We start from the raw sequence: 230,686 nt of genomic DNA, 5'->3' as shown, positions 1-230,686 counted from the left end.
AGCCGTTCCAGGGCGTGCTTACGCTCACGCTCCTGCGGCAGGAAAATGCCGGCCCGGCGACGGCGCGAAATAAGGGAGCCATTGAGGCCTCAGGCGATTTTCTCATCTTTACCGATGACGACTGTGCTCCCGCGCCGAACTGGCTGGAGACCTTGGCGGTACGATTTGCCGCATCGCCGGATAGCGCGGTCGGCGGGGAAACGTACAATGCGCTCACACAGAATCTGTACTCGGCCGCAAGCCAACTGCTGGTCTCATATCTCCTCGCGTACTATAGCGGTGCCCCTGAAAGGGTGCGATTTTTCCCCTCCTGCAACCTGGCGTTTCCGGCCAAGCCGTTCCGCGACATCGGAGGGTTTGACCTCTCGTTCCCTCGATCCGCGGGCGAAGATCGCGAGTTGTGCGATCGCTGGCAGCACCGGGGCTATCGGCTGATGTATGCGCCGGAAGCGGTGGTCTATCATGCGCATCACCTGACGGCGAAGACCTTCCTCCGTCAGCATTTTCATTATGGGGGCGGCGCCTATTATTACCATCGGCTTCGAGCACGTCAACGACAGCAACCGATGAAAGTCGAGTCGCCCGGTTTCTACGTCAAGATGCTCGCCTATCCGTTCGGAAAGATCCCGTTCGGGAAGGCGATGCTGGTTGTGCCGTTGCTCGTTGTCGCGCAGGCTGTCAATGCGGTGGGTTTCTTCTGGGAACGCGCAAGGGGGAAGAAGCGTATGACCGGTTTGCAGTATCCGGCCATATGAGCGGACGCCTCACTATGACGAGAAGACTTCTCCGCAAACTGCTTGGCGGCGTGTCCATTCTGCTCATCACCCTGACTCTGCTCGAAGTCGCGGTCAGGATATGGGGGTACGCACAACCGCACCTGTATGATCCTATTTACAGGCCGTATGACCGTACCGGCGACATTCCCTATATCCATAAGCCCAATCTCGTGGACGCGCAGGCGCGCGGTCTTGCAGTGATCAATACCGATAGCCTGGGACTCAGGGCGAAGATTGCCGGGGCATTGTATGGAGCCAAACAGCCGAATGAGTATCGCATCGCTCTGATCGGAGATTCCTGCACCTTCGGTGAGGGCGTCACACGAACGGAGGATACGTTCGCCCAGGTGTTGGAAGACACGCTCAATCGGCGCCAGCAGGCAGTGACCGTCAGAACATTTAACTTCGGCGCATCTGCCTATAGCGTCAAAGAGATGGTCTCCACGTTTCAGTCCCGCACACCGGATATCCAGCCGGACCTGGTCGTGATGGCCATCATCCCGTCTGATTTCAATCTGGCTCGAACCCCTAGGGTTGATGAGGAGGGCTATTTAATCGATCAGAAATTATATCGCTTCAGCCCGTCCGGGTCGATGATCGGGCACGCGCTTCGTCACATTCATCTGCTTTATGTTCTCAGAGGCATCGGTGTGCGTTGGTTCGTTTCCTCCCCGGACGTCGGCCAAATGATTGCGCGGGGCGAAAGTCCAGAAACATATGAGTATGTCCGGCAATTTAGAAAGGTGGCAGAAGAACGCGGGCTTCCCTACGTGGTTGTGTTGCTTCCCAGGCTGCGGACAACAGATTGGGGGGCTATGTCGGACCAACTGACACGCGATCGCATCGCGTACATTGATCTGTCGAGCTTGAAGAATGAGTTTACAGATGAGCAGTACAGGGCCAGCCGATTCGACCCGCATCCATCCGCTGTGGTTCATCATCGCATCGGGGAAGCATTGGCGGACTATGTGCAGCACCAACCGGGATTTACGCAGTGAGCCCGACCGCGCCACCGTCCGGTCGACACCTGTTGGATGGAACGGCGTGGGTGTTTCTTGCGGGACTATTGCTGCCCCTGACGGGCATCATTACCGCGGCGTTCTTGACCAGGAGACTGGGGACCGATGGGTATGGGTTGCTGGTGCTTTCCTCGACCCTATTCATGTGGGTCGAGTTGACCATCAATGCATTTTTTTCCCGTGCCACGATTCGGTTCGTCGGGGCGGCGGAGGACTGGTACCCCGTCGGCGCGACTGTCATCCGGTTGCATGCGCTGGTCGGGGTCGGAGGCGGATTGCTGCTTGGACTATTGGCGTTCCCCTTGGCGTGGCTCTTCCACGAACCGTCGATGGCCCCCTATCTCGCCTTGTACGCCCTGCACGTGCCGATCAGCAGTCTTTCACAGGGTCACCAGAATATCCTCATTGGAAGAGGCCGCTTCCGCCAAAAAGCCATGAGCAACGCCGGCCGCTGGACTGCCCGGCTCTGCTTGATTCTGTTCCTCGTCGAAATGGGCCTGTCCGTTCCCGGTGCCATCCTCGGATCCCTCGGGGCTGCGGCTGTAGAGTTGGCGATTACCCGCCGGTACGTCAAACTTCCGTTGTTCGGCTACATTGCCGTGCCGACTCGGCCGTTCTTTGACCTTGGAATCGTGTTGGGATTCTCCGCCTTGTTGCTCCAGATATTTTCCAGCCTGGGCGTGGTCATGCTGAAAGTCCTTGGCGGGACGATCGAAGAGGTGGGAATCTACGGTGCTGCGCAGAATCTCTCGATCCTTCCCAGCCTGTTCGGGCTCGCGCTGTCTCCGTTGTTGCTCTCGACCGTGAGCCGTCTGCTTTCTGATGGAAAGATCGCCCACGCAAAAGATATGGGGCGTGGTGCCATGAGAATGGTGTGGGGCCTATTGCCGTTCGGGGCTCTCGTTGCAGGAGCTTCTCGGGAGATTGTCACCTGGGTCTTTGGTTCGTCATTCGAGTCTGCGGCCCCGCTCCTGGCGGTCTTGATTTTCGGAGCCATCGCCTTTGTCATGGTTTCCGTCGCGGGCGTCGTTGCAACGGCTTCGGGGGCTCCCCGGTTTGCGCTGTATTTAAGCGTGTTCTCTGTACTCTTCGGGGCAATCGCAAACTATGCCTTGGTTCCCTCATTCGGCGCATTCGGCGCAGCCATGGCGACGGTGCTGTGCCAGGCGATCGGTGCTGTGGCGGCCATCGGCGTGATCTACCGGCTCTGGTCGATTTTCCCGCCGGCCGGGACGCTGTGGCGGAGTGTGGTCATCAGCGGACTGGCCTATACCCTGGCAGTGGTATGGCCCGCCAGCGGCCTCTTGTTGCTGGTCAAATTGGCCTGCATCGGCGTGGTGATTCTTCTGTCGTATCTGGTGCTGCGTGAATTCAGCGCCGAAGAAATTGCTCAAGCCCGTTCGTTCCTGCCAGGAAGCCCGGTGCTTCCCCTTCAGGAGCAGAAGCGGTGAGCGGGGATTATGAGGCGGCGGTGGGTGTGCACCGGATGGCGGATTGCGGGACGGCTTTGAGGGTGTTGATCCACCGGTGCTTCATCAGCTGGTCCGCGATGAGGATAGAGGTGTCTTCCGGGAGCGTCACCGTCGTACGGATCTTTTCCTGGAGAGCCTGATTGCTGCCATCCGCATCCAACTCGTACCAGGCGCGGTGCGGAATGACGACCAGCGCATAGCAGGGGATGCTGGTCAGGGCCTGGACTTTCTTGCGGACCAGATAGGCTGCCTGGACGCCGGGCTTTGAGGCCAGTTGTTCGGCGATACCGGCCATGACCTCAGCGGCCAGTCCGTGCGGTTCGAACGAGTCTCCGGGCTTGATGGTGCTGCGTTCGGCTTCGGCATCGAGGAGCTGTTGCTGTTGCCGCTGCGCCTTCACGCGGTAGCGCATGGACTCTTTGTGGTTGCCTCGGCGTTCCAGATAACCGGAGGCCAGTTGGCAGGCTGGAATCACCGCCTTGCGGTCCGCTGCCAGGGCTTTCTCCAGATACAGCAATCCGGCTTGATCGTTCTGCGCCAATAAGAGGCGGCCTACCGCCAAGTTCGCCTCCGCGTGAGCCGGTACCTTGGCGAGCAACTGCTGCAGCAGCGGCAGCGCCGCGCGGCCGCTTTCGAGTGCTTCCATTTGGCACGCATATTCCCACAGCTCGTTGATCGAGAGCCCGACGGTGGCGGACTTGTCGCTTAAGGACTGACAACGCGCGCGCGCCGCCGCCATTTCTTCGTGTTTCTGCTGCCATTCCTCCGCCACAGATTCCGCCCAACTGCGGTCGAGCGCGGCGCGTGTCGCGGTCGCATGCGCATCCAGATAATAGTTCGCGGCCGTGGCCTCATGGGGGTCACGCACGTGGGGAAAGTCGGCAGGCGGTTCCGGCGCATTGGGTTTCTCGGGAAGCTGGTCCAAAGCGGCCAGTCGATCGGCCAAGGCCGGATGGATATCGGCATAGTTGGTGGTCTGCTGCATCGCCTCGTGCAGCCACTTCTGAATGCTGTCTTGAGGAGTGACGCGCTGCAGCACAGTGATGAGTTCATCGAGATGTGAGGCGGGCGGTGTAGGATTCGTGATGGTCCGGCGATTCAGCGCGGGCCAATACAATTCGTCCATGAGGCGCGCGATGACCTGGCGTGCTGCCAAGGCGTCCTTCATCGCATGCGGGCCGACCAGTCCGGCAGCCTGGCGATCGGCTTCGTACTCCTGCGCGCGGGCCAGAGCGAATGAGCAGGCGTTGAAGAATGGAGCGTACCAGTCCAGAAATTTTGGAAAGAGCGCCGAACCCCACTGATCACGGGCGTGGCGTTCTTTCAGCCAACTCGACCAGGCGATGCGCGTGCGATAGACCCATCGGGAGAAGCGTCCGTGGTGAGGGCTGAGATGGGTGAGTTCATGTGCGAGTACGGCACGGAATTGAGCCGGTGTCATCGCCAGCATGAGCGGCAGGCCGAGCAACAGATAGTTCTGGTACCAACCGAAGATGCCGAGGCGCGGCCGTTGTGAGACGGCGGCATTCAGGTCGTTGACGATAAGCACATGGTGAAGCGGCGGCGTGTCCAGCGCCGTCGTCAGCTTGTCGATCAGGAGAAAGAGGCGCGGCGTGTCTTCCCGATACACCTCATATCCCGTCGGCGGGGTGGCGCGGGCCCTGAAGGCTCGAAGGGTGATGGTTGCCAGGATTCCAAGGCCAAACAGCAGCTGGATGGAGCTGAGGTAACTCGATTCTCCATCTACGAAGGAAAGAATCAGCCAGGCGCTGACGCCCAATGCCAGCCCGAGGGAGGTCAGCACATAGGCATAGCCAAGAGCGGCGGTCAGCGCGATCTTCCGTTTGTATGGAGCCGGATGTTGTGAGGCGTAGGCCTCGAGACGGCGCACCAATTGCTCAAACTGTGTATCGGACATCGTAGTCGGTATTCCTCCCTAGAGTCGCAACCAGTGTATGAGAAGGCCGCATGATCGCCAAGGAGTTTGTTATTTATTGATGGCGGATTCTCGACGGTTGGGTTGCCTGTGCCGGAATGTGCGGGGATGCTCCAATGGGATCAGCGCCCGCGACAGGACTGTCGTTCTTGGCCTGCGTGTTCTCGGGCGTCGCTCGATGTTACGCAGAGTAGTGTGCTTGCAGGTGGTTTCGTTGAAATATCAGAATATGTCGGATCAACACTTCACGGTCCTGTGAGGTCATCCTGACGAAGCGGGCGTGGAGGCGATAGGTTCCTTCGGGATAGGGGAGAGCATCGAGGCGCACGACTTCGGCTAAGGATGTGAAGAGGCCATAGTCGGGCAAGCGCATCGTAACGGAGAGGATGTCGTCGGGTTGATAGACTGTGGCAACCGTCATGCCGAAGCCGCCGCCGCTGATGTTGACGGATTGCTCGATGAGCACACCCTCCGTCGTGTCCGACTCGGGCTGAATGCGGATGGGCAGAGCGACGGTGATCCGATAATATTCGCGGCGATCTTTCCCGGACGGCTGCGAAGCCGGTGCATCTGATGGCATGATGCACGGGAGTATAGCAAAGTCGGCAGAAACGAGTGCGCCAAAATGCAGGCTGCCGTTCCGATTCCTGCGCGGGCTTCGGGTTGACGTACGCTCATGGTTGTGGGCGGGAGGCGAGCATGTCTTGAATGGCTTCGATGATGAGCTCAGGCTGATCGAAGTTGATGAAGTGGCGGCTGCGCTTGCGGGTACGTTGCTGATGGCACGTGAGGAGTGGGGGCCGTGTAGCTGGGCGAGTTACCGTAAGTACCGGTCAATGCTGAGGGCTTCGTGGAAGACCCCAAGGATATCGATGTGTTCTTTGGCGGAAGACATAGGCACCGCTCACGGAGAACGCTGGGACTGGGAAGCCTCAAGCTGGACGTCTCTTTAGGCTTATCTCGCCTCGTCGGAATAGCGAGAAGAGGCTTGATTTACAAGCAGCCGACGGGTTGTTAGGATGCGCCGCATGAAAGCGGCTGTGAATCTGCTCTGGGCGCTATTATCTCTGCTTGGCGCGGTGGCTCTTGCCCATGTTGTCGGTGTCGTCAATCCCCACGAAAAAGTGAATGGTCTGTGGCTCGTTGTGGCGGCGGCGTGCATCTATGTGCTGGCCTATCGGTTTTATGGCCGTTGGCTGGCCAGGCAGGTCCTTGAGTTGAACAATCAACGTGTCACTCCTGCCGTTCGCATGAACGACGGAGTGAATTTCCACCCCACGAATAAGGTTGTGCTCTTCGGCCATCACTTCGCGGCGATTGCGGGGGCTGGTCCGTTGCTGGGTCCGGTGCTCGCGGCGCAGTTCGGGTTTCTTCCCGGGTTTCTCTGGCTGGTGATTGGCGCGGTGCTGGCTGGCGCGGTGCAGGATTTCATCATCCTCGTGGCCTCGATGCGGCGGAACGGGCGCTCGCTTCCTGAAATTGCGCATGATGAACTCGGCTCCATCACCGGGACGGCCACGGCGGTAGCAGTGCTCTTTATTGTGGTCGTGGCACTGGCCGGATTGGGCTTTGCGGTGGTGAATGCGCTCTATCACAATGCCTGGGGCACGTTCACGATTGCGATGACGATTCCTATCGGCTTTATCATGGGCTTCTATCTTCAAAAGTTTCGTCCCGGCGCAGTGGCGGAAGTCTCTGTCCTTGGAGTGGTGCTGTTGATTGCGGCGGTGCTGTTCGGGCGTGTCGTCGGCCAGTCGTCGTTTGCCGCGTGGTTTGAGTTTGACCGGCCAACGCTGGTCTGGCTCCTGGGTGGCTACGGGTTTCTTGCCTCGGTGCTGCCGGGCTGGATGCTGCTGGTGCCGCGCGGCTACCTCTCCACCTTTATGAAGCTCGGCGTTGTGTTTCTGCTGGGATTCGGCGTGGTCCTCATGGCGCCGACGATTGAGATGCCGCGTGTTACAGCATTCGCTGCCGGCGGCGGGCCGATTATCCCCGGCACGCTCTTTCCTTTTCTCTTCATCACGATCGCCTGCGGAGCGGTGTCGGGCTTTCATTCACTCGTGGCCTCCGGCACGACGCCGAAGATGATTGAACAGGAGTCGCAGGCAGTCGTGGGCTATGCGGCGATGCTGCTGGAGAGTTTCGTCGGCGTGATGGCGTTGATTGCGGCGTCGGTCCTGATTCCCGGCGACTATTTGGCGATCAATACCGCGTTAAGCCCCGATACGTTGGCGGCGATGGGGTTTGCGCCATCGCGCATTGCGGAACTGTCGCAGTTGGTCGAGGTGGATGTGGCGGGGCGGCCCGGCGGAGCAGTGTCGCTTGCGGTGGGTATGGCCTCGATTTTTGCGGCGCTGCCCGGCATGTCGGGGTTGATGGCCTATTGGTATCAGTTTGCGCTGGTATTCGAGGCGCTGTTCATTCTGACGACGATCGATACGGGGACCCGTGTGGCGCGCTATCTGATTCAGGAAATGGCGGGGCGGGTGTACGCGCCGTTTCGCCGGATGAATTGGTGGCCCGGCGTGCTGTTGAGCAGCGCGTTTGTGGTCGGGTCTTGGTCGTATTTGATTGGGACGGGAAGTATCTCGACGATCTGGCCGATGTTCGGCGCGGCGAATCAGCTGTTGGGAACGCTGGCGCTCTGTATCGGGACGACGGTGTTGATCAAGATGTGGAAATCACCCTATCTTTGGGTGACTGCAGCGCCGATGTTGTTTGTCGGCGTGGTGACGCTGGCGGGGTCCTATGAAATGTTCGGGATGTTTATGAAGAAGGCGGCGACGCTGGCGGCGGGGCAGGCGTTCGCCTTGTATCTGGATGCAGTGCTGGTGGCGGTGGTGGCCATTCTTGGATTGATCGTCTTGAGCGACAGCCTGAGACAGTGGTATGGCTATGTGATTTTGAAAAAGCCGTTCACGAGCAGTGAAGTGGTGGTGATGGCGGGGGGCGGCTCGGCGGGCCGGATGCAGACGGCAATTACTGATGGTGAAAAGGATAAATGTTTCCGACTGCCGCACGGTGGCGGATGTTGTTAGGGCGAGGTCGTGCAGCCTGGTCGTCCTCTTGCTCGCGGAACGCGCACGATGAAGCGGTGCTCGTTCGACGCGCGCAGGTGAGGACCAACCAGGCCTTGGGGTAGGTAAAATGCAAGAAGGAGGGGATTGTGGCGGATCAATTTTCGTTTGATGTGGTCTCAGAAGTAAACATGCAGGAGTTGCGGAATGTGGTCGATCAGGCGACGAAGGAAGTGAAGCAGCGGTTCGACTTCAAGGATTCCAAGACCGAGATCACGCTGAAGGAGAAGGAAAAGGAGCTCGTCATTTTGTCGGATGACGAGTATAAGCTGAACGCGGTGATCGACATCATCAAGACAAAGTGTACGAAGCGTGGCGTGTCGCTGAAGGCGTTCGATTACGGCGCCATTGAGCCGGCGCTCAGCGGGACGGTGCGGCAGACGGCCAAGATTCAAAGCGGGATTGTCACCGAGAAGGCTAAAGAGATTACGAAGGCGGTGAAGGAATCGAAGCTGAAAGTGCAGGCGCAGATTCAGGGGGAGCAGGTGCGGGTGCTCAGCAAGAGCAAAGACGATTTACAGGCCACGATGACGTTCCTCAAGGGGAAAGATTTCGGCATTGATCTCCAGTTTACTAACTATCGTTAAGGAGATGGCGATCGCCTCCATCTCATGAACCGCTTTCTCTCTCTGCTTCTTCTTCTCGTTTGTCTGGTCGGCTGTAATCGCAGCGACCCCATTGTCGTGCTCCAGCTTCACCCCAAGAATCCTGACATCATTTACGTCGCGACGAACGACTATATCTATAAGACGCGTGACGCCGGGCAGACCTGGACGAATTTATCGAGGGGAATGAGTCACTCACGCGTGATCTCGATGGCGATCGATCCGGCCTATCCCGCGACGGTGTACGCGGGGACGAAAGGCGATGCGGTTTTCAAGAGTCACGATGGCGGCCAGCGATGGGTATCGATGCGCTCGGGCCTTGATGATGCCACGATTACGTCGGTGGTGAATCAACTCCTCTTCGATCCGGCCGACAGCCAGCACATTTTTCTCGCCACCACGATGGGGGTCTATGAGACCAAGAACGGCGGTGAGAACTGGTCAAAGAAGATGGAGGGAATGAAGGAAGTGCTGATGGTCGTGACGCTGGGCATGGATCCGACGCGCCCGGCGATCCTGTATGCGGGGACGAGCGGGGGCGTATACAAGTCGATCGATCAGGCGGAGCATTGGGAAAAGGTAAACAACGGATTGGTGCCGGCCGGCATGGTGAAGACGTCGCGGGCGTTGAATGTGACGTCGGTACAGGTCGATCCCTACGAGCCGGATACCGTCTATGCGGCGACGCTGGCCGGCCTCTACAAGTCAACGGATGCGGCTGCGTCGTGGAAGCGGATCGGGGAGTCGCTTGCGGATCAGATGATCATCGCGATGGCGCTTGATCGGGCTCGCAGAGGCGTGGTCTACATTACAGGGCGTGATGGTGTGCATCGCAGTGAAGACGGCGGTGCAACGTGGACCTCGATCAACAGCGGGTTTGCCACAACCAACATCAGAACGATCGCACAGAGCCCGTCGGATCCGAAGCTATTCTATGCGGGAACGAACGGGAGCGGGTTGTATCGGAGTAACGATGCGGGGGAGACGTGGGAGTCGATGCCGCCGCTGTATGCCGGGAATGAGCTGCGACCGTAATGGCTGTGAGTGAAATGAGAACGTCAGCGAGTGGTGCTGCGATTCTGTAGGCTTGATCCGACTGATGATCCGCCGAGGGATGAACCGACGGAGGTGTCGCTCAAGCTGGACCCGATGGTCGACTGGCCCAGGCTCGATCCTACCGCCGTATCCCCGATGCTCGATCCTACCGTAGACTGCTGCAAGCTTGATCCCACCGCGGATTGATCTGAATTCAAGCGGGACTCACCGATATCCGCTCCTGCGCGGCCGGTCGCGCCGATGTCAAAGCCGGTCGGCCCGCTGGCGCCAATGTTTGCTCCGCTTCGCGGCGATGCTCCGACATCTCCTCCCTGAGAGCCGCCCGATCCGATATCCGTTCCTGATCGCGGAGTTTTTCCGATGCTCGTGCCGGCGGTTGAGCCGGCTCCGATACCAGTTCCCGTTTTCGGACCTACCGGCAGAGAGCGGACCCGGAAGTCTGTTTGTATAGAATCTTCGATCTCTTGAATGCGGCGCGATTCGTGTGCCGCTGATTCATAGTCAAGCTGGCCGAGTTGGTTTCGTGCATTGCCGATCGCTTCCAGTTTGGCGTGCAATCGCTTCAGGTCGGTGCGCGCTTTGGCGACGGGCGGAAGAAGCTCTGCGAGGGTCCACCCTCTGAGCTTCATATGTTCGCTGAAGAGGCCGGACTGAGCCATGGTGAGCAATTCATTGACGTCATTGCCGAGTTCTTCGACTGATTGCAGCTCTGCTAGGTCCGTGCGACAGCACTCAAGGAACTGGTTGTACTTCTGGAGAAAGGTCGTGACTTCCAACTGCAGATTGTCGATCTTCAGTTGGCGGGTCGGCTCTTGAGGTGTGCGGCCATCTGATGCGGATGGATCTTTCTTTTCCATGAGGGGAACACAGCCGGCAGTACCCTTTGAGGCTCTGAGCTGTTGGTCGGGAGAGCTGTGTTCGCAAAACTCAAGAAGCGGCGCTGCGTCGGCTGGAGGAGCCGGGGTGAGGGGAGCTGGGAGAAAGAGCAGTGCAAAGATGCTGGTTAGGAGGTTATTGCGGGTAGTAGGCGTCATGAAGGGATTTTCGCCTCAAGGTCTGGCAAAGTCAACGAATCTGCACCATTAGGAGCCTTCATTCCCTGAGCCATTGTGTGATCGTGTTGGAGCGCGGCGTGCGAACCTGTAGCAGGGAGTCTCACGGGTCATGCTCAAGCCGTTTCTGGCTTTGAAAGTATGAAGATACAGGAGGCGTAGCCATTCGATGACTCCCCTCAAAAGTGACCGTCCTCTCTGAAAAATAGAGCGAATTTCCGCAAACGAGTCCGATCGCCTAAGTCCATGAATTTGCTATTGACAAGGAGTTCAACGGGAGTATACTCGGCTCGCAAGTGGGGGAAAGTGGATATAAGTGGTGAGGATAAAATATCGAGCAAGCCGAGGCATGTTTCTGTTTTTCTTGATGAAATAACAGCTTGGCTTGTCACGGACAGGTCAGAGACTTTTGTTGACGGTACGGTGGGGTATGGTGGGCATAGTGAGCGGCTACTTGAAAGGGCTGGGGATGGAACCGTCCTTATCGGCATTGATCGGGACGAAGAAGCGCTTGCGTACTCTCGTAACAGGCTTGCCAGATTTGGCAGTCGGGCAATTCTGCTCAAGGGGGACTTTGTTGACGTGAGGCAGTTATTGCGGAGTGTCGATATTCCAGAGGTCGACGGTGCGCTCTTTGATCTTGGCGTGTCGTCGCCGCAGTTAGACGACTCGAATCGGGGATTCAGTTTTCGGGAAGACGGACCACTCGATATGCGCATGGATCAATCAACGGGTATGACGGCCGGAGAGTTGGTGGGTAGGTTGCCCGAGTCCGAATTGGCAGATCTCATCTTCCAGTATGGCGAGGAGCGATTCTCCCGGCGTATTGCGCGTGCCATTGTTCGTGCGCGTGAACGGAATGCACTGTCATCGACGCAAGAATTGACGGCGGTGATCAAGGAGTCCGTTCCCGTCGCATATCGGCACGGGCATATCCACTGTGCAACGAGAACATTTCAAGCGCTTCGTATTGCGGTCAATCGCGAGTTGGATGTGCTTGAGCCGGCGATCCGTGATGCGGTCGATATGTTGCGGCCCGGTGGCCGTCTTGCCGTCATATCGTTTCATTCGCTCGAAGATCGGATCGTGAAGCACACGTTTCGCTCTCTGGCCGAGCGGCCACACCCCAAGGTCGCGGTGTTGACTAAGCGTCCGCAAGTCCCTTCCGAAGCCGAGTGTCAGGCGAATCCGCGCGCGCGAAGCGCCAAGCTGCGGGTTGCCGAGCGTCTGTCAAAGGAGTCTGCCCAATGAAAATGCTGGCAGTGACGGCCGGGCTCTGTCTCGTCTTCGTCTTTGTGTGGGAGCGGGTGGATATGGTGCGCCTGGGTTATCAGGTTGAACGATTGAAGCATGAGAAGGTGGTGTTGGAGCGCGAACGCGATGAGCTCAAGGTGAAATTCTCGGCGCTGAGTTCGCCCGATCGGATTGCAAAAGTCGCCACGGAAAAATTCGGTATGAGCTTGCCCCAGCCTGGTCAGGTCGTGATGGTGCAATCGAAAACGAAGGACTCGCCTGCATCCGCTGTGGAACTGCGGATTGCCAGGAATGATGTGTTGAACGGGAGGCGATAGTGACTGGTTCGCCGTCACGGGCCAGACGGTACGTGTTGTTGCTGATGATGCTCTGCGGGTTTGCGGTGGTGCTGTTTCGGTTGGTGAGCCTGCAAGTCTTACAGGCGGCTGAGCTCACGGCCAAGGCTGACCGTCAACATCAGAAAACGGTGTCCTTGGAGGGTGCTCGAGGGACTGTTGTAGATCGTCATGGCAAAGTGCTCGCCATGAATATGGAAGTGCCTTCCGTGTTCGGTATCCCCACTGCGCTCGAAAGTCCTGCCAAGACGGCTCGGTCTCTCTCTCCGGTGCTGCGCATTCGAACCGATGAGTTGGAGAAGAAGCTGCGACAGGATCGCAGTTTCGTGTGGCTGGCCAGGAAGTTGGATCCTGAGCAGGGGCACCGCCTGGAGCATATGCCGATGGAGGGGATCGGGCTGGTGATGGAGGGCCGTCGGTTCTATCCCAAGGGTCCGCTTCTGGCTCATGTGTTGGGATTCGCCGGGATGGATGGAGAAGGGCTTGAGGGGATTGAGCGGCGGTATGAGTCGCAACTCCATGGCGAAAAGCGAGTTGTGGTTTTGCAGCGCGATGCTATGGGTCGGACGGTGTTCCCGAAAGGCCAGGCCGAGCAAGTTCCCGCCGCCGGTCATAGTTTAGTCATCACGATCGACGAAGTCGTTCAGTACATCGCTGAAAAAGAATTAGAAGAAGCGGTCACCAAGTCACGGGCCAAATCAGGCACCGTCATTGTGCTCGATCCTCAGACCGGTGCCGTTTTGGCGTTGGCAATCAGTCCTCGGTTCGATCCGAATGCCATGTCATCTCTGACGGCGGATCGTTGGAGGAATCGGGCGTTGACGGATACCTATGAGCCTGGTTCGACGATGAAGGCGCTCGTGGCGGCTGCAGCGGTGGAAGAGAAAGTCATGAAGCCGAGTACCATGCTGTATGGCGAAAACGGCCGGATGACGATTGCGAATACCGTGATCCATGACCACGAAAAGCTCGGCTGGATGACGTTTTCGCAGGTGATTCAGAAGTCGAGCAACATCGGCGCGGCCAAAACCGGGATGGCGCTGGGCGATCAGCGTCTCTATCGGTATCTGCAGGCCTTTGGATTCGGGCAAAAGACCGAAATCGACCTCCCTGGGGAGGTCGGCGGATTGGTCAAGCATCCTGGGGAATGGGGGCGCCGGTCATTGGCGTCAATTTCGATGGGGCAAGAAATCGGTGTCACGCCGATCCAGATGGTGTCTGCCGTGGCGGCCCTGGCGAACGGCGGAGTCTTGATGAAGCCCTACGTGGTGTCCGAAGTGCGTGATGCGCAGGGGAAAACTCTTCGTCAGATTTTGCCGCAAGTCAAGCGTCGCGTGGTGTCGCCTGAAACGGCGCGGACGGTGACGTCGATTCTTGAAGGCGTGGTGACCGATGGGACTGGAAATAAGGCCGCAATCCCTGGATTCAGAGTGGCTGGCAAGACGGGCACGGCGCAGAAGATCGATCCGCGCACCGGCGGCTACTCTTCGACATTGTTTGTCGGTTCCTTTGTTGGGTTTGTTCCCGCCGACAATCCCCGATTGGCGATGATCGTGGTGATCGATGAGCCGCAGGGTGAGTCTTGGGGCGGAACCGTGGCCGCGCCCGTTTTCCGCCGCGTGGGCGAGCAGGTGTTGAACTACCTTGGAGTCTCATCGGACGAGCCGGTCAAGCTGGCTATGGCGTCAAACCGTCGATAGGTCGGGTAATAAGATGATGACCCTCGAAGAATTAGTGCAGTCATTACGTGGGCAGGTGAAGGTTCTTGAGCAAGCGGGGGATCTCCGGGTGTCGCTGACAGCGATCACGGATGATTCTAGAGCCGTGCAGGCGGGAAGTCTGTTCGTGGCCGTCAAGGGCGAGCAGGTTGATGGTCACCGGTATATCTCGTCTGCGCTCGCGTCTGGCGCGGCGGCCGTAGTCATGCAGGAGGCGGTAGCCGAAGTGGACCGTTCGTACGTGCGGGTGGCGGACTCACGCAAGGCGCTGGGATATTTGGGAAGCCGGTTTTATGGCGATCCCTCAGGACGGCTGCGGATGATCGGCATCACCGGCACGAATGGGAAAACGACCACCTCTTATGTCTGCAAGGCTTTGTTGGAATCGATTGGAGGCCGAGTCGGCTTGATCGGAACCGTGGCCTATCAAATCGGGAGCGAGATTATCCCTGCCTCCCATACCACACCAGGTGCGTTGGAGTTGCAGCAGCTTTTGAAGAAGATGGTCGACGGCAGATGCTCGGCAGCGGTGATGGAAGTGTCATCGCATGCGCTCGCGCAAGATCGGGTGAGTGGGACTGAATACGACGTGGCCGTGTTCTCCAACTTGACCCAGGACCATCTCGATTTTCATAAGACGATGGAAGAATATTTTCAGGCCAAGCTCCGGCTCTTCACGGGATTGACCGGGATCCAGAAGCCGAACAAGCGGGCCATCGTCAACAGCGATGACCCAAGCGGCGCCCGCATCGCGTCTCTTTGTGCCGTGCCGGTGTGGACCTATGGCATCAAGGATAAGGCCGATCTTCGAGCGGAACAGGTTCGTCTCTCTCTCGACGGCACGACATTTATGGCGGCAACGCCTGCTGGGACCTTTCCGGTCGAGAGTCATCTGGTCGGCGAACACAACGTCTATAACATGTTGGCGGCGATCGGCGTGGCTTTGCACGAAGGGGCCACGATCGACCAGGTGCGGCAGGCCGTGACCCGCGTCACCAATGTGCCCGGTCGATTCGAGCGCGTCATGGCCGGGCAGCCGTTCACGGTTGTCGTGGACTACGCCCATACCGAAGACGCGCTGGTTCGGTTGCTGACGGCGGCGCAGGCATTGAAAGCAGGCCGGATCATCACAGTGTTTGGATGCGGGGGAGATCGCGATCGCGGGAAGCGGCCTAAAATGGGTCGCGCCGCCGTTCAGCAGAGTGATGTGGTCATTCTCACCTCGGACAATCCGCGCACGGAAAATCCCCTGGCGATTCTCGATGAAGTGGAAGTCGGCGTGCGGGATGCGCTGCAACAGCGATCCCACGTGACCTATCAGAAGGTGGCCGATCGCCGTGAAGCGATCGCGACGGCGATGCGGGCCGCTCGGCCCGGCGATATGGTCCTCATTGCCGGGAAGGGGCACGAAGACTATCAGATTATCGGGACGAAGAAATTTCACTTCGACGATCGCGAAGTCGCCCGTGATGCGATTCGTGAATTGACGCATTGTGCCTGATTCAAGCGAGGCTCTGTCACAGATTGGGATGATCATGCCGCTGTTAACCGGTGAAGAACTTCGAGAAGTGATCAGCGTCAAAATGCTTTCCGGCGATGCGCCTCGGTGGGCGAAGCAACGCATTCGACAGCTCAGCCTCGACTCGCGGGCGATCCGTGCCGGAGATCTGTTCATCGCGATTCGCGGCGATAAATTCGACGGCCATGACTATGTGGCGGCGGCGCTGTCCCGAGGTGCGGTCGGTGCCATTGTGCATGACAGCTACGTGGTTCCCCCGGCGCTGTTGACGGCAGGGCCCAAGTCGGCACCCCCGTTCATTCTGGGTGTGCGCGATCCGCTCTTTGCCTATCAGCAGCTGGCTACGCATCACCGCAGTCGGTTCGATATCCCGCTGGTGGCCGTGACGGGCAGTAACGGGAAAACCACCACGAAGGAAATGGTGGCGAGCGTGATGGGGCAGCGCTGGCGCGTGTTGAAGACGGAGAGCAACTTCAATAATCGAATCGGAGTTCCTCACACCCTCTTGAGATTGACGGGTCGGCATGAAGCGGCCGTCATCGAAATGGGTGTCGATAACCTCGGGCAGACGACGCGTCTCTGTGAAATCGCTCGCCCGACCATCGGCGTCATTACGAATATCGGGCCGGATCACCTGGAGTTTTTCGGCAGTATGGAAGGATCGGCGCAGGCGAAGGCGGAGTTGCTCGATCTCCTTCCTCCGGACGGGACAGCCATTCTGAACGCCGACGATCCGTATTTCGACTATCTGGCCGCGCGAGCCCAATGCCGTGTGGTGTCGTTCGGCTATTCGCCGAAGGCTGATGTGCGGGCGTTGCACGAAAAGTCAGATGGGCGTGATGGGACGATGTTCCGGCTGCTTCTTCCGGGGAAGGTCCGGCATACGATCGTGCGAATCAAGGTGCAGGGTTCCCACAATGTGACCAATGCCTTGGCGGCCGCCGCAGTCGGAACGGTGCTCGGCGTGTCCGGCGCCGTGATTGCGCAGGGCTTGTCTCGATTCCGTCCGGCCGCGATGCGGTCGCAAGTCGTCATGAGCCACGGGATACGCGTGATCAACGATTGCTATAACGCCAACCCCGCGTCGATGAAGGCAGCGGTCCAATTGCTGGCTCAGGCGGGGAGTGGACGAACGACCATCGCCGTCTTGGGCGATATGCTGGAGCTCGGCTCGGGTGCGATGCGGATGCACGAAGAAGTCGGTGCCTTTGTGGCGCAGCAGGGCATTTCTCGATTGATCGCCTGCGGGCCGTTGGGGCGCGGTCTGGCGGACGGTGCGCGCCGGGCGGGGATGGATCCAGCAAGAGTGCAAGAATTGCCCGATGCCGTTGCCGCGGCGGCTGCCGTCAAAACGATGGCCGTGTCCGGTGATGTCGTGCTGGTCAAGGCGTCGCGCGGAATGAAGATGGAGCAGGTGGTCGATGCCTTGCAAGGCGTGAAGCGGGTGTCGAAGAAGGCCTCGTAACTTTCAGGGGTAGAGACGGGCTCGGCGCTGTAAGCCCCCGGCGTCGTCGTGACGGTTGTCCTATGCTGTATAACTGGCTATATCCACTGCACACAGAATTCTCGTTTCTGAATGTCTTTCGCTATCAGAGCTTCCGCATCATTTATGCGGCGGTCACGGCGTTCCTCATCGCGTTCATTCTGGCCCCCTGGCTCATTCGCAAACTGCAAGAAATCAAGCTGGGTCAACAGATCCGCAACGACGGACCCAAGAGTCACCTGGCCAAGAGCGGGACTCCGACGATGGGCGGTCTTTTGATTCTCTTTGCTGTGGTGCTGTCCACGCTGCTGTGGGCCGACATCACGAAGCCGTATGTGTGGCTGGTGCTCGCGGCGATGGTGGGTTTCGGCGCGATCGGGTTTGCCGATGACTATCTCAAATTCATCAAGCGGCAATCGAAGGGATTGTCGGCGTCGCAAAAATTTGCCGCCCAAGTCGCGATTGCCTCGGCGATTGCGATCACACTGTATTTTCTCCCTGGGTATACGACCAAGCTGAGTGTGCCGTTCTTTAAGAACTTCACGCCTGACCTGGGCTGGTTCTACATCGTCTTTGCCGTACTCGTCATCGTGGGGAGTTCCAATGCCGTCAATCTGACCGACGGCCTCGACGGCCTGGCCATCGGTCCCGTGATGATTACTGCGCTCGCCTATACGATTGTGGCTTACGTGGCCGGGCACCGATTGATGTCGGACTACCTGTTGATCCCCCACATCGAAAACGCCGGTGAAATCGCCGTGTTTACCGCTGCCATTCTGGGGTCGAGCCTTGGGTTCTTATGGTTCAACACCTACCCGGCGTCCGTGTTCATGGGGGATGTGGGGTCGCTTCCGCTTGGCGCAGCGCTCGGCACGGTTGCGGTCATCAGCAAGCACGAATTGTTGCTGCTGCTGGTCGGCGGCGTGTTCGTGATCGAAGCGGTGTCAGTCATTTTTCAAGTTGTGTCGTTTAAATCGCGTGGGAAGCGGATCTTCCTGATGGCCCCGATTCATCATCATTTCGAGATGAAGGGGTGGGAAGAGCCCAAAGTGGTGGTCCGGCTCTGGATCATCGCCATCCTCTTGGCCTTGTTAAGCCTGAGTACGCTGAAGTTGCGATAACGGGCCGGTGCGTGAAGACGGAATACGTATGGTGAGCGAAGGCGTGATGGAACTACAGGGCACGAAGGTCACGGTGGTGGGGTTGGCCCGTAGCGGCGTGGCCGCGGCGCGGTTGCTCCAGGCCGTTGGCGCTCACGTCACGGTTGCCGACCGAAAAGAGCGGAGTGAGCTGGGTTCGGTCCTGACGCAGCTGGAGGACGCGCGTGTCGGGGTCACGGTCGGCAGCCGGTACGAAACAGCGTTGGAGTCGGCTGAGCTCGTGGTCATCAGCCCCGGCGTGCCCTATCGCATGGAAGCTCTGGAGCGGGTACGGCAGCGGGGCGTGAAGGTGATCAGCGAATTGGAATTGGCGTCGCGATTTGTCTCGGCCCCGATGCTGGCGCTGACCGGAACCAACGGCAAGAGCACGACGGTGACGCTGATCGGCAAAATGTTGCAGGACAGCGGGAAGCGAGTCTTTGTCGGGGGCAACCTGGGCACGGCCTTGAGCGAAGCGGCGATACAAATGGTACTGGCGTCGCAACAAGGATCGCCAAGTCCGTTCGATGTGCTCGTAGTTGAAGTCTCAAGTTTTCAGCTGGAAACGGTGGAGCAATTCCATCCCCGGATTGCGGCGTTACTCAACGTCACCGTGGATCATCAAGACCGCTATGCGTCGATCGACGAATATGTCGCCGCCAAGCGGCGCATTTTCGAAAGCCAGAAGCCGACTGATTATGCGCTGTTCAATCTGGACGATCAGCGAGTCGCGGCCCTTCGCTACAGCGTCAAGGCCCGGGTGTTGGGATTCACCAGACAATCGGTTCTGCCGGCGGATGTCTCCGGCGGCACGTATCTGGAGGGCGATCGACTGGTCACGACGGTGACGGGTGTGCGGCAGGAGATCTGTCGCCGACAGGAGATCAAGATCATCGGCGATCACAATGTGGAGAACGCGATGGTGGCCGCTACCTATGCGTTGTTGAGCGGTAGCTCGCTCGAATCGGTCAGACGTGTACTCATGACCTTCCCGGGCCTGGAGCACGCGTTGGAAATTGTGCGAGATCGCCGCGGGGTCCGGTTCGTCAACGACTCCAAGGGAACGAACGTCGATGCCACGCTCAAGGCGATTGAAAGTATCGATCAACCCATTTGGTTGATTGCCGGCGGCCGCGACAAGGGCGGGGATTTTTCTCGGCTCGCGCCGGCGATTCGGCAGCGAGTGAAGGGGCTGATCTTGATCGGAGAGGCGACGCCCTTGATCGCCCAGGCGATGGCCGGATTCTCCACGATCAGCCGGGCGGCGTCATTGAAAGAGGCGGTGCAGGCGGCGGCTGACAGTGCCGTCTCGGGCGGCGTCGTGTTGTTTTCACCGGCCTGCGCCAGTTTCGACATGTTTGCGGATTATCAGGATCGAGGCCGGCAGTTTAAGGCCCTTGTGCAATCCTTGCCGGCCTAAGGGCGGCGAGTCAAAGGGGATTTGACGCTGAACGATGTCACAGAGAGCTGCAGGGACCCTGGCATTGCCGTGGCCCACCACGAGCCCCCGCGCCGCGAAGAAGCGGGTGCCGATGGACCACACGCTATTGATCGTCACCATGGTGCTGGCGTTGGTCGGTCTGGTGATGGTGTTCAGCGCGAGCGCGGTGGTGGCGGGGAATCGGTTCCACGACTCCGGCTACTTCCTCAAGCGGCAGCTGGCGTGGCTGACCTTCGGATTTGTGCTGCTCCAAGTCGCGTCGCGGGTCGACTATGTCTGGTGGAAGCGGTTGTCGGTGCCGTTGCTGGGTTTGATGGCGCTGTTGCTGGTGATGGTCTTGATCCCATCGCTCGGCGTTGCGGCCAAAGGGGCGCGGCGGTGGTTGCGTCTCGGACCGATTTCGATCCAGCCGGCGGAGATGGTCAAGCTGGTGGCGGTGATTTATCTGGCGGCCTATCTGACCAAGAAGGAAGACCGAATCACAAGCTTCTCCTCTGGCCTGCTGCCGGTGCTGCTCGTGATCGGTCTGTTGAGCGGCCTGGTGCTGTTGGAGCCGGATCTCGGGACGGTGGTCGTGATCGGTCTCGTGACGATCGGACTGTTGTTTCTCGGCGGCGCGGAATTGAAACATCTACTGGGGTTGGCCCTGTGCGCGGTGCCGGTCGTTTTGGTGCTCGTCCTCGGATCGAGTTACCGGCGTCAGCGGCTGCTGACTTTTCTGGCTCCGTGGAAAGATGCGTCGAACGCCGGGTTTCAGATCACCCAGTCCTTTCTCGCCTTCGGCAGCGGCGGTCCTTTCGGAGTGGGGTTGGGCGAGGGGAAACAGAAGCTGTTCTTTCTTCCCGAAGCCCATACGGACTTTGTTTTGGCGTTGGTCGGAGAGGAATTGGGGCTGGTAGGCACGGGCGCGATCATTCTGCTCTTTGCGTTGTTCGTGGTGCGTGGTTTTCAGATTGCAGCCAGAGCCCGGATGCCCTTCGGGCGTTATTTGGGCATCGGCATCACGTTGTTGATCGGCGGGCAGGCGCTGGTGAATGCGGCGGTGGCGACGGGGATGCTGCCGACCAAGGGATTGACCTTGCCCTTCGTGAGCTACGGCGGATCGTCCCTGGTCATCAGTCTGCTGGCGGTCGGAATCTTGCTGAATATTTCGAGAGATCGGCAAGCAGGGCCTCAGGAGGGGACGGGACGGAGCGGGCGCGGCAGGTCTGGGCACGGATGACGATACTCATCGCCGCAGGGGGGACGGGCGGGCACTTGTATCCGGCGGTGGCGCTGGCCCGCGAGTTTCAGCGGCGCGATCCATCGACCAAGATCGTCTTTGTGGGTACGGCGAAAGGGATTGAAACCAAGGTGTTGGCGCACGAAAAATTTTCCCTCGAACTCATTACGGCCAAGCCGGTGATGGGAAAAGGACTAGGCGAAGCCTTGCGGGGATTGTTGTCCGTGCCGATCGGTCTCTGGCAGTCGATGCGGTTGATCTCCCGGTACCGGGCGAATCTCGTCATCGGCGTGGGCGGCTACACCAGTCCGACGATGTTAGTAGCGGCGGCATTGAAAGGGGTTGCACGGGTCATTCTGGAGCCGAATGCCTATCCAGGCATGGCCAATATTGCGGTCGGCCCTTGTGCGCAGCGCGTGTTTCTGGGATTTGCCTCCGCCGCCGAGAAATTTGCGAAGGACAAAGTTCGCGTGGTCGGGTCGCCGATTCGGCAATCATTTCTGGATGCGATCACGGCCGCCCCTTCGGCCGCAGAAGACCGGCAGCGGTTGTTGGTTTTTGGCGGCAGTCAAGGGGCGAAGGCGATCAATAGCGCGATCATCGATGGACTGGAGGCGTTGGCGCAGACCTGTCCGCGGCTCTCCATTACGCACCAGACTGGAGAGGCTGACCACGCGAGGGTCGTTGAGGCGTACCGGCAGGCCGGTGTTGTGGCCGAAGTTGTTCCATTTCTCTACGACATGCCGACCGTCTTGCGCGCTGCGGATCTGGTGGTGGCGCGCGCCGGGGCTATGACCATTGCGGAGCTCACGGCCTGTGGGAAGCCGGCGATTCTCATCCCGCTGCCAACGGCCATTTACGATCACCAGATGAAGAATGCGCGGGCGATGGAGGCGGCGGGAGGCGCGATGGTGTTGCCGCAGCCGGAGTTGACCGGGGCGCGGTTGGCCGGGTCTATCGCCGAGTTATTGCGGCAACCGGATCGTTTGCGTGCGATGCAGGAGAAGAGTCGGGCGATGAGTCGAATCGATGCAGCGGAGAGGATCGTCCACGAATGCTATGCGCTCATGGGGGTGAATCATGACAACCACCGGACTGTTGGAGCGACGGGAGTCTAATGCGGCAGCGACGCGAGAGCAGGCACAGCGACCATCAACAGGATCACCAGGATTGAGGCGAACAGCCATGTTTCGAAAAACACAGCACATTCATCTAGTAGGTATCGGCGGGTCGGGGATGAGCGGGATCGCGGAAGTCCTTCTCACCATGGGCTACAAGGTCAGTGGCTCGGATCTGCAAGCCTCGGAAACCACCAGGCGTCTGGAGGAGCTCGGAGGCAAGATTGCGATCGGCCATCACGAAGCCAATATCGGCGAAGCGCAGGTCGTGGTGATTTCCTCCGCTGTGGCGGCGACGAATCCGGAAGTGCTGGCGGCAAAGGCCAAGCAGGTGCCGGTGATTCCACGGGCTGAAATGCTGGCCGAGTTGATGCGCTTGAAATTCGGAGTGGCGATCGCGGGCGCTCACGGCAAGACGACGACGACGTCGATGGTGGCGAATGTGCTGGCGTCCGGTGGATTGGATCCGACGATGGTGATCGGTGGCAAGGTGAATGCCCTTGGCAGCCATGCGCGACTCGGCCGCGGCGAGTTGCTGGTGGCGGAGGCCGATGAGAGTGACGGGTCCTTCCTCCGATTGTCGCCGACGGTCGTGGCCGTGACCAATCTGGATCGCGAGCACCTCGACCACTACGGATCGATGGAAAAGATTTATGACAGCTTTCTGGAGTTCATCAACAAGATTCCTTTCTATGGATTGGCGGTGCTGTGCTCCGACGATGAACGGCTGCGCGCGTTGTTCCCGCGTATTGTGAAGCGCTATCACACCTATGGACTGCAAGAAACTCCCGGTGTCGTGCCGGATTTCAGAGCGACGGATATCGTGCTCAAGCAATGGGGTGCCGAGTTTCGTGCACATTTCCGCGGAAAAAATCTGGGGCCTTTCCGGCTCGCTGTCCCCGGTATGCATAACGTCTCCAACGCGCTGGTGGCGATTGCGATTGGGATCGAGCTGGATGTGCCCGTCGATTTGATCCGCAAGGGCCTGGCGGCGTTCACGGGTGTCGAGCGGCGGTTTCATCTGCGCGGAGAAGCCAACGACATCATGGTCGTGGACGATTACGGGCATCACCCCACAGAGGTGAAAGCCACGCTGGCGGCGGCGAAACAGGGATGGGATCGGCGGTTGGTGGTGTTGTTCCAACCGCACCGGTACAGCCGGACGCGCGATCTGATCGAGGAGTTCACGCACGCCTTCGATCAAGCGGATCTGCTGTTCATGACGGACATTTATGCAGCCGGAGAAGCGCCGATCCCGGGTGTGTCGGGCGCCGTGCTGGCTGACCGTATCAAGGCCGCCGGCCACCAGGGCGTCACCTTCGTCGAGAAGAAGGAAACGCTGCCCGATCAGGTGCTGCCGCATTTACAGCCGGGCGATCTGGTCGTGACATTGGGTGCCGGCGATATTTGGAAAGCGGGGACGGGGTTGCTGGCGCGACTGGCTCCCAATACGTAGGCAATGGCTCGGCAAGGACGGACAGATGCACAGACCGGTCGTCGGACAATCAGTCAGCGTCGATTGGAAGCCGCGGTCGACGGGATTCGCGGAGCGGTCGCGTTCAATGCCTCGCTCAAAGACTACACGTCCTTTCGCATCGGAGGGCCGGCTGATGTCTTGGTCGAACCGGCCGATGTCGATGATGTGGCCCGTCTGGTCCGGCAGGCCAAGGCGCAGAAGCTTCCGCTGTTTGTGGTGGGGGGCACGAATCTCCTCATTCGCGACAAGGGGATCAGAGGCGTGGTCGTTCATCTCGGAACGCTTCGTGCGATCAGAGAAGAGCCGGGAGCGGTCCTATATGCCGAAGGGGGCGTGGGGATGCCGACGCTGATCGGGTACGCCATCCGGCATTCGCTGGCAGGGTTGGAATGGGCCGCCGGGATTCCCGGCACGGTCGCCGGGTGTGTCGTGATGAACGCGGGAACCAGGTTAGGCGAAATGAAAGACTCAGTGAAGGCCGTACGGCTCGTGAATCGCAACGGCGAGGTGATCGATATCCCGGCAGCGGAGATTCCTTTCACGTATCGCCGAGCCACGTTGCCCGCCGGCATTGTCGTGGGTGTGTGGGTGCAGCTGAAAGCGGGCGTGCGGGCGGAGGTCGAAAAAGTCGTGAAAGACTATCTGCACTATCGGCGGGATACGCAGCCGTTGGCGCTGCCGAGTGCCGGGTGCGTGTTCAAGAATCCTTTCAAGGACTCGGCCGGGCGGGTCATCGACGCGGCCGGACTCAAAGGCGCTCAAGTCGGCGATGCGCAGGTCTCGGACAAGCATGCAAACTTTATTGTGAATCAGGGGCAGGCGACCGCTAAGGATGTGCTGGCGCTGATCCGGAAAGTCCGGGCGGCGGTGGCGCGGAAGACCGGGATGAAGTTGGAGTTGGAACTCAAGGTCGTGGGACAGGCCTAGGACAGGAGCGTGATGGCAGACCGACGTGTGCTGACAGAGAAACGGATCGGGGTCTTGATGGGCGGACAGTCGTCCGAGCGAGACGTCTCGCTGCGCACCGGGCAGGCGGTCCACCAGTCGCTCCTTCGCCGGGGCTATCACGCCGTCGCGATTGACGTGAGCCCGAATCTCTCTCGCGATCTGACGGAGCACAACATTGAGGTGGCTTTTCTTTCGCTGCATGGTCCAGGCGGCGAGGATGGGACGATCCAGGGATTTTTAGAGACGCTCGGGATTCCCTACACGGGGTCGGGGGTGCAGGCGAGCGCGATGGGCATGCACAAAGTCACCACGAAAACGCTGGCGGTGTCGGCGAAAGTTCCGGTTCCGGCCGGGACGCAGGTTCGGCGCGGTGAACAACCGTCGCTGGCGATGGTGCTGAAGGCGACGAAACTGAAATTGCCGGTGGTGGTGAAGCCGGCTTCGCAGGGGTCCACGATCGGAGTGTCCATCGTCCGGAAGACCGCGCAGTGGAAAGAGGCGTTGGCCTTGGCCCATCGCTATGATTCCGATGCGATGGTCGAGGCCTATATTCCGGGACATGAAACGACGGTGTCGATTTTGGGCGGGCCGTCCGGCGTGCTCACGGTATTGCCGGTGGTGGAAATCGTGGCGCCGGAAGGGTTCTACGATTTTTCGGCGAAGTATCAGAAGGGCAAAACCCAATATCTTTGTCCGGCTCCGCTTCCCGCCAAAATCACCAAGCAGATTGCTGAATTGGCGAAGCGCACGTACGAAGCGTTGGGATGTGAAGGCGCGGCCCGAGTGGATTTCAGAATCACACCGCGCGGAAAGCCCTACATGCTGGAGATCAACACGGTGCCCGGCATGACGGAGACGAGTCTGTTGCCGATGGCGGCGGGGCACGCCGGCATCGATTACGACAGTTTGGTCGAATGCATTTTGCAATCGGCCTTGGACCGGGCCGACCGCATGGCACTCGCCAAAAAAGGATTGCCGGCATGAAGCGTTGGACGATCGATCGGCGCCGTGCGCAGCGCTCTTCCGGACCGCGGCTGAATCAGTGGAAAGGCACGCGGTCGAGTGCTGAAACGACGCAGGATCGCGCGGTGCGCCGCACCCAGGCGGCGGCGAAAGGCCGGCGGCTTATTCGCTGGAGCGCCATCGTCGTTGGGGTGGTTCTGGCGGGGTGGGGCCTGGCCGTCGGCATACAGCGCTCCGGTCCGTTGCTTCAGCGCCTTCTTGAAATCAAGGCGGTCACCGTTGAAGGGGTGCATCAGATCGGGAAGCAGGAGTTGGTGGATCGGCTGGCGCTCAAGCCAGGGACTTCGCTCCACCACATTCTGACGACGACCATGAAGGAGCGCGTGGAGTCTCATCCCTGGGTGAAGGAAGCGGTGATTACCCGGGTCCCGTTGCATGAGCTGCGCATTTCTGTGGTGGAGCGCAAGCCGGCCGCCATCGTGCACGCGGGGTCGGAGAATTTCTTGAGTGATGAAGAGGGGCATGTGCTGGCGCGGTTGGGGCAGGACGACAACGGCATGCTTCCGATGGTCACGGGCTTGGATTCCCGGGAGTTGTTGCGCGGGGATACGGCTGTCCGTCATGCGGTGAAGTCCGGGGTGATGCTATCCAGATTAGTGGGGCAGAGCATCGACGGGCGCGTGCAAGTGAATGCCGCAAATCCCGCTAACCTGGTGGCTACCGTTCGGGGCGTTCAATTCCAATTCGGCGAAGCCGAGGTCAGCGATCAATGGGAACGGTTTCAACGAGTCAAGCCTTCGCTGAAGACGGTGATGTTCGACGGCCATGGGCGGGGCGGGAATGAAATCGATCTACGGTATGAGAATCGTGTGATTGTGCGAGAGAGGGGGTGATCGCGGTGCCAAAACGAGATCAAATCCTTGTCGGGTTAGACATCGGAACCACCAAGATTTGCGCGATCGTCGCGGAGATCACGGATGGCGGCATGTTGAACATCATCGGCGTCGGAGCCAGTCCGTCCCGCGGGTTGCGCAAGGGAGTGGTGGTCGATATCGAGAGTACGGTGGAGTCGATCAAGAAGGCGGTCGAAGAGGCCGAACTGATGGCGGCGGTCCAGATTAATTCGGTCTATACCGGTATTGCCGGCAGTCATATTTCCGCGGAGAACTGCAAGGGCGTCGTGGCGCTGAAGAAGGCCGAAGTGACGCGTGAGGATATTCATCGGGCCATCGAAAGCGCCCGGACGCTCGCGGTCATTCCGCACGAACGGCGCATCCTGCATGTCTTGCCGCGCGAGTACATGGTCGACGGACAGGAAGGCGTGCGCGAGCCGCTCGGGCTGTCCGGGAACCGGCTTGAAGTGAATGTGCACGTGATTACCGGTGCCGTGACCTCCGCGCAAAACATCATCAAGAGCGTCAACCGTGCCGGGCTCGATGTGGTGGACATCATTCTGCAGCCCCTGGCCTCCAGCGAAGCGGTGCTGAGTCAGGAAGAGCGGGACCTGGGTGTGGCCATGGTGGATCTCGGTGGCGGGACGACCGATCTGGCGATTTTCCTCGACGGCAGCATCCGGCATTCGGCGGTGCTTCCCATCGGCGGACAGAACCTGACGAAGGACCTGGCGATCGGTTTACTGACGTCCCAGACCGAGGCCGAGAAAATCAAGATGCAGTACGGCATTGCCCGGACGGATTTAGTGACCGGACACGAGACCGTCGAGGTGCCGTCGGTGGGCGATCGTCCGGCTCGGACCTTTTCCCGTCGGGATATTGCGGAGATTCTCGAGCCGCGCGTGGAAGAAATGTTCGAGCTGGTCCGGCGTGAGATCGCACGGGCCGGTTATGAAGGCATCCTGGGTGCCGGGGTCGTCTTGACCGGCGGCACGTCGTTGCTCGAAGGGATGCCGGACGCGGCGGAAAAGGTGCTGAATTTGCCGGCGCGTCGCGGGACGCCGTCGGGAGTCGGAGGGCTCAGAGATATTGTGAGCAACCCCGGTCATGCGACCGGCGTCGGACTCTTGTTGCATGCGAGAAAGCACGCGGATGAGTTGGAAACAGCGGGCCTTCGGAACGGGGGGCCCTGGGCGAAGATGTTTGGGTGGACGAAGCGGGTGTTGGAAGTGTTTTAACTTTCCCGCGCGGCATGGGGCCGCTCGGCGATCACAGGTGAGGAGGTGCCGCAATGTTTTCATTCCAGGAAGATGCACTGTTGCCGGTCAGGATCAAGGTTGTGGGCGTCGGCGGGGCTGGGTGTAACGCGGTGAATACGATGATCGGGTCGGGCCTCGCCCGGGTCGATTTCATCGCCGCGAATACCGATTTACAAGCGCTCGACCGGTCGCTGGCGCCGTACAAAATTCAATTGGGTCCTGAGCGGACTCGCGGGCTCGGCGCCGGTGCCCGCCCGGAAATCGGCAAGGATGCGGCACTGGAGAGCAAGGATCATATTCGGGAATGTCTCGAAGGCGCGGATATGGTGTTCGTCACCGCTGGCATGGGCGGCGGGACAGGTACCGGCGCGGCCCCGATTGTGGCCAGTATCGCGCGGGAGCAGGGTATTCTCACTGTGGGCGTGGTGACCAAGCCCTTTCAATATGAAGGCCAGCGCCGCCATAAGCATGCGGAAGAAGGCATCCGGGACCTTCGCCGCCATGTCGATACGCTCCTGGTGATTCCGAATCAGCGCTTGCTGGGGATTGTCGATAAGTCGACGCCCCTGCTCGAAGCCTTCAAGGTCGCCGACGATGTGTTGCGCCAGGCGATCCAGGGCATTGCCGATGTGATCACGACCACCGGGCATGTGAACGTCGACTTTGCCGATGTGCGGACGATCATGTCGCATACGGGCCGCGCTGTCATGGGCATGGGGATCGCACGGGGAGCCAATCGCGCGATCGAAGCCGCGCAACGGGCGATCTGCAGTCCGCTGCTCGAAGAAGGCAGTGTGCAGGGTGCGCGTGGCGTGCTGCTGAACATCACCGGCGGTCCGAATATGACGCTGCATGAAATCGAAGAGGCGGCCTCCATCATCCAGCAAACGGCCGATTCAGATGCCAACATCATTGTCGGCCAAGTGATCAATCCCGACATGGGCGATGATCTGGTCGTGACGGTCATTGCCACGGGCTTTGAATGTGAAGAGGATATGGTCTCGATGACGGCGAACGTCGAGCAGACGTCGGCCCGTGCCGCGAAGCCGGTGCAGCCGGTCTTGGCCGGTGTGGGCGTGAGCGCGGCGATGGGGATGGGCGATCGGCCGATGAAAGATCTGGATCGCCCCACGTTCCTTCGGCAGCGGAACGATGCTCGTGAGGCCATCGATCGGGCGTTAGTGGCGGAAGATGAATGGGATGTCCCCACGTTTCTCCGGAAGCAGGTGAACTAGGCCGAGAGCCACGTTCGTTGTGATGGATCAAGGGGAAGGGACAAGGGGCAAAGGGATCGACGCATGGGACGAGCAGCGGTGATTACGGTGCCGGCGTTTGCTTCTGCGAGAAGCGGCGTCCGGCACTTCTTCGGCACGAGGGCGCATGCCGACCAGCTGCGCTTAGGGACCGGTGCGCCGATTCGTGCGCCCGGTGTTCCGGCTCCATGGATCTTATCGGTGAAACAGGTGCATGGGACGGAGGCCCTTGTCGTCGATCGTCCATTGACCGATGCCGATCGGTTTGACGGTGGCTGGGATGCGCTGGTGACGGATCAGCCGGGGACGATGGTGGCGGTACGGACCGCTGACTGCGTCCCGGTGTTGGTGCACGATGCGCGTCGGCGGGTAGTTGCCGCGATTCATGCCGGATGGCGTGGGGCCGTGGCCGGCATCGTGCCCAAGACATTGTTGCTTATGCAGACGCGGTTTGGGGCGGAGATCGGGCAGCTGCATGTCAGTATTGGCCCGTCCGCCGGCGTCTGTTGCTACGAAGTAGACGCACCGGTCCTCGATGAAGTTCGGAACCGCTTTGCTTGGTGGGAAACGGTCTTGCGTGACCATCGCGAGGACAAGGCGCGGCTCGATCTCAAGGCGTTGATCAGGCGGCAAGTGCAGGATTGCGGGATTGACGGCGGGCAAATCACGAGCGTGAACGTGTGTACGATTTGTCACGAGGATCTTTTTTTCTCCTATCGGCGCGAGGGCAAGGTGATGGGGACGATGGTGAGCGCCATTGGCCTGTCGGCAACCCAGTAGGGGGGCGCACGAGAGCCCCTGCCAATTCCCGAGAGCTTCCGTTAGAATATCGCCAGCGACCGAGATCGCAAGGGGTATAAACTGTTGCCAGCGTAGCCATTTATGGAGTCGGACGCAGATGATTCCCTTGCCCGACGGGTGCATCAGATCCTGGATCGGATTCGTTGCGCGGCGGAGCGGGCCGGACGATTGCCGGAGATGGTTCGGCTGGTCGCTGCGACCAAGACGGTTCCGGCTGAGCGGATCAGAGAGGGGCTTGGTGTCGGGCTCTCCCTCCTGGGAGAGAATCGGATGCAGGAAGCGCTCTCAAAAGGTGCGCTCCTCCGCGACCTATCGCCCCGCTGGCATTTCATCGGTCAATTGCAACGGCGGAAAGTGCGCGATGCGGTCGGAACGTTTGAGCTGATTCACTCGGTCGATTCTGTCGAGCTGGCGCAGGAAATCAACCGGCGCGCCGGTGACGCCGGTATACAACAGGCGGTCCTCTTAGAGGTGAACATTGCCGACGAAGCGAGCAAGGCAGGTTTTTCGACGCAGGGGTTGATGCAGGCGCTCGGTCTTCTCGGCGACTTGCCGCACCTCCGGATTCACGGGTTGATGACGATACCGCCTCCGACGGAACAGCCGGAAGACGCCCGTCCCTATTTCCGCGATCTTCGCGAACTTGGGGCGCGCATCGCTGCTCAGAGGATTTCGTCAGTGGTCATGCAGGAATATTCCATGGGTATGTCACATGATTTTGAAGTGGCGATCGAAGAGGGAGCCACGTTGGTGCGCGTAGGCACGGCGATTTTTGGAGCGCGCCATGGCTAAGATTCGTATCGCTGAAAAGATTGCCTTTATCGGTGGCGGCCAGATGGCCGAAGCGCTGATTGCCGGGCTTGTCGCGACGCGCTGTTGCGAGCCGGATCAGATCTGGGCCACAGACCCGGTTGCGCAGCGATGCGATGCATTGAAACGCCTGCATGGTGTTCGTGTGGGCAGTTCGAATCGCGAGGCGGCCGCCTGGGCGGGAATTATTGTCCTCGCCGTTAAGCCGCAGATTCTTGATGCGGTCATGAACGATATTGCCGGAGACTTGAAGCGGGCGCTCACGATATCCGTGGCCGCCGGGATTCCGATTCAGGCCATCACGAAAGCCGGTGGAGCGGGAACAAAAGTAGTGCGAGCCATGCCGAATACCCCGGCCATGGTGCAGGAAGGGATGACGGCTTTGGCCATTGGGCCCGGTGTCTCTGAGTCGGACGCCGGAACGGCGCGTGCAATATTTGAATCGGTCGGGAAGGTTGTGACGGTTGAAGAGCGGTTGATGGATGCGGTGACAGGCCTCAGCGGCAGCGGTCCGGCTTATGTGTTTCTGGCTATCGAAGCCATGGCTGATGGCGGTGTAAAGATGGGGTTGCCCCGTGCGACGGCGGAGGTGCTGGCTGCACAAACCGTTTTGGGCGCGGCGAAGATGGTGATCGAGACGGGGGAGCACCCCGCTCGACTCAAGGACAAAGTCGCGTCTCCGGGCGGAACGACGATTGCCGGCCTGCATCGTCTCGAAACCGGGGGGATGCGCGCGACGCTCATCGATGCCATTGAAGCGGCGACGAAACGATCTCAGGAGCTCGGACGCTGATGTTTGTGTTTGGGAATGTGCTGTTGGGGACTGCCACGGTGCTGGACTATGTATTGTGGCTGTATATGTGGATCATCATCGCTCGGGCCTTGATCTCTTGGGTCAACCCCGATCCGTGGAATCCGATCGTCCAGTTCCTCGATCGTGCCACTGAACCGGTGCTCGCGCCCATCCGCCGCTGGATGGGGTGGCGCATGGGCCTCGATCTCTCGCCCATAATCGCCATTCTGATTTTGACGTTTCTGCAGTTCGCTGTGGTGCAGTCATTAAAAGATTTGGCGTTGCGGATGAACTGACTCAACGAATGGGGGCCGCTATGAAGATTACACCGCTCGACATTCAACAGATGGTATTTCGCACGAAGCTCCGCGGCTACGATCGCGAGGAGGTCAACCGCTTTCTCGAAGAGTTGGCGCAAACCGTGGAATCGTTGAATCGGGACAATGCATTGCTGCGAGAACGGCTGGCCATGACGGAACAGCAAGTGTCCGAATTGAAACGGACCGAGACGACGCTCTCGAATACGCTCGTCGCAGCGCAATCGCTGGCCGACGACGTCAAGCGCAGCGCGAACCGCGATGCGGAGTTGATCGTCAAAGAAGCCGAATTGAAGGCCGGCGAAGTTGTTCGACAGGCCCGGGTTGAATTGGGTGAGACGCAACGGGATCTGTCTTTGTTGCAGAAGCAGCGGCTGCTCATGGTCGAACGGATGCGGGCGACGCTCCATACGTTTGAGCGTATGTTGGATGTCGAGTCCGCGGAAGCCTATCAGGATAGCGGAGTGGTTCCTGAGGGGAAGATGGAGGGGGAGTCGAGTTCGACTCGCTCATGATTTCTTTGGCGATGTTGTGATCTTGAATTGCTCCTGCTCCCGAACGCCTGTTCGAACGCGTTGATGCAGTAATCATCGTGCGCTCATTGTCTTCGCGAGTCACGCTCCACTATGCCGAATTCCTCTATAATTCAGGCGGCGCTTGAGCAGGCCGTCACGGACGGAGTGTTTCCCGGGGCGGTGCTGGCGGTGCGCCGCGGTGGCGGTCAGGCCGATCTCTTTCCCGTTGGGCTCGTGTCGACTCTTGATGCCGCTCGAGCTGTCCAGCCGGCGACGGTCTATGATCTGGCCTCGCTCACGAAGCCGTTATCTACGGTGACGGCGCTGATATTGCTCACTCAAGCCGGACAATGTCAGCTGCAGGATCGGGTTGAATCGATACTTCCGGAATTGACTGGTAGCCCGATTGGCATGGCGTCGCTCTGGCATTTGTTGACGCATAGTTCCGGACTGCCTGGTTGGCGAGGGTATTACGAGCGATTGAGCCCGACCGCCTCCATCCCCGCGACAGAAGAACAGCGCAGTCTCTCGCGTACCGTCTTAGTAAAACTGATCCGAGACGAAGCTCTGATCTATGAGCGAGGGGTGCGGAGCCTCTACAGTGACCTAGGGTTTATGCTTTTGGGAATGATCGTGGAGCGATGTAGCAGGGTTCCGCTCCAGGAATTCTTTCGCGATCGGATCGCTTCCCTAGCGGGCATCTCGCAATTGGGATTTGTGCCGACAGAATGGATAGGTACTTTTCTTGAGTATGCTCGTCGCCGTGAGGGTGATGTTGCGCCCACGGAACACGATACCTGGAGAGGGCGCTTATTGTGTGGTGAGGTGCATGATGAAAACGCGGCTTCGTTAGGCGGTGTGGCCGGGCATGCGGGGCTCTTCGGAACGGCGGAGGCGGTGTTGGCAGTCACCGGGGCCTGGTTACAGGCCTATCATCGGCGGTCGTCTGGTCTGGATCCTGACCTTGTCAAAGAGTTTACCCGTCAACAGTCTAGTGTGCCGGGGTCGAGCTGGGCGTTAGGGTGGGATACTCCATCGTCTCCGTCATCGGCCGGAAGATTTCTGTCCGAGGTTTCTTTTGGCCATTTAGGGTATACGGGAACATCGATATGGATTGATCCACTTCATGAGTTGGAGGTCGTACTATTGTCCAATCGGGTGCATCCGACCAGGAGGAATGAGCAGATCAAAGCGTTTCGACCGCTGATCCACGAGTTGGTGTATCGAGAATATGTGGGATCTGTTTAGGCGGGATCGGGATAGTCGACCCAGGTTTCTTTTTCAGCGAGGTAGCGGGCGCCTCTGAAGTTGGCTCTTGTGCGGATGCGTACAAACCCCATTCCTTGAAGCTTTTCAACGACCTCGCGCACGGCAGCTCCGATAGTTGAATGAGACCCTCCTTGGACGATAAGGGCTTCGTACATGATTTTCCCAGAATAGCCTGCACTGGTTCGACTCACCAGGAGGGCGCGACTAAAATAGCGATCACTGGGGTCCACGCCTTCCAGCTGATGCTTCTCAACAAGTCCTTCTTTTTTCATCATCAAGGGTAACGCGCTCATCGATTCCTCCCGAGGGTCTGCATGGAGATTGCGAGGCAGATTATAGGCGGCTGGCGGCGCCACTGCAACCGCGTTGACAAGCCTAAAATCCCCTCACTAAGATGGCGGCGAGCGTTTTAGCAGGGGATGGAGGCGCTAGGCAGCCGCATGAACATACCGAATAGTCTGACGATCTTGAGAATTCTCCTGATCCCTGTGTTCGTGGGGTTCATGACCTATCGGCAGTATGGCTATGCGCTGGCGGCCTTGCTCTGCGCCGGCCTGACCGACGCGCTGGATGGGTTGGTTGCGCGCCTGACTAATCAGCAGACAAAGCTAGGTGAAATTCTCGATCCATTGGCGGACAAGCTTCTACTCACCTCGGCGTTTCTCACGCTTTCCATCCTGCATCTGGTGCCGTCATGGGTTGTGATTCTGGTGGTAAGCCGGGATCTCATCTTGATGCTGGGGACAGTAGTCGCGCATGTGACGAATATTGCCATCGATATTACGCCGACGATCTTGGGCAAAGGGACGACATTGTGTCAACTGACGTATGTCGTACTGGTGATTGCCATGATCTGGCGGGGCATGAAGATCGGTGCGCTGTTTCCGTTGTTGCTGGTCATGGTGGCGTTTACGCTCGGCTCCGGGCTGCACTATTTGTATCGGGGGTATCGACGAACGTACTTGAATGGGTCTGTCGGCTGACGTATGTGCGCCGACTGTACCGCGCGCTCCCATCGCGCTCATGCCGCATAAATAGTGCATTTGTTTTGACAGGTTTTTGACCCCCCAGTAGACTCACCCCGTAGATATCACTTTGTTTCCTAACCGGCTCTCAGGAAGCCACAACAGGACTACACGCCTATGGCTACGTTTGCGTACGTTGGACGAAGCAAATCCGGTGCGGTTAAGAAGGGCGAGCTTGTGGCCAAGAGCCGCGATGAGGCCGTCGACCAACTCCGGAAGCAAAGCGTGGTGGTGACGAGCCTGGAGGAGAAGGGGTCAAAAGAAGGGTTTAAGCTGAGTTTCGGCAACGGGATGACGGAAAAAGATCTCGTCGTGTTCACCCGCCAATTTGGGACAATGATCAATGCGGGCTTGCCCTTGATTCAATGTTTGGAGATTCTTTCGACACAGTCTGAAAATGCAGCGCTTCGAAAGGCCGTTGGCGAAATCAAGGGGTCTGTTGAAGGTGGTTCGACCTTTTCCGATGCGTTGCGTCGGCATCCGAAAATTTTCGATGATCTCTACTGCAACATGGTGAACGCCGGTGAAGTCGGCGGATTGCTGGACACGATTCTCGGGCGACTTTCCAAACACATCGAAAAGGCGATGAAGCTGAAATCGCAGATCAAGAGCGCGATGGTGTACCCGGCTGCTATTTGCGGTATTGCGGCGATTGTCATCACGGTGTTGATGATCTGGGTCATTCCGGTCTTTGAGAAAATGTTTAAAGAAATGTCTGGAGGCAAGATGGCCTTGCCTGGGCCGACCCAACTTGTCATCGATATGAGTAACTTTGCGCAAGGGAATTGGTACATCATTCTCGGTGCAATCGTCGGTGGAGTGATCGCGTTCAAGAAGTACTACGCGACTCCTCAGGGCAGGTTAATGGTTGACAAGATTGTTCTGAAATTGCCGGTGTTCGGTGACTTGATTCGCAAGGCGTCGGTGGCCAAGTTTACGCGGACATTGGGTACGCTGATCACGAGCGGAGTTCCTCTGCTAGAGGCTTTGTCGATTTGCGCGAAGACGGCTGGGAATAAAGTCATCGAAAATGTGTTGATGGATGCCCGCGTCAGCATCAGCGGAGGGAAGACGATTTCCGAGCCGCTGGCCAAGAGCGAGGCGTTTCCCAAGATGGTGACCCACATGATCGCCGTCGGTGAATCTACCGGTGCGCTCGACAATATGCTCGGGAAAATCGCCGATTTCTATGAGGACGAAGTCGATGCAGCGGTAACGAATCTGACCGCTTTGCTGGAACCGATGATGATGGTGTTTCTCGGCGTCACAGTTGGATTCATCGTCATTGCCATGTATTTGCCGATCTTCACGATGGCGTCCGCGATCGGGTAGCGGGTGCAGTCAGAGCCCGCAGTCAGTGTAGTCCAAGAGGCACCGGGGAGCGGTTTTCACGGTGCCTCTTGGATCAAGCAGATAGTGTAAAGGCTCTCCCTCTCAAAAAAAGAGCCAGTGGTGAGCTGGTCTCTTGCTGTTTCCGGAGTCCGCATTGAACGGACTTCCCCTCTAGATCTCGGAGCTTCTGTGGGTGAAATCAGAACTAGAATCCAATGGCTAATCAGCCTAAGAGTCCTCGTTGTGACTCTTCTGCTCGGGCTTTCTTTGACCTTTCAGGTCACGAGAGGGGAGCAGGTTGAAACGTTCTATGGCCTGATCGTGTTCACCTACGCGATCACTATCGGGTATGCCGTCGCGCTTCGCGTAACGACAACCTCTGAGGCGCTGGTTCGACTAGCCTGGGTACAAATCGGCATTGATTTCCTATTAGAAACCGTCTTAATCGCAAGAACCGGTGGGATCGAGAGCCCGTTTCTGGTGCTGTACGTGATTTCTGTCACGTTGGCGAGCCTGGTGCCTCGACGGAAGGTCGGCCTCCTGACCGCCAGTTCGTGTGTGATTCTCTTGGGCCTTCTGACCAATCTACAATTGTATGGGCTGACGGAAGCCTGGGGCTGGTTGCCCAGGACACGCCTGAGCGCGCCGGAAACGCTTCAGACCTTTGGTGTCCACAGCCTCGCGTTCTTGGTCGTGGGTTTTTTGAGTGGCCTGCTGACGGAACAGCTGCAACGTGCGGACTCTTCTCTTAAGGAGAAAGAGCAGGGCCTTAGCCGGCTCCAAGTGTTTCATGAAAACATTGTTCGCAGTATCAGTAGCGGAGTGTTTACCGCCGATGAGGAAGGAAGAATTACCTCATTTAATCCCGCTGCTCAGGAAGCTACCGGACACAATTTCGCGCAAGTCCAAGGGCGCCCTTGGCGAGACGTATTTAATTGGCATCCGGATCGACCGTTGGATGTGCAGGACGAAGGTGCTGCGCATCTGCGGTTTGAAGTGGAGTGCACGCGTGCGGATGGGAGTCGCTTAGTCCTGGGGATGACACTCTCGCCACTGCAGGAGTGTGGAAAGACGATGGGGATGGTCGGAGTGTTTAAGGATTTGACGCAGATTCGAGACCTTGAAGAGGAAATGCATCGAAAAGAGTGGCTGGCCAGCTTGGGTGAAATGTCGGCCGGGATGGCGCATGAGATTCGCAATCCGCTCGGTGCGTTGGCCGGGGCGATGCAAATGTTGCGGAAGGATCTTCATGCGGATGAGACGAGTCAGCGGTTGATGGACATCGCTATTCGAGAGGCGACACGGCTGGATACGATCATCACGGAGTTTCTTCAGTATGCACGCCCGCCGGCGTTGAATCTGGCCGAGCATGATTTGAATAAACTCCTTGCTGATACGCTGGATCTGGTACAGCATGAAGCTCGGACGAGATCGAATATTCGCATTGAGACAAAGTCGTCTCGCGAGGCGTTGGTTGGTCAAGTCGATCAAGATCAGTTGAAGCAGGTATTCTGGAATCTTGCCGCGAATGCATTCGACGCCATGCCGACGGGCGGACAATTGATGATCGCAACCGGCTGTCGGGCCATAGATGTTGGCGGGCGTAAAGGGGATGTCATCGAGATTTCTTTTCAAGACACTGGCGACGGGATCTCGAAGAAAAATCTCGACAATATCTTTCTTCCGTTCTTTACGACGAAAAAGCAGGGGTCAGGATTGGGCCTTGCCGCAGTTCATCGGATTGTCGATTTGCACGGCGGGTGGATCAAGGTTGAGAGTAAAGAGCATGAGGGATCTCGATTTGTGGTGTGTTTGCCCCGTTCGGGAGAGGTGGGCGTGAGACTCTGGCATGAAGGTAGGGAGCCATGGAAAAGATCTTAGTCGTCGATGATGAACAGAGTTTGCGGGAAGTGTTGAGCATCATGCTCAAGCGGGCCGGGTATGCGGTCACCGCGGTGTCCGATGGGGAAGAGGCCATTGAGCAGGTGCAAAAAGAAATATTCGATCTTGTGATCACGGATCTGCGGATGCCTAAAGTAGACGGGATGGAAGTGCTCCGGGCCGTCAAGTCCGCGTCGCCGGAAACGGTGGTCTTGATCATTACAGCTTTCGCCACGGCGGATTCGGCTGTGGATGCGATGAAGCAGGGCGCGTATGACTATCTCACAAAGCCGTTCCAGGTTGATGAAGTGCAATTGATCATTCGGAATGCCCTCGAGAAGCGCCGGTTGACGACAGAGAATATCTTGTTGAAGCGCGAGATGGCGAGTCAGTCGTCTTTTGCTCAGTTGGTAGGACAGAGCGAGGCGATGCAGAAGGTGTTTGATGTAGTGAAGAAAGTGGCCGACTCAAAGAGCAATGTCTTGATTTGCGGAGAAAGTGGGACCGGCAAAGAGTTGGTGGCTCGGGCGATCCACTACAATAGTGCGCGCAGCCCGCAGCCGTTTGTGGCTGTGAATTGCAGCGCGGTGCCCGAAACGCTGTTAGAGAGCGAGTTGTTTGGGCATATGAAGGGCTCGTTCACGGGTGCCATTTCCAATAAAGCCGGACTGTTCGAAGTTGCGAACGGCGGTACGATTTTCTTGGATGAGATTGGGGATACGACGCCGACCATTCAAGTGAAATTATTGCGGGTTATTCAAGAACGTGAATTTCGCCGAGTCGGTGGGACGCAGGACCTTAAGGTCGATGTGCGCATCGTAGCTGCGACGAACAAAGATCTTGAGAAGGCCGTGGCCGATGGCTCCTTTCGCGAAGATCTGTATTATCGATTGGACGTCATTCCAATCCGGCTCCCGCCGCTTCGATTGCGCTCCGGCGATATCCCGCTGCTCGCCACGCATTTTCTCACGCGGTTTTCCAATGAGAGCGGGAAGCCGACGCCAGTGATCAGCCCTGAGGCAATGCAAGTGCTGTTAGGGCATGAGTGGCGCGGCAATGTGCGAGAGTTGGAAAACTTGATTGAGCGAGTGGTTGCATTCTCAACGGGTGGTCCAGTGACGGATGTTGACATGCGCGGATGGCTTCATCGGACGGTATCGCCTCAACAACAGGGCGGCGTCCCGACTGAGCTGCCGGAAGACGGGGTGGACCTTGAGGGAATGATCAACGGCCTTGAGAAGGACCTTTTGCTGAAGGCGTTGGAGCGGACCAAGTGGGTAAAAAAGAAAGCGGCAAGATTGCTTCGGCTCAACACCCGATCCTTCCGCTACCGGCTTGAGAAGTATGCTATAAAGGGAGGCCGTGACTAGACCGCACGAAGATTCGCCCGATCCTTCTCGATCCGCTGTGACCGTATTCGCTCCAGCCAAGGTTAATCTGATCCTTCGGGTGCTTGATCGTCGTCCTGAGGGGTTCCACAATCTGTGGAGCCTCATGCAGACGGTTGGGCTGGAAGATGCCGTCACGATTCGCTCAGCTCCGCAGCATACTGAGATCCGGCTACAGTGCGACAGCAATGCCCTCAGCGTCGATCAGACTAATCTCGTATATCGTGCTGCGGCCGCGGTGCTCGCACAAGCGCAACGCAAGATCGGTCTCGATATCCGGTTGGCGAAGCGTATTCCGATGGGAGCCGGGCTTGGGGGTGGGAGCAGTGATGCTGCGGCAACTATTCTCGGAATCAATCAACTCCTGAAGCTGGGCTGGTCAGCAGCCCAGATGGCGGAAGTCGGCCAAGAGCTTGGGAGCGACGTGCCGTTCTTCTTTCATGCCCCGACGGCGGTGGTTGCAGGGCGAGGCGAACGGGTCAAGGCGATTCATGTGGCCGATTCCCGCTGGGTAGTGCTCGTGAATCCTGGTTTTCCCGTTGAGACGAAATGGGCCTATCAGCAGCTATCTACGACCAGGCAGGGCGTGGTGCCGCTTTCTGAACGATGCACTCAACTGGAGGCACAGCCCCTCACCACATGGGATGCTGTGATCAGTCTGGCTTCAAACGATTTCGAAGGCCCGGTATTCGCGGCGCATCCTATCCTGCAGCAGATCAAGAGGGGCTTGTTGAGTGGGGGCGCTCAGCTGGCATTGCTGTCCGGCAGCGGTGCAACCGTGTTTGGAATATTTCAGGAAGAAGCCGAAGCTCGCCAGTCGGCGGCCACTTTTCACGGCCGTTCGGAGATGAAGGCATTTGTGGTGCAGACAAATTCTGGGAAATTACGAATTGAGTGACGCCCTTCTGATTTGCTAGCAATCGGTTGACAAATCCGAGCCATTTCCGATAAAGTCCGCCACTTGGTTGGCTTCTTCCGCAGCGAGCCGTGAGCAAAGTGGCAATGTGTCCGCACGGTGCCACCGTCCGCCGGTAAGTCAATTCATTCAAGAATTCAGTTACTTCATAAGTAAGAGATTTGGACCGTTTGAGAAATCGGTGATGAACAGAGAACTGAAAATATTCTCTGGGAACGCTAATCCTGCGCTTGCCCACGAGATCTGCACCTATCTTGGGCAAAGGCTCGGGGAGGCGACCGTCTCTTCCTTTAGCGACGGCGAGATCCGTGTCAAAGTCGATGAGAATGTGCGCGGCGCTGATGTCTTTGTCGTGCAGTCGACTTGCCAACCGGTGAATGATTCCCTGTTAGAGTTATTGATCATCATCGACGCGCTCAAGCGCTCGTCGGCGAACCGGATCACGGCGGTGATTCCGTACTTTGGCTATGGCCGGCAGGATCGGAAGGATCAGCCGCGCGTGCCGATTTCAGCGAAGCTGGTGGCGGATTTGATCAGTACGGCCGGTGCCGATCGTGTCTTGACGATGGATCTCCACGCGGGACAGATCCAGGGGTTTTTCAATGTGCCGGTCGATCATCTGTATGCGTTGCCTGTGCTCTTGGATTACATCACCAAGAAAAAGATCAGTGATTTAGTGGTCGTGTCGCCTGACGCCGGCGGAGTCGAGCGCGCTCGCGCTTTTGCCAAGCGGCTGCAGGCCAACCTCGCCATTATCGATAAACGCCGAGAAGGCCCCAATCAAGCGCAAATCATGAATATCATCGGCGATGTGCAGGGTAAGAGCGTACTGCTCCTGGACGATATGATCGATACGGCGGGAACCATTGTGCAGGGTGCGCAGGCCTGTGCCGACAAAGGGGCGCGGGAAGTGTGGACCGCCTGCACGCACGCAGTGTTGTCTGGGCCGGCGTTGGAGCGGATCACGAAGTCCTGTTTATCGCAGGTGGTGGTCACCGATACCATCCCCTTACGCGGGAAAGAGCAGACCTGCCCCAAGCTGTATCAACTTTCGGTCGCGCCGCTGCTGGGCGAGGCCATTCGGCGTATTCACGAAGACGAATCAGTCAGCTCATTATTTGCCTGAGTCCTTGAATCGCGGGGACCAGATCGACGGAAGAGAGACGGAGGAATATCATGAAATTTGATTTAGCAGTGACCGTACGGGAGCAGTCTGGAAAGGGTATCGCGCGCCAGTTGCGGCGGAGTGGCAAGATCCCCGCTGTTCTCTATGGTCAAGGCGAGTGTGTACTGTTGACCGTTAATCCGGATGAGTTGGTAAAGATTCTCAAGGCGCAATCGGGCAGTACGGTGCTGGTGTCATTGACCATAGCCGGAGCCACGACGAAGGCGAGCCGTACGGCATTGTTGCGCGATTATCAGGTCGACCCCATTACAGGCAGCGTGCTCCATGCGGATTTATTTGAAGTCTCCATGGATAAGCCAATTCGCGTCAAGGTGCCAGTGCATGTCGTCGGAGGCATTCCCATCGGTGTCAAAGAAGGCGGTGTGTTGCACAACAATACCCGCGAACTTCATATCGAGTGTTTGCCGGCGGCAATGCCGGACCAGATCGATGTGGATGCGTCATCCCTTGGAATCAGCCAAGGCATTCACCTGAAGGATGTGGCGCAGCGCGAAGGCATTCGATTCCTTGATGACGAAGATCTGATGATCGTGAGCGTGGCGGCGCCGATCTCCGATGCCAAGCTGGAAGCACTGTTGACTGGCGGCGCGGGCACGGCCACCGAGCCGGAAGTCGCGACAAAGGGCAAGGAAGCGGGTGAAGGTGGAGAGCCTGCGAAGGCGGGCGCCGCCGCAGCTGCCGGAGATGCCAAGGGCGGCGACAAGAAAGCTGCCGGTAAGGATGCTCCGAAAGCTGAAAAGAAGGACGCTGAAAAGAAGAAGTAGCGGTGTATCTCCTCGTCGGACTGGGCAATCCTGGCAGAGCCTACGCCCAGACCCGTCACAATGCCGGTATGTGGGCCATCGAGCGGGCGGCTGCTCGATGGTCTATCCGTCTCATCTCCCGCGGTACAGCTCAACGAGGATCAGGTCGGCTCGGGTCGGAGTTCATCGAGCTGGCGGGCTTGTTGGACTGGATGAATCTCACGGGTCCTCCCCTCAAAGGCTTGCTGCGCGAGTTTAAAATCAAGCCGGACAACCTGATTCTCCTTCACGACGATCTCGATTTAGAGCCCGGTCGGCTACGCATCAAGCAGGGCGGCGGGTCTGGTGGCCATAACGGGATTAAATCGGTGATAGAGGCGCTTGGGACTCCGCAGTTTATCCGGGTCAAAATCGGAATCGGCAGACCAGCTCCAGGCCTGGATGCTGCCGACTATGTATTGCAGCCTGTCATGCAGGATGAGATGGCGGTCTTTACGCCATGCCTCGAACAAGCCGTCGACGCACTCGAGTGCCTGATTCACCGCGGTCTTTCCACTGCCATGAATCAATTCAATATTCGTGAAAAGCCTATACAGGACGAGGCCTAGGCGACCGCTGGTGAGTGTAGGATGAGCCGTGCCATGGCAATGATTCGATAAGCCGATGGGCATGATGATTGTGAGGCTCTTGGATGCGTAAGCATATGCACGTGATGGTCATTGCTCTGACGAGTGTGATGGCTGTCCTTGCTGGGTTCGTTGGGGCGGCTAGGGCCGGAGAGTTCGCCTTTGAATCGCTCAGGATCAGAGGAGGCGTCAGTGGCGGATCACCTCTCGGGAAAGAGCGACAGAACGATTTTAACCAGATCGATCTTGCGGCAACCGTTCGGCTCCCCTGGGAAAAAGAGCTTGGCGGAGGCTGGATACTCGGTACGAGGATGCTGGCTTCGCTCGGCGCGCTCCGAGGTGGTGATGAAACCAACGGAGTGATGACTGTGGTGCCGCTCGACATTGTAGTAGGGCGCAAGGACGGACTCGTGGCCATCGATATGGGAGGGGGAGGGGCACTGCTGAGTGATTCCAAATTCGGCCGGCAGAATTTCGGCGGACCCTTTCAGTTTGTATGGACGTTCGGAATTACCAGCCGCGTGGCTGGACCGCTCGGAATCGGCTATCACTTTCAGCACTACTCGGATGCGACGCTCTACGGGCAAGACAGCCGCGGAGTGGATCTCCATCTGGTTGAGCTGATTTATTGGTTTGATCGCAGAGATTAGCGGATGCTGATCGGGGACATGGCGTAGCCAGAACGATCTCCAGCATCCCTCCTTCAATTGACAGCCTCTTTGCCGCTGTGATACCGTCCACCGTTCATTACGCCTCATATAGAGGCACCTACACCTCGCTCCGGACTGGATCCGGGGCCTTTGTCCAGGAGGATTGCTGCATGGAGCTGTACGAGTCTCTGTTCATTATTCGTCCGTCCGTCTCCGACGAGGAGACCAATACCCTCATCGACAAGATGAAAGCCGTGGCCGATAAGACCGGTGCACAATTCATCAAGGCCGAGAACTGGGGCAAGAAGAAGCTTGCCTACGAAGTGCGGCATGAGCGAAAAGGCACCTATGCCTATTTCTATTTCCGCGCGCCCAACACGACCGTCGGCGAACTCGAGCGGGCCTACCGTTTGGAAGACAACATCCTCAAGTTCTTGACCGTCCATCTCGAAAAAGAATTAGTTCCGCCGCGACCGTTAGAGGCCTCAGCGCAGGAGACCGACGGTGGCCGGATTTAATAAAGTCATCCTCATGGGCAACCTCACGCGGAATCCCGAGCTGCGGTACACGCCGAGCGGGACCCCCGTGGCGAGTTTCGGACTGGCGGTGAGCCGGCGGTTCAAGCAGGGTGAGGAGCTGAAAGAGGAAGTCTGTTTCGTAGATATCGTCGTGTTCGGCAAGCAGGCTGAACATTGCGGGCAGTATTTGAGCAAAGGCAACGGGGCGATCATTGAAGGGCGGCTCCAACAACGCCGCTGGGAAACCGAAGACGGCCAGAAGCGCAGTAAGCATGAAGTGGTGGCCCAGAGCGTGACCTTCATGCCGAAGCGTCAGGATGGCGGCGGGGCGAGTGGCGGACCGGGCGGTGAACCGCCGATCCATGACGAACCCAGCTATGAATATGACGAACAGCATTGATTAGGACGAACGAGGAGGCAGTGATGGAACGAACGGGTGGTGCAACTGGCGGCGATCGTCGTGATGGTAACGGGGGCGGCGGGCGGTTGTTTCAACGGCGCCGGCCTTGCCGGTTTTGCTTGGAGAAGGCTCCAATTGATTTTAAGGATGCCGGGCTGCTCAGGAATTTTCTCACCGAGCGCGGGCGAATCGTTCCGCGCCGGATTTCCGGGAACTGCATGCGGCATCAACGTGAATTGACGATTTCAATCAAGCGCGCCCGGCACATCGCGATTATCAGCTTTGCCGAGGAGCGATAGCGCGCGTGAGTCAGCGCGACGCGATACAGGCACCTGGAGCCGGTTGGTCGCCGGAGGTCATGATGGATCTGCTCACACCGCATCTTGCAGATATCACCGCCGATGGGTTGTCGCTGACGGGCGATGTGACCGCTGAGGAGCTAGGACTGGTCGAAGCCGACACGCAGCTCGACGGAGCGCTGGCGGTCGGATTGGACCTGAGTAAGGTCGAGCGCACGATTTGTGTGACCGGAGTGGTGGAAGGGACGGCCATCCGGGAGTGCGTGCGGTGCTTGACTCATTTCTCTGAGCCGTTGGCGTTTGCGCTCCGTGTCGTCTATGAGCCTGAGCCAAAGATCGTTCCGCCGGCTGCCAAGCGGGTTGACCATCGCAAGAAAGCTGTCGAGCCGGTAGAAGTTGAGCCGGACGAAACGGATGACGAGATTTATCATTACGAAGGCGATCATTTGGAACTCGCACCGATGTTGCGAGAGCAAGTGATTTTGTCGAATCCGATGCATCCGTTGTGCAAAGACGATTGTGCGGGGTTGTGCCCGCATTGTGGGAAGAATTTGAACGAGGGGCGGTGTGCCTGTCCGGCTGAGGCGCCGACCAATCCGTTTCAAATATTACGGAATGTGAAGACTGAACAGAAGTGACGTCGGGGAGCTGAGCTCCCGGCGGTCTTGAACGTGGGAAGGAGTTGCCATGCCTAATCCGAAACATAAACATTCTCGTGCACGCCGCGACAAGCGGCGCACACAAAAGCTGCGGATGACCCCTCCGGGGATGTCCGTATGCCCGCAGTGCCACGAGCTGAAGCTGCCGCACTATACGTGTTTGAACTGCGGAACCTACAAGGGTAAGGCAGTCATTCAGGTCGAAGAGTCCTAGCAGGACCGCGAGAACAGATGCGCCGAGGCCGATAGGCCTCGGCCACTTTCCTTCCGGTTGTGCATTTCGTGCGCCTGCGCTAAGCTCTCGGCACATCGGGGACAATCACGGGTGCCACGCGTGTTCAGCCATCTATCCCAATCTCGAGTACATTATCCTCTATGAAGATCACGCTTGCTGTGATCGTGCGAGACTATGGTTCCGCGCCTCTGGCGATGCCTGTCGCACAACTATGGTCTAGTGCGAGTGCTCAGAGGCGTTATTTGTTCACCCATTTTCGAGTATGTGACTCCCTATGAAGATTGCGCTTGATGCGATGGGGGGGGACCATGGTCCTGCACCCTGTATCGAAGGCGCCATGCAGGCTGCCAAGGAGCTCGATGTCGAGGTCATTCTTGTCGGCGATGAGACGACCTTACAGCGCGAATGCGCGCGCCTCGGTGCGACCGATGGCCGCCTCTCCATTCGGCACGCCCCGCAGGTCGTCGAGATGCATGAATCGCCGGCGGCAGTGGCGCGTAAAAAACGGGATTCGTCGATCTGGATCGCGACGGAGTTGGTCAAACACGGAGAGGCCAGCGCCGTGGTCAGTCCGGGCAACACCGGTGCGAGCATGGTGTCGTCGTTCTTTGTGCTGGGATTAACGAAAGGGGTCGAGCGGCCGGCCATCGCCACCAGTTTGCCGACACTGACGGGCGAGGCCATCATGCTGGACGTCGGCGCCAATGTCGATTGTTCGGCGAAACATCTCGAACAATTTGCCCTGATGGGGAACGAATACGGGAAACACCTGTTTCGCAAACCGAATCCGCGCGTCGGCCTTCTGAGTATTGGTGAGGAAGACAGCAAGGGCAATGAAGTCACCAAAGAAGCGTTTAAACTATTAAAAGCCAGTACGCTGAACTTTATCGGCAATGTCGAGGGGCGTGAGGTCTATAGCGGAACGGCCGACGTCGTCGTCTGCGACGGGTTTATCGGGAATGTCGCGCTGAAGATTTCCGAGGGCGTGGCTGAGACGATCAAAAAACTCTTGATCAAAGAAATTTCCAGTTCGTGGCTGGGGCGGCTGGCGTATCCGCTGATCGCAGCGCCGCTCCTCAATCTGAAACGCAAGATTGATTATGCCGAGTTCGGAGGGGCCCCGTTGCTCGGCGTTAACGGGATCACCATCATCTGTCACGGACGCTCCTCGGCGAAAGCCATTAAGAATGCCATCCGCCGGGCCAAAGGAATGGCTGAAGGGCGCGTGCACGAACTGATTCAGCGGGATATCGAAGAGACCATTGCCAGCCCATCGCCTGTGGAGCCCTCTGCATGAAATCCCGTATCGCGGGAACCGGATCGTATACCCCGTCTCGAGTCATGACCAATACGGAATTGGAACGTATGGTGGCGACGTCCGATGAGTGGATTCGCGAGCGGACGGGCATTCGTGAGCGTCACATTGCGGCATCCGGAGAGGCCTGTTCGGATCTGGCGGTTCAGGCCGGGAAGCGTGCGCTGGCGGCAGCCGGTCTTGCGGCATCCGATCTCGATTTGATCCTGGTCGCCACCTGTACCGGCGACTATCCGTTGCCAGCGACCGCGTGCCTGGTGCAGCATCAATTGGGTGCGACGAAGGCGGCGGCCTGCGATCTGTCGGCGGCCTGCTGTGGATTTGTCTACGCCTTGTCAGTAGCGGATGCTTATGTGCGAACCGGAATGCGGCATGTGTTGGTGATCGGATCCGAGGTGATGTCGGCGATTACCGATTGGAGCGACCGGAATACCTGCATCCTGTTTGGTGATGGGGCGGGGGCCGCAGTCGTCAGCGCGAGCGACGGTGAGCAGGGGATTCTCTCGACGCATTTGCGGTCTGATGGGAGTCTCTGCGAGCTGATCACCGTGCCGGCCGGCGGGTCGCGTACGCCGCTTTCTGAGCAGGTCATAGCCGAGCGGACCCATTTCATTAAGATGAAGGGGAATGAGACCTTCAAGGTTGCCGTGCGGACATTGGAAGAGATTGCGCGGGAGACGCTGGCCGCGAACCATCTGCAGGTCGAAGATCTGGACCTCTACGTGCCGCATCAGGCCAATATGCGGATTCTCAAGGCGGTGATGGAACGGCTCGGTCTTCCGATTGAGAAGGTCATGCTGAATCTTGAGCACTATGGGAATACGTCGGCCGCGTCGATTCCGATTGCGCTGGATGAGGCGGTTCGCGCAGGGCGAGTTCAAGACGGATCGTTGGTCCTGTTAGGCGCATTTGGAGCTGGGTTGACCTGGGCGTCGGCGTTGATCCGATGGTAATGGCGGGGAACCGACAGGCCGTCGTCCGGCCCAACTTTTCCCGTTGACATTCCACGCCATTTCTAAGATATCTACCCCCCATGAATTCAGGCATCGGATTGGTATTTCCAGGACAGGGGTCGCAGTCGGTCGGCATGGGCAAAGCCCTGTGTGACGCCCATCCCAGACTGAAACAGATCTATGACGAGGCGTCGTCCGTCCTTGGGTATGACAGTGCAGCGCTCTGCTTTGAAGGGCCGGCTGAACGGCTGAACCTTACGGAGAACACGCAACCGGCTTTGTTGGTGAGCAGTATCGCGGCATTCAAGACATTGGATTCGGCGGGTCTGAAGCCGGTGGCGGTGGCCGGACACAGTCTCGGTGAATATTCGGCGTTAGTGGCTGCGGGTGGCGTGTCCTTTCGAGATGCCGTCGGGCTGGTGCAGAAGCGTGGACGGTATATGTCTGAAGCAGTACCACCGGGCACCGGCCAGGTGGCCGCGCTGCTCGGATTGACCCCGGATGTCGTACGGGAAGTCTGCCGCGAGGCCTCGGCGGTCGGGGTGGTTGCCGCGGCCAATTTCAATTCGCCGGGGCAGGTTGTCATCGCCGGAGAAAAAGCTGCCGTTGAACGAGCGATTGAACTGGCCAAAAGCAAAGGCTGCAAGAAGGCGATTCCGTTGCCGGTCAGCGTGCCGGTCCATACTCCGTTGATGCAGATTGCGGCCGACCGCCTATCGAAAGATCTTGCCGCCGTGCAATGGACTGATTTGGCCACGCCGCTTATTAATAATGCCGAAGCCAAACCTATCAGCCGGGCCGATGAGATTCAGCCCTCGCTGGTCCGCCAGTTGCCGTCGTCGGTCTTGTGGGAAGACTCGGTGCAGGCAATGGCGAAGCTGGGTGTGACCACATTTATTGAGGTGGGGCCCGGGACGGTGTTGACGGGCCTGATCAAGCGCATTCTTCCGGATGCAAAATTATTGAACGTTCATGATCCCAAATCGTTGGATGCGACACTCCAGGCGCTCGGCGCCGCGCATTCGGCCTGATCCGTCACGTTTAACAAGGAAATCGGCATGTCATTGCAAGGGCGGGTTGCGATAGTCACAGGGGCAGCTCAGGGCATCGGCCGGGCGATTGCGGAAACGCTGGCGCAAGCGGGCGCCGATATCGTCGTCGCGGATCTGGATCCGAGCCGGTCGCAAGAGACGGTGAAGGCGATCGAGGCGTTAGGCCGGAAAGTGCTAAACGTCAAGGTCAATGTGGCGGATGCGAACGATACCAAGGCCATGGCCGAGCAGGTCATGAAGGCCTGGGGTAAGATCGACATTCTGGTCAACAATGCCGGGATCACCCGCGACGGATTGCTGCTCCGCATGAAAGAAGAAGATTGGAATCTGGTGCTGCAGGTCAATCTGAACGGCACGTTCAATTGCACCAAGGCGGTCTTGCAGCCGATGACCAAGCAGCGGTATGGTCGTATCGTGAACATCGCGTCGATCGTGGGCGTGATGGGCAACGCCGGCCAGGCGAATTACGCTGCGTCGAAAGCGGCCGTGATCGGTTTCACCAAGACGGTCGGACGCGAATATGCGACGCGCAATGTGACGGTCAACGCGGTGGCGCCGGGGTTCATCGACACGGCGATGACGCATGGCTTGTCGGACGACGTGAAGGAAACATTGCAGAAACAGATTCCGTTGGGACGGTTGGGTACGCCGGCTGACATTGCGGCGGCGGTCCGCTTTCTTGTTTCAGATGAGGCGGCGTATATTACCGGTCATGTTTTGCATGTGAATGGCGGCATGTTAATGGTATAGATGGTCCCCAAGGTCTGGGAACAACCAGCGGCAGCATATCCCCATGTTGCAGCAGAGGGTCAGTCACGTTGGGGAAGGAGGTAGGCAGATCGATGGCAACTGTTGATGAGCGCGTGAAAAAGATTATTGCCGAGCAACTCGGCGTTGAGGAAGATGAGGTGGTTGCCGAAGCCTCCTTCGTCGAGGACTTGGGAGCCGACTCACTCGATACTGTCGAGCTGGTGATGGCGCTTGAGGAAGAATTCGAGATCGAGATCCCCGATGAGGATGCCGAGAAAATCCTCACGGTCGGAAAAGCATTGGACTACATCAAGGAAAAGTCATAAGCGGGACCTATGGCTGAGCGATCGACGCGGCGCATTGTCGTGACAGGCGTAGGACTGGTCACCCCTCTCGGGACCGGGGTGGACAAGACCTGGGCTGCGCTCTGTGCCGGGCAATCCGGCATCGGGCGGATCACCAAGTTCGATCCGGCGGCCTATGACGCCCAAATCGCCGGTGAAGTGCGCGACTTCGATCCGGGCCAATTCATCGAAAAAAAAGAAATCAAAAAGATGGATACGTTCATCCACTATGCCGTGGGCGCCGCCCAGCTGGCTGTGGATGACGCGGGACTGAAGGTCGCGCCGGAAGAAGCCACGAAAGTCGGCGTGTATATCGGATCCGGCATCGGCGGTTTGGGCGCGATCGAGCACTATCACGACGTGCTCAAGGAAAAAGGTCCCGGTCGGGTGTCGCCGTTCTTCATTCCCATGACCATCATCAATCTGGCCTCGGGGCAGGTGGCGATTCGCATCGGCGCCAAGGGGCCGAATTCCTGCGCGGTGACCGCCTGTGCGACAGGGAACCACTGCATCGGCGATGCGTTCCGTCTGATTCAGCACGGTGATGCCGACGTGATGGTTGCCGGTGGCGCGGAGGCGGCAATTACGCCGCTGGGTGTGGCGGGATTTGCCGCCGCGAAAGCGCTGTCGTTTCGCAACGATGAACCGACCAGAGCCAGCCGGCCGTTCGACAAGGACCGGGACGGATTCGTGCTGGGCGAAGGCGCGGGCGTCGTCGTCCTGGAAGAGCTCGAGCATGCGCGGCGCCGGGGTGTCAGGATCTATGCGGAGTTAATCGGATATGGCATGAACAGCGATGCCTACCACATTACCGCGCCGCCGGAAGAAGGCGAAGGCGCCGTGCGCTGCATGGAATTGGCGTTGAAAGATGCCGGGATCGCCAAGGATCAGATCGGCTATATCAATGCGCACGGAACCTCTACGATGGCCGATGCGATTGAGACCCGCGCCATCAAGCAGGTCTTCGGCCAGCAGGCCTATAAGATCCCCGTCAGTTCGACGAAGTCGATGACGGGACATTTGCTCGGCGCGGCCGGCGGCATCGAAGCCGTCTTTAGTATTTTGGCGCTCCACCACGGCCTGTTGCCGCCCACGATCAATCTGGAAAATCCTGACCCCGCATGCGATCTCGATTACGTGCCGAACAAAGCCAGGGCCGTGCCGATCAACGTGGCGCTTTCGAACTCGTTCGGGTTCGGCGGGGTGAATGCCTGTCTGATTTTCAGACGCCTAGAGGTCTAGCGCGGGTGCGCCTATGACACCGGCTTCTCCAGCCGATCCAGTTCCATCGGTACCCCACTATCGATTTAAGAACCCCACGGTGCTCACGGAAGCGCTGACGCATAAGTCTCATGTCAATGAGCGGAAGGGGACGACACGAACCCATAATGAGCGGTTGGAGTTTCTCGGTGATGCGGTCCTCTCACTGATTATCAGCGACCATTTGGCGCAACTGTATACGCAGTTAAGCGAAGGGGCTCTGTCTAAGCTGAAGGCGAATCTCGTCAGCGAGTCCTCGCTGGCTCACGCGGCCCGCCGGATGAATCTCGGCGCGATGTTGCGACTGGGGCGCGGAGAAGAACTCTCGCAAGGACGGGAAAAGAATTCTCTGTTGGCCGATGCCTTGGAGGCGGTGATTGCCGCGGTCTATCTCGACGGGGGGCTGGAGGCGGGCCGAGCCTTTACCTTGAGCGTGATGCAGGAAGAGCTGCGTCAGGCCGAAGCCCATCAATCGACGCCGGGGGAAGAAGATTATAAAACCAGGCTCCAGGAGTGGTGCCAGAAACGATACGATCAGCTGCCGCAGTATGTGACGGTGCGTGAGTCCGGGCCGGATCATCAGAAGCATTTCGAGGTCGAGGTGCGGATCAACGAGCGTGTGGTGGGGGCCGGGCAGGGTTTGAGCAAGAAAGAGGCGGAACAGATGGCGGCTCGCTGTGCGCTTGATCGGAGCGAGTCTTGAAGCCGGGCGCGGTGGCCGGTATAGTCAGGAGAAGAGGCCCACGGTAAAGGGAGGACGATGATGCAGAGACGATTCAACTGGGTGATGGGGTGTGCCGTATTGGCGGTGTGTATTCCGTTCGTATTCGGGGCGGGCGTCAGTGATGCTGCGGATAAAGCGCCGGCGCCCAAGGTCGAGACGTCCAAGGAGCCGCGGGCGATCATCAAAACGAAATTCGGCGAGATTGAACTGAAACTGTTTCCCGAACTGGCTCCCAAGCACGTGGAGAATTTTATCAAGCTGGCCAAGGACGGATTCTATAACGGCACGATTTTTCATCGGGTGATCCCGGGGTTCATGATCCAGGGCGGCGATCCCAATACCAAAGATTCGCTCAAGAAAGATTCATATGGGCAGGGCGGTCCCGGCTACACGGTGAAGGCGGAATTCAGCGACACTCCCCATAAGCGCGGCATTGTATCGATGGCGCGGGCAACCGACCCGGATACGGCGGGATCGCAGTTTTTCATCGTCGTCGAAGACTCGCGATTCCTTGATCGGAAGTATACGGTCTTCGGCGAAGTCACCAAAGGAATCGGTGTAGCCGACAAGATTGTGAACTTGCCGAAAAATGATCGCGACCTACCTAACGACCGGATTGAAATGACGGTCACGATCGTCGAGTAACGCGCGTCTCTTCCAATCCGATTGGATGAATCGAGAGAGCCCTTCCCGTACGCAACGGAAAGGGCTTTCTCTTTTTCGCCTGGCACTGCGGCTGACGCTTTGTCGGGACTATGTGTTACTTCGCGCATTGCCTGCCACGCACAATCTTAAGGGCTGCCATTGAAGCGGTCTCACCCCCTACCTTTGGTGGGGGGCTTTTGTGGGATTTCTCTAAAGGAGATGCCACGGTATTCTCACCCTATCGAAACCGAGCGGGTGTCTACCGAGGAGGAATTCCGTGAGAAACCCATCAACCCGTCGCATGTACCGGCGAGTCTCGAGCGAGTGCCATGCCTGTATTCTGACGTCCAGCGCCATCCAGCGCTGCATGGTGCGTGACCTTTCCTTGAGCGGGTTTCGAGTCAAGCGGCAGGGAAAGGATGTGCTGTCTCTGCATGCGCCGGTGATGATTCGTGTGTGGCTGCCGGGCGTCTCGGCTCCGATCGATATCGATCAAGCGATGGTGCGGTGGAACCGAGGGAATGAGTTCGGCGTGGAGATCCAGTCCATCTCGAACGGATCAGACTTCCAACTGGCGGGATTTATAGAGCGCACATTGCAGTCATCAATCGGCTGCGATGAAGCTCCCGGTCAAGCGGTAGGGTAAGGGATCAGTGGCGATGATGTTGGCATTCAGGCCCGTGTTCATGGGCTTCGGCAGCGGGCGGGGGCATGAACGATTGGCCTGGCAGCACGATGTGGCCCGGCTCATGTTTCTTTTGTAAGTTCGCGGCGATCTCTGGATGATAGGCCGTGACATATCCGATCAGCCCTCCGAGAAAGCGGCGTGATTGAAAATCTTTTCCGGAAAAGTCCGACACGAATTTGATCGCGCGATCAAGGATTTCAGGGGCATTGGATGAGTCGGCAATCTGCTTGGGGTTTTGCTTCTTAAACGCGTCATATTCTTTAATCAGATGTTCGGCAAAGACAGGCATGGGAGCCGATGGCACATGCAGGGGGCTGAGTGTGCGGCGCAGTCCTTGGATTGCGGCGACGACCTCTGCATCCTGCCCGTCACGCCGTCCCTGGAAGAAGCTTACCGTAATCACTTCGATGAGGTTGAAGAGGGAGATGGCCTGTTGTCCGCCGAATTCGCCGAGCTCCCGATAGAATTCCCGCCGCAACGGCATGAATTGCTCGCCGAGCCGTTTTTGCTGATAGTCGCTGCCGCTGTCGAGATAGACACAGTCACTGGGGCAGGTCACGCGCACGAGGCGATGCTCTCCGCAACACTGGCTGCAGATGAGTCCGTTGAGGCCTGGGCATACGCGCTTGCCTTTGCGTTGTGTGCAGTAGGCGCAGTGGCTCATTTGGCTGGGGTTCCTTCCTTGGCGGGCTGCGGGGGGCCCGCTGCTCCAAACCCGTAGTCAGCGAGGGTGCGCCGGTTGTCCCGGCTCTTGCCGTCCGAGGGAGCCTCCAGCCCGTTGATTTCCGCTGCGTGGGCATAGTGATAGGGCACGAGAATCAAATTGTTGGTGCGGTCAATGCTGATATCGGCCGGCGAGAGGAGATACTCGGCGATCACCTGGAAGCGTTGGTCCCGGGTCATGCGCCAGATTTTCCCTCTGGAAAAATCCGAGACGTACAGGTTGCCCCACCGGTCGAAATCGACTCCGCTTAGATTCTGAAAGCGGCCGGTGAAAAATCCGTTCGACTCGAGCTCGGAGAGCTGGCCTTCCGGTGTGATGTCGAAAATCTTGCCCTTCTCCCAGCTGACCGCGATGAGATGGCCGGTGCGCGGATGGACGGCGATACCGGAGGGGCCGGCAAGGCGGTCGTCATGAATGAGCACGCTCACGCGATGACCGGCGGCTTGCTCGATACGGTAGATCGTGTTGTTCGATTGGTCTGACGCGTACAGCAGGCCGTTCGGCCCGGCCGTGACATCGGTGAGGGAGACGGTGCCTTTGGAGGGGAGTGGGGGGAAGCTGATGACCACGAGGGATTTCCCCGTTGATTTGTCAAACCCCTTCAACTGGTCGAGATCGGCCACATAGAGGGTCTGATCGACGACCGCCAGGCCTTTGGGGGCATGCAGCATGACATCGACAATCCCGCCTTGGATGAACTTGAGATTGAGGACCTTCCCGTCGGCATCGACTTTGGTGATGAATCCGTTATTATCGCGCGCGTCCGGTTCCCCATTCACATTGGAGATGAAAAATTCTTTGCCCAGTTGGTCGCCGACGAAGCTGTTCGGCCCTTCGAGTCCGGTAATTTGGGCTGCGTGGACGAGCCCCGACGAACCTGCGAGCGCACAGCAGACGAGTGTGGCCCTCATGAGGGTGCCGCGAACATTGTAGGTGGATGATGGGATGTTCAAGCTTGATTAATCAGTGTGAAGACAGGCGTGCATCGTAACGAACGGGTGAAGAGACTGTCAAGGAATGGGTTGGGGAGAGATGCATGAGTCTGACCGGGCGATGGGCCGGTCAAAAGTATCGACTGCGCGACGCGCGGCTTGCTTCTCGATGGGCAGGCGTTGAGTCAGGCGTTGACTTGATGAAAAATGCCCTGCTAAGGTGCCTACGGTTTTGAAGGCCAACCGCTTGAATTCAGGGAGGGAATTGTGGGAGCACGACTCATCGACGGGAAGGCATTGGCGCAGCAAGTTCGCGATCGGCTGGCAATTGATTCAGCGGCGGTTCTGGCAAAGACCGGGGTCAAGCCGGGTCTCGCCACGATTCTAGTGGGTGACGATCCCGCGTCGCATCAGTATGTGAAGAGTAAGCAGAAAGCCTGCGAGGCGGCAGGCATCTATATCGACGACCACAAGTTACCTGCCAGCACGACGCAAGCAGAGTTGTTGTCCTTGATTGAGAAGATGAACGCGGATCCCAAGATTCACGGCATCTTGGTTCAGCTCCCGCTTCCCAAACACATCGAGAGTCGCGTCGTGCTTGAGGCGGTGTCGCCGGACAAGGATGCCGATGGATTCCATCCCTATAATTTCGGCCGGCTGGTCGAAGGGAATCCGGTCTTTGAAGCCTGCACTCCGAAGGGTGTCATCAAGATGATCGAGTCTACCGGTGTCGGCATTGAAGGGAAGCGCGCGGTGGTTCTGGGCCGTAGCAATATTGTGGGGAAGCCGCTGGCGCTCATGCTGTTGCAGCGCAACGCCACCGTGACGATTTGCCATTCGAAGACCAAGGATTTGCCCGGAGTCTGCCGTGAGGCGGATCTCTTGCTGGTCGCGATTGGGAAAGCCAAGTTTGTCACGGCTGATATGGTGAAAGAAGGCGCGGTTGTCATTGACGTCGGGACCAATCGGTGGACGGACGGAAAACTCTGCGGCGATGTCGATTTTGAACCAGTGAGCCAGAAGGCAGGCTGGATCAGCCCGGTGCCCGGCGGCGTCGGCCCTATGACGATTGCCATGTTGCTTGCGAATACGGTGGAGTCGGCGAAGCGAATGGCGGGGATGTTGTAGGAGACCGGAGGCTCTCTTGCTCGCTGCCCGCGCACGATCAGAATGTGCTCGGTCAATGCGCGCAGTGGAGAGCCTCCAGTCCTCCTACAACAGGGTAAGGGATGAAGTAGGGGAGTGGATAAGGGTGAGGGAGATGCATGAGTAAAGAACCGCGGCGGTTGAGCGAGGTCTTGAGTAGCGGGCAGTTTGCCGTGACGATTGAGTACAATCCGCCAAAGGGCACCAACATCTCAAAGGTGCTGGAGAGTGCCAAATCACTGGTCGGGCGTGTGCATGGCGTCAATGTGACCGACAACACGGCCGCCGTCGTGCGGGCCGGGTCGATGCCGGTCTGTCGGTTGCTCTATGAATTGGGCCATGATCCGGTGATGCAGCTGACCTGTCGCGACCGGAACCGGATCGCCATGCAGTCCGATCTCATGGGCGCCCATATGCTCGGCATCCGCAACATTCTTTGTCTGACCGGTGATTATCCCACTGTCGGCGATCACAAAGAGGCTAAGCCGGTTTACGATCTCGATTCCGTGCAGGTCATGCAGTTGGTGCAGGGCCTCAACAACGGCCATGATATGGCGGGCAATAAGTTAGATGGCTCGACGGCCTTCACGATCGGCGCCGCAGTGACTCCGGAAGCTGACCCGGTCGGGCCGATGCTGGCCAAATTCGACGTGAAGGTCAAAGCTGGAGCGCAGTTCTTTCAAACGCAGGCGATCTACAATCCTGACTTGTTTGCGACCTTCATGACAGCCGTGCGGCCCTACAAGGTCAAAGTGTTGGCGGGCATTCTTCTCCTGCGGAATCACAAGATGGCGGAGTTTATGAACGCCAATATTCCCGGCGTGTCGGTGCCGCAGGAGATGATCGACGAATTAAAAGCCGCCGGCGACAAGGCGGAAGATGTGGGCGTGGAGATCGCCGTGCGGACCATCAATGCGGTGCGCGCGCATTGCGACGGAGTTCACATTATGGCGATCAAGGGCACCCATCGCCTCGCAGACATCATTACGAAGGCTCAGCTCGGCTGATGACAATTCCTGAATTTCAACAGCACAAGAGTCAGGGCAAGAAGCTCACTGTCGTGACCGCGTACGATGCGCTCTTCACTCGCATTGTGGAACAGGCCGGCATCAACGCCATTCTGGTCGGAGATTCGCTGGGCGTGGTGGTACAGGGGCAGGCCAATACGATCTCCGTCACCATGGAGGAGATGCTGTACCACACGGGGCTGGTCGCCCGTGCGGCGCAACAGGCGCTGGTGATCGGCGACATGCCCTTCATGTCCTATCAGGCGAGCAAAGAAGATGCGCTGCGGAATGCCGGACGCTTGATTCAGGTCGGCGCGCAGGCGGTGAAGCTCGAAGGGGGACAGGCGATGGCCGACCGGGTCGAGGCGATGACCGCGGTGGGCATCCCCGTGATGGGGCATATCGGTATGACGCCTCAGTCAGTGAATCAGTACGGCGGTTACAAGGTGCAGGGAAAAGCCAAGGATCGGGCCACGGAGTTGATGGCCGACGCGAAGGCGTTGGAAGCTGCCGGAGCATTTGGAATTGTCCTGGAGGCCATTCCGGCGGCGCTGGCGAAGGGCATCACGGCGGAGCTGTCGATCCCCACGATCGGGATCGGAGCCGGTCCGCATTGTGACGGACAAGTATTAGTGCTCTACGATCTCCTCGGTCTCTTCGATGACTTCGTTCCTAAATTCGTCAAGCCGTATGCCCATCTGAAGACCGATGCGTTGCAGGCGCTGCGGCAGTTCAAGGAAGAAGTCGAACTCGGGAGGTTTCCGAGCGACGCCGAATCCTATCACTGAGTCCTCTGTTCGGAGCGTGGCCGTACAGCATTCCCGATTCCCGGCCCTGCCCTATCTGTTTCGATCAGTCCGCGCGGGGTTGAGTCGTTGTCGTCGAGCCCTGCCGATCGGTGCGGGCGCAGGAGCGGTTGACCGATTCGATTGGAGTGAGGGATGACGTCCGACGAGCTTGTACAAGAAGGGCACACACTCGCGAGGCCTTGTGTCCATCTGACTCGTGACGGAAGCGACTATGCCGGAGTCTGGGGCGGGATGGGCGTCGTTCCTCTGCGGGATGCTCGATTCCGCCACTGGCTCTCTGTCTCGTGTCGGGCCGTGCCTGGAGAGCATGGATTGACCGGCTGTATCAGCGTCTATACCAATCAAGAAGATCGGACGACAGGGCTGGTTCTGGTCAATCAGCAGGCTGCGCTGCCGGCGATCCCGGACGGGATCAAGCTATACGCGCAACCGGCCACCTGCTTTCCGCCGCTGGACGCGATCTTCCGGTATGGGTCTGCTGCGGTTCAAGCGTGGCTGCGCGCGAATCAATGGCAGCCGGAGTGGGGCTATAGCTCGCAGTTCAGAGACCATCGGATCACGGTGGCCTGCGCCGCGGCGTATCAGGAGCAATTAGATTTGGAGGGCCGCGCCATCGATGCGGTGCTGGGCGGCTGGCCAACGCCCTGGCGAGTCGGAGACTGGGATGAGCGGCCAGATCGTCAGTTGCTTCTCTGGACCTGGCGGGACTCTCCGCCCTGGATTGAATTGTGGCACGATCGTGGACAGCTTCGTGTGATCCAACGCGTCGTGGAATAAGACGGTCTCGTCGTTTCTCCTCACAAATCCGATAGCGAAGAGCCTGTCCGGAGATGCTGTAACGGCGTCTTCTGGAACCTATACTCTCTCGAAAGAGGGGGGGACGGGTAAAGGGTAGTCTGCTACAGTAGCCCCTTACGACTGGAAGGGGCTGTCCGGATGGAATGGATCGAGTGGTTGTTTAGCAGAGAGTTTCGTCAGTTCATTCTCGACAATAATCTCTTTTTCCCCCTGCTGTTCCTCGCACGAGTCGTCGGCATTACGGCAATTGAAATCTGGAGACCGGCCAGACCTGTGGCCTATCGCAAGGTCTTTCCGTACGACTTGACGGTATTTCTTGTGTATCAGTTTGTCGTGTTTCCGGTCGCGAACCAGATCAATGAGTGGGTCTATCTTCGGCCGCATCTTCCCGACGCGATATTGACGCTGCCTCTCGTGTTGCGCGTGGCCTGCTACCTTGTCGTTGCCGATCTCGGACATTATTGGATTCATCGCCTCATGCATCACAAGGCGCTGTGGAGGATTCACAAGTGGCACCATTCGCCGACGTACATGTACTGGCTGGCTGGTGTGCGGACCACTATCCCGCAGCAGGTCCTTGTCAATCTTCCCTATATTTTTGCCTATTCTTTCTTAGATCTGCCTCCCTGGTGGATGTATCTTGCCATCGGGGCATTTAACTCATTCCAGAACGATTGGATGCACGTGAATGTGACCTGGCGGTCCAATTGGCTGGAGTGGTTCGTCGTCACCCCGCGATACCACCACATCCATCACAGCGATAGCCCCCTTCATTACAAGGCGAACCTCGCGGCGCTGTTTACGGTATGGGACCGGTTATTTAGGACCTATGTGGATCCTGATAGCATCACAGAACCGTTGACCTTCGGGATCGGAGAAGAGGTTCCGCTTGTGCGGCTTGCGGTAGGGGTGTGACGTTGGACAGATCGATGGCCGTTCACGGGTGCGGATAGTCGTTGGTAAGCCTCAACTCTAAGAGGATGGGAGGAGCCTGTTCGGTTGTGATCTGTGCGGTAAGTCGGTTCCTGAGGTCAGCAATGTCGAGCCCCATATAGAAAAGGGGCATTCCATAAAACTTTTGATGGCTCGTGCGTAAGAGGTTTTCTGCCGCACTGAGATGGCGGGTATGTCGTTTCAAGTTCGCCGCTGCCAGTTGAATCAGTGCTTGGAAGAACAGCCCCTGTTCAGTCTTTCGTCCCACGGTATGCCAAAACCCTTCAAAGACCTCATGACATTCCCACCAGTACGCGAAATTATATAAATCGATTCCAAAACGATAGTCTTCAGACTGGGACCATTCCTCTGGGCCGCAGGGCGTTGGACTTGGCTCGGGACATCCAAACGAATGGCCTTGTGGATTCCGTCGCGGGTGGGGACTGTTCCCTGGAACGAACCGATAGGCGGGGAAGGGGTTGGATGAATAGCGAGGCCAATTCGGGTTGGCGGGGGATGGCTCAACTCCGGCCACGGTCATCCGCATACTCCACCTGGAACAGGGTCCGATCATTCAGCCGGATCGCCGTCAATTGCCGGCCCCACACACAGCCACTGTCCAATCCCAAAATATTGGGTTCGATGTGCAAGCCGAGCGCGGCCCAATGGCCAAAGAGAATCGTATGATCGCTATTGCGCCGGCTCGGAATGCGGAACCAGGGAAGGTGTCCGTGTGGGGCGTCGTCCGGAGAGCCGGAAAATCCAGACAAGACGCCTTCCTCGGTGCAGGTACGCAGCCGGGTGAGGGCGCGGGTGACGGCGGCCAGCCGTTCATAGCCGGTCAATGCCGCACTCCACTGTGGAGTGTTCCCCTGAAAGAGGGCTTGAAGGAAAAGTCGCGATTCCGGTCCGGCCAGCGTGTGCTCGACTTCCCTGGCTAAGCGGGCGGCCTCGTCGATCGACCATTGCGGCAAGAGGCCAGCGTGGACCATGAAGTAGGCGCCTTCATGATGGTGCAACGGTTGTTGCCTGAGCCACGCCAACAGTTCCGTGCGATCCTCGGCGGCCAGGATGTCTTGGATCGTGTCTTTCGGCCGCAGGGCCACGAGTCCTTCAGCGGCGGCCAGCAGGAACAAATCGTGGTTGCCCAGGACGATTTGTGCGGCGGGGCCAAGCTGTGTGAGATAGCGAAGGACGCCAAGGGAATCCGGACCGCGATTGACCAGATCGCCGACGCACCAGAGGCGGTCTACGGACGGATCAAACCGGATGAGATCGAGCAATTGCTCCAGGGAGCGCGCGCAGCCGTGGATGTCACCGATTGCGTAAATGGCCATGGTGCAGAAGTGAAATCGAAGATCGCGCGAGAGTATCGTGAGCGGCCTCGAAATACAAGCTGGCGTGCGCGAATCGTAGGCGCGGCCGGGCGCTATGCGGCCGGCCGCTCGTGAGTGGCTTTCGCGCGGAGGTCGCGGATCAATTGCTCGACAAGGTCGGCCGGCAAGGGATGGCTGAAGAAGTACCCTTGAATGGCATCGCACCCTTGGTTGCGGAGGATGTCGAGTTGCGGCTGAGTTTCGACTCCCTCGGCCAGCACGCGAAGCTTCAGTCCGTGCGCCATGGCGATGATGGCAATGGCAATTGCAGCTTGTTCGGATTCTGACGCGAGGTCTTTGACGAAGGCCCGATCGATCTTGATGGTGTCGATGGGGAAGCGCTTGAGGTAGGCCAGCGAAGAATAGCCGGTGCCAAAGTCGTCAATGGACAGGCTGAACCCCATGGCTTTGAGTTGCTGAAAAACGACGACTGCATTTTCCGCGTCGTGCATGGCGGTGCTTTCCGTCAGTTCCAATTCCAAACCGGCAGGATTGGCCCCCGTCTCACGGACGATTGTGCGAATGGACTCCACAAGATCCGCTTGCTGAAACTGAACTCCCGACAGGTTGATCGCGATAGAGATCTCGCTGAGACCGTAGGCTCTCCAGGCGACCTGCTGCGCACAGGCGGTGCGCAACACCCATTGTCCGATTTGGTCGATCAACCCGACTTCTTCGGCCAGCGGAATAAAGGTCAAGGGCGATACCATGCCTCGTACCGGGTGCTGCCAGCGGATGAGGGCTTCGACGCCGACGACCTCCCATCGGCGAATGTCGACTTGGGGCTGGTAGTACAGCACAAATTCGCTGCGCTCCAAGGCCTGGCGAAGGTCCGACTCCAGACTCAGCCGTTCTGCCAGGGCCACGTTCATCGATTGGGAATAGAACTGATAGGTGTTTCGTCCTTTCTCCTGCGCCGCCTGGACGGCCGCGTCCGCGTTGCGGAGCAGCGTGTCGACATCGTCCCCATCCTGCCGGAGTAACGCAATGCCGATGCTGGCTGTGACCACCACCTGGCGTCCGTCGATGTGATAGGGCTCACGGAGAGATTCCAGAATCCGCTGCGTGACCTTCGCGGCACTCTGTGCTGAAGCCAGATGGGTCAGGAGCACGGTGAATTCGTCCCCGCCCAGCCGGGAGAGGGTGACAGGCTCCTGATCCTCGTGCCAGCCCACTGAGTCGGACTGGCGGACGCAATGGAGCAGTCGTTCGGCCACTTCGCGGAGAATCGCATCACCGTATTTTGGGCCGAGGGTATCGTTAAAGCGTTGGAATCGGTCGAGATTGACGAGGAGAATGGCGTCGTTGGTGTCATGACGTTTCTGTATGGCCAGGGCTTGGGTGACACGATCCTGGAACAGTTGGCGATTGGGTAGTTGGGTGAGGCGGTCGTAGTTTGACAGAAAATGAATCTGGGCTTCGGCTTTTTTCTGATCGGTAATATCTTGAATCGTCCCGACGACGCTGGTGGCTGCGCCGCCTTGTTCGAAGGCTACCTCGGCATAGTGATGCACGATTCGGGTATCGCCTGTGGGCATGTGGACGCGATGGTCCTGGCGAAATGGGGCTCCCGTGGCAATCGCTTGGCGGATGCCGGCCTCGACCGCCGGCCGATCCGCTTCGTGAATATGGCTGACGAATTCCTCAAACGACAGCGTTGTGGAATAGGGGTCCGCATGAATGCCCAGAATGCGGAACGTTTCGGTAGAGGCGATAAACCGGTTCGTCGCCAAGTTCCAGCGCCAGTTGCCCAGGCGGGCGATCCGCTGGGCTTCAGCCAGGCTCATCTCTCGCTCCAGGAGTTCCGTCACGGCTTGGCTGGCTCGCAGCATATAGCGGACCCGGTGGCTGAGCACGAGGGCGTTCCACGGCTTCGTCACAAAGTCGGTTGCGCCGGCGTCGTACGCCGTGGTGATGGACTTCACGTCGTCGAGGCCGGTCATGATGAGAATGGGCACGGAGGCTCCGCATGGCAGTTTCCGAAGGGCCGCGCAGGTAGCGAATCCGTCCATCCCCGGCATGACGACATCCAAAAGGATGATATCGGGTGTCTCTCGTTGAAAGGCGTCGAGCGCTTCTTGTCCCGTTGCGGCATCTTCAACGCGGCACCCGGCTTGTTCCAGCGCTTCCCGCGCGAGGACGCGCAAGGTGATGTCGTCGTCAACAATAAGGGCTAGTGGGGTAGCATTCATTTATGCGGCTCTCCTCTGTCGTTCATTTTCAAAGATGGTGCAGGTCGCGGTGAAGGTCTGTTGTAGCTGCTTGGCCGTCCGTTCGGCTTCTGGCCAGGCTAAGGTTTGCTCGCGAGCTCCCGTTTCCAACTGTTTGCACAGCTCCGCGACCTGCCAGGCTCCGAGCGTCGCACTGCGCGACTTCAAGCTGTGGGCGGTGTCCCGCAGAGGGGCGAAGTCTTTCTCTGCCGTGGCCGCTAGTATCTTATCGACCAACGCTTGCGAATCCTTGAGATAGAGGCCGATGACTTTGGCCAGCAGATCAGGCTGGCCGGGGCGCTGGAGGTTGGTGATGCTGTCCCAGCTCTTTGGATCTACTGGAGATTCAGTGGGTTGAAGGGCCGGAGCCGGTGAGGACGCGAGGGGGGGGTGCGGTGAATCCGTTGGAGTCGATTGCGGAGAAGTCGGTAGCCATCGATGAATCACGGTCCTCAGCTGTTCGATCGTAAAGGGTTTACTCAGATAGTCGTCCATCCCGACCGCAAGGCAGAGCTCCCGATCGCCTTGCAGGGCATGGGCGGTGAGGGCCACGATTGGAATCCTCCTGCCGGTATTCTCTTCCTGTTTACGGATGACCCGGGTGGCTTCAAATCCATCCATCTCCGGCATTTGGCAATCCATGAGGATGACGGAAAAGGGCTGGCTCGCCAGCAGGCTGATCGCACGTCGTCCATTCTCAACGGCTGTGGCGGTGCATCCCAGCACCTCTAGCATGCCCAGTGTGACCTCTTGGTTCACGGCGTTGTCTTCCGCGAGGAGAATCGAGCCCTGAGGTGTGGCGGGTGTCCGGTCATCCTGCTCATGGGGATGAGGGGACGTGGGGACCAAGACGGTTTGGCCGGAGAGGGCTCGGTGAAGGTCGGAGGGCCTCACGGGCTTTGTGAGGGTGGCCGCGATCAGCCCGGTGTGGTCTTCCGCGACGTCCACTCGCTCGACCGGTGTCATGAGGATCACGCGGGGGCGATGGCGCTGAAGTGTGTCGTGGATGGCGCGAACGGTGTCGAGTCCGTTCATGCCGGGCATGTCCAAATCGATGACGACCGTATCATAGGGGCGGCCATCTTCTATCGCTTCTGCCAGCAGGGGCAGAGCGACGGGGCCTGACTCAGCCACCGTAGAGGGGATGCCCCAGCTGCGCAGTTGGCGGTCCAGTGAGAGGCGGGCGGGGCGGCTGTCATCCACGACCAGGACGCGCTGGGTTGGCAGGATCTGGTGTAAATCTGGCGTGCCGATGCCACTCAGGTACGAATGGGCGAGGTGCACGGTAAAGAAGAAGGTCGCCCCCGATCCGACCTGACTCTCAGCCCAGATTTCTCCTCCCATAAACGCCACGAGTTGTTTGGCAATGGTGAGGCCGAGTCCCGTGCCGCCGTATTTTCGCGTCGTCGATCCATCGGCTTGTGAAAACGGTTGAAAAATGTTGTGCAAGGCATCGGGGGTGATGCCGACGCCGGAGTCTTTGACTGAGAAGCAGAGGACGGATTGGTGGTTTCCTTCCGCAATACTGACGATATTCACGATCACTTCACCCTGAGCCGTGAACTTAATGGCATTGCCGATCAGATTGATCAAAATCTGGCGGAGTCGAGCGGGGTCTCCCTTGACGAAGACGGGGACGCTGTCGGCGCTGTCGGCAATGAGCTCCAGATGCTTCCGATGCGCGGAGGGCGCAAACAATTCGAGTACGTCGTCGACCAGCATGCGCAAGTGGAAGTCGGTGTGTTCCAGTTCCAGCTTGCCCGCTTCGATCTTCGAAAAATCGAGAATGTCGTTGAGGATGTCCAGGAGCGAGTTGCCGGATCGTACAATCGTGTCCGTCAAGCGTTGCTGCTTGGGGCTCAAGGGCGTTTGTCGCAAGAGCGCCGACAGCCCGAGGATGCCGTTCATGGGGGTTCTGATTTCGTGGCTCATATTCGCGAGAAATTGCGATTTGGCGATATTCGCGGTCTCTGCCGCTTCCTTGGCCGTGATCAGCTCGCGTTCAACGATCTTCAGCGAGGTAATGTTTGAGGCGATTCCTAAAAACGAGGTGATGTGTCCGTCTGCATTTTGAATCGCGGTGATGTTCAGCAACACCGTCAGGCGAGTGCCATCCTTCCGGATATAGGTCCACTCATGCTCATTGTGCAGACCCAGCCGGCTCTTTTCGACCAAGACGTCGAACCCCGGTTCGATCGAGCGGTTGAGTTCTGCCGAGAAGAGCCGTGCGCGCGCGGCGACTTCCTCGGGGTCATGAAACAAGGCGGGCGTCTGTATGCCGATCAGTGCGTCCGCGCAATAGCCGAGTAACGATTCAGCCGCAGGATTGAAGAGACGAATAATCCCCTCGGGCGTGGTGGAAATAATGGCATGCCCGGCATTGTCCAGCATGGCTCTCTGGAATGAGGAGAGGTCGCGGAGTGCCTGCTCGGCCTTGCGGCGATCCGTGGCTTCCAAGACCAAGGCCACCGTATTCGCCACCGAGGTGGCGAATTGCTGTTCTTCCGCCGTCCAGACTCTGGCGGGTCCGATATGTTCATGGCAGATGACGCCGACCATCGTGCCTTCAGCCCAAATGGGCATGTCCATCATGGAGGTGATCCCGAGCGGGATGAGATAGTTGGTTGTGAATTCGGATGTGATGGGGTCGGTTTGGGCCTGGTTGGCGACGATGACCTCTTCCGCCGCGAGTGCTTCAAAATAGCGAGGGAAACTGGTCGCGGGCAGTTCGAGTCCGTTCGAATACGTGTCGGTTGCTTGTTCGAACAGGTCGGCGCAGCGAATGGCGGCGTGCCCCTCCGTAAAAAACCAGATGCTGGCGCGGGCCACGCGGAGGCTCTGTGACGCGACTCGCGTAATGACATGAAAGGCGTCGGAGCGTTCTCCGCGATAGAGATCTGTATTCGTGGCTAATTCCAGCAGCCCGGCCTGCACCCGCCGGAGCAGCGATGCGCTCTCTGTCCGCTGTTCGTCCGCCTGCTTTTGAGCGGTGATATTCCGGAATACCAGCACGGCGCCGTTCACCACGCCTTGGGTTGAGACAGGTGTGACTGCGAGCGAGATCGGCACCATCTGGCCATCGTTCCGCAAGAGAATACCGCCATCGGTGCGGAAGGGACGGCCTTGTTCGAGCGGCGGGATCGAGGTATCCGTGATGAGACAGTCGTGACTGAACTCTTCGGGACCCGGCGAGAGGAAGCGGTACGCCGGCTGCCCGGCCAGACTCGCCAGGGGTGCGCCGAATAATTCTTCGGCTTGCGGATTCATGAGGACGATCTTCCACTGGGCATCGACGACGCAGAGCCCGTCGCCGAGTGAGTGGAGCACGGCTTCGAGTTTCGTGCGCTCTCCTGCCAGCTCTGTTTCTCCGGATCGCCGGAGGTCTTCGTATAGGTCCTGCATCTCCCGAGAGGTGACGTCGAGGGATTGTTCCAACAGGGCTCGGCCTTGATCGTTTTCGGTATAGCTGAGGCTGACGCGATCGAGCATGGCGCGCCAGCCTGCCGAGTCCGTGGGGCCCGTCACCGGGTCGAGCCCCAACCGTTTGAGTTGTCGTTGCAGGAGCGGGTGCATACTCGGTCTCAGGCGGCCTCTGAAATTGTCGTCAGGGTCATGGTTTGATTGTGGAGATCGCAGTGTCCCGTGCTGTAGGGAGAGATCTCGCCATACGAGTAAAACCCGATCTGTGCGGCCCCTTTCGGCAACATGTCGAAGACCGCTTCCACTTCCTCTTCGGTTCGTTCTCCCAGCACGAGGCGCCGTCCGACACAGCTGATGGCAATCGACAGAGTTGGCGTGGAGTCGCCTCCCGGTATCGCCGCCAGGGTGGCGGCATCGGAGGCGCCTTGAATCAAGCGGTCGAAATTGGCGCGCATGAATTGGGTATAGGCTCCTTCCGGCATATCGCCCGCGAATGTCAGGGACTGAGCGTCTTCGTCGATGGCCAGGATGGTGCGGACCAGGCGTTTGGTCTCGTCTCGGGTGTGCCGGATCGCCAGCGGAAAGTGGAGGGCGGTGCCGGGCAGCCCGCTGGCGAGTGTGCCCAAGTAGTCTTTATAGAGCTGAAGCGCCGGTTTTTGGTTCAGTTCGTAGAGGACATTCCCGCGTGAACGAGTGATGAGCCGTTCCGGTCCGAAGAGGTCCCATCCGCCTTTGGAGCCATGTGTAAGCCGGATCGCGGAGCCATAGAATCCTACCGCGGTGATGTATCCAGAGACGGGCAGCCCGTCTTTCACCACCCACGTTTGTTTGAACCGGCTGCCGTCGCCGGCCAAACCGCCCGAGACCACGACATGTGGCGGGAGTACGGTGTTCAGTCCACGGATCAGTTCGCTGCCGTTGACACCTAGTCCATCGGAGAGCACCAAGACGCCGCGGAGCGCCGGATCGATAAGGCGGGTTGCCAGAGCTTGCGCGGCTTCGAAGGAATGGCCGGGAGTGGTGACATGGGCAGACGCGGTTCGGACCGTGGTGGAGCCGAACTCTAAGAGTCCGACGACCAGAGTGTCATCCTGAACCTGCGTGCCAAAGATTTCCCCTGAACTGGAGCAGCCGATGGCTGCGGCGCCGGGGTAGGCGGCCAGGATTGTTTGAATGGGAGCCGGCGTATTCAGCAAATGCGACGGGCCGAACAGAATGACAAGTGTGCGAGCCGGATCCGTGAGCGGGTAGGTCTCGACCGGGGTTTGACGGGATGCCGGATAGGTGAAGGTCGAGAGTTTCATGCAGCCTCCTTAGATGATGCCGTCAGTTCACGGCGAAAAATGGCACAGACCTGCTGATATTCTTCGTCGATGCGCGCAACCAGCCGATCGGTGTGCTCTACGTGATTGGTTCGGCACGCCTGTTCCAGTTGACTTGCGAGGTTGGCCAGGTTTGTTGCTCCAAGCATGGCGCTCGATGATTTGAGCGTGTGGGCCTGAGTGATCATGGCTTGAGGACTCCCGTCCTGAAGCGCCTGACGGAGCCCGTCGATTTGGGCCTGGGAACTCATGAGATAGAGACCGATCGTCTTGTGCAGCAGATTCGGCTGATCCGGTCGCTGGAGCGCGGTGATCGTGGCCCATGCGGTGCGGTCAACGTGTGTCGTCGGCGATGGGTGTTGCTCGCTGGCTGTTGGTGTTGCCATCGGTATGCCAGCCGGAGATGCCTGCGCCTGGTTTCGGGAAAGGCACCAGCGAGACAGCAGATCTCCCAGGGCCTGTTGAGAAAATGGTTTACTGAGGTAGTCGTCCATGCCCGCTTCCAGGCAGCGATCCCGATCACCGTCCATGGCATTGGCAGTCAGCGCGATGATCGGGGTTCGCGCGAGAGGCGTCTGTGCTTCTCGCGCGCGAATCTTTGCCGTGGCCGTGAATCCATCCATGATCGGCATCTGGCAATCCATGAGAATGAGATGGAAGGACTGTGTGGTGGACGCGGCGATGGCCTGCTGGCCGTCTTCGGCGACGGTGACCTGATAGCCCAGGAGTTCGAGCATGCCGGTGGAGACTTCACGATTGACAGGATTGTCTTCGACGAGAAGTACGTGGCCACGGAGTGGGGGCGAGCCGGCCTGCGCCGGTGTCGGCCGGGGTGCCAGCGTCTGAACAGCTGGGAGCGCGGACTGTCCCTGCTGTCGGCGGCGCAGGCAGTCCTTCAGGAGTGATTGCCGAACAGGTTTTCTGAGCCAGGCAGAAAACTCCGGCACTGCGCCGTCCCTGCCGTAGGCCTGGCTGTCGATGGAACTTAGTGCGAGCAGATCCACCGAGCGGATGGTAGGATCCGCCTTGATGGCTTGGGCGAGCGTGAAGCCATCCATGTCGGGCATGTGAATATCGAGAATCGCTAAATCGAATGGTGTCTGGTTGCCGGCCTGCTTGCGCAGGTGGGCCAGCGCGACGGTGCCGGATTCGGCCGTAACGGTCTCGGCCCCCCAGGCTGTGAGGTGGGACTCCAGGATGTAGCGGTTGGTCTCATTGTCGTCGACCACCAAGATTTTCATGTGGTCTAACACGCGGTCGGGTATCTCGACGGGGGGGTACTGGGCGGTCCAGCCCAGGTGCGTGGTAAACCAGAACGTCGATCCCTGTTTCGAGGAGCTCGTCAGGCCGACCTCGCCGCCCATGAGTAGGACCAGTTGTTTGACAATCGCCAGGCCCAGGCCGGTGCCTCCAAAACGTCTGGTCGTGGAGCCGTCGGCTTGGGAGAATGCGGTGAAGAGCCGTGATTGGACCTGAGGGGGGATGCCAAATCCGGTGTCGGCAATCTCAACTTTTAGCAGGAGCGTCTCATTTGCCTGCCTCAGGAGCGCGACGCGGACTGCCACCTCGCCATGGGGAGTGAACTTCACGGCGTTCCCCACGAGGTTAAGGAGGACTTGCCGCAGCCGGACGGGGTCGCCGATGACATTGTCTGGAATGTTGTCGGGAATGTAGCAGGTCAACTCCACCCCTTTTTCGCCGGCCGGTTCGGCGAAAAGCTCGACGGCTTCCGCGATCGTATCCCGGAGCCCGAACTCGATCTGTTCCAGCACCAGCTTGCCGGCCTCGATCTTCGAGAAGTCCAAAATGTCATTGATGATGCCGAGTAAGGCGGTCCCGGAGCGGTGCACACTGTCGGCAAGATGCCGCTGCCTTTCGGTCAATGACGAGTTCAGCAGCAATTCCGCCATGCCAAGGACGCCGTTCATCGGGGTCCTGATCTCGTGGCTCATGTTGGCAAGAAACTGAGATTTGGCAAGACTTGCGGCTTCGGCGGTTTCCTTCGCCTGGCGGAGGGCGGTTTCTATCTGCTTTCGCTCCGTCACATCCATGATCGTTGCGATGATGATGAGTCCGGTTGCGGTCTGCACCGAGGTCAGTCCCACTTCAAGGGGAAACTCTGAGCCGTCTTTTCGCCGTCCCTTCAGTTCACGTCCCGTCCCCATTGCCCGTGAGCGGGGCTGAGCCATAAATGCGGTGCGATCTTTGACATGTTGGCGGCGGATCGCTTCTGGAACCAGGACTTCAATGGGCTGGCCCAAAAGTTCGGTGCGGGGATAGCCGAAGGTTCGTTCCAGTTCAGCGTTCACCATGCGGATGATGCCCGAGTGATCGACGAGCACCATTCCGCTTGGCGCAGATTCCACCACGATGCGCAGCTTTTCTTCCCATTGCGTTCTCTCGGAAATATCTCTGATGAATCCGCTAAAGGTTGTCCGCGATGTCAGTTTGAGTGGGGTAATCGCCAGTTCAATTGGAAACTCGGTCCCATCCGCGCGCAGGGCGACTAATTCCAGCCGTTTCCCTAGCGCCGGGCCTTTGCCCGTGGCCAGGTACTGTTGTAAGCCTTCACGGTGAGCCTCGCGATATTGCGGGGGAATGATCGTATCCGAGAGTATTCGCCCAAGCACTTCACTTTTGGTCCACCCTAGGATCTGTTCGGCCTGTGGATTCCAGTCGATAATCCGTCCTTGATCGTCCATGACGATGATGGCATCTAGCGCGTTGGCCACAATGGAACGGGTCTGCTCTTCGCTATCCTGAAGGCTAAGCAGGAGAGGCGCGCTCACCCGGCGGTTGATCAACCAGCCAACGAGGAAAATTACGCCGATGAGGCCAAGGCCCAGGCTTCCGAGAAGATACGTTCTAGCGGTCAGGACGGTATGGGCGTCTTCTTCGGCTTGGCGGCGTTGGCTGTCGGCGAGCTGGACGAGGTTCGTGATTGCCAGGCGGTGCTGTGCAAACTGATAGCCGAGAGGACCGAACACGAGATCTGTCATGGCGCGGGTATCCCCGCGTTCAAGGGCGGGGAGGAAATTGCGATGCCAGTGTTCGTAGAATTCTCGTGCCCACCGTCCAGACGATTCGGCGAGGGTGTCTCGTAACGGTCCTGGGGGCAGGCGGGTGTGCCATTCGGATTGCTTGGTCAGGAAGGCTTGCTCGAGTTGACGGAATTGCTCCACGAGCACGGTGCGCATTGAAGGGGAGGCGCTCAGCAGCTCCAGTGTCACGAGATAGGAATCGACGATATACAGTGTGGGGGGGAGTGCATTCGCCGCCAGATCTTTGCTTTCGACGATTTGCGTATAGAGCGGTCCGCGAATTTGCACGGTCTCAATGGTGTCGTAGACGGCGAGGGTAAATCCGCCGGTCGCGAGAATTGCAGCACCCATGAGCATTCCAAGCCGGATGGTGAAGGATGAAGGCGTTTGTATTCCCGTCGACGGTTTCAGCGATGGCGTCATGCGGTTCCCCGATAAAAACAAAAGATGGGAGCGGCGACCGATCCCTCTCCTTCTTATCGGCAGGTGGCCGAAGGGGCTTAATCTGCAAGACTTCGCGGGGTTTTAGCTCACCGGCCCATCTGAGACCGGTTTCGAGATGTTTGATACGAGTGTGTTGATGACAAGAAGGAAGAGGGCGTCGCTAGGGAGGAGCAGAGGCAGAGAGGTTTTGATGTTTTATGGGTATTTCGCTTCGATTTTGCTCGACAGGCCTCCGCGCGCGGTAAATCCGCCGGTGACGGTGGCCCAGACGGGCCGGCAGGATGCCACGACATCGTGGAGGATCCGATTGACGGCGTTCTCATAGAAAATACCGAGATCTCGGTAGGCGTGGATATACATCTTGAGGGATTTGAGTTCGAGGCAGGCTTTGTTGGGCATGTAGTGAATGGTCACGGTGCCGAAATCCGGTAGGTTGGTTTTGGGGCAGATCGCGGTGTATTCGGGAATCTCAATCGTGATTTCGTAGCCCTTATACTGGTTCGGGAATGTTTCGATGCTAGGTAATGGCGCGGTGATACCGCTTTTCGCATGCCGTTCGTTGTACCCCAATTTTGTCGTTTTCGATGTGCGTCGCGCTGATTCACGTTTCACGAGTCACGCCTCATGTCTTCTAGAGTTGTTTCATCCAATCGGTCTGCCCGATTTTTTCGAGTTCAATAAACATCGATACCCAGGGACATTTCATGTCCGGATAGACTTCGCAGAGTCCTCCTTTGCGCACGCCTCCGCAGGGGCCATGGGCCATGAATTTCGGACATTCGGCCTTCAACGTGTTATCCGGGATCGGGGGGCGTTTATGCACACCGCCGACATGGGTTCCGGCATCGTCTTCGCCGGGAATCAAGACTCGATTGAGCATAGTGTTCCCAGTCTAACCGGATTGGTGGTGATCGGCAATGATCAGGCGTAGTTTCGAACAGGGCGTTGATCACTTCTTCTGGATCGACGCTTCCAGGAGGTTTCTTTTTGGGGCGAATGGCCTACCTCACCGGCTTGGGCCTAGGCCTTCTTTCGAATGTCGTGGGCCTTCTGAGAAGTTGCGTTGAATATCAGGACGTTCTAGTATTTCACAGTGCTGGCAGTCGAGGGGCGGATCCGAATATATAATTGACAGTCTTTTTTCAGCTTTGCTAGGATGCCATGGCGCAATTGATAGATCAGACTCGGTTGTGCGTAGTCCATCCTCATCGTCCTACAAGGTCTCTTCGTTTATCGTGAGAGTGTTGAACCATAGGCAACGGTTTGCCGTTGCAGTGACATAAGGGAGGTGCCTGATGAGTCTCGATTATGTGAAGTTTACAAACGGCTTCGAGAAGTTCATGCCGAAAGAATATCGGGATATGGTCGAACATGGTCCGTTCGGCAAGAAGGTCTCTGTCTCCCAGATGGGAAGCTTCAAGGAAATTTTGGAAGAGCATCCGATGTGCGCCGGTTGTGCGATGACGCTGTTCATCCGCCTGGCGATGATTGCCGTTCCGAATCCTGAAGACACGATTATGGTGGGTACTGCCGGATGTGGTCGCTTGGCGATCTCGCAGGCGGCGATTCCTTTCGTCTACGGCAACTATGGCGACCAGAATGGAGTGGCCAGCGGGTTGTCCCGCGGTCTCCGCCTCCGGTTCGGCGATAAGCCGAAGGATGTGGTCGTGATGGCCGGCGACGGCGGCACGGCTGATATCGGATTCCAGCAAGTGTTGCACTCCTGGTTCCGTAAGGAACGATTCACCACGATCATGTTGGATAACGAAGTCTACGGAAATACCGGTGGCCAGGAAAGCGGTATGACGAGCCGTGGCGCGGTGTTGAAGATGGCCCCCTTGGGCAAGAAATTTGAGAAGATGGATATGTTGCAGATGGCGAAGGTGGCTGGATGTGCCTATGTCGCTACCGTCGTTCCGAACAATCCCCGCCGTGTCGAGAGTGTCATCAAGAAAGCCGTCCTGATTGCTCGCGAAGTCGGCTCCGCGTACATCCAAGCCTATACCTCCTGCAACATTGAATATGCGATTCCGACCGACAAGGTCATGGAAGACGCCAAGACCGTTGAGAACGATCGGTATCAGTTCACAGAGTATGTCAGCGAAGAAGCGAAGCAGTACTTGGCTGAGCGCTATGGCTACAAGGAATTTCTTCCGAAGCCGGCCGCTCCCGCTGCTGCCATTCCCAACAAAGCATAAGCCTGACCGGTAAGGAGGACTGCCCATGGCAAAGCGTTTCAACATTCGGATGGCGGGCGTCGGTGGACAGGGTGTCGTGACGGGGTCGCACATCCTCAGCACTGCGGTCATCAATGCCGGCGGGGAAAGCACAATCGTTCCGTTCTACGGATCGGAAAAGCGCATGGCGCCGGTAGAGAGCTATGTGCGGGTTTCGGATGAGCCCATCTACGAGATCGGCGAAATTACGTTTCCGCACATCATCATCATTTTCCACCCGCAGGTCATTACGCACGGCAAGTCTTATACGATGCCGTTTTATTTTGGCCTGAAGGAAGATGGGATTGCGCTGATCAACAACGATGGCCCGATGAACCTGCACAAGGACCAGGCCCGCGAGTTGGAAGAGCGCCGCGCGAAGCTCTACTACTTCCCGGCTACGAAGCTGTCGTTGGAAGTGGCCGGGATGGACCTTGCCACGAACATGGCCTTGATGGGTTGTATCGGAGCGATCACCGGGTTGACGAATATGGCGGGGTTGGAGCAGGCCGTGAAGGATCGGTTCCTCGGAAAAGGATTCGTCGTCTCCGGTGGAACGGCGGCCTTGGATAGCGTAGTAGAAAGAAAGTTCAAAAAGAAGCAGGAGCTGATCGATAAAAACGTGGCCGTCATGCGGGCCGGCTGGAACTATGCCGTTGAGCACGGATGGGCTGCTCCCGACGTGAAGCGTATCGAGACGCCAGTTGCCGCAGCTGCCAGTGCGTAATAGCGATACAGAAGGAGTTTTCCATGTATCTCGTAGCTGATATCAATGTTGAAATTTGCGCCGCGAAGAGCTGCAAGCTCTGCACGCAGTATTGCCCGGAAGCCAATACCATCCAGTATAGCGAAGAGATGGGAAAGGATAAGGGCTTTAAGTACGGCTCCGCATATGTGGCCGTGGATCGCTGTAAGGGTTGCGCGCAGTGTGTCTGGGTCTGCGACAACATGGCCAAGAACAACGCCATTAAGATGATCATGATCGATCAATTACCGCTCGCCGCCATCACCGACAATATTACGTATGGCGACAAGAGTACGACGGCTGTTTTGGTAAGCCCTAACGTCTGATCATTCGGCAAGAAAGGGGAACGGGCGTGGCAACAACGCAAGATAAGAGAGAGAGAATCATCGTTCCGGGACCGGCTGGATTTCATCCTCCATCCGCTGCGCAACTTGGTGTTTCGCTGCCCGATCCAGGCGAAGGCTTGTTTTACGGACTGTTGGAACCCAATGAAGATAAGGTCATCGAAGAGATGGCCAGGAAGATGTTAACCAGTCCCAATGCGACGCTCTTCCCGGGGCCGATGGTGTTGTGGGCCTGGAATGAACATGCCATTGAAAAGGCCAAGGCCACGCTGGAAATTGCCGCCCAGATTCCGAACGTGATGATTATCCCGATGCCGGACTATCGGCCCAAGTATCCGAAGATCGACCCGGAAGAGGTGATCAATCCCAACCACCCGAATCTGACGATTTGGGGCAATAAGATTGAGGCCTGTATTTTCATCGGCGTACATTGTCACTATGCGAATCTGACGTTGAAGATGATCCGTGCGGGGACGAATTGTTGCACGATGGCGATCTGCGCTGAGCAGGGCCACGAAGATGCCATGTTGACGATCCGCGACTCGGATGTGCTGAAGCTGAAAAAAACCGCGCAGATCTTCAAGAAGATTCGTGAAGAAATGGGGATCAAGTTGCCGGAGAACGGCGAGAATGTTCGGTTTACCGGAACGCAGTCCAAAGTCCACGGTGGAAAGACCCACACCAATCCATTGACCTTCATGCCATCCGTCGACGGAGTCGGCAGCGCGGGTACGTTCGGCCATTCGGCTGAACAGATGAAGCGCGAAGGGTAAGGATCGGGATCACGGGCGATATAGCCAAGAGGTGCAACAATGAGCGAAGCTGAAGTCAAAACGAATCCCCCGGGTGCTCCTGCGGCCACGGTCGCGCCAGCAAAGAAAGACCCGCACGCTGAAGCCAAGCGGCAAAAGGTCGTCACTCCTGAGTATCTGTTTCACGAAGCTCCCAGGACGAAAGAGTTTATTACGGGAAGCGAAGCGGCCAAGGAAGCGATCCGACGCTCGAACGTCGATTTGGCCATTGCCTATCCGATTACGCCCCAGAGCGAAACCATGCAGCTCGTGGGTGTGCTCTACGGTGAAGGTTATGTGAAAGAGTATTACCGTGGCGAGGAAGAAGTCGGCGTCATGGCCGCCATCGCCGGAGGATCCCGCGCAGGCGTCCGTTGCTATACGGCGACTGCAGGACCTGGAACGTTGAGAGGCCTTGAAGGCATTGCGTCATGGCCCGGCCATCGGTTGCCGGCCGTGGCGATGTTTACCTGCCGGGTGGTCAATGCTCCGCTCGCGATTCAACCCGATAACATCGAAGTGTCGTATCTCTTGAACTGCGGCATGATCGTGTTCCATGCTGAAAATCAGCAGGATATGTTCGATTTTACAATGGCCGGGTTTATCATCAGCGAGAAGAACGATGTGACCCTGCCGGTTGGTGTCTGCTGCGACGGATTCTTTGTCACGCACGCGCGTGGCTATGTGCGTATGCAGGATCGCAGCATGAAGCTCCCCCCTCGGGAAGCCTGGCGTGGAGCGGTGCCTGTCCTCGATGCGGAGAATCCTCCCGCGCGTCTTTCGCGCGACGCCCCGGTTCAGAAATCAAACTTCATGGCGTACAACATTCACGCCGTTTGGCAGCAAGAAGTATGGGCTGCGGTGGAACGGTCGCGGAAGTATATCAATCAGTATATGGGCGGGTTGCTCACAGCTGAGAATGTGGACGGTGCCGAGGCTGTCATCATTGCTTCGGGAAGCGCGGCGGCTCAGTCTCGGGAAGCGGTTCGTATTTGCGCGGAGAAGGGCATTAAGATTGGTCTGATCAAGGTGCGCTCGTTGCGGCCATTTCCCACGAAGGAACTGCGGGAACTCTGCAAGAATGCCAAGTTGATCGTTGTGCCTGAATTTAACTATGTCGGTTGGCTGGCCAAGGAAGTGGCGACGGCGATTTATGGCTATTCCAATGCCAAGATCATCGGTGGACCGAGGGTCTATGGCGGTCAGTCTATGCCGGTTGAATTGATCGTGGACGAAGTGGAATCCGGTCTCACTGGCAAGAAATCCACCAACGTTGCGATGTCTTCTGTCATGGGCGGGGCCGTCAATCAAGACGACGTGTCCCATTTCATGCGCAGCATTTAATTGACGCTGGTATAGTGCAATGAAAAGGCCCGCCGGGTGATCCCCGGCGGGCCTTTCGATTTCTGTAGAGGGCAGGCTCAATCAATGTGTCGGTTGTTATCCCTGTAAATCGTCCTCGATCAGTTCCTCACTGGCGGGCATGCCGTGAGCGACGTATTTGGCATAGGATAAATAAATCGACGCGCTGTCACGCATGGCTTTCGTGCCGTTTGCCATTCGGTGCAGTTTATCGGAGCCGGTCGGCTCCGTTGCGCGAAGATGATCGACATGGTCATGCAGAACGAGCGTGAAACGCTCCATGGCCATTTCGACCTCTAGGTAGGCTTGCAAAAGTGGATTGCTCATGATTGTTCTCCTCGTGAAGTGAGCATACACTACGTCGATATGGCCTTCAACCAACGTCAGTCAGTCGCCACCCTCTCGCCGATCATGCTCAGGTCGATTGAGCAGGTCGCTGCCAATTCAGCTCTGCTCAACCATGATCACATTGCACAGGCCGTGGCCGATCTCTCCAGGCTCTTTACGAAAGATCGTGCCTCACTGAAATCCGACTATCTCGATCATCCGGCACATGCAGTCGCCTATCTCAAATACTTTCTGCCGGTAAATCTGTCCAAAGTTCAAGCGCTGCTCGACGAGATGCCGCCAGGCTGGCCTGATCAAGCTTCTGGTCGCTCGATCCGCATTCTTGATGTGGGATCGGGACCAGGCGTCGGGGCGTTGGCCGTACGCGATTGGCTCCATCAGCATTGGCCAGACCGAATCAAAGATCTCAGCGTTGTGGCAATCGACATCTCAGCCGGGGCTCTCAAGCAAGCCAGGCAGCTTTGGGATGCCTACAGCCGAGAATCTGGAGTCACAGGTGGACAGCTGATGGCTCATGAGGGGAATGTGGAGCGCTCGCCGAATGGGGCGTGGCTAAGCCAGGTTGACCAGCAAGCACCTTATGATTTGATCATCGCGGCGAATTGCCTGAACGAACTCTTTTCTCGAACCGCCGATCCCGTCGAGTCGAGGGGCAAACTTGTCACACAACTTCTGGCGAGGTTGGCTCCGACCGGCACGCTTATGATTGTGGAGCCGGCGTTGCGCGATACCTCAAGAGCGCTGCATCAGTTGCGAAATCGATTAATTGAGGAGAAGCATTGCACGATCTATAGCCCGTGCCTCCATGAAAACAGTTGCCCCGCATTGGTCAATCCGTTCGATTGGTGCCATGAAGAGCGGGGCTGGGAACCGCCGCCAGGGATCCAAAAGATTGACGAGGCGGTGGGTTTCATTAAAGACGCGCTGAAGTTTTCGTATCTGCTACTCAGGAAGGATGGGCGGACCATCGTCGAGCATAGACCTGATGTCTATCGCGTAGTCAGTGAATTGCGCGAGTTGAAAGGCGAGAAGCGGGCGTGGCTTTGCAACGAGTTGGGACGGTCGGAAATCGGACGTCAGGATCGATTAAGGTCTGACTCAAACGCATCATTTGATGACTGGCATCGCGGTGCTCTCGTGCAGATTGAGCGAGTCATGCGAAAAGAGCGGGAAGGAAAAGTGTCGGCGGTGGGACGAATCGATGGCGATGGGAGGGTGCGGATAATTCGATCAGCCTGAGGGGATATTAATCCGCTTCCGGTTCGGAGCTGCCGTGCTGATGGCTGACGCGATCCTCGTCGAACATCTCCGCCATTTCGGCGGCGATCATGTCGCGATCGTTAGGCACGGAAATGAGGGGGATTTCCTTGCGGGCCTTCGGCGCCGATTCTGAGTCTGGTTGTTTGTTTTTCTCATCCATAGTTTCAGTATACACCCGTGAGTTGACGAAAGGGGAGTTATTCAAAGGCCTCCAGCGACGATTGCTCGGGGAATTTGGTGTGGCAGCCGAGGCAGGTCACAAAATAGATCGCTTCTCGAACCGACATGGTAATACGAAAGTCCAAGGTAACTCCGCGGTGCTGGCAGACTCGGCAGGCGATTTCTTTGAGGCGATAGGGAATATCCGGCTGGGTACGCTGGTAAAACTCCATGTCAGTGTAGACGGGAAAGCTGTATCGGCATTTCATGCAGACACCCCGCCACTCACCGTCCGGCTGCATGAAGCGGCGGTCGATCCCAAACCGATCTCCCTTGCAAATGGCGCAGTGGACCGAAGTCAGCCTTTGTTCAACTTCTTCCGGTGAGAGCGATGGCATGCAGTTCCCCTTTTCGTCATCTAAATGGATGGATGAGTATAGCGAGAGGTTTCAGCAGACTGCAACGGTGCGGCAACGGCCGAGCCAATCCCTCGTGATTTGCTTGACCCGTTCCCGCTAATACGATACTAAGAGCATCATGCATTTGATTACAGATGTGTTGATCCTAGGCAATATCGATGATGCCAGGGATCCGATGCCGGCTATAGCAGGACTGTTGTTGGTGGCCGAAGAGTTTACGGTTCAGCCGGTTCCGTGGCTGGACTATGAGCATATTCCATTCAAGGAATTTTCTGCCGTTGATCCTGCGCGTCTTGATCGCGCGGTGACTTGGCTGGAAGCGCGTGCTCCAGGAACCAGAACGCTGGTCTGTTGCCGTGCCGGGATGGGGCGGTCCGCGTCCGTTCTGATTGCCTACTTCTGTTGTAGTCAGGGAATGTCTTATGAAGAGGCCGTGGCATTTGTAAAGTCTCGACGGCCGGGAGCCATGCCGCTCCCTAAATTGCACGAGACCATTGAGAAAGTGCTCAAGCTGCGCGCCCATCGGATGAGCCGAAAAGCCCGCTCGACGCATACCCCGCGAGTCGCCTAGCGTATCTTCTTGAGAGTTCTCCAATATTGCGTTTCCCCCCGTTCGCATGGCGTAATGGTTCCCGCCGGTGCATCATTTCTTTTCATCGCGTACAGGGTTCTATGCCTGAATTACCTGAAGCCGAAGTCGCGGCTCGTCAGATTCGCGCGCGCTTGATTGGCACGCAGGTTACCGGGGTACTCGTCGGGAGGTCCGACATCGTTCGCGAAGGCGGCGATACGGATTGGTGGTATCCCGGGAGTGTCGTGACGGCGGTCGATCGATACGGAAAGAGTGTCGCGATTGAATTTGAGAAAGCGGGGGACAGGCGCTATCTCGTGGCTGAGCTCGGGATGACCGGACTGTTATTGTTCCCGGCCGTGTCGATCAAGTTTCCCCAGCATGTGCACTACACGATGCAATTTGACTCCTCGTCGACCGGTTCATTGCGCTATTGGAACCCGCGCCGGTTCGGCCGTCTCTCATTACTGGATCGTGCGGGGCTTGATCGCTATCGTGCCAGGCGGTTTGGGTGCGATCCGCTTCACGTCACCTGCGAAGAGTTTACTCGGCTCCTCGGCCAGTGCCGCCGTCGTTTGAAGGCGCTGCTCATGCACCAGCAAGTCATTGCGGGTATCGGAAATATCTATGCAAATGAAGCGTTGTTTCGAGCCGGTTTGCATCCGGATGTGATAGCCAGTCAGCTCGCCCCTTCTGCCGCCGGGCGCCTCCACTCTGAGATGCAATCCATCTTGCGGCAGGCCATTGTGTGCGGGGGATCCAGTGTTAAAGACTTCTTTGCTCCGGATGGTTCCGAAGGAATCTACAAGCAGCACCATCTGGTGTATGGCAAGGAGGGAATTCCTTGTCCTCGAGCATGTGGGGCCGTGATCAAGCGCGTCCAAAGTGAGCGAAGTTCATTTATTTGCACCACCTGTCAGAAGATTCGGACGCGCCGTTGAGACTATCCCTAAAATTATGAGGGCATGAAGCGCGGTATCGCCGCGATGTTTTGAGTGTCTGTTCTAATAATTCAATACGTTAGATGACGGGTGCTGACCCGGGTCACGCTAGCGGACTAGGCCTTTTGAGCCTTAGCGAGTTAGTACCTCTGGTGTATTGAGTCATCCTCGTGATTTCGCTACAATCCGGCTCCCTTATCGCTGGTTTCCACTACGCTGAAGGAGTGTCGCCATGGCCAAGGTGCTTGAAGGTCCCGGAATGGGGCTGATGAAGAAGTGGGGGATCAATGTCCCCAATTACGTCGTCGTCACATCCGTTGATGAGCTGACAAAGCTGGGGCAAGCGAATGAATGGCTGAAGAAGTCGAAGCTTGTCGCCAAGGCCCACGAGGCCCTTGGGTCACGATTCAAGCTCGGTTTGGTCAAGGTTGATTTGGATTTCAAGGCAGCGGAAGCCGCGACCAAGGAAATGATCGGCCGCCAAGTCGGAAGCATCACGGTGACGCAGGTCATCGTGTCAGAAATGATTCCTCACAAAGAAGAATATTATTGCGCAGTGAAGTCGACGCGCGAAGGCAGCGAGATTCTCGTAGCCAATTGCGGAGGAATTGAAGTCGAGTCGAATTGGGAGCGGGTCAAGCGACTCGATCTCGAAATCGGACAGGCCCCTTCTGCCGAGGCGCTCGAAAAGCTCTCGAAAGAAGCGGGATTTACCGGTCCGCTGATCAAGAAAATGGCCGAGTTTGCCGGGAAAATGTTTGTCTGCTTCGATAGTGAAGATGCGCAGTATCTCGAAGTCAATCCCGTTGTGACTCGCGCGAGCGATGGCGAGTTAGTGGCGTTGGATGCCGTGACCTTGCTCGACGGCGACGCCAAGTTCCGTCACCCTGATTGGAATTTTGCGTTTGCGGCAGAATTCGGCCGGGCCTACTCCAAGCAGGAAGAGGAGGTCATGGCGGTCGACAGCAAAATCAAGGGGTCCGTCAAGTTCATTGAAATCCCCGGTGGCGATACGGCAATGCTTCCCGCCGGCGGCGGCGCCAGCGTCTATTATTCTGATGCCGTTGTGGCGCGGGGCGGCAAACTCGCGAACTATGCCGAATACTCAGGCGATCCGCCCGATTGGGCGGTTGAAGTATTGACGGAAAAAGTCTGCTCGCTGCCCGGAATCAAGAACATCATTGTCGGCGGCGCCATCGCCAATTTCACCGACGTGGTGAAAACGTTCGGCGGCATCATCAACGGATTCCGCAAGGCTAAGTCGGAAGGCAAGCTCAAGGGCGTGAAGATCTGGGTGCGTCGCGGAGGTCCGCGAGAGAAAGAAGGCCTCGACGCGATGCGCGCGCTCAAGGACGAAGGATTCGACATCAGCGTGTTCGATCGCAACACGCCGCTCACCGATATTGTCGATAAGGCGCTCCAAGCGAAATGATGCGTATCGAGTGACGCGTTGCGCGTGACAGGACTTCTGGGGCATCAACCCTCCACGTCACGTGTCACCCGTCACTCATCATGGTTTATTAAGAAGGGGAGATCCCGATGAGTATCCTGGCAAACAACGATACCTATGTAGTCATTCAGGGCGGCGTGGCTGGCGTCAACGCCGCGCGCCGAATGGCCGAGTTCTGCTACCTGATCAAGCGTTCGCTGAACGTCCTGGCCTTTGTCTATCCGCCGGATGCCGGCAAGACGCATGAGATTCCCTACGGCAGCGGCCTGGTTGCGGTCCCTATCTATAAAACAGTTGCCGAAGCTACCAAGAACCATCCTCAGATCAACACCAGCCTTGTCTACATCGGTGCCGACCGTGCCATGAAGGGCGGGATGGAAGCTCTCGACGATACGCACATCAAGGTTGTGTCGATGATCACGGAAGGCGTGCCTGAGAAGGATGCCAAGATTCTTGGAGCCCATGCCAGAAAGCTCGGCAAGGTCTTTAACGGCCCCTCGTCGATTGGTATCGTATCAGCCGGCTCCTGTCGTCTCGGTGTGATCGGCGGCGCATTCGACAACCTTGTCCTGTCCAAGCTCTATCGCGAAGGTTCCTTCGGAGTCATCACCAAGTCAGGCGGTCTCTCCAACGAAATTATCTGGATCTGCTCACAGTTCGCCGACGGCATCACGACGGCCATCGGCATCGGCGGCGATGCCTATCCGGGAACGGACTATGTGAGCTATCTCGAAATGTTTGAGAATGATCCGCAGACGAAAGCCGTCGTCATTGTCGGCGAAATGGGCGGCGATCTCGAAGAGCGTGCGGCCGAGTGGTACGGCGCGAAAAAACGCCGCGTGAAGTTGATGGCCGTCGTCTCCGGCTTCTGTCAAGAAAGTTTGCCAAAGGGAATGAAGTTCGGTCACGCGGGCGCGAAGGAAGGATTGAAGGGCGAAGGGTCGGCCCGTTCCAAGTCCGATGCCCTCAAGAAGTCCGGCGCGATTGTGCCGGCGACCTTCGGGGCGCTCGGCCCGGCGATCAAGGATGTTTATCAGGAGCTGTTGAAGTCCGGCCAGGTGAAAGAACCGGTCGAGCCTGCGACATTGCCGAAATTGCCCAAGAGTATTGAAGCGGCCATGAAGGCCAATGAAGTCATGGTCACCCCGCTGATTCGTACCACGATCAGCGATGATCGCGGCGATGAGCCCTGCTACGACGGGTATCCCGCTTCCGAGCTCATCAACAAGGGCTACGAAATTCCCCATGTCGTCGGACTCTTGTGGGACAAGCGATTGATCTCCAAGCAGGAAGCCGAAATCATCAAGCGCATTATGATGCTTTCCGCTGATCATGGCCCTTGCGTGAGCGGAGCGTTGGGGACGATCATCGCGGCCTGTGCCGGGATCGGCATGTCTCAGTCGGTAGCCGCCGGGCTCATCATGATCGGCCCGCGTTTCGGCGGTGCCGTCACCGATGCCGGACGGTTCTTTAAATACGCGGTCGATAATAAGATGACCGTCGATGAATTCCTGACCTATATGAAGAAGAACCATGGTCCGGTGCCTGGTATCGGCCATCGTGTGAAGAGCTTGCGCAATCCAGACAAGCGGGTGAAGGAGTTGGTAGGGTATGTGAAGAGCTTGCCCATCAAGACCCCCTGTCTCGATTTTGCGTTGCAGGTCGAGCAGGTCACGGCGGCAAAGAAAGATAACTTGATTCTGAACGTGGACGGAACGATGGCGGCCGTGTTGGTCGATATCGGATTCCCGGTCGATAGTTTGAACGGCTTCTTCATCCTCTCGCGGACGATCGGATTGATCGGTCACTGGGTGGATCAGAAGCGTCAGGACAGCCGCCTGATCAGGTTGTTCGATTATCTGGTGAACTACGCGGCCCCCAAACGGCGCGAAGTGCCGCCGTTGAAATAATTGCGGGAGGTTCCGCGGCTGGAATAGTCGCGGGAAGTGCCGCTGCTGAAGCTGTGTGAAACGCAAAGCGTGGTTCGTGAATCGCGATCAGGTCTGCGAGAGACGCTTTACGGGACACGAACGACGCCATTAATAGGAACGGAGAGACGCCATGTCGATGGATTTAGCAAAAAATCTGTATGCCAAGATGCCGGCCGTGTTTGCCAAAGCCAGAAAGAAATTCGGTCGCGGCCTGACGCTGGCTGACAAGATTTTGGTCTCCCACGCGGATAACTTTGATACGCAGACCTGGGATCGCGGCAAGGCGATGCTGGCGTTGCGCCCGGATCGTGTGGCGATGCAGGATGCGACGGCGCAGATGGCCATGTTGCAATTCATGCAGGCGAATAAGGCGCAGGCGGCCGTTCCGAGCACCATTCATTGTGATCACTTGATCCGTGCCGAAATGGGTTCCGAGAAGGACCTGCTGCGCGCGATGGACGAGAACAAGGAAGTCTATAACTTTCTCGCGTCCGCTGCGAAGAAGTATGGGATTGGATTTTGGAAGCCAGGCGCCGGCATCATTCACCAGGTCGTGCTGGAGAACTATGCATTCCCCGGAAGTTTGATCATCGGGACCGACTCCCACACGCCGAACGGCGGTGGATTGGGCGGATTGGCCATTGGTGTCGGCGGTGCGGATGCCGGCGAAGTCATGGCCGGACTGCCCTGGGAAGTGCTCCATCCGAAGTTGATTGGTATTCGCCTGACCGGCAAGTTGAGCGGCTGGGCCTCGCCCAAAGACGTCATTCTGTATCTCTGCGGTCTGCTCACGGTCAAGGGCGGCACCAACAAGATCGTCGAATACTTCGGCCCCGGTGCCGAAACCATCAGCGCGACCGGCAAAGGCACGATTTGCAACATGGGTGCGGAACTCGGTGCTACCACATCGGTATTCCCCTTCGATCAAAAAATGGTGGCCTACCTGAACATCACCGATCGCGCGGACCTTGCCAATCTCGCCATGGCGAACAAGGAATTACTCGTCTCGGATCCGGAAGTCGCGCAAGCGCCGGAGAAGTACTACGATCAGATCGTCGAAGTGGACTTGTCGAAGCTGGAGCCGCATGTGGTTGGTCCGCATACGCCAGATCTCGCCAGGCCCATCTCCAAAATGGCTGCCGAAGCGAAGGAAAAGGGCTATCCCATCGAAGTGAAGGCGGCTCTTATCGGCAGCTGTACGAACTCCTCCTATGAAGACATCAGCCGGTCGGCGCATATCGCCAAGCAGGGGATGAAGGCCGGTCTGAAGGCGAAGGCGTCGTTCCTCGTGTCGCCGGGTTCCGAGCGGATTTATCACACGATGAAGCGCGATGGATTCCTGGATACTTTCGAGCAACTGGGCGGAACCGTGTTGTCGAACTCCTGCGGTCCCTGCATCGGGCAGTGGAAGCGGGCTGATGGAGTGAAGGGCAAGGCGGATTCGATCGTCAGTTCCTTCAATCGGAATTTCCCCGGCCGCAACGACGGCATCAACGAAACCTTGTCGTTCCTTGCCAGCCCTGAAGTGGTGACGGCGTACGCGTTGTCCGGTGACTTGGGGTTCGATCCGGTCAATGGCACTCTCAAGGGTGCGGACGGAAAAGAATTCAAGCTGGAACCACCACAGGGAGAAGAGCTTCCTGCCAAGGGCTTTGCGAAGGGTGAAGAAGGCTTTGTGGCCCCGGCTGAGAATGGCGATGGACTCACCGTCGATATTCCGCCCACCAGCGAGCGCTTGCAGCTCTTGCAGCCGTTCCCTCGTTGGGACGGGAAGGATTTCGAGAAGTTGCCGCTCTTGATTAAGACCAAGGGGAAGACCACCACCGACCATATTTCACCGGCCGGTCCCTGGCTGAAGTTCCGCGGCCACCTCGACAAGATCAGCGACAATATGTTCTTAGGTGCCAATAACGCGTTTTCGTCTGAGCCTGGCAAGGGGACCAATGTCCTGACCGGCGAATCCAACCTGACCATGGCGCAGATTGCCCGGGCTTACAAAGCCAAGGAAATCGGCTCGATCGTGGTCGGCGATGAGAATTACGGCGAAGGCAGCAGCCGCGAGCACGCCGCGATGTCACCGCGGTTTCTGAACGTCAAAGTGGTGCTGGTCAAAGGCTTCGCGCGCATCCATGAAACGAATTTGAAGAAACAGGGGATCTTGGCGTTGACCTTCGCTGACCCGAAGGATTACGAGAAGATCGAGCAGCAGGACCGCATCAGTGTGACGGGGCTGAACAGCCTGGCTCCCGGCAAGCCGGTGCAGGTGACGATACACAAGGCGGATGGCACGGCGCTCACCATCCAGGCGAACCACAGCATCACGGAGCAACAGATTGCGTGGTTCAAGGCTGGTTCGGCGTTGAACGCGCTGAACTAACAAGTAGGGAAAAGAGGGAGAATCATGAGCACGAAAGCCGACAAAATTATCTACACGAAGACCGATGAAGCGCCGATGTTTGCGACGTATTCGTTCTTGCCGATCATCAATGCCTTCAGCAAGGCGGCGGGGGTGGCGGTCGAATTGCGGGATATCTCGCTGGCCGGCCGAATCATCGCGGTGTTCCCGGAGTTTCTGACGCCGGAGCAACGGCAGCCGGATGCGCTGGCTGAATTGGGCGAACTGGCGAAGCAGCCGGAAGCCAATATCATCAAGTTGCCGAATATCAGCGCCTCGCTTCCCCAGTTGCAGGAGACGATCAAGGAGTTGCAGGGCCAAGGCTATAAGCTCCCGCTGTATCCTGAGAATCCGAAGGATGACAAGGAAAAAGACATCAAGACGCGCTACGATAAAGTCAAAGGCAGCGCAGTCAATCCGGTGTTGCGCGAAGGCAACTCCGACCGCCGTGCGCCGCTTTCAGTGAAGGCTCATACCAGAAAGCATCCTCATAAGATGGGTGCCTGGAGCGCGGACTCCAAGACGCATGTCAGCCACATGAAGGGCGGCGACTTTTTCTCGAACGAGAAGTCGATGACGACGGCGGCGGCGACGGATGCCAAGATCGAATTCGTGGGCCAGGACGGCAAGACCACCGTGCTGAAGCCGAAAGTGGCGCTGCAAGCCGGTGAAGTGATCGACGCGACTTTTATGAGCGTCAAGGCTTTGCGCACGTTCCTCGAAGAACAGATTCAAGACGCGGCCAAGCAGGGAGTACTGTTCTCGCTCCACATGAAGGCCACCATGATGAAGGTCTCGGATCCCAAGATCTTCGGTCATGCCGTGACGGTCTATTACAAGGATGTGTTCGCGAAGCACGGCGAGACGCTGAAGAAGCTGGGCGTCGATCCGGACAACGGTCTTGGCGATCTCTATACCAAGATCAAGGCCTTGCCGGAGGATCTGCGTAAAGCAATCGAAGCCGACATCCAGGCGGTGTATAAGCAGCGGCCTCCGATGGCGATGGTGAACTCTGACAAGGGCATCACCAATCTGCACGTGCCCAGCGATATTATCATCGATGCCTCCATGCCGCCGGTCATTCGCGACAGCGGCCGGATGTGGGGGCCTGACGGCAAAGCGGCGGACGCGAAGTGCGTCATCCCGGATGCCAGCTACGCGCCGGTGTATCGCGAAGTCATCGATTTCTGCAAGAAACACGGTGCGCTCGACCCGAAGACGATGGGCAGCGTGCCCAACGTTGGCCTGATGGCGCAAGCGGCCGAGGAGTACGGTTCGCATGACAAGACCTTCAAGGCGCCGGGCAACGGCACAATCCGCGTGGTGGATGCCTCCGGGAAAACATTACTGGAGCACCAGGTTGAAGAAGGTGATATCTGGCGCATGTGCCAGGTGAAGGATGCGCCGATTCGGGACTGGGTCAAGCTGGCAGTGACGCGCGCGCGCGCGTCCGGAGCCCCGGCCATTTTCTGGTTGAACAAGGATCGGGCGCACGATGCGCAATTGATCGCGAAGGTGAATCAGTATTTGAAAGATCACGATACGAACGGGCTCGACATCCGGATCATGACGCCGGCCGATGCCACGCGCCTTTCGCTGGAGCGGATCAAGGAAGGCAAGGATACGATCTCTGTCACGGGGAACGTGTTGCGCGACTATCTGACGGACCTGTTCCCAATTCTCGAAATCGGAACGAGCGCCAAGATGCTCTCGATCGTGCCGTTGCTCAACGGCGGCGGTCTCTTCGAGACCGGTGCGGGCGGATCCGCTCCGAAACACGTGCAGCAGTTCCAGGAAGAAGGCTATTTGCGGTGGGATTCGCTTGGGGAATTCCTGGCGCTGGCCGCTTCACTGGAGCATTTGGCTAAAGTGGCCAACAATCCGGCGGCAAAAATGCTGGCGGATACCCTCGATCAGGCCAATGCCAAGTTCCTGGAAAGCAATAAGTCGCCTGCGCGTAAGGTCGGCGAGATCGATAACCGCGGCAGCCATTTCTATCTGGCGCTGTATTGGGCGCAGGCCTTGGCTCAGCAGACGCAAGATAAGAATCTGGCGGCACGCTTCGTCAAAGTTGCCAAGGAGATGGCGGACAATGAAGCGAAGATCGCCGGGGAGTTGATCGCGGCTCAGGGCAAGCCGGTCGATACCGGCGGCTACTATCATCCCGATGATGCGAAGGCCGCGAAGGCGATGCGCCCGAGCACGACGTTGAACGCGATCATCGACGCGATCGCATAGAAGACGGTTCTTTTTTGTAGTGAGCGGAACGTATACTGTGTGAGCACGCAACGAGGGGTAAGGTACGAGGGTCTCTCTCGCCTTGCCCCTCCTGCTTCACCCCCTCACCGGTTTGAGGAACATGGCACAAGAAGACACCAACGTAATCGATCAACCTGAGGTGATGAAGCCACGAATGGTCTCGATTGAGATCTCCGGCAAGAAGTACGACGTGCCGGAAGGGATCACCGTCATCAAGGCTCTCTGGTACACGGGACAGGAAGTGGTGCGGGGCGCCGGTTGCCTTGGCGGGTTCTGTGGTGCCTGTGCGACCTACTATCGGACTAAAGACGATCCCAAGGTGCGGACGTGCCTGGCCTGTCAAATGGCCGTGCAGGACGGCATGTCGTTCACCATCATGCCGCCGTTTCCCGCGCGCAAGGCAACGTACGATATCCACACGCTCAAGGATCCCAAGCAGGACCTCTTCAATCTCTATCCGGAAGCGCCACTCTGCCGGAACTGTAATGCCTGCACTGAAGCCTGTCCGCAGAAGATCGATGTGCGGGAAGGTGTCTGGAAAGCGGTCTTCGGTGATTTCAAGAGCGTGTCCGAGATGTTTATGGACTGTGTCATGTGCGGCATGTGCACGCCGGTTTGTATTGCCGACATTGCGCCCAATCTGGTGGCGCTCTATGTGAGCCGCGCGCAGGGCGCGCACTTTGCCGAAAAGCCGTTGGGGCTGGATGTGCGGATCAAGGAAATTCAGGACGGGCGTTTTAATGAGGAGTGGAAGAAGATCCTCGCCATGAGCGAAAAGGAACTTGCCGACCACTGTGCGACCGTAAAATAGTTTTATTGCCGAGGCTACCCGAGATGGATATTCACGCGCTCCAACAGATTGTGCACAAAACTCGGGATGCTCGCCGGAAGCAAACCATTCCCAAGTTTTCTCCTGCCGACCGCGACCAGCTGATTCATAAATATCATCCTGACTATCGGGCCAGTGCCTATCGCCCGATTCGGTTCGGTCCCAACATCGATGAAAAGACGGTCGTCGAGTTAGCCACGCTGCTCGAAGGGGACAGCCTGATTCAGGATGATGTGGATCTGACTCCGGACTACACCACCGACGTGCTCGTGATCGGTGGCGGCGGAGCCGGTTGCGCCGCGGCGCTGCATGCGCATGGAGCCGGCGCTAAAGTTATGCTGGCCACCAAACTCAGATTGGGCGATTCCAACAGCGTCATGGCACAGGGCGGGATGCAGATCTCCGTGGCGCCTGAGGATTCTCCCGTCACCCATTTCCTCGATACGCTTAAGGGCGGCCACATGCACAACGACCATGACCTGTTGAAGGTCATGGTAGATGACGGTCCTGCGATCGCTAAGTGGCTCATCGCGCTCGGCGTGTTATTTGACCGGCAGGCGGATGGCAATCTGCACGTGAAGAAGGGGGGCGGCAGTTCCAAGCCGCGGCTCCTGACCTGCTCCGATTACACCGGCCTTGAAATCATGCGGGTGCTCAAGGATGAAGTGCTGAATCAGAAGATTCAGCTGCTCGAATTCTGCGCGGCGGTGGAGTTGCTCAGCGATGAGAACGGCCAGTGCAGCGGCGCTATTTTCAAGGATCTGGACAATCACCGGTTTGTCGTCGTCGCGGCGAAGTCAGTGATTCTCGCGACCGGCGGCATCGGCCGGCTGCATATTCAAGGTTTCCCGACTAGCAATCACTATGGCGCCACCGGAGACGGGCTCTGCCTCTCCTACCGCATGGGCGCGAAGCTGGCGCATATCGACACATTCCAATATCACCCCTCAGGGGCGGTCTTCCCCGAACAGTTGGTCGGACAGTTGGTCACCGAAGGCATTCGCTCAGAAGGCGGCCATCTCGTCAATGCCAAGGGCGAACGATTTGTGAACGAACTCGATACCCGCGATGTCGTGTCGTCTTCCATCATCCGCGAGTGTGAAGAAGGCCGCGGTATCCGTACGATGTCCGGGCGCGTGGGCGTGTGGCTGGATACGCCCTTGCTCGATGCGGAGCACGGACCCGGTACGGTCGAGAAACACTTCCCTGCCATGCTGATGCAGTTCGATCGGTTTGGCATCGATATCAGCAAAGATCCGGTGTTGATCTATCCGACGCTGCATTATCAGAACGGCGGCGTGAAGATCGATACGAATTCGGAAACCAACGTGAAAAATTTGTTCGTGGCGGGCGAAGTTTCCGGGGGCCTGCACGGACGCAATCGATTGATGGGGAATTCGCTGCTCGACCTAATGGTGTTCGGCAAGCGCTCAGGCTTGACGGCCGCCGGGCGCGCCGGCTCCATGAAGCAGGGCAAGCTGACCGTGCAGCATCTGCAGCGGTTCCGGGCCGATGCGAAGAAACACGGCAACCTGAGCAATGTCATCTCGCCCATGGTCCTCCCGGCCTACACCAGAAAAGAGAGCTAAGAGGGGTACAGCATGAATGTGCATGAGTTTCAGGCGAAGCAGTTGTTTGCGCAGTTCGGAGTGCCGGTCCCGCGCGGGAAAGAAGTCACGTCTCCGGAAGCGGCGACGGCTTGGGCCACGGAGCTGAACACGCCGGTGTTCGTCGTGAAGGCGCAGATCCATGCGGGTGGGCGCGGCAAGGCGGGCGGCGTCAAGATCACCAAGGATAAGGCGGCTGTAGCAGGTCTGGCCAAGGAATTGATCGGCAAGACGCTGGTCACGCACCAGACTGGTCCCAAGGGCCGTCAGGTCCATCGGCTCCTGCTCGAAGAAGGCGCGAACATCAGCAAAGAATTGTATCTGAGCATTCTGGTGGACCGCGATTCCGGATGGCCCGTATTCATCGCCAGCACCGAAGGCGGGATGGAAATCGAAGAGGTCGCGGAAAAAACACCCGAAAAAATCATCAAGGAATTGATCGATCCCGCCGTGGGCTTCCAGGCCTACAACGGCCGCAACGTGGCGTTCGCCCTCGGTCTCAATGCGATCGAGCCGGCCGTGATGAATCCCTTCATCCAGATGATGGGGAATCTCTATCGCATGTTCATGGAGAAGCATGCGGCGATGGTGGAGATCAACCCGCTTATCATCACCAAAGAAAAGACGATTGTCGCGCTCGACGGCAAAGTGTCCTTCGATGACAACGCGTTGTTCAAGCATGCCGATGTGCAACAAATGCGCGATCTCAACGAAGAAGAGCCGCTGGAAATCGAAGCCGGCGCGAACAATCTGAATTACGTCAAGCTGGACGGCAACATCGGCTGCATGGTGAACGGTGCGGGTCTCGCCATGGCGACGATGGATGTGATCAAGCTGGCGGGCAGCGAGCCGGCGAATTTTCTGGATGTCGGCGGCGGCGCGACCAAAGAGACGGTAGCCGCTGGGTTCAGAATTCTCCTCAAGGATCCGAACGTCAAAGGCATCTTTATCAACATTTTCGGCGGAATCGTGCGCTGTGAGCGTATTGCCAACGGCGTCATCGAAGCGGCCAAGGAAGTCAAGATTACAGTGCCGTTAGTGGTGCGTCTCCAAGGGACGAATGCCGAAGAAGGCCGCAAGCTATTGGCGGAGTCTGGTCTGAAGCTGGAAGTGGCCAATGATTTGTGGGAAGCGGCGCAGAAGATCGTGAAGCTGACCGGAAAAGCGGCGTAAGCAAGGCGAAGATTTGCTCCTGTAAAAAGCGTCGGCTCATGGGCCGGCGCGTGTGTGGAAGGTTGTGTGTAGACAATGCCTTGGGCAATCCTGACAGTGGTTCTTCTGGCGATGAGCACTTCCGGGTGTATTATGGTCCGGGATGGAGCGCCATCGGCGGCGGGGCAGCAGCCGGCGCAGTCGATTCAGCCGGCCAAGAAGTCCATTGCGCTCCATGTCGCAGGGATCGGTCCTCAGGGCAAGGAAGGACTTGGCGATTCTCGTGAGCAGGCTATCAAAGCCTATCTTGATTCTGGTTTGTTTTCGTCCGTGATCACCAACGGCGCCCCTGCAGACCTTCATGCAGACATTGCCGTGCGTGAGGCGGTCGATGATGGTCTTTCCTGGTCTGCGGCCGTATCTGCGATTACGTTTACCCTGATCCCAGGATATGTCGCCCAAGACCTCGCGCTGCGAACGAGTTACAAAGACCGCCAGATGATAGAGACCGGAGCCATTGAAAAGCGCGAAGGAATGGGGTTCTGGATTCAGTTCTTTTTGATGTTTGCGATGCCGTTTGTTGACAGTCCCGCGGCAAAGCTGAGTGCTGCGCAATACGACATGCATCGAGTCACCATTGAGGATGCGCACCGAAAGGGCCTTTTTTAGAAACGGGAGCCTGTGAAGGGACGAGACTATGTCAATTTTGGTGAATAAGAACACGCGGGTAGTGGTGCAAGGGATCACGGGCAAAGAAGGCTCGTTCCATGCGACGCAATGCAAGGCGTATGGCACAAAGGTCGTGGCCGGTGTGACCCCTGGGAAAGCCGGGCAGGAAGTCGAAGGCATCCCCGTTTTCAATACAGTGCGGGATGCGGTCAAGAAAGAGGGCTGCGACACGTCGTTGATTTTCGTGCCGCCGCCTTTCTGCGCCGATGCCATCCTGGAAGCCGCCGATGCCGGCGTGAAGCTGATCATCTGCATCACCGAAGGCATTCCAGTGAACGACATGGTGAAGGTGAAGCGGGCGCTCTATGGCCGCGATGTGCGATTGATCGGCCCCAATTGTCCCGGTGTCATCACGGTGGACGAAGCGAAGATCGGCATTATGCCGGGCTTCATTCACAAAAAAGGCATCGTCGGGGTTGTGTCTCGCAGCGGGACCCTCACCTATGAAGCGGTGCATCAGCTTTCGACTCTGGGCCTTGGTGAAACCACCTGTGTCGGGATCGGCGGCGATCCGGTGAATGGAACCGGCTTTGTCGATGTGTTGGCGCTGTTCGAGAAAGATCCCGAGACCCAGGGGATTGTGATGATCGGTGAGATCGGCGGCGATGCCGAAGAGAAAGCCGCTGAGTTCATCAAGAAGAATGTGAAGAAGCCGGTCGTGAGTTTTATCGCCGGTATCACGGCACCGCCAGGCCGCCGTATGGGCCACGCCGGCGCTATTGTGTCCGGCGGGAAGGGCACGGCTGCTGAAAAAATGAAGACGCTTGAATCAGCCGGTGTGAAGGTTGTAAAAAATCCGGCCGAGATCGGCAACGCCATCAAGCAGGCATTGGGCCGCTGACAATTCTTTCCGTGATGTGGTTGGTGATCGGGGGTGCCGAGCGTCGCTCGGCACCCCCGATCTCTATCCGGCCCCTGGTATGCAGTGTTCGACTGTCATCGCAAATCAGGGCAGTGCCTGAACTATTCACTTCCACCAAATCGAGTATCGTGCTAGTCTTACCCTAAGGATTGCGTTCCCTCATTGCACCCTCTGCTCTTTCCACCGCATCCTCTAGTATTCGAGCACTCAGTGGTCGTCGAGTCCGAACGAAGGAGTTTGTCTGCGAGTTTTTCTCATCCACGTCCGTGACCCTCAGTTCTACGCGCTCCCGGCAAAAACCCGCGCGAAAAACGGCAATATTCGTGTCATGGGTTTCCCGCCCATCGGCATCATGTCGCTTTCGTCTGTTGTCAAGCAGGCCGGCCATGAGTGCGTGATGTTCGATCAGGCTAATCCCGACACGCCGAACGATGTCATCATCGATCAGATCAATCGTGAGCAGCCGGATCTCGTCGGCTTGAGCTTCCTGAGTACCACCAGTTATCCCTACGCCAAAATTCTTGCGCGCCAGATTCGCGCGACGAATCTCAAAGTAAAGCTCGCTTTCGGCGGCGTCTTTGCCAGTCTCAATGCGCCGCTGGTCAAAATGCAGTGCCCCGAAGTCGATTATATCTGTCGTGGCGACGGTGAGCAGTTGTTGCTTGATTTGCTTGCAAACTTCGACAGTCCGGAAGCCGTGGCCAGCCTGACCTGGATGAAGGACGGCAAGGTTGTACACAATCCAAACCGTCCGATGGAACGGCATTTGGATCAGTGGCCTTTTCCTGATCGAGAGAGTCTGAAGCTCGACTTCATCGAGTCGATGCCGTTGGATGTGCCGGCGGTCCTCTCGATGGAGCGATTTACCACGATGCAGACCTCGCGTGGCTGTCCCTGGCCCTGCGTCTTTTGCGACATCCCGATTTTCAACGAGGGCAAATGGCGAGCACGAACGCCTGCGCACGTCGTTGCCGAACTCAAATATCTTGAAGAGCATGGGTATGGGTCGATCTATTTCGTGGACGATCATTTCCTGCTCCAGCCGAAACGCATTGAAGCTATCTGCAACGGCGTCATGGATGAAAAGCTGACGATTCAGTGGGGGATCGAAGGCCGAGTCGATTCAGTGGCTCAGCATCTGTTCCCCGCGATGGCTAAAGCTCACTGCCGTACGGTTATGTTCGGGATCGAGAGCGGCAGCCAGAAAATTCTCGATCGCCTGAAGAAAGAGCAGACGCTGGCGGAGGTGACGACCGCGGTTAAAAATGCCAAGAAGGCTGGCATCGAGATCGTGCACGGGTTCTTTACGGTCGGCAATCCTGACGAGACCGTCGAAGATATGAAGGCCACATTCGATTTTGCGGCCAAGCTGCCGTTGGATACGTTCGGGTTCAACCGGCTCTGTGTCTACCGCGGGACCCCGCTGTGGCAGGAATATGTGAAGCGCGGGTTGGTGCAAGAATCGACCGATTGGTACAAGTACTTCAAATGCTCTGAAATCGATCCAACCTGCCTGCCCGGCGAGACGATCAATCGCGTGCGGCAGAAGGGGCTGCAAAAGTTGTTCATGTACAAGCTGTTCTGTTACCCGATCCAGACCATGCGCTTGCTCCGCCGATTCTTGCGGTTTATGCCGTTGCGCGACGTGGTGTTCCTGATTACTAAGCCGTTCATGGGGCAGAAGAAGGGCGCGACGAAATCCGAAGTGCTCTCGCGCGCGGTGGAACATGCCGACATGAAAGATGCGGCGGCGCAGATGACGCAAATGACGGACGAAATGCTGCACGACGTCTTGGAAGCTTCCCGCGCCGAACGGGATCGTATTCAGCGAGAGGCGGAAGGGTCACGAGAACTTCCCATGTTTTCCGCCCGATAAGCCTTACAGCGCAACCCCCCAGTAGTTCTTCGCCACGATGCCGATGCCATAGCTGATACTGACCGCCACGGTGATGATCACCAGGTTGAGTAGAATGCGTCGTTTGATGTCCATGCCGGATAAGAACGAGAGGACCGTCGAGACCAGTATGACCATAAGGCCGGCCGTCAGAATGGAAAACCGCGGATCCGTGGCGCCCAGCAGTACAGGGAAGACTGGGACGATGGCGCCCAGCAGGTAGGCTGAGCCGACGACCAGCGCCGATGACAGCGGTGGCTCTTCCATCGGGGTGACGTCAGAGGCTTCACCTAAAAAAACCTTCTTCGCGACGTCGGTCGATTTCACTTCCTGCTCCGAGTTCAGCGCCAGGAACGCCCCGGCGCCCATCGACAAGGCTCCGGCGACCGCGGTTGTCGAGGCGGCGATCAGCACCATGGTCGCGCTGCCGAAGGCTCCGAAGAATCCACTGACGGCCCCGAGAATTTCCACCAGGCCGTCATTCAGGCCAAGAAAAATATTGCGGATTTTTTCCGGATTGATTTGTCTCTGCGTCAGGGCCGTGACCAGCACATCTTCATGCTTGAACTCGTCCATGAGAATCCCGTGCAAGGCTTCCCCAAGCGGTTTGCCCTGATGTGCCTGCCAAACAGCGAGGTACTTCCGCACTCCGTGAACTTCGATCGCTTCGAGGACCAGGTGTACCGCCATCGATCCGAAAATCCTACAGACCATCGTCATGATGGATAATTTGATCCGTCGGCCGAGGTCCAGTTGCTCCAGGTTGAGATTGAAAAAACGCTGCCAGAAGGCAAGGTGGGCGGTTTCAATCTTGATCAATTCATCCAACGTGTCGTGGATGTCCGATTGAGTGATGCCTCGAAGCGCTTTGTAGAGCGACAGATCGAATAACTCGTCGAGGATCAGATCCCGTGCCAGGTGAGGATCATAGGCTGAAGCAGCCTGCATAGAAGGGATTTCCAGAAGGTGTTGTAATTAAACGATACGCTGGGTACCCAATTCAGTCAATGGTCAGCGGATGATTAGGTGGCGTTCCTCCCTTGTTGATGGGGTTTCCTACGACATAGGCTTCGACGCAGGATCTGATTGCTGAGGCACTTCGCCTGTTAAAGGGAATGCAGTTGAGGCATAAAATGGTAGAGCCATTTCTTTACTCCCGCGACCGAATAGCTCTAGCGTGATCTGCTTGGTCGGCATACAATAATTCGTATCCTTTCATTTCCTCCATCATCTTCCCCGCACTCATCTTATTTTCGAGAAGTCAGTCAGTCCAACCTGTTAATCGAGGAGGGTCTATGATCCGACGAAGATTACTTCCGGCACTCGGAGTGTTTCTCATTTCAATGGTCGGTCCACTGTCGGTTGTTGCGGCGGATGACGCCGTCGAAACCGGTCGCCTTCTGGCGATCTTGCTGGATGCCGGGCGTGGGGCCATTGCGGCCAACCAGCCGTTGATCAATGATGCGGGCAAAGGGGACAAGGGATTGACGCCCGATGTCTTTGCCCAACAGCTCACGGAAAAGTTCAAGGGTCGAACAGGAGTGGATTTAGGTAATCTCAAAGGGGGTACTGTTCCAGAGCGAGCGCAAAAGCTTCTGCCGGAATTGGTCGCCGCCGCAAAGCAGACCGTGGCCGACAATCAGGCGACCATCAATAAGTCAGGGGTCGGGTACAAAGGTTTTACGCCGGCACATTTCGGCACCCAGACGGCGGCAGGATTCAGCGCGAAGACCGGCATCTATCTCAAGCAGACGACGACAGACGGATTGCTCAGAAACCAAAAAAATAAGGCCGATGAGTTTGAGTCAGCCATGATGAAAAAGCTTGGCGATCCAGCCTATCCCCGTCAGGGAGACAAGATCCTGAATGAGGCGGTCGGGGGAGATGTACGGATTATGCTGCCTCTGTACTATGGCAAAGGCTGCATGGGTTGCCATGGCGAGCCAAAGGGTGAGACCGACGTGTCTGGGTATAAGAGAGAAGGTGCTAAGGAAGGTGACTTGGGAGGTGCTGTCAGCGTCAAGCTTCCTGCCAAATAAAGAGACCTTCCCAAATCGCGGTTTCTGGGGGGCGACGGTTGTCGCCCCTTTCCCATATCCGCACCAGACATTGTCAGAGGCCGGCCGAACCAATTGTGATGATGTCTGTCAGTAGCGACAGCACCTACATCCCAATATGGCATTTCTGGTTCTGCTGATCAGAGGCACGGTGATCGCATCGCAACGTAGGTTATGCAAAACGTAATGTCGGATGGTTGGTCTAGTCAACGATCGCGCGCCGGGTCTCGTCCAAGTGCTTCTGAAGATAGGCCATGAAGGGCGTGCCGCCCGTCCCGACTGCACTGGGGTTGCTGGCGTGGATTTGATGTTGGCGATGGATGTAGCTATCGGCGTAGCCGACATGGATGTCGCGAAACTGCGCCAGCAGGTCGACGCAGGTGCAATAGGCTTCCCAGAGTTCCGGATGGCGTGAACTCTGATCGCGGATATATGCGGAGAGCAGTGGCCTGTCATTCCCATCAGTCGTCTGCTGGATGGCGTAAAGAAAAGCCTGGTGTTGGGGAGGCATGTACTCACGCATCTCCTGTAGATAGACCGTGAGAGGATCGGGTGCATGGACGATGCCCAACCCGGCATCGAGACAGGGCACGATGGAACTCTGCGCGCCGGTTTCCCCGCGGAACTGTTGCGGCTGCCCGGCATAGGCCGTCACCCCTTCATAGACCAGGCCACTGGGGAGTGCGGGGCTGTTCTTCCAGGCATGAATGTAGGGACGCACGCGATTGTAATATATGTAGGGATCGCACCGCTCCTTCATGCGCAGCAACGTATCTCGCATCGCGGTTTGTGCTGCAGCGAGCGATTGAAGCCCGGCGAGTACTTCGCCTGGTTTGTCACCGGCCGCTCCGTTCATGGCCTGAATAAGCCCGGCTAAGCCTGGCCCTGTCTGCCGCTCGATTTGAACGTGGATGACCACAAACCACTCTTCATCCAGGCCGCCGAGGAAGTTCTGGAGGAGCACGATGTTGTCGAGCTGAATAGGCTTGGCGGGATCGAGCCTGCGCCAGTTATCGAGCGCATAGGAGGCATAGGAAAGCACCGGGGGGCCGACCCAGTTTCAGCGCGACATCGTGCCAGGGTTGTGCGAGTTGTGGAGGCAGTGTCGCAGCCGGCCGCTCGGGGACTTCCCACACATAGGCATGACCGGCGAACGACAGAATTCGCATCGCGGCCCGATAGTCCTGATCGCGCCATGCTACTGAAATGGAGGGGAGTAGCTGTCGTTGCCTGTCGATGAATCGCCTGATCATACGAGCGCTTAGCAACTTCGGCAGTTCCTGCCCAAGATGGTCGAGCATCGGCGAGTCCGGCAGCTGTTCAAGTGGATTTGACGGGAGAAATCCCTGGTCAGGGGAAATGCCGTAATCAGAGAGGTCGAGAGGAGTGACGTTCGTCGGTCTCATAAGAGACTCCGATCTATAAGACCTCAGCGCCTGCGTTCACTGTATCACACTGGGTTTGAATAGTGAGCGTTTCAAGGAGGGAGAAGTCTCAACGCTGGCGCCGTCTGTTCTGTGTCTTCGACATTCTATTGGCTATTAATCCGTGGGACTTGCCTGGGCGGTGAGTTGGTGCAAATTGAATAAACAAAAAGGCCGCCTCAGATGAGGCGGCCTTTCTTCTTTTCCTCTAACAGGTGCGCGGTGAGCGAGCACTGAGAGTGCTCGCCCCGCACCATGCGTTCTATGTTCCCATTTCCCAGGAGGCCAAGTACTTCTCCTGCTCCTTCGTCAGCTTGTCGATGTCCACGCCCATGCCGGCGAGCTTGAGCCGCGAGATTTCTTTATCGATGACGGCCGGGACCGGGTACACCTTCTTCTCGAGCATTTTGTAGTTCTTGACGATGTACTCGGCGCTGAGTGCCTGGTTGGCGAAGCTCATGTCCATGACGCTGGAGGGATGGCCTTCGGCGGTGGCGAGATTGACCAGCCGGCCTTCGCCGAGGAGGCTCACGCGATTGCCGTTTTTGTAGGTGAATTGCTCGACGCCGTCGCGGACGACTTTCCGCTTCTTGGCCAGTTTCTCCAAGGCCGGAATATCCAGTTCTACATTGAAGTGGCCGCTGTTGCAGACGATGGCGCCGTCTTTCATCTTGGCGAAATGCTCGCCGCGAATGACTTTCAGATTGCCGGTCACGGTGACGAAGAAATCGCCGATCGGGGCGGCTTCTTCCATCGGCATGACGCGATAGCCATCCATGACGGCTTCCAGGGCCTTCAATGGATCGACCTCGGTCACGACGACATCGGCGCCCATCCCCTTGGCTCGCATGGCGATGCCGCGTCCGCACCAGCCGTAGCCGGCGATCACGAAGACGGAGCCGCAGACCAACCGGTTGGTCGCGCGAATGATGCCGTCCATCGTGGACTGGCCGGTGCCGTACCGATTGTCGAACATGTGCTTGGTATCAGCGTCGTTGACGGAGATGACCGGGAACTTGAGGACTTTCTTCTCGGCCATGCTGCGCAGGCGAATCACGCCTGTCGTCGTTTCTTCCGTTCCACCGATTACGTTGCGCAACAGATCTTTCCGCTTGGAATGCAGGTGCGAGACGACATCGGCGCCGTCGTCCATCGAGAGGTGCGGACGATGGGCGATGGCGGCTTCGATATGGCGATAGTAGGTGGCGTTGTCTTCGCCCTTGATGGCAAAGGTGGGAATCCCTTCGTGCTGAACCAACGCGGCGGCGACGTCGTCCTGCGTGCTGAGGGGGTTTGAGGCGCAGAGGCGCACGTCGGCTCCGCCGGCTTTCAACGTGATTGCCAGGTTGGCGGTTTCCGTGGTGACGTGGAGACAGGCTGTGACCCGGACTCCCTTAAGCGGCTGTTGCCGTTTGAATCGTTTCCGGATGAGTCGCAGCACCGGCATGGTGGCTTCGGCCCATTCGATTTTTAACTTGCCCGCGTCTGCCAGCTTAATGTCTTTCACATCGTAGTCCACAGAACCCTCCCGCGTGATGAGTGAGATGCGTGATTGGCAAAGAAACGTCAGAAAAAGAGGGGGCAGGTGTTTGGTGCCTGCCCCCTCTTGCCGTATCGGTCGGAAACTATCTCACCTAAAGGCCTGCATCCCGGCGCAAGGCCTTGGCTTTGTCGGTCTTTTCCCAGGTGAACTCCGGTTCATTGCGGCCGAAGTGCCCGTAGGCCGCTGTCTTGCGGAAAATCGGCCGGCGGAGCTTGAGATGATCGATGATGCCGCGTGGGGTGAGCGGGAAATGCTTGCGCACGAGTTTGTCGAGGTTCTCGACGGCCATTTTCTCCGTGCCCTTCGTATCGACCAGCACCGAAACCGGATCGGCCACGCCGATTGCATAGGCCAGCTGGACTTCGCATTTGTCGGCGAGCCCGGCGGCCACGATGTTTTTGGCGATGTAGCGGGCCATGTATGAGGCCGAGCGGTCCACCTTTGTCGGATCCTTGCCGGAGAATGCTCCGCCCCCGTGACTGCCGTGGCCGCCGTAGGTATCGACGATGATCTTGCGGCCCGTGAGTCCGGTATCGCCCATCGGACCACCGACGACGAAACGGCCGGTCGGGTTGATGTGGTGCTTCACGCTGGTCGGGTTGTAGAGCCCCTTCGGCATGACGGGCTTGATGACCTTCTCCATGATGTCGCGTTCGATCTGCTTATTCGTGACGTCGGGACTATGTTGTGTGGATACGACAATCGTATCGATCCGCACGGGTTTCCCGTTTTTGTATTCCACGGTCACTTGGGACTTGCCGTCTGGACGGACCCACGGCAGGATTTTCTTCTTCCGCACTTCCGCCAGGCGCTTGGTGAGCCGGTGGGCCAAGACGATCGGCATTGGCATCAACTCGGTGGTTTCGTTGGTGGCGTAGCCGAACATCAATCCCTGGTCTCCCGCGCCACCGGAATCCACCCCCATGGCGATATCGCCGGATTGCTGGTGGATGGCCGTCAGAACCGAACAGGTGTGGGAGTCGAATCCCCAGGAGGCATCGTTATAGCCGACATCTTTAATCACCTCGCGGATGATATCGGGAATTTCCACATAGGCCTTAGTTGAGATTTCACCGGCGACAAAGGCGATGCCGGTCGTGAGAATCGTCTCGCAGGCGACGCGTGAATATTTGTCTTGGGCCAGGATCGCGTCCAAAATGCCGTCGGAAATCTGGTCGGCAATTTTATCCGGATGTCCTTCGGTGACTGATTCGGAAGTAAATAGATAATTGTTTCTCATGAACCCCCTCTAGTTTCTGGTTTTCGAAAACCGTCTGTGTGGTGTCTGGCCAGGTGAGCGCTGTGCCCGCGACGGGTTCGTTTCTGTAGAATTGGCCGAATCTTAGCGGACTAAGGTGCTTTTGTCTATTTATTCGAGAGTCCGGGTCTGCCATCTCTGGGAGGGTTCACGTTGCTTGACACTCGGCAAAATCCACTTGTAAGATGACAAAATTTTCGCGCACTTAGAAGTGCTTCTGGCAATCCAATACTTCGGCCGCGACGTAGATCAGGCGGAGATGCCGAGGACATCGGCAGTAGATTGGTTGGGAGATCGTCCAACATTCTCCGTACGAATCAGTCTTGTCCTGGCCGAAGACGAATATAGAGCCGCATGAATAGCCAACCTGACGTCCTCCCCAAAGAGCCTTCAATCCGTCCGTCGACTCCCGGTCTCGGCTGGGATGAGTTCTCGCGTGAACTCGTCGAGTTCTTTGCATCCGTCAAACTCGCGATCTTCCTGTTTTTATTTATCGCGATTACCGCGACGATTGGGACGGTCATCCAGCAGGGTGAACGGGCCGAGGTCTATGTTCAGGAGTACGGGGAGAGCGCCTACCGGTGGTTCCTTCGCCTGGGGTTTACCGATGTCTATCACACCTGGTGGTTTACCAGTCTTCTCGGCCTGCTCTGTGTCAATTCGCTGACCTGCTTCTACAAGCGGTTTCCCTCCGTCTGGCGCTCCATGAAGCAGGACAAGGTGGGCGTCACGATGGCGTTCATCAAGAACCTCAAGCAGCAGGCTGAAATTCCCCTCGATAACACGAAAGAGGCGGTGGCCCAGCAATTAGTGCATTACTTCGTGACAAAGGGATACCGCGTACTGGCGAAGAATGAGCCGGGAGAAGTCACCGTTTACGCCACTAAAGGGGTGATGGGACGTGTCGGCGCCCACATGGCCCATTTGAGTGCGACGGTCATTATCTTCGGCGGGTTGCTTGGGACTTATTATGGGTTTCAGGAGTTCGGTGTCTGTCTCGAAGGCCAGACGTATCATATCCCTCGCGGCAACTTCGACTTGAAGGTCGATAAATTCTGGATCGACTATCACGAGAACGGGTCGGTCAAGTCGTACAATAGCACCTTGACGGTAGTGGACGGCGGACAGTCGGTCGTCACCAAGACGATCTCGGTGAATGATCCGCTGGTCTATAAGGGAATCTGGTTTTATCAATCCAGCTATGGCGACGCGTGGGACCAGGTCGAAGTCGCGCGGGTCAACATTAAGGATAAAGAGACCGACAAGGTGGTGAAGACGGTCGATCTCGAATGGCAGAAGGAACAGTCGCTGCCGGATCTCAATGTGAAATTATCGATCACGGACTTTGTCGCGGATTTTGCCTTCAACTCCACAGAGAAGAAGGTCTATTCGAAAACCATTGAGCATGCCAATCCTGCCGTGAAGCTGGTGATTAGTGAACGGGATTCGGTTCAAGCCACCCCGTGGATCTTTCAGCAATTCCCCGATCTCTTTAATATCAAGGATTCCAAGTATCAATTCGAGCTGGTTGGATACAAGCCGCGAAAGTTCACCGGGCTTCAGATTGCCAAAAATCCCGGGATCAATATCGTGTGGACTGGCTGTACGATGATCGTCGTCGGCATCACGCTTTCGTCGTTCATCTTCCATCGCCGTCTCTGGGCTAAGATTGTGCCGAGCCAGACGGGGGTGACGGTTCATCTCGGCGGGACGACTCATAAAAGCCAGATCGATTTTCAAAAAGAGTTTCGTAAGTTGACAGAAAAGATCCGGACCTTTCAGGCCTGAGCCGGTAGCGACCGGCCTCGTCCTTGGGTAAGATGCCGTAGCGTAGGACGCTGCGCAGCCGATAGACGGAGGATGTGATGATGAAATCCTTGTTCCTGTTCGATATGACCTTCTGGCTGTATCTGGCCGCCTTGGTGCTGTACATCGGGTATTTGTTCGCACGGCGCCCGTCGATGGCGCTCGCTCCGGCGGGCCATGCCCCCGACAATTTCGATGAGCGCGACGGCGTGTGGGCGACGCAGCTCGGGCAAGTCGCAACGCTCGTGACGATTTTCGGGTGGATGTTAAACACCGGCGCACTCTTCACCCGGGCATTCGAGCGGATGGAACATTCCGGGACCTTCGCGCCCTGGTCGAATCAATTCGAGGCGATGGCGTATGTCTCTTGGGCGATTATTCTCGGTTACGTGCTCCTGGAGATGCGCTACAAGATCAAGGCAATCGGGGCCTTCGTCGTTGGCATTGGCTTCATTGCCATGGGCGCGGCCTCGCTCCTGCCCTATCGGTATCAGACGGCGGAGCCGCTGGTCCCGGCGCTCAACAGCTATTGGATTTACATTCATGTGTCCGTGACCCTAACTAGCTATGCCGCATTTGCGACGGCGGGGGGCCTGGGCGTGATGTATCTGTTCAAAGAGCGGGCGGAGCGTCTTGGGAAAACAACCGGTTTCTATGCCGCATTTCCCGATCTCGAAACCATCGATGAGTTAGGGTACAAAGCCATCACCGTCGGGTTTCCCATGCTGGCCTTCGGGATTATTCTCGGAGCGATGTGGGCGAATTATGCGTGGGGCGGCTATTGGAGCTGGGACCCCAAAGAAACCTGGTCGCTGATCGTCTGGCTGATTTACGGTGCCTACATTCATGCCCGAATGACTCGCGGCTGGGAAGGGCACAAGGCGGCGGTCTATGCGGTGTTCGGATTCTTGATGGTCATTTTCTGTTTTTGGGGCGTGAATTTCTTGTTGTCCGGCTTACACGCGTACGCCTAGCGCAGGATGCTGAAAATGGCTGCCAACTTCGTTCTCGGTCGTCCGTTCCCCTCGACGTACCTCTCAGTACGCCTCGGGGCCCGTACTCCCTGCGGCCTCGTTGACAGGCCATTTTGATCATCCTGCAAGACTTTACTCGATGGAGGATTCGTCTTGGCTGATCAGGTCACGTCTTCTCAACCCACCAATCAAGAGCGGCCGAAGGGCGGCTCGCGGCTGTTTATCCTGGCTGCCGGCGCAATCGTGCTCGTGGTGACGTTTGCGATTGTCTGGTTGCAGAGTTCGAAGTACGAGCCGCTGGTGGTCGGCAAGTCTGCGCCGGATTTCTCTCTGACCGATCTGAACGACAAGCCCCACCGGCTCTCCGACTTTCGCGGGAAAGTGGTGTTTTTGAATTTTTGGGCGACCTGGTGCGCTCCCTGTCGGGATGAAATGCCTTCGATGGAGGTCCTCAATAAGACCTTTGAGAAAGACGGATTGGTCGTACTTGCCGTGAGCATCGATCGAGTGACGACCACGAAAGATATTCCTCCGTTCGTCAAAAGCCTGAATCTGACCTTCCCGGTCCTCATCGATTCGTGGGGCATCACGGACAAGCCCTATAAACGGCTGGGAGTGCCTGAGACCTTCATCATCGATCAGCAGGGCATTGTACGAGAGATCATCATCGGCCCGAAGGACTGGACGAGGATCGACAATCTCAAGACGCTCGCAACCTTACTGAATGTCACCCCCCAACCCGCATTCCCTCAGGACCGTGGTACGATGAAGCCAGGAAGTTCTGAAGGGGCATTATGAAGCAGTTAGTGGTCGCGGTGTTGCTGAGTGGTCTTGGTCTGCTAAGTGCGGCTGCCGGAGTCTTGGCTTGGACTCGTGGTGAGGCCGGCCCGCGTTCTTTGCCGCTGGCCCTGCCGATGGCTGATCGCGGGGTCGTCAAGGTAGGCGATGAAGCGCCGAATTTTCAGTTGCGCGATCTGAATGGAAACGTCGTGTCGCTTGCCCAGCTGCGGGGGAAAGTGGTGCTGGTGAATTTCTGGGCGACCTGGTGCGGCCCCTGCCGCATCGAGATGCCGGCGATGGAGCAGCTGTACCGGAGTTACTCGCGAAAAGACTTTGAGATTTTGGCGGTTTCCACCGATCCGCAGGGCGCGGCGGTGACCCGGCCTTTTCAACAGGAGATGGGGTTCACCTTTCCGATCCTGCACGATGCCGAGTACCGTATCGGGCTGATGTATGGGGCCCGAAGCCTGCCCATGACATTCATGGTTGATCGAAACGGCATTGTCCGGCAGAAGGTGCCGGGCGCCCGTGATTGGGGAGGTCCTGATGCGCGCGCATTGATTCAGGCCCTCATGAAATCCTGACGATGATGCAATCCATTCCACAGATTTCGCTGCTCGCCGCATTTACAGCCGGCCTGTTGTCCTTCGTGTCGCCGTGCGTGTTGCCGCTGGTGCCGTCGTATATTTCCTACATCACCGGGCTCTCGATCGAACAACTGACGGATGCCAGCGAACGGAACAAGTTCAAATCGGCCATCATTCTCAATGCGCTCTTGTTCATCGGCGGATTTTCGACGGTGTTCATCGCGTTCGGCGCCTCTGCCAGCTTTCTCGGACAAATCCTGATCACCTACCAGGATCACATCCGCCGCATCGGCGGCGTGATGATCATCGTGTTCGGCCTCTACCTGCTTGGCATTCTGAATCTCAACTTCTTGAAGGTGGAACACCGGTATCAGTTCCGCAATCGTCCGGCCGGGTATTTAGGGTCGTTCTTCATCGGCGTCGCGTTTGCCGCCGGATGGACCCCCTGCGTTGGCCCGGTGTTGGGCACGATTCTCCTGTACGCCAGCACGACCGATTCGCTGTGGAACGGGGTGGTCTTATTGGCCTGCTATTCGCTGGGATTGGGTTTGCCGCTGTTTCTCACGGCGCTGGGAGTTGATCGGTTCCTGGCGTATTTTAAAGAGGTGCGGGCCTATCTCTGGGGTGTCTCAACGGTGAGCGGCGTGCTGCTCATTGTCGTGGGCGTCATGATCTACGCCAATTCACTCACGATGATCACCAGCTTTCTTGAGCGGTACGGCATCGGCTGGTACCTCAATCAATAGCGGCACGGTGAAAACGACTTCCAGCGTCGCTCTCGGCTCATTCAGTCCATTAACGTACCCCAGAGGGTACGCCTCGGTCCTGTCCTCACCTGCGGCCTAGCCGACAGATTGCTTTAAACATCCCGCAATTGCCTTCGCTGTTCTCGTCGTTCGATCCGCCAAGAACCGCTAGCGATTACTAAACATGAAGATGTTTGTCGGGTCGCTGTAGATCAGCACCAGGCGCCGAGGCGGCAGGCGGTGAAGGATTGGCCCAGCGCATTCGCGCTGAATGAGGAGGCTGCATTGGGGATGGTGGAAAGATCGGGGCTGTTGCTGGAAGGGGTATAGGAACGCGTATCCGAAAAAGGCGTGGCGCTTGAGTCTTTGGCGATCAGCGTGTCTGATTTCTTGGCGCCGAGTGTGGCCAACAATGCCCTTCCGTCGGCGGCCACTTTGCTGGTCGGATATTTCTCTGCCAACAAGGTCAAGTTGTCAGTGGCCCAATCGTCCGCGCCCAATTGATGATAACTCATGGCCAGGAAATAGAGCGCGTCAGGGGCCACGGGTTTATCCGGATAGATCTTGATGATCTGTTCGAACCGATGCGCGGCCGCCAGGTAGGACTCGCGGCGATAGTAGAACTGTCCGACGAAGAGGTGCATCTGCGCGAGCCACTCGTGGCATTCCTGGATCTTTTGTTGGGCTTGAGCATCATAGCGGCTGCCAGGAAAGTCCTTGCGCATGCGTTCGAGCGCCGCGATGGCTTTGGTCATCGGTTCGGGATCCCGATCGATCGATTTGGCCATTTTAAAGTGGGCCTCGCCGATTCGGAAGGCCGCATAGGGCGCGAGCACGTGGTTCTTATGAAGATCGAGGAAGTGGTTATATTCAACGAGGGCTTCGGCGTATTCTTCTTTTTCGAAAAAGGCCTCGCCCCGCTTCATAATGACATTCGGGTCGTAGTTCTTCTCGATAGTGTCGCCGAGGAAAATCTGCTCATCGGTGCCCCCGACAGCCTTGTTCCCTGCCACAGTTGTATCCTTGGGTGTGCTTGAGCACCCGACGGCGAACAGAACGATGAGCAGCAGACTGCTTGTCAGGACAGGAGCCCGATGATGCAGAAGGTGCTTCAGTAGGCGTGGCAACTGGTCGATTCCCTTCATAGATAGTTAAATTGATAACAAGAACCAGGCCTAAAAGCAATGACAAGCCTGATTGGTTGACCGGCTCTCCGCTGCCCCCTATAATCCGCCGCGCATCAAATGGAGCTAATACGGACAGGTCGCCTGGCTGAGATGTATCGATTGCCATGAAACGAATGCGTGTCATCGGAACCGGGAGTTATCTTCCCGAGCGAATCGTTACGAATCATGAAGCCGGGGAGCCGCTTGGACTATCCTCGGCCACGATCGAGCGACTGACCGGCATCCGCGAGCGGCGGTGGGCGGCTGAGGGCCAAGCGTCTTCTGATTTGGCGATGGAGGCGAGCCGGCACGCGCTTCAGGCCGCCGGGTGCTCAGCGGGTGAGATAGATGCGATTATCCTGTCGACCACCTCGCCGGATATGGCGTTCCCCTCGACCGCCTGCTTTGTGCAGCGAGGCTTAGGTTGTCGCGGAGTGGCCGCATTCGATGTGTCGGCGTCTTGTTCGGGGTTCCTCTACGGGTTGTCGATGGCCAATGCCATGATCCTGAGCGGGCAGGCGACCACCTGCCTGGTCGTGGCGGCTGAAGTGAAGTCGAGATTTTTGGATCCCACCGATGCGGCGACGGCGGTCCTCTTCGGCGATGGGGCCGGGGCCGTCGTGGTGCGGGGTGAGGAAGATCTGCGTACGACCCCGCGCGGAGTGCTCGGGATTCGGCTCTATTCCGATGGGGCGAAACATGATCTGATCCGCGTGCCCGCCGGGGGATCGCGGGTCCCGGCGTCGGCGGAGACCGTGGCGCGGCACGATCATGCGTTGCGGATGCGGGGCGCGTCGCTCTTTCGCATTGCCGTGAGGCGGGTCGAGCAGGCGGTGCAGGGCACGTTGAAAGAATTCGGCGTGCGGATCGAGGAGCTCAGTCAGGTCGTGCTCCATCAGGCCAACGGCCGGATTCTCTCGAATGTGGCGGACCGGCTAGGCATTCCGGCCGACTGTCTGACGTCAGTGATCGATCGCTACGGGAATACCTCGTCGGCTTCCGTGCCGATTGCGCTCGATGCGGCGGTCCGGTCCGGGGAAATTCGCGCGGATGATATAGTGCTGCTGGGAAGCTTCGGGGGAGGTTTGACCTGGGCGACAGGATTACTGCGGTGGTAGCCGGGAAAACGGCGCCGGTCGGTCATGCGGGTGTCGCGTCGCTCGCGGACAGAGCAGCGGACAGCCATTCACCATTCAGGAGCGCGGACTGCGATGTTTAGTCTCATGCCAAAAGAAGACGCCTTTTTCGACATGTTCAAAAAGGCTGCTCACAATATGATCGAGGGCAGCCGCCTGCTGAAGAACATGATGGACCAATTCGGCGATCTTGCGGCGCAGGCCAAGCACATTAAAGATGTCGAGCATATCGGCGATGGCATCACGCACGACATCGCAACCAAGCTCAATCAGACCTTCATTACGCCCATCGATCGTGAAGACATTCACGACCTGGCGAGCGCCCTGGACGATATTCTCGATGCCGTGGAAGCCGTGGCCGACCGGTTCGTCATCTATAAAATTACCAAGCCGACTGAGGCGGCGATTCGCCTGGCCGACATTCTCTATCAGGCGTCGGTGGCGGTCGGCCAAGCGGTCGATCGTGTGGGGATGTCGCATGCGCAGATCAACGAATGCAGTGTGAAAGTGAACAGCCTGGAGAATGAAGCCGATCGCGTGTCGCGCGACGCGATTTCCGGCCTGTTTGAAAAAGAGACCGATCCGATCGCCGTCATTAAGTGGAAAGAAATTTACGAGACGTTCGAGGCGGGGACCGATCGGTGCGAGGACGTGGCCAATATTCTTGAGCGGATCGTCTTGAAACATAACTGACGCGCGCGTTTCCAATCGTTCCCTGAAGGATCATGCCTGATTTAACCGGAATGCTCTTAGTGACCGTTGTGCTGGCGCTGCTGTTCGATTTTTCGAACGGGTGGCACGATTGCGCGAACGCGGTGGCGACGGTGGTGTCGACCCGGGTGATGAGCCCCTTGGCGGCCGTGATGTGGGCTGGCGTGCTGAATGTGGCCGGCGCGTTTTTCTCCACGGCCGTGGCGAAGATGATCGGCGGTGGAATCGTCTTTCCCGAGGCCATCACCAGCGTGGTGGTGGCGGCGGCGCTGGCCGGCGCGATTCTGTGGAATCTCGTCACCCTGATCCTGGGCTTGCCGACGAGTTCGTCGCATGCGTTGATCGGCGCGCTGGTCGGATCGGCCGCGGCGCACGGAGGCTGGTCCGTGGTGCAGTTCAAAGGGCTGCGGGCGGTGCTCGAGGCGATGATTTTCTCTCCGCTGTTCGGGTTCTTGATGGGACTGTTGATTATGGTGGCGGTCAGCTGGTCGTTCTTCAAGGTGCCGCGGGGCGTGGCGCAGAAAGTCTTCAGCCGGTTGCAGTTGCTGTCGGCGAGTTTTATGGCGTTCAGCCATGGCGCCAACGACGCGCAAAAGGCGATGGGGATTATCACGCTGGCGCTGGTGGCATCCGGCCAGCAGACGTCGTCCGATGTGCCGACATGGGTCGTGGTGTCCTGCGCGCTGGCGATGGGCGCGGGCACGATGATCGGAGGCCGGCGGATCATGCGCACGCTCGGGATGCACATTGTGAAGCTGGAGCCCGTGCATGGTTTCGCCGCAGAAACCGGCGCGGCGAGCGTGCTGTTGTTTGCGGCGCACTTCGGTCTGCCGGTGAGCACGACCCATACGATTACGTCGTCGATTCTCGGGGTTGGCGCGACCAAGCGCCTCTCGGCGGTGCGCTGGGGCGTCACGACCAAGATCCTCTCCGCCTGGATCTTTACCATGCCGGGGGCCGGAATTCTTGGCGCGCTTGTCTATGCGATTTTGTCGTCTTTCGTGTGAGCGGAGAGTCGCGTCTGGCGAGTGAGCGGCAGACGGACCACGAAGCGGCTTCCCTGCAGTGTATGAGTGTCGACCCAGACCTGTCCTCCATGCCCTTCCACAATATGTTTCACGATGGCGAGACCGAGCCCGGTTCCTCCCATTTCGCGTGAGCGGGCTTTGTCGACCCGATAGAAGCGTTCGAAGACCCGCGGGCGATCCTGCTCGGGTATCCCAAGGCCTGTATCGCTCACGGTGAGTTCAATCGTCTGGTCGGGCACGTGTCTGGCCGTGACGGTAATCGTGCCTTTCTCCGGCGTGTACTTCACGGCGTTGTCGAGGAGGTTGGTCAGGACTTGCGCGAGCCGGCCTTCATCCCCGGCAATCGGTGGGAGCCGGTCGTCGATGCGGGAGACGAGCTGGTGCCCCTTTTTATCGGCCAGGGGTTTGATCATCGAAAGCGTCCGTTCGATCAAGCTGCGGAGATCCAGCGGATCTTCTTTGAATGAGACTCGCCCCGACTCGATTTTGGATAGCTCCAGCAGATCCTCCAGGATCAGGTTGAGCCGGTCGCTCTGTTTCAGAATGATCGTGAGAAAACTGACGGCCGTGTCCGGATCGTCTTTCCCTCCATCCAAGAGCGCCTCGACATAGCCTTTAATCGACGTCAGTGGCGTGCGCAGTTCATGCGAGACATTGGCGACGAAATCTTTGCGGATTTTCTCTAGACGGCGCAGTTCGGTAATGTCGTGAAAGACCAGCACGGCGCAGGCTTCGCTTTCGCGTTCGCAGCCCGCCACCGAGGCTTCGATATGGAGGCAGCGCCCGCCCGGCGTGAGGGTAATTTCAGCTTCCTGACCGGCCCGATTGGCAAGGATCGTCGTGATGAGGCTGTTTAATTCCGGATGGGCCAGCACCTCCGTACTGATGTGCCCGCGAATATCGGCACGGCGGACGTCGAACATTCGTTCGAGCGCCGGATTGATCTGGAGAATGCGCCCGCGGCAGTCCAAGACCATGACGCCTTCGACCATAGAGGTCAACATGGCGAGCAGCTGAGCGCGGTCTTCCGAGAGTTCGTCGATCTTGGTGCGGAGCTGATCGGTCATGTGATTCAACGTTTCGCCCAATAGCCCGACTTCGTCTTGGGAGTGGGTCTGGATGCGAATCGTCGCATCGCCGGCCGAAAGCCGACGCGCCACGCCGGCGATGTCGGAGAGCGGCTTCGTAATGCTGCGGGCCATCCAGAGGCTGAGCAGGAGGGCCATCAGAAAGGCGACTCCGAGGGCAATGGCCAGGTGGCGCTGAAGTTGGGCAGTCTCCCGCTCCAGCAGCGTCATCGGAAGGCCGAGGCGGAGAACCAGCGGAGCGTCAGCGTAGCGCAGCTCCGTTCGGATCGCACGATACATGGTGCGGCTGCCGGTGGTGTGGCTGGCACGAATGTCCCGGCCTTCCCCCGTTGCCAGCGCCTGCTGGATTTCCGGTCGTGTGAGATGATTCTCCACGGCGGAAAGCCCGGCATCGTCCACGGCGCTGTCTGCGATGACGGTGCCGTCGGTCGTGACGATGGTCACCCGAGCCAGCGCTCTGGTGCCCAACTGGCGGACGATGTCTCTGAGAGCGGTGTGTTGTTCCGGGGAGGGCGGCGCGGCGAACGCCGGCCGGAGGCTGTATTCCACCAGGTTGGTCCTGGCCTCCAGCACGTCGTTCAGTTGCGCGATTTCTTGTTGCTCGAGCGATTGCATCGCCAGCAGCCCGGCGACGGCGAGCCCGCAGGTGACGGCGAGGAGACTGCCGAGAGTCACCTTCCAGCGGATCGAGAGCCTCATCCCGATCCATCCGCTTCTTTGAGCTTATAACCGAGCGACTTCACGGAAAGAATGGCGTCATCCAGCAGCGGAAGCTTTTGTTTGAGCCGCCGGATGTGGACGTCGACGGTCCGGGTCGTTCCGTAATACTCGTACCCCCAGACGGCATTGAGCAGCACGTCGCGCGTCAGCACGCGTCCGGGATGGCGGAGCAGATGTTCTAAGAGACCGAATTCTTTCGCCGTAAGCGGAACTTCTTTCCCCTTCACCGTGACTTCGTGGCGGGTAAGATCCAGGGCGAGGGTGCCGTAGAGAAAACGGGTCGGGCCGTCTTCCGGTTTGCGTTCAAGCCGGCGGAACAGCGCTTTGATTCGCGCGACCAGTGTTTTCGGGCTGAACGGCTTGGTCACATAGTCGTCGGCGCCTAACTCCAAGCCGATGATGGTGTCCGACTCTTCAGCCTTGGCCGTGAGCATAATGATCGGGAGCATGGCGGTGTCGGGGGCCGAGCGAAGGCGTTTGCAGACCTCGAGCCCGTCGATTTCAGGGAGCATCAGGTCGAGCACGAGCAGGTCGGGCTTTTCACTGCGCACCTGAGCCAGCCCTTCCGACCCCGTCGAGGCCGTGACGGTCCGGTAGCCTTCTTTCTCCAGATAGAGTTTGACGAGCTGAAGAATGTCTTTCTCATCTTCGACGATGAGGATTTTCTTGGCGGATGAGCTGCTCATAATCGCGGCCTCAGCCTACGGGGCAGGGGAGGCGCTGTCAAGCTGAAGAGAGTCAGGCATCCCGCCGGATTCGCGACTGCTTGTGAAGCGGTCGGGAGAGCTGGGTTTGCTCGATCGCGTCACTCAAGAGGTCTCGCCGCACCGACAATCTCGGCTCGGTCACGACGCGCTACACGTATGGACCGTTTGGCGCGACAAGTGGGAATCTGTTCCAATTCACCGGACGGGAAAACGACGACACCGACCTCTACTACTATCGAGCGCGGTACTACAGCCCCACACGTAGCCGGTTCTTGAGTGAAGATCCGCTGGAGTTTGGTACGGGTGACATGAACTTGTATGGGTAGGTCTTCAACAATCCGACGAACCTTACGGATCCGACCGGAGAAATTGCGTCCATCATTGCCGCTGCCGGGATCGCCTGCCTCCGTGGCGCGGCGCAGAGTGTGGGCCAAGATCTGCTCATCGGCCTAGCTCAACGAAAAGTGGACGGGGGCGGAATCAATATTGATTGAATACAAGCGGCCAAGGGTTGCTTGACGGGTGGTTTCAATGCGGGGAAGAATGCTTTCAACGCAGCTAGAAATCTCGCGAATAAAGCCCGTAATGCGAAACTGCCAAAACTGGATACATCCGGGAAGGTGCATGGGCAAACCCCAAACCATGTGCCGCCGAAAGCAACGCGTGACGATCTTAAAGATCTTCAAAATGACCTAAAGAAAAGTATTGAAACTAGGAAGCTCGAGCAGACTCATTTAGGTGAAGATGGTCCGCATCGCAATCGCATTCGTGAAGAGGAACGCTTCTTGAGGCAGATAAATAAAGCACTCGGAGGGTCATGATGAATCATTTAGGTGATGAATTGATTGACAAAGTTTTGTCAGGTAAGGGAGATGCCCCCCCTTATGATCTGTTAGCCGCGTTCCATGCTGGCTACCCCGTAGCCAATCTTAGACGAGTGCTGAGCAGTAAGAGCGATCATGCCCTAAAAGCTGGAGCATGGCTCGCCTCTGAACTTGGGTTGGATGCTTTGCCTATCCTGGATTCCCTCTCGCCCTTGCTTCGACATCCGTTACGGTACGTTAGATTTTTCAGCATAGACGCTGTGCTGGTATGTGCAGGAGCTGGACATGCTCAAGCACTTTCTTCAGTAGTAGGTCTACTGAGAGATGATGATGAAGCAGTGAGATGGAAAGCTCTTGGAAGTATATCAAGGATGACCCAAGAACAATTAATTGAAAGCCTTCTCGCTCAGAACGACAAGGAGTTGGGCGAACGAACAGCTTGGCTGCTCCGTATTGAAGAATCTCAAAGCGCAGCGGATGAAATAGCAAAAACTCTTAATGGAGGATCAGCCGTGGGCCGGATTTTTGCCGTTGCCGCAGCGGCGCGGATTGCTGACAAAAATCCTTCAATTCTTGTCCTGGCGGCTAACTCTGAAGATCAGGCTATCAAGGCTTTTGCTCTAGAGCAACTCAAGCTACGTACTCTCTAGGAGAGATGGTGAGAAAGAGATGGGGGCGGTTCTTGACTGTACATTCAGCAAGACAAACGAAGATGGTGCGATCCAAGTGAGCCACGAATGAGCCCAACTCGGTGACGAAAGACTGTCGATGAAGCAGCTGGCGTTCTCAAAAGTGCTGATTGGCTGAAGGCAGGGGCTAGTTCTTGACCTCGCCCGTCCGCCCGCCACGCAATAGGAAGAGGGGGCAAACTCAAGAACTGACCTTGGATTCCATTTCGCGGAGGACTGAAATGCCAAAGTATGCTGTTATGCTCGAAGGGGAAGGATGTCTGATCAAGCTTCAAAAGCGTCCCCTCGGTAAAGTGCGAGCTCAAAAACTTGAGCGCAGAGGATTCTTCACTACAAGATTTGTTGAGGCCTCTGATGAGACGGAGGCTCGAAAGGAAGCTGTGAGGCTGGTACGAGACGAGATCGATAGTTTGATCTGTAATGAGCCAAATGATCCTTGGAAGCTTTCGATTGATGAGGTATGGGAGGACCCAGAAGAATTTGATGCACGAGCACCAGGAAAGGGGTGCACTTGGTACTAAGAGCAATTAAGGGGAGAGGTGAGAAGAAAGATGGGGGCCAGCTCTTGACCGCGTCTGCCCGCCACTCAATAGGGAGAAGGGGTAAACTCAAGAACTGACCACGAATTCCACAGATCCATTTCGATGCTAGAGCTCTCTATCCTGAGGATGTAAATGGAAAAGGCGATCAGGAAAGGCCTCGTCCAGTTTCTGGGATGGATGTTCTTTCTGTTAGGGACAGTTATCCTAAGTTTATTTATCTGGGCATTGTTCGTCCAGCAACAATCAATTGCTGCGGATTTCATTATTCTTGGCTGCTTGATGCCCACAATAGGAATTATTCTCGGCTTACTTCTCCTATACAGGTTTGCCCATGAAACATTCGTTACTGCCAATGGGGTGACTTTTAGCTTTCCCCTTGGGGCCCATGTGGCTAGGTGGGAGGAAATAGTTTGGTACAGATACGTTGCTCGCCGTTGGAGAGTGGTAGACGAAAGAGTCACACTGCTCACACTTTTTAAGATTGTTGGGCCAAGTAAGCGGTCGCGACTGGTACTTGCAGAACTAGTTTCGCTTCAGACCCGTCGAGGTTGGCGAACAAGGAACTACACATCCGAGTTGAATTCCTTCTGTCCCTTGAAGGATAGGACTAGGAGATGAAGCTACGCAGGGGGGAATAGAGAGAGCCCGGATTCCATTTCTACTGAAGAAAGATTCCCGCCCCATTTTATCCGCTCGGAGCAGTGATTGGATGGCAACGCCAGACGGAATCAGCGATCGTGATTGGGGCAAGGTCCATACCTTAGCCCTTCTGCTTGTCACGGCAAGCGTAACATCCAAGAAGAAAGCGAATAAAGCGTATAGTCAGAAGCTTTTGCGGTATCTGAATCGGCTAGAGGTAAAGTACGGTGAACTTCCAAGCATCCTCGCGACACGTGCTTGTTACATTGTTGGGAATAAACGAAAAGAAACCCTATTGTGTCGTGCCTATCGCCTTAGTATGCAACGGAATGACCTCCTTAATCAGGCAGAGATCGCGCACTCACTCTCAAGTCTTTATATTGAAAATTTGAGGCGATATCGAGAAGGGATCAATTGGTTGGGAAAATTGAAGGCTCATGCTCGGAAGGCAAAAGATAAGTATTTAGAGCAAGAGTATGATCGTCTTCGCTTGGAAGCGCAGAAAATCAAGGCTAAGTCCGGGAAGCCGGCCAGCTCTATACGAGAGCATGAGAGAGGTGGGGTTGGTTCTTAGCGTTGCATTCAAAAAGACAGACGAGGATGGTGCGGCCCAAGTAAAGCACGAATGAGTCCAACTCGGTGATGAAAGGCCTGGTTCGTAACGTCCTCACGACGCCAACCTCTCCATCACCGCCACCTTCCAGATTTCCTTCGCCACCCGCACCGGCGCGACAGCAGTGACCGTGACGGTGACAACGTTATTGGAAGGGGCTCTTCCGATGGGGCTCTTCTGTTGACGACATTGGACGATCTGACGTAAGGTGAAACGCGTGCGGTGAGCCGGCCGGGGTCGGTCTGGTCTCGTCAACTATCAGTGAAGGAGTATGAATCGCCATGAAGATATACCTTGCCAATCCGCGGGGATTTTGCGCCGGGGTCGATCGAGCGATCGATATCGTGGATCTGTCGCTCAAGAAGTACGGCGCTCCTATTTATGTCCGCCATGAAATCGTCCATAGCCGCCATGTTGTCAATTCGCTACGGCAAAAGGGCGCGGTGTTCGTGGAAGAGCTCAGCGAAGTCCCCGAAGGGTCGGTGGTGATTTTCAGCGCGCACGGCGTGGCGAAGTCAGTTTGGGCCGAGGCGAATCAGCGCCGGCTGCACGTCATCGATGCCACCTGTCCGCTGGTCATCAAGGTCCACAATGAAGTGAACCGGGAATACACCCAGGGGTATGAGCTGATTCTCATCGGCCATGCGGGGCATCCTGAGGTGATCGGGACGCTGGGGCAGATTCCCGATAAGTTCCACCTGGTGTCTTCCGTCGAAGATGTCGAGAAGCTCCACGTTGATAACACACGAAATTTGTCCTATGTGACGCAAACAACGCTCAGTGTGGATGAATGTCGGGATATCGTGGGTGCGCTCAATAAGCGGTTCCCGAATATCAAGGGCCCGCACCAGGAAGACATTTGCTATGCGACGCAAAACCGGCAGAATGCGGTGAAGGAATTGTCTCGCCTGGTGGATGTGATTCTGGTCATTGGATCGCCGAATAGTTCGAACTCCAACCGCTTGCGTGAGTTGGGGGAGCAGTGCGGGATTCCATCCTATTTGATCGACTCCGCCAGTGACATTCACCCTGATTGGTTGAAATCAGCCAAGGCGGTCGGGATCGCTGCCGGTGCATCGGCTCCGGAGGTCCTGGTGACGGAAGTCGTCGCGTTCCTCAAGAGCTCCGGTCCTTCAGAGGTGGAAGAGTTGACCGTGATTGAAGAGGATGTTGAGTTTCTCCTGCCCAAAGAACTCGTTCAGATCGAATCGGCCAGTAAGCCCGCTGCGAGCGCTGCACGATAATCATTTCATCCTGAGAAATCCATACATCTAGTAGGGGGCGTAACGGCCCCCTACTACCTGGGGTATTTTATTTTGATTTCCTTTTGGCCCTATGTTACAAGGGCCAAGCTATTTCTCCGCTCGCCAATCCGGCTCCTCAACTAAAGGTGAATCGATGTATTTGAAATCGCTCGATATGCTGGGGTTCAAGTCATTTGCCGAATCGCGGATTGAGTTCCCGCAAGGAGTGACGGCTATTGTCGGTCCCAACGGCAGCGGCAAGAGTAACGTGGTGGACGCCATTCTCTGGGTGTTGGGCGAGCAAAGCACGAAGACCTTGCGCAGTGAGAAAATGGAAGACGTCATTTTTAACGGGACGGAATTGCGCAAGCCGCTCGGTATGGCGGAGGTCTCGCTCATCATCGGTGGGCTCGATCACACGGCCTTGCCGCAAGAGGGTGGGTCGGGGTTGCCGAGCGAATTGACCGAGTTCCAGGAACTCATGATCACGCGGCGGCTCTACCGGAACGGCGATAGCGAATATCTCATCAACAAGACGGCGTGTCGGCTCAAAGATATCCGGACGTTGCTCATGGATACGCGGGCCGGTAGTAAGGGCCATACGGTCATCGCGCAGGGGCAGATCGATCAGATCCTCAACGCCTCTCCTCAAGACCGGCGTGAGTTGATCGAAGAGACGGCCGGGATTATCCGGTATAAAAAACAAAAAGCCGAAGCCCTCCGCAAGCTCGACGCCACCCAGCAAAATATTTTGCGTGTGCGTGACATCATTGCGGAAGTGAAAAAACAGCTGAACTCACTGGAGCGGCAGGCGCGGCAGGCGCGGACCTATCAGACGTTGCAGCAGGAAGCGCGGGCCGTCGAGATCGAGCTGTTGACCAGAGAATTCGTGGCGCTACGGGCGGGTTTGAAGGACGTTGAAGCGGAGGTGCTGAATCTCGATCAGCAAGAATCCGAAAAAGCCGCCGGGCAGGCGCGGTTCGCGACTGATCTGGAGCAGTCCCGCTTGCGGGCGATTGAAATCGGCGAGTCGACCGGGCAGATCCGTGAGGAATTAGGGCGGATCGAACATCAGCAGGCACAGGCGCTGACGGCGTCTGAGGTCGAACGGAACCGCAGCCAGTTATTCGAGCAGCAGCAACAGCAGGAATCCCATGAGTTGGAAGGGATGGCGACTGCCCAGGAAGAATTGGCGCACTCGCTGGAAACCATCGAAGCGTCGCTGGTTTCGCTGGAAGAGGAGTTGCTGTCTCGCGAGCAGACCTTCGCATCGCTCGATGAAGATATGGAGCGCCTCCTGCATCAGCGAGCCTCTGCGGTTGCGGAGGAGGAGCGCGGGCGTCTCGACATTATGCAGTTGGCGGTTCTGGTGGCGAACACCGAGCAGTCTGTCTCGCAGTTGATTGCCAGAATGGGCGAAGTGTCCGAGCGGGGGACCAGGCTGGTTGCGGAACAAGAGGAGCTGGAAGGGCATCGCTCGACGGCGTTGACGCGCCACGAAGCGCTGCGGCAGGAGTACGGCGAGGCGGGACGCATGGTCGCCACGATTCGCGCGCAACAAGAGACTGTCCAAACTGAGGCCGCTAATGTGACGGCTGAGCAGCAGGAGCTCGATCGCGTCATCCTTCAGCGATCGGAAGAATTGGCGGCCGTCGATTCACGGTTGCAGGCGCTGCAAGGCGTGGTGCGCGAAGAAATGGGATATGGGCGGGAAGGGCAGGATGAAGGCACGGCGCTCAAATCCTGCGAAGGCGTTCGCGATGCAATTGCCGAATGGCTGGTGATCCCTCCCGGCATGGACCGGGCGGTCGAAGCGGTATTGGGGGAACGTGTGCATGGGTGGTTTGTCGATGAGCCGGCCGTGGCGCAGCGCGCGATTAGTTTTCTTCGTGAAAAAGAACTGGGGCGCGGGACGTTTATTCCGCAGCAGCCGCGTTGGGAACGCGCCGGATCGGGTGCACATGCCTGGTGGCAGGTGCTGGCCGATCAGGCCGGTGTGGTGGGCCGGGCGGTCGAGTTGATCCAAGCGGACGAGGCCCGCACGGCGGCGAAAGACTGTCTGTTCGATCGCGTGGTGATTGTGGAGTCGTTGGATCATGCGGTGCGGTTGTGGGAGCGGCAGCTCTGGGCCGGGGCCGAGGGCCCGATCTTGGTCACCTTGGCGGGTGAAGTGATGGATGCGTCCGGCGTCATCAGCGGCGGCCATGCCCATGCGGGGCAAGGATTGCTGGAACGCCGGCGCGAGGTGGTCAGCCTGGAGGCCAAGCGGAGCGAACTCACCACCGCGGTCGAGTCCGATAAACAGCGACGCCTTGAGTTGCAGGGTCTCGGTCAGAGTTTGAGCTTGCAGATCCGGCAGTTGGCCGAGTCGTTGCGCGATACGGAAATGCAGGATTTGTCCTTGCGGAAAGACGAAGAAAATCTCCGACAATTTGTGGCGGATCTCGACGTGCGTCTTGCGGGTATTGCCGCCGAGATACAAAAAGGCATCGTGGATCGGCAGCGGTTTGAGCAGGAGGCGCGTTCGACGCAAGCGCAGCTGGCGCAGTGGATCAGTGAGAAGGCCGGACAGGAGGCCAGTTTGGGGCGCGTGCGGGAGCGGCTGACGGCCATCGATCAAGAAGGCCGGGTCTTTCAAGAACGGGTAACGGAAGCGCGTTTGCTGTCCGAAAGTTTGCGCGCCAAGCAAGGGCATGAGCAGGCGAATCGTCTCCGCATCAGGCAACAGCAAGTCGAAAGCGAACAGCGCCGGCAGGCGCTGCAGAGTCACCTGGAAGGCTTAGACCGCGACATTCAACAGAGCCAGGAAGAACGCAGCCGTCAAGAAGCGCTGTGCCAAGAATTTGGCGGGGCTGCGGCGACGGTCAAAGCGCGGTTGATCGCCGCGCAGGAACAGCAGGCTCAGGAGATGGCGGTTGGACAGTCGTTAGAGGCCGGCCTGGATACAGTGCGTCGCGACATGTCGGCGGTGCGGGACGCGCGTATGGCGGTCGAAGTCCGGCGGGCTGAGCTGCGCACGCAATTGAGCGCGGTCGAGAGCACCTTATCGGGAACCTATCAGTTGGATCCGGTTGTGCTCGCGGATGGTCCGGCGCCGGGTCTTGAGCGTGCCGCCGATGCCGGTGTCGAAGAGGCCGTCGAGGTTATTGTCAATCCGCTGGCGCAGACAGCGCACGCGGAACTGAAGGAGCAACTGCACAAGTTGCGTGAACGGCTCGACCGCATGGGGCCGATCAATCTCGCGGCGATCAGCGAGCATCAGGAGCTGGATCAGCGGTACACTTTCCTGACGACTCAAGAGCAGGATCTTGCCGCGTCGATCAATTCCCTCAAGGAAATCATTCAGCGGATCAACAAGACGACGAAGGACATGTTCGTCACCACGTTCGCCGAGCTTCAGCAGAAGTTCACCGAAGTGTTCGGCCAGTTTTTTCCCGGCGGGCGCGCGGAGCTGTTGCTGGTCGATGAGCCGGTCGGAGAAAACGGAGAAGGCGGGGGGAATCAAGAGCCGGGCGTGGATATCGTCGCCCAGCCTCCGGGAAAGCGCTTGAAGAGCATCACCATGCTGTCCGGCGGTGAGAAAACTTTGACGGCCATGGCGCTGCTCTTCGCCAGTTTCCTGATCCGGCCGACGCCGTTTTGTCTGCTCGACGAAATCGACGCCCCGCTCGATGAAGAAAATATCGGGCGGTTCACCAGTGTGCTGCGGGAGATGTCGAAGAACGCGCAGTTCCTCGTCATCACGCACAATAAACGCACCATGGCGATTGCCGATTCGCTGTTCGGCGTGACGATGGAACAGCCGGGCGTGTCCAAGTTGGTGTCGGTGCGGTTGGGTGATCTCCAGCCGGCCTGAGGCAAGCTGCAAGGCTCGGATATCGCAGAAGACTTCTCACTCGCGTTGCTTGACTCACGTAGGGGTGTCTGTTATATCCCCCACCGATGGGCGGCTTGCGCTCGGCAGTGGGCCGGCGTCTCCAGAGCCGAGTGGTAGACCGCACGTCTTCCCCCCACCATCTGCCCTATGGTCATTAGGATTTCATGAAACTCTTTCGCACACTGTTTGACCGAATCTCCAGCAGTCTGCTCGCGACGATTCCCGGAAAATACAATCCGGCGATCGGATACGCGCAAGCGCCTCCGCTCCGGCTTGTCTCGGATAAAATTACGCCATTGGCGGCGCCCGATTTGTCCCGCCGGCCGTCGGCCCATACCGTGAGTCAGCCTGATGCGATCGACGATGCGATTCGGCGCAGTCAAAGCTGGTTTTTATCCAAGCAGGATCCCGCCGAGGGGTTCTGGGTGGCCGAACTTGAAGCCGATACGACATTGACGTCGGAATATCTGATGTTGCGGCGGTTTCTCGATTGTGTCGATCCGGTCAAGGAAGAACGCGCCGTCAAATATTTACGGACCATGCAGTTGCCCGATGGCGGATGGCCGATTCATTACGGCGGGCCCGCGGAAATCAGTGCCTCCGTGAAGGCCTACTTCGCGTTGAAGCTCAGCGGGGTTCCGGCAACCGATCCCTGCTTGCTGCGTGCGCATGAGCGCATCATGGTTATGGGCGGAGTTGTTCAGGCGAATGTCTTCACGAAAATCGCGCTGGCGCTGTTTGACCAGTATGACTGGGAAGGCGTGCCCCACATGCCGGTCGAGATCATGCTGCTGCCGAAGCGGTTCTATTTCAGCATCTACGCGATCTCCTATTGGTCTCGCGCCGTGCTCATCCCGTTGCTGATTGTCTTTGCGCATCAACCGGTGTGCCGCATTCCGCGCGAACAGGGGATCGAAGAATTGTATCTCGTTCCGCGCGGCCAGGTGCCGTATTGGAAATATCCGCCGTTCAACAAAGATCAAGCCTGGTTCACGCCGCACAATTTCTTCGTCATGCTGGATGCGGTGTTGAAGCTCTATGATCGGATGCCGCTGCTGTGGCTGCGTGAGAAGGCCATGCACAAGGCCGCGACGTGGATGCTGGATCACCTCAAAGGGAGCGGCGGCTTGGGTGCGATTTATCCGGCCATGGCCAACTCCGTACTCGCGCTCCGGTGCCTAGGGTACGAGATGGATGACCCGCTGGTGCAGAAGGCGCTTCGAGAGATTGAAGAGTTGGAAGTGTACGACACCGCGACGCTGGACGGCCAGAGGGTGGCGACTTTGCACCTGCAGCCCTGCCATTCCCCGATTTGGGATACGGCGCTGCTCATGAATGCATTGAGCGAAGCGGGCATGCCGCAGGACCATCCGGCGCTGGTGAAGGCGGGCGCCTACCTCATGTCTCGTCAGACAAAAGCGGTCGGCGATTGGACGATCTCTTCTCCGCAGGCTGAGCCGGGCGGGTGGTATTTCCAATTTGAAAATGAGCTGTATCCCGATGTAGACGACTCGGCCGTCGTGTTGATGGCGCTCGCGAAGCTGAAGATGCCGGAGCCGGCCGACCTGCGGGAATCCATTCGCCGCGGGATGCAATGGGTGCTGGCCATGCAGAGTTCCGACGGCGGCTGGGGGGCCTACGACAAAGATAACAATCGAGTCGTCTTTAACTACATTCCGTTCGCGGACCATAAGGCATTGCTCGATCCGAGCACGGCGGATCTTACCGGGCGCTGTTTGGAAATGCTGGGCGCGTTAGGCTATGACCGCTCCCATCCGGCGGCGCAGTCGGCGCTGGCGTTTATCAAGAAGGAACAAGAGGCGGACGGCAGTTGGTATGGCCGCTGGGGCGTGAATTACATTTACGGCACCTGGTCAGTGCTGGCGGGCCTTCGCGCGATCGGGGAAGACGTCTCGTCTCCCTACATTCGCCGGGCTGTGTCCTGGCTGGAGTCCAAGCAAAATCCCGATGGTGGATGGGGTGAGGCGTGCCACTCCTATGCGGAAGAAGCGCATAGCGGCAAAGGCCAGAGCACGCCGTCGCAAACGGCGTGGGCCTTGATGGCGCTGATGTCCGCCGGTGTGACGGAATCGTTGAGCATCGCCCGTGGCGTGCAGTTTCTCTTGAGGCATCAGCTCAAGGACGGCTCTTGGGAAGAAGTCATGCACACCGGCACGGGCTTTCCGCGGGTGTTCTATCTTCGCTACCACTGGTACTGCCAGTATTTTCCTCTGTGGGCGCTCGCGATGTATCGCAATCTCCGGTCGCGGGGCCGCATGCGGTCAGAAGAGCTTCAGGAACAGGTTGAGTCTTCCGGTTGCTATCGGTTCGATCATTGACGGACGCGCACGTTCCGACGACGGTGCCGTCTGCTCCTCCTGTCGCTTCTCCGGTCCCCATCAGCTTGGTGATTTTTGTCGCGACCGTCTGGGAGTTTGCCGCGGTGCGGGCCGCCGTTCCCGGAGGCCATACGGACAAGCTACAGGGGCGACCGCGGTATTGCGCGTCGGTAGGCGGGAATGAATGCTGGGTGATTCAGACCGGGGTGGGCCCGCAGCGGGCGCATGCCGCTGCGCGGGACGTTCTGTCTCAACAGGCCTTTGCCTTGGTTATTTCAAGTGGATTCGCCTGCGCGCTGGTGCCGTCCGCCATCGGCGATATTTTGATTGGAACTACCGTGGCGCCGATTCGTGACGGAGGGTCGCTCGACTATCTTGAGATGGCGGGAGACGAGCGGCAGCGGTGGTGCGCATTGTTCAGCGGAAACGAGGTCCGCGCCACCGCCGGCGCGTTTATCTCCGCGGACCGCATCATCTACCGCGCCGCGGAGAAAGTGGCGCTGGCGGAACGCACGCACGCGACGGGGTTGGATATGGAGAGCGCGGCGCTGGCGAGTGAGGCGAAGGCGGCTCAGGTGCCGTTCCTTATCGTGCGGTCAGTGTCGGACTTAGTTCTGGAAGAACTGCCTCTTGACTTCAATCTGTTTCTCAGGCCCACTGGGTGGGTGAAAGGCCTAGGGTCCCTACTTGTGCATCCGTCGAGCTTGTTAGGGCTTAACCGGCTGCGGCGGCAAAGCGCCGTTGCGGCGGCGACGCTCACGAACAGCCTGCGGACCGTGATCAATGCTCGATTCGGAGTCGGGCCGGATTCCCACAGGACGATGAGATCATGACAGTGCTCGCAGCAATAGGGCGGCCGATCTTGCGATCTGTCCGAGCGCGGATCGTGGCCGATGCTCGGTTCAGAGCCAGGCTCGATGTACACAGGACGATGAGATCATGACAGTGCTTGCAGCAATAGGGCGGCCGGTCTTGCGAAATGTCCGGGAAATGGGGCGGATGCTCATTTTTCTCGTGTCATCGTTCGGGTGGTTGCTGCGACCGCCGTTTCGGTTCTTCCAGTTCGTCAAACAGCTGCACTTCATCGGCTATAAATCCACATTCGTTGTCGTGTTGACGGCCGGATTCACCGGCATGGTGCTCGCCCTTCAGGGCTATTACACGTTGCGGAAGTTCGGTTCTGAGGGATTGCTCGGGTCCGCCGTGGCGTTGAGTATGATTCGTGAGCTCGGACCTGTGTTAGCGGCGCTGATGGTAACGGCTCGGGCCGGTTCCGCCATGACCGCTGAAATCGGCATTATGCGCATCACGGAACAGATCGACGCGCTCGATACTATGGCGATCAATCCGCTTCAATATCTGATTGCGCCAAAAATAATCGGGGGCTTGATCGGCGTGCCGTTGCTGGTGGCGCTGTTCGACGTCGTCGGGATTTACGGCGGCTATTTGGTCGGTGTGGATTTGCTCGGCGTCAATGCCGGATCCTACTGGACATCGATTGAGTCCGCTGTCGAATGGAAAGATATTTACGGCGGTATCCTCAAGTCGATCAGCTTCGGATTGATCATCAGCTGGGTCTGCTGCTACAAGGGCTTCTATACCCGGATGAGTGCCGAGGGATTGGGTTCGGCGACGACTGAGGCGGTGGTGTTGTCTTCGGTGTTGATCCTGGTGTGGGATTATTTCCTGACGTCGATCTTGTTGTAAGCATGCTCAAGCTTGTCGGTGTCAAAAAAACGTTAGGGACGCAGGCCGTGTTGCGAGGGGTTGACCTCACGATCCCTTCCGGAAAGTTGACGACGATTATCGGGCGCAGCGGAGAAGGGAAGAGTGTGCTGTTGAAGCACATGATCGGACTGCTCCAGCCGGACGAGGGACAGGTTTGGGTCGGGGATATCGATATCTCCCATCTGCGCGGCCGGCCGTTGAATGAAGTGCGGAAGCAATTTGCGATGTTGTTCCAGGGGGCGGCGCTGTTCGACTCGATGTCCGTCTTTGAGAACGTGGCCTTTCCCTTAAAGGAAAAGCTGCGGATGAAGGGTCCCGAGGTGGCGACGCGAGTGGACGAGATACTTGAACAGGTCGGATTAGCCGGCATGGGGCACAAATTTCCGGCTGAGCTCAGCGGCGGGATGAGAAAGCGCGCCGGATTGGCGCGTGCGTTGGTGATGCGGCCTGAGATTGTGTTGTTCGATGAACCGACCACGGGGTTGGATCCATTGATGGCGAAATCCATTCATGAGTTGATTACCAAGACGCAGCGGCAGTTTGGGTTTACGGCGGTCATGGTCAGTCATGAAATTCCGGAGATTTTCTTCTTCTCCGACTACGTTGCCATGTTGAAACAGGGACGGATTGCGGTGATGGCCCCGCCTGCCGAATTCATACGAACGACAGATCCGGAGATCCAGGAATTTATTTCAGTCGGGGGGCCGGTCGTGCTGTCCGGCGCCGCTGCAAGCTCGTAACGGGAGTATGGCGATGGAAAATACCAAGCTCGAACTGGTGGTCGGCGCGTTTGTCCTGGTCGGGATCCTGTGTCTGGGCTACCTCTCTATTAAGCTGGGGAAGCTGGAGGTGATCGGCGGCGATCTGTATGAAGTCACCGCGTTGTTCAATACCGCGACCGGCCTGAAATCGGGAGCAACCATTGAAATTGCGGGTGTGGAGGTGGGGCGTGTGAGGAGTATCGCGCTCAAGGAAGATCGCGCAATCGTCACGCTCGCCGTCGACAACGGGGTCAAGCTCTATACGGATACTATTGCGTCGATCAAAACGAGAGGGATTATCGGGGAAAAATTTCTGGCGCTGTCGCCCGGCGGCGGCGGAGATCCGTTGAAGCCCGGTGATACTATTCGGGATACCGAGTCCGGTCTGGATCTTGAGGAGTTGGTTAGTCAGTATGTGCATGGTAAGGTGAACTGATTTGGGCGCTCTTCCGTAAGGCCTTCCGCGGGGCCGTTTGCATAGAGGAGTTTTTTGATGACGACGCATGGTACGACGGTTCTCGATGGCGCAATGATGCGGCGGATTGGCCGGATGGTCCTGATCGGGCTGATGGGACTGTGTCTGTCGCTCGGGTTCACTCACTCTCAGGCCCTTGCCGGTCCTCCGACGGATTCGATGAAAAGCACGATCGACGAGGTGCTGCGCATCATTCGCGATAAAGAATTGAAGCAGGCGGCCAAGGCCGAAGAGCGGCGGTCATTGCTGGAGAAAGTGGTGGCCGAGCGGTTTGATTATCAGGAGATGTCGCGTCGCGCCCTTGGTGCTCCCTGGAATCAGTTGTCGGACAAGGAGAAGCAAGAGTTCGTGTCCTTGTTTCAGACGCTCTTGACCAATTCGTACGCAGAAAAAGTGGAGTCCTACTCAGGCGAAGGCGTGCAGTATGTGAATGAACGGACTGAAAAAGACTATGCCGAAGTGCGAACCAAGATTCTCTCCGGGAAAACGGAAATCCCGCTCGACTACCGTCTCCTTAATCATGGTGCCGATTGGCGGGTGTATGATGTGGTTGTCGATGGCGTCAGTTTGGTAAACAACTATCGCGGGCAATTTACCAAGATTCTTCGCGCGTCGTCCTACCCCGACCTCGTCGATCAGCTCAGGAAAAAATCCGATAAGCTTAAATCTCCGTAAGACCAGTCAGGCCGCCTGTTCATGTTTCCCCTGCATCGACTTGCTATTGCGATCATGTGCTTGTGGATTGAGATAGGCGGAGTGTGCCTTGTCTCTGCCTGGGCCGACACGCAAGTCATCCCCGTCCCGTCTGTGTCGACGACGCGCAACGACGGTAATGATCTCGGGCTGATCATGCCGATTCTCGTGACGGATCCCGACGGCGAGCTGAAATATCTGATGGCTCCGATGTTGATCCGGAATTCGATTGTCGGAACCCGAGGCGCGTTCAATTTCTTTCAGTACGAACCGGGCGGGCGGCAAATTCAATTTATCGGTTCGTACACGGAAAAGATCGAGCGCAAGCTCGTATTTTCCTATGTGGATCCCGCCTTCAGTAACGGCCGGTATTTTCTCCAGTTCGGCGGATCGTTCTTCAAGAACGCCACGTCCCGGTTTTTCGGTTCCGGGCAAGACTCGCTGGAAGCGAACGAAACCAATTACACCGCTCGTGAAATTCGGGCGAACTGGCGGTTCGGCGTCTATCTGAACGAGGTGACGCAAATCGCGCTGGCTCAGCGTGTCCGGGATGTGCAGCTTCAGCGCGGCGCCACGAATCTTCCCTTCACGGGCGAGCGGTTTGGCGCCGTGGATGGAGTCAAAGGGGAATCGATCATCGTCGGGCACCGCGCAAGCTTTTACTATGATACCCGCAATAACTTAGTGACCCCGACGGACGGGATGGCCGTTACGGCGTATGCGGAGTTGAATCAGAATGTGAGAAACGGTGAGCATCCGGTGTATTCGCGCTACGAACTCGACATCAAAAAGCTGTTTCCCAGCGAATCGAAGCGGGCCATTCTTGTCATCCGGGCGAATTTGCAGGCGACGATCGGCACGCAGGTTCCGTTTTACGAGCAAAGCTCGCTGGGCGGGCAGAATAATCTCCGCGGGTTCGGTGTCGACCGGTTCATCGACAAGCATTTGATTGCCGTGAGTATCGAGGAGCGAATCCATATCGCCCGCACCAGGCTGGCCGGGGTCATGGCGGACTTTGAAGTGGCCCCGTTTCTTGATACCGGGCAAGTGTTCGGGGATTTCAAAGATGTCAGCGTCAAAGATTACCGGATGACTCCGGGGATCGGCATTCGCGGCATTGTGCGGCCGAATGTCGTGGGACGGCTTGATTATGGATTCAGTCGTGAAGGCGGGGCCATTTTTGCCGGCCTTGATTTTCCTTACTAGGAGCGAGGCATAGGATGCCGTGGGGACAGTGTGTTTTTGCCATTCTCTTTATAAGTTTTGTCTTGGCCGGTGGGGGAAGTCCCCGGCTGGTGTTGGCGGAGGGGTTTGGACCGTTTCCCGTGAGAAACTTCCAGCCACTTCACCAGTTAGTGCTGGGAATGCCCGGTGATCGCGCGACGGTCTTGGCGCCTGGAGCGCTCGATCTTCGTATTGAACTCGCCAATACGGCCAACGTCTTTTCCGATACCACGCCGCAGGCGTCCGTCACGATGAAGTTTGAGAGTATCCGGTCAGGGTTCTTTCTCCGTTACGGAGTGACTGAGCGACTGGAGGTGGCCGTGGAAGTGCCGGTCGTGAACCGGTACCGGGGCATCATGGATGGCATGATCACGGCTGTGGAGCGGGCGACGACCGGTTTGGCGCCCGATCGGAAGGCACTCGATGGGACGGGATACGCCTATCACGTGACGTCGAACGGACGCAACGCGATCAATGCGCGAGAGGGTGTGGTCGGATTGGGCGATGCGTCGGTGATGGGAAAGTATCAGGTCTTGACGGAGACTAGTGTGTTGCCGGCGTTGTCGTTTCGCGCGGCGATCAAACTTCCGACGGGAGACGAGTCGAACCTTCTGGGAAGCGGGAGTCCGGATTACGGGTTGGGTGTGGCCATGGAGAAACATGTGGCCAAGAACTGGATGGTCTATGCGAATCTCAATGGTGTGATTCCGACCGGCCGCATTGCAGGATTTGAGTTGCAGCCGGTTATTTCTGGCCTGGTCGCGGTGGAGTATCTCTGGTCGGAGAACTTTTCCATCCTAGGACATTTCGACTACTTCTCCTCGCCGGTGAAAGGAACCGGCACGCATGTGTTCGACAAGGGCGTGACGGAAGGCGTCCTCGGTTTTAGTTATCGTCTGCGCCCGCAGTTGCTTTGGCAAGTCTATGCCGTTGAAAATCTCGACTTCATCGTCGGGAGTGCCGCTGACTTTACACTCTCCACGGTAATGACCTTTCAATTGGGGTCGTGACGCACTCGAGTTGTTCGGTGGCCCACCTAACTGCTTGACAGCAAAGGGGCCTTGTGTAAAACTGAAAAGTAATTTTACCTTATATGGACAGTGATGCGGTTGCATCCACGTCTTCTGCCCCGTAGTCCGTCAAAACCAAGCAGAGTGGCTGAGATACGATTCAAGGGAGACCATCCTATGTCGATCCTCAAGACAATTCAAAGTCCGGCAGATCTCAAGCGGGTGTTGCCAAGCCAATTACCCGAACTGTGCGAAGAAATCCGTGAGCAGATCATTGGTACGGTATCGAGCGTCGGCGGACACTTGGCGTCGAATCTCGGCGTGGTGGAACTCACGGTGGCGTTGCATTACCTCCTGAAAACACCGGCCGATAAGATCGTCTGGGATACCAGCAATCAGGCCTACACACATAAGTTGCTGACGGGCCGTCGTGAACAATTCCATACGCTGCGTCAGTACGGCGGGCTCAGTGGATTTTGTAAAAGAGAAGAAAGCGAATACGATTCCTTCAATGCCGGACATGCCGGCACCGGCGTCTCGGCGGCATTCGGACTGGTCGAGGCGCGGGAGCAACTGAAGCAGAAAAACAAAGTCGTGTGTGTCGTCGGAGACGGCGCGATGACGGCGGGAATGACGCTGGAAGGGTTGCACCACGCCGGCGGATTGGGCAAGGATTTTCTGGTGGTCTTGAACGACAATCAAATGTCGATCTCGAAGAACGTCGGCGCCATCTCCGCGTACCTGAGCCGAACCATTTCCGGTGAATTCTACGGGAAGATGCGGGAAGAAACCGGTCAACTCCTGCGAAAGATTCCCCACATCGGTGAAGATATGCAGAAGCTGGCTCGCCGGGCGGAAGAGCTGGCGAAGGGTGCGATTCTTCCCGGGCTGCTGTTTGAAGAGCTGGGCTTTCAATACTATGGCCCGATCGATGGCCACAACTTCGAACATTTGCTCCCGACCTTGGAGAACGTGCTGAAGATGAAGGGGCCGGTGTTGCTGCATGTGATTACGAAGAAGGGGCTTGGGTACGAGCCGGCCATCAATAATCCGGTCTGGTTCCATGCCTGCCCGCCTTTTGTGCGCGAGACAGGTGCGCCGGCTAAAAAAGCCGCTCGCCCCTCCTATACTCAATTCGCCATGGACTCATTGGTGAAGCTGGCTCGTGAAGATCAGCGTATCGTCGCCATTACGGCGGCGATGTGCGAAGGAACCGGACTCACCGGGTTCGAAAAAGAATTTCCGGACCGGTTGTATGATGTGGGCATCGCCGAACAGCATGCCGTGACGTTCGCAGCCGGACTTGCAACGCAGGGTTTGAAGCCTGTCGTGGTGATGTACTCGACCTTCTTGCAGCGCGCCTACGATCAAGTGGTGCACGACGTGGCCACGCAGAATCTCCCAGTCGTGTTCTGTATCGATCGCGGCGGCCTGGTTGCTGAAGACGGCACCACGCACCACGGGGCGTTTGACTATGCCTATCTGCGGCATGCTCCGAATATGGTGGTGATGGCGCCGAAGGACGAAAACGAATTGCAGCACATGATGAAGACCTGTATCCAGCATGACGGACCGGTGTCGATCCGCTATCCGCGTGGGGTCAGCCTCGGCGTTTCGATGGACGCCGTTCCCGCCGCACTCCCGATCGGGAAGGGCGAGTTGATGAAGGATGGATCGGATGTCGCCATCATGGCCATCGGAGTTTCGGTCTGGCAGGCGATGCAAGCGGCCGAGCGGCTTACCAAGGAAGGTATTTCAACTGCCGTGGTGAACGCGCGGTTCGTGAAGCCGATCGATCAGGATCTGATTGTCGATGTGGCCAAGCGGGTGCGCTATGTGGTGACGGTGGAAGAGGGCTGCAAGATGGGCGGCTTCGGTTCCGCTGTACTCGAAGCGTTGTCCGATGCTCGTATCACCGACGTGACGACCAAGATGCTGGGGCTCCCGGATTGGTATATCGAGCAGGGTCCTCAGGATTTATTGCGTGAGCGGTATGGGCTCACGGCGGAAGGCATTTATCAAAGCGTCAAGGAACTGGTCGGGAAAGCTCCTGTCACGAAGCAGGATCGGTTCGCCGTCGGCGCGTCGCTCGATCATCTCCCGCACGGGGACGAGCAGGGGAGCTGAGCGATCTCACACCATGCATATTGCCAGACGAAAAACCAGGCAGATTAAGGTCGGTTCTCTCAAGATCGGGGGAGACGCCCCGGTGTCTGTTCAGTCGATGTGCTCGACAGATACCCGCGATGTGGCCGCAACGGTTGAGCAAATTCGTCAGCTGGAAACAGCCGGCTGTGAAGTGATTCGTGTCGCGGTGCCGGATGATGAGGCGGCTGCGGCTCTTCCCAAGATTAAGGCGGCGATGACCGTTCCGCTTATCGCCGACATTCACTTCGATCACCGGCTGGCACTGAAGGCCGCAGAAGTTGTCGATTGTGTGCGCATCAATCCGGGCAATATCGGCGCTTGGTGGAAAGTCGAAGAAGTCATCAAGGCTGTGAATGAACGGGGCATTCCGTTGCGCGTCGGGGTCAACGGTGGATCGCTGGAGCGCCATCTGCTCGACAAGTATGGATGGCCTTCTCCGGAAGCTCTGGCCGAATCGGCATTGAATGCGGTCCATGCTTTGGAAGATGTCGGCTTCACCAACATGAAGGTGTCGCTGAAAGCCTCCGATGTGCACCACGCCATCGATGCCTATTGGTTGTTCGCCCATCAATCAGATTACCCGATCCATATCGGTATCACCGAAGCCGGGACGGCTATGACCGGTGCTGTCAAGTCGGCCATGGGGCTTGGATATCTGCTCTCGCAGGGAATCGGTGATACGTTGCGGGTGTCTCTCGCGGCGGACCCTGTCGAGGAAGTAAAAGTCGGCTTTGAGATTTTGAAATCGCTGGAGCTGCGTCATCGCGGGATCAACGTCATTGCCTGTCCGACCTGCGGCCGCGTCGAAATCGATGTGGTGAAGATGGCCAACGAGCTCGAAAAGAAACTCGGTCATATCAAGACACCGCTCAACGTGTCGGTGCTCGGGTGCGTCGTGAATGGCATCGGCGAGGGCAAGGAAGCGGACATCGGCGTGGCTGGCGGCGAAGGCAAGGGAATTTTATTCAAGAAGGGCAAGCTCGTTCGCAAGGTGCCCATCGAAGAGCTGATGGATACGCTGATCGAAGAAGTGGAGCTTCTCGCAAAAGAAAAAGAGGCTGAGGCGAGCGGTGAGATCGTGGCCTCTTCCTCTCACGAGGGATGGGAGTCGCTAGGGCCGGATCCCTCGCAGTCGACGACGTTAGGTAAAGAGATTCCTGTTTTGCCCAATCGCTAGGGCGATATTTCCGCGCCCCGGCATGAGCTCCTGCTAAAACGGTTGTTGAGATACCAGATGAAGGCCCGCTATAATGCGCACCTTCGTGAGGCGCCGTACCCAAGTGGTAAGGGAGCAGTCTGCAAAACTGCGATGCAGCGGTTCGAACCCGCTCGGCGCCTCCAATTTCTCTCCGCCCGATCCTCTCGTCAAGAGTCAGAGCCTGTGCAGATCCTGTACGCGACGGGTGTGGTTATCTGATCGAGGTCGCAATGGCATGACCGGAGCATTGCCGGCACCGTGATCTGCTCGCGCTGAAATTGACGGGGTTTGGGGTAGGTGTTAAAATCCGCCGGATTTCGTAATGCTTCCATGTCCGGCTGCAATCAGCAGCCGTCACCATATAACTTCGTCGGAAGGAGTGGGAAATGGCCGTTCCGGTTTCCCAAATGTATACAGTCGCGTCGTACGTGCTTGGCCAGAAGTTCAAGCGAGTGAAGCGCTATCCGCTAGTCTTGATGCTTGAGCCGCTCTTTCGCTGCAATCTGGCCTGCGCCGGTTGTGGAAAGATCCAATATCCCGACCACATTCTCGACAAGCGATTGACTCCTGAGCAATGTTGGGCCGCGGCTGAGGAATGTGGCGCGCCGATCGTGGCGATTCCCGGTGGTGAGCCTCTGATCCATCCTGAGATCGGGCGGATCGTCGAAGGTTTGGTGGCGCAAAAGCGGTATCTCTACGTGTGCACGAACGCCATTTTGCTGGAGCGGAAACTCAAGGAGTTTACACCGTCAAAGTATCTGACCTTCAGTGTCCATATGGACGGGCTGAAGAACGAGCACGACCTTGCGGTCTGCCGGGACGGGGTCTACGAGATTGCGGTGAAGGCAATCAAAGAGGCGTTGAAGCGCGGGCATCGGGTCACGACGAACACCACGTTGTTCGATGACGCCAATCCTGACCGCGTGAGAAAGTTCTTCGACGAAATGATGGATCTGGGCGTCGAGGGCATGATGATCTCACCGGGGTACAGCTACCAGAAGGCTCCCGATCAACAGCATTTCTTGAAGAAGGCGAAGACGCGCGACCTGTTCTCAAAAATCCTGGGTCGGCCGAAGGCGAGATGGAAGTTCAATCAATCGCCGCTTTTTCTCGATTTCTTGATGGGGAAGAAAGAATATCAGTGCACGCCTTGGGGGAACCCGACGTACAACGTGTTCGGATGGCAGAAGCCCTGCTATCTCCTGCAGGAAGGCTACGCCACGACGTTTCGCGAGTTGATGGAAACGACCGAGTGGCAGGATTACGGGACGAGTAAGAATGAAAAATGCGCCGAATGCATGGTGCATTGTGGGTACGAAGCTTCAGCGGTCAGCGACACGTTCGGCACGGTGTCAGGATTTGCTCGGACCGCCAAGCTCACGCTGTTGCCTACGTCGCGGTAAATAAGGGGCGGGTTGTACTATGACGGACACAAAGAGCCATGAGACTGGAGGCAGCGGTTCGCTTGAGGGGCGGGTGTTTCGCCCTGCCTCTACTAGTGAAACCGCGGAGGCCATCGACCTCGCGTTCGATTACCGTGGCGATGTGACGCTCGAACTTCGCGCCGGCGAATCGCTCAAAGGGTACATCTACAACAGGCTCGCGACGGGCGCCCATCCTGTCATCGAAATTTTCCCGACCGACAGTTCCGTTCCTAGGCAGATTCCCTATGCCGAGATCGCCTCCATCGCATTTACGGGGGCGGATACTGCCAGCGGCAATTCATGGGAAGCCTGGGCATTGAAAAAAGACTCGGAGCGGCGCGCGGAGGCTGATCGTGTTGAGGCCGATGCGCGCGCGCGTGGCCTCCTCTAGCCGTTGCTACCCCATTCTTGCGAGCCGTCTGCCAGGTTTTTTCTGCCGGATTTCTCCGGCAAGCATAGCCGCTTTATTGTCGTCAACTGTCTTTTTATTCATTCGAAATTCATCGCGCGCACGGGCCATTCTTCCCCGTCCTGTAATTGACAAAAAATAGGGACCATGTTAGAAGGATCGGCCTCAAAATTGACTGGTGCAGTGGACGATATTCAGTGATTCGCCGCGCGTCGTAGCGCGCTATAAGTTGGGCCGGAATGAGAGGATTGGCACGGACGAGTGGAGTGGAAAACAAGAAGGAAGTCTGGCTTTCGGTGGATAGTCGTCGTCGCCATAGCTGGTATCTGCGCCTTCGTTGTACATCCAGCCGTTCTGTACGCCACTCATGAAGCAGACCATCGGTATACGGTCGAAGGATTCGTATGTAGCGCCGATGGGAAGCCGAGCGCCAATACCGAAGTTTTAGTCAAGGATACGCGAGTCTCATATGGGCAGACCGTCATTACGGATGACGGCGGGTATTATAGGGCGGCGTTTCACCTGCACAATGACAATCTAGGTGATCCGCTCCTGGTTGAGGCGAAGGGCGAGCAGCAGCATCATAAAATTCAGTTCGACCCGAAGGATCTTGAGAGCGAACGAAAGATCCAGGTCAATTTCGGGTCCGGTTGTGTGCATGATCGTTCGGCGCCTCCGGCCTGGTTGTGGATTGTTCTTGGGGTAGTCGGTGGGGCGGTGGCTCTCTTGGTTGGGGTGAAAGTCGTCCGGTCTCAGCGTAAGTCAGGTGGAAGGCGAGAGAAGGGGCAGGGTAAGCAGAAAAAGTAATCAGCCGGTCCGTGAGCATGATGGGCGCTTGCCGGAGTGGAAGGTTCGAGATGTTGGAGAATGTACAGCTGTGGTGTGTTGGGTGAACGCAGAATAGCGCTTTTGTAAGGGTTGGCCCCTTGCGGAGGCGTTTTTTTCTGCCTTGATGGTGAATGTGCCGGTCTTGAAAAGCTTTGTGGAACGCAGGAAAGGAGTGGAGGAAATTATATGAAAATGTCATGGCATTTGATGATGGTGCTGGGTCTGGGTTTGACGCTGGCTGGTTGCGGCGGAGGTGAGGGTGGTGGTGAAGGCCCGGTGGTTCCTCCTCCTCCTGCCCCTGCTGAGTACGCTGACAAGCATATGCCGGCCGGTTGGTGGGCGGATGCTGCCAAGCTCGAAGAGGGTCGGAAGTTGTTTATCGGCGAAACGAATCCCGATGTGAATTGTGCTAGCTGTCACGGTAAGGATGGCAAGCCGGTCAAGGCGGGCGCTCGCGATTTCCGCGTCAGCGATCGAATGAAGTTGTACTCCGATGCCGTGTGGTTCTGGCGTATTTCTGAGGGCGTGCCGAACACCAAGATGAAAGCCTGGAAGAGTAAGTTGTCGGACGAAGATCGCTGGAAGCTCGTGTTGTATGAGCGCAACTTCGGCTTGGCCGGTAAGGGCTGGGATGAAGGCAAGAAGGCGTGGGTTGATGCGGCGGCTGTGTCGGCGGCTCCTGCGGCGGCGGCACCAGCGGCACCTGAAGCGGCACCGGCTGCCCCGGCTCCGGCTGGCAAGTAGGATTCACTCTAGTGAGGAGGAGCGGCGAGGCATCATGAAAACATGGCAGCGCAGTCTCATGGCTCTCATTGCGCTTCTGGCGCTGTTCGGCGGGACGGCCTATGCGCAGGCACCAGGCACGCCGCCGGTTGAATTCCCGTATACCGGGAACCGGACAGCGGTCTGGATCGTCGCTCAGCTCCATATCTTGTTTGCGGGATTCATTCTTGGGGCTCCGATATTCGTGGTGATATCGGAGTGGCTGGGGTACCGGAAGCAGGATCCGCGCTACGATCGATTGGCAAAAGAGGTCACGAAGGTCACGGTTATTCTTTACAGTATGACGGCGTTGACCGGCGGATTGTTCATCTTCGTGTTGTTGGCGACCTATCCGCAGTTCACGACCTGGCTGATCAATCACTTCTTCATTGTCTTCGCCGTGATCTATCCGCTGCTGTTCATCGGCGAGACATTCGTGCTCTACATGTATTTCTATACGTGGGACTCATGGAAGGGGAACAAGAAGGCGCGTCACATTGCGCTTGGCGTGCTCTTGAATTTGATCGGGTCGATTACGCTCTTCGTGATCGACGGTCCTACCTCCTTCATGAACACCCCGGTCAAGGCTGAGGGCGTATCGCCCGTTGAGTTCCTGGCGACCGCGAGCATCTGGGACAAGATGTTCAACTACAGTTGGATGCCGCTCAACATGCATCGACTCGTCGGGAACGTGACGTTCGGCGGGTTCGTGGCCGGACTGATTGCCGCGTACATGTACATGGGGTCGACGAAGGACGAAGAGCGGGCCTATTACGATTGGATGGGATTCGTCGGCAATATGATCGGCGTGGGAGCGCTTCTGTTCCTTCCGTTCATGGGCTATCTGTTGGCCTATGAGTTGTGCGACTACGATGCGTCGATCTGTCCCTACATGATGGCTGACCAGTTATCGATGTTCTTTGAAATGCAGGGGGCGATGATCGGCCTCATCTTCCTGGCCAGTAACTATTACATTTGGCTCAGTATGAAGCGTATCGAGGGAGTCGAGAAGGTCCGCATGACCATCATCGCCCCGATCGTCATGATCATACTTCCCTTGGTCATGACCAAGGTGTTGACGGACTATCCGGCACCCGATCCTAAGTCGCTGATGTTCCTCGTGCCGATGTTGCTGGCGCCGGCCATTCTCGGCCGCTTTATCCCGATCACGGTCTCCTCGCGGACGGTCATCAAGATCGGCTTCCTGATGGTGGTGGTGGGAAATGCAATCTGGCTCACGCCGCACGGGTTTGCGCCGACGGGAGCCAAGCTGGTGGCTGAATTGGAATTGCCGTCAGATTGGAACTTCCTGGCGTTGATGCCGGCGAAGAATTCAGCGGCGTTCACACTCGTCTTTGTCACGGTCGTCAATTACATCATCTATAATCGAGCGGTGACGCAAGGGACCATCGTCTGGGGCAAGATCGATTATGCCTCGCAATTCGTCTTGATTTTCCTGGCCTTCAGCGCGATTTGGACGATGGGGCTAATGGGCGCGGTTCGCTCGCTCCTGCGGAAGTACTTTCACACGTATAACTTGCTGCCGGACTTTACGGCGGAATCGTTTACCCCGACCTTGGCGTATTCGGCGTGGTACATCACGGGTATTACCGTGGTGTTCTATGCGGTGGTCAGTTTCGCGATTATCGTGACGCTGCGCGCATCGCATCCCAAAGAGCATGCGCCTGAGGGCAGTCCGGTTCCGGCTGGGGCGAAGTAACGGTCGAATTTATCCTGGTGCATTCATAGGGATCTAGAACGAGGAGCATTATGGGCAAGGCAATCATCAAGATTATCGTCGGACTCGTGATCGGCGTCGGCCTCTATGTGGCCACGATGGCGCTTGATTTTCCGCCTGTCTTCCGATGGCTTTTCTTTGGGTATGCCGTGCTGGGTACCATCGTGTTCCTGATTCTGGATGCGCCGACGATGAAGGTGATGAGCGGCGGCAAAGCGCTCGTGTCCCTCCTGGTCTTCTACGCGATTTTGTGTACGGTATTCATTTCCGGTGCGTCGCTCTGGCCGCAGTACGATCCGGAAGATGAAAAAGGAAAAATCGTCAAGATTCTGAAAGGCAAGCCCAACATACTCGATCCCTGGAAGGCCGATGAAGTCATCGCGCGCACCAAGGAATTGGATCTCAAGGCTAAGGAATTGACCGAGCGGATCAAGGCGCTGGGGACCGTGCAGGGCGCTGCCGGTCAAGAAACCGGCGCGGCGGCGGCCCCTGTGGCTGCGGGCGCCTCCGGCGGCGATGTTCTCAAGATCGGTGAAGAGCAATGGCAGCTTCAGGAGTGCTACAACTGCCACAAGTTGAATGGCGAAGGCGGGAAGAAGCGCGGCCCAGAGCTCGATAATATCGGGACGCTCTTGCCGCAAGAGGAGATCGCCAGAAAGATTCTCGATCCGAAGTCCTATAAGGCGGAAGGCTTCGATGCCGAGTACGACAAGGGAAAGATGCCGGATAAATATAAGGACTTGATGGAGCTTAAGGATGTGCAGGCCTTGGCTGCCTGGCTCGCGACGTTCAAGAATACGTCGGTCAATACTCCGAAACCCATCAAGATGAAGTAATGATGCAGCCGAAACTCACATCCAAAGTCCGCGCGACGGACCGCGAAATCGGGGAAGTCTCAAAGGTCATCGTCGATCCGCTCTCGCACGAGATCAGCCATATCGTTGTGTCGATGAATGGCAACGGGGAGCGTCAGGTTCCCATGACATTCGTGCAGGCCGTGACCGACGACCTTGTTGAATTGCGCGCCGCCGCCGGCGACATTCTCGAGCTGCCGCCGTTCAAGCGTGACGACTATGTGACGACGCACGAGGTCGAGATCGCGCATCTTGAGGACAAGATTCATGTTACGCCGGGTGAAGTGCTGGTGCCCTTCCCTGAGCTGGAGAAGAGCGTCAAGCGCCGTACGTTCTTCATGAATTTCACCCACGTCATCGGTTTCTTGATCGGCCTTCCGATTGCCTTTCCGGTTCTGCGCTACCTCATGAAGCCGATGTATTCACCGTTCGATAATGGGTGGCTGAAGATCGGCAACGTCAGCAAGATTAAGCAGGACGATATCGGCTTCCAGTTTAAGTACAAGCGCAAGGTCAAAGAAGCCTACATGCCGGAATCCGAGATTGAAAAAAACGTCTGGGTACTGAAGGTGACTCCTGCCGTTCAGGAAAAGATCTACCAGGGCAAGGACATGGAGTTTAAGGATGCCTCCGGGAAGACAGTCTGGACGAACAAGAAAGATTTTCCCTATGTGGCCTATTCAGGGAAATGTCCGCACTTGGGCTGCGGTTACAAGTGGCGCCAGCATAAAGTCTTGGGGCAGGTATTCCTGTGTCCCTGCCATTTGAGCATCTATGACGCGTCCGGAAAAGTGCTCGACGGACCAGCACCGCGCGCGCTCGACTCGCTTCCTATTCGGGTATCGGCGACGGGCGAAGTCGAAATTATCGATATGGAATTTAAGGCCGGTACTAAATCTCAAATCCGGATCATCTGATCACTATGCAACAGACACCGCCCTCCTCAACTGAGCTTTCCGCACTCGAAAAGGTCATTGCCTTTGTCGATGAGCGGGTCGGCCTTAAGACGATTCAAGCGAAGATGCTCAATGAGCCGGTTCCCGGAGGCTCTCGCTGGGCCTACGTCTTCGGCTCCATTCTTTTGTTCATTTTCATCATGCAGGCCGTCACCGGCATTCTGCTGATGTTCTACTATGTGCCGACCGCCGACCACGCGTTTGCCAGCACGCAATACATCATTCATGAAGTCGATTACGGGTGGTTCCTCCTTAGTTACCACTTCTGGGGCTCCACTGCGATGGTGGTCTGCGTCTTTGCGCATATGTCTCAGGTCTTTCTCTGGGGTGCCTACAAGAGCCCGCGTGAATTGATCTGGCTGGTTGGTCTGGCTCTCTTCGGCATCGTCATGGGTTTTGGGTTTACCGGCTATCTGCTTCCGTGGGATCAGCGCGCCTATTGGGCGACTACGGTCGGCGTGGAAATCATGGACAAGACGCCGGTCATCGGAGATTTCATGGCCCGCTTCCTCAAGGGGGGGGCGATTCCAGGACAAATGACGCTCAGCCGCTTCTTTGTCGTACATGTGATGATTCTGCCTGCGGCCTTGATGGGCCTGGCCGGTTTGCATATTTTCCTGTTCCGAGCGGCCGGTCCTGCCGGTCCTTTCCGCGGCACGACCGAGGAGATCAAGGCGAAGACGGACTACTTCTTCCCGCGCCAAATCTGGAAAGATATCGTCGGGATGATCGCCGTGTTTTTCACCATCTGCGCGCTGGCCTTCTGGGAGCCGGTGGTGCTGCTCGAAGAAGCGACGCCCGATCCGGGCGACTATCATCCTGAGCCGGAGTGGTATTTCCTGTTCCTGTTTCAATTGTTGCGGCTCAAGATGTTCGGCGGCGAGTTCGGTCAGTTTCTGGGCGCCATCGCCTTGCCGGGCGCGTTCATGGCCCTGCTGGCCGCGTTGCCCTTCATCGACAAAGATCCGGAGCGGAACATTTTCAAGCGCCCCATTGCCCTGATCGGCTGGATTGTCGTGATGGCAATGATTCTGCTCTTTACCGTGGCCGCCATTATCAACCGGGAATTTTTGGACTAGTTGAGCGGGGCGACGTGAACCGCGCCCTAGATGAAACTATGACCGAGCGAGAACTACCATCCCCTGTCAAGCTTGGATTGAACGTCCTCTGGTCCACCTGTTGGACCGGGTTCCCAATCAAGATCGGCATTTGCCTTTTGTTCATGGCGCTGGGCCTCATTCACTTTGAGACTCGGATCGGCTTGGCGTTTTTGATGTATCTCGCCAGTCCCGTGACCGTGTTCGCCATGCCGATTCTCGCCATGGTGGCCGAGCCGCATCTCGGGGAAGGCGCCGGGATTGCCCTCCTCTTTCTGATTTGTATTCCCATAGATATTTGGGCTACCGGGGTCGTGGCTAGGACATTCTTTCTCGATAAGCTCGGCAAAGAGCCTCCGGAGGGACTTGGGTTATCGCTTTGGCTCAAGACCGCTTTCGTGGGCGCGCTTTTTATGCCGATTTTGTGGGTGGTGGTGAGCTTTGCCACGCAGACGTCTATCGAATTGTCGCACAGCCTCTTTGAAACGGAGATGCTGAAGGCGGTTCCCGTTGCCGAAAAAATTGGGATCGAACTCACTCTTTGGGGCGGCGCCTCCACCACGGTTCTCATCGTCATGATGCTGTTGGGTGTGTCTCTTGTCGGACGCGTTATCAGGAGTGCGGCTCAGAGCGCGGCTCCGGCAGCAGGGGACTATCAAGCGTTGGTGAAGCGGTGGGATCTGATGCGTGTGCCGGCCGATCAAGGGCTCATGCTGACGGCCACGACGCTGGTGGGCGCGGTCCTCTCCATGCTGTTTTGGTCCGGCCTGCCGGTGAGTACGCCCCATCCGCACGAATGCTGCAAAAAGCCTGAAGTCAAAGCCGCGCCGCTCTACAAGCCAGTTGATACGCTCAATAAGGCTGAAAAGAATGTGGCCCAGCTCGCGGTACAGGTCGAGGCGCTTGAAAAGCAGAAAGCCGAAGAAGAGGCAGCCAACGAGAAAGATAAGGGGAAGGCCGGCAAGGCCAAGCCCGCTGATGCCAAGGCACCGGTGAAGGCTCCAGCAACACCCTAAGACTGGGCGACGGAGAGGTGATATCCATGATGCAACGGCCTGGAATGTTTGAACGGCTTATTCGGTTCTGTACCGAATCGCCTGCTGCAGTGGCTGCCTTCGTGGCGACCCTGGGGGCGCTTGCCGCTCCGGTTGTCGGGTGGGCGGCGGATTCCGGCGGTGCATCGGCCGTGGCCTATCGTGACGTGCCCGGTATCGGGAGCCGGAACCTGGTATGGATCGTCGCGCAGCTGCATCTTTTGCTCGCGGGTTTCGTGCTCGGTGTGCCGATTTTCGCGTGGTTGTGTGAAGTAGTCGGCTGGAAGAGCGGAGAAAAGCGGTACGACAAGCTGGCCAAAGAGTTTACCAAGCTGTTGAGTTCCGCCTATTCGACCACTGCCTTGTTCGGCGGTATTCTGTTGTTCATCCTCATCGGCGCCTATCCCAAGCTGATGGCGTATCTTAGCGACATCTTTTTCCCCTCGTTCATGGTCTATTGCGCGTTGTTCCTGCTCGAAACCGCCACCCTCTACATGTACTGGTATGGGTGGGATGCCATGTCGGAAGGCCGCAGCAAGGTCTTTCACCTGGTGTTGGGTTTCCTGCTGAACGTGTTTGCCTTCTTCATCATGATCATCCCGAACTCCTGGGCGACGTTCCAGGCGAGTCCGGTCGTCATTGCCGAAGGGTCGGATATGGCGAGGGCCTGGGCGGCGACGTGGAATCCCACGTGGTGGCCGGTCAATATCCATCGGCTGATCGCCAACGTCGTGCTCGGCGGCTACATCTGCGGCGCGTATGCGGGTATTCGTTATCTCTCCGCGCGGACCCCGGAAGAACGCGAGCATTATGATTGGATGGGGTACGTCGGAAATTTCATCGGCGTATTCGGTCTGCTCCCCTTGCCGTTTGCCGGCTACTGGCTGATGCGTGAAATCTATCAGTACAACCAGCAGATGGGCATCACCCTCATGGGTGGATTCCTCTCTTGGCTGTTCATTCTACAAGCCATGTTGATCGGCGTCTTGTTCCTTGGCTCCAATTACTACTTTTGGATGGGCATCACGCATCGCATCCCTGGGTCGGAGCTGCGCTATCGCAAACCGATTTTGGCCATGCTCATTATCCTGCTGCTCTGTCTGGGCGTCTGGATGACTCCCCACTCACTCGTGGCGAGTCTGGAAGAGGCCAGAAAGATGGGTGGCACGCATCATCCCTTGCTGGGCGTCTTCGGCGTCATGTCGGCCAAAATGACGGTGTCGAATCTCATGATTCTCGTCACCTTCATGAGCTTCATCATGTACTGGCGGGCCGGTAAGGAAGACACCGCGACGTGGGCGAAGCTGGCCAACGCCGTGATGGGCGCCGTGCTCATCATTGCGGGTATCGTGGTGGTGGTGTTGGGCGTCTGGGGTTACTTCGTCCCGGCCATTGTCCGCATCAACTACTTCTCGACCTCTCAGGTGTTGCTCGTCATCTTTGTTATGGTCACCATCACGCCATTGACGGCGTTGCTCCTGAAAAGCGCAAAAACTACCACTGAGATGGTCTGGGGGAAAATGCCTCCGCGCGCTGGATATGCGTTGGTGCTGAACGCCATCATGGTTATTCTCCTGATGACCTTGATGGGCTATGCGCGATCCTCCTCACGCGTCCACTGGCATGTGTACGGGGTCATGCGAGACTCATCGCAATACGCATTCTCTCCTGCCTTGGGGTATGCTGCGGCGCTGATGGCTGCCAACACGTTTATGTTCTGCATGATCGTGGCGTTCATCTTCTGGGTGGCCACCATGGGCGATAAAGCGAAACATACGCACGGCGGCAATGAAAAGAGTGGCGAAGGCCATGGGGCGTTGCCGGCTATGGCGGGTGGCTCTCAAACATTGGACAAGCAGATCTAACCGGATCGTCTTGCTCAGAGGAGTCCTATGAGTGAAGTCGTCAAATTGCAGTTGATTGGCCTCTCGGTTATCGGGAGCGGAGTCCTTATTCTGCTTTTTATCCGCTCGCAGTTTTTGCGGGTGATCGGATTTGTGGCTATCGTCCTCGGCCTCTTCTCGCTGGTCGCCTTGGCGGTACCCCAGATGGCCTCCTTGCCACCGGCGGAAGAAAGTATCGATATCGCCAGTATCAAGACGCCGGCCGATATGGCCTCGATCGGCCAGAAGATTTTCTTCAGCAAGGGCCAGTGCGCCCTCTGCCATACCATTGGTCCGAGCGAGTCCGCCCGCTGTCCCGATCTCAAAGGTATCGGGGCCAAGCTGAGCCGGGAATTCATCTTCGAAAGTTTGACTCAGCCGCAGGCCTACATCTATCTCGACTATCGCCACGAAGGGCTGCCGAAGGAATATCCGGCCCGCATGCCCTACATCAATAAGAATCCCATCGGGCTGTCAAAAAACGAAATTCTCTCCGTGATCGCGTTCCTGCAGCAGATGAGCGGCGAACCGATCTCGGTGAATCCGTCTGAACTGGAAATGCCGGGGGCGGCTCCGGCGGCTCCCGTGAAGTCGGCTCAAGCTGAAACCGTGACTGTCGCGCAAGCGAAGTAAGGAGGGGATATGGGCGGCTCCCTCGTGAGACCAGTAGTGCTGATTCTTTTGATGTATGTGTTTCTGAAATTCGTCGTGCCGAATATTCCAGGCTCCGCGCCCTTGCCGTCCAGCCTGATTTTTCTCTACCTCATGCTGACGACGACGGGCATCGTCATTTTCGCGACCCTGAGCCGCGAATCGAAGGACGCCTTCTTCGCACCGATTCTGAATTTTCTCACGGGCGAAAACATCGGTGCCATGCAAGCCGCCCGCTACGGCTTCTTGATCCTCTTCCCGTTGTTGGTCGGCTGGCAAACCTACGGGAGCACCGCGACGAGCGATGCGCCTCCCGCGGAAAACCGCACCATCCATCCGGCTCCTCCGGGAGAGTACACCGGCCTGTCGAATCCGGTCTCGAAGACGCCTGAAAATATCATGCAGGGAAAGGGCTTCTACGCCGCCTTCTGTTCGCCCTGTCACGGCGGCAAGTTTGACGGCAAAGGCCCGGCGGCTCGCGGCTTCAATCCCCCGCCCGCCAATTTCTCCGACCCCACAACGATCGCCATGCTCCAAGAAAGCTATTTGTTCTGGCGGATCAAGAAGGGCGGCGTCGGTCTCCCGATCGAGGGCATGCCCTGGAAGTCGGCGATGCCGCGCTGGGAAGTGGAATTGCCGGATGAGTGGATCTGGAAGATCATCATGGGCGAGTACGACGGCGCCCACCAGTCACCGAGAACGTGGGAATAATGCGACGCGACGATCGGTCGTTGTCCTTCTGTGAATCGAATACGAGGCCCGTATGATACCGGCGAATCAGATCAGACAATGGGTGAACGGAGTCGGAGCGGTCGCAGTGACGGCTCTCATTCTGTCCGGGGCAGCTCCTGGCTTGGCGGAAGAAGGCGAAAGCGAAAGCGTATCCGTGAGCGCGCCGATGGTCAAGGGAACGCTTCCCGTCGATGATCCCAATGCAGCCATCTGGAGCACGGCCAAGCCGGCGAAATTCCCGATGTCTCCGCAGGTTCATTGGCCCAATCGCATTCTGGAAACCACCGTCAAGGATGTTTCTGTGCGGGCGCTGCACGACGGCACGCAGGTGGCCGTGTTGCTGGAATACGCCGATCCGACGGAAGACCCTGATGATGCCGCGGCCATCGAATTCATGGTCGGCGATAAGAAAGCCCACTTTGCCCACGGTCAGCCGATGTCTCAAGTGGAAGGCGGCCCGGTCAATATCTGGTTCTGGAAGAATAAGGATAAGAAGGGCGTGGATATGAACGCCATGGGATTTGGGACGTTGAAGGTCCAAACCCATCAAGACGTGAAAGCCACCGGCGCCTTTTCAAACGGAACGTGGAAAGTGGTCTTTACCAGACCGCTCGCCACGGAGCATGCCGACGAGGATACGCAGCTGGTTCCTGGCGGTTTCATCAACATTGCCTTTGCGGTTTGGGACGGGCGTAAAGACGGCTCGGGGGACCTGGTCGAGAAGGGCTCTCAGAAGGCCGTTTCGTCCTGGTGGTATTTCCGCGCTGAAGCGCCGCCGGACTATTCCGGGTACTACTATGCGGCCTTCGCGGCGGCCCTGGCGTTGGGATTCCAGTTTGTCCTGATCAGAAAATTGAAGAAAGGACAGGCAGCATGAAGGCGGCAAGGGTACAAGTCATAGGAGCGGTCGCCGGCCTGATTGGAATCTGGGCCATGACCGCAGGCGGCTGCGCCAATGAGCAGCAGAAGAAGGGGCATGAATTGTATGCCCACTACTGCATGCATTGTCACGGCGAGAGCGGCCGGCAGAACGAAGGGTTCAATTGGTCGTCCATGCCGGACCCCAAGCCTAAAGACCTTTCGAACAAGTCTGAAATGAGCACCTTCAAGGACGAGGATATCTTCAACACGATCTCCCGCGATATGAAGGACACCAGCCCGGGGGGAGATAAGATCGGCGACGACGATTTCGCCGTGCCGACCATGCCCACGTTCAAGTACACGCTTTCCGAGGATGAAGTTTGGGCGATCGTCGGCTATGTGCGGACCTTGCACGGCATGAAGCTGGAATTCAAGGTTGAAGAGCGCAAGAAAGAACTGGCCGATGCACTCAAGACGGCCCAGGAGAGTTTCGACCAGTCCAAGCAGACCTTTGAAGCCGCCGAAAAGAAAGCCAGCGACGAGGCTGAACAGAAAAGTGAAGCGACGAAGAAGGATGTGGAAGTGGATGAAGCGTCCTATGCGAAAGAACAGGCAGCGATGGTTGCCGCCAAGAAGACGCTCGATGCCGCGCAAGTCATGCTCAATAATTTCAACACGCGCCCGGGCAAAGGGCTGAACATCGCCCGTCCGGACATGACGATGACGGCAGAACAAGCCGCGCAACAGGCGGAGATTGGCAAGCGTCTCTATCAGAATAAGTATGGATGTAACGGGTGCCACAGCCTGGATGGCGAAGGCGGCAAGGTCGGTCCGGCTTTGGATCGCGCGGGCTTCCGGCTGAACTCGACCTGGGTCTATCGCTGGCTCAAAAATCCACAGGCGATGAAGGCCGAGACCAGGATGCCGGCGTTGGGTCTCAGTGACGCAGACGCCAAAGCGGTGAGCATGTATCTGAACACCATGCGCGCCCCGAAGGCCGAAGAGCCGGCCGCAGAGAAGCCGGCGAGCTGAGCGAAGAGCCATCGCAGGATGCTCAAAGAGGCGGAGGCGTACTCTGTAGTGGTACGTGAAGCCGTTAAGCGCCGCGAGAACGCCGCTGAAGGAATTGTTCAGTGTGCTGTTACGCGAGAAATCCTGCGATCAGTCCGACAAAGATCGCCAGCCCGACCCACACGTGAGCCTGAAACATTCGGAATGCCTGCGGCGGGGTGACCACTCCGCGCAGGGTTCCAGTCTGCATCGCGAAAAATACACTCACAGCGCCCAGCATCAGAAAGTAGGGCCAGCCGATTCCGGTCTGCAGGCCTGCTGCCAGTAACAGCACCAGCATCACGCCCAGCATCAGACCGACCGCGAGCCAGAGGGATGAGCCGAAGAACAGCGCGGACGATTTCACGCCGATGCGCCGATCATCTTCCAGATCTTGAATGGCATAAATGGTGTCGTAGGCAATTGCCCAGGCAATGGTAGCGGCAAAGACGGTCCACGCAGTCGGTTCGAGCGTTCCCCTGGCGGCCGCCCAGGCCATGATGGTGCCCCAGCCGAACGCCAGCCCGAGCATCGCCTGGGGAATATGCAGCACGCGTTTGGAAAAGGGGTACAGTGCGGCCAAGGCCAGCGCAATCGGTGAGAGCCATAGGGTCAGCGGATTGAGCAGCCACAAGAGACCGGCCGCCGGAAGTAGGAGGATCGCCAGAATGACGAAGGCTTGCCGTCTCGTCAATTCTCCAGATGCCAGCGGACGGGTTGTTGTCCTCGCAACCCGGCGATCGAACGATTGATCGGCGAGATCGTTCAGCACCACACCGGCGCTGCGCATGAGGAATGAGCCGGCGATGAAAATCATAAGCAGGCGCGGCGAAGGAAATCCGCGCTCGGCCAGGACCAGCGCCCAGCAGGTCGGCAGCAATAAGAGGGCTGTGCCGGTTTGATTGCGAAAACGGATCAATCGCAGCCCGGCGTCCCATGGAATCGAGTCGGACGAGGTCGGCCTCTCTGTCGGATGCTCGCGCATGGGCGGGACCTTAACGTAGGGCCGCAGGGCTGTCAATTTGTAGCCTGAGTTGTGATCGGTCTGCGAGTTTTGTATAAAGCAGTGGTGCAACGAGTCATGCAACGACGATCTACAGCGGCGTGTTTTCGTGCTGCCATCGGGCTCCTCCTCATGGGGATTTCGCTGAGCACATGGACGGCCTGCGCTTGGTTCAAGCGTGCCGATGGTTTGGCGGGGATTACGCCAATCGCGCTTTCGCCGGCCTTGCACGTGCCGTCTTCGCTGGCCGCGACGACCCTTACCTACCAAAACGCGTGCGGGGCGCCGGCCACCATCCAGATCGGCAGTCCCTTAGTGGCGGCCCTTCAGCAGAAAATGGGCCGCGTGTTTCAGCGCGTCTCATTGGATCCTGCCGGGTCGCCGGACGGGGTGATCGACGTCGCGGTCGGGTTCAAGCAGATCGATCTGGCGATTCCCCGGCGCATCAAGAAATCCTATCCTGTAACAGTCACCGTCGGCCTCGACGTTGCGTATCTGGCCGGCGATGGCTCGACATTGTGGACGAAGAAGCTGCAAAGCTCCGGTCTCGGCGAAGTTGAAGTGCAGGAGACCACGTGCGATGTGATGGGGCTGGAACCGGTAATCAAGGAGGCGGTCGATCTGGTGGCTGAAGGCGTGGCCAAACAGATCAGCGACTCGACTAAGATTCGTGAATATGCCGAGGCCAAGCCAAGCCGCGGACCGTCCCTCGCACCGGCTTCCGCCACGCAGCCCGTTGCCGCTCCCGATATCGCGGCTGTGCCGGCACGATCCATGGAGCCGGCGGCGTCGACATCGCTAGAAAGGCTGCCCGCTGCTCAGAGTGCGACGGCGGTCCTGTCGAATCAAACGGGAGAGGCTTCGGCGGTACTCACCTTCCGGGTCCTTCTGCGGGATGACAACCGGGATCACATGCTCCAGCCGGATGAGCCGTTGACGATCGATGTAGAAGTGAAGAATGAAGGGCGCACGGAGGCGCAAGGCGTGGAGGTTGTGGTGGAAGGGGCCGGGGTCCTGACCGACCGGTTTCCGTCACCCATGGCCGTCGGCGATGTCCTGCCGGGAGAAATCAAGCGCGTGACCGTAACGAAGCCGATGACCGGGGCGAAAGAGTCGCTGCGCGGGGAATTGCTATTCGGCCTGCGTTCCGTCTCGCCTCTGGCCCAGATCCCGCCGGTGAAGAAGTTCACGGTCCTCGTCAGGCCGGGGCTGGCGGACGGGGCTCTGTCCGCGATCGATGTCGATCTGCCGCCGAATGGAACGGCGGCGCTCAAGCAACCGAAAGCGGTCGTGGTCGCCATTGGGGTGGGCCGGTATCGTGATCCTCAAGTGCCGTCCGTGAAATTTGCGGCGCGGGACGCCGAGGTCATGGCCGCCTATCTTCAATCCATTGCCGGGCTGTCCGCCGACCGCGTGCGTATCCTGACCGACGGACATGCGCTCAAACAGGACTTTGCCGAGGCGTTCGAAGAGTGGCTGCCGAAGCGTGTCGATTCCAACACCGTCGTCTACATCTATATAGCCGGGCGGGCGCTGGTAGACGGCGTGACCGGCGCGGTCTCGCTGGTGCCGTATGACGGTACGACCCTGTCGATGAGCCGCGTGTATTCTCTTCGCCGATTGCAAGAATCACTGGCGCGTCTGCCGATTCAGCGGGCCATTCTCATGTTCGATGTCTCCTTGGAACATGCAGCCGGAGCCGAACCGGCGACCGGCGCGGCTCCGGTATGGGAGATCGGCGCGGCGGACGCGAGCGCCAAAATGATGTGGATGATTGGAAACAATGGACTTCAAGAGGCTCGGGCCTTTGAGGCGGGCCGGCACGGACTGTTCACCTATCAGTTGCTGCGGGGACTGCAAGGACCGGCCGATCTCGACCGCGACGGGACGGTGGTGGCGGGCGAGCTCTGCGCCTTTGCCCGCGGAGAAGTGGCCCGCTTGACGAGTGAGCAGATCGGGAATAGTCAGCAGCCGGTCTGTCTGCCGGCTCCCGGTCAAGGGGCCTTGGTTCGGATCCATCCAATGGCAAAAGGAAACAATCCGAAACCGGTACTGCCGGTCAAGAAAGAGGCCTCCGGACGAGGAGAGGGGGCCCCGTCATCGTCGGCGGGAGTCGGGCCAGGTCAATAAATGTGACGGAGCGACGCTCCTTCGTTGACAGGTCACAGGGTACGCCGCTATCATTGCGCCAGGTTTGCCGGATAGGTTGCTGAAGTTCAGCGCCGTTCGCCGTGTGTCAGGATCGCCGACGTAGCTCAGTTGGTAGAGCAGCTGTTTCGTAAACAGCAGGTCGCCCGTTCAATCCGGGTCGTCGGCTCCATACACAGCCAGCGCCAGTTCGACTCCAAGATGCAGAATTCGTAGTTCCCCTCATGCTCCATTCCTTCGCCCATTCCCATCGTCTCTATTTCATCATTGCCGTCTGGTTGCTCCTCTGCGGGTTAGCAGCGGTCGATTTCTGTGACTTGAACGACGAATTGCTTCAGCCGCTCACGGTGGCGGGCGTCGCGGTCGAGCCGGAAGTCGAAGAGCTCGATGATGATCTGCTGCCGCTGCTTCGTCATGAGACGGAGTCTCGTCGCGATCAAGCCGTGGGTCTTTCTTCTCAAAATTGGTTTGTCTTGACTGCGCCGTATGAACAGCGTGCGGTTCCCCCTCTCTATCTCCAAGTCTCGCAGTTCAGGATCTGAGCCCCTCTTTCTCTTCCCGCATTTCATGTTATGGCATGTCCTCATCGGCCTGTGATGGCCCGACTTCTGCGTCAAGTTTGCGCCATCCACACCGATACAGCATGGTGGAGAAGGAGTAGGGTCTATGATCGATAAAGTGATCGGCTTTGCGCTGACCCAGCGCTTGTTTGTCTGCTTCGCCGGGCTGGTCTTGCTGTTCGGAGGGCTCTACGCGTTCCACGTGCTGGATGTCGTGGCCTATCCGGATCCGTCTCCGCCCATGATCGAGGTCATCACCCAGTACAGCGGATGGTCGGCCGAGCAAATGGAGCGGGCCATCACCCTGCCGATCGAAATCGCGCTTCAGGGTATGCCGGGTCTCACCGATATCCGTTCCCTCTCCATCTTTGGGCTGAGCGACGTCAAAGTGTATTTCGATTTTGGGACGGAATATTTTCGAGACCGGCAAGAAGTCCTCAACCGGTTGCAGACGATCACGCTGCCGCAGAACGTCCAGCCGGCAATCTCGCCTTGGTCGGCCATTGCCGAAATCTTTCGCTACGAAGTAATCGGACCGGGCAAGAGCCTGACCGATCTGAAGACCATTCAGGACTGGCAGATCCGGCGGGAATTCAAGCGGGTGCCGGGCGTGATCGATGTCAGCACCTACGGCGGCACGACCAAGGAGTATCACGTCGACCTCGATCCGGGAGCCCTCTTGGGATTCAACGTGTCGCTGGATCAGGTCATTCAAGGACTCACGCAAAACAATGCCGATGTGGGCGGCAACTATCTCACGATGGGCGCCCAGAGCTTCAATGTGCGCGGCATGGGCTTGATGCGCGATCTCGACGACATCGCCGACACCGTCGTGACGGAGAAGGACGGCACGCCGATCTTCGTGCGCAATCTCGGCAACACCAGCGTGGGCTATCGCGTCCGCTTGGGGAAAGTCGGGATCGATGAACGGGATGATGTGGTGGAAGGCGTCATCCTGTTGCAACGCGGAGAGAAAGCCCTGCCGGTCCTCGACCGTGTCCATAAGAAGATGCAGGAATTGAACGAACGCCGGTTGCCGGCCGGGGTGCAGCTGAAGACCTTTTACGACCGGACGGTCCTGATCCACACCACCATTGAAACCGTCATCGACGTGCTCATCGCCGGGGTGCTGTTGGTGTCCGTGATTCTCTATGTGTTCATCGGGCACTTGCGCACGGCCGTGATCGTGGCGCTCACCGTGCCGGTTGCCCTGCTGTTTACGTTCGGGATCATGGTGCTGCGCGGGGAGTCGGCGAATCTGATTTCGCTCGGCGCGATCGACTTCGGCATCATCGTCGATTCGACGCTTATCATGGTGGAGAGTATTTTCTATCACATCTCGCACAAGCGCTCGCAGGGGCTGACCGTGCCGATGCACGTGATGCGGGCGGCGCGTGAGGTCGGCCGGCCGATCTTTTTTGCGACGACGATCATCGTGGTGGCGTTCCTGCCGCTGTTCACCATGACCGGCGTGCCGGGCAAGATCTTCGCGCCCATGTCGATGACCTATGGCCTGGCGCTCACCGGCGCACTGCTGATGGCCTTCACCCTGGCGCCCGCGCTCTGCACCTTGCTGATAACCGACAAGGTGGAAGAGCGGGATACCTGGATCGTGGCCTGGATCAAGGGGCACTATCTGGTCGTGCTCCGCTGGGCACTCAATCATGAGTGGCTGGTCATCGGGTGTGCCGGTGTCGCGCTGGCGGTGGCGATCGTCACCGTACCGTTCGTCGGCGGAGAGTTCATGCCGGCGTTGGAGGAGGGGAATATCTGGATGCGGGCGACCATGCCGGTCGATATTTCATTCGAGCAGGCGGCCCAGTTGGCCACGGATGTGCGGCTGATCTTCCGCAAGTATCCCGAGGTGATCGACGTGGCCTCGCAGTTGGGCCGCCCCGACGACGGCACCGACCCGACCAGCTTCTTCAATGCCGAGTTCCTGGTCACGCTCAAACCTTCCAAAGAATGGCGCGCGGCGGTTCCCACCAAACATGCATTGATTGAGGAAATTGAAAAGGAGCTGGCGGCGATTCCCGGGGTCAACTTCAATTTCTCCCAGGCGATTCAGGATAACGTTCAGGAGGCGATGTCAGGCGTCAAAGGTGAAAATGCGATCAAGCTGTACGGAAACGATCTTCAGCAGCTGGAAGCCGAAGCCGCCAAAATTGAAACAATTATGAAAGAGGTGCCCGGGGTGAAGGACCTCGGGACATTTCATCTCATGGGGCAGCCGAATCTGATCATCGAGGTGAATCGCAAGGAGTGCGCGCGGTACGGGTTGCAGGTCGGCGATGTGAACGACGTGATTCAAGCCGCCATCGGCGGGCAGGCCGTGACGCAGGTGTATGAGGGGGAAAAGTGGTTCGACCTGGTCGTGCGGTTCCTGCCGGAATACCGGCGTGACATCGATACGATCGGGCGCATTCTGATCAGCACGCCGGACGGGGCGCGAATTCCCATCAAACAGCTCGCGACGATTTCTGAGAAAACCGGCGCGTTCATCGTCTATCGAGAAAACAACGAGCGCTATATTCCGATTAAGTTCAGTGTGCGCGGGCGCGATCTGGAAAGCACCGTGATGGATGCGCAACAGCGCATCGCCGAGCAGGTCACACTGCCGGAAGGGTTTCGAACCGAATGGCATGGGGAATACGATCAACTGCAGGAAGAGAAGCTGCGATTGGCCAAGATCGTGCCGATCACGCTGCTGATCATCTTCCTGCTGGTCTATTTCGTGCTGCACTCGATGCGGGATGCCGTGCTGGTATTGATTGCGGTGCCCTTTTCACTGGTCGGCGGGATTCTGGCGCTGGCGCTGACCGGTACGCATTTCAGCATTTCCGCCGCGGTGGGCTTTATCTCGCTCTTTGGCGTAGCGGTGCAGGGGGCGCTGATTCTGATCAGCCGCATTCAAGACCTTGTCCATGAGGGGCATCCGATGGACGAGGCGATCATGCAAAGCGCCGAAGTACGGCTCCGTCCGGTGTTGATGACGTCCCTCGCCGCCGCCATCGGATTGCTGCCTGCGGCGGTGGCGACGGGGATCGGCTCGCAATCGCAACAGCCCCTCGCTCGCGTCGTCGTGGGAGGCATGCTGACCTCGGCCGTGCTGATTCTCGTGGTGTTACCGATTTTGTATCGTCTCTGGCATCGCAGGCGGGATTCAGAGTTAGAGGACTGACCGGTCTGACGATGGCTCATCATCAGGCACAGCCGTGACCACATAGCGCAGCGGCCCGCCGGCTTGGATGGCATCGAAGGGATAGCACGTGATCAGCACGAGTTGAGCCTGGCCCTGCGCGATGCCGATCGACGCGCTGCGCGAGTCGGCAATACGCGTCTCCGCTACCCGATAGCGCCGGCGGATGCCGGTCGGCTGGTCCAGCTCAATCACATCGTTCAGCCGCAATCGTTTCAGAAATCTGAAATGAGTATCGCGATGGCCGGTCAGGATGGTGATGCCTGACGAGCCGATCACCCCTGCCGATTCGACATGGCCAGGACCGAAAGCCAGCGTTCTTCCATAGGCGCCTTCCAGAACAATCTGATCGATATGCAGCGAGGGAACCATCAACCGCGCTACCGGCCAGGTGTCGGCCCAGGGCCAGGGCTTCGCGCCGGTTTCCCCGGCGAGCGTGCGGGACCAGGTCCGCTGCAGCAAGTGCTGCGCGAGCCCGGCCTTCGCATAAATCCACGACCCTTCCCCGATCTGCCAACCTCCGATAGCGAGGAGGCACACCATCAGCCCAGTCAGCGCGCGGGGAGTAGGTCGGATCGGATTCATGCGATGCGTTTCCTGCATGCCCGCACGTTCCACGTCAACCAGGCCGCCAGCAGCGTGGCGAGTCCCAGCAGAATCTGGAGTTGCCCGCTCGTGGCGGTCTGAGGCAGGCCGAAGATCGCCTGATAGTCCTGCCCGTCCGGCAGATTCGTTTTCATCGCATGAGTCTGGAGCAGCTTGTCAGCCGGGCGCACCGGCGTCACATCCACGGCGATCAGACTGGTGTATTTGCTGACGAGGTGATGGGGTAGCGCCACATCGAGCACGGCCTGTTTCGTCGCGGCCTCGTCCTGGTTATAGCGCTGTTGATCCATCAAGGCTGCAATCTTCTGCCGCGCCCAGAAGACGGACAATCCTTCACGAGGGTCACGGTGCTTCAGTGTGATCGACGTTGTCCATGGAGCGGACCCGATCAGGCCCTGGACCGTGACGGTCTCCGGAAGCGCAGGCCCCTTCAGTACGACGACAACCGGCTCGCCCTCGTAGAGGTCGGGGATACGCGGGGGAAACATCTCGACTCGATCGTCGATCCCGTCGATGCGGAGATCGGTCAGTACCGGCCGTTCCAGCTTGCGGAAGATGGCATCCATCTGAGCCTGCACTTCGCTGGTGCTGCCGATATGGGTGAAGGTGCCGCGTCCGAACTCGGCGGCCTTCCGCATGAAGTGGCTGTTCGGGGCCGAGCCGATACCGATGGTGAAGAGGCGGCTCGTGCCGAGCTGGGTGCGAATAATCTCGAACAACTCGTCTTCGTTGCCGACCTGCCCATCCGTCAGAAAGATCACTTGCCGCAGGTGAGAGGTCGGCGCGCTGCCTTTCAAGGCCATCTTCAACGCGGGGAGAATCTCCGTTCCTCCGTTGGCTTTCAAGTTGTCGACATAGTGCAGGGCTTTGCGCAGGGTCTGTGGCGTAACCGGCTGGGCTTGGGAAAACAGCACATGGGTGACGCTGTTGAATTGAATCACGTTGAAGCGATCTTGCGCGGTCAGGCGATTCAGGGCGAGCAGCAGCGCGGCCCTAGCCTGCTCGATCGAGGTGCCTGACATGGACCCAGAGGTGTCGATGACAAAGATCGTTTCACGGGCCACGGTTGTCGGCTGATGATCCGAGCCAATCGGAGGCATCGCCATCAGGAAGGCGTACTGCTCATTGCCGCGCTGTTCGCGAAAGACGGAGAGGGTGGGAGCCTGACCTGCCGTTGGTTTCCAGGTGAGCACGAAGTCCCGATCGGCGGGGACCGCATCTTCGCGCAGCGTGATGTGCTGCCGGCCATCCGGTTCGGCGATGGTGAGAACCTGGTGATAGGGCGACTCAAGCTTGCCGAGAGGAAAGCCTGGAGCGAGATCGATGTTCAAGCTGACCGGGTTAATCGGTCCTGCGTTCGGATGTTGCACTGGCGGAGTGATCCTTGAGGCATCCGGCACGCGATCTGTATCGAGTGACCAGCCGTTGCCGGGCGGTTGATCCTCCATCACCATCGCGGTGCCGGGGATGTAGCGAGGGCCGACGACCATGGGGAACCGCAGCGAGAAAGCGCCCTGGTCGTAACGGATCGTTTCCTGATATTCGATTTCGACCGTGATCCGCTCGCCGGGGCCGATGTTGGCCACGGAGGTTGTAAAGATGTTCGGCCGTTCCTGCTCGACCAGGCTGGCCCGTTTGCCCTCCTGCTTCGCCTGCTCATAGACCTTCTTGGCCTCCGCCTTTTCCTTGATCTGGCCTTCGATGATCCGCTCGCCGATCTTCATGCGGAGATGATCGACCGCGGCGGTTTCAGGAAGGGGGAACACATAGACCCCCTCGGCCCAGGCGTCTTTCTCCAAGCTCGGGTTCAAAAATTCCTGTGAGACGGTGGCGCGGGCGATGAGCCCGGTGACGGAGATGCGGACGTCGGTCTTAAGTGTAGGGGCGGGAAGAAAGCGGCCAGGCTGAGCCGTCTTGAAGAGCAGCCTACCGCCTTTCACTTCATTCAACGAAATGGTCTGGTCCGATTGTTCCAGTTCATTCCCGCAGGCCGGGGCGAGCGACAGGCTGCCGGCGCCCAGCGAGAGGAAGAGGGCGAGCGTGGCGCGAAGTAAGAGATGTCTGGTCATAGAGTCCTCGTCTGCATCAGTCGGTGGTGGATGAAGGCTAGTCTGCGCGAGGTATGCACCTCGCGCAGAACCTAACCAGGACGAATGTTAGCTGCCCGATGCCGGGTCGAATGTGGTGACGGCCGGATCGGACGAGGAGGGTGGGACGTTGCCGGTCGAGCCCGCGTCTTGCCCCGTGGCATTCTGCTCGATAGACGAATCAGCCGGATCGATGGCCGTCGTCGCAGCGACCGCCGGGATGACCAGGTGCTCCTGGCCGATCTTCCGGATGTCCAGGTGCACCCGGCGATTGAGGTGCCGGCAGGTATCGCTGTTGTCGATGCAGAGCACGCCGTCTTCACCGAGGCTGACGACTTTCATCTGATGTTCGGCCACTCCGGCGTTCAGGAGTTCCTGCTTCACGGTTTCGGCCCGCTTCATCCCCAGCTTCTTGTTGTAGGTGGCCGATCCCTGCTGGTCGGTATAGCCCTGGATCAGCACGGCATAGTCCTGGTTCTGCTTGAGCAGATCGCCTTGGACGGCGAGTTGCGCCTTGGCTTCATCCGTGAGGCCCTTGCGGCCCACTTCGAAGTAGACATCGCTGTGAATGATGTCGGCCACGGTCGAGACCGGGGCAGTCACCGGGGTGGAGGAGGAGATGGAGGCTTCGGCTTGAGAGAGCCCGCTGGCCTTCTTGAGGATCTCCGATACCCTGGCCGACTCGACCTTGTCTGATGGGGCGGTGAGGGCTTTCGGATCTTTGGTTTCGGTATAGATCCAGGCCACGGCCGAGAGGCCTGCCAGGATCAGGACGAGGCTGGAGAGGATGACGATGTCTTTGGTGTCTTTCTGCGGCCCCATGACGGCGGGGCTGATGTTACCTGACGAAATCTGGGATGGACCTTTTTGCATGATGGCTTCCTCCTCGTACGTTCAATTGTTGAAAGTTGTCGTGTCTCTCGTCGGCTGATCCGGCGGCGATCCGGCACTTGCGACGGCCTCGTTCCTGCTCACCCCCTTTCCGGCCCTCCGCGCCGCCCGCCGACGGTCCTGTGCTTGAGCAACCGGAGTGCCGGTGGGAACGTGCGAGGGAATTAAGAAAGATGTGAGGAAAATTCAGGGGTTCAGAGAGTGGGGGAGGAGTGAACGCGATGCGGGGAGATGAATTCCATCAGGGGATGCGGGGCTATCCCCGCAAAAAAATGAGGTGGAGGCTAGTCATCCTCCTGCTCGCGGTATGTGCGGACTAAGAAGGGGGAGCCGCCAGACCATCCTTCTTGCTCGCTGAGCCCCCACGATGAAACGGTGGTCGCTCAATGCGCGCGGTGAAGGACGGTCTGGCAGCTCCCTGGGGAAGAAGGTGTGGGTGTTGAGAAGAGGAGTGAGGTGCTCGCTCGACGGGCGCAGGGGAACTAGCGCGGGCGTTGTTCTAGAGGAGAGGGCAACGAGCAAGCTTGGAGGGAGCATTGATATATCGTGGACTTGCGGGACGACCAGTTTGAACATCCTGGTATACCCCGAATGGAGGTATTGGATACCTAATAGACTTTGAAGTAGACTGCCGCGTTATATTGCAGGGAATGGCCGAGGTAGAAGCATCTAAAATTGAGGGGCGCAATGGCTAGATTCGCGTTTTTTGTGGATGGGTCGAATCTATTTGGATCGCTGAAGGGAATGGGTATAGAGGTTGATGATTATCAGACCTTCTTTACTTATCTTTTCAAAGTAGCGGAACAACAATGGCGCTTCTCGGTCGGTGCGGGCCAGAGCACGATCACATTGCTACAGCGTGTGTACTGGTACCAAGTGGGCTCTATTGATTCCTGGAATTTAGATGAGGCGCAGGCGCAAGCTTATCTGCGAGAACGATTCGAAGAGAGCAAGCAAGCCAAAGCTGGATACATGGCGATGGCAGGAAAGATGTTATCAAGTCAGGGCCAAGATGCTGTAGCCAGAAAAGCATGGTCGCTATGCTTTGACGAACTCCGAGCATGGTACGAAGGAAAGAAGCGGACATTAGATGGCATGAAACGGTTTCATCATGGTGTTCAAAGTTCCACCGATCTTATTGACATTCTTGAGGTGGGCCATTGGAAGGTAGATTTGTTTTCGCATGCATGCGAAGAGAAAGGGCTGGATACACGACTTGCTGTCGATATGGTTGCCCTTGAGAGTAATTACGATGTGGCGGTCGTCGTTTCCGGTGATGCCGATAGCATCCCTTCAATAGATCTTATGAAGCGTCGTGGAAAGCATGTTGGTGCGGTTGAGTTTGTTCGTGGTTACCCTCCCGAGCAAAAGGGGCGTGGTTTTTCATCAAAGATCAAGCTGTCGGCCGATTTTGTTGCAAGGATCTACGAGATGGAGCTGGTGTCAAAGAAAGTAGCAAGGAAGGCCGACATCGAAAACCATACGTAGCGATTAATCAAAGTTACGCCAGATCAGTCAATTTATTGTGATAAAGGGTCATCTCGGAAGGATATTCTTTGACGTCGTATCTGGTCATATACAGTTTTCTGAAAGGCAGGCGATGATGCATAAATTAATCAATGACCTTCATGAGTGATTGCTAGATACCACGCTAGAGGGGGGGATTTATGGCTGCGAAGAAGAATGAGAATGAAGATGCCACGGCTGAACAAACCGATAAAAAGGTGAAAGGTGCCATTAAGTACCCGCCTTATGTGAATGGGTATGGTTCTATTCCAAAGCTATTCTCCGAGATTCGTAAAGCCTCAGTTCCCCCCAAGTTCACACAAGACTTCATGGAAACAGTCCTTGAACTTAAATCTTCAAGCCACAGAGCCCTGGTTCCACTTCTCAAGAAACTTGGTTTCATCGATGCAGCGAATGTGCCAACGGAGGCCTACAAAAACTACAGAGACGACGAGCAGCAGGGGGCTGTAATGGCAGCGCAAATTCGCTTGGCCTATTCCGATCTATACAAGGCGAACGAGTATGCGCACAATCTGAAGAAGGATGAACTGCAATCAAAACTTCGGGCTCTTATTGGTACGGCTGAAGACGATCCTACTATTCCGGCTGTTGTTGCGACTTTCATGGAATTGGCGAAGCTGGCTAATTTCAAGGCCACAGCAGCTCCGATAAAGCTTCTGGCAGCGGACGACGATGCAAAGGGGAAAAAAGGTGCTGACGAGGGTGCTCAGCGTCGGTTACTGCATGGGTCGGTGGGGATTTCGTACACGATTAACCTTAACCTCCCTGCTACGACGGAGATTGAGGTCTTCAATGCTATATTTAAAAGCCTGAAGGAGCATTTACTCGATGGCTAAAAGTGGGGGAAGTGATCGACTGCGCCTCTTTGGGATGCGGAATTTGATGCTGGAGGCAGATCTAATTGCGCTGGAGAAGCGAGGCATTGAGCTTGGCCATGCGAAGACGCTAAAGAAAGATAATTTAGTGGATAGTGACCTTATTGAGTCAGACATTCGACAGGCAGCGCGACGAATGGCTGACTTCTACGTCCTCTACTACAGTCTTGAGAATACCATTCGACGGCTGATTTCGGGAAGACTTCTCGAGAAGCACGGCGTGGATTGGTGGGAGCAGAAAGTCCCAGTTGGCGTTAGAACAAGCGTGGCAGACAAACAGAAGAAAGAAAAAGATACGCCAATGTCGATTCGATCTGATGACCCGTTGACTTACACGAATTTTGGAGAGCTGATCGATATTCTAAATGCCAATTGGGTAGATTTTTCAGACACTCTAAGAAGCCAGAAGGCAGCTCAGCAAATTCTGACTCAGTTCAATATGGTCCGGAATGTCATAGCTCATAGTGTTGAACTGAATGACGACGAAATTCTTCGTTTTCATTTGCTGGTCAAGGATTGGTTCCGAATTAGTGCTTAGGACGGAGGATGTGAAACGGGGACATTCTGAACTTCTGGATGTGGGGAAAACGCTACTTCTCGCGTACGATCTTCTTGCCTCAACCAACGCTCCAAAGGAGGAGTCACATGAAAGACAATCGCCGTCTACTATTTACACTGATTGTTCTCGGTTTTCCTTCAATTGCCTTTCCGCAAGCACTGCAGTGTACGGATATAGCAAGGACACTTAAAGAATTCTCGATTTCTACGTCTTCCTCTAGCTACCTCAATTCAGTTTTCGATAGTTATTGTGAAGCAAGCGGCAATACGAAGACCTCGAGTGGTAGCTTAGGACTCGACGCAGTCGTTAAGGCCATACCGATTAAGTTCACAGGATCCGCCTCCAACAGCGAGGAGGCAATGAAAAATTTCTGTAAGAGCTATGCAGGCACTACTGCTATGCAAGAACGAAAGTTTTCGTATGAAGAGCGGATTGCGAGCAAAGCACTTGATACAGTCACCGACTGCCTCCGCTTGCAGACCCAAGGCGTAACAATTACCCATGACATCGTTAATCGGGACACGTCGGCGTTCTTTCTAAAGTCGGCAGTCGAGCAAAAGATTACCTTGAGCGGCGTGTCGGTAAGCGGGCCTGTAGTATGCGCAGGGCAGATTGCAGGTAAGAAAGCTGCATTTAACCAATCTACGAACGTGGTGATTTCAAAGTCGCAGAATTTCACCTGCACTCGAACACCCGATTCGAACGCGCAAAAGGTCAATACCTACCCGGAATCATCAATCGTTGTATCCACGAATTTTGGAAACTATAACGTTCTTTGGCCACGTGACGAGCGACTGCCCGAAGACATGGCGAGCGCAATTGGCCGCGATATTGAATCAGCGAAAGGCCAAATCGGGGCGCTTACGACCCAGGTTGCAACAAACGACGGTCGCTATGTGAAGCTCAACGACGCCAGCTACTTGAGAAGCCAAGACAAAATCAGGCTTTATGGTCGTCCTGGCACCAACGAATGTGTATTTTCGTTTGGTGGAAACGGAGGAGCCGTTGTCACTGGTGATTGCGGAAATAATGCCGCGATCTGGCAGATATCGAAGTAGACGAAGAAAAAGGTGTCTGTTTGCATTCAAGATCCTAGAGACAGAAAAACGGGGCCATCCTACATTTCTGCCGGTGGGGAGCGCCGGGCAGGAGCCAGCATCTTCTTGGGTGAGGGAATCAAGGTGGTCAGACCTCATGGCGCGCCGAAACTCACATCATGAAAACGCAGTACTACACAGCCACAAGTCTTGACGGATTCATCGCAACCGAAGACGACTCGCTGGAGTGGCTGTTCCCGCTCGGTGATCTGAATGATTCCAGCTATCCGAGAAAAACAAAGGTGTCAGGAACCATTGTTCGGACTGACGGTTGGGGATTTTGGCAGGCATTGGTTCCTGACACCGGTATTCACTTTCTTGCTTCGCAGTACTTGTCGGCATGGATCATCGCCCGATTCGAGGGCGAAGAGGCAGCGCGCTCTGCGTTGCACTATGTGGCGCCCGTTGGCGAAAAAGAAGAGTATGTCGATCGGGCCATGAAGAATATCACGCCTTACCTCACAACAGTCGCCGCATAACACGCGACTCGCCAAAACGAAGGTATCGGACCGCTGCACTTCTTCTCGTATCGGCATCCACTGTCATCAGGGTCAGCGAAGTTTGCAAGTTCATGGTCGGCTGAGGCGCGCTGCCCGTGACGGGCGGCATGCGGCAGGAAAACTCCTGTTGGCTGACGTCGTACTTTCTTCTGAAAACCGCACGGTATTACAATAGTCCGTGAGGTGAAAAAAGAATTCTAGAAACCACATGTTTTATGCAGGGAGAAGCAAAGATGGAGTAAGGGGCCGGTTCTCCCGCATAGGCAGTGACAAGCCATCGAACCAAAGGATATCCATTATGAAACTAGGCATAGAAGGCAAAACAGCCTTGGTGACCGCGTCATCGGGTGGCATCGGTTTGGAGATCGCCCGTTCGTTAGCTGCTGAAGGAGCCGTCGTCATCGTCAACGGTCGAACTCACGCAAGCGTGGAGCAAGCGATAGAGAGCTTGGGCGGACCTGGTGCTGGGCTCATCCCATTGGTTGCCGATAATGGAACGGAAGCAGGATGCGCGGCAACACTCTCGCAAGTGGCAGAGGTCGATATTCTCGTCAACAATCTCGGCATCTATGAAGCCGTCGGATTTTTTGATGAAACCGATGAATCTTGGCAACGGCTCTTTGAGGTCAACATCATGAGCGGGGTTCGGCTTGCCCGTCAGTATCTCCAAGGCATGCTCACGCGAGGGCACGGGCGCGTGGTGTTTATCTCCAGCGAATCCGGAATTTCTCCGGCGCCCGAGATGGCGCACTACAGCGCCACAAAAACGATGCAGCTGGGAATCTCCCGGTCACTGGCCGAACTGACAAAAGGAACTCAAGTCACGGTGAATTGTGTCCTGCCCGGCCCCACCCGCACGGCGAGCGTGGAGAAATTCATTCAGGACGTGTTTCCCGACTTAGCGCCGTCAGAAGCCGAGCGCCGATTCATGTCGGAAAACCGGCCTACTTCACTGATCAACCGCCTGATCGATCCCAAAGAAATAGGAGACATCGTTGCGTTCCTCTGTAGCCCAAGGGCTTCTGTCATCAACGGATCCAGTATCCGGGCGGAGGGTGGTCTTGTCCGCAGTGTGTTCTAGTCCAGTGAAGGATAGGCGCGAGCATGCATGTGCAGATAGCCCAAGCCACCACATCGAAACACATCGGAGCGGTACGCGATCTCTTTCAGGAGTATGCCGCTTGGCTTCGCATCGACCTGAGCTTTCAGGGATTTGCCGACGAGATGATGACTCTGCCCGGCCTCTATGCGCCGCCGCGAGGCTGTCTGCTTTTGGCGACAGGCACTGATGGATCGGCGGGCTGTGTCGCGCTACGTCCGATGGGCGAGACGGTCTGTGAGATGAAGCGTCTGTATGTACGGCCTGCATATCAGGGATGCGGTTTAGGACGCACGCTGGCGCAGCGCGTGATTTCCGACGCGCGGGGCTGTGGCTATTCGGCGATGAGGCTGGATACGTTGCCGTTGATGCACCGCGCGATTCAGCTCTACGAATCTTTGGGGTTCGTGCGGCGGTCGGCCTATTACGACACGCCCTTGCGGGAGACGGTTTTTATGGAATTGCAGTTGTGATGCACACACCGGCGTCGGTCATCTGTATTTCTGCCCAACGCCAACATCGAAAAGGATAACCGTGTCCAACCTTCGCATTACGGAAATCAAGGCGTTCGTGCCGGCCAAAGACTTCGAGCTCTCCAAGCAATTCTACAAGGACCTGGGCTTCACGATGGCGTCGGAAGGAGGCGGTGTCGCCTACTTTCACTTCGGGCACGTCAGCTTTCTGTTGCAAGACTTCTGCGCAGCGTCGCTGGCGGAGAACTTCATGATGCACATCCTCGTAGAAGATGTAGGCGCGTGGCGGAACCACGTCCTGGCCAGCGGAGTCGTGTCAAAATACGGTGTGCGCGTAACAGAAATCGAAAGTCAGCCGTGGCGAATGCGGGACTTTTGTCTTTCCGATCCCTCTGGTGTCCTCTGGCGAATCGGCCAGAACACGGATTGAAGAACAATCAATAGTGGTGTGGTAGACCTACGGAGTCAGCCGCTCCGCTTTTTGTGTGGATCGGTCTACGCGTTCATGGCCAAGCTCATTGAATTCGACACAGAACGATTGCTGCTGCGTCAATGGAATGATGCCGACCTCGGACCCTTCGCTGCGCTCAATGCCGATCCAGCGGTCATGCAGTTCTATCCTGCGCCCCTCAGTCGCACAGAAAGCGATGCCATGGCGAATCGTTGCCAAAGCCTCATCACTGAACGTGGCTGGGGGCTTTGGGCTGTGGAAAAGAAAGACATCCATGAGTTTATCGGCTATGTCGGCCTGCATATACCGGCGTCAGAGCTTCCATTCTCTCCCTGTGTCGAGGTCGGCTGGAGGCTGGCTGCAGAGCATTGGGGGAAAGGTTTCGCCACCGAGGCAGCGCGCGGCGCGCTTCGCACGGGCTTTGAGTCGCTCGCGTTACCGGAAATCGTGTCGTTCACTTCAATCGGCAACCTCCGGTCCCGTGCCGTTATGGAGCGACTTGGTATGTGGCAGACAGATGAATCCTTTGAACACCCGGCCATTCCGGTCGGGAGTACGCTGCGGAAGCATTGTTTGTATCGATTATCCCGCGACCAATGGTTAGAGCATGTCGCAGGGGGAAGATAGGAGACATGCTGAATTTCTCGCGAGCGACCCTGTGCTGATGAAATAATCTATGGCGCGCATCGACTGGGATGAGCAGTATCAAAAAGGCGAGGTGTTCTGGGATACGGACGTGCCGGAGCCGGCGATGAGGGAGTATCTGGCGCGCTAGATAGTGCGCGGGCGGACGCTGTTGCTGTGGCGCGTGGGGTGATAGGCGAAGGCCCCTTTGTTCTTCACTCAGTTTCCGATGAGTTGCCAGCCATGCTAATACCCTGCTATTAGCCTTGCGGAGCCGAGCCATGGTACCGTTGACGCGTGATTTATGAATGGGATCCTAGAAAGGCTCATGCCAATAAGCGGAAACACGGCGTGTCATTTGAGGAAGCCGCGTCGGTATTTCATGATGGAGCGGCCCTGACGTATGACGATCCGGACCATTCGGATGACGAGCCAAGAGAAATTACGATTGGGATATCGACAGAGGGTCGCGTGCTGGTCCTCTCGCATTGTGAGCGTGAGGGGCGGATTCGGATTATAAGCCGCCAGGCGGGCGACTCCAACAGATAGGAAGCAATATGCGGAAGGCCTCAGCTAAATCAGTCAAGGATGAACTCCGGGCCGAATATGATTTGACGAAACTCAAGGGGGGTATCCGGGGGAAGTATTATCAGCGGGCAATGGCAGGGACGAATCTTGTGCTGGTTGATCCTGACCTAGCCAAGGTATTTCCTGATGCGGCTTCGGTGAATCGGGCGTTGCGTGTTCTGCGTGATGCTGCTGGTGCGACTGCAGGGCAACCTCGCCGTGCGCGTCGGGCGCCCGCACGGCGTAAGCGAACGGCTGCGTAATCCCTCTCGCCTGCAGAGGCTTAACCCATGACCATCAAGTATTTTCAGGACACCGACACGCTCCACATCGAGTTTCGAGTTGCAGCGGTCGCAGAAACGAGAGATTTGGATGAGAATACACAACTCGACTTCGATAAAGAAGGCAATATTTGTGCGATGACGATTGAGCATGCATGGGATCGAGCGGACATTCCCCATTTTTCGTTCGAACAAATTGCCGCCTGAGAACGGCAGGGTTCCGACTGTTATTAAATCCAGCTAAGAGAATATCGCAATGCGTAAGCTTAAACCTGTCACTCCCGGCGAGCTGTTGTTGGAGGAATTCTTGAAGCCGATGGAGATCAGTCAATATCGGCTGGCAAAGGAAGTCGGGGTTCTGGCGCAGCGGATCGGCGACATTGTGGGCGACAAGCGTTCTATTACAGCCGACACTGACTTGCGCCTCTGTCGGTTCTTTGGCTTGTCGAATGGCTATTGGCTGCGGGCTCAGGCTGCCTATGACACGGAAGTTGCCGAGCGGGCGTTGGGGCCGAAGTTGTCGAAGATCAAGCCATGGACTGGATTAAAGGCGTTGAAGGTTGCCTCCTGAGTCGCCTCTTTCATACCTATGCCCATTCCAGACTTCATTAAATCACTCCGTTCCAAGATCGGCACGGAGCTGTTGCAAGTTCCGACCGCGATGGTGTTCGCGTACGACGACAGCGGGCGGCTCTTACTGATTCAGGATAAGGACTCTGGCCGCTGGAGCGCGCCGAGCGGGATCATCGACCCGCATGAATTGCCGTCTGACGCGGCGGTGCGGGAGGCGTGGGAGGAAGCCGGAGTCTTCGTCGAGTTGACCCACCTCCTCGGCGTTTTTGCGGGTGAGCACTTCTCTAAGACCTACGACAATGGCGATCAGCTCGCCGCCGTCACGACCGTATTTTCTGCGCGTGTCATTCGAGGAACGCCTCGTCCCGATCACGAAGAGACCTCCGATGCGCGCTTCTTCTCTCCAAGCGAGATCGACACCCTGTCCTGCTCCGAGCACTTTCTCGTCATCCGCAAGGCAGTTAATCAGAACCAACGCCAAGCCTACTTCAAACCGTCGACCTGGCAGCCCAGCGGCGCCTAATCAGCTACTCCTGCCGATCCTACCAACATGAAAGGCCTGCCGTGGTATCTGGTCAGGCGTTGACGCTCTGTGTTTAGGAGAGCGAAGGTATTTGGCTTTCTGCTTCGTGAAAGAGCCGCCCTCTGCTAGAGTTTTCGATAGGGAATCCTGGAAATACGCGCAGTGTGTCTGCGTTGCGAACATGATTCTGTTGTCGGATCGCGACGGACACCAGAAGGGATGAGTATGGTGAACGCTTTTGTGAAGGGTGTTGTCCTGGCGCTGGTTGTGTTCCCCTGCGCTCTGTTCGCCGGAGACCTGGTGCAATGGACCGATGAGAAGGGGATGGTTCATTTCTCCGACTCTTTGGACAATGTGCCCCAGAAATTTCGCCATCATGCGAAGCAGGACAAATTCAAGGACAAGAATCCTCAACGATCTTCCGTGAACTCGGCCGGGGGGCTCTCGAGTGCGGATGCTCTCATTCTTGGGAGTATGCTTGAAGCAAGGGAGCAGCCACCGAAGCTGAATAGTTTTGAGGTGCCGTTCGAAGCCTATGAGGGCACCGCGCAACGAGTGATCGTCTCGGTCAAGTTCAACGATTCTGTGACGGCTCCGATGGCGATCGACACAGGTGCGCCGGGTGTGTTGATTTCACCGAAACTTGCCGGGCAGCTTGGTATCTATGGGAGCGATGAAGGGAAGGTCCTGATTCAGGCCGGCGGCATTGGGGGCTCGGTGCCCGCGCTGCTGACCTTTCTGGATAAAATTCAGGTAGGGGAAGCCAGGGATAGTTTCATCCCTGCCACGGTAACTCGGTCGATATCGGGTTCCTTTGAGGGGCTCCTGGGGATGCATTTCATGTCCAAGTATTCATTCAAAATCGATTCGGTGCGGCAGGTTGTGATCTTTGAGGAGATCCCGGCCAATTCGAACTGGCCGGGCGGGCGCCCGGAACGATGGTGGCGGGATCGCTTTAAGGAATTGAATAGTGTGCGGGCGGCATGGAAGCGCTTAGTGCCTCAGGAACAACTGTGGCAGGCTCAATATGGGCCATCGCGGTTTGCGAGTCGCCAGGTGATGGAGGTGGATAAATTGCTCGAAAAACTCGATCGCTATGCCAGCCAGAACTCGGTCCCTCAAAATTGGCGGTAATCGGCCGTCTTTTGAGCCTACCATTGCTCCTGCCTGGTCTTCCTGTCCCTCCACCATGCCTGAGTGAGCCTGCTCTCGGTACGTAATCCGCTATACGATCCGCCGCAAGCCCGGGATTCGCTGCATGAGCGTGACGAGGCCGAAGGTGATGGCGCACGTGAGGAGAAAGGTGACGGGCACGTAGTAAGGAGGCTGGAGCAAGATCGGCATCGCCAGAAAGTAGCCATACCGCAGCAGCTCCACCACGATGGGGTGAGCCAGGTAGACGCCGAGCGTCAACGGCGCGAGCGGCTGTGCGAGCGCTTCGATGCGCGGGGAGATGCGGCCGTGCATGATGAATGTGAACATGGCGATTGCCAGTGCGATGCCGGTGGGGCTGAAGTCTTCAAACGGGTAGAAGCTCCAGCGGTTGTCTAGTCCCAGGGCGTAGACTAAATACACGGTGGTGACGGTCATGACGGCAACGGTTCCGCCGATGAGCAGCGCATACCGGCGAGGCGGATTATCCATCACGTGCACGCAATACCATCCGGCTAAGTAGTAGGCGAGGTAGGGGACGAACATCGTAAAGGCACTGGACGCCAAAAAATCGAACAGGTTGGCTGCCATGGCCAGCATGCCGATGATGAGGATGGCTTCTAGGAGTTGAGCGGGGCTGAGACGATTGACGATTGCGGCGAGTAATGGGGTTACGAGATAGAGCCCCGCAATGAGAAATAGAAAGTACAGGTGGATGTATGGTCTGCCGGCGATGAGATCATGCAGAATGAGCGCCGGTGTGAGCGATTGGTGCCAGAAGAGCGCGCGCCAGGCGAGATAGATGGCCGACCAGGCAATCAGCGCGGGCAGGAGCCGGTGCAGCCGTTTTTCCCAGAACGCATTCGGGTGGGTGTGTTTGTCGGGGCTGAGTAAGAGTGCGCCGCTCAACATGATGAAGCCCACCACGCACCAGCGTGTGGCGGCGTCTATCGCCAGGGAGATATACCAGCCAGCGGACCAGACCAACTCACGATCCATCACGATCGTGGCAGAGAGGTGCAGCAGAATAACGGCTAGGCAGGCGCTGACTCGCAGGACATCGTATCGGGCCGAGCGTGAATGAGGCTTGGGGTGACCCTGGGGCGGTTCCGCCTGCGGGAGGGATGTCGATGCGATTGCCATAGTGATTGTCAGCGGAAGCGTGTGGGTTTCTGGTCGGGCCGGGGAGGCCGGATTGAAACGGCTTAGTCTTCTGCGCGGGTGAATCGAGCCAGTACGTTGCGGGTGATCTGCTGAACCGCCGGGTTCAGCACGGACTTGCGCAGGTGTGGGGCCTGGAAATCATCCAGTCCCCAACTCCATTGCATCGATCCGCTTGAAAAGACCAGCGCGTTGCTGGCGGCCCGATAGAGGGTGACGGCGCCGGCGAGTTGGCCCGCGGGCATGCGGGCGATGATGTGTGTGCCGGCCGGGCTGGCGGCGCTCAGTCCATCGACTTCATAGCCGGCGACGCCCGGCAGTGACGAGCCTTTGGTGAGACCGGTCTGTGCGAGCATCCAGGCGTCAGCCTCCTCAATCACATACGCGCTATCGACGGGGTTCTCGACTTCAAGATACATGGTGCCGAGCAGGCCTGCCTCGGGGCGACTCACGGGCGCATTACGCCAGCGTGTGGTGGCGAGGTAATCGTTGTCCGGACTTTGGTCGCTCAAGAAGGGGTCGCGCCGTGGCGTATTCTCTTTGTAGGCCACCATGGTCCGGAGTGGGTCACCGGTGACGCGGCTGGGTTCTATGCGGATCTGCCAATAGCAGGTATTCGAGGAGAAGATACCCAGATGAATGCCTCGGTCGCGCGCTTGTTCGATGTGGCGCCGCATTTCCCAGGTCCAATATTCATCGTGCCCGATCGAGAGGAAGGCGCGGTGCGAGGCGAGCAGCGCGGGGTTCGCATGCACATCGAGGTTGGTGGCATAGGTGACGTCGTACCCTTCTTGCTCCAGCCAGCGGACCATATTGTATTCCCAGCCGGCAGGGGAGGCCGGATAGCCGGGTGGGATCGAGTTGGACGTCAGGAAATCGCCCGCCCCGGTTCCTGAGGCGGCAGCAGGAATGGCACTGCCGGCGTAGGGACGGTCGAACGAGACCTTCGCGGCTTGGCCTCCGGGACTGTTGAACGAATACAGCGAGCGGCCGCCCCAATTGTTATAGGCCTGATAGGTTGTGACGCTGGCCTGGACGAGATAGGCCGAGGGGCGCTGATCATCCCGGACGATAAATAGAATGTAGCTCTCCTCTCCTGTAGGTTCCGCCGTCAGCTTTGCCAGGTAGTACCCTGATGGCCAGGCGTTCTCGCCTTGGCGGCCGGTTGGAATGGTTTGCACGACCGGGTGTTCCCATCGGCATTCGATCAGGCCGGTGTCATTGTCTACGGCAGGGGCTGGTTGCCGGTGCCCCGGCAGTTCCATCGATTCAGATATTTGCCGCGCGCCGAGCCCGCCGTACCATCCCATGCGATAGATCGTGAGGCGGTAGGTGGGTGCGGTCGAATGGACATAAAAGCGAATCGTCTCGCCTTGATTGACGCTGGTTGCGGAGGCATAGCCTTCGATCTCATGGTTTTGGGCCGGCTTGGCCAGAATCCAGTCGCTGGTGCCGGGTTTGCGATTCTCAATTTGAATGGCGTTGAGCGGGGCCGTGGATTGTCCGGTGGCGAGGGCGGGGGAGACGACTTCGAGCGCAACCAACAGACTCCAGAGAATCTGGCGGGAGGCGAATCGCGCCCGTATTGGAAGAAGGAGTTCTTTGCTCCACTCGATCACCGGGGTCAGCGGAGCGAGCGCGCCGGGCATGAACCGCGCGCGTGCCCGCCGTGCGCGATCTGCCATGGCGCTGAACGTTTCCGTGAGACTCAAACGAAGATCCTGCCGCATTTCGGCAAAGCCGATGAATTGGCGGATGCCGTAGATCAACAGGCCCGCATTGGCGAGGGGAAAGGCGCCGGCCATCCATCGGGCCTGCGCGACGTAGTAGAGCCCTAAGGCCAGGCTGGAGAGTGCCATGCCCAGCTGGAGGGCCAGATCCAGTCCCGCTGTTCTGGTTCGCCCGGAGATTTTGGGAGTCCGGCGAAATGGAATCTTGATGCCGGCGATGGCTTGTCGCATGGAGGTGGCTGCGCCGGTGAGGTGGATGGGAATTAAGAGCAGATTGAGCGCGTAGACGCGAACGAAATCCCGGAACGGCCGATAGCCCATATTCGCCAGGTCCCTGGTATAGAGGACGAAGTAGGGCAGCGCGGCGATGAACATCCAGGGTGTCATCAATTCGGCGGAAAATGGAATCGCCAACAGGAGCAAGACACTCAAGGGGCCGAAGGCCAGCGAGGTCAAATAATGAATTTGCAGCAGGGCTTGCGGAACCGTTCTCGCCTGCTTCGGTGTCCGGCGCAGGAAGGACAGCAACTTGGGCAGAATGATCAAGCCCCCGTTGGCCCACCGTGCCCGTTGAATGACCAGCGATCCGAAGTCCGGCGGGGTGGCGCTATAGGCCAGCCGCTCGGGGTGATTATGCAGCGACCATCCTTTAGCCAGGAGATCGACGGTCGATTCGGTATCTTCAATGACCGTTCGGTCCTGAATGTAACGGCGAACGAGGTGCCCGCCTTCGGTGGATTCAAGGCAGATCTCTTCGAGCGCCGACGTTCTCAGCAAGGCATTGGCCCCGACCCAAAAGGTCGCGCCGAAGTAGGTGAAGCCCTGGTGCACGAGATATTGAATATCGGTCGTGGCTCCGGCGGTCCGCTCCAAGACACCCGGTGCGTTGGGGAAGGCGCTATAGGGCGTTTGGGCGACGGCCACCCGCGCGTAGTCAGGCTGTTCCATCAGGCGGACCAGCGTGCCGGCATAGTTGGATTTCAACAGGCTGTCCGCATCCAGGGTGATGACGTAGGGCGTATTGGGAATCAGACGGCTACCGGCCCTCGAGGAGGTTTCCTCTAGGGCGAGCCCTGCCTGGCGTACCACCGGACGGACGCGCCGGCCCATCAGACCCAGATAGCTGTTCAAATTCATCGCCTTGTTGGGCTCGTGCGACAGGTTGCAGTATTGCTTCCGCTCAAAGACATCGAATTCAACCTGAAAACGGGCGGCCAACTCTGTATAGGCGGCGTCAATTTCTTCAAGAAGTTGCCCGTCGGAGACAGGCGCGGGCTCTCTGCGTCGGGCGAACCACTGGGCGCTCTGTTCCCGGTAGGATTCAGCGGATTGGCTGAGCACATGTTCGGCAAACCAGATATCGGTATGCGTCTCGGTCGGGGAGTGCTTCGCCTGGGTTTCAAACCACTGGGTCGCCAGTCTGAAACAATCTGAGAGCCAGACACATTCGTCGCTGACGGCCACGGTGTGGTTAGCTTGTCTGGCCTGGAATGCCGCCCGGGCTCGGGCCATGTGGGTGGCCGGTTCGTTGAGCAAGGCCTGTAATTCGAAGGGAAGGTTGCGCGCCGCCCATAATCCCGCTCTGTCGGGCCTGGTTTTGGGGGCAGGAGGATCGTCCAAGAGCAGCACGACCCGCTTGTTCGGATAGTTCTGAAGGGCGGCGGACAAGAGCGTTTGACGGATGACCGGGAGCTCTTCTTTGTATGACGGCACCAGGACGGTGAGAGCCGGAGCTGATAGTGGGTCGAAGGGTGTGGCCGGCGCCAGGGCCGACAGGCGGAATGCAGCCTCTCGTTTGAGCTGTCCAAGCCGCGCCAATTGGTAGCACAGATTGCCGTAGACTAAGAATCCGGCGAGCGCTCCAAAGAGCAGGGCTTCCAGGAGATACCCGACCTGACCGTGAGCCAGGGCGGTCGTCGCGACCGTCCCGGTCGACCAGATCAGCAGGGCGGCGGCGGTGGCGGTGACTGCGAGAGATACCTGGGTGAAGCGGAGTTCGCGAACGATGGAAGAGGGTGTCATGGATAAGTCCCAAAATATAAAAAGTGGTTCCCAGTGGGCGCGTGGACATGTGCAATCCAGGTGCCGCGATATACCCGCTGTCGGTATGTGAAAAAAGCTTGATAATCGTTGCATCGTAGGATGCCGGATCCGCGGATTCTGTAGAGGTGTAGGTGATGGCCGCTACACTGCCTCATGGTCTGTGGCGATTATGCACAGACGGAGAATTCGCTTTGAGTGGAGCGAGTTCTCGACCGCAGTCAGCCTGCTGTCAGTGAATATTCTCTGGAGACGGTGAGTAGATGGCTCAACGGGAGTCAGGGAGGTGGAATCTTGGCAAAATGATCCCGGACGAGGGTGTCAACCGAGGCAAAATGCCGGTCCGGCAGGTTTTTGAAACGCCTGGTGCAGTCGGCCAGGGCCTCGTCGGCGGTCTTGAACGGGGCGATAACCGATAGGAGGTGGTTGTGGTAGTCGAGCAGCTTGAGTTCGACGGTCCTCAGATAGGTCGGGTCTCCGGCGATGGCGAGGGCGGCCTTGGCCTGGTCGCCGTTGGATTCCACGAGGGCTTGAAAGCAGAGGCCTTTCAAGCGTTGTGTCACGGTGCTGCGGTCCCAGCCGAGGGTTTTCGCCGTGGCCTGCATGTCGAATCCGTGCTGCCTGAGGCAGCCCAGCACGGCCGCGTCCCCGGCCGGTTCTGGCAGTAGGCGTGACGGATTCAATAGCGGGAGCGTCGGTGTCGCTCCAGCTCCTTCCAGGGAGAAGGCCGATCTCGTCAGCACCGGATCATCACTTAAGGCGACAGCTCGCTCCAGTGCATGACGGAATTCCCGGACATTGCCTGGCCAGGCATATTCAGTCAACAAGTGCAGGGCCTCATTGGAGAGTTTGGGAGTCGGCCGGCTCATCTGCCCGGCGATCTCGGCCAGGCAGACGTCGGCGAGAAGCGGGATATCCGCCGCCCGTTCGCGGAGGGGCGGCAGCCTGAAGACCAATCCCTTCAACCGGAAATAGAGATCTTCTCTGAACCAGCCTTCGGATACCCCGCGTTGCAGGTCGCGATTGGTCGCGGCCACGATGCGGACATCGACGGTCGTGGGCATGGTCGCCCCCACCCGATAGAAGGATTTTTCCTGTAACACGCGGAGGAGTTTGCTCTGGTGATCCAGCCGTAAATCGCCGATTTCGTCCAGGAAGATGGTGCCGTGGTTGGCCAGTTCGAAGTAGCCGCGCCGGTCGGCGGTGGCGCCGGTGAAACTGCCTTTCGTATGACCGAAGAGTTCGCTTTCAAACAGTTCCGGCGAGATGGCCGCCATATTCACGGCGATGAAGGTCCGGCTTGATCTGGGGCTGAGCCGATGGACCGCGCGGGCGAAGAGTTCTTTGCCGGTTCCCGGTTCTCCAAGGAACAGGACGGTCAGCGGCGATCCGGCGCCCTTCTTCACGTCTCGGAACAGGCGCAGGAGTGATGCATCCCTGGTCATGATCCCGAGCTGGCGACATTCGATGGCCAGTTGGGTGAGCGCGGTATCGCCGATGGTTTCGGATTCGGAACCGGCGGCGCGCAGATCGTGGAGTTGCCGCTCCAATCCTTCGAGCTGTTCGCGGGCGGTCTGTTCCTGCATTTGCACGTCGGCCAGTTCGGCCCGCAGGGATTCGGTGGCGCGGGCGAGGTCCTGCCGCTGGCCGGCTGATTGCGCGGCGGCGGCCTTGGCTGCATCCAAATCTTCTTGTAGGGCGTCGGCGCGACTTTCCCGCAGTACGAGGGCTTCCCGCACGGCGGCGGTGTCTTGTTGGATGCGGAGCATGTCTTGCTCCAACAGCATCATGCGTTGGCCTGCCGTGAGGTGCGTCCAGGCGGTCGTGCCGAGCAACACGATGAGCGCGGCGGTGAGGGGGAGCGCCACCGGCAGCACGAGATGCAGCCCGCCAAGCACGGCGGCGGTCAATGCGGCATAGAGCGCGATGACGCCGGCGGCGAATACGAGACTGATGGATCCGTGAAATCGCAACAGGCACCAGGCAATGAACGCCGCGAATACCATGGTGATGCCGGCGCGGCCGAGCGGTCCGGTCTGGCAGAGCCGGTTGTCCGTGAGGAGACTGTTGAGGAACTGGAGATGCGCGGTCATCCCATCGACGGACTGTCCCGTCGGTAGCAGCCAGAGGTTCTGTGCGGGGGGCTGAGACAGAATGACGACGACCTTGTCCTTCATCCATCCATCGAGGGCGGTACTATCGTGACGCTGGATCGCGCCCCACACGTTGGATAGTGGAATGGTCGGCAAGTCCGCCAGTGTCCCATTGCCAACCGCGTTCACGAGGCCGGTTGCGCCGGTTTCGTGGGGGAGAGGCTGGTTTTTCGTGAGAGAGAACAGCGCCAGTCCGAATGCGGGGAGTGTCTGAGATCCGTGCTCGACGAAGAAGGGGAGGGAACGGGCGACATGGTCGCTATGAGGGGACAGGATCAGGTGTCCTTGCATGATGGCATCCATGGCCGGTGGAGCCTCGTCGGCGAAGACGGTGACGAGGTGGCCAGCCGCGGTCGTGGCTTCCAGGAGCAGCGCGTCACTGGCGGCTCCGCCCAAATGGGGAGGACTGGCCTGGTTGAAACGGTGGTCGATGCCGATGGCGGCGGCGCCGGTTTCATGTGCCGTGGTGATGAGCTGAGCCAGGATAGCCCGGTCCCAAGATCCGGCTCCGAACTGCGCTTCGCTCACGGGATCGCGCGCGATAATCGTCAGGGCAGGACTGACGGCAATCGGAGCGCGATGACGCAGCCAGGTGTCATAGACCGTCCAGTCGAGAGCCGTGAATGTTGCGGGAGCGGCAAGCCAGAGCAGCTTGGCCAGCAGGGTCGCGAGTATCCCGATCGTGAGCGCTTGGAGAGGCAGCGAGGTGATGAAGTGCCGCCAGAGTGTGTGCCGGTGGAACATGTGAATTATGGGAGGCTCAGTTCATTCATGAGGGCCTGTGCCTCTTGCTTCGGGAGGCCCTTAAGGGCGGCTTTTGCTTTGGCTCGATCCGGCGCCACTCCGAGGCCGAGGCCGTAGATGCGCGCGAGCGCTTTCTTGGCGGGGACGAAACCTTCGGCGGCGGTGGTCTCAATGCAGCTGAGCATTTTCTTGTCGAAGGGGGCGAGGTGCTGGTCCAGCCCGGTTTCGTAGAGTCTGGCGAGTTCGTCCAGCGCCACGTCGCTCAGCGCATAGCTTTCTTGGAGGAGAATCGAGACTGCCTCGTCGAGACGATGATCTTTGAGCAGCGTCGTTCCTACTGTGTCCTGGTCGCCCGATCGGCTGTAATCAGGAAACTCCGCCCAGAGCAGGGCGCGGTAGGTGCGAAATCCTTCGAGGGCGTCGTTTCGTCGCCGGTCTGTCTGGTCGTTCGAAAGGGCCTGCCGACGGAGTTTGGCCAGGGCGTCCGCCGCCGGCTGGTGGGCGAACTCAGCCGCCTTATTCCACCAGAAGATGGCCCGGCCAAGATCTTTCGCGACCCCCTGGCCGCTCTTGTAGGCATTGCCTGAAAAAAATTGCGCTTGCGGGATTCCCCCGGCGGCCGCTTCTTCCATGAATTGCGCCGCTTCCTGATCGCGGTTCGTCAGTTTCAGTAATAGGGCGAGACGATAGCGGGCGTCGGGGAAGTTCGGTTGCAGCTCAATGGCTCGCCGATACGAGTGAATTGCCGCTTTGACATTGCCTAGTCCGTATTGGACCCCTCCGAGCGCGTAGTGCGCATGGGTGAGCTCGGGGTCGAGGAGAATGGCTTCCATCAGGGCAGTAGCGGCCGCGCGCCCGTCCTGTTTCGCCATGAGCACGATGCCGAGTTGCAGCAGCGCTTGGGCGTTGTTCGGCTGGAGCTTAAGGGCGACGCGGCACTCGTCGAGCGCGGCGTCGAGATCGCCGACGCGGTAGAGGCCTTGCGCCAACTTGAGACGGTCTTCTGCGCTGGCGGGAAACGTCCTGACCCGTTCGCGCAACTCACTCAGCATGAAGACGGCGTTGTTGCGCTCTTGCTCCGTCCATTCAGAGAGACGGTGCTCGTCTTGTTGCGGGGACTGGGGTGGTGGGGCCGGAGCCGGAGATTCGAGAATGGGTGGATCCGTAATCTGTTCGTCTGGCGTTTGGGCGAACGACGCGCCGGGCAGTTCGAAGAGCAGCGGAACAACAAGGATGGTCACGAGCCCTACCAGACGACGCATCGAAATCTGTGACTCTCCTGGGATGGGCATGGATGGGAGCTATTATAGCATCCGATCGGACAGAGCAGACAGTGTAGGAATGGCAAAATAGAGCACGTGACCGGGCTAGCGCAGCTTAGCCATCGCGTCTTTGATCCGTTCAATGCTGGCCTGGAGCTCATGGGCTGGTGGTTGGATCGGCTCATGTTGCACTCGCCAGACCGGTTCCAAGGGAGCCGGGTCGGTCGCCAGGCGGGGGATGAGATGCCAATGGATGTGCGGCAGTTGATTGCCCAGCAGTTCGTAATTGATCTTCCGGGCGTCAAAGACCTGCGCGAGGGTCTTGGCTACCAGGGTGACTTCCTCCATCAACTGCATCCGCTCCGTGGGGGCCAGCTGGAAGAGTTCGGTGGCATGGCGCCGGAAGACGACGACGGTCCAGCCCTTGAAGAATTGATCTTCATGCAAGTAGGCCTGAGACAGCCCCAGATCGGTGATGAAATGGTCGGCCTGTGGCCAGATCCCTTGGCAAGCTTTGCATGTTGGATCGGTCATGGCTGGTTGGCCTTCCGCCATTCTTCTTCCGTAATGACGCCCTTCTTGAGCAGCAACTGGAGCAGCCGTTCTGCTTGCTTGTCTGTATGGCGTTGTGCGGCGGCAGGTTGTGCCTGCTGGGCTGTCGGCTGTTTCGGTTCAGGTGGTGGCCGTTTGTTGCCGTAGACCTTGAAGGCCGGCGTGAAGACGGCGACATAGTCTCGATTGCGAATCCGGACGGAGGCCGCGCGGCTATTGGTTTGAGGGAGTAAATCCGCGGGGCTGCCGGGTGGAATGTGGAAGAAGGGTTTCCTCTCGTCGGTTTCTCCATCCTGCCCGAGGATGTCGAACCGGTTGAGGAAGGATTCATTGGTCAGCGCTTCATGGTCTTCACCGGCCAGGTTCGTAATTTTATCGAGGACGATGAGCAGGGTGTCGGCGATCAGCGGATCGGCGGTCATATTGCGGACACTGACATCGTAGCGATATTCGCTCGTGAAGTTATCACGCCCGGTGAGCGTGACAATGACCGTGACTTTTCCGGTCAGATCCGTGAGCTGGTCGAGCGGGGATGCCGGCGAGTCCGTACTGAAACCGATTGCTCCGGCGCACAGCACCGCGCCGACAAGCCATGTGAACAGCGATCTTTTGCGTTGCATCGTGCGCCTCAGGATTCAGGGAAATTGACTACGGTAGAACGCCGCGGAGCATAGCAAGAATTCATGAATTGATCGAGTCCTTAAGTCTGCCGGTGACTCCGTCCGTTGCCTTGACACCTCGTTTCGCCGAACGCTATTCTCGGCGCAGTCGATGGCAGTCTCCTTCCGATCATATTACGCATGACCTCTACGGCTTCTCGCGCCCCGTTGTTGATTTCCAAAGCTCTCGTGGCCCGGCTGCTGCGCCTCTACGACTATCCGCATCCGATGGTTCCCCGCCGCATCATTCGCGGATACGACCGGCCGCATGCCGTTCGCACGGCGCGCATGTGCGCGGCCGTGGCCGCTGCATTGGGGCACGACTCTGCGCGAGTGCGTCAGTATCAGATCGCTTGTGTTTTGCATGATTTGGGCCGGGCGGGATTAGATCGCGTGCTCTTTGGAAAAATTTGGTCCTGGGCGAAAGCGCATGGCATTCCGACCAGGCCGCGTGAATGGCGGGCCCTGCATCCGGAGACCGCATATGGACGCGAGACCGAAGCTTTCCTGCGTCGATATAGAGATGATCTCGATGCGGCCGGTATCCCCATGACGGCCTGGGCCAAGGAGCAGGTCGAGATGCGGCTGGGGTATTCCCGGCGGCTGTCGCGGCGGCTGCGGGCCGTGCGCGGCGAGATCAAGCAGCTGGGCGTGCGATGGGAATCGTGGATGCAGCGGGTGATGCTCTACTACTATTATCCGGAGAAGCTGGCGGATGCCCCGGCCTGGGTGAAGCAGTTGGCGGAAGTGCTGGTCGCCTGCGAGCAGTTCGAGGCGTATAGCAATCAGCAGCGCGGGCGCGACTATTATGTGCGGAAAAAAGAAACGCTTGCCGATGCCTTTGCCTATCTGGAGACGTTACAGCGGGAAGGTATCGTGAGTCAGGCGGTGATGACGGCGTTGCGAAAGCTGGCTGCTGCCGGCGAGTTCGACCGGGTGTTGGAAGAAGCGCGCGGTGGCCGGCTTTCGCCGGGCGAACGGCGCTTTCTTCGGCAGATGGAGTGTTGATATGGCTGTGAAGACTGTGACCGCTCGCGTGGATATGCAGGGCGATACGCATATCGAGAATTTGACGAAGTCAGTCCAGACTGCCGTCGCCGATTCCGGTCTGAGCGCCGGGATCGTCACGGTCTTTGTGAAGCACACGACGGCGTCGATCATGATCATCGAAGACGAGCCGGGCATTCGAGCCGATACGAAAGCGTTCTGGGATCGGGCGGTACCGGCCGATCCGGCCTGGCAGCACAATACGAGAAATGCCGGGGAAGACAACGGGCACAGCCATATCCGGGGGCAGTTGCAAGGGCCATCTGTCACGATTCCGTTTTCCGGCGGGACGCTGCTGCTCGGTACCTGGCAGCAACTCGTCGTGGTCGACTTCGATACGCGATCCCGCACGCGCGAGCTGATTTTTCAAATCATCGGTGAGTGATGATGAGCCTGCGGCGCATCATGCGAAGTCTTGCTGGTATGACGGCGGGAGCCAGCGTTCTCGCCTTGAGCCTGTGGGCTATGGCGGCGGACTGGGGTCAACCGCTCGGCGGGACCTACGACGGCACGGAGGGCAAGCCTCGGCCGGTCACTCCCGCACCGGCCGAATTGAGCCCGGATGAACGCGCGACCATCGCGGTGTTCGAGCGGGCCACGAAGTCGGTGGTCTTCATCGCCAATACGGCGATTCAACGCGACATTTGGTCCTTCGATACGATGGAGGTCCCGCAGGGATCCGGCTCCGGATTTGTCTGGAGTAAGCAAGGGTATCTCGTCACGAATTTCCACGTCATCTATGGGGCCGATACCATTAAGGTCACGCTGGCCGACCGGAGTGAGCACCAGGCCAAGATCGTCGGGGCCGATCCGGATCACGATCTGGCGGTGTTACAGATCAAGGCTTCTGAGAATCTCCTGGAGCCGCTGGCGATCGGGGCGTCGCACGATTTGCGGGTCGGGCAGAAAGTTCTAGCCATCGGCAATCCGTTCGGGCTGGACCATACCTTGACCACGGGGGTTGTGAGTGCCTTAGGGCGGACGATCAAGTCGATGTCGAACCGGACGATTGAGGGCGTGGTGCAAACCGACGCGGCGATCAATCCCGGCAATTCCGGCGGCCCGCTGCTCGACAACAGCGGACGATTGATCGGCGTGAACACGCAAATCGTCAGCCCCAGCGGCGCCTATGCCGGTATCGGCTTCGCGGTGCCGGTGGACACGGTGAATCGGATCGTGCCGGAGCTGATCAAGCACGGCAAGCTCATCAGGCCAGGGTTAGGCGTGTCGCTGGTGCCCGATTCCATCGTCAAACGATGGGGGATCAAAGGGCTGGTGATTGGGAAGGTGTCACGTGGCGGGAGTGCCGATCGCGCCGGGCTCCGGGGCGCCCGCCAGACGCAAGCTGGTCGCATCGAACTCGGTGACATTATCGTGGCCATCGACGGAAAGCCGGTTGAAACCATCGACCATATGATGGATCTCATGGAGGCGCGCAAGGTCGGCGATCAGGTGACGCTCGATATCATTCGCGCAAATAAGCGGCAGCAGGTGGCGGTGTCACTCCAGGCGGTCAATTGAGGCCGGTAGCGTCCGGCTCCGACATGTTGTTATGATGACGCTTGATCAAACCGGAGATGACCATGAGCGACCATCGCGCAGACGACAAGGGGCCGGGTGGCCCAGCAGATACAGGAGCGGGGAAACGAGCGTCATCGACGACGACAGACCCGCTCGAATTGATCGAGCAATGCCTGGCTTCTTTTCCTGAGAACGATCCCCGCCAGCAGATTCTCTACAAGCTCCGGCACTCCGTCATGTTGAGCGCCGCGAGTCAGCAGCAACGGGACGCGGAATTTAAAAAGATCAGCGAGGTGGTGGCAAAGCTGACGGCGCCGGCCAACCGGATCGGCACGTTGCTCGATCTGCCGGGTGAAGGCCTGGCCAGGATCGTCGTCGGCGGGGCCGAGTATTATGCGAACGTGGATCCGCGTGTGGCTGCCGCTGATCTCAAGATCGGCGCGCAGATTCTGGTGAATGAAGCCTATGCGGTCATCAAGACGCTGGGGTATGACCTGAACGGGCCGGTGCTCAAGCTGACGGAAGCGCTGCCGGACGGGCGGCTGCGTTTCGAGCAGGAGATGGGCCGTCAGTCTATGATCCTCCAACGGTCGAGCGACCTTGTGGGGGTGGAGCTGAAGGCGGGCGATGAATTACGGATCGATCCGGGGCATCGGATCGCGATCGAGAAGCTGGAAGACCGGAAGGCCAAGACCCACGTCCTCGATGAGGTGCCCACTGTCACTTGGGAGCAGATCGGCGGCCAACAGGAAGCGATCAGCGCGATCCGCAAGGCGATCGAATATCCGCTGCTGCACGCGGAGACGTTTGAGCAGTTCAAGTTCACACAGCCCAAGGGCTTTCTGCTCTACGGCCCGCCGGGCTGCGGGAAAACGTTGATCGGTCAGGCGGCGGCCGCCAGCCTCTCGAAGCTCGTGAGTGAGTCGATGGCGGCCGGTGGAAAAACCGAGACCCTGCCTGCCATCACCGGCGGGGCATTCCTCCATATTAAAGGGCCTGAGATTCTGAATATGTGGCTTGGGGAGTCGGAGCGGATGGTCCGCGATCTCTTTGCCAAGGCCAGGGCCCGCCGTCGCGAGGGGGCGCTCCCGTTTATTTTCATCGACGAAGCCGAGTCGATTCTGGGGACCAGACGGGCGTCGCGCTCGTTCAATATTTCCAGCACGCTCGTGCCGATGTTCTGTTCCGAGATGGATGGCATTGAATCTCTGCGGGATGTCGTGATCATCCTCGCGTCGAATCGGCCGGACCTGATCGACCCTGCGGTATTGCGGCCTGGGCGCATTGACCGCAAGATCAAAGTCAGCCGGCCGAATCGCGAGTCGGCTGCTGAGATTTTGAAAGTGTATCTGACGAACGAGTTGCCGCTGGATCAAGCGCTCATCGCCGAACGAGGCGGAGACAAGACGAAAGCCTTTGCCTCGCTGGTGGATGGGGTCATCGACCAGATTTACAAACGGACGGATGAGAATCGACTGCTCTCCATCCGCCTCCGCAGCGGCCAGAATAAGGTGCTCTATCGGGGCGATCTCGTGAGCGGGGCGATCCTCTCGTCCATCGTGCAGCGCGCGAAGGAAACGGCAATTGATCGCATGATCCAATCCGGCCAGTCGGTCGGGCTCATCGCACAGGACCTCTCCGATGCCGTCTTGGCAGAGTTCCGTGAAGGCGAGATGCTGCCACCGGACGATGCGGCGGAAGAATGGTTGAAGTTGCTGGACCATCATCCTGAACAGGTTGTCGGGGTATCGTCTTTCCGGCGCGGCAGGCAGACGGAAGAGCGATTGATCAATCAGATTATCTAATGATGCGTCTCTTTGGGATTGAAACAGAATACGGGATCACGCGTGAAGATCTCGATGAGGTCGATCCGGTCGTTGAGTCGATGGAGCTGGTGCGGGCGCATTTGACGGCCTCGTTCGAACGGCGCTGGGACTACGGCGGCGAAGATCCGCACGATGACGCCCGGGGGTTCCGGGTGTCCGGACTCCAGCAGGATAAGGAAGAGGATGATTTCGCCAAGATCGATGCGCACCGGCCCTTTTCATTTCACGAGATGAAAAGCGATCTGGTGTTGCCGAACGGCGCTCGCTTCTACAACGACCATACGCACCCGGAATACTCCAGTCCCGAATGCCGAACGTTGCGCGATCTGCTTGCGCATGACCGGGCCGGGGAGCGGGTCGTGCAGCGCGCGGCCGAGCGGAGGAATCGTACCCTCGGTGGCCCGCACGTACAGCTCTATAAGAACAATACGGATCTCCACGGCCATAGCTATGGCTGCCACGACAACTATCTCGTCTCACGCTCGATTCCATTCCCGCAACTGGTCGCAGGGCTCCTGCCCTTTCTCGTCAGCCGCCAGGTGATTGCCGGGGCGGGAAAAGTCGGCATCGAGGCCCAGGAGAGCGGATTCGTTCCGGGACAGTATCAGCTCTCTCAGCGGGCGGATTTCATGGAGACGGATCTGAGCGTCGATACGATGCATAACCGGCCCATTCTCAATACGAGGGATGAGCCGCATGCCGATCGAGAGAAGTATCGGCGGCTGCATTTGATTATCGGCGATGCGAACATGTGTGAGTATGCGACGGCGTTGAAGGTGGGCACGACACAGCTGGTCCTCGATCTGATCGATCGGGGGGGCGTTCCTGCGATTGAATTGGCCGATCCGGTGTCGGCGGTGAAGCAGATTTCGCGGGATCCCGACCTCAAGGCGACCGTGCGGCAGAAGCAGGGACCGGCTCTTTCCGGGGTGGAGATTCAGGAACAGTATTATACGGCGGCCAGACGCATGCTGGCCGGCGCCGATGCTGAAACAGACTGGGTGTTGCGCGAATGGGGTGAGACGCTGCGTCTGCTTACGCAGGATCGCAGCCAATTGGTCGGCAAGCTCGATTGGGTGACGAAGCTGTGGCTGCTGGAGACCTTCGTACAGGAAGAACGCATCGGCTGGGATGATCCATGGCTGGCGAGCCTGGATCTGGAATATCACAATGTGAACGCCGACCGCGGGCTGTATCTCGGTCTGGAGGCCGAAGGCAAGGCCTGGCGCATGACCACGGAAGCCGACATCGAGCAGGCGTTGTCTGCCGGTCCGCACGATACTCGTGGCGGGTTGCGCGGGCTCTGTGTGCGGCGGTTTCCCGATCAGATCGCATCGATGCAGTGGGAGCGTATTCAGTTCTCGGGCAGGTTGAAGAGGAAGACCCTGGAGATGGGCGACCTGTTTAATCCAACCGAGGTGAGGGCCTGTGCCGAGATTTTTGAACGGGCGGCTTCTCCGGCCGATGCCGTAGCCGCCTGGGAGATAAGAAAGGAATCACAGTCATGATCTACCAGATGATGCCTGAGCGACGCGAGGGACCGGTTGATCCGATGCCGAAGGCGCCGAGCCCGTCGGAAGAGGGTGGCGGGCCACGGCGCCCTGATACTGGGTCGCCCGACAAGGATAGTTTGATGAAGCGGATGAAGAAGGTCGATCCGAAGCAGGCCGAACGGTACCGGCAGCGGACGGGGGAGTAACGGGGCGCCGAGTCAGGGCTTGTGCTCGCGCAACGCGCGGCCTCAGAAGGCTCTCGTTCGATGCGCGCTGGAAACCGCGGCTACGGCGGCTATCCTAGAAAAGAAGGGTAAGGTAAGAGGGATGGGAATGCAGGGAGATTTTTTTCAGCTGTTGAAGGAGCAGGGCTATCAATTCGGTCAGCCGTCGGCTGTCGGATCGGGAGTCGATCTGCCGAGCGCGACGACGATTCTCGCGTTCAAGTATCGTGACGGCGTCCTCGTGGCCGGCGATCGCCGGGCGACGGCCGGCAATATGGTGATGTACGACCGGACGGACAAGGTCCTCGAAATCGATCGCCATAGCGTGATGGCCATTGCGGGGGTGCCGGCGACGGCCTATGAAATGGTGCGGATTCTTGAGCACTCGTTCAAATATTACCGGCGGACTCAGCTTCAGGAGTTGAGCTTCGAAGGGAAGTTGCGCGCGGTGTCGAAACTCTTGAAAGAGAATGTGGCCGCGGCCTTGGCGGGAACCGGCGCGGTAGTGCCGGTATTTGCCGGCTATGACTTCGAGCAGGGCGCGGCTAAGATATTCTTCTACGACATTCTCGGGGCCGAGTTTGAAGGAGTCGAATATGCAGTGTCAGGCTCCGGGTCGCCGACGATCCGCGGCATTCTGCATTATGTGAATACTTGGGGTGAGCGTCCCCTGGCCGTGATGACGGAGGAGGAGGCGACGATTCAAGCGTTGCGGCTTCTAACCAGTGCCGCCGAGTTCGATTCGGCCACCGGCGGCGTCAACCGCGAAGCGAGTCTCTATCCGGTCATCAAGTTCATTACGCAGGACGGACTGAAGACGGTTCCGGATTCTACCTTGAAACAATTGTTCGAAACGAAGGTGTCTCGCCATGTATGAAGAGTGTTATCGATGGATTGAATCACTCGGCCATCGCCGGATGGTTAAGAATCGATTGAATCTATCTTGCGAATCCAAGGTGGTGTGCCATGTATGAAGAGCCGTATCGGTGGGTAGAAGCAGTTGGCAATCGCCGGACTTACCTCGATGAGCAGTTCAGGCAGGGGAGTCCGGTAGTGGCTCTGGGCTACGACGGAGGTCTTCTCCTGACGACCGTCAGCAAAGGCACGTCGAAGCTCTATGAGATTTACGACCGGATTGCGCTCGGAGGCATGGGGCATCCGGCGGATCTGGAAAAGCTCCGATTCAGCCTGTTAGAGATGGCGCATACGGAAGGGTTCAACCGATCTCCGTCCGACGTGACCGGTTCGCGCCTGGTGAAATACGGAATTGCTCCGGTCATCAAGCAGGCTTTCGAAGAAGTGTATAAGGCGCCGTTTATCGTCAGGATTCTTCTGGCCGAGTTGGGTCAGAAACCGGAGAAGGATACGCTACTCACGATCAACTATGACGGAACGTTCGAAGAACTCAAGGAGTATGCCGTGCTGGCCGCGACGAAGCAGGTGCAGGCGCGCATGCAAGAGTATCTGAAGGCACAGAAACCGTCTCCCTGCACGCTTGAGCAGGGCTTGCAGTTGGCTCTGCGCACCTGGGCGATCGGATCGCTGGCGCATCAGCAGCAGGATTCGTCAGAGGCGTCGGCTGATAGCGGACATGAGACTAGTGGTGAGACGGTTGCAGCGATTCCCGATCAGACTGCATTGCTCGCGCATCTTCGTGAGGTGCTGGCGGATAAGACGCTGGAGTGCGCGGTCCTGGAGCGGCAGCAGGCCGGTTCATCGAAGTATCGTGCACTGAAGTCCGCCGAACTCGCGCGATTGCTTCCAGGCGACTTTCAGTCTGTTGTGAATCGCTAATCTGCTGAACCGTATAGTCGGGCTTGAGACGGAGTAGGGACTACTGGTGCATCGGGACTGCCTCGAGCACTTGCCGATTTGGTAGTCCATCAGAGGCACGCAGAGTCACGATCATCCATTTTATGTGGGCCATCGGGGTGCGTATTCATGCTGAACCGTATATTCGGCCTTGAAACGGAGTACGGACTCCTCGTCAATGAGGATCGTCCCGATCACTCACCGACATGGTTTGCTCACCAGATCCGCAATTATCTGTTCCAGGTTCAGCGCCGTGGAGTGCTCGATCTGCACCATCGCGGGCACGATGAACCTCCGGGGAACGGAGGCTTTCTCACGAATGCCGGGCGGATGTATCTCGATATGGGGCACCTTGAATATGCTTCGCCCGAATGTCAGTCGCTCGCCGATCTCGTTGCAGTCGATCGGGCCGGGGATCAACTGCTACAGGAGGCGATTGAAGCGTTGGGTTTTGGCGAGACCATTTCGCTCATCAAAAACAATATTGACCATGAGACCGACGCGACGTTTGGATCGCACGAGAACTATCTGGTCACTCGCCGGTTTCCCTTCAGCCGGAGAGGGTTGAGTCCTCTCGTCACTTTCTTAGTCACCAGACAGATTTTCACCGGCTCGGGCCGCATCGGGGCGGCGAATCCGCAGGATGCCTGGATTCAGATGGATCGCCTGATTGTGCCGCGCGGGGCGCTGCGTTCGCACGGCCCCCAGACGATGATCCCTTATCAGATTTCACAGCGGGCCGATCATATCGTCAACGATTTCTTCGAGTGGGTGCAGCAGAACCGCGCGATCGTGAACACGCGGGACGAGCCGCTGGCGGATCCCAATCAATACCGCCGGATCCATCTACTCCTCGGTGACTCCAACATGGCCGAGGTCGCCACGGCGCTCAAAATGGGCACGACTGGATTGGTGTTGCAGTTGATCGAAGAGGGGAAGGCGCCGGCCGGTGTGGAGCTCGATGAGCCGGTCGAAACCCTGCAAGAGATCTCCCAAGATCAAGAGCGCCAATGGATCGTGCGGCTGCAATCGGGCAAGACGATTTCGGCGATCGATATTCAGGAACAATTTCTTGCGGCGGCACGCGAGGCCTACGCCGGGCAGGACGAGGAGACGGACTGGGTGCTCGACCAGTGGGAGTCTGTCCTGACGGACTTGCGCGGCGACTATGCCAAGCTGGTCGGGCGTGTCGACTGGGCCTCCAAATTGTGGCTGCTCGAATCCTTTCGTGAAGCCGAACAGTTGGAGTGGCAGGATCCGGCGCTCAAGAGTCTCGATCTCGAATATCATAATTTGCGTGTGGATCGCGGCCTCTATTTCGGGCTGCTTGAAGAGGGGCGGGTGCCTCGCATGACGACGGACAAAGCGATTGCCCTCGCGATGGAACATCCTCCACGTAACACGCGTGCATTCGGGCGGGGAGAGTTGATTCGTCATTTATTAGCGGCCGGTCCGGCTGAAGTGCTTGGCGAGCAAGCGCAGGGCCAGCCGTTTTTTCCGGCCTATGTCATCAATTGGTCGATCGTTCAGGTCGACGGGCGTACACCGTTCCCCATGCCGGATCCATTCAAAACGTATGTTCAGGATGTCCGCACCTACCTTCAATCTGCTTGATTGGGCACTTCCTCATTCGGCGGCTCTGTCGCATATCACGTTGATTCTATGAAACCATCGGTGTGGTGGTATGCTTGTCAGGGGTCGGGCGATTCTTCCCGATACCGGCAGGAGGTGCATGATGAAAGCACGGGCGTGGCTGATGCAGTACGGTGTGGCGATGATACTCTCGTGCGCGTTCGCCCTGATCCTCGGACAAGTTCCGCTCTTTCGCGAGACGGCGGTGGGGAAGTTAGCCGCTTCAGATCTGGTCCAGTTTCTTGGTTATGGTTGCACGATCGCACTCGCCTGGCTCGGCGCGCGCCAGTTAGCGGGAGATCCTTCTGAGGACTGGAAATGGCTGTCGCCCTATCGGGCGTTGATTCTTCCGGTGACGACGCTGGCCACGGTGATTTTGGCCTACGGAGTCCTGTTGCTGGTGGGTGGCCCGTTTCTGAATAAATTCGCCAAGGGAATCTATAACTGGATGTTTATCGTGGGCATTGTGGCAGCTATTGCGTGGCTCATTGTGACCTGGGTCAGAACCTGTGCTCCGCTGGTCGCTGCGACTATTCCCCGTCGATTGAAGAAAGCCGCTTAGCCGATACGTCCCCGGTGGCGGCCCTCTTGGTTGAGGCCGCCACATCAGTTACCGCGTGCGACTTACAAACTCAATAATTCTGTTCTCTGCCCAGTACGCGTCTTCACCGGTTTGGCTCACGCTGAAGAATCCGCAATGTCCGCCATGGCGAGGCGCCAGTAGGGTGATGCTTTGGTTCTCCATGAGTTCAGGACGGGTGAATAGCGAGTAGGGAATGAATGGGTCGTCCTGGGCGGTGACGATCAAGGTCGGGACGGCGATTTGATGCAGCACGTGCCGGGCTCCTGCGCGATCGTAGTAGTCTGCGCCATCCCGATAGCCTCCGTCTCGGGCGGTATAGTAGTCGTCGAACTGGCTGATGGTTTTCATCGAACCCATCGCACGCAAGTCCCATTTGCCTGGAAAGAGCCCGGCTTTCCGTTTCATGCGCGCTTTGAGCCGTGAGAGGAAGTGGTAGTGATAGATCCAGTTTCGCGGCTGCTCCAAGGCCGCCACGCATTGAGTCGGATCGATATTCGGGCATACCGCGACGGTCCCCGCGAGGGCCGGTACCGTCCCTGCGAGTTCACCGGCTGCTTTCAGTACCAGATTGCCGCCCATTGAATAGCCTACCAGCCAGATATGCGTCAGGTGGTCTACCGACGCCAGTTCTCTGACAATCTTCCGGCAATCGCCGCTCAGCCCGCTGTTATAGAGAGTCGGCGTAAGGTGCTCGGTGCCGCCGCAGGTGCGCTGGTTCATCCTCACGACATTGAAACCACGCCGGTACGCTTTTGCCGTAATGCCACGCATGTAATGCGAGTCCGCGCTGCCTTCTAGTCCGTGAACAAGAACGAGCGTGGGAGACTCAGCGGGGCGCGGCTGCCAGTGGCAGAGTCCGAGGAGCTGCGTGCCAGGCTCAGTCGTAAAGAGACGTTCGTGCTGAGGAATCTGTCTCAGTGAGAGATCTCGCGGCCAGTACCGTGGCGCAAGGGTCATGAGATGCGCGTTCCGGAGTATGGCGGGCGGAGCAAAGGGGTATGTGCGGATCATCGTGCCCCATCATAAACAATATCCGGCCGTGATCGTATACCGAAAGTTCAACAGAGATGACTTGCGTGCAAGTCCTCAAGCGAGGACGCGCATCGACCGATAACGGGACCTGGGAGTTTGTAGAAGGAGGGCGGCATGTTAACAGCAATCGGCGACGTGATGCGGCGGGTGTATGAGCGTGGGTGGATTACGACCAGAGACGGTAATATCAGTATGCGGAAACGGGACGGGAGGTATCTGTATATCACGCCGTCTGGGTGGCGAAAGACGATCGTGCATCCGGAGCATGTGGTTCGATTAGAGATTGTGAGTGATCCGGTGACGCATCAACTGATTCCAAAAATTCGGGATGGCCAGCAGCCGTCCGGCGAACTCTGGATGCATTGGAATTTACAACGGGACTCCAAAAAGACACGGACGGTAGTTCATGTGCATGCGACCCACATTGTCGCGGCGATCTATGCAGGAGTGGACTTGCAGGCCATGAGCGCTGAGTTTCCTGAGATCTCGCGCTATACCAGGGTTGGTCGGACGGTTCCTGCCCTACCGGCGCTGTCTCGAGATCTGGCTGATGCCACGGCCGATTGTTTTGGGCTGCAGAAGGATGGGGCGCTCGAATTCGACATCGTTGGGCAGGCGAACCATGGCGTGTGCGCCGTGGCCGCAGACCCATGGGCCGCCTATGAGCATATCGAACGGTTGGATCATATCTGTGAGATTGTCCTGAAGAGCGGTGTCGCCGCACGGACGTCCAATCAACGAACATCGAATTTAGCGGCATAGACGAATGACAGCTGAAATGAAAAGAGGGCTGACGGCACAATGCCGTCAGCCCTCTTTATATGTTGGCTCCCCGGGCAGGACTCGAACCTGCGACCAGCCGGTTAACAGCCGGCTGCTCTACCAACTGAGCTACCGGGGAACGTAGGGTGCAATGAAAGCGAGACCCATTCTAGCAAAACTTCTTGCGGAGCGGGAGTCTTTTTTAGACGTCAAAGTCCTCTGTTTCATCTTCGTCTGAAGAGGCATCCGTATTGCCGTCTGCCAGTGCGGCATAGTGCTTTGCCCAAGTCAGATATAGATTTCCGCTATCTCGCATCGTATCGGCCGCTTTCACGAGCTTATCGACGAGTTCAGGATCTTTTCCTGAGGCTTGGATTTGCGCCGCGCGCCGCTCGATTGCTTTGGGGTATTGCGTGATCAGTCCGGAGATCTCCGCGAGGAGCTCATTGATGACGTTGTCTTCTGTATCCATGGATCCCTCATTTCTCAACAAAAAACCCCATAGCGCGGACGCTATGGGGTTTCCCGTTATTCACGTCGTAACGGATTAGCCTTGGTAGGCTTGTCCAAGAGCTGCGGATTCGCCTTTTTTCGCCATCAGTTGACCGGTGGCGCTTACGGCCTGCATCTCAATCGCATTGTGTTTTGCGGCGTCGCACACGACCACGCACAGCTCGCACCCCTTGCAGCGATCAATATTGACCTCGGCGACCATCTTGCTGGAGTTCAGATCCAGGCAGTTGGCTTCCGGGCAATACATGATACAGAGGCGGCAGCCCTTCTTGGCAGTGCATTTCTCATCGATGACTTGCGCTACGTTATACATGCGACGTAGTTCCTTCTCTTACGCGGCTACGGCAGGATTGCCGACTCGTAACTCGATCTTGTTCTTATCTGCCCATTCGCTCGCGATCTCATACGCGGCCTTGACAGTGGCCAGATTCTTGGCGAGCAGCATTTCTTTCTTGGCGAATTTCTTCTTGATCGCTTCATCCAACGAAGCCGTACCACCGGAGGCGACGAATTTCTTTCCAAACCGCTCCTGAAGCGCCCCATCTAGGGATTCCATGGAGACGCACTTGGTAATACCCGCCACAGACCCGATCATGGCCATGTTCGTGGATAGCTCAGTGCCAGCGACTTCGATGGCGAGCTCAGTTCCGGCGATATAAAACAGGGCGACGTTCAAGTCTTTGAGCCGCTGAATATCTTCTTCCGACAGAAGGGGCTGAGCGGAGTTAATAACCACAACGCCGCCTTCCTTCACGCCGGAATAGAATGGCATCGTATAGCTCTTGCCCATCGTGATGACCTGAGGGTGAAATACTTGGATCACGTCTGGGAATACCAATTCGCCACGGTCATAGATCCGTTCGATTCCGATGCGGCAATAGCTCTCCGCCGGAGCCATCCGCTTCTCCGCTCCAAAGAATGGGTTGGAGATCGAAAACTTTCCGTCCCGGTTGGCGGCCATGGCCAAGACATGGGCTGCGGTGACCGCACCCTGTCCGCCTAAACCCGACATCCGGATATTGAGTCTCTTCTTAATCATGGACAACCTCCGGTTTCGTTAGGCTTGCCCGGCCAATTGCTTGGCGGCCGCTTTCCGTTCTTTATCCTTCGCCGCTAGTTCGGCCAGCAATTGCTTGGCCGGCTCGCTGACGTATTCTTTGTACGCGAATCGCTCGGTCGGCTTTTCGGAGTCACGCATCTCCTGGAGGCCTTCCATGCTGTTCTTCCCGATTTCCAGAATGCAAGGCGTATAGAGCTGGAGATAGGTCGGGCCGATTTCGCGAGCGATGTGCACGGCGTTACGAATGACTTTCTCAACCAGTGAGGGCTTGCTGACCGTGCAATTCACGACATAGTGACAGCCTGATTCGCGGGCAATCTCAGGCAACCGGACCTTGTCGAACAGCTTGCCGACCGGAGCCATCTTGGCGACGAAGCCCTTCTGCATCAATCCGCTCTCCTGGCCGCCGGTGTTGGCGTAGAGTTCGTTGTCGAAGCAAATGGTCGTAAACTTTTCCTGGCGAAACCAGGCTTGAAGGGTCATGTCGAGGCCGATGTCAACGGTTGCACCGTCACCGGCGAGGACGACGACATCCTTTGTCCGGCCTGGAAAACGGACGCTCAGAGCGCGCTTCAGCCCGGACGCGATAGCATTCTGGTTGCCGAAGAGAGAGTGAATGTTGTGAACGGCCACCATCGGGAACACCAGGCTGGTGCAACCGGTTGAACCGACCATCACAGTGTCTTCGGGGTTGGGGAGTGAGGCCAGGATATAGCGGAAGGCCATAGACTCCGGGCAGCCGGCGCAGAGTGAGTGCTGCTCGATGAGTTCTTTGCTGTTACCGATATCCTTCCAGCCGCGATCTTCCTTGCCGTAGGTCGCGCTCTTGACCAGGTCCTGATAGTCGGACGGCATGATGTCATAGAGGGCTTCTGAAATTTGAATACGTTCTTTGCTCATATATGCCTCCTCAAAGGGTCTCGTTCAAAATTAGATAGCGTAACCGTGTGTTGATTGCTCAGCTTCCACGACCAGCCAGGGAGACGGTCTTCATCCCGAGGACTGTTTTGATTTCCTGAACGATGATTTCCGGCGGCATCGTCATGCCTCCGCATACGCGCGGACCGGAATGGACCCGATGGTGATTGGGAATTGTTGCCTTGATTTCTTTTGCAAGCCATCCGGTGACATTGAACTCTGGCACGAAGATGTGCTTGGCGTTTTTTGTGGCTTCCCGAATTTCCTCTTCCGGCCAGGGGCGCAAGGACTTTACTTTCACTAATCCGCAGCGGATGCCTTCATCCTCTAACAATCGGATAGCTTCGCGTCCTTGTGAGACGGCTGTCCCTGAGGCCACGATCATGATGTCGGCATCGGTATTTTCGGTGTCGACCAATCCGTTGATCCACTTGATGGTATGTTTTCTCGAGCGTTCCACCGCCGCCCAGATTTCTTGCTGCCAGCTGGCATGGGTGGCGTAGCTGATGTAATTGCTCTTCATGACAAAGGGATCGCGCATCATCCGGACCGGCGGACATTCCATGTCCATGCAGGGAACTGGTGAGCGGTAGGGGTCGTAGGGCGGTAAGCACATGTCGGCCGGCGTCAGATTCACGACGTCCTTCGTATGGGTCACAAAGAACCCGTCGCAGCAAAGCGCGAGAGGCAAGTGCACATCCGGCTCTTCCGATACCATGTAGCCCTTGAGGATCCAATCAAAGAAGTCTTGGGCAGTTTCCGCATGCCAGACGAGCATGCCGGTATTCAAGAGGTAAGCGATTTCGAGTGTATCCGGTTGAATGGAGAGCGGCGAGTTGATGCCGCGGCACGTGACGATCATCTGAATCGGTAACCGCGCGCCGGACCACATGGGGAAGTTTTCCATGGCGCGCATCGTGCCGGGGCCTGCGGTCGTCGTAAAGACGCGAGCGCCACCGAACGCGGCGCCGGCGCACTGGGACATGACGGCAAACTCACTCTCACCGCGGAAGTAGTCACCGATGTAGCCTTCTGCGAACAATTCGCCGATCAATGCCGCCGCTTCACTCTGCGGGGTGATCGGATAGGCAATCATGACGTCGCAACTGGCGCGCCGCAATGCTTCCTTAATGACTTCGCTACCTGTATAGAACGACGGGGTACGCGGGGCGTCGTTCATCATCGTCCAGGTATCGGTAAAGGTCTGCCCTTTTTTATTTTTTGTCCCGATGAGGGATTTATTCTCTGCCATGGACCTAGCCTCCTTTCACTGCACAGGGAGTTTCAAACGGGTTAGTTTGACGCCCCGCTCTTGGCTGACGTCAGCCGTGGTTGGACTGTCCCTTTCAACTTTCTCACCCAATCCGCCAGAGTCATAATCTTTTCGACGGATGCATCACGGAATGAGAGCATCGCATCTTCATGCCCGGCCTGCGCGCACATCGCAATCGTGTAGCAGGAGGTCCCGCCCCGAATAATCTTGAGCGACAGGTTTGCCTGGTGGCAGTGCACACCGATGAACATGCAGCAATCAATCTTGTTGTGCCAAATGGTCAGATTCGGATGGTTGGGATTGATTTCAACTTCAGGATTGATCTTGGGGTACTTGGGGCGATAGTCCGGCATGGGAATCAGCATGGGCTTTTGGCCAGGCTGCACACATTCCTTCAGGGTGTTGTACAGGTGGCGGATTGCCGTGGCCTTCTTGGCCGCTTTTTCATTCCAAGCCCAAAGCACTAAGGGGCCAGGGAAGAGGGTCGGCACTTTGGCCATCAAGAACTGCCTGGCAGCTTCTTCATAGGCCTTTTCTTCGGAGACAATGACGCCGTTGATGTGGGCTTCGCCCGGGTTCGGTAACCGAATGCCCATACTGGCGGCAGCGGGGGGCAGAAAGTGTTCTGGTCCTGGAAGCACGCGGTATTGACTCATTACGCCTTACTCTCCGGGCAAAAGGGTGAAGGTCCTCAGCAACGACTCAGTTCTGACTCTTGAATCCTGTCAACACTCTAAGCTTTTCTCCACTCCTTCTGCAACCTCACAGAAGGCCCACCTCCCGGAGCTTTTGGGCTATACAGGCAGAGTGAGATTAGGCCTTTAGGGGCTATCAGGTGTGTGCTTGGACGTGTGATTCTGACTCCAAATTGGCCGATATTATAGGGGGCTGACTTTTTCCTTGTCAAACACGATCTGGCCGATTTTGATCTGAATGGCCCTTTGTTAAAATGCATTGGCCGTCCATATTCTCCTACTACGCTATCTGCTGTGCTAAGGGAGCTGTTCACAGGCGGTTGGGGCGCCGAGGATGCAGGCTTGCTCGAAGTCCTCTTTGGCGAGTTGTCCGTGCTGTTGTTCTTGGTAGAGCTGGCCTCGCATCATAAGTGCCTGGACGTGGGTGGGGTCTATGTCGATGACGACGCTCAAATCATCAATAGCTTGAGCAGACTGATTCAGTCTTTGGTGAAGTTCGCCTCGGAGGAGGTAGGCCTCTTTTTGAGAAGGGATCCAGCTTTCAGAGGCCGATGAGTTGAGCATCCGATTGAGGGTCGTCATCGCAGGCCCCCATTGCTTCGTAGATACCAGCTTGCGAGCTTGAGAAGTCGTCACACGAATGAGTCGCTGGCGGGCAATGTCGAAAAAGGGATCGATTTCCAGGGCCTGTGTGTAAGCGTTTTCGGCCACTTCCGGCTGGTTCAGCCACGTATGTACGTCTCCCTGTCCGAGGAGTGCCCATGGATTTCTTGCGTCTAAAATGAGGGCGCGGTCAAAGTCCATTCGGGCGCAGTCGATATACTCAGAATATTCACTTGGGAGAGATTTATTGGAAAAGGCCAAGGAAGCCATCTTTAGATAGGTCTGTCCTCTGACAATCAGCGGATCTACGAATTGAGGATCCAGTGCTGCGGCTTGTGATGTCAGATCGATTTTCTGGCGAAGGTTATACGAGTGGAGGGCAGTTTCAAGGAGGTGGCGTGCTTGTCCCTGCGACCCCGTGCGTCCTGGTGGATCGATGGCAAGTGTGCGTACGCCTGACGGTGGCGTTTGCGCCTCGCGGAGCTGTGCCTTGAGTTCGGCGTTTTCCTTTTGTAATTGTCTGAAATGTGCGGCTAACTGTTCTTCGGATCGCCAGCGCCGAACCGCCTCTTGGAGGTGATCCACATTCACCACGGCTCGAATGCGAATGGTAAAAACCGGTCGGCCGTGCTCAAAGCTGCGCCGTGATTCCAGGACGTCTGTCTTGGTAATGGCCGCAGCGAGTGTTCGAATCTCCAGCGCGCTGACTTGCGTGCTCTTTCCGTTTCGCACCGATTCGTAATCGTGGAAAGTTGATTCCAGATAGATGCCGGCTTCCTCAACCGCCTTGCGTTGGGCACGTTGCAGGACCTTGTCTTCTGCCATCGCCAATGTGTCGCCGTCCGCCATGACGTATTGACCTTCGGTCACAACCGTGGTTTCGGTTGCGGTGGCCTCAGAGGCAACGAGAAAAATGATGGGTAGCAAGAGAGCGGCAGGTGTGAGCGGTAGCAAGGTCGCGCGATTCATAGTGCAACTATACCGCGCGATATCTGGCCGGACAATGTACCCAAGAGTATGGGCTGGTCCTTGAATATTGGTATTGGTAAGCGCTAAAGAAGAGTAGCTGTGAAGCTAGAGATGTGTCGAAGTGTTGAATTTATTTGGGCAATACCTGCATGAACGGGTGAATCTCAATCCGCTCAAAAACGCCATTCACCATATAGGGATCCTGATTGGCGAATTGCTCAGCCTCAGCCAGTGAGTCGAATTCCAGTACCATTAAACTGCCGGTCTTATCCGTGAGTGGACCGGCAAGAATGACGCGGCCCTGTTGAGTCAATGGCTCGAGATTGGCGAGATGGGCTGGACGGTGAATTTTCCGTTTCGCTTCTCCCTCAGGACCGTCGTAGCCAAGAATCACAAATTTCATCGTAGATCTTTCCTCGCGTAGGTAAGGTTCACTGATTTTTGGGATGAACGCGGCCTAGGTAGAGCCTTCAAGGGGGCATCGGTCTTTGTATCCGTGTGTCACTTCATGCCACCAACGGACTTCAGTTTCTCCAAGCTTCCAGCAGAGATAGACTATTCGCCCGTCACGGGCATGGGGAAAGTCGCACAGGCCCAGATCGATATCTTTGACATGGACGCCCAATTCATGGATGGCGTGAAGGTTGGAACTAATCGTTTGGAGGCTGACCACGTATTGCGGTCCCACAGGAGTTCCGCCCCCATATAGCGCCTGCTCTGCGGCCTTTCTGACCTCGTCGCGGGTTTGGACAAGGACGGATTTGAATTGTTTGACGGTCTCCAGGTGAGTTTGGAGTTGTGGAATGAGTTGATTCGCTTCAAATAGCGAAAATACTCGTCCTGGGCTTTCTTCGTCTCGATCATCAGCCATGGTGGTCGGTACTCCTTGAGGCTGTGTATCACAGCCCTTTTTCCGATTCAATGGGGGCAGGGTGTTTGGGGGGATTGCCGAAAGAGGGAGAAAAATGTTTTGTTCTGTTGACAATGGAGAGGGCCATGCGTATCATCCGCCGTAGCATTCACATTTGATGCGAATCGCTCTCCACCGTAAGTTCAACCTCCGGAACCTTTCTCGAATCGAAACCACACTGAGTTGGTCAGTATCGAAGCAGAAGGCGAACGCCAATAACGTCCATTGATCACGGTCGATTTCTCAGATGTTTCAGAGACTCGGGGCCGAATCTTCATATAAGAAACGTGCGTAGCCAAGGCATCGTACGAATCGTCCTCTCCAAAAACTACGATAGTACTGATTCAAACACAAACACACATCTGTTCCGACGAATGGTCAATCAATCTCGTGAGTTCTTGTTCATGACAACAGAGCCGATGGCTCGATAGGAGTGCTATGCAAGCTGCTAAGGGTGAGGTCATGTATTTGGCGGAGTTGAAGCAGAAGTCCATTGCCGACCTGAACGAGGTGGCGCGCGACCTCAAGATCGAAGGCTCGGCCAACCTGCGGAAGCAGGAACTCATCTTCGCCATTCTGCAAGGTCAGACGGAAAAGAACGGCGTCGTCTACGGTGAAGGTGTGCTGGAAACGCTTCCAGATGGGTTTGGCTTTTTGCGCGCCCCCGACTCCAATTACCTCCCGGGCCCCGACGACATCTATATCTCCCCTTCACAGATTCGCCGGTTCAACCTCCGTACCGGTGACACCGTCTCCGGGCAGATCAGGCCTCCCAAAGAGAGCGAGCGCTACTTCGCCCTGCTGAAAGTCGAGAAGGTCAATTACGAAGATCCGGAAGTTTCACGAGATAAGATCCTCTTCGACAACCTGACGCCTCTTTACCCAGAAGAGCGGCTCAATCTGGAATTTGATCGCGAAGAGTACTGTACCCGTGTGATGGATTTGACGACTCCGATTGGCAAGGGCCAGCGCGGGTTGATCGTGGCCGCTCCCCGTACCGGTAAGACGATGCTGCTCCAGGCTCTGGCGCGGGCCATTCTCAAGAATCATAAGGAAGTGACTCTGATCGTCCTCTTGATCGACGAGCGCCCGGAAGAAGTCACCGACTGGCAACGACAGGTCAAGGCCGAAGTCATCAGTTCGACCTTCGATGAACCGGCGCAGCGCCATGCTCAAGTCGCCGAAATGGTGCTGGAGAAGGCCAAGCGGTTAGTCGAGCACAAGAAGGACGTGGTGATTCTATTGGATAGCATCACGCGCCTCGCACGTGCGTACAATACCATCGCCCCGCCGAGCGGCAAGGTGCTCTCCGGCGGTCTCGATTCAAACGCACTGCAGCGGCCTAAGCGCTTCTTCGGCGCGGCCCGTAACATTGAACATGGCGGGAGTTTGACGATCATGGCCTCCGCACTGGTCGATACCGGCAGCCGCATGGATGATGTGATCTTCGAAGAGTTCAAAGGAACCGGTAACATGGAAGTCCATCTGGATCGCCGTCTGGCCGACAAGCGCCTTTTCCCGGCGATTGATATCAGCAAGTCCGGAACCAGAAAAGAAGAGTTGTTGGTGGATAAGGATCGGCTCAACAAGATGTGGATCTTGCGGAAGGTGCTCAGTCCGTTGGGAACGATGGAGGCGATGGAGTTCCTGATGGACAAAATTGGCGGGACCAAAACCAACCAGGAATTCCTGCAATCCATGAATCGGTAAGAGACGCTTGTTTCTACCCTTGAGGTTCGGATAGAGTGTGTCGTTCCTGGCGTGGGGCCAGGAGCCTGAGTGAATGTTTGGCAAGGAGTCGTAGGTCATGCAAAAGGGTATTCATCCAATGTATCGGGAAGCCACGGTCCATTGCGCCTGTGGCAACTCATTCAAGACGCGCACGACCGTCGGGGAAATCAGCGTCGATATTTGCGGTGCCTGTCATCCGTTCTTTACCGGCACACAAAAAATCATCGACACCGAAGGGCGGGTCGAACGGTTTAAGAAGAAGTACGCGAAGAAGGACAAGTAGCCACTCTACGTGTCATAGAAGAGACCCTGCTTCGCTATGGAGCAGGGTCTCTTTGTTTTTGTGCCTGGATGGATGATGGTGTTTGAGGACTTGGAATGATTGAAGCGGCCTTACTTAAGAAATGGGAATCCGTGGCCTCGCGATTTCAAGAGTTGACCGATCAGCTCATGGATCCCTCTGTCGTGAGTCAGCCGGCACAGCTCCACAAGCTCAGTAAAGAACGTGTCGATCTTGAGCCGGCGGCTCAGCTCTTCGAGATCTATCGCGGCAATATTCGGCAGCTGGAGGAAGCGGCGCAGATTCTAGCCGATCCATCAGCCGGGAGTGACATGCACAAGATGGCCGCTGATGAAACCGCTGAGTTGCGGCGGCAGCAGGAGGTCATGGAAGAGCAGGTCAAGGAGCTCCTGATCCCGAAAGATCCGCGGGATGAGAAGAGCCTGCTCTTGGAAATCCGGGCAGGTACCGGCGGGGACGAAGCCGGGTTGTTTGCCGGGGAATTATTTCGCTCCTATATCAGGTATGCGGAGAAAAAGGGATTTAAGGTCGATACGGTCGAGGCGGCGGAGAATGGTGTCGGAGGATACAAGAACATCACGGCATTGATCGAAGGCAAAGGGGCGTATAGCCACTTCAAGTACGAAGCCGGTGTGCACCGCGTGCAGCGCGTGCCGGTGACGGAAGCAGCCGGCCGGATCCACACCTCTACTGTGACGGTGGCGGTGATGCCGGAAGTCGACGAAATCGACGTCAAAATCGATCCGGGAGATCTTCGAATCGATACCTTCTGCTCCTCCGGCGCCGGCGGGCAGAGCGTGAATACGACCAAATCCGCGGTGCGCATCACCCATATCCCCACCGGGGTTGTGGTGAGTTGTCAGGATGAGCGGTCGCAGCTGAAGAATCGCACAAAAGCCATGCGGACCTTGCGCGCGAGAATCGTTGAGGCGGAGCGGGAAAAGCATGACGCAGAGATCGCTCAGAATAGGAAATCACAGGTCGGGACCGGCGAGCGAAGCGAGAAGATCCGCACCTATAACTTTCCGCAGAATCGTGTCACCGACCATCGGGTCGGCGTGACCTTGCACAAGCTTGAATTGGTGATGGAAGGCGATCTGGATGAATTTGTCCAGGCGTTGAAAGCGCAACAGCAGCAGATCGATACAGCCAACGTATAGGGGACTATGGTGGCCCTTGTCATGCCAGAGCTGAAGACGGTGGGTGCCCTCATTGTGTGGGCTCGGCAGTCTTTGGTCCGCGCCGGGGTGAGCAACGGGGCGCAGGAGGCTGCGTGGCTAGTGGAGCATGCGCTGTCTGTACGAAGTCACCAGTTGGTCAGTCACGCGGACCGGTTGGTCTCTCCCGCCGTCCAGGCCTGTATTGAGTCTTTGATCGCGCGGCGAGTAGCTCGTGAACCGCTACAATATTTGCTCGGTACGCAAGAGTTTTGCGGGCTTGAGTTTTCTGTCAGTCCTGCCGTATTGATTCCACGACCTGAGACCGAGTTGCTGATTCACCATGCTATTGAGCATGTGCAGCGTCTTTCCAACTCAGCCATTGTCGATGTGGGAACGGGATCCGGTTGCGTCGCCATCACCTTGGCCGTTCGTCTGAAGGGGCAGCGTATTCTTGCAGTCGACCGATCTCCGGAGGCGCTGGAGGTTGCGCAGGTGAATGCGATGAAGCATGGCGTGCGTGATCGGATTGAATGGCTGGAGGGGGATCTGTTGTCGCCACTGCAAGCGCGGCGGGCGGCTGGCATGATCGACGTGATCGTCTCGAATCCTCCCTACATTTCCGAATCTGATTGGGCTGGTTTGGAGCCGGAGGTGCGGGTATTTGAGCCGCGCATGGCTTTGGTCGGAGGAGAGCAGGGAACGGAATTTCACGAGCGGTTGTTGCGTGAGTCTCGGGAGTTTCTTGTCCCAGGCGGGGTACTCGTGATGGAAATGGGAGCAGGCCAAGCTCCGATAGTCCGGCAGTTGGCAGAACGGGTGGGCGGGTATAGGGCACTTCGTATCATCGAAGATGCGGCAGGGATTGAACGGGTGGTCATCGCCCAGCGGATGGAATAGGAAGCAAGGCGTCGATGGATGAGATTGTCATTACGGGTGGAAATCGGTTGCGGGGAGACGTCCGGATCAGCGGGGCGAAGAACTCGGCTCTTCCTATTCTGGCCTCGACCATTTTAGGCGGCGGGGAATGTGTCATTACGAATGTCCCTCGCGTGGTCGATGTGCTGACGATGGGGAAGCTCCTCGGCATTCTCGGCGCGCAGGTTTCCCATGAGGCCAACCGCGCCGTCATTAAAGCGGACGTGATTCATTCCACCGAGGCGCCCTATGATTTGGTGAAAACCATGCGCGCGTCGGTGCTGGTGTTGGGCCCTTTGCTTGCGCGTTGGGGTGAGGCGAAGGTCTCGCTGCCGGGTGGCTGCGCGATCGGGTCGCGGCCGGTGAACCTCCATTTGGCCGGGTTGGCGAAATTAGGAGCTGACATTTCGATCGAGCATGGGTATATCACCGCGAGGGCCAAGCGGCTGAAGGGTGCGCGGATCTATTGCGATACGACGACCGTGACCGGTACGGAGAATTTGATGATGGCGGCCTCCCTCGCCGAAGGGACGAGCGTCATCGAAAATGCGGCGAAAGAGCCTGAAATTGTGGATCTGGCCGAGTTCCTGACCAAGCGCGGCGCCCGTATTGCCGGGGCTGGAACGGACGTGCTCACGATTGAAGGCGTGCGGGAACTACACGGTGCGGATCATGAGGTTATTCCCGATCGCATCGAAGCCGGGACGCATCTCGTCGCCGGGGCGATTACGGATGGAGATGTCACGATTACCCATTGCCGTCCGCTGCATCTTGAAGCGGTTCTGATGAAGTTGCGGGAAGCGGGTGCGGATATTCAGGTTGAGGCCCAGACAGTGCGAATCAGGCGGGCCGGCCGGCTCAAGGGAACGGACGTCCGAACCTTGCCGTTCCCGGGGTTTCCGACGGATATGCAGGCGCAGATGGTGGCGCTGATGGCGCTCACGGAAGGCACGAGCGTCGTGACGGAAACGGTCTTTGAAAGCCGCTTTATGCATGTGGAAGAGTTGCGGCGGATGGGTGCGGATATTCGAGTCGAGGGGAATCGCTTGATCGTCACGGGGCGTCCTACGCTGACAGGGGCGCCGGTCATGGCCTCGGACCTTCGCGCCAGCGCAGGACTTATCCTGGCCGGTTTGGCCGCCGAGGGCACGACGGAAATCCAGCGGGTGTATCACCTCGATCGAGGCTATGAACGCATTGAGGAAAAACTGCGGGCGGTCGGGGCGAATATCGAACGCCGAAAGGCGAGCCCTGTGACCGGAGCTCGGTAGAGGGATCTATGCTGACGATTGCGCTATCGAAGGGAAAGCTGATCGAACCGACGTTGGAGCTGTTCCGCCGGGCCGGCTATGAAAGTGCCGGGTTGGTGGGGGAGAGCCGGCGGTTGATCTTTCCTTGTCCTGAGATCGACACCACCTTCCTGGTCGTGCGTCCGAGTGATGTCCCGACCTATGTCGAATACGGGGGAGCTGACGCCGGAATCGTCGGAAAAGACGTGCTGATGGAGCAGGATAGCGACGTCTACGAACCGTTGGATTTACTATTTGGAGCGTGTAGAATCTCGGTCGCTGCGCTCCGGGCCGAGGTCGCGTGCGATCGGCTTTCATCGAAGGTTCGCGTCGCGACGAAATATCCCCGGATCACCGAACGCTTTTTCAATCAGCGCGGGGTTCCGGTCGAGATCATCAAGCTGTACGGCTCCATTGAGTTAGCGCCGGTTGTGGGACTGGCAGACCGGATCGTCGACCTCGTCGAAACCGGAAGTACGCTCAAGGCGCACGATCTTGTCGAAGTGGATCTGATTGCCCAGTCGACCGCGCGCTTCATCGCGAATCGGGCCAGTCTCAAGCTCAAATATGCGCCACTGATGGATATGATTCGCCGCCTGCGGAAGGCCGTGGAGGCTACTCAGAAAGCGCCTTCGGCGCCCAGCAGCAAGTCAGGATCGAAACGAGCCTCCACCTCAGCGAAGGATCGCGCATGAAAATTCTCACGCAGGCTGATCGGTCGTTTGCCGCGACACTGAAGAAGGTTGCCTTGCGCGGAGCGGTGCAGAGCAGTGCGGTTGAAAAAACCGTCAGGACGATCCTCCAGGCGGTCCAACGCGGCGGAGATCGCGCCGTCTTGCGCTATACGAAACAGTTTGATCGGGTCGCGCTCAAGGCCGAGGCGCTCAGAGTCTCCCCCGAAGAAGTGAAAGAAGCCTATCACCATATCCGCAAAGACGAAGGCGATGCCCTGCGGTTTGCCGCGCAACGGGTCACTGCGTTTCACGAGCGCCAGCGCACGAAGACTTGGATGTATCAGGATGAGACCGCCACGTTAGGGCAGGTGGTCACGCCGGTGGATGCGGTGGGCGTCTATGTTCCAGGCGGGAAGGCGGTCTATCCCTCGTCCGTGCTCATGTGCGCCATTCCAGCCAAGGTCGCGGGTGTCGAGCGGATCGTGATGGTCACGCCCCCACAGAAAGGGCCCATCAATCCGTACTTGCTGGTGGCGGCGGACATTGCCGGAGTGACGGAGATCTATCGCGTCGGCGGCGTGCAAGCGGTTGCCGCGCTCGCCTATGGCACCAAGACGATTGCGAAGGTCGACAAGATTGTCGGGCCGGGAAATATCTACGTGGCAACGGCGAAGCGCTTGCTCTATGGGACGGTCGGGATCGACATGATCGCCGGACCAAGTGAATTGCTGGTCGTCGCCGATGAGGAGACGAACCCCGCTCATGTCGCGGCGGATCTGCTGTGTGAAGCCGAGCATGATGAAGATGCGCAAGTCTTCCTGGTGACGACGTCCGAGCGGTTGGCTAAAGATGTGTCGAAGCAGATTGAGCGTCAGCTGAAAGGGCTGCAGCGGGAAAAGATCGCCTCCAAGTCGATCGCGCGGCACGCGGTAGCCTTTGTGGTGACGACCATGGATGAGGCCATTGCAGTGGCGAATGAGATTGCCGCCGAGCATTTGACGCTCTCGGTGGACAATCCCTTCGACTACTTGGAGAAAATCCGCCACGCGGGAGCGCTCTTTCTGGGGCGGCATACCCCGCCGTCGGTAGCGGATTATATTGCCGGGCCGAATCACGTGTTGCCGACCGGCGGCTCCGCGCGGTTTTTCTCGGCCTTATCCGTCCATGACTATGTGAAGACCAGCAATATCGTGCATTACACGAAAGAGGAGCTGAGAAAGGTGAGAGACTATCTCGTGCGTCTCGCGCATATCGAAGGGTTCGATGCGCATGCCAAATCGGCGGAAAGCAGGTTCTCATGAAGAAGCGCGGATCGGCGGCGCGGCAGGCATCGATTCATCGCGCCACGAAAGAAACCGATATTTCCGTCGAATGGACGATCGATGGCAGCGGACAGGGCAAGATCGATACCGGTATCCGCTTTTTCGATCACATGCTGGAGCTGCTGGCAAAGCACGGCTTCTTCGACCTGGCGGTGAAAGCCAAGGGCGACATCGATATCGACGAGCATCACACGGTTGAAGATGTCGGGATTGTGATGGGCCAGGCGTTGCATCAAGCGTTGGGCGAGAAGGCGGGGATTAAGCGGTTCGGGTTTGCCTCTGCGCCACTCGACGAAACGCTCGCGCAGATCACGGTGGATCTCAGCGGCCGGCCGTATCTCGTCTACAACGTGGCCTTGCCGGATCGGAAGATCAAGGCCTTTGACCTCGGCCTGTTTGAAGATTTCTTTCAGGCCTTCGTGACGCATGGCGGATTGAATCTGCACGTGAATCTCATGTATGGCCGCAACCCGCACCACATCATGGAAGCCATTTTCAAAGGGTTGGCCAAAGCCCTCGATCAAGCGACCATGCCGGAAGAGCGGTTGGCGGGGAAAGTCCTGTCGACGAAGGGGATGCTGTAGGCTCGCGCGAATCCGTAGGCCGAACGGCGTGAAGGGGGCAGGCTGTGTAGAGCTTGCCCCCTTTTTATTTCCGGAGACAGGAGTGGCAGGTTGCCGCCGGTTGCGGTATTGTTACGACTTTCCAGGAGCTGCCAGAATTTCATGATTGCGATCATCGACTACGGCATGGGGAATTTGCGCAGTGTTCACAAGGCGTTTGAGGCTGTCGGCCATCACGCGGTGGTGACACGCGATGCGGGCGTGATCAAGAGTGCCAGCCATGTTGTGTTGCCCGGCGTCGGGGCCTTCGGCGACTGCATGGCCAATCTCGAACAGTATGGGCTGGTCGAGTCCGTTCACACGGCGATTCAATCGGGTAAACCGTTTCTGGGAATTTGTCTGGGGCTTCAACTGTTATTCACGGAAAGTGAAGAGTTTGGCCTGCACAAGGGCTTGGGCATTATCCCTGGCAAGGTGCGGAGGTTTGCCGCGGATCCCTCGTTGAAAGTTCCTCATATGGGTTGGAATCAAGTCACTGTGCAGCAGGCTTGCCCGGTGTTTGCCGGTATTCCGAACGGGTCTAATTGGTATTTCGTGCATTCGTATTTCGTCGAGCCGGTCGAGAAGCAGATTGCATCGACCACGACGACCTATGGGGTTCCTTTTGTCTCGAGCATTTGGAAGGACAACGTGGTGGCCTGCCAGTTTCACCCTGAGAAGAGCCAGGCCGTTGGTCTGCAACTGATCAAAAATTTCGGGGCCTGGATGTGAGCGTCGCGACTCCTCATATGCTGCGGATAGGCTTGGTGTGCCTGGCCGGCACTGCCCTGGCAGTGGTCGGGTGCAGCGGCTCGAAGGTCACGACGAAGGCGGCGAATGAGTTGCCGAGGTATCAGGTGAAGACCATGGCCTTCGTTCCGTTCACGACGATCGCCACGCCGCAGGTCCGTGATCAGGGAGACCTGATCATGTCGACGCCGCAAAGCGTCCGCCGGTCGGATATTTCTATCGAGGTCCCGTCTAACGTGGAGCATGTACCCCGGCAGACTGTCCGTGTACCGGCTGTTGCGGCAGAGAAGGTGGCGCAGCTCTTTTGGACCCGACTTCGGCATCGTACCGGAGTCACGGTCTTGTCGCCGAGTGACACCAGAAAGGCGATGGCGTCGCTTGGTGGGGATCCGCTGAAGACTACGCCGGAACTGGCGGCGGCGGCCGTAGCCAGAAAACTGACACAGGACGCCGCTCTCATCGGGGAAGTGCTGGTCTATCAGGAGCGAGTGGGCAGCCGGATGGGCGCCAGTCCCGCTGCGGCTGTCGGATTTGAGGTGAAGGTAATTGCGGCTGATGGACAAGTGTTATGGGTCGGCAATTACTATGAGCGCCAACGGCCGATGATCGAAGACTTCATGGGTTTCATTCATCGCTGGGCATTTGTCACGGCGGACGAGTTGGCGGTGTATGGTGTGGATGAAGTGTTGAAAGAATTTCCATTCGGAGCAGGGGGAGAGAAGTAACGTGCTTGTGATTCCAGCCATCGATTTGAAAGACGGACGTTGCGTGCGCTTGCGCCAGGGCGATATGGCCGCAGAGACGGTGTATTCGGAGGATGTGCCGGCGGTCGCTCGGAAGTGGCAACAGGGCGGGGCCGGCCTTATTCATGTCGTTGATTTGAACGGCGCGGTCGATGGGGAGCCCCGGAATCTCCCGCAGATCGAAGCGGTGATGAAGACGGTGAGTGTGAAGGTGCAAGTCGGCGGAGGCATTCGCACGATCGAGACGGTCCGGCGCTATCTCAATGCCGGCGTGTCGCGCGTGGTGCTCGGGACCGCCGCGCTCACGGATCGCGCGTTTCTTGAACAAGCCTGCCGTGAATTTCCTCGGCGCATTCTGCTCGGACTCGATGCGCGTGACGGCAAGGTGGCGGTGAAGGGCTGGACGGCCGTCTCGGACACGAAGGCGATCGATCTGCTTAAAGATCTTGCCGGGCTCGCGATTAGCGCGGTGATCTATACTGACATTTCGCGCGATGGCATGCTGAGCGGGCCCAATATTCCCGCGTTGCAAGAAGTGGTCGCTCACTCAGCGTTTCCCGTCATTGCCTCGGGCGGCATCACGCGTGTGGAGGATCTGCAAGCCGTTCATGCGTTCGGCCCTCGAATCGAAGGCGCGATCGTCGGCAAGGCGCTGTATGACGGGAAGCTGGATTATGCGGCAGCGGTCGCAGCCGTGAGCGCGCGATGCTGACGAAGCGCATCATTCCTTGCCTCGATGTGAAAGACGGCCGGGTGGTGAAGGGCGTCAGTTTCGTCAATCTGCGAGATGCGGGCGATCCGGTAGAAGTGGCGACGGTCTATGATCGCGAAGGGGCAGACGAGCTGTGTTTTCTTGATATCACCGCGTCGCATGAAAATCGAAAGACCATTATCGACGTGGTCGAGCAAACCGCCGCGCGCGTGTTCATGCCCGTCACGGTCGGCGGCGGAGTTCGGACACTCGAGGATATCCGCGCCTTGCTCAACGCCGGCGCCGATAAGGTGAGCATTAATACGGCAGCGGTCCAGCAGCCGGAATTTGTGCGAGAGGCGGCGCAGAAATTTGGGACTCAGTGTATCGTCGTTGCGATCGATGCAAAGCGGAGCGCCCTGCCCGGTCGCTGGGAAGTCTTTACGCATGGCGGGCGCAAGTCCACTGGGCTCGATGCGGTAGAGTGGGCGAAGCGGATGGAAACCTACGGGGCAGGCGAAATCTTGCTGACGAGCATGGATCAAGACGGCCAGCAAAGCGGCTATGATCTGGGTCTGACAGCGGCAGTATCAGAAACCGTCTCGATTCCCGTGATCGCTTCAGGCGGAGTGGGAACCCTGGATCATCTCTATGACGGGTTCACGAAGGGGAAGGCTGACGCGGTACTGGCGGCCTCGATTTTTCACTTTCGGACGTATACGATTCCGCAGGCTAAAGAATATTTGCGTGAGAAAGGCGTGCCGATGCGGCTTGATCAAGCTGCCTCAGTTGCGTGACATCATGGGACCAGGCGACAGTGCACAGTTGTTAAAGTTCGATGAGCAAGGATTGATTCCCGCCGTTGTGCAGGACTGGCTGGACGGAACGGTCTTGATGGTCGGCTATATGAACCAGGAGGCGCTGAATCAAACCGTGGCCACTAAAACGGTTCACTTCTGGAGCCGGTCGCGCCAGAAGCTTTGGGAGAAGGGTGAGACATCCGGGAACAAGCTTCATGTGAAATCCCTTTTTGTGGATTGTGATCTCGATACCATCCTGGTGAAGGCCCAACCGGTCGGGCCGACTTGTCACACCGGAGCGCGGGCCTGCTTTTTTACGTCCATGGACGAGTCGGGTGCAGTGGGCGTCGGTAAAGCCGGCGAGGCCGCGGGCGGCATTCTCGAGGCGGTGCTGCGGACGATCGAGACACGTCGTGCCAATCCCCAGCCGGGGTCCTACACGACGAAGCTTTTTGAGGGCGGGCACGACAAGATTCTCAAAAAGGTGGCGGAAGAAGCTGGTGAAGTGCTGCTGGCGTCCAAGGGCGGAAAGAAAGAGGAGATCGTCTACGAGATCGCCGATCTGTTTTTTCATACGCTCATGGTCTTGGGCTACCATGACATTCCTCTGTCCGTGATTTATCAAGAATTGGCGACGCGTTTCGGGAAGTCCGGTCTCAGGACGGAACAATAGCCAGGGAGGGCACGGTGAGTACCTGCATTTTTTGCCGTATCGTCGATGGCAGCATTCCCGCAAAGGTGGTGCATGAGGACGAGCATACATTGGCGTTCGATGATGTCAGCCCTCAAGCGCCTGTCCATACACTGGTGATTCCCAAGCGGCATGTCGCAGCAGTGCAAGATCTCGGCGAGTCCGATCAAGCGTTACTGGGCCGATTGCTCCTGACCTGTCGAAAGGTCGCTGCAGACAAGGGGTTGGCCGAGCCGGGCTATCGTATTGTGGCCAATACGGGGCGTGATGGAGGGCAAACTGTTTTTCATCTGCATTTTCACGTGCTTGGCGGTCGCCACCTCGGCTGGCCTCCAGGCTAGCCGGCCGCTCTCATAATTGACAGGGTTTCAAGCGGTCTGATACCCTGACCAGTCAAATTTTCTGATCATTTTCAGGCTAGCTCGTCGGTCGACCATGACGGGTGCAAAGGAGCCAGGACTCTCGTGGGCCGAGGCCTGATTTCTGACGACATCATTAACCAGATTCGGGACCGGGTCGATATCGCGGATATCGTCGGTCATCATGTCTCGCTCACCAGAGCGGGACAGAATCTGAAGGGGTTGTGTCCGTTCCATCAGGAAAAAAGTCCGTCGTTTACGGTGAGCCCGTCACGGCAGATTTTTCATTGTTTTGGCTGCGGGGCCGGCGGCAATGTGTTCTCATTTTTGACGCGGATTACGGGAGTCAGTTTCCCGGAAGCGGTGCGTGATCTCGGCCGTAAGGTCGGTATCGAGGTGCAAGAGTCGGCCGGGTTCAATCCGCAGGCCGCTCAGTTCGGTCGCATTGAACAGGTAAATCAAGCCGCGTCTTCGTGGTTTCACAAGAACCTTCAGGCTGCACAAGCCGGTGGGCCTGCGAGGAACTATCTTGCGGAACGGGGCATTGAGCCGGCCACGATCACGCGTTTTGCCATCGGTGTGGCGTTGGGAGAATGGGAAGGGTTGATCAAGGCATTGACGCATCAAGGGTTTACGGCCGGCGATTTGGCGGCGGCGGGGTTGACCATTGCGCGTGAGCAAGCAGGGAAAGGGGCCACAGGTTTCTATGATCGATTCCGCGCTCGCGTCATGTTTCCAATCGTCGATTTGCGCAAACGCGTGGTGGGATTCGGTGGACGGACGCTCGGAGACGGCACACCCAAATATTTGAATTCCCCCGATACGCCGTTATTCAAGAAGGGGCAGACGCTGTTTGCCTTCGATCAGGCGCGCGAAGCGATCGCCCGAACGAAGACCGTGATCGTGGTAGAAGGCTATTTCGATGCCATTGCCTTGCATCAGGCTGGGATCACCCATACGGTGGCAACTCTTGGTACGGCGCTGACGGCGGAACATATTCAAGCCCTCCGGCGGTTCGCGACGAATGTGGTGTTGTTGTTCGATCCGGATGCCGCCGGTGTGCGAGCGGCGTTGCGGGGGTTGGATTTGTTTGTAAACAGCGGCCTCGGGGTCAAGGTGGTGACGTTGCCGGATGGAGACGATCCCGACACCTATGTTCGGAAAGCCGGAGCAGAGGCATTTGCGCGGCTCGAAGCGGCGGCTCCGAGCCTGTTAGATTACGCGTTGGAACATAGTGTGAAAGAGGCCGAGTCCGGATCGCTCGAAGGTCGAATCCGCAGCGTGGATGAAATCTTGCGCATTCTTCAGAAGAGCGAGCATCCAATTGAACGGGAAGAACGGTTGCGCGTGGTTGCGGAGCGCTTGGGCATCAATCAGCAGCGATTGATTGAACGATATCCGGCGTTGATTGCGGAGCAGCGGAAAACTGCCGGCTCACCGGCCCCGTCACCGAAACCCGTACCGGTTTTCAAAGGCGTTCCCGAGGAGCGGGATCTCGCGTTTTTGTTGTTGCAGGGGAAATTATCTCCGGCGGATATTCGACGGTTGAACCCGGAACTGTTTTCAATTCCCGCCTGTCAAAAATTGGTGGAATGTGCCCTGGCGCATCTAGGGGCGGACGGTCGTGTTGAAGTACGCGCGTTCCTGGATGCGGCGATGGAAGATCCCGACTGTGGATCGTTGGCTACCGAGTTCTCGCTGCGGGACGATCATTTCGACGATCTCTCGGAACATATCAAGGGGTGTCTCGATCAACTGGATCGGAAACGTTCCGAGGCGGCCATGCGCGAGCTCATCTCGCGCCTCAAAGGGGCTGAGCGTGAAGGACGTTGGGAAGATGTGCAGGCGATCAATCTGCAGGTGAATGAATTGCAAATGCGGAAAGCCGGCACGCCAGTCGCCGGCACAGTCTCATTGGTGAAGGAGTAGTTATGGCGAAGCAAGAGTTGCTCGGCGAGGTGAAGAAACTCATTACGATGGGGAAGGAAAAAGGCTTCCTGACCTACGATGAGCTGAATAACACCCTGCCGGCGGAGGTGGTCTCCTCCGACCAGTTCGGCAGCATCATGACGATGTTCGGCGAATTGGACATTGAGATTGTGGATGCGCCGGACGGCGAGCGGGCCCAGAAGCGCACGGAGCGGGGCGAGGCCGCCGACGATGCGGAGGAAGCGGAGACCGAGGCTGAGTCGGAGTCAGAGGAAGAAAACGAAAAGCCGATCGATCTCACGCCAGGCGCCTTGAGCCGCACAGATGACCCGGTTCGCCTGTATCTGAAGGAAATGGGCAGCGTGGCCTTGTTGAGCCGCGAAGGGGAAATCGAGATCGCCAAGCGGATCGAAGAAGGAAAGAAAGAAGTGGCGTCGGTGATCTATGGCTTGCCGATGACCATCGAGTTCGTGCTGGCTCTGCGCGATCAGTTGAAGGATGCGAAGATCGATGTCCGCGAGATCGTGCCGGTAAAGGAAACCGAAGAAGAGCTTGAAGAAGAGCAGCAGCCGGTCGAACGGGACTATGAAGAGCTGCGCGTGAAGACGCTGGAGGCATTGAACACGGTCCGGAAGGTTTCGCTCTCGCTGAAGGCCCTGGTTGAGAAAGAAAAATCAATCGGGAGCGATCAGGCGAAACAAAAGCAATATAAGAAACAGTTCGATCTGGCCCGCCAGCAGGTGGTCGATAAAATTGAATCCGTGAATCTGCACGGTGTGTTGAAGGATCGCATGGTGCAGCGGGTGCGCGATTTGGCCGTACAGTTCCGCATGGCCGAGCGGGAAGTCGCCAGCTGTCAGCGGCGGATTGGAATCGGCGGCGAGGCCGGCGCCGAGCAGCTCAGGAAAATGTGCCGGACGAGACCGGATTTTCTGGCCGTCAGACGAAAGGCCGGAGTGTCCGAGGAGACCCTGTCGGACATCAAGAAAATCTATCAGGCGGCGAAGGCACGGATCAAACAACTGGAAACGGAAGAGTCTTTGGTGCCGGCGGATGAAATCAAAGATGCCGTGAAGCATCTGGATGTCGCCGAGGACAAGGTCAAGCGCGGGAAGGCGGAACTGGTCGAGGCCAATCTGCGTCTCGTGGTGAGCATCGCGAAGAAGTATACCAACAGAGGATTGCAGTTTCTGGATCTTATCCAGGAGGGCAATATCGGTCTGATGAAGGCCGTGGATAAGTTCGAGTATCAGCGCGGGTACAAGTTCAGCACCTACGCGACCTGGTGGATCCGGCAGGCCATCACTCGGGCCATCGCCGATCAAGCGCGCACGATCCGTATTCCGGTGCATATGATCGAAACGATCAACAAGCTGATCCGGACATCACGCCATTTGGTCCAGAAGCTGGGCCGTGAGCCATTGCCGGAGGAGATCGCCGAGCGGATGGACTTGCCGCTCGATAAGGTCCGGAAGATCCTCAAGATCGCGCGTGAGCCGATTTCTTTGGAGACGCCGATCGGGGAAGAAGAAGATAGTCATTTGGGTGACTTCATCGAAGATAAAAAGGCAGTCTCCCCGCTGGAAGCCGCGATTCGCTATGATTTGCAACGCCAGATTAATAGTGCGCTGGAAACCCTGACCCCGCGAGAAGAAAAAGTCTTGCGGAAGCGGTTTGGGATCGGCGAAGCCACCGACCACACGCTGGAAGAAGTCGGGCAGGATTTTGAAGTGACTCGTGAGCGTATTCGGCAAATCGAAGCCAAAGCGTTGCGCAAGCTGCGACACCCAAGTCGGAGCAAGAAGCTGCGGAGCTTTGTCGAAAGCGTATAAAGCAAGGCTGTTCGTGGGCCATTTGACTCTATTGGGAGGCGCAGCCTAGAATCATCCGACCTGTGTCGGGTGAGCAGAGAAGTGAGTGCATCGCCGGTTCACCCGATCGGGCCCATAGCTCAGGTGGTTAGAGCGGCTGACTCATAATCAGCTGGTCCTAGGTTCAAGTCCTAGTGGGCCCACCACATCTGATATGGGCCCCATCGCGCCTCGAGGTGTGTCACTACGAATGTCGTGTTAAGGAGTCCGTTGAGCCAGAAACTTTCTCCCCTGCTCGCCCTGCAAAAATTGGATCTCCGCATTCTGGAGATTACGGAACAACGCCGAAAAATCCCTGAGCGGTTGAATATCGCCGAAGCGCCGCTTCGCGAGGATACGCAGTTGCTGGCCGACGCGAAGACGGGGGTTGACGCGCTGGTGAAGGAACGGCGGACGCACGAAAAAGATCTTGAAGTGCACGAAACGCAGACCGAGAAAATGAAGTCGCACGCGTCCGGCTTGAAGACCAACAAGGAATATCAAGCGCACTTGTTCGAAATTGAATTGGCGAATAAGAAGCGTGGGGAGTTTGAAGAAAAGATCTTGGTTTCCATGGACAAGATCGACCAGCTGCAAGGCACGATCAAAGAGCTGCAGGAGAAAGTGACGGCGGCGCAGGCCGTGTTTGCCAAGGAAAAGTCCGTGCTTGATGCCGCGGACAAAGAGCTCGCCGCGGAATTGGCGCAGCTGGAGGCTCGGCAGCGCGAGGCGGCGAAGCAGATCGACCCAAACTTGCTCGCGCGCTACACACACATCAAGCTATCTAGAAAAGATGGAGCGGTCGCCGCCGTGCGTGAAGGGATGTGCGCCGGGTGCCGACTCCAAATCCCACCGCAGCTGATTGCGCAAGTCCGGCGATCCGACGATCTCCACGTGTGTCCCTATTGCCGTCGAATGCTCTACTGGGAAGGCGAGATTCCGACCGAATCCGCTTCGGCATTGAGTGTGGCCAGGAAGAACGATCTGGAAGTCGGCGAGTCGGTTTAGGTAAGCCCTGCCAGGATGGTTTGGGTGGTCTTGAAGTGTAGCTTTGCGACGTGTTCCAGTCGCTCCTGCCCGTGTTTCTTCATCACCATTCGAGCGGCCAGTTCCACCGTGGATGATGCCCCCTTCGGGAGCGTTGTGCCGACCTCATCAGACAGCCGTGTGAGTCGGATCAAAAACTCTGCGCGTGCGAGGATCGAAGCCGCAGCAACGGCCATGTCCGACTCAGCTTTCGGTCGCTGTTCCAGTACGATCATGCGGCCTTTGGCTTGGAGCGCGTCCAGGATCAGCCGTTCATCCCCGAATTGATCCGCAATCGCCCGACCGCACGGCACCTTGTCGAGCAGATTTTCCAGGGCGCGGGCATGGCCCCAGGCTAACAAGCGATTCAAGTTCTTAATTTTCGCATACAGCTCATTATATTTCTGCGGGCCGATCGCGACGATGCTGTGGGGACAGATCGTTTTGATGTCCGGCGCCATCTCAAGGATCCGACCGTCCGAGATCTTTTTGCTGTCCCGCACCCGCATGAGGGCAAGTTCGCTTTGGGTGACGGCATCCACAAAGACGGCGGCGACAACGAGCGGGCCGAAGTAGTCGCCTTTCCCCGATTCGTCGAGGCCGATGCGCTCGACTGATGTATGGGTAGCTGCCACGGCATACTCCCGGTAGAAATATTATCTAGGGCGCGGTAATCTAGCGAATTGAAGCAGGGGCGGTCAATTGAACCACTTGCCCAATCGATGAGTGATGCCTGAGGGAGACCCTATGAGAGCCAGGATATGGAATATGCGATCGGTTGTGATGGGAGTGTTGCTGGGCACGCTGTTGGGGATCGGCGGGTGTGAAACCAATCCTTATACAGGTCGGCATCAGTTGCTCATGTCTTCGGTAGACGAGGAAATGCAGATGGGCGCGCAGGCGTACAGCCAGGTGAAGAGCGATCCGAAGATGCACCAGTCTCAAGATCCGCGTGAGATCGAGCCGGTGAAGCGTGTGGCGGCGCGGATTATTGAAGCCGCGAAACGGTCGAAATATGGAGAGATGGCACAGCAGTTTCAATGGGAAGTCACGGTGATTAAGGATGATAAAACCTTGAACGCATTCGCACTGCCTGGTGGGAAAATTGCCGTCTATACCGGAATCTTTTCGGTTGCCAAAACGGAGGCCGGCCTTGCGGCGGTCATGGGCCATGAAGTTGTGCATGCATTGGCGCGCCACGGGGCGGAGCGAATGAGTCAAGGGCAATTGACGAACGCCGCTTTGCAGGTAGCGGGAGCCGCAGCCAGTGCCAATGGCGGTGGAGGCGTGATGTCACAGGCGGCGATGGCCGCGCTGGGGGTCGGCGCGCAGGTCGGGGTGTTGTTGCCGTTTAGCCGGAAACATGAGTCGGAGGCGGACTATATCGGCATTCTTCTGGCGGCTGATGCGGGCTACGATCCCCGTGAGTCTATTCACTTGTGGGAGCGGATGGCACAGTTGTCCGGCGGCGGCGGTCCGGCCGAATTTATGTCTACCCATCCTGGGCACGAGACGCGCATTGAACAGTTGAAAAAATGGATGCCAGAAGCCATGGCCATCTACCAAACGCGGCAGCCGGTTCCAGCAGTACTCTTACCCGTGGCGCCATAGCGGACAAGCTATTGAGGTATCGCCCTTGAAAGCCGGGGGCGCCAGCCCTATAGTACAAGGGCGCGAGAGAGGAGACTGGGTGATCGCTCGGCACCTTGTGTGCCGGGAGGAAAGTCCGGACTCCATGGGCGGGGCGCTGGGTAATTCCCAGGCGGAGCAATCCGACACCTGCACCACAGAAAACAAACCGCCGATGGCCAAGGCGACGGGATCCCATCTAGTCGCTACGGATCAGGTAAGGGTGAAACGGCGGGGTAAGAGCCCACCGCGGGGATGGTGACATCGCCGGCACGGTAAGCGTCGCCCGGTGCAAGGCCAAATAGGAAGACACGTGCGGCGTTCGCAAGGACGCGGCACAACGATTGGCCCGGTCGAGGTCTTCGGGTAGGTCGCTCGAGGTTCGGGGTAACTCGAATCCCAGAGAAATGATCACCTAGGCATGAACTCCGGTTCGTGCGGGACAGAATCCGGCTTATAGGTTTCCTCGCTCGCGCTTTTTTCATTCTGAGCGGTGCTTCACTGATTCTACCCCGTCGTGCTGATGGGGCGATGGCCCTGGCGGCTCTTGACCCTCATCTGGCGTGGTGTTAGGATCTCGCATTCTTTCCTATTGATATTGCACAAATTTCCGTGTGGATTGGCCAGAGGTTCCAGGATGGCCATTTCGTGAAGGGTTGCACGTTCTTGAAAACAGGACTCCGGGCATCCGGGGGAGGGAAACGATATGAAGCTCAACGGGTCTGAGATATTAATCGAGTGTCTCAAGCGGGAGGGGGTCAAAACGATCTTCGCGCTTCCCGGTGGCGTGGTCCTCAAGATTTTCGACATGCTGCACCAGCAGAAAGACCTAGATGTTATCTTGACGCGGCACGAACAGGGTGCCGGCCACATGGCCGAGGGCTATGCCAAGGCGACGGGGAAAGCGGGCGTGTGTCTGGTGACGTCCGGTCCCGGTATGACCAATGTCATTACCGCCTTGGCGGATGCGTATATGGACTCCGTTCCGTTGGTCTGTTTCAGCGGCCAGGTGCCCACGAGCCTGATCGGCAACGATGCGTTTCAGGAGGCGGACAATATCGGATTGAGCCGTCCGTGCACGAAATACAACTTCCTCGTGAAGGACGTCAACGATCTCGCAATGACCATCAAAGAGGCGTTCTACATTGCGACGACCGGACGCCCCGGTCCCGTCCTTGTGGATATTCCCAAAGACGTGTCGATGGCCACAACGGAATTTGTCTACCCCACCTCCGTCTCAATTCGCGGGTATAACCCCACGTACGACGGCAACAAGTGGCAGATCAAGCAGGCGGCCGAAGCCATCATGAAGGCCAAGAAGCCGATTCTCTACGTCGGCGGCGGCGTCGTGTTTTCAGGTGCCTCTGCCGAGTTGATCGAGCTGGCGGAATTGACGCAGATCCCGGTCGATATGACCCTCATGGGTCTCGGAGCATTCCCGGGAGAGCACCAGTTGTCCTTGGGGATGCTGGGCATGCACGGCACCTATCAGGCCAATATGGCGATGCATTACTCCGATCTCGTCATTGCGATCGGGGCGCGTTTCGATGACCGGGTTACGGGAAAGGTCTCGGAGTTCTGCCCCCATGCCAAGGTCATTCATGTCGATATCGATCCGACCTCTATCCGGAAGAACATCCATGTGGATATTCCGATCGTCGGTGACTGCAAGACCGTCTTACGCGAGTTGAATCAGATTCTTCGCGCGTCAGTCAACGGAGAACAGAAGGAACTCCGGAAACCCTGGTGGAAGCAAATTCGTGAATGGGAAGCCGCCCACCCGCTGTCGTATCAGCAGGATGCGGAGGGACCAATCAAGCCGCAGTACGTGGTGAAGCGTCTGTACGAACTCACCAAGGACCGTGATCCGATTGTTTCAACCGATGTGGGGCAGCATCAGATGTGGGCCGCGCAATATTTTAAGCTGGCCAAGCCGAATCGCTGGTTGACGTCCGGTGGATTGGGAACTATGGGTTTTGGTTTTCCCGCGGCAATGGGCGCGCAGGCGGCGTTTCCTGGACGGCTGGTGCTCTGTATTGCGGGCGACGGCAGCATTCAGATGAATATGCAGGAGATGGCCACGGCGGTGGTGAATAAGCTGCCCGTGAAGATCATTATCCTGAACAACCGGTTCCATGGCATGGTGCGGCAGTGGCAGGATTTGTTCTACCAGGGCCGCTATGCATCCAGCGATCTTGAGAATACCCCGGACTTTGTGAAGTTGGCGGAAGCCTATGGGGCCGTCGGTCTGCGGGCGAACAAGGTCGGGGATCTTGATGCGGTGCTCAAGGAAGCCATTGCGGTGAATGGGCCGGTGATTGTGGATGTGCCGACGTATCGGTTTGAAAATGTATATCCGATGATTCCGGCCGGCGGGTGTAACCACGAGATGATTTTGGAGGATCCGCCGGAGTTGAAAACAAAGCAGGCGGGCGCATCCAAAGTCACGCCGGACGGTAACGATACCGTTCTGACCGCGTAGGGTATTCGAATATGGAACACATTATTTCCGTTACGGTCGAAAATAAATTCGGGGTGTTGTCCCGCGTCGCCGGGCTGTTTAGCGGCCGAGGGTTCAATATCGAGAGTTTGTCGGTGGCGCCGACGTTGGATCCTTCGATGTCGCAGATGACGATTGTGACGTCGGGCGACGATCGCATCATCGAGCAGATCGTGAAGCATCTCAATAAGCTCATCGATGTGATCAAAGTCGTTGATTTGAACGAGAGCGAGTTCGTGTCGCGCGAGACGGCGTTGATCAAGGTGCATACCAAGGCCGAAGATCGGGCAGAGGCGCTGAGAATCGCGGATATTTTTCGGGCCAACGTCATCGACTCGACGCCGGGGACCTATACGATCGAAGTCACCGGGGATCCGAAAAAGATCGAAGCGATCATCAATCTGTTGCAGCCGCTCGGAATTAAGGAATTGACTCGAACCGGGCGAGTGGCTGTAGCGCGGGAGCCGATTCGAGCCAGTGCAGTGCAGCCCAAGAAGGTGGCGCGCGAATAGTTTGGAGTTCACGCAGGTAGGATTTATTTCTGAAACAGGGCGTTCCTGAGGAGTGGATGATGAAGATTTATTACGACAAAGATGCCGACATTCAGCAGATTCGCAATAAGAAGGTCGCCGTGATCGGCTATGGCAGCCAGGGGCATGCGCATGCCCTCAATATGAAGGAGAGCGGCGTCACGGTGGTGATCGGTGCGCGTGAAGGTGCTTCGTGGAAGAAGGCGGAGCAGAGCGGACTCAAAGTCATGCCGGTCGCCGATGCCGTCAAGGCCTCCGATGTGGTGATGATCCTGGCGCCCGATGAAATGCAGGGTGCGATCTATCGCCAGGATATTGCGCCGAACCTGAAGCCCGGTTCCTACCTCGCATTCGGGCACGGGTTCAACATTCATTTCGGCCAGATTGTTCCTCCGGCGAACATCAATGTGTTTATGGTTGCGCCCAAAGGGCCTGGGCATTTGGTGCGGTCGGAGTACACCAAGGGGAGCGGCGTGCCTTGTTTGCTCGCTGTTCACCAGGATCCGAGCGGGACGACGCGGCAGGTGGGATTGGCTTATGCGAGTGCCGTCGGCGGCGGGCGCGCCGGCATCATCGAAACCAATTTCCGTGAAGAGACGGAAACTGATCTGTTCGGTGAGCAGGCCGTGTTGTGCGGCGGGCTGACGTCGTTGATCCAGGCGGGCTATGAAACATTGACGGAAGCCGGGTATTCGCCCGAGATGGCCTATTTTGAATGTCTCCATGAGGTCAAGTTGATCGTCGATCTGATCTATCAGGGCGGTATCGCCAACATGCGGTACTCGATCAGCACCACGGCCAAGTACGGCGATATCACCCGTGGGCCTCGTGTAGTGACCGAGCAGACGAAGCAGGAAATGAAGAAGATTCTCGGCGAAATTCAGACCGGTCAGTTTGCCAAAGAGTGGGTGCTTGAGAATCAAGCCAATCGGCCTGTCTACAACGCGCTGCTCGCGAAAGGCGAGGCGCATCCTATCGAGGCCGTCGGGGCCAAGCTCCGGGCGATGATGCCCTGGCTGAAGAAAGATCAGCTGGTCGACAAGACCAAAAATTAGAAGGGGCGACCCCTGTGGCTGATCGTGCCGTCGGTGTCCCGTTTGCCAAGGAGGGATTTCCCTTCATCGGAGCGGCAGCGGGCGCTACACTATTGACTGGATGGTTCGGGTGGACGCCGGTTGCCGTGCTGGCGGCCGGACTCACGCTGTTCGTGGCGTGGTTTTTTCGCAATCCCGCGCGAGTGATTCCGCAAGGACCAGGGCTGATCGTGGCACCCGGCGATGGGAAAGTCATCGCCATTGAAGAAGAGTTTGAGCCGCGCTATCTCAAGGAGCGCAGTCTTCGGGTCACGATTTTCCTGAACGTATTCGATGTGCACATCAATCGGATTCCCTGTGAAGGGGTCATTGAAGAGGTGCAGTATCAGCCGGGTCTTTTTCTGGTCGCCAGTAAGCCGGAGGCGACGATCAAGAACGAACAGAACGCCGTGATGATCAAAACCGTCAGCGGTGCCAAGGTCTTGTGTGTGCAGGTGGCGGGACTCATTGCCAGGCGGATTGTCTGCTGGGTGTCTCCCCAAGAGCGGGCAACGCTGGGAGAGCGGTTTGGGTTAATCCGGTTTGGGTCGCGGATGGACACGTTTCTTCCCATCGGCACGAAGTTGAGAGTGGCCGTGGGAGATCGAGTGAAAGGCGGATCCACCATCTTGGGAGACCTGCGATGAAGGGACAGGGCTTGCGACACAGCTTGGGGAAGGAAGCACGGAAGCGCCAGGCCATGCATCTGATTCCCAATCTCTTCACGACGGGGAATCTGTTTTGCGGTGTCTACGCGATCCTGTCCGTCTTCAACGCCAATTATATCGCCGCCGCGATTGCCATTTTAGTCGCGATGATTTTTGATGTGCTTGACGGAAAATCCGCTCGTCTGACCAACAGCACAAGTCATTTTGGATTGGAGTACGACTCTCTGTCCGACGTGGTGTCGTTCGGAGTCGCTCCGGGTCTGCTGATTTATTCCTGGGCGCTGAGTGGCCAAGGCATGTTCGGCGTGGCCGTGATGTTCGCCTATGTGGCGATGGGAGCGGTGCGGCTCGCGCGTTTCAATTCAACGGTCGCGCTGGCTGACAGCAAGTACTTCACCGGGTTGGCGATTCCCGCAGCTGCCGGGGTGATCGCGTCGTTGGTCATTCTCGACCATCATATTGTGCGAATGGGCACGGAAGTGAAACCGCTTTTAGTGCTGGTCATTACGCTCGCGCTCTCGTTCCTCATGGTCAGTACCGTGAAGTACCGCAGCTTTAAGGATTTGAAGTTCAAAGGCCGTCAGCAGATTACCTATCTCGTCTGGGGCATTCTTGCGCTCATGATGATCGCGGCTTGGCCAGAAGTGATGTTGTTTGTGGTGTTTTCCGGCTATGCGTTGATGGGGCCGACGGAGCGACTATTCTGGCTGGCGGCAAAAACGGTTGGGAAGAAACCTCTTTCCAAGTCCGATCAGCCTGTGATAGAAACCAAATCGTAAGGCGACGACGAGGAGTAGTACGCGAACCTCACAGATTCGAGAGAGCCGGCGGGTGGTGCAAGCCGGTCTGTGTATCGCCGAACTCGCCTCCGAGCCGAATCCGTGAACCTCGAGTAATGGATTCCGCTTCGCCCTCGTAAGGGGCCAATGAAGGGTGATGGATGACCACAGGTCATTCGTTGCCGAACCAGGGTGGTACCACGAAGCGCACGAAGCCTTCGTCCCTGACCGTAATGGGGGGCGAAGGCTTTTTCTATTTAAGGCTGACGAACAAGCTCCCCTGCAGCGTTCTCGATCGTCGACCCCTTCGGTGTACTGCGGAAGTACGCCTCCGGGATTGTCGTCCATGTGGCCTTGTCCGTGGAACGGCGCGTCACGGCGCGCCGGGGTTGGGCGGGTGAGCCCGGTGGTCTGTTTGAGCATCCTGATGGAGGCGTGAAGGAGGAGAAACCATGGAACGGATGATTCGTATTTTCGATACAACGTTGCGCGACGGGGAGCAATCGCCCGGCGCCAGCATGAACGTGGAAGAGAAAGTCATGGTGGCGAAGCAGCTGGCGCGGCTCGGCGTCGATATCATCGAGGCCGGGTTCGCCTACAGCTCACCCGGTGATTTTGAAGCGGTCCGCAGAATTGCATTGGAGGTCGAAGGGCCGACGGTCTGTAGTCTCGCGCGGGCTCGTCCGGAAGACATCGACCGGGCCTGGGAAGCGCTCAAGGGCGCGCCGAAGGCCAGGATTCACACGTTCCTCTCGACGTCCGACATCCATCTGAAGCATCAGTTCAGGATGACGCGAGAGGAAGCCAAGAAGCGCGCGGTCGAGATGGTGCAGCGCGCGCGGAGCTATATGCCTGACGTGGAATTCTCCTTGATGGATGCAAGCCGCTCGGACCAGTCCTATGTCTATGAGGTGATTGAAGCGGTGATTGCCGCCGGAGCAGGGACAATCAACATTCCCGATACGGTGGGCTATGCCGTGCCACAAGAGTTCGGCGCGTTGATCAAAGGGATTTTCGACAAAGTGCCCAATGCCAAGCAGGCGGTGATTTCGGTCCATTGCCACAACGATTTGGGTGTCGCCGTTGCGAACAGTTTGGCGGCGATCGTTAACGGGGCTGGTCAGGTGGAGTGTACGATCAACGGGATCGGCGAACGGGCCGGCAACACGTCGTTGGAAGAAATCGTCATGGGACTCAGGACCCGGAAGGACTTTTATCGCGCCGATACGGGCATCCGGACGGAAGAGATCGCCAAGACGAGCCGGTTAGTCAGTAAGATTACCGGGATGGTCGTGCAGCCGAATAAGGCGATCGTCGGTGCGAATGCGTTTGCGCACACGTCCGGTATTCACCAGGATGGGTTGTTGAAGGATAAGACCACCTACGAAATCATGCGGCCGGAATCGATCGGGTTGATCGAGAGCAAGATGGTCATGGGCAAGTTGTCCGGGCGTCATGCATTCCGGCAGCGGTTGGAAGATTTGGGGTACAAGCTCAGCGATGAAGAGCTCAACCATGCGTTTGAGCGTTTCAAAAAGCTGGCGGATCAGAAGAAGGAAATTTTCGAGGAAGATTTGGAAGTGATCGTGTCGGAAGAGCTGGCCAAGATGACGGAGCGGATTGTGTTGAAGTCATTCCATGTCGAAAGCGGCACGAACCTCGTGCCGACGGCGACGGTGGAGCTGCACATTGACGGTCAGGTGATTACGGAATCAGGCACCGGCGACGGGCCGGTCGATGCGGTCTATCGGACGATTGCTGCGATCACGAAGACGAAGAGTAAGCTGTTGATGTTCGGCGTCAATGCCATTACGGGCGGGACCGACGCGCAGGGTGAAGTCTCCGTGCGCGTGGAAGAGGATGGCCGCACGGTCTCAGGGCATGGGGCGGATACAGATATCATCATGGCCGCGGCCCGGGCGTACCTCAATGCGCTGAATCGGCTCGCGTATATGGCCTCGAAACAGGCAGAGGGGGAGCAGAAAGTCCGCTTGATTTGACCGTTCTCGCCACGCTAGAGTGACGGCCCCTGGTGTCCGCACGTGGCGGTTAGCCTAGTTGCGGACAGGTTGGGGCGGTCTCCCATGCTCAAGCGCACTCTCTTGGAATGCCCGGAATTTCTTGCCGGAGACCATACGGCTCTTCGCGAACTGTTGCATCCGGCCAAACAGCCGGTGCAGCTGGGCTATAGTCTTGCGCATGGCCGGTTGGCTCCCGGACGGCGGTCCAAGTGGCACAAGCTGACGTCGTCAGAGGTGTACTACTTTATCGGACGGCAGGGACGGTTCAGTATCGGGAGCGAGACGGAGCTCGTCGAAGGCGGATCGATTGTGTACGTGCCGCCTGGAGAGAATCAGTCGCTCGAAAACATCGGTATGACGGACATTGAATTTTTGTGTCTGGTTGATCCGGCCTGGCGAATTGAAGATGAGCAGGTCACGGAGTAGCGAATCCAGTTTGTTCTCAGGAAGGAGTGGCGTCACGTGAAAGCGAAGATTGCAGTCTTGGCGGGTGATGGAGTCGGGCGCGAGATCGTTCCCGAAGCGGTCAAGGTATTGCAGGCCATCGGGGAAAAGTATCAGCACACATTTGAATTCACCTCGGCCGACATCGGCGGGCAGGCGATCGACAAAGTGGGTGTGCCGCTGCCGCAAGAGACATTGGCCTTGGCCAAGCAAAGCGACGCGGTCTTGCTGGGCGCCGTCGGTGGCCCCAAATGGGAAGGGTTGGAGTATAGCCTTCGTCCCGAGCGGGCACTACTCGGTATCCGTGAAGCCTTGGGCCTCTATGCCAATTTACGTCCGGCCAAGGTGTATCCCAACCTGGTGGATGCTTCGACGTTGAAGCGAGAAGTGATTGAAGGGATCGATATTCTTGTCGTGCGTGAACTGACCGGTGGCATCTATTTCGGGAAACCGAAGGGGATTGAAAAGCTGCCGAACGGTGAAGAGCGCGGGGTGAACACGGAAGTCTATACGACCGAAGAGATTCGCCGGATCGGCAAGGTGGCCTTCGAAGCGGCGCGCAAGCGGCGGAAAAAAGTCACGTCGGTCGATAAGGCGAATGTGCTGGAGTCGTCCGAATTATGGCGCCGAGTGATGATCGAGGTGCAGAAGAGTTATCCGGACGTCGAATTGCATCATATCTATGTCGACAATGCCGCGATGCAGCTGGTCCGCAATCCGCGCCAGTTCGATGTCATGGTGTGCAACAATATTTTCGGTGACATTCTCAGCGATGAAGCGGCCATGCTGACCGGATCGATCGGCATGTTGCCGTCGGCCAGTATCGGCGCCAAGGTCGGATTGTTTGAGCCGATTCATGGCAGCGCTCCGGATATCGCAGGCAAGAACATTGCGAATCCCATCGCGACGATCGCCTCCGCGGGCATGATGTTGTCCTACGCGTTCAAACTCGAGAAGGAAGCCGAGGCGATCGAGCAGGCCATCGTCAAAACGCTCGATATGGGGTACCGCACCAAGGACATTCAGGGTCCGGACACCAGAGTCGTCGGCACGACCGAAATGGGCGATGCCATTTTACGCAATTTGAACTGAGGCGGAGTGCGCATGGCGACCCTCTTTACATCCGGGACTCTTGCGACACGGGCCGGCATCGGCGAGCCTGGGTTCAGCGGCGACGGCAGGCTGGCGTTGCAGGCGTGCTTAAATGAGCCGAAGGGCCTGGCAATCGATAGCCAAGGGAATCTCTTTATCGCGGACTCTGAAAACCACGTCGTGAGGCGGGTGGATCGCGTCACCGGTCTGATTTCTACGGTGGTCGGCTGTGCATCTGAAGAAGTCGCGCCGGCTTCTCAATCAAGCAGTGGCGATGTGGCCCCTGAGGAAGATGTTGATCCCTTCGCCGAGGCGAGCCAGAAGACGACCGAGCAGTTTACCCAACAGACGGATCTAAGCGGGACGGTGCGGTATCTCGTCGGGGCAGCGGCGCCCAAACGGTACGGGGGAGATGGTGGGCCTGCCACTGAGGCGTTGCTGAACTTTCCCACAGCCGTCGCCGTCGATGCGCAGGGCCACCTCTACATTGCCGATACCATGAACCATCGGGTGCGCCGGGTGGATGCTCAGACCGGGATCATCACGACCATTGCCGGCACCGGGCAGGCACGGTTCTTCGGAGACGGCGGGCCGGCCGATCATGCGGCGCTCAACGAACCGGCCGCCTTGGCCGTCGATGCGCAGGGGCAGCTGTATATCGCCGATCAGAGTAATAACCGTGTGCGGGCCGTCGACCTGAAGACCGGGATGATCCGCACCGTTGCAGGAATGGGATCGGCGGCCTACGATGGAGACGGCAAGCCGGCGGCAGAATCAAGCCTTGCCGGGCCCAGCGGGTTAGCCGTTGCAGCGGGGACGCTCTATATTGCCGATACGTTCAATAGTCGTATCCGATCCGTCGATCTTGCCACCGGTATGATTGCGACGGCGGTCGGTGACGGGGGAAGCTATCGCTATCAGTCGCCCGAGGATCCGCCGTCTTCAAGCGTCTCCAGGCCGTCAGGAATTGCGCTGGATCGAGATGGTAATCTGTTCCTGACGGATTCGGACAGCCACTTGATTCGCCGATGGGAGCGTGCGACGGGTCTCTTGACGCGCATGGCCGGTACCGGATCCGCTTCATCCGCCGGTGACGGTGGGACGGCATTGGAGGCAGGCCTGTGTTATCCCTTCGGTATTGTCACGGATGGCGAGCGGACACTCTTGATCGCGGACACCTTTAACCACCGTATTCGTGCCCTCTCGCTGGAATAGGATCCTGCACATGCTTAAGAAAAAGTCAGCCTATACTATAGCCATTCTCGGGGCGACCGGCGCGGTCGGCAAAGAGAGTCTGGAGATTCTCGAAGAGCGGAACTTCCCGCTGGCCGGACTCCGGTTGTTCGCGTCGAAACGCTCAGCCGGTGAGGTCATGACCTGCCAGGGCAAGGAGTGGACGGTCGAAGAATTGACCGAGTCCTCTTCTTTTGCCGGCGTCGATTTCGCCTTCATCTCCGCGACGGACTCCATCAGTAAGGAGTATGGTCCCCGGTTGGGTGCGGCCGGAGTCGTGGTCATCGACGACAGCGGGGTCTTTCGGATGGATCCCCAAGTGCCGCTGGTAGTGCCGGAAGTGAATGCTTCGGCGTTGCGATCGTTGCCCCGGGGAATTGTGTCTATTCCCAATTGTACGACGACTCCTCTGGTGATGGCGCTCAAGCCGCTCCACGATGCGGTAGGGGTGAAGCGCGTGGTGGTGACGACGTTTCAATCGGTATCAGGAACCGGCGCCGCCGCGATGGACGAATTGCTGGACCAGACGAGGGCGTTGATGGCCTTTCGTGACGTGAAGGCGGAAGTCTATCCCTACCAGATTGCCTTCAATCTGTTGCCGCATATCGGTTCATTTTCAGAGGGCGGCGAGTGCTCTGAAGAGATCAAGATCGTCAGGGAAACGAGAAAGATTCTGGATGCGCCGACGATGCGGGTGACTTCCACCACTGTGCGAGTGCCGGTGTTGCGCTGTCATTCCGAGTCCATCAATGTGGAGTTGGAGAAGCCGTTGACTCCTAATGAGGCTCGTGCGGCGTTGGCGGCGATGCCGGGGGTGTTGGTCTACGATGACCCGTTGAAGAAACTCTATCCTATGCCGCTGGATGCGACGGGGAAAGACGAAGTCTATGTCGGTCGCATCCGTGAAGATGCTTCGGTGACGAACGGACTCAACCTGTGGGTCGTGTCCGACAATCTTCGAAAAGGCGCGGCTTTGAACGCCGTTCAAATTGCCGAATCCCTGGTGCGGGGCTGATGAGTGGTCTGTGGGTTGCCGTCGATGTATTTCGTGAGCGCGCCGCGGTGCCAGTCGTCTGGAGCGCGGCCTGTCGGGTGCTGAGCTGATGGGCGAATGGGGCGCCTTCGGGAAGCTCTTGATTGCAGCCGGGTGCGGATTGGTCGTCGTGGGTTTGTTGTTTGTCCTGAGCGACCGGATCCCAGGCGTGAGCGGATGGTTTGGCGGTTGGCTCGGAAAACTGCCGGGCGACATTTCAATTAAGCGTGAGCAGTTCTCCTTTTACGCTCCTCTTGGCACCAGCCTGGTGCTCAGTATCGGGCTAACTCTGCTATTCTATCTTCTATCATGGCTATTCAAACGCTAGGATATGTTCGACGGCTGGCGGTCCTCTGGGTTCTATTCGGGGGTATCGTTGCCCTCAGCGCGCCGGTTCAGGCGGCCGAGTCCATTCGCGTCTTAATGGCATCCGAGGTCCATCGACTCGATGTGCGCGCGGAGAGCGTGGTGTGGCTCACCGATGGGCAGAGCCGGTCGCAATCTTACAATACGGTTGTGCATATCGAGTTGCGCGGAGCGGCGCTCTTGGTCAACGGGACGCGAGTGGCGGGGGAGCAGCTCACGCTGCGCGCGGGCGAGCATGATCTCAAGCTCTGGTTGCCCCGGGTATCCAGCGGAAGCCACGGTGCGGCGTTGCAGCCTGGCGATGAGCGGGGTGCGCTGCATGTGAGTGGGATGGTGCATATCGTTCGACGTGGGAAAGGCCTGCTTGTGATCAACCAGGTCGATCTTGAGGAGTATGTCAAAGGGGTGGTGCCGGCTGAAGTGAATTCGACTTGGCACCGTGAAATGCTCAAAGTGCAGGCCGTCGCGGCCAGGACCTATGCGCTCTATCAGCATATGCTGAGTGCGTCGCGTGACTATGATGTGGCGTCAAGCATCCAAGATCAGGTCTATCGCGGGCGGCAGGGGGTGGACGCGCGTGTGCAGGAAGCGGTGGAATCCACTCGTGGTCTCGTGGTGACTCATGATGGTGCGCCGATCTACGCCGCGTTTTCTTCGACTGCGGCAGGGATTACCGAGGATGCGATGGTGGTGTGGTCGAAGGATCTGCCGTATCTGAAAGGCGTGGAATGTCCCTTCGACGTGGAGTCTCCGTATTATCAGTGGAAGGCGTCTTTCAGAGTGGCGACACTGGAGCGGAATCTTCGGCAGCAGGGCTTCTCGGTAGGGACGATCGCCACCATGACGCCGGTGGGATTCAGTCGCGCCGGACGTGTGTCTAAGTTACGTATTCTGCACTCCAAGGGCGAGCTTATCTTGCGCGGTGAGGAGCTGCGCAAGGCGATCGGGTACACCGTTGTGCCGAGCACGCAGTTCACAATCGAGTCTATGGGCCAGGACATCGTGTTGGCCGGATACGGCGCCGGTCATGCCGTGGGGCTTTGTCAGTGGGGAGCGAAGGAGCTGGCCGAGCTCGGGTATTCCTTCTCCTCTATCCTGCGGTACTACTATCCCGGTACGGAGTTGCAGAATGTGGCGTTGACGAAAATGCCGCCGATGCCTACGTCCTAGATGAATCTCTCTGAGTTCGACTTTCCGTTCGATCCCACTCTGATTGCCTCCGAGCCAGTCCTGCCGCGTCATGCTGCGCGCTTGTTGTGTCTCGACTCACAGACCGGGAACTTATCGAATCGGCGCGTGGCTGACCTGCCGGAGTTGTTGGCGCCCGGAGATTTGCTGGTGGTGAACGATACGAAGGTTATGGCCGCTCGTCTGTCCGGACGTAAGCAGCCGACGGGTACGGTTGTGGACGTGTTGTTCGTCAAAGATTGTGGTGATGCGGTCTGGGAAGTCATGCTCAAAGGGCATTTTCGTGTGGGGCAGGCGATCCTGTTTGAAGGGGATGCCAGTGCGACGGTCGTGCAGCGCGATGAGCACGGGACGAAAATCAAAGTTGCGAGCTCGGTTCCGGTTGTCGAGTTCCTGCGGACTCACGGCTGTATGCCGCTTCCTCCCTATATCAAGCGCTCCGCGCAGCCGGAGGACCACGTCTGGTATCAAACCTGTTTCGCAGATCGAGAGGGGGCGATCGCGGCTCCGACGGCCGGTCTGCATTTTACGCCCGAACTCATGGCCCGATTGCGGGATCGGGGCGTTGAGACAGCAGCGGTCACGTTACATGTCGGGCCCGGGACCTTTAAGCCAGTGGTCGTCGAGCGTATCGAAGAGCATCAGATGGGAACGGAATGGTTTGACGTGAGTGAGCGGACGGTCGAGGCAATCCTCAAGACAAAACGAGCCGGTGGACGAGTGATTGCGATTGGGACCACCGCGGTCCGCGCGCTCGAATCAGCCGCGCAGCAGGCCGGGGGGCTTCAACCGACAGTCGGTGAGAGCCGGTTGTTTATCTCGCCCGGATTTCGCTTCAACGTGGTCGATGCGCTCATGACAAATTTTCATCTGCCCCGGACGACGCTTCTGATGCTGGTCTCTGCGCTCGCCGGAGTGGACATGATGCGGAAAGCCTACGCCGAAGCAGTGGAGCAGCGCTACCGCTTTTATAGCTATGGCGATGCGATGCTGATCCTCTGAGCGGGCGGCTTGAAATGAGCGGCTGGCCTATACGCGATCAGCGTTACAGTAGTTCCCGATGAACCTTGACGGGGATTTTCCCTTTGAGTGATTCCTGAAACGCCACTAACGCGCGTTGTTGTTTCTGGAAGAGCATATCTTGCAGGACACGATCCTTTGCCGCGGTGGCTTTCGTGGGATCGGCATCAGGCTGCCGGGTCATCAGGGCCTGTCCCTCGGAGATCTCCGACGGTGTTAAGGCGATGGCGTCCCGGACAAACATTCTCGCTTTATTGCCGAGAATTTCCTTGGCTTGCGCCTCTTCAAAGACTTTCGGGGTGAGATGATTCGCGGCCAGGAGCCGTTGATAGAGCTCCGGATCGAAGGCCCCGTTTTTCTGAAACTCAGGGACTTGCACGATCATTTCGCGCAGGTCTCCGTCGGAGACGGTGATGCCCATATCTTTCGCGGCCATCAGCCAGAGACGGTTGTCGACGAGTTGTTCGATCACAAATTGCTTGATCGTTTCATCCTTGAACTCTCCCGGCACTTTTTCTTTGTAGAAGCGGTACATGTTTTCGTAGGCGCGCCGGAACTCATCGCGCGTGACGGCCAAATCGCCGACAGTGGCGACGGTGTTTCCCGGTTGGTCTCCGAATCCCCACCAGCCCATGGTAATCACAAAGGCAATGGCCAGGATGCCCATGATTGAGTTTAACAGCCAGGGGTGGTTGTGCGATGCGTCCCGCATTGTCTTGATCATGCAAATCCTCTCGGTCGAAAAATGGTTCGGGGATT

217 protein-coding genes, 4 tRNA genes, 1 other RNA gene, 2 pseudogenes and 1 other annotated feature (1 of these 225 running past the window's edge) are annotated in these 230,686 nt (G+C 57.7%); of the genes and pseudogenes, 176 read left to right on the top strand and 48 right to left on the bottom strand.

Annotated features, from left to right (window positions below; all coding sequences use genetic code 11):
* The 3 genes in view from NITLEN_RS03290 to NITLEN_RS03280 are tightly spaced (at most 14 nt apart) and all read left to right on the top strand, a layout consistent with a single transcriptional unit that may run on beyond the window.
* On the top strand, positions 1-755 hold the 3' portion of the coding sequence (locus tag NITLEN_RS03290; RefSeq protein ID WP_121988137.1) for a glycosyltransferase family 2 protein. 166 nt of this gene lie to the left of the window's left edge; the window shows 755 of its 921 coding nt (coding positions 167-921); its start codon lies off the left edge, out of view; the stop codon is at positions 753-755.
* A gap of 14 nt (positions 756-769) precedes the next feature.
* A complete protein-coding gene (locus NITLEN_RS03285; protein WP_121988136.1) occupies positions 770-1,774 on the top strand; it encodes an SGNH/GDSL hydrolase family protein in 1,005 nt (334 codons plus the stop codon).
* On the top strand, positions 1,771-3,246 hold the full coding sequence (locus NITLEN_RS03280; protein WP_181416606.1) for a lipopolysaccharide biosynthesis protein: 1,476 nt from the start codon (positions 1,771-1,773) through the stop codon (positions 3,244-3,246). The genes NITLEN_RS03285 and NITLEN_RS03280 overlap by 4 nt, the downstream gene beginning before the upstream one ends.
* A 7-nt stretch (positions 3,247-3,253) precedes the next feature.
* Here NITLEN_RS03280 and NITLEN_RS03275 read toward each other — a convergent pair whose 3' ends face one another.
* Entirely contained in the window at positions 3,254-5,185 is a 1,932-nt protein-coding gene (locus tag NITLEN_RS03275) for a M48 family metallopeptidase (protein ID WP_121988134.1), read from the bottom strand.
* Positions 5,186-5,384: 199 nt separating this feature from the next.
* The gene (locus NITLEN_RS03270) at positions 5,385-5,783 is read right to left on the bottom strand and encodes a flagellar brake protein (protein WP_121988133.1); all 399 of its coding nucleotides are present in this window, start codon (positions 5,781-5,783) and stop codon (positions 5,385-5,387) included.
* A gap of 448 nt (positions 5,784-6,231) precedes the next feature.
* On the opposite strand from NITLEN_RS03270, the gene NITLEN_RS03260 reads away from it, so the two are divergent.
* The 3 genes from NITLEN_RS03260 (at position 6,232) to NITLEN_RS03250 (ending at position 9,920) form a co-directional block, all read left to right on the top strand.
* Positions 6,232-8,241, top strand: a complete 2,010-nt coding sequence (locus tag NITLEN_RS03260; protein WP_121988131.1) for a carbon starvation CstA family protein — start codon at positions 6,232-6,234, stop codon at positions 8,239-8,241.
* A gap of 128 nt (positions 8,242-8,369) precedes the next feature.
* A complete protein-coding gene (locus tag NITLEN_RS03255) occupies positions 8,370-8,867 on the top strand; it encodes a YajQ family cyclic di-GMP-binding protein (protein WP_181416605.1) in 498 nt (165 codons plus the stop codon).
* Between the two features lie 24 nt (positions 8,868-8,891).
* Positions 8,892-9,920: a WD40/YVTN/BNR-like repeat-containing protein gene (locus tag NITLEN_RS03250; protein WP_121988130.1), complete on the top strand. Its 1,029-nt coding sequence runs from the start codon at positions 8,892-8,894 to the stop codon at positions 9,918-9,920.
* 23 nt (positions 9,921-9,943) lie between these two features.
* On the opposite strand, the gene NITLEN_RS03245 is transcribed toward NITLEN_RS03250, so the two are convergent.
* Positions 9,944-10,975, bottom strand: a complete 1,032-nt coding sequence (locus NITLEN_RS03245) for a TrbL/VirB6 family protein (RefSeq protein WP_146216076.1) — start codon at positions 10,973-10,975, stop codon at positions 9,944-9,946.
* Between the two features lie 348 nt (positions 10,976-11,323).
* Here NITLEN_RS03245 and rsmH point away from each other — a divergent pair, with 348 nt between their 5' ends.
* The 21 genes from rsmH (at position 11,324) to NITLEN_RS03140 (ending at position 33,499) form a co-directional block, all read left to right on the top strand.
* On the top strand, positions 11,324-12,244 hold the full coding sequence (gene rsmH / locus NITLEN_RS03240) for a 16S rRNA (cytosine(1402)-N(4))-methyltransferase RsmH (protein WP_425464134.1): 921 nt from the start codon (positions 11,324-11,326) through the stop codon (positions 12,242-12,244).
* Complete coding sequence (gene ftsL, locus NITLEN_RS03235) at positions 12,241-12,564, top strand: cell division protein FtsL (RefSeq protein WP_121988127.1); 324 nt, start codon at positions 12,241-12,243, stop codon at positions 12,562-12,564. The genes rsmH and ftsL overlap by 4 nt, the downstream gene beginning before the upstream one ends.
* Entirely contained in the window at positions 12,564-14,282 is a 1,719-nt protein-coding gene (locus NITLEN_RS03230) for a peptidoglycan D,D-transpeptidase FtsI family protein (RefSeq protein WP_121988126.1), read from the top strand. The genes ftsL and NITLEN_RS03230 overlap by 1 nt, the downstream gene beginning before the upstream one ends.
* A gap of 13 nt (positions 14,283-14,295) precedes the next feature.
* Positions 14,296-15,801 carry a UDP-N-acetylmuramoyl-L-alanyl-D-glutamate--2,6-diaminopimelate ligase gene (locus tag NITLEN_RS03225; protein WP_245924371.1) on the top strand — a complete coding sequence of 502 codons (1,506 nt, stop codon included), beginning with the start codon at positions 14,296-14,298 and terminating at the stop codon, positions 15,799-15,801.
* Between the two features lie 34 nt (positions 15,802-15,835).
* Positions 15,836-17,284 carry a UDP-N-acetylmuramoyl-tripeptide--D-alanyl-D-alanine ligase gene (locus tag NITLEN_RS03220; protein ID WP_181416604.1) on the top strand — a complete coding sequence of 483 codons (1,449 nt, stop codon included), beginning with the start codon at positions 15,836-15,838 and terminating at the stop codon, positions 17,282-17,284.
* Between the two features lie 62 nt (positions 17,285-17,346).
* Positions 17,347-18,423, top strand: a complete 1,077-nt coding sequence (gene mraY, locus NITLEN_RS03215; protein WP_121988124.1) for a phospho-N-acetylmuramoyl-pentapeptide-transferase — start codon at positions 17,347-17,349, stop codon at positions 18,421-18,423.
* A 28-nt stretch (positions 18,424-18,451) separates the two neighbouring features.
* Positions 18,452-19,861: a UDP-N-acetylmuramoyl-L-alanine--D-glutamate ligase gene (gene murD / locus NITLEN_RS03210; protein WP_121988123.1), complete on the top strand. Its 1,410-nt coding sequence runs from the start codon at positions 18,452-18,454 to the stop codon at positions 19,859-19,861.
* Positions 19,862-19,895: 34 nt separating this feature from the next.
* Entirely contained in the window at positions 19,896-21,104 is a 1,209-nt protein-coding gene (ftsW, locus tag NITLEN_RS03205; RefSeq protein WP_121988122.1) for a putative lipid II flippase FtsW, read from the top strand.
* The gene (murG, locus tag NITLEN_RS03200) at positions 21,101-22,222 is read left to right on the top strand and encodes an undecaprenyldiphospho-muramoylpentapeptide beta-N-acetylglucosaminyltransferase (protein ID WP_121988121.1); all 1,122 of its coding nucleotides are present in this window, start codon (positions 21,101-21,103) and stop codon (positions 22,220-22,222) included. The genes ftsW and murG overlap by 4 nt, the downstream gene beginning before the upstream one ends.
* A gap of 67 nt (positions 22,223-22,289) precedes the next feature.
* On the top strand, positions 22,290-23,678 hold the full coding sequence (gene murC / locus NITLEN_RS03195; RefSeq protein ID WP_121988120.1) for a UDP-N-acetylmuramate--L-alanine ligase: 1,389 nt from the start codon (positions 22,290-22,292) through the stop codon (positions 23,676-23,678).
* A 3-nt stretch (positions 23,679-23,681) separates the two neighbouring features.
* Positions 23,682-24,626, top strand: coding sequence for a UDP-N-acetylmuramate dehydrogenase (gene murB, locus NITLEN_RS03190; RefSeq protein WP_121988119.1), 945 nt, complete (start codon positions 23,682-23,684; stop codon positions 24,624-24,626).
* Between the two features lie 12 nt (positions 24,627-24,638).
* Complete coding sequence (locus NITLEN_RS03185) at positions 24,639-25,631, top strand: D-alanine--D-alanine ligase family protein (RefSeq protein ID WP_121988118.1); 993 nt, start codon at positions 24,639-24,641, stop codon at positions 25,629-25,631.
* Positions 25,628-26,503, top strand: a complete 876-nt coding sequence (locus NITLEN_RS03180; protein WP_181416603.1) for a cell division protein FtsQ/DivIB — start codon at positions 25,628-25,630, stop codon at positions 26,501-26,503. The genes NITLEN_RS03185 and NITLEN_RS03180 overlap by 4 nt, the downstream gene beginning before the upstream one ends.
* Positions 26,500-27,741 (top strand): cell division protein FtsA, encoded by a 1,242-nt coding sequence (ftsA, locus tag NITLEN_RS03175; RefSeq protein ID WP_121988116.1) that lies wholly within the window; start codon positions 26,500-26,502, stop codon positions 27,739-27,741. Before NITLEN_RS03180 ends, ftsA begins: the two co-directional genes overlap by 4 nt.
* 53 nt (positions 27,742-27,794) lie before the next feature.
* Positions 27,795-28,997: a cell division protein FtsZ gene (gene ftsZ / locus NITLEN_RS03170; protein ID WP_121988115.1), complete on the top strand. Its 1,203-nt coding sequence runs from the start codon at positions 27,795-27,797 to the stop codon at positions 28,995-28,997.
* Positions 28,998-29,060: 63 nt separating this feature from the next.
* The gene (gene pgeF / locus NITLEN_RS03165) at positions 29,061-29,795 is read left to right on the top strand and encodes a peptidoglycan editing factor PgeF (RefSeq protein WP_121988114.1); all 735 of its coding nucleotides are present in this window, start codon (positions 29,061-29,063) and stop codon (positions 29,793-29,795) included.
* Between the two features lie 102 nt (positions 29,796-29,897).
* A complete protein-coding gene (locus NITLEN_RS03160) occupies positions 29,898-30,608 on the top strand; it encodes a YggS family pyridoxal phosphate-dependent enzyme (protein ID WP_121988113.1) in 711 nt (236 codons plus the stop codon).
* 1 nt (position 30,609) lies between these two features.
* Positions 30,610-31,419 carry a pyrroline-5-carboxylate reductase gene (gene proC / locus NITLEN_RS03155; protein ID WP_121988548.1) on the top strand — a complete coding sequence of 270 codons (810 nt, stop codon included), beginning with the start codon at positions 30,610-30,612 and terminating at the stop codon, positions 31,417-31,419.
* On the top strand, positions 31,419-31,715 hold the full coding sequence (locus tag NITLEN_RS03150; protein WP_121988112.1) for a YggT family protein: 297 nt from the start codon (positions 31,419-31,421) through the stop codon (positions 31,713-31,715). Before proC ends, NITLEN_RS03150 begins: the two co-directional genes overlap by 1 nt.
* Positions 31,716-31,735: 20 nt before the next feature.
* A complete protein-coding gene (locus NITLEN_RS03145) occupies positions 31,736-32,251 on the top strand; it encodes a DivIVA domain-containing protein (protein WP_181416601.1) in 516 nt (171 codons plus the stop codon).
* A gap of 111 nt (positions 32,252-32,362) precedes the next feature.
* Positions 32,363-33,499: a serine hydrolase domain-containing protein gene (locus tag NITLEN_RS03140; RefSeq protein ID WP_121988110.1), complete on the top strand. Its 1,137-nt coding sequence runs from the start codon at positions 32,363-32,365 to the stop codon at positions 33,497-33,499.
* Here NITLEN_RS03140 and NITLEN_RS03135 read toward each other — a convergent pair.
* The gene (locus tag NITLEN_RS03135) at positions 33,496-33,813 is read right to left on the bottom strand and encodes a hypothetical protein (protein ID WP_121988109.1); all 318 of its coding nucleotides are present in this window, start codon (positions 33,811-33,813) and stop codon (positions 33,496-33,498) included. The two genes, NITLEN_RS03140 and NITLEN_RS03135, sit on opposite strands and share 4 nt — an antisense overlap.
* A 147-nt stretch (positions 33,814-33,960) precedes the next feature.
* Here NITLEN_RS03135 and NITLEN_RS03130 point away from each other — a divergent pair, with 147 nt between their 5' ends.
* The 23 genes from NITLEN_RS03130 to NITLEN_RS03020 all read left to right on the top strand — a co-directional run bounded on the left by NITLEN_RS03130 (position 33,961) and on the right by NITLEN_RS03020 (position 53,067).
* Positions 33,961-34,503, top strand: a complete 543-nt coding sequence (locus tag NITLEN_RS03130; RefSeq protein ID WP_181416600.1) for a CDP-alcohol phosphatidyltransferase family protein — start codon at positions 33,961-33,963, stop codon at positions 34,501-34,503.
* A 159-nt stretch (positions 34,504-34,662) separates the two neighbouring features.
* Positions 34,663-35,877, top strand: a complete 1,215-nt coding sequence (locus tag NITLEN_RS03125) for a type II secretion system F family protein (RefSeq protein WP_121988107.1) — start codon at positions 34,663-34,665, stop codon at positions 35,875-35,877.
* Between the two features lie 117 nt (positions 35,878-35,994).
* A complete protein-coding gene (locus NITLEN_RS03120) occupies positions 35,995-37,758 on the top strand; it encodes an ATP-binding protein (RefSeq protein ID WP_121988106.1) in 1,764 nt (587 codons plus the stop codon).
* Entirely contained in the window at positions 37,743-39,128 is a 1,386-nt protein-coding gene (locus NITLEN_RS03115) for a sigma-54-dependent transcriptional regulator (protein WP_121988105.1), read from the top strand. Before NITLEN_RS03120 ends, NITLEN_RS03115 begins: the two co-directional genes overlap by 16 nt.
* Positions 39,121-40,044 (top strand): 4-(cytidine 5'-diphospho)-2-C-methyl-D-erythritol kinase, encoded by a 924-nt coding sequence (ispE, locus tag NITLEN_RS03110; RefSeq protein ID WP_121988104.1) that lies wholly within the window; start codon positions 39,121-39,123, stop codon positions 40,042-40,044. The genes NITLEN_RS03115 and ispE overlap by 8 nt, the downstream gene beginning before the upstream one ends.
* A gap of 202 nt (positions 40,045-40,246) precedes the next feature.
* Entirely contained in the window at positions 40,247-41,188 is a 942-nt protein-coding gene (locus tag NITLEN_RS03105; RefSeq protein ID WP_121988103.1) for a ribose-phosphate diphosphokinase, read from the top strand.
* A 50-nt stretch (positions 41,189-41,238) separates the two neighbouring features.
* Positions 41,239-42,012: a 50S ribosomal protein L25 gene (locus tag NITLEN_RS03100; RefSeq protein WP_121988102.1), complete on the top strand. Its 774-nt coding sequence runs from the start codon at positions 41,239-41,241 to the stop codon at positions 42,010-42,012.
* 2 nt (positions 42,013-42,014) lie between these two features.
* The gene (gene pth / locus NITLEN_RS03095; RefSeq protein ID WP_121988101.1) at positions 42,015-42,599 is read left to right on the top strand and encodes an aminoacyl-tRNA hydrolase; all 585 of its coding nucleotides are present in this window, start codon (positions 42,015-42,017) and stop codon (positions 42,597-42,599) included.
* Between the two features lie 83 nt (positions 42,600-42,682).
* Complete coding sequence (locus NITLEN_RS03090; RefSeq protein ID WP_121988100.1) at positions 42,683-43,267, top strand: acyloxyacyl hydrolase; 585 nt, start codon at positions 42,683-42,685, stop codon at positions 43,265-43,267.
* A gap of 170 nt (positions 43,268-43,437) precedes the next feature.
* Complete coding sequence (gene rpsF / locus NITLEN_RS03085) at positions 43,438-43,785, top strand: 30S ribosomal protein S6 (protein WP_121988099.1); 348 nt, start codon at positions 43,438-43,440, stop codon at positions 43,783-43,785.
* Entirely contained in the window at positions 43,772-44,185 is a 414-nt protein-coding gene (locus NITLEN_RS03080; RefSeq protein ID WP_121988098.1) for a single-stranded DNA-binding protein, read from the top strand. Before rpsF ends, NITLEN_RS03080 begins: the two co-directional genes overlap by 14 nt.
* A gap of 23 nt (positions 44,186-44,208) precedes the next feature.
* Positions 44,209-44,484: a 30S ribosomal protein S18 gene (gene rpsR, locus NITLEN_RS03075; protein ID WP_121988097.1), complete on the top strand. Its 276-nt coding sequence runs from the start codon at positions 44,209-44,211 to the stop codon at positions 44,482-44,484.
* A 5-nt stretch (positions 44,485-44,489) separates the two neighbouring features.
* The gene (locus tag NITLEN_RS03070; protein ID WP_146216075.1) at positions 44,490-45,122 is read left to right on the top strand and encodes a YceD family protein; all 633 of its coding nucleotides are present in this window, start codon (positions 44,490-44,492) and stop codon (positions 45,120-45,122) included.
* Positions 45,123-45,171: 49 nt separating this feature from the next.
* Positions 45,172-45,357 carry a 50S ribosomal protein L32 gene (gene rpmF / locus NITLEN_RS03065; RefSeq protein ID WP_053378488.1) on the top strand — a complete coding sequence of 62 codons (186 nt, stop codon included), beginning with the start codon at positions 45,172-45,174 and terminating at the stop codon, positions 45,355-45,357.
* 295 nt (positions 45,358-45,652) lie between these two features.
* Positions 45,653-46,675, top strand: a complete 1,023-nt coding sequence (gene plsX, locus NITLEN_RS03060) for a phosphate acyltransferase PlsX (RefSeq protein ID WP_121988095.1) — start codon at positions 45,653-45,655, stop codon at positions 46,673-46,675.
* A complete protein-coding gene (locus NITLEN_RS03055; protein WP_121988094.1) occupies positions 46,672-47,646 on the top strand; it encodes a beta-ketoacyl-ACP synthase III in 975 nt (324 codons plus the stop codon). The genes plsX and NITLEN_RS03055 overlap by 4 nt, the downstream gene beginning before the upstream one ends.
* An 80-nt stretch (positions 47,647-47,726) precedes the next feature.
* The gene (fabD, locus tag NITLEN_RS03050; RefSeq protein ID WP_121988093.1) at positions 47,727-48,677 is read left to right on the top strand and encodes an ACP S-malonyltransferase; all 951 of its coding nucleotides are present in this window, start codon (positions 47,727-47,729) and stop codon (positions 48,675-48,677) included.
* Positions 48,678-48,704: 27 nt separating this feature from the next.
* Positions 48,705-49,448 carry a 3-oxoacyl-[acyl-carrier-protein] reductase gene (fabG, locus tag NITLEN_RS03045; protein WP_121988092.1) on the top strand — a complete coding sequence of 248 codons (744 nt, stop codon included), beginning with the start codon at positions 48,705-48,707 and terminating at the stop codon, positions 49,446-49,448.
* Between the two features lie 92 nt (positions 49,449-49,540).
* Positions 49,541-49,774, top strand: coding sequence for an acyl carrier protein (gene acpP, locus NITLEN_RS03040; protein WP_121988091.1), 234 nt, complete (start codon positions 49,541-49,543; stop codon positions 49,772-49,774).
* Between the two features lie 9 nt (positions 49,775-49,783).
* Positions 49,784-51,034 carry a beta-ketoacyl-ACP synthase II gene (fabF, locus tag NITLEN_RS03035; RefSeq protein ID WP_121988090.1) on the top strand — a complete coding sequence of 417 codons (1,251 nt, stop codon included), beginning with the start codon at positions 49,784-49,786 and terminating at the stop codon, positions 51,032-51,034.
* A gap of 13 nt (positions 51,035-51,047) precedes the next feature.
* Entirely contained in the window at positions 51,048-51,755 is a 708-nt protein-coding gene (gene rnc, locus NITLEN_RS03030) for a ribonuclease III (protein WP_121988089.1), read from the top strand.
* 198 nt (positions 51,756-51,953) lie between these two features.
* Complete coding sequence (locus NITLEN_RS03025; protein WP_342776532.1) at positions 51,954-52,421, top strand: peptidylprolyl isomerase; 468 nt, start codon at positions 51,954-51,956, stop codon at positions 52,419-52,421.
* A 277-nt stretch (positions 52,422-52,698) separates the two neighbouring features.
* Positions 52,699-53,067 carry a PilZ domain-containing protein gene (locus NITLEN_RS03020; protein WP_146216074.1) on the top strand — a complete coding sequence of 123 codons (369 nt, stop codon included), beginning with the start codon at positions 52,699-52,701 and terminating at the stop codon, positions 53,065-53,067.
* A 4-nt stretch (positions 53,068-53,071) separates the two neighbouring features.
* Here the strand turns inward: NITLEN_RS03020 and NITLEN_RS03015 are convergent, their stop codons facing one another.
* Positions 53,072-53,773 (bottom strand): hypothetical protein, encoded by a 702-nt coding sequence (locus tag NITLEN_RS03015; RefSeq protein WP_121988087.1) that lies wholly within the window; start codon positions 53,771-53,773, stop codon positions 53,072-53,074.
* Positions 53,770-54,744: an NHL repeat-containing protein gene (locus NITLEN_RS03010; RefSeq protein ID WP_121988086.1), complete on the bottom strand. Its 975-nt coding sequence runs from the start codon at positions 54,742-54,744 to the stop codon at positions 53,770-53,772. The genes NITLEN_RS03015 and NITLEN_RS03010 overlap by 4 nt, the downstream gene beginning before the upstream one ends.
* Positions 54,745-55,032: 288 nt before the next feature.
* On the opposite strand from NITLEN_RS03010, the gene folD reads away from it, so the two are divergent.
* From folD to NITLEN_RS02985, 5 genes are all read left to right on the top strand, one after another.
* Positions 55,033-55,893 carry a bifunctional methylenetetrahydrofolate dehydrogenase/methenyltetrahydrofolate cyclohydrolase FolD gene (folD, locus tag NITLEN_RS03005; protein ID WP_121988085.1) on the top strand — a complete coding sequence of 287 codons (861 nt, stop codon included), beginning with the start codon at positions 55,033-55,035 and terminating at the stop codon, positions 55,891-55,893.
* Between the two features lie 137 nt (positions 55,894-56,030).
* The gene (locus NITLEN_RS03000; protein ID WP_121988084.1) at positions 56,031-56,918 is read left to right on the top strand and encodes a methylenetetrahydrofolate reductase; all 888 of its coding nucleotides are present in this window, start codon (positions 56,031-56,033) and stop codon (positions 56,916-56,918) included.
* The gene (gene panB / locus NITLEN_RS02995; protein WP_121988083.1) at positions 56,918-57,706 is read left to right on the top strand and encodes a 3-methyl-2-oxobutanoate hydroxymethyltransferase; all 789 of its coding nucleotides are present in this window, start codon (positions 56,918-56,920) and stop codon (positions 57,704-57,706) included. The genes NITLEN_RS03000 and panB overlap by 1 nt, the downstream gene beginning before the upstream one ends.
* A 153-nt stretch (positions 57,707-57,859) precedes the next feature.
* Positions 57,860-58,504, top strand: a complete 645-nt coding sequence (locus NITLEN_RS02990) for a hypothetical protein (protein WP_121988082.1) — start codon at positions 57,860-57,862, stop codon at positions 58,502-58,504.
* A gap of 159 nt (positions 58,505-58,663) precedes the next feature.
* Positions 58,664-59,440 (top strand): sterol desaturase family protein, encoded by a 777-nt coding sequence (locus NITLEN_RS02985; protein ID WP_121988081.1) that lies wholly within the window; start codon positions 58,664-58,666, stop codon positions 59,438-59,440.
* A gap of 22 nt (positions 59,441-59,462) precedes the next feature.
* Here NITLEN_RS02985 and NITLEN_RS02980 read toward each other — a convergent pair whose 3' ends face one another.
* The 8 genes from NITLEN_RS02980 to NITLEN_RS18770 all read right to left on the bottom strand — a co-directional run bounded on the left by NITLEN_RS02980 (position 59,463) and on the right by NITLEN_RS18770 (position 72,151).
* Positions 59,463-59,999: a DUF309 domain-containing protein gene (locus tag NITLEN_RS02980; RefSeq protein WP_181416598.1), complete on the bottom strand. Its 537-nt coding sequence runs from the start codon at positions 59,997-59,999 to the stop codon at positions 59,463-59,465.
* Positions 59,980-60,795, bottom strand: coding sequence for a symmetrical bis(5'-nucleosyl)-tetraphosphatase (locus NITLEN_RS02975; protein WP_121988079.1), 816 nt, complete (start codon positions 60,793-60,795; stop codon positions 59,980-59,982). Before NITLEN_RS02975 ends, NITLEN_RS02980 begins: the two co-directional genes overlap by 20 nt.
* A 92-nt stretch (positions 60,796-60,887) precedes the next feature.
* The gene (locus tag NITLEN_RS02970; protein ID WP_121988078.1) at positions 60,888-63,026 is read right to left on the bottom strand and encodes a two-component system response regulator; all 2,139 of its coding nucleotides are present in this window, start codon (positions 63,024-63,026) and stop codon (positions 60,888-60,890) included.
* Positions 63,027-66,617, bottom strand: coding sequence for a response regulator (locus NITLEN_RS02965; protein ID WP_121988077.1), 3,591 nt, complete (start codon positions 66,615-66,617; stop codon positions 63,027-63,029).
* Positions 66,618-66,625: 8 nt separating this feature from the next.
* Positions 66,626-67,768: an FIST signal transduction protein gene (locus NITLEN_RS02960; RefSeq protein ID WP_121988076.1), complete on the bottom strand. Its 1,143-nt coding sequence runs from the start codon at positions 67,766-67,768 to the stop codon at positions 66,626-66,628.
* Positions 67,765-71,250 (bottom strand): PAS domain S-box protein, encoded by a 3,486-nt coding sequence (locus NITLEN_RS02955; RefSeq protein ID WP_121988075.1) that lies wholly within the window; start codon positions 71,248-71,250, stop codon positions 67,765-67,767. The genes NITLEN_RS02960 and NITLEN_RS02955 overlap by 4 nt, the downstream gene beginning before the upstream one ends.
* A 216-nt stretch (positions 71,251-71,466) precedes the next feature.
* Positions 71,467-71,883, bottom strand: coding sequence for a preQ(1) synthase (gene queF, locus NITLEN_RS02950; RefSeq protein ID WP_219999372.1), 417 nt, complete (start codon positions 71,881-71,883; stop codon positions 71,467-71,469).
* A 19-nt stretch (positions 71,884-71,902) separates the two neighbouring features.
* Positions 71,903-72,151, bottom strand: a complete 249-nt coding sequence (locus NITLEN_RS18770) for a methylenetetrahydrofolate reductase C-terminal domain-containing protein (RefSeq protein ID WP_121988074.1) — start codon at positions 72,149-72,151, stop codon at positions 71,903-71,905.
* 415 nt (positions 72,152-72,566) lie between these two features.
* Here NITLEN_RS18770 and NITLEN_RS02940 point away from each other — a divergent pair, with 415 nt between their 5' ends.
* The 5 genes from NITLEN_RS02940 to NITLEN_RS02920 are packed head-to-tail and all read left to right on the top strand — an operon-like array spanning position 72,567 to position 76,711.
* On the top strand, positions 72,567-73,469 hold the full coding sequence (locus NITLEN_RS02940) for a thiamine pyrophosphate-dependent enzyme (RefSeq protein WP_121988073.1): 903 nt from the start codon (positions 72,567-72,569) through the stop codon (positions 73,467-73,469).
* A gap of 25 nt (positions 73,470-73,494) precedes the next feature.
* Positions 73,495-74,214, top strand: a complete 720-nt coding sequence (locus NITLEN_RS02935; RefSeq protein ID WP_121988072.1) for a 2-oxoacid:ferredoxin oxidoreductase subunit gamma family protein — start codon at positions 73,495-73,497, stop codon at positions 74,212-74,214.
* 23 nt (positions 74,215-74,237) lie between these two features.
* Complete coding sequence (locus NITLEN_RS02930) at positions 74,238-74,558, top strand: hypothetical protein (RefSeq protein ID WP_219999371.1); 321 nt, start codon at positions 74,238-74,240, stop codon at positions 74,556-74,558.
* 26 nt (positions 74,559-74,584) lie between these two features.
* Positions 74,585-75,349, top strand: coding sequence for a carbon monoxide dehydrogenase beta subunit family protein (locus tag NITLEN_RS02925; protein WP_121988071.1), 765 nt, complete (start codon positions 74,585-74,587; stop codon positions 75,347-75,349).
* 39 nt (positions 75,350-75,388) lie between these two features.
* Positions 75,389-76,711, top strand: a complete 1,323-nt coding sequence (locus tag NITLEN_RS02920) for a transketolase C-terminal domain-containing protein (protein ID WP_121988070.1) — start codon at positions 75,389-75,391, stop codon at positions 76,709-76,711.
* A 96-nt stretch (positions 76,712-76,807) separates the two neighbouring features.
* Here the strand turns inward: NITLEN_RS02920 and NITLEN_RS02915 are convergent, their stop codons facing one another.
* Complete coding sequence (locus tag NITLEN_RS02915; protein WP_121988069.1) at positions 76,808-77,056, bottom strand: hypothetical protein; 249 nt, start codon at positions 77,054-77,056, stop codon at positions 76,808-76,810.
* Between the two features lie 39 nt (positions 77,057-77,095).
* On the opposite strand from NITLEN_RS02915, the gene NITLEN_RS02910 reads away from it, so the two are divergent.
* On the top strand, positions 77,096-78,316 hold the full coding sequence (locus NITLEN_RS02910; protein WP_121988068.1) for a small ribosomal subunit Rsm22 family protein: 1,221 nt from the start codon (positions 77,096-77,098) through the stop codon (positions 78,314-78,316).
* A gap of 7 nt (positions 78,317-78,323) precedes the next feature.
* On the opposite strand, the gene NITLEN_RS18000 is transcribed toward NITLEN_RS02910, so the two are convergent.
* A complete protein-coding gene (locus NITLEN_RS18000; protein WP_181416597.1) occupies positions 78,324-78,497 on the bottom strand; it encodes a hypothetical protein in 174 nt (57 codons plus the stop codon).
* A gap of 37 nt (positions 78,498-78,534) precedes the next feature.
* Entirely contained in the window at positions 78,535-78,894 is a 360-nt protein-coding gene (locus NITLEN_RS02905) for a hypothetical protein (protein WP_121988067.1), read from the bottom strand.
* Positions 78,895-79,033: 139 nt separating this feature from the next.
* On the opposite strand from NITLEN_RS02905, the gene NITLEN_RS02900 reads away from it, so the two are divergent.
* From NITLEN_RS02900 to NITLEN_RS02845, 12 genes are all read left to right on the top strand, one after another.
* On the top strand, positions 79,034-79,486 hold the full coding sequence (locus NITLEN_RS02900; RefSeq protein ID WP_121988066.1) for a dual specificity protein phosphatase family protein: 453 nt from the start codon (positions 79,034-79,036) through the stop codon (positions 79,484-79,486).
* A gap of 101 nt (positions 79,487-79,587) precedes the next feature.
* Complete coding sequence (mutM, locus tag NITLEN_RS02895; RefSeq protein ID WP_121988065.1) at positions 79,588-80,427, top strand: bifunctional DNA-formamidopyrimidine glycosylase/DNA-(apurinic or apyrimidinic site) lyase; 840 nt, start codon at positions 79,588-79,590, stop codon at positions 80,425-80,427.
* Between the two features lie 232 nt (positions 80,428-80,659).
* Positions 80,660-81,859 (top strand): ATP citrate lyase citrate-binding domain-containing protein, encoded by a 1,200-nt coding sequence (locus NITLEN_RS02890; protein WP_121988064.1) that lies wholly within the window; start codon positions 80,660-80,662, stop codon positions 81,857-81,859.
* A 107-nt stretch (positions 81,860-81,966) separates the two neighbouring features.
* Entirely contained in the window at positions 81,967-83,787 is a 1,821-nt protein-coding gene (locus NITLEN_RS02885) for a citrate/2-methylcitrate synthase (protein WP_121988063.1), read from the top strand.
* A 151-nt stretch (positions 83,788-83,938) separates the two neighbouring features.
* A complete protein-coding gene (locus NITLEN_RS02880) occupies positions 83,939-86,185 on the top strand; it encodes an aconitate hydratase (RefSeq protein WP_121988062.1) in 2,247 nt (748 codons plus the stop codon).
* Between the two features lie 24 nt (positions 86,186-86,209).
* On the top strand, positions 86,210-88,441 hold the full coding sequence (locus tag NITLEN_RS02875; RefSeq protein WP_121988061.1) for an NADP-dependent isocitrate dehydrogenase: 2,232 nt from the start codon (positions 86,210-86,212) through the stop codon (positions 88,439-88,441).
* A gap of 121 nt (positions 88,442-88,562) precedes the next feature.
* Positions 88,563-89,273, top strand: coding sequence for a 2Fe-2S iron-sulfur cluster-binding protein (locus tag NITLEN_RS02870; RefSeq protein ID WP_121988060.1), 711 nt, complete (start codon positions 88,563-88,565; stop codon positions 89,271-89,273).
* 23 nt (positions 89,274-89,296) lie between these two features.
* Positions 89,297-90,880 carry an FAD-binding protein gene (locus tag NITLEN_RS02865; protein WP_121988059.1) on the top strand — a complete coding sequence of 528 codons (1,584 nt, stop codon included), beginning with the start codon at positions 89,297-89,299 and terminating at the stop codon, positions 90,878-90,880.
* Positions 90,881-90,892: 12 nt separating this feature from the next.
* Positions 90,893-92,071, top strand: a complete 1,179-nt coding sequence (gene sucC, locus NITLEN_RS02860) for an ADP-forming succinate--CoA ligase subunit beta (protein WP_121988058.1) — start codon at positions 90,893-90,895, stop codon at positions 92,069-92,071.
* Between the two features lie 75 nt (positions 92,072-92,146).
* A complete protein-coding gene (locus tag NITLEN_RS02855; RefSeq protein WP_146216072.1) occupies positions 92,147-92,719 on the top strand; it encodes a hypothetical protein in 573 nt (190 codons plus the stop codon).
* A 28-nt stretch (positions 92,720-92,747) separates the two neighbouring features.
* On the top strand, positions 92,748-93,620 hold the full coding sequence (gene sucD / locus NITLEN_RS02850) for a succinate--CoA ligase subunit alpha (protein ID WP_121988056.1): 873 nt from the start codon (positions 92,748-92,750) through the stop codon (positions 93,618-93,620).
* Positions 93,621-93,969: 349 nt separating this feature from the next.
* Positions 93,970-95,517 (top strand): B12-binding domain-containing radical SAM protein, encoded by a 1,548-nt coding sequence (locus NITLEN_RS02845; RefSeq protein ID WP_245924369.1) that lies wholly within the window; start codon positions 93,970-93,972, stop codon positions 95,515-95,517.
* A gap of 3 nt (positions 95,518-95,520) precedes the next feature.
* Here the strand turns inward: NITLEN_RS02845 and NITLEN_RS02840 are convergent, their stop codons facing one another.
* Positions 95,521-96,483 (bottom strand): VIT1/CCC1 transporter family protein, encoded by a 963-nt coding sequence (locus NITLEN_RS02840; protein ID WP_121988054.1) that lies wholly within the window; start codon positions 96,481-96,483, stop codon positions 95,521-95,523.
* Between the two features lie 347 nt (positions 96,484-96,830).
* Between NITLEN_RS02840 and NITLEN_RS02835 the strand changes: the two genes are divergently transcribed.
* Positions 96,831-97,574 (top strand): Tll0287-like domain-containing protein, encoded by a 744-nt coding sequence (locus NITLEN_RS02835; RefSeq protein ID WP_121988053.1) that lies wholly within the window; start codon positions 96,831-96,833, stop codon positions 97,572-97,574.
* A gap of 220 nt (positions 97,575-97,794) precedes the next feature.
* Here NITLEN_RS02835 and NITLEN_RS02830 read toward each other — a convergent pair whose 3' ends face one another.
* The 4 genes from NITLEN_RS02830 to metK form a co-directional block, all read right to left on the bottom strand.
* Positions 97,795-98,634, bottom strand: a complete 840-nt coding sequence (locus tag NITLEN_RS02830) for a PrnB family protein (protein WP_281267743.1) — start codon at positions 98,632-98,634, stop codon at positions 97,795-97,797.
* Positions 98,603-98,998, bottom strand: a complete 396-nt coding sequence (locus NITLEN_RS18525; protein ID WP_281267742.1) for a PrnB family protein — start codon at positions 98,996-98,998, stop codon at positions 98,603-98,605. The genes NITLEN_RS02830 and NITLEN_RS18525 overlap by 32 nt, the downstream gene beginning before the upstream one ends.
* A 280-nt stretch (positions 98,999-99,278) precedes the next feature.
* Positions 99,279-100,535 carry an adenosylhomocysteinase gene (gene ahcY, locus NITLEN_RS02825; protein ID WP_121988052.1) on the bottom strand — a complete coding sequence of 419 codons (1,257 nt, stop codon included), beginning with the start codon at positions 100,533-100,535 and terminating at the stop codon, positions 99,279-99,281.
* A gap of 115 nt (positions 100,536-100,650) precedes the next feature.
* Complete coding sequence (gene metK, locus NITLEN_RS02820; protein ID WP_121988051.1) at positions 100,651-101,799, bottom strand: methionine adenosyltransferase; 1,149 nt, start codon at positions 101,797-101,799, stop codon at positions 100,651-100,653.
* 372 nt (positions 101,800-102,171) lie between these two features.
* Here metK and resB point away from each other — a divergent pair, with 372 nt between their 5' ends.
* The 5 genes from resB (at position 102,172) to NITLEN_RS02795 (ending at position 106,710) form a co-directional block, all read left to right on the top strand.
* Positions 102,172-103,605, top strand: coding sequence for a cytochrome c biogenesis protein ResB (gene resB, locus NITLEN_RS02815; RefSeq protein WP_121988050.1), 1,434 nt, complete (start codon positions 102,172-102,174; stop codon positions 103,603-103,605).
* A gap of 77 nt (positions 103,606-103,682) precedes the next feature.
* Positions 103,683-104,597: a c-type cytochrome biogenesis protein CcsB gene (ccsB, locus tag NITLEN_RS02810; protein WP_121988049.1), complete on the top strand. Its 915-nt coding sequence runs from the start codon at positions 103,683-103,685 to the stop codon at positions 104,595-104,597.
* 153 nt (positions 104,598-104,750) lie between these two features.
* On the top strand, positions 104,751-105,395 hold the full coding sequence (locus tag NITLEN_RS02805; protein WP_121988048.1) for a TlpA disulfide reductase family protein: 645 nt from the start codon (positions 104,751-104,753) through the stop codon (positions 105,393-105,395).
* Positions 105,392-105,961, top strand: coding sequence for a peroxiredoxin family protein (locus NITLEN_RS02800; RefSeq protein WP_121988047.1), 570 nt, complete (start codon positions 105,392-105,394; stop codon positions 105,959-105,961). The genes NITLEN_RS02805 and NITLEN_RS02800 overlap by 4 nt, the downstream gene beginning before the upstream one ends.
* Positions 105,962-105,963: 2 nt before the next feature.
* Positions 105,964-106,710: a cytochrome c biogenesis CcdA family protein gene (locus NITLEN_RS02795; protein ID WP_121988046.1), complete on the top strand. Its 747-nt coding sequence runs from the start codon at positions 105,964-105,966 to the stop codon at positions 106,708-106,710.
* Positions 106,711-106,922: 212 nt separating this feature from the next.
* Here the strand turns inward: NITLEN_RS02795 and NITLEN_RS02790 are convergent, their stop codons facing one another.
* A complete protein-coding gene (locus NITLEN_RS02790; protein ID WP_181416596.1) occupies positions 106,923-107,723 on the bottom strand; it encodes an outer membrane protein assembly factor BamD in 801 nt (266 codons plus the stop codon).
* Between the two features lie 278 nt (positions 107,724-108,001).
* On the opposite strand from NITLEN_RS02790, the gene NITLEN_RS02785 reads away from it, so the two are divergent.
* From NITLEN_RS02785 to NITLEN_RS02775, 3 genes are all read left to right on the top strand, one after another.
* Positions 108,002-108,994, top strand: a complete 993-nt coding sequence (locus NITLEN_RS02785; RefSeq protein WP_121988044.1) for a 3-oxoacyl-ACP synthase III family protein — start codon at positions 108,002-108,004, stop codon at positions 108,992-108,994.
* A gap of 93 nt (positions 108,995-109,087) precedes the next feature.
* A complete protein-coding gene (locus NITLEN_RS02780) occupies positions 109,088-109,705 on the top strand; it encodes a DUF47 domain-containing protein (protein WP_121988043.1) in 618 nt (205 codons plus the stop codon).
* A 32-nt stretch (positions 109,706-109,737) separates the two neighbouring features.
* Positions 109,738-110,730, top strand: a complete 993-nt coding sequence (locus NITLEN_RS02775; RefSeq protein WP_121988042.1) for an inorganic phosphate transporter — start codon at positions 109,738-109,740, stop codon at positions 110,728-110,730.
* Here NITLEN_RS02775 and pnpS read toward each other — a convergent pair.
* Both pnpS and NITLEN_RS02765 read right to left on the bottom strand, forming a co-directional pair.
* Positions 110,703-112,538 (bottom strand): two-component system histidine kinase PnpS, encoded by a 1,836-nt coding sequence (gene pnpS / locus NITLEN_RS02770; protein WP_121988041.1) that lies wholly within the window; start codon positions 112,536-112,538, stop codon positions 110,703-110,705. The genes NITLEN_RS02775 and pnpS overlap by 28 nt on opposite strands.
* A complete protein-coding gene (locus tag NITLEN_RS02765) occupies positions 112,535-113,245 on the bottom strand; it encodes a response regulator (protein WP_121988040.1) in 711 nt (236 codons plus the stop codon). Before NITLEN_RS02765 ends, pnpS begins: the two co-directional genes overlap by 4 nt.
* Before the next feature lie 113 nt (positions 113,246-113,358).
* Here NITLEN_RS02765 and NITLEN_RS18640 point away from each other — a divergent pair, with 113 nt between their 5' ends.
* The 30 genes from NITLEN_RS18640 (at position 113,359) to NITLEN_RS02610 (ending at position 147,531) form a co-directional block, all read left to right on the top strand.
* On the top strand, positions 113,359-113,592 hold the full coding sequence (locus NITLEN_RS18640; RefSeq protein ID WP_121988545.1) for an RHS repeat-associated core domain-containing protein: 234 nt from the start codon (positions 113,359-113,361) through the stop codon (positions 113,590-113,592).
* A 189-nt stretch (positions 113,593-113,781) separates the two neighbouring features.
* On the top strand, positions 113,782-114,087 hold the full coding sequence (locus NITLEN_RS17815) for a hypothetical protein (RefSeq protein WP_146216071.1): 306 nt from the start codon (positions 113,782-113,784) through the stop codon (positions 114,085-114,087).
* Positions 114,084-114,740: a HEAT repeat domain-containing protein gene (locus NITLEN_RS17810; RefSeq protein WP_146216070.1), complete on the top strand. Its 657-nt coding sequence runs from the start codon at positions 114,084-114,086 to the stop codon at positions 114,738-114,740. Before NITLEN_RS17815 ends, NITLEN_RS17810 begins: the two co-directional genes overlap by 4 nt.
* A gap of 2,114 nt (positions 114,741-116,854) precedes the next feature.
* The gene (gene ispH, locus NITLEN_RS02735) at positions 116,855-117,817 is read left to right on the top strand and encodes a 4-hydroxy-3-methylbut-2-enyl diphosphate reductase (protein ID WP_121988035.1); all 963 of its coding nucleotides are present in this window, start codon (positions 116,855-116,857) and stop codon (positions 117,815-117,817) included.
* A gap of 154 nt (positions 117,818-117,971) precedes the next feature.
* The gene (gene smc, locus NITLEN_RS02730; protein WP_181416595.1) at positions 117,972-121,673 is read left to right on the top strand and encodes a chromosome segregation protein SMC; all 3,702 of its coding nucleotides are present in this window, start codon (positions 117,972-117,974) and stop codon (positions 121,671-121,673) included.
* A 185-nt stretch (positions 121,674-121,858) separates the two neighbouring features.
* Positions 121,859-124,033, top strand: coding sequence for a squalene--hopene cyclase (gene shc / locus NITLEN_RS02725; RefSeq protein ID WP_121988033.1), 2,175 nt, complete (start codon positions 121,859-121,861; stop codon positions 124,031-124,033).
* The gene (locus tag NITLEN_RS02720) at positions 124,030-124,866 is read left to right on the top strand and encodes a phosphorylase family protein (RefSeq protein WP_181416594.1); all 837 of its coding nucleotides are present in this window, start codon (positions 124,030-124,032) and stop codon (positions 124,864-124,866) included. Before shc ends, NITLEN_RS02720 begins: the two co-directional genes overlap by 4 nt.
* 106 nt (positions 124,867-124,972) lie before the next feature.
* Positions 124,973-125,740, top strand: coding sequence for an MlaE family ABC transporter permease (locus NITLEN_RS02715; RefSeq protein WP_121988031.1), 768 nt, complete (start codon positions 124,973-124,975; stop codon positions 125,738-125,740).
* 2 nt (positions 125,741-125,742) lie between these two features.
* Complete coding sequence (locus NITLEN_RS02710) at positions 125,743-126,501, top strand: ABC transporter ATP-binding protein (protein WP_121988030.1); 759 nt, start codon at positions 125,743-125,745, stop codon at positions 126,499-126,501.
* A gap of 13 nt (positions 126,502-126,514) precedes the next feature.
* Positions 126,515-126,958, top strand: coding sequence for an outer membrane lipid asymmetry maintenance protein MlaD (mlaD, locus tag NITLEN_RS02705; RefSeq protein WP_121988029.1), 444 nt, complete (start codon positions 126,515-126,517; stop codon positions 126,956-126,958).
* Between the two features lie 57 nt (positions 126,959-127,015).
* On the top strand, positions 127,016-127,672 hold the full coding sequence (locus tag NITLEN_RS02700) for an MlaC/ttg2D family ABC transporter substrate-binding protein (protein WP_245924367.1): 657 nt from the start codon (positions 127,016-127,018) through the stop codon (positions 127,670-127,672).
* 21 nt (positions 127,673-127,693) lie between these two features.
* Positions 127,694-128,896 (top strand): BamA/TamA family outer membrane protein, encoded by a 1,203-nt coding sequence (locus NITLEN_RS02695; protein ID WP_121988028.1) that lies wholly within the window; start codon positions 127,694-127,696, stop codon positions 128,894-128,896.
* Positions 128,897-128,910: 14 nt separating this feature from the next.
* Positions 128,911-129,924 (top strand): DUF3187 family protein, encoded by a 1,014-nt coding sequence (locus tag NITLEN_RS02690; protein ID WP_121988027.1) that lies wholly within the window; start codon positions 128,911-128,913, stop codon positions 129,922-129,924.
* 177 nt (positions 129,925-130,101) lie between these two features.
* Positions 130,102-132,051, top strand: coding sequence for a 1-deoxy-D-xylulose-5-phosphate synthase (gene dxs, locus NITLEN_RS02685; RefSeq protein WP_121988026.1), 1,950 nt, complete (start codon positions 130,102-130,104; stop codon positions 132,049-132,051).
* Positions 132,052-132,064: 13 nt separating this feature from the next.
* Positions 132,065-133,249, top strand: coding sequence for a flavodoxin-dependent (E)-4-hydroxy-3-methylbut-2-enyl-diphosphate synthase (gene ispG / locus NITLEN_RS02680; RefSeq protein ID WP_121988025.1), 1,185 nt, complete (start codon positions 132,065-132,067; stop codon positions 133,247-133,249).
* Between the two features lie 89 nt (positions 133,250-133,338).
* Positions 133,339-133,413, top strand: a tRNA-Cys gene (locus tag NITLEN_RS02675).
* A 243-nt stretch (positions 133,414-133,656) separates the two neighbouring features.
* Entirely contained in the window at positions 133,657-134,673 is a 1,017-nt protein-coding gene (gene hpnH / locus NITLEN_RS02670; protein WP_121988024.1) for an adenosyl-hopene transferase HpnH, read from the top strand.
* A gap of 19 nt (positions 134,674-134,692) precedes the next feature.
* A complete protein-coding gene (locus NITLEN_RS02665) occupies positions 134,693-135,085 on the top strand; it encodes a hypothetical protein (RefSeq protein ID WP_121988023.1) in 393 nt (130 codons plus the stop codon).
* Positions 135,086-135,364: 279 nt separating this feature from the next.
* Positions 135,365-135,910, top strand: a complete 546-nt coding sequence (locus NITLEN_RS02660) for a peptidase associated/transthyretin-like domain-containing protein (RefSeq protein WP_121988022.1) — start codon at positions 135,365-135,367, stop codon at positions 135,908-135,910.
* Positions 135,911-136,117: 207 nt separating this feature from the next.
* A complete protein-coding gene (locus NITLEN_RS17995; RefSeq protein ID WP_181416593.1) occupies positions 136,118-136,675 on the top strand; it encodes a c-type cytochrome in 558 nt (185 codons plus the stop codon).
* A gap of 34 nt (positions 136,676-136,709) precedes the next feature.
* A complete protein-coding gene (locus NITLEN_RS17990) occupies positions 136,710-138,413 on the top strand; it encodes a cytochrome ubiquinol oxidase subunit I (RefSeq protein ID WP_181416592.1) in 1,704 nt (567 codons plus the stop codon).
* 50 nt (positions 138,414-138,463) lie between these two features.
* Positions 138,464-139,267 carry a c-type cytochrome gene (locus NITLEN_RS02650; RefSeq protein WP_121988021.1) on the top strand — a complete coding sequence of 268 codons (804 nt, stop codon included), beginning with the start codon at positions 138,464-138,466 and terminating at the stop codon, positions 139,265-139,267.
* A complete protein-coding gene (locus NITLEN_RS02645; protein WP_121988020.1) occupies positions 139,267-140,202 on the top strand; it encodes a QcrA and Rieske domain-containing protein in 936 nt (311 codons plus the stop codon). Before NITLEN_RS02650 ends, NITLEN_RS02645 begins: the two co-directional genes overlap by 1 nt.
* 5 nt (positions 140,203-140,207) lie before the next feature.
* Positions 140,208-141,320: a cytochrome b gene (locus NITLEN_RS02640; RefSeq protein WP_121988019.1), complete on the top strand. Its 1,113-nt coding sequence runs from the start codon at positions 140,208-140,210 to the stop codon at positions 141,318-141,320.
* Between the two features lie 38 nt (positions 141,321-141,358).
* On the top strand, positions 141,359-142,354 hold the full coding sequence (locus NITLEN_RS02635) for a hypothetical protein (RefSeq protein WP_121988018.1): 996 nt from the start codon (positions 141,359-141,361) through the stop codon (positions 142,352-142,354).
* Positions 142,355-142,380: 26 nt separating this feature from the next.
* Positions 142,381-144,237 (top strand): cytochrome ubiquinol oxidase subunit I, encoded by a 1,857-nt coding sequence (locus tag NITLEN_RS02630; protein WP_121988017.1) that lies wholly within the window; start codon positions 142,381-142,383, stop codon positions 144,235-144,237.
* Between the two features lie 27 nt (positions 144,238-144,264).
* On the top strand, positions 144,265-144,888 hold the full coding sequence (locus NITLEN_RS02625; RefSeq protein WP_121988016.1) for a c-type cytochrome: 624 nt from the start codon (positions 144,265-144,267) through the stop codon (positions 144,886-144,888).
* 9 nt (positions 144,889-144,897) lie between these two features.
* Positions 144,898-145,617, top strand: coding sequence for a c-type cytochrome (locus tag NITLEN_RS02620; RefSeq protein WP_121988015.1), 720 nt, complete (start codon positions 144,898-144,900; stop codon positions 145,615-145,617).
* Between the two features lie 52 nt (positions 145,618-145,669).
* Positions 145,670-146,515 carry an ethylbenzene dehydrogenase-related protein gene (locus NITLEN_RS02615; RefSeq protein ID WP_121988014.1) on the top strand — a complete coding sequence of 282 codons (846 nt, stop codon included), beginning with the start codon at positions 145,670-145,672 and terminating at the stop codon, positions 146,513-146,515.
* Positions 146,512-147,531, top strand: coding sequence for a c-type cytochrome (locus tag NITLEN_RS02610; protein ID WP_121988013.1), 1,020 nt, complete (start codon positions 146,512-146,514; stop codon positions 147,529-147,531). The genes NITLEN_RS02615 and NITLEN_RS02610 overlap by 4 nt, the downstream gene beginning before the upstream one ends.
* 109 nt (positions 147,532-147,640) lie before the next feature.
* Here NITLEN_RS02610 and ubiA read toward each other — a convergent pair whose 3' ends face one another.
* Positions 147,641-148,534, bottom strand: coding sequence for a 4-hydroxybenzoate octaprenyltransferase (gene ubiA, locus NITLEN_RS02605; protein WP_121988012.1), 894 nt, complete (start codon positions 148,532-148,534; stop codon positions 147,641-147,643).
* Between the two features lie 96 nt (positions 148,535-148,630).
* Between ubiA and NITLEN_RS02600 the strand changes: the two genes are divergently transcribed.
* From NITLEN_RS02600 to NITLEN_RS02585, 4 genes are all read left to right on the top strand, one after another.
* Positions 148,631-150,682, top strand: a complete 2,052-nt coding sequence (locus NITLEN_RS02600; protein ID WP_121988011.1) for a caspase family protein — start codon at positions 148,631-148,633, stop codon at positions 150,680-150,682.
* A gap of 114 nt (positions 150,683-150,796) precedes the next feature.
* Positions 150,797-150,872: transfer RNA gene (locus NITLEN_RS02595), tRNA-Thr, on the top strand.
* Positions 150,873-150,924: 52 nt separating this feature from the next.
* On the top strand, positions 150,925-151,242 hold the full coding sequence (locus tag NITLEN_RS02590; protein WP_121988010.1) for a hypothetical protein: 318 nt from the start codon (positions 150,925-150,927) through the stop codon (positions 151,240-151,242).
* A 124-nt stretch (positions 151,243-151,366) separates the two neighbouring features.
* Positions 151,367-154,441: an efflux RND transporter permease subunit gene (locus tag NITLEN_RS02585; protein WP_121988009.1), complete on the top strand. Its 3,075-nt coding sequence runs from the start codon at positions 151,367-151,369 to the stop codon at positions 154,439-154,441.
* Here NITLEN_RS02585 and NITLEN_RS02580 read toward each other — a convergent pair.
* From NITLEN_RS02580 to NITLEN_RS02570, 3 genes are all read right to left on the bottom strand, one after another.
* On the bottom strand, positions 154,430-155,044 hold the full coding sequence (locus tag NITLEN_RS02580) for a class GN sortase (protein ID WP_121988008.1): 615 nt from the start codon (positions 155,042-155,044) through the stop codon (positions 154,430-154,432). The two genes, NITLEN_RS02585 and NITLEN_RS02580, sit on opposite strands and share 12 nt — an antisense overlap.
* Entirely contained in the window at positions 155,041-157,134 is a 2,094-nt protein-coding gene (locus NITLEN_RS02575) for a marine proteobacterial sortase target protein (protein ID WP_121988007.1), read from the bottom strand. The genes NITLEN_RS02580 and NITLEN_RS02575 overlap by 4 nt, the downstream gene beginning before the upstream one ends.
* 87 nt (positions 157,135-157,221) lie before the next feature.
* Positions 157,222-158,025, bottom strand: coding sequence for an OmpA family protein (locus tag NITLEN_RS02570; protein ID WP_121988006.1), 804 nt, complete (start codon positions 158,023-158,025; stop codon positions 157,222-157,224).
* A gap of 705 nt (positions 158,026-158,730) precedes the next feature.
* On the opposite strand from NITLEN_RS02570, the gene NITLEN_RS02565 reads away from it, so the two are divergent.
* The 16 genes and pseudogenes from NITLEN_RS02565 (at position 158,731) to NITLEN_RS02490 (ending at position 168,326) form a co-directional block, all read left to right on the top strand.
* Positions 158,731-159,531, top strand: coding sequence for an NYN domain-containing protein (locus NITLEN_RS02565; RefSeq protein WP_121988005.1), 801 nt, complete (start codon positions 158,731-158,733; stop codon positions 159,529-159,531).
* Positions 159,532-159,710: 179 nt separating this feature from the next.
* Positions 159,711-160,406, top strand: coding sequence for a DUF5343 domain-containing protein (locus NITLEN_RS02560; protein ID WP_121988004.1), 696 nt, complete (start codon positions 159,711-159,713; stop codon positions 160,404-160,406).
* Positions 160,399-160,983: a Swt1 family HEPN domain-containing protein gene (locus NITLEN_RS02555; protein ID WP_121988003.1), complete on the top strand. Its 585-nt coding sequence runs from the start codon at positions 160,399-160,401 to the stop codon at positions 160,981-160,983. The genes NITLEN_RS02560 and NITLEN_RS02555 overlap by 8 nt, the downstream gene beginning before the upstream one ends.
* 107 nt (positions 160,984-161,090) lie before the next feature.
* Positions 161,091-162,062: a hypothetical protein gene (locus NITLEN_RS02550; protein WP_121988002.1), complete on the top strand. Its 972-nt coding sequence runs from the start codon at positions 161,091-161,093 to the stop codon at positions 162,060-162,062.
* 158 nt (positions 162,063-162,220) lie between these two features.
* Positions 162,221-162,335 (top strand): annotated as a pseudogene (locus tag NITLEN_RS18635) (dihydrofolate reductase family protein); the annotation flags it as partial.
* 83 nt (positions 162,336-162,418) lie between these two features.
* Positions 162,419-162,580 (top strand): annotated as a pseudogene (locus NITLEN_RS18630) (AraC family transcriptional regulator); the annotation flags it as partial.
* 319 nt (positions 162,581-162,899) lie between these two features.
* Positions 162,900-163,682, top strand: a complete 783-nt coding sequence (locus NITLEN_RS02535; protein ID WP_121988001.1) for an SDR family NAD(P)-dependent oxidoreductase — start codon at positions 162,900-162,902, stop codon at positions 163,680-163,682.
* A 23-nt stretch (positions 163,683-163,705) separates the two neighbouring features.
* Positions 163,706-164,173, top strand: a complete 468-nt coding sequence (locus tag NITLEN_RS02530; protein ID WP_121988000.1) for a GNAT family N-acetyltransferase — start codon at positions 163,706-163,708, stop codon at positions 164,171-164,173.
* Between the two features lie 61 nt (positions 164,174-164,234).
* The gene (locus NITLEN_RS02525; protein WP_121987999.1) at positions 164,235-164,603 is read left to right on the top strand and encodes a VOC family protein; all 369 of its coding nucleotides are present in this window, start codon (positions 164,235-164,237) and stop codon (positions 164,601-164,603) included.
* A 75-nt stretch (positions 164,604-164,678) separates the two neighbouring features.
* Positions 164,679-165,251 carry a GNAT family N-acetyltransferase gene (locus NITLEN_RS02520; RefSeq protein ID WP_121987998.1) on the top strand — a complete coding sequence of 191 codons (573 nt, stop codon included), beginning with the start codon at positions 164,679-164,681 and terminating at the stop codon, positions 165,249-165,251.
* Between the two features lie 294 nt (positions 165,252-165,545).
* Positions 165,546-165,797 (top strand): BrnT family toxin, encoded by a 252-nt coding sequence (locus tag NITLEN_RS18625; RefSeq protein WP_219999369.1) that lies wholly within the window; start codon positions 165,546-165,548, stop codon positions 165,795-165,797.
* An 8-nt stretch (positions 165,798-165,805) separates the two neighbouring features.
* Complete coding sequence (locus NITLEN_RS02510) at positions 165,806-166,078, top strand: hypothetical protein (protein ID WP_121987997.1); 273 nt, start codon at positions 165,806-165,808, stop codon at positions 166,076-166,078.
* 27 nt (positions 166,079-166,105) lie between these two features.
* Entirely contained in the window at positions 166,106-166,303 is a 198-nt protein-coding gene (locus NITLEN_RS02505) for a DUF2283 domain-containing protein (protein WP_121987996.1), read from the top strand.
* A 49-nt stretch (positions 166,304-166,352) separates the two neighbouring features.
* Entirely contained in the window at positions 166,353-166,667 is a 315-nt protein-coding gene (locus NITLEN_RS02500) for a HigA family addiction module antitoxin (protein ID WP_121987995.1), read from the top strand.
* An 18-nt stretch (positions 166,668-166,685) separates the two neighbouring features.
* Positions 166,686-167,192: an NUDIX domain-containing protein gene (locus NITLEN_RS02495; protein ID WP_121987994.1), complete on the top strand. Its 507-nt coding sequence runs from the start codon at positions 166,686-166,688 to the stop codon at positions 167,190-167,192.
* Positions 167,193-167,417: 225 nt separating this feature from the next.
* On the top strand, positions 167,418-168,326 hold the full coding sequence (locus NITLEN_RS02490; RefSeq protein WP_181416591.1) for an aspartyl protease family protein: 909 nt from the start codon (positions 167,418-167,420) through the stop codon (positions 168,324-168,326).
* 90 nt (positions 168,327-168,416) lie between these two features.
* On the opposite strand, the gene NITLEN_RS02485 is transcribed toward NITLEN_RS02490, so the two are convergent.
* The 6 genes from NITLEN_RS02485 to NITLEN_RS02460 form a co-directional block, all read right to left on the bottom strand.
* Positions 168,417-169,487, bottom strand: a complete 1,071-nt coding sequence (locus NITLEN_RS02485; RefSeq protein ID WP_121987992.1) for an acyltransferase — start codon at positions 169,485-169,487, stop codon at positions 168,417-168,419.
* 62 nt (positions 169,488-169,549) lie between these two features.
* Positions 169,550-173,257, bottom strand: a complete 3,708-nt coding sequence (locus NITLEN_RS02480) for a glycosyltransferase family 2 protein (RefSeq protein ID WP_181416590.1) — start codon at positions 173,255-173,257, stop codon at positions 169,550-169,552.
* Positions 173,258-173,553: 296 nt separating this feature from the next.
* Complete coding sequence (locus NITLEN_RS02475) at positions 173,554-176,172, bottom strand: sigma 54-interacting transcriptional regulator (RefSeq protein WP_121987990.1); 2,619 nt, start codon at positions 176,170-176,172, stop codon at positions 173,554-173,556.
* 5 nt (positions 176,173-176,177) lie between these two features.
* The gene (locus tag NITLEN_RS02470) at positions 176,178-177,434 is read right to left on the bottom strand and encodes a tetratricopeptide repeat protein (protein ID WP_181416589.1); all 1,257 of its coding nucleotides are present in this window, start codon (positions 177,432-177,434) and stop codon (positions 176,178-176,180) included.
* A 105-nt stretch (positions 177,435-177,539) separates the two neighbouring features.
* Positions 177,540-177,968 carry an HIT family protein gene (locus tag NITLEN_RS02465; RefSeq protein ID WP_181416588.1) on the bottom strand — a complete coding sequence of 143 codons (429 nt, stop codon included), beginning with the start codon at positions 177,966-177,968 and terminating at the stop codon, positions 177,540-177,542.
* Positions 177,965-178,606 (bottom strand): hypothetical protein, encoded by a 642-nt coding sequence (locus NITLEN_RS02460; RefSeq protein WP_121987987.1) that lies wholly within the window; start codon positions 178,604-178,606, stop codon positions 177,965-177,967. Before NITLEN_RS02460 ends, NITLEN_RS02465 begins: the two co-directional genes overlap by 4 nt.
* Before the next feature lie 180 nt (positions 178,607-178,786).
* Here NITLEN_RS02460 and NITLEN_RS02455 point away from each other — a divergent pair, with 180 nt between their 5' ends.
* From NITLEN_RS02455 to NITLEN_RS02410, 10 genes are all read left to right on the top strand, one after another.
* Positions 178,787-179,653, top strand: coding sequence for a hypothetical protein (locus NITLEN_RS02455; RefSeq protein ID WP_121987986.1), 867 nt, complete (start codon positions 178,787-178,789; stop codon positions 179,651-179,653).
* A gap of 1 nt (position 179,654) precedes the next feature.
* Complete coding sequence (locus tag NITLEN_RS02450) at positions 179,655-180,077, top strand: secondary thiamine-phosphate synthase enzyme YjbQ (RefSeq protein WP_121987985.1); 423 nt, start codon at positions 179,655-179,657, stop codon at positions 180,075-180,077.
* A gap of 20 nt (positions 180,078-180,097) precedes the next feature.
* Positions 180,098-181,213: a S1C family serine protease gene (locus tag NITLEN_RS02445; protein ID WP_121988543.1), complete on the top strand. Its 1,116-nt coding sequence runs from the start codon at positions 180,098-180,100 to the stop codon at positions 181,211-181,213.
* A gap of 62 nt (positions 181,214-181,275) precedes the next feature.
* Positions 181,276-183,018 carry an AAA family ATPase gene (locus tag NITLEN_RS02440; protein ID WP_121987984.1) on the top strand — a complete coding sequence of 581 codons (1,743 nt, stop codon included), beginning with the start codon at positions 181,276-181,278 and terminating at the stop codon, positions 183,016-183,018.
* The gene (locus NITLEN_RS02435) at positions 183,018-184,547 is read left to right on the top strand and encodes a proteasome accessory factor PafA2 family protein (RefSeq protein ID WP_245924366.1); all 1,530 of its coding nucleotides are present in this window, start codon (positions 183,018-183,020) and stop codon (positions 184,545-184,547) included. The genes NITLEN_RS02440 and NITLEN_RS02435 overlap by 1 nt, the downstream gene beginning before the upstream one ends.
* Positions 184,544-184,738 (top strand): ubiquitin-like protein UBact, encoded by a 195-nt coding sequence (locus NITLEN_RS02430; RefSeq protein ID WP_121987983.1) that lies wholly within the window; start codon positions 184,544-184,546, stop codon positions 184,736-184,738. The genes NITLEN_RS02435 and NITLEN_RS02430 overlap by 4 nt, the downstream gene beginning before the upstream one ends.
* A 121-nt stretch (positions 184,739-184,859) precedes the next feature.
* Positions 184,860-185,633, top strand: a complete 774-nt coding sequence (locus NITLEN_RS02425; protein ID WP_121987982.1) for a proteasome subunit alpha — start codon at positions 184,860-184,862, stop codon at positions 185,631-185,633.
* An 89-nt stretch (positions 185,634-185,722) separates the two neighbouring features.
* A complete protein-coding gene (locus NITLEN_RS02420; RefSeq protein WP_121987981.1) occupies positions 185,723-186,550 on the top strand; it encodes a proteasome subunit alpha in 828 nt (275 codons plus the stop codon).
* A 147-nt stretch (positions 186,551-186,697) separates the two neighbouring features.
* A complete protein-coding gene (locus NITLEN_RS02415; protein WP_121987980.1) occupies positions 186,698-188,182 on the top strand; it encodes a proteasome accessory factor PafA2 family protein in 1,485 nt (494 codons plus the stop codon).
* Between the two features lie 118 nt (positions 188,183-188,300).
* Positions 188,301-188,762: a hypothetical protein gene (locus NITLEN_RS02410; RefSeq protein ID WP_146216069.1), complete on the top strand. Its 462-nt coding sequence runs from the start codon at positions 188,301-188,303 to the stop codon at positions 188,760-188,762.
* A gap of 48 nt (positions 188,763-188,810) precedes the next feature.
* Here the strand turns inward: NITLEN_RS02410 and NITLEN_RS02405 are convergent, their stop codons facing one another.
* Positions 188,811-189,740 (bottom strand): YheT family hydrolase, encoded by a 930-nt coding sequence (locus tag NITLEN_RS02405; protein WP_181416587.1) that lies wholly within the window; start codon positions 189,738-189,740, stop codon positions 188,811-188,813.
* A 189-nt stretch (positions 189,741-189,929) separates the two neighbouring features.
* Between NITLEN_RS02405 and NITLEN_RS02400 the strand changes: the two genes are divergently transcribed.
* Positions 189,930-190,577, top strand: a complete 648-nt coding sequence (locus NITLEN_RS02400) for a class II aldolase/adducin family protein (protein ID WP_121987977.1) — start codon at positions 189,930-189,932, stop codon at positions 190,575-190,577.
* A 63-nt stretch (positions 190,578-190,640) separates the two neighbouring features.
* Here the strand turns inward: NITLEN_RS02400 and NITLEN_RS02395 are convergent.
* The 10 genes from NITLEN_RS02395 to NITLEN_RS02350 form a co-directional block, all read right to left on the bottom strand.
* Positions 190,641-190,716 (bottom strand) — tRNA-Asn (locus NITLEN_RS02395).
* 63 nt (positions 190,717-190,779) lie between these two features.
* Positions 190,780-191,049: a hypothetical protein gene (locus NITLEN_RS02390; protein ID WP_121987976.1), complete on the bottom strand. Its 270-nt coding sequence runs from the start codon at positions 191,047-191,049 to the stop codon at positions 190,780-190,782.
* Between the two features lie 75 nt (positions 191,050-191,124).
* Positions 191,125-191,403: a pyruvate ferredoxin oxidoreductase gene (locus NITLEN_RS02385; RefSeq protein ID WP_121987975.1), complete on the bottom strand. Its 279-nt coding sequence runs from the start codon at positions 191,401-191,403 to the stop codon at positions 191,125-191,127.
* Positions 191,404-191,421: 18 nt separating this feature from the next.
* On the bottom strand, positions 191,422-192,129 hold the full coding sequence (locus NITLEN_RS02380) for a 2-oxoacid:ferredoxin oxidoreductase subunit gamma family protein (RefSeq protein WP_121987974.1): 708 nt from the start codon (positions 192,127-192,129) through the stop codon (positions 191,422-191,424).
* A gap of 18 nt (positions 192,130-192,147) precedes the next feature.
* Entirely contained in the window at positions 192,148-193,050 is a 903-nt protein-coding gene (locus NITLEN_RS02375) for a thiamine pyrophosphate-dependent enzyme (RefSeq protein WP_121987973.1), read from the bottom strand.
* A 58-nt stretch (positions 193,051-193,108) separates the two neighbouring features.
* On the bottom strand, positions 193,109-194,320 hold the full coding sequence (locus tag NITLEN_RS02370) for a transketolase C-terminal domain-containing protein (protein ID WP_121987972.1): 1,212 nt from the start codon (positions 194,318-194,320) through the stop codon (positions 193,109-193,111).
* 41 nt (positions 194,321-194,361) lie between these two features.
* The gene (locus NITLEN_RS02365) at positions 194,362-194,997 is read right to left on the bottom strand and encodes a carbon monoxide dehydrogenase beta subunit family protein (RefSeq protein WP_121987971.1); all 636 of its coding nucleotides are present in this window, start codon (positions 194,995-194,997) and stop codon (positions 194,362-194,364) included.
* Positions 194,998-195,333: 336 nt separating this feature from the next.
* Positions 195,334-196,608 (bottom strand): tetratricopeptide repeat protein, encoded by a 1,275-nt coding sequence (locus NITLEN_RS02360; protein ID WP_121987970.1) that lies wholly within the window; start codon positions 196,606-196,608, stop codon positions 195,334-195,336.
* A gap of 130 nt (positions 196,609-196,738) precedes the next feature.
* A complete protein-coding gene (locus NITLEN_RS02355) occupies positions 196,739-197,011 on the bottom strand; it encodes a YciI family protein (protein ID WP_121987969.1) in 273 nt (90 codons plus the stop codon).
* 54 nt (positions 197,012-197,065) lie between these two features.
* Entirely contained in the window at positions 197,066-197,479 is a 414-nt protein-coding gene (locus NITLEN_RS02350) for a DUF2203 domain-containing protein (RefSeq protein ID WP_121987968.1), read from the bottom strand.
* Between the two features lie 501 nt (positions 197,480-197,980).
* On the opposite strand from NITLEN_RS02350, the gene rho reads away from it, so the two are divergent.
* The 18 genes from rho (at position 197,981) to NITLEN_RS02260 (ending at position 214,333) form a co-directional block, all read left to right on the top strand.
* Positions 197,981-199,228 (top strand): transcription termination factor Rho, encoded by a 1,248-nt coding sequence (gene rho, locus NITLEN_RS02345; RefSeq protein ID WP_121988541.1) that lies wholly within the window; start codon positions 197,981-197,983, stop codon positions 199,226-199,228.
* Between the two features lie 97 nt (positions 199,229-199,325).
* Positions 199,326-199,532, top strand: a complete 207-nt coding sequence (rpmE, locus tag NITLEN_RS02340; RefSeq protein ID WP_121987967.1) for a 50S ribosomal protein L31 — start codon at positions 199,326-199,328, stop codon at positions 199,530-199,532.
* Between the two features lie 95 nt (positions 199,533-199,627).
* Positions 199,628-200,710 (top strand): peptide chain release factor 1, encoded by a 1,083-nt coding sequence (prfA, locus tag NITLEN_RS02335; protein WP_121987966.1) that lies wholly within the window; start codon positions 199,628-199,630, stop codon positions 200,708-200,710.
* 21 nt (positions 200,711-200,731) lie between these two features.
* Positions 200,732-201,607 carry a peptide chain release factor N(5)-glutamine methyltransferase gene (gene prmC, locus NITLEN_RS02330; RefSeq protein ID WP_181416586.1) on the top strand — a complete coding sequence of 292 codons (876 nt, stop codon included), beginning with the start codon at positions 200,732-200,734 and terminating at the stop codon, positions 201,605-201,607.
* 14 nt (positions 201,608-201,621) lie between these two features.
* Positions 201,622-202,896 (top strand): UDP-N-acetylglucosamine 1-carboxyvinyltransferase, encoded by a 1,275-nt coding sequence (gene murA, locus NITLEN_RS02325; RefSeq protein ID WP_121987964.1) that lies wholly within the window; start codon positions 201,622-201,624, stop codon positions 202,894-202,896.
* Between the two features lie 8 nt (positions 202,897-202,904).
* Positions 202,905-203,609, top strand: coding sequence for an ATP phosphoribosyltransferase (gene hisG, locus NITLEN_RS02320; RefSeq protein WP_121987963.1), 705 nt, complete (start codon positions 202,905-202,907; stop codon positions 203,607-203,609).
* Complete coding sequence (hisD, locus tag NITLEN_RS02315; RefSeq protein ID WP_121987962.1) at positions 203,606-204,889, top strand: histidinol dehydrogenase; 1,284 nt, start codon at positions 203,606-203,608, stop codon at positions 204,887-204,889. The genes hisG and hisD overlap by 4 nt, the downstream gene beginning before the upstream one ends.
* Entirely contained in the window at positions 204,886-205,494 is a 609-nt protein-coding gene (gene hisB / locus NITLEN_RS02310; protein WP_121987961.1) for an imidazoleglycerol-phosphate dehydratase HisB, read from the top strand. The genes hisD and hisB overlap by 4 nt, the downstream gene beginning before the upstream one ends.
* A gap of 141 nt (positions 205,495-205,635) precedes the next feature.
* Positions 205,636-206,244, top strand: coding sequence for an imidazole glycerol phosphate synthase subunit HisH (hisH, locus tag NITLEN_RS02305; protein WP_121987960.1), 609 nt, complete (start codon positions 205,636-205,638; stop codon positions 206,242-206,244).
* Entirely contained in the window at positions 206,241-206,987 is a 747-nt protein-coding gene (locus NITLEN_RS02300) for a hypothetical protein (protein ID WP_146216068.1), read from the top strand. Before hisH ends, NITLEN_RS02300 begins: the two co-directional genes overlap by 4 nt.
* 1 nt (position 206,988) lies before the next feature.
* Positions 206,989-207,717, top strand: a complete 729-nt coding sequence (gene hisA / locus NITLEN_RS02295; RefSeq protein ID WP_121987958.1) for a 1-(5-phosphoribosyl)-5-[(5-phosphoribosylamino)methylideneamino]imidazole-4-carboxamide isomerase — start codon at positions 206,989-206,991, stop codon at positions 207,715-207,717.
* Positions 207,711-208,493, top strand: coding sequence for an imidazole glycerol phosphate synthase subunit HisF (gene hisF, locus NITLEN_RS02290; RefSeq protein ID WP_121987957.1), 783 nt, complete (start codon positions 207,711-207,713; stop codon positions 208,491-208,493). Before hisA ends, hisF begins: the two co-directional genes overlap by 7 nt.
* Entirely contained in the window at positions 208,468-209,169 is a 702-nt protein-coding gene (gene hisIE / locus NITLEN_RS02285; protein ID WP_245924365.1) for a bifunctional phosphoribosyl-AMP cyclohydrolase/phosphoribosyl-ATP diphosphatase HisIE, read from the top strand. Before hisF ends, hisIE begins: the two co-directional genes overlap by 26 nt.
* A gap of 14 nt (positions 209,170-209,183) precedes the next feature.
* Complete coding sequence (locus NITLEN_RS02280; RefSeq protein WP_121987956.1) at positions 209,184-209,528, top strand: histidine triad nucleotide-binding protein; 345 nt, start codon at positions 209,184-209,186, stop codon at positions 209,526-209,528.
* Positions 209,529-209,651: 123 nt separating this feature from the next.
* Positions 209,652-211,475: a DNA primase gene (dnaG, locus tag NITLEN_RS02275; RefSeq protein WP_121987955.1), complete on the top strand. Its 1,824-nt coding sequence runs from the start codon at positions 209,652-209,654 to the stop codon at positions 211,473-211,475.
* A 2-nt stretch (positions 211,476-211,477) separates the two neighbouring features.
* On the top strand, positions 211,478-213,307 hold the full coding sequence (gene rpoD / locus NITLEN_RS02270) for an RNA polymerase sigma factor RpoD (RefSeq protein ID WP_121987954.1): 1,830 nt from the start codon (positions 211,478-211,480) through the stop codon (positions 213,305-213,307).
* 108 nt (positions 213,308-213,415) lie between these two features.
* Positions 213,416-213,492 (top strand) — tRNA-Ile (locus NITLEN_RS02265).
* 64 nt (positions 213,493-213,556) lie between these two features.
* Entirely contained in the window at positions 213,557-214,333 is a 777-nt protein-coding gene (locus NITLEN_RS02260) for a zinc ribbon domain-containing protein (protein WP_121987953.1), read from the top strand.
* Here the strand turns inward: NITLEN_RS02260 and rnhC are convergent.
* Positions 214,330-214,986, bottom strand: a complete 657-nt coding sequence (gene rnhC, locus NITLEN_RS02255; RefSeq protein WP_121987952.1) for a ribonuclease HIII — start codon at positions 214,984-214,986, stop codon at positions 214,330-214,332. The two genes, NITLEN_RS02260 and rnhC, sit on opposite strands and share 4 nt — an antisense overlap.
* Positions 214,987-215,119: 133 nt before the next feature.
* Here rnhC and NITLEN_RS02250 point away from each other — a divergent pair, with 133 nt between their 5' ends.
* The 15 genes from NITLEN_RS02250 (at position 215,120) to queA (ending at position 229,909) form a co-directional block, all read left to right on the top strand.
* The gene (locus tag NITLEN_RS02250) at positions 215,120-215,962 is read left to right on the top strand and encodes a M48 family metallopeptidase (protein WP_121987951.1); all 843 of its coding nucleotides are present in this window, start codon (positions 215,120-215,122) and stop codon (positions 215,960-215,962) included.
* Between the two features lie 67 nt (positions 215,963-216,029).
* Positions 216,030-216,453, top strand: an RNA gene (gene rnpB / locus NITLEN_RS02245) — RNase P RNA component class A.
* Positions 216,454-216,686: 233 nt separating this feature from the next.
* Positions 216,687-218,462, top strand: a complete 1,776-nt coding sequence (gene ilvB, locus NITLEN_RS02240; RefSeq protein WP_121987950.1) for a biosynthetic-type acetolactate synthase large subunit — start codon at positions 216,687-216,689, stop codon at positions 218,460-218,462.
* Between the two features lie 11 nt (positions 218,463-218,473).
* Positions 218,474-218,992: an acetolactate synthase small subunit gene (ilvN, locus tag NITLEN_RS02235; protein ID WP_121987949.1), complete on the top strand. Its 519-nt coding sequence runs from the start codon at positions 218,474-218,476 to the stop codon at positions 218,990-218,992.
* A gap of 59 nt (positions 218,993-219,051) precedes the next feature.
* On the top strand, positions 219,052-220,065 hold the full coding sequence (gene ilvC / locus NITLEN_RS02230; protein WP_121987948.1) for a ketol-acid reductoisomerase: 1,014 nt from the start codon (positions 219,052-219,054) through the stop codon (positions 220,063-220,065).
* Between the two features lie 14 nt (positions 220,066-220,079).
* The gene (locus tag NITLEN_RS02225; RefSeq protein ID WP_121987947.1) at positions 220,080-220,730 is read left to right on the top strand and encodes a phosphatidylserine decarboxylase family protein; all 651 of its coding nucleotides are present in this window, start codon (positions 220,080-220,082) and stop codon (positions 220,728-220,730) included.
* Positions 220,727-221,530, top strand: a complete 804-nt coding sequence (pssA, locus tag NITLEN_RS02220) for a CDP-diacylglycerol--serine O-phosphatidyltransferase (RefSeq protein WP_121987946.1) — start codon at positions 220,727-220,729, stop codon at positions 221,528-221,530. Before NITLEN_RS02225 ends, pssA begins: the two co-directional genes overlap by 4 nt.
* Positions 221,526-221,759, top strand: a binding site (T-box leader). (Overlaps the previous gene by 5 nt.)
* A gap of 223 nt (positions 221,760-221,982) precedes the next feature.
* Entirely contained in the window at positions 221,983-223,530 is a 1,548-nt protein-coding gene (locus NITLEN_RS02215) for a 2-isopropylmalate synthase (protein ID WP_121987945.1), read from the top strand.
* An 84-nt stretch (positions 223,531-223,614) separates the two neighbouring features.
* A complete protein-coding gene (locus NITLEN_RS02210; RefSeq protein ID WP_121987944.1) occupies positions 223,615-223,977 on the top strand; it encodes a cupin domain-containing protein in 363 nt (120 codons plus the stop codon).
* Positions 223,978-224,013: 36 nt separating this feature from the next.
* Entirely contained in the window at positions 224,014-225,087 is a 1,074-nt protein-coding gene (gene leuB, locus NITLEN_RS02205; RefSeq protein WP_121987943.1) for a 3-isopropylmalate dehydrogenase, read from the top strand.
* A 12-nt stretch (positions 225,088-225,099) separates the two neighbouring features.
* Positions 225,100-226,302, top strand: a complete 1,203-nt coding sequence (locus tag NITLEN_RS02200; RefSeq protein ID WP_121987942.1) for an NHL domain-containing protein — start codon at positions 225,100-225,102, stop codon at positions 226,300-226,302.
* A 10-nt stretch (positions 226,303-226,312) separates the two neighbouring features.
* A complete protein-coding gene (locus NITLEN_RS02195) occupies positions 226,313-227,335 on the top strand; it encodes an aspartate-semialdehyde dehydrogenase (RefSeq protein WP_121987941.1) in 1,023 nt (340 codons plus the stop codon).
* An 88-nt stretch (positions 227,336-227,423) separates the two neighbouring features.
* A complete protein-coding gene (locus NITLEN_RS02190) occupies positions 227,424-227,681 on the top strand; it encodes a DUF2905 domain-containing protein (RefSeq protein WP_121987940.1) in 258 nt (85 codons plus the stop codon).
* A complete protein-coding gene (locus NITLEN_RS02185; protein WP_121987939.1) occupies positions 227,663-228,889 on the top strand; it encodes a SpoIID/LytB domain-containing protein in 1,227 nt (408 codons plus the stop codon). Before NITLEN_RS02190 ends, NITLEN_RS02185 begins: the two co-directional genes overlap by 19 nt.
* Positions 228,890-229,909 carry a tRNA preQ1(34) S-adenosylmethionine ribosyltransferase-isomerase QueA gene (gene queA / locus NITLEN_RS02180; protein WP_121987938.1) on the top strand — a complete coding sequence of 340 codons (1,020 nt, stop codon included), beginning with the start codon at positions 228,890-228,892 and terminating at the stop codon, positions 229,907-229,909.
* A 43-nt stretch (positions 229,910-229,952) separates the two neighbouring features.
* Here the strand turns inward: queA and NITLEN_RS02175 are convergent, their stop codons facing one another.
* Complete coding sequence (locus tag NITLEN_RS02175; RefSeq protein WP_121987937.1) at positions 229,953-230,651, bottom strand: SurA N-terminal domain-containing protein; 699 nt, start codon at positions 230,649-230,651, stop codon at positions 229,953-229,955.
* Positions 230,652-230,686: the final 35 nt, after the last annotated feature.

Source organism: Nitrospira lenta (genome assembly GCF_900403705.1).
Lineage (GTDB): Bacteria > Nitrospirota > Nitrospiria > Nitrospirales > Nitrospiraceae > Nitrospira_D > Nitrospira_D lenta.
This window is presented reverse-complemented; position numbering and strand designations above follow the sequence as displayed.

Coding starts and splice junctions, on each gene's coding strand:
- fabD (WP_121988093.1), top strand. CDS start 47,727: ATGAATTCAGGCATCGGATTGGTATTTCCAGGACAGGGGTCGCAGTCG.
- NITLEN_RS03245 (WP_146216076.1), bottom strand. CDS start 10,975: ATGACGCCTACTACCCGCAATAACCTCCTAACCAGCATCTTTGCACTG.
- NITLEN_RS03000 (WP_121988084.1), top strand. CDS start 56,031: ATGAGTAAAGAACCGCGGCGGTTGAGCGAGGTCTTGAGTAGCGGGCAG.
- mraY (WP_121988124.1), top strand. CDS start 17,347: ATGCTGTATAACTGGCTATATCCACTGCACACAGAATTCTCGTTTCTG.
- murC (WP_121988120.1), top strand. CDS start 22,290: ATGTTTCGAAAAACACAGCACATTCATCTAGTAGGTATCGGCGGGTCG.
- NITLEN_RS03130 (WP_181416600.1), top strand. CDS start 33,961: ATGAACATACCGAATAGTCTGACGATCTTGAGAATTCTCCTGATCCCT.
- NITLEN_RS02215 (WP_121987945.1), top strand. CDS start 221,983: ATGGAACGGATGATTCGTATTTTCGATACAACGTTGCGCGACGGGGAG.
- NITLEN_RS02910 (WP_121988068.1), top strand. CDS start 77,096: ATGGCCTTCAACCAACGTCAGTCAGTCGCCACCCTCTCGCCGATCATG.
- hisH (WP_121987960.1), top strand. CDS start 205,636: ATGATTGCGATCATCGACTACGGCATGGGGAATTTGCGCAGTGTTCAC.
- NITLEN_RS02190 (WP_121987940.1), top strand. CDS start 227,424: ATGGGCGAATGGGGCGCCTTCGGGAAGCTCTTGATTGCAGCCGGGTGC.
- NITLEN_RS02780 (WP_121988043.1), top strand. CDS start 109,088: ATGTTTAGTCTCATGCCAAAAGAAGACGCCTTTTTCGACATGTTCAAA.
- mutM (WP_121988065.1), top strand. CDS start 79,588: ATGCCTGAATTACCTGAAGCCGAAGTCGCGGCTCGTCAGATTCGCGCG.
- murG (WP_121988121.1), top strand. CDS start 21,101: ATGACGATACTCATCGCCGCAGGGGGGACGGGCGGGCACTTGTATCCG.
- NITLEN_RS02695 (WP_121988028.1), top strand. CDS start 127,694: ATGTTTCCCCTGCATCGACTTGCTATTGCGATCATGTGCTTGTGGATT.
- NITLEN_RS02800 (WP_121988047.1), top strand. CDS start 105,392: ATGAAGCAGTTAGTGGTCGCGGTGTTGCTGAGTGGTCTTGGTCTGCTA.
- NITLEN_RS02775 (WP_121988042.1), top strand. CDS start 109,738: ATGCCTGATTTAACCGGAATGCTCTTAGTGACCGTTGTGCTGGCGCTG.
- NITLEN_RS03180 (WP_181416603.1), top strand. CDS start 25,628: ATGAAGCGTTGGACGATCGATCGGCGCCGTGCGCAGCGCTCTTCCGGA.
- NITLEN_RS02365 (WP_121987971.1), bottom strand. CDS start 194,997: ATGAGTCAATACCGCGTGCTTCCAGGACCAGAACACTTTCTGCCCCCC.
- NITLEN_RS02665 (WP_121988023.1), top strand. CDS start 134,693: ATGACGGACACAAAGAGCCATGAGACTGGAGGCAGCGGTTCGCTTGAG.
- NITLEN_RS02915 (WP_121988069.1), bottom strand. CDS start 77,056: ATGAGCAATCCACTTTTGCAAGCCTACCTAGAGGTCGAAATGGCCATG.
- NITLEN_RS02965 (WP_121988077.1), bottom strand. CDS start 66,617: ATGCACCCGCTCCTGCAACGACAACTCAAACGGTTGGGGCTCGACCCG.
- NITLEN_RS02530 (WP_121988000.1), top strand. CDS start 163,706: ATGCATGTGCAGATAGCCCAAGCCACCACATCGAAACACATCGGAGCG.
- NITLEN_RS02510 (WP_121987997.1), top strand. CDS start 165,806: ATGCGGAAGGCCTCAGCTAAATCAGTCAAGGATGAACTCCGGGCCGAA.
- NITLEN_RS02835 (WP_121988053.1), top strand. CDS start 96,831: ATGATCCGACGAAGATTACTTCCGGCACTCGGAGTGTTTCTCATTTCA.
- NITLEN_RS02900 (WP_121988066.1), top strand. CDS start 79,034: ATGCATTTGATTACAGATGTGTTGATCCTAGGCAATATCGATGATGCC.
- NITLEN_RS02715 (WP_121988031.1), top strand. CDS start 124,973: ATGACAGTGCTTGCAGCAATAGGGCGGCCGGTCTTGCGAAATGTCCGG.
- ftsW (WP_121988122.1), top strand. CDS start 19,896: ATGTCACAGAGAGCTGCAGGGACCCTGGCATTGCCGTGGCCCACCACG.
- NITLEN_RS02565 (WP_121988005.1), top strand. CDS start 158,731: ATGGCTAGATTCGCGTTTTTTGTGGATGGGTCGAATCTATTTGGATCG.
- NITLEN_RS03250 (WP_121988130.1), top strand. CDS start 8,892: ATGAACCGCTTTCTCTCTCTGCTTCTTCTTCTCGTTTGTCTGGTCGGC.
- smc (WP_181416595.1), top strand. CDS start 117,972: ATGTATTTGAAATCGCTCGATATGCTGGGGTTCAAGTCATTTGCCGAA.
- NITLEN_RS03160 (WP_121988113.1), top strand. CDS start 29,898: ATGGAGTCGGACGCAGATGATTCCCTTGCCCGACGGGTGCATCAGATC.
- hisF (WP_121987957.1), top strand. CDS start 207,711: ATGCTGACGAAGCGCATCATTCCTTGCCTCGATGTGAAAGACGGCCGG.
- NITLEN_RS02550 (WP_121988002.1), top strand. CDS start 161,091: ATGAAAGACAATCGCCGTCTACTATTTACACTGATTGTTCTCGGTTTT.
- NITLEN_RS02940 (WP_121988073.1), top strand. CDS start 72,567: ATGAGTCTCGATTATGTGAAGTTTACAAACGGCTTCGAGAAGTTCATG.
- ftsL (WP_121988127.1), top strand. CDS start 12,241: ATGAAAATGCTGGCAGTGACGGCCGGGCTCTGTCTCGTCTTCGTCTTT.
- NITLEN_RS02765 (WP_121988040.1), bottom strand. CDS start 113,245: ATGAGCAGCTCATCCGCCAAGAAAATCCTCATCGTCGAAGATGAGAAA.
- NITLEN_RS03115 (WP_121988105.1), top strand. CDS start 37,743: ATGGAAAAGATCTTAGTCGTCGATGATGAACAGAGTTTGCGGGAAGTG.
- NITLEN_RS02430 (WP_121987983.1), top strand. CDS start 184,544: ATGATCTACCAGATGATGCCTGAGCGACGCGAGGGACCGGTTGATCCG.
- murB (WP_121988119.1), top strand. CDS start 23,682: ATGGCTCGGCAAGGACGGACAGATGCACAGACCGGTCGTCGGACAATC.
- NITLEN_RS02870 (WP_121988060.1), top strand. CDS start 88,563: ATGGCACAAGAAGACACCAACGTAATCGATCAACCTGAGGTGATGAAG.
- NITLEN_RS02455 (WP_121987986.1), top strand. CDS start 178,787: ATGACCTCTACGGCTTCTCGCGCCCCGTTGTTGATTTCCAAAGCTCTC.
- NITLEN_RS02210 (WP_121987944.1), top strand. CDS start 223,615: ATGCTCAAGCGCACTCTCTTGGAATGCCCGGAATTTCTTGCCGGAGAC.
- NITLEN_RS02630 (WP_121988017.1), top strand. CDS start 142,381: ATGATGCAACGGCCTGGAATGTTTGAACGGCTTATTCGGTTCTGTACC.
- NITLEN_RS02380 (WP_121987974.1), bottom strand. CDS start 192,129: ATGATTAAGAAGAGACTCAATATCCGGATGTCGGGTTTAGGCGGACAG.
- NITLEN_RS03100 (WP_121988102.1), top strand. CDS start 41,239: ATGAAATTTGATTTAGCAGTGACCGTACGGGAGCAGTCTGGAAAGGGT.
- NITLEN_RS02795 (WP_121988046.1), top strand. CDS start 105,964: ATGATGCAATCCATTCCACAGATTTCGCTGCTCGCCGCATTTACAGCC.
- NITLEN_RS02840 (WP_121988054.1), bottom strand. CDS start 96,483: ATGCAGGCTGCTTCAGCCTATGATCCTCACCTGGCACGGGATCTGATC.
- NITLEN_RS02425 (WP_121987982.1), top strand. CDS start 184,860: ATGGGAATGCAGGGAGATTTTTTTCAGCTGTTGAAGGAGCAGGGCTAT.
- NITLEN_RS17810 (WP_146216070.1), top strand. CDS start 114,084: ATGATGAATCATTTAGGTGATGAATTGATTGACAAAGTTTTGTCAGGT.
- NITLEN_RS02490 (WP_181416591.1), top strand. CDS start 167,418: ATGGTGAACGCTTTTGTGAAGGGTGTTGTCCTGGCGCTGGTTGTGTTC.
- panB (WP_121988083.1), top strand. CDS start 56,918: ATGACAATTCCTGAATTTCAACAGCACAAGAGTCAGGGCAAGAAGCTC.
- NITLEN_RS02355 (WP_121987969.1), bottom strand. CDS start 197,011: ATGAAATTTGTGATTCTTGGCTACGACGGTCCTGAGGGAGAAGCGAAA.
- NITLEN_RS02640 (WP_121988019.1), top strand. CDS start 140,208: ATGCAACAGACACCGCCCTCCTCAACTGAGCTTTCCGCACTCGAAAAG.
- NITLEN_RS02370 (WP_121987972.1), bottom strand. CDS start 194,320: ATGGCAGAGAATAAATCCCTCATCGGGACAAAAAATAAAAAAGGGCAG.
- NITLEN_RS02930 (WP_219999371.1), top strand. CDS start 74,238: ATGTATCTCGTAGCTGATATCAATGTTGAAATTTGCGCCGCGAAGAGC.
- NITLEN_RS02435 (WP_245924366.1), top strand. CDS start 183,018: ATGATGCGTCTCTTTGGGATTGAAACAGAATACGGGATCACGCGTGAA.
- NITLEN_RS03135 (WP_121988109.1), bottom strand. CDS start 33,813: ATGAGCGCGTTACCCTTGATGATGAAAAAAGAAGGACTTGTTGAGAAG.
- NITLEN_RS02390 (WP_121987976.1), bottom strand. CDS start 191,049: ATGGATACAGAAGACAACGTCATCAATGAGCTCCTCGCGGAGATCTCC.
- NITLEN_RS03225 (WP_245924371.1), top strand. CDS start 14,296: ATGATGACCCTCGAAGAATTAGTGCAGTCATTACGTGGGCAGGTGAAG.
- NITLEN_RS02580 (WP_121988008.1), bottom strand. CDS start 155,044: ATGAATCCGATCCGACCTACTCCCCGCGCGCTGACTGGGCTGATGGTG.
- ftsZ (WP_121988115.1), top strand. CDS start 27,795: ATGTTTTCATTCCAGGAAGATGCACTGTTGCCGGTCAGGATCAAGGTT.
- NITLEN_RS02610 (WP_121988013.1), top strand. CDS start 146,512: ATGAAGGCGGCAAGGGTACAAGTCATAGGAGCGGTCGCCGGCCTGATT.
- rpmF (WP_053378488.1), top strand. CDS start 45,172: ATGCCTAATCCGAAACATAAACATTCTCGTGCACGCCGCGACAAGCGG.
- pssA (WP_121987946.1), top strand. CDS start 220,727: ATGAAGGGACAGGGCTTGCGACACAGCTTGGGGAAGGAAGCACGGAAG.
- pnpS (WP_121988041.1), bottom strand. CDS start 112,538: ATGAGGCTCTCGATCCGCTGGAAGGTGACTCTCGGCAGTCTCCTCGCC.
- rpsF (WP_121988099.1), top strand. CDS start 43,438: ATGGAGCTGTACGAGTCTCTGTTCATTATTCGTCCGTCCGTCTCCGAC.
- prfA (WP_121987966.1), top strand. CDS start 199,628: ATGATTGAAGCGGCCTTACTTAAGAAATGGGAATCCGTGGCCTCGCGA.
- NITLEN_RS02555 (WP_121988003.1), top strand. CDS start 160,399: ATGGCTAAAAGTGGGGGAAGTGATCGACTGCGCCTCTTTGGGATGCGG.
- NITLEN_RS02615 (WP_121988014.1), top strand. CDS start 145,670: ATGATACCGGCGAATCAGATCAGACAATGGGTGAACGGAGTCGGAGCG.
- NITLEN_RS02505 (WP_121987996.1), top strand. CDS start 166,106: ATGACCATCAAGTATTTTCAGGACACCGACACGCTCCACATCGAGTTT.
- NITLEN_RS02970 (WP_121988078.1), bottom strand. CDS start 63,026: ATGAATGCTACCCCACTAGCCCTTATTGTTGACGACGACATCACCTTG.
- NITLEN_RS02890 (WP_121988064.1), top strand. CDS start 80,660: ATGGCCAAGGTGCTTGAAGGTCCCGGAATGGGGCTGATGAAGAAGTGG.
- NITLEN_RS02360 (WP_121987970.1), bottom strand. CDS start 196,608: ATGAATCGCGCGACCTTGCTACCGCTCACACCTGCCGCTCTCTTGCTA.
- NITLEN_RS02175 (WP_121987937.1), bottom strand. CDS start 230,651: ATGATCAAGACAATGCGGGACGCATCGCACAACCACCCCTGGCTGTTA.
- NITLEN_RS02375 (WP_121987973.1), bottom strand. CDS start 193,050: ATGAGCAAAGAACGTATTCAAATTTCAGAAGCCCTCTATGACATCATG.
- NITLEN_RS02700 (WP_245924367.1), top strand. CDS start 127,016: ATGACGACGCATGGTACGACGGTTCTCGATGGCGCAATGATGCGGCGG.
- NITLEN_RS02935 (WP_121988072.1), top strand. CDS start 73,495: ATGGCAAAGCGTTTCAACATTCGGATGGCGGGCGTCGGTGGACAGGGT.
- NITLEN_RS02440 (WP_121987984.1), top strand. CDS start 181,276: ATGAGCGACCATCGCGCAGACGACAAGGGGCCGGGTGGCCCAGCAGAT.
- NITLEN_RS02405 (WP_181416587.1), bottom strand. CDS start 189,740: ATGACCCTTGCGCCACGGTACTGGCCGCGAGATCTCTCACTGAGACAG.
- NITLEN_RS02980 (WP_181416598.1), bottom strand. CDS start 59,999: ATGACCGTGGCCGGAGTTGAGCCATCCCCCGCCAACCCGAATTGGCCT.
- NITLEN_RS02350 (WP_121987968.1), bottom strand. CDS start 197,479: ATGGCTGATGATCGAGACGAAGAAAGCCCAGGACGAGTATTTTCGCTA.
- NITLEN_RS03285 (WP_121988136.1), top strand. CDS start 770: ATGACGAGAAGACTTCTCCGCAAACTGCTTGGCGGCGTGTCCATTCTG.
- NITLEN_RS17990 (WP_181416592.1), top strand. CDS start 136,710: ATGAAAACATGGCAGCGCAGTCTCATGGCTCTCATTGCGCTTCTGGCG.
- dxs (WP_121988026.1), top strand. CDS start 130,102: ATGTCGATCCTCAAGACAATTCAAAGTCCGGCAGATCTCAAGCGGGTG.
- NITLEN_RS18770 (WP_121988074.1), bottom strand. CDS start 72,151: ATGCTCAATCGAGTCTTGATTCCCGGCGAAGACGATGCCGGAACCCAT.
- hisG (WP_121987963.1), top strand. CDS start 202,905: ATGCTGACGATTGCGCTATCGAAGGGAAAGCTGATCGAACCGACGTTG.
- hisB (WP_121987961.1), top strand. CDS start 204,886: ATGAAGAAGCGCGGATCGGCGGCGCGGCAGGCATCGATTCATCGCGCC.
- NITLEN_RS02465 (WP_181416588.1), bottom strand. CDS start 177,968: ATGACCGATCCAACATGCAAAGCTTGCCAAGGGATCTGGCCACAGGCC.
- NITLEN_RS03150 (WP_121988112.1), top strand. CDS start 31,419: ATGTTTGTGTTTGGGAATGTGCTGTTGGGGACTGCCACGGTGCTGGAC.
- hpnH (WP_121988024.1), top strand. CDS start 133,657: ATGGCCGTTCCGGTTTCCCAAATGTATACAGTCGCGTCGTACGTGCTT.
- NITLEN_RS03015 (WP_121988087.1), bottom strand. CDS start 53,773: ATGAGCCACTGCGCCTACTGCACACAACGCAAAGGCAAGCGCGTATGC.
- NITLEN_RS02470 (WP_181416589.1), bottom strand. CDS start 177,434: ATGCGTCGTCTGGTAGGGCTCGTGACCATCCTTGTTGTTCCGCTGCTC.
- rpsR (WP_121988097.1), top strand. CDS start 44,209: ATGGAACGAACGGGTGGTGCAACTGGCGGCGATCGTCGTGATGGTAAC.
- NITLEN_RS02650 (WP_121988021.1), top strand. CDS start 138,464: ATGGGCAAGGCAATCATCAAGATTATCGTCGGACTCGTGATCGGCGTC.
- NITLEN_RS02480 (WP_181416590.1), bottom strand. CDS start 173,257: ATGACACCCTCTTCCATCGTTCGCGAACTCCGCTTCACCCAGGTATCT.
- NITLEN_RS03055 (WP_121988094.1), top strand. CDS start 46,672: ATGAAATCCCGTATCGCGGGAACCGGATCGTATACCCCGTCTCGAGTC.
- NITLEN_RS02400 (WP_121987977.1), top strand. CDS start 189,930: ATGTTAACAGCAATCGGCGACGTGATGCGGCGGGTGTATGAGCGTGGG.
- NITLEN_RS02520 (WP_121987998.1), top strand. CDS start 164,679: ATGGCCAAGCTCATTGAATTCGACACAGAACGATTGCTGCTGCGTCAA.
- NITLEN_RS02635 (WP_121988018.1), top strand. CDS start 141,359: ATGACCGAGCGAGAACTACCATCCCCTGTCAAGCTTGGATTGAACGTC.
- NITLEN_RS02385 (WP_121987975.1), bottom strand. CDS start 191,403: ATGTATAACGTAGCGCAAGTCATCGATGAGAAATGCACTGCCAAGAAG.
- NITLEN_RS02690 (WP_121988027.1), top strand. CDS start 128,911: ATGCCGTGGGGACAGTGTGTTTTTGCCATTCTCTTTATAAGTTTTGTC.
- murD (WP_121988123.1), top strand. CDS start 18,452: ATGGTGAGCGAAGGCGTGATGGAACTACAGGGCACGAAGGTCACGGTG.
- NITLEN_RS02535 (WP_121988001.1), top strand. CDS start 162,900: ATGAAACTAGGCATAGAAGGCAAAACAGCCTTGGTGACCGCGTCATCG.
- NITLEN_RS02570 (WP_121988006.1), bottom strand. CDS start 158,025: ATGCAAAAAGGTCCATCCCAGATTTCGTCAGGTAACATCAGCCCCGCC.
- NITLEN_RS02450 (WP_121987985.1), top strand. CDS start 179,655: ATGGCTGTGAAGACTGTGACCGCTCGCGTGGATATGCAGGGCGATACG.
- NITLEN_RS03220 (WP_181416604.1), top strand. CDS start 15,836: ATGCCGCTGTTAACCGGTGAAGAACTTCGAGAAGTGATCAGCGTCAAA.
- NITLEN_RS03105 (WP_121988103.1), top strand. CDS start 40,247: ATGAACAGAGAACTGAAAATATTCTCTGGGAACGCTAATCCTGCGCTT.
- NITLEN_RS02200 (WP_121987942.1), top strand. CDS start 225,100: ATGGCGACCCTCTTTACATCCGGGACTCTTGCGACACGGGCCGGCATC.
- NITLEN_RS02880 (WP_121988062.1), top strand. CDS start 83,939: ATGTCGATGGATTTAGCAAAAAATCTGTATGCCAAGATGCCGGCCGTG.
- NITLEN_RS02495 (WP_121987994.1), top strand. CDS start 166,686: ATGCCCATTCCAGACTTCATTAAATCACTCCGTTCCAAGATCGGCACG.
- ispH (WP_121988035.1), top strand. CDS start 116,855: ATGAAGATATACCTTGCCAATCCGCGGGGATTTTGCGCCGGGGTCGAT.
- ilvC (WP_121987948.1), top strand. CDS start 219,052: ATGAAGATTTATTACGACAAAGATGCCGACATTCAGCAGATTCGCAAT.
- NITLEN_RS02920 (WP_121988070.1), top strand. CDS start 75,389: ATGAGCGAAGCTGAAGTCAAAACGAATCCCCCGGGTGCTCCTGCGGCC.
- NITLEN_RS02875 (WP_121988061.1), top strand. CDS start 86,210: ATGAGCACGAAAGCCGACAAAATTATCTACACGAAGACCGATGAAGCG.
- rpoD (WP_121987954.1), top strand. CDS start 211,478: ATGGCGAAGCAAGAGTTGCTCGGCGAGGTGAAGAAACTCATTACGATG.
- mlaD (WP_121988029.1), top strand. CDS start 126,515: ATGGAAAATACCAAGCTCGAACTGGTGGTCGGCGCGTTTGTCCTGGTC.
- plsX (WP_121988095.1), top strand. CDS start 45,653: ATGAAGATTGCGCTTGATGCGATGGGGGGGGACCATGGTCCTGCACCC.
- acpP (WP_121988091.1), top strand. CDS start 49,541: ATGGCAACTGTTGATGAGCGCGTGAAAAAGATTATTGCCGAGCAACTC.
- metK (WP_121988051.1), bottom strand. CDS start 101,799: ATGAGAAACAATTATCTATTTACTTCCGAATCAGTCACCGAAGGACAT.
- NITLEN_RS03260 (WP_121988131.1), top strand. CDS start 6,232: ATGAAAGCGGCTGTGAATCTGCTCTGGGCGCTATTATCTCTGCTTGGC.
- NITLEN_RS02410 (WP_146216069.1), top strand. CDS start 188,301: ATGATGAAAGCACGGGCGTGGCTGATGCAGTACGGTGTGGCGATGATA.
- NITLEN_RS02585 (WP_121988009.1), top strand. CDS start 151,367: ATGATCGATAAAGTGATCGGCTTTGCGCTGACCCAGCGCTTGTTTGTC.
- NITLEN_RS03010 (WP_121988086.1), bottom strand. CDS start 54,744: ATGAGGGCCACACTCGTCTGCTGTGCGCTCGCAGGTTCGTCGGGGCTC.
- NITLEN_RS02195 (WP_121987941.1), top strand. CDS start 226,313: ATGCTTAAGAAAAAGTCAGCCTATACTATAGCCATTCTCGGGGCGACC.
- NITLEN_RS02485 (WP_121987992.1), bottom strand. CDS start 169,487: ATGGCAATCGCATCGACATCCCTCCCGCAGGCGGAACCGCCCCAGGGT.
- NITLEN_RS18000 (WP_181416597.1), bottom strand. CDS start 78,497: ATGGATGAGAAAAACAAACAACCAGACTCAGAATCGGCGCCGAAGGCC.
- ilvB (WP_121987950.1), top strand. CDS start 216,687: ATGAAGCTCAACGGGTCTGAGATATTAATCGAGTGTCTCAAGCGGGAG.
- fabG (WP_121988092.1), top strand. CDS start 48,705: ATGTCATTGCAAGGGCGGGTTGCGATAGTCACAGGGGCAGCTCAGGGC.
- NITLEN_RS02855 (WP_146216072.1), top strand. CDS start 92,147: ATGCCTTGGGCAATCCTGACAGTGGTTCTTCTGGCGATGAGCACTTCC.
- NITLEN_RS02600 (WP_121988011.1), top strand. CDS start 148,631: ATGCAACGACGATCTACAGCGGCGTGTTTTCGTGCTGCCATCGGGCTC.
- shc (WP_121988033.1), top strand. CDS start 121,859: ATGAAACTCTTTCGCACACTGTTTGACCGAATCTCCAGCAGTCTGCTC.
- NITLEN_RS02250 (WP_121987951.1), top strand. CDS start 215,120: ATGCGATCGGTTGTGATGGGAGTGTTGCTGGGCACGCTGTTGGGGATC.
- NITLEN_RS03270 (WP_121988133.1), bottom strand. CDS start 5,783: ATGCCATCAGATGCACCGGCTTCGCAGCCGTCCGGGAAAGATCGCCGC.
- NITLEN_RS02955 (WP_121988075.1), bottom strand. CDS start 71,250: ATGACGCCATCGCTGAAACCGTCGACGGGAATACAAACGCCTTCATCC.
- rpmE (WP_121987967.1), top strand. CDS start 199,326: ATGCAAAAGGGTATTCATCCAATGTATCGGGAAGCCACGGTCCATTGC.
- hisD (WP_121987962.1), top strand. CDS start 203,606: ATGAAAATTCTCACGCAGGCTGATCGGTCGTTTGCCGCGACACTGAAG.
- NITLEN_RS02845 (WP_245924369.1), top strand. CDS start 93,970: ATGGGTTTCCCGCCCATCGGCATCATGTCGCTTTCGTCTGTTGTCAAG.
- NITLEN_RS02785 (WP_121988044.1), top strand. CDS start 108,002: ATGAAACGAATGCGTGTCATCGGAACCGGGAGTTATCTTCCCGAGCGA.
- NITLEN_RS02460 (WP_121987987.1), bottom strand. CDS start 178,606: ATGCAACGCAAAAGATCGCTGTTCACATGGCTTGTCGGCGCGGTGCTG.
- NITLEN_RS03090 (WP_121988100.1), top strand. CDS start 42,683: ATGCGTAAGCATATGCACGTGATGGTCATTGCTCTGACGAGTGTGATG.
- NITLEN_RS02560 (WP_121988004.1), top strand. CDS start 159,711: ATGGCTGCGAAGAAGAATGAGAATGAAGATGCCACGGCTGAACAAACC.
- NITLEN_RS02865 (WP_121988059.1), top strand. CDS start 89,297: ATGGATATTCACGCGCTCCAACAGATTGTGCACAAAACTCGGGATGCT.
- NITLEN_RS02420 (WP_121987981.1), top strand. CDS start 185,723: ATGTATGAAGAGCCGTATCGGTGGGTAGAAGCAGTTGGCAATCGCCGG.
- NITLEN_RS02185 (WP_121987939.1), top strand. CDS start 227,663: ATGGCTATTCAAACGCTAGGATATGTTCGACGGCTGGCGGTCCTCTGG.
- NITLEN_RS03140 (WP_121988110.1), top strand. CDS start 32,363: ATGCCGAATTCCTCTATAATTCAGGCGGCGCTTGAGCAGGCCGTCACG.
- ilvN (WP_121987949.1), top strand. CDS start 218,474: ATGGAACACATTATTTCCGTTACGGTCGAAAATAAATTCGGGGTGTTG.
- NITLEN_RS02590 (WP_121988010.1), top strand. CDS start 150,925: ATGCTCCATTCCTTCGCCCATTCCCATCGTCTCTATTTCATCATTGCC.
- NITLEN_RS17995 (WP_181416593.1), top strand. CDS start 136,118: ATGAAAATGTCATGGCATTTGATGATGGTGCTGGGTCTGGGTTTGACG.
- sucD (WP_121988056.1), top strand. CDS start 92,748: ATGTCAATTTTGGTGAATAAGAACACGCGGGTAGTGGTGCAAGGGATC.
- queA (WP_121987938.1), top strand. CDS start 228,890: ATGAATCTCTCTGAGTTCGACTTTCCGTTCGATCCCACTCTGATTGCC.
- murA (WP_121987964.1), top strand. CDS start 201,622: ATGGATGAGATTGTCATTACGGGTGGAAATCGGTTGCGGGGAGACGTC.
- rho (WP_121988541.1), top strand. CDS start 197,981: ATGTATTTGGCGGAGTTGAAGCAGAAGTCCATTGCCGACCTGAACGAG.
- NITLEN_RS02500 (WP_121987995.1), top strand. CDS start 166,353: ATGCGTAAGCTTAAACCTGTCACTCCCGGCGAGCTGTTGTTGGAGGAA.
- resB (WP_121988050.1), top strand. CDS start 102,172: ATGAATAGCCAACCTGACGTCCTCCCCAAAGAGCCTTCAATCCGTCCG.
- sucC (WP_121988058.1), top strand. CDS start 90,893: ATGAATGTGCATGAGTTTCAGGCGAAGCAGTTGTTTGCGCAGTTCGGA.
- NITLEN_RS02975 (WP_121988079.1), bottom strand. CDS start 60,795: ATGGCCATTTACGCAATCGGTGACATCCACGGCTGCGCGCGCTCCCTG.
- NITLEN_RS03185 (WP_121988118.1), top strand. CDS start 24,639: ATGGCAGACCGACGTGTGCTGACAGAGAAACGGATCGGGGTCTTGATG.
- ispG (WP_121988025.1), top strand. CDS start 132,065: ATGCATATTGCCAGACGAAAAACCAGGCAGATTAAGGTCGGTTCTCTC.
- NITLEN_RS03275 (WP_121988134.1), bottom strand. CDS start 5,185: ATGTCCGATACACAGTTTGAGCAATTGGTGCGCCGTCTCGAGGCCTAC.
- ubiA (WP_121988012.1), bottom strand. CDS start 148,534: ATGCGCGAGCATCCGACAGAGAGGCCGACCTCGTCCGACTCGATTCCA.
- NITLEN_RS02475 (WP_121987990.1), bottom strand. CDS start 176,172: ATGTTCCACCGGCACACACTCTGGCGGCACTTCATCACCTCGCTGCCT.
- NITLEN_RS02710 (WP_121988030.1), top strand. CDS start 125,743: ATGCTCAAGCTTGTCGGTGTCAAAAAAACGTTAGGGACGCAGGCCGTG.
- NITLEN_RS18525 (WP_281267742.1), bottom strand. CDS start 98,998: ATGAGACCGACGAACGTCACTCCTCTCGACCTCTCTGATTACGGCATT.
- NITLEN_RS02415 (WP_121987980.1), top strand. CDS start 186,698: ATGCTGAACCGTATATTCGGCCTTGAAACGGAGTACGGACTCCTCGTC.
- NITLEN_RS02885 (WP_121988063.1), top strand. CDS start 81,967: ATGAGTATCCTGGCAAACAACGATACCTATGTAGTCATTCAGGGCGGC.
- NITLEN_RS02645 (WP_121988020.1), top strand. CDS start 139,267: ATGATGCAGCCGAAACTCACATCCAAAGTCCGCGCGACGGACCGCGAA.
- pgeF (WP_121988114.1), top strand. CDS start 29,061: ATGGGACGAGCAGCGGTGATTACGGTGCCGGCGTTTGCTTCTGCGAGA.
- NITLEN_RS03145 (WP_181416601.1), top strand. CDS start 31,736: ATGAAGATTACACCGCTCGACATTCAACAGATGGTATTTCGCACGAAG.
- ccsB (WP_121988049.1), top strand. CDS start 103,683: ATGATGAAATCCTTGTTCCTGTTCGATATGACCTTCTGGCTGTATCTG.
- NITLEN_RS02445 (WP_121988543.1), top strand. CDS start 180,098: ATGCGAAGTCTTGCTGGTATGACGGCGGGAGCCAGCGTTCTCGCCTTG.
- NITLEN_RS02985 (WP_121988081.1), top strand. CDS start 58,664: ATGGAATGGATCGAGTGGTTGTTTAGCAGAGAGTTTCGTCAGTTCATT.
- NITLEN_RS02625 (WP_121988016.1), top strand. CDS start 144,265: ATGAGTGAAGTCGTCAAATTGCAGTTGATTGGCCTCTCGGTTATCGGG.
- NITLEN_RS02620 (WP_121988015.1), top strand. CDS start 144,898: ATGGGCGGCTCCCTCGTGAGACCAGTAGTGCTGATTCTTTTGATGTAT.
- NITLEN_RS02575 (WP_121988007.1), bottom strand. CDS start 157,134: ATGACCAGACATCTCTTACTTCGCGCCACGCTCGCCCTCTTCCTCTCG.
- fabF (WP_121988090.1), top strand. CDS start 49,784: ATGGCTGAGCGATCGACGCGGCGCATTGTCGTGACAGGCGTAGGACTG.
- NITLEN_RS03125 (WP_121988107.1), top strand. CDS start 34,663: ATGGCTACGTTTGCGTACGTTGGACGAAGCAAATCCGGTGCGGTTAAG.
- NITLEN_RS02960 (WP_121988076.1), bottom strand. CDS start 67,768: ATGAAACTCTCGACCTTCACCTATCCGGCATCCCGTCAAACCCCGGTC.
- rnc (WP_121988089.1), top strand. CDS start 51,048: ATGACACCGGCTTCTCCAGCCGATCCAGTTCCATCGGTACCCCACTAT.
- NITLEN_RS02905 (WP_121988067.1), bottom strand. CDS start 78,894: ATGCCATCGCTCTCACCGGAAGAAGTTGAACAAAGGCTGACTTCGGTC.
- prmC (WP_181416586.1), top strand. CDS start 200,732: ATGCCAGAGCTGAAGACGGTGGGTGCCCTCATTGTGTGGGCTCGGCAG.
- NITLEN_RS02990 (WP_121988082.1), top strand. CDS start 57,860: ATGACGTCCGACGAGCTTGTACAAGAAGGGCACACACTCGCGAGGCCT.